The sequence below is a fragment of the Pseudomonas sp. Marseille-QA0892 genome (assembly GCF_054950135.1).
The window spans coordinates 519045-747382 of sequence record NZ_CM143104.1; the positions used below are offsets into that span (position 1 = coordinate 519045).

At 60.8% G+C, this 228338-nt stretch carries 209 protein-coding genes, 3 tRNA genes, 1 other RNA gene and 1 riboswitch (1 of these 214 only partly in view); of the genes, 124 read left to right on the plus strand and 89 right to left on the minus strand.

The window, feature by feature from the left end; translation table 11 throughout:
• Positions 1 to 36: 36 nt before the first annotated feature.
• Positions 37 to 819: a helix-turn-helix transcriptional regulator gene (locus tag ACY8D3_RS02215; RefSeq protein ID WP_462381401.1), complete on the minus strand. Its 783-nt coding sequence runs from the start codon at positions 817 to 819 to the stop codon at positions 37 to 39.
• Between the two features lie 88 nt (positions 820 to 907).
• On the opposite strand from ACY8D3_RS02215, the gene ACY8D3_RS02220 reads away from it, so the two are divergent.
• The gene (locus ACY8D3_RS02220) at positions 908 to 1723 is read left to right on the plus strand and encodes a carbon-nitrogen hydrolase family protein (RefSeq protein WP_462381402.1); all 816 of its coding nucleotides are present in this window, start codon (positions 908 to 910) and stop codon (positions 1721 to 1723) included.
• Between the two features lie 133 nt (positions 1724 to 1856).
• Positions 1857 to 3173, plus strand: coding sequence for an APC family permease (locus ACY8D3_RS02225; RefSeq protein WP_462381403.1), 1317 nt, complete (start codon positions 1857 to 1859; stop codon positions 3171 to 3173).
• 42 nt (positions 3174 to 3215) lie between these two features.
• On the opposite strand, the gene ACY8D3_RS02230 is transcribed toward ACY8D3_RS02225, so the two are convergent.
• From ACY8D3_RS02230 to ACY8D3_RS02240, 3 genes are all read right to left on the minus strand, one after another.
• Complete coding sequence (locus ACY8D3_RS02230; protein WP_462381404.1) at positions 3216 to 3668, minus strand: DUF2147 domain-containing protein; 453 nt, start codon at positions 3666 to 3668, stop codon at positions 3216 to 3218.
• A 135-nt stretch (positions 3669 to 3803) separates the two neighbouring features.
• On the minus strand, positions 3804 to 4151 hold the full coding sequence (locus ACY8D3_RS02235) for a PilZ domain-containing protein (protein ID WP_462381405.1): 348 nt from the start codon (positions 4149 to 4151) through the stop codon (positions 3804 to 3806).
• The gene (locus ACY8D3_RS02240; RefSeq protein WP_462381406.1) at positions 4141 to 6270 is read right to left on the minus strand and encodes a DUF1631 family protein; all 2130 of its coding nucleotides are present in this window, start codon (positions 6268 to 6270) and stop codon (positions 4141 to 4143) included. Before ACY8D3_RS02240 ends, ACY8D3_RS02235 begins: the two co-directional genes overlap by 11 nt.
• Positions 6271 to 6451: 181 nt before the next feature.
• Between ACY8D3_RS02240 and ACY8D3_RS02245 the strand changes: the two genes are divergently transcribed.
• The 3 genes from ACY8D3_RS02245 to ACY8D3_RS02255 all read left to right on the plus strand — a co-directional run bounded on the left by ACY8D3_RS02245 (position 6452) and on the right by ACY8D3_RS02255 (position 6690).
• Positions 6452 to 6527 (plus strand) — tRNA-Asn (locus tag ACY8D3_RS02245).
• A gap of 9 nt (positions 6528 to 6536) precedes the next feature.
• A tRNA-Pro gene (locus ACY8D3_RS02250) sits at positions 6537 to 6613 on the plus strand.
• 1 nt (position 6614) lies between these two features.
• Positions 6615 to 6690 (plus strand) — tRNA-Lys (locus tag ACY8D3_RS02255).
• 214 nt (positions 6691 to 6904) lie between these two features.
• Here ACY8D3_RS02255 and ACY8D3_RS02260 read toward each other — a convergent pair.
• The 10 genes from ACY8D3_RS02260 to ACY8D3_RS02305 all read right to left on the minus strand — a co-directional run bounded on the left by ACY8D3_RS02260 (position 6905) and on the right by ACY8D3_RS02305 (position 17525).
• Positions 6905 to 7273, minus strand: coding sequence for a hypothetical protein (locus ACY8D3_RS02260; protein ID WP_462381407.1), 369 nt, complete (start codon positions 7271 to 7273; stop codon positions 6905 to 6907).
• A 68-nt stretch (positions 7274 to 7341) separates the two neighbouring features.
• On the minus strand, positions 7342 to 9024 hold the full coding sequence (locus tag ACY8D3_RS02265; RefSeq protein ID WP_462381408.1) for an ArnT family glycosyltransferase: 1683 nt from the start codon (positions 9022 to 9024) through the stop codon (positions 7342 to 7344).
• A gap of 104 nt (positions 9025 to 9128) precedes the next feature.
• Positions 9129 to 9536, minus strand: coding sequence for a 4-amino-4-deoxy-L-arabinose-phosphoundecaprenol flippase subunit ArnF (gene arnF, locus ACY8D3_RS02270; RefSeq protein WP_462381409.1), 408 nt, complete (start codon positions 9534 to 9536; stop codon positions 9129 to 9131).
• On the minus strand, positions 9533 to 9877 hold the full coding sequence (gene arnE, locus ACY8D3_RS02275; RefSeq protein WP_462381410.1) for a 4-amino-4-deoxy-L-arabinose-phosphoundecaprenol flippase subunit ArnE: 345 nt from the start codon (positions 9875 to 9877) through the stop codon (positions 9533 to 9535). Before arnE ends, arnF begins: the two co-directional genes overlap by 4 nt.
• Positions 9874 to 10755, minus strand: a complete 882-nt coding sequence (arnD, locus tag ACY8D3_RS02280; protein WP_462384201.1) for a 4-deoxy-4-formamido-L-arabinose-phosphoundecaprenol deformylase — start codon at positions 10753 to 10755, stop codon at positions 9874 to 9876. Before arnD ends, arnE begins: the two co-directional genes overlap by 4 nt.
• Entirely contained in the window at positions 10755 to 12749 is a 1995-nt protein-coding gene (arnA, locus tag ACY8D3_RS02285) for a bifunctional UDP-4-amino-4-deoxy-L-arabinose formyltransferase/UDP-glucuronic acid oxidase ArnA (RefSeq protein WP_462381411.1), read from the minus strand. The genes arnD and arnA overlap by 1 nt, the downstream gene beginning before the upstream one ends.
• Positions 12742 to 13761: an undecaprenyl-phosphate 4-deoxy-4-formamido-L-arabinose transferase gene (arnC, locus tag ACY8D3_RS02290; RefSeq protein ID WP_462381412.1), complete on the minus strand. Its 1020-nt coding sequence runs from the start codon at positions 13759 to 13761 to the stop codon at positions 12742 to 12744. The genes arnA and arnC overlap by 8 nt, the downstream gene beginning before the upstream one ends.
• Complete coding sequence (gene arnB, locus ACY8D3_RS02295) at positions 13758 to 14906, minus strand: UDP-4-amino-4-deoxy-L-arabinose aminotransferase (RefSeq protein ID WP_462384203.1); 1149 nt, start codon at positions 14904 to 14906, stop codon at positions 13758 to 13760. The genes arnC and arnB overlap by 4 nt, the downstream gene beginning before the upstream one ends.
• A 508-nt stretch (positions 14907 to 15414) precedes the next feature.
• Positions 15415 to 16182 carry a glutamine amidotransferase gene (locus tag ACY8D3_RS02300; RefSeq protein ID WP_462381413.1) on the minus strand — a complete coding sequence of 256 codons (768 nt, stop codon included), beginning with the start codon at positions 16180 to 16182 and terminating at the stop codon, positions 15415 to 15417.
• A gap of 47 nt (positions 16183 to 16229) precedes the next feature.
• Entirely contained in the window at positions 16230 to 17525 is a 1296-nt protein-coding gene (locus ACY8D3_RS02305) for an NAD(P)/FAD-dependent oxidoreductase (protein ID WP_462381414.1), read from the minus strand.
• 752 nt (positions 17526 to 18277) lie between these two features.
• Between ACY8D3_RS02305 and ACY8D3_RS02310 the strand changes: the two genes are divergently transcribed.
• The 6 genes from ACY8D3_RS02310 (at position 18278) to ACY8D3_RS02335 (ending at position 25492) form a co-directional block, all read left to right on the plus strand.
• Entirely contained in the window at positions 18278 to 19399 is a 1122-nt protein-coding gene (locus tag ACY8D3_RS02310; RefSeq protein WP_462381415.1) for a branched-chain amino acid ABC transporter substrate-binding protein, read from the plus strand.
• A gap of 174 nt (positions 19400 to 19573) precedes the next feature.
• Positions 19574 to 20488, plus strand: a complete 915-nt coding sequence (locus ACY8D3_RS02315) for an ABC transporter permease subunit (RefSeq protein ID WP_462381416.1) — start codon at positions 19574 to 19576, stop codon at positions 20486 to 20488.
• A gap of 4 nt (positions 20489 to 20492) precedes the next feature.
• The gene (livM, locus tag ACY8D3_RS02320; RefSeq protein ID WP_462381417.1) at positions 20493 to 21770 is read left to right on the plus strand and encodes a high-affinity branched-chain amino acid ABC transporter permease LivM; all 1278 of its coding nucleotides are present in this window, start codon (positions 20493 to 20495) and stop codon (positions 21768 to 21770) included.
• Positions 21767 to 22639: an ABC transporter ATP-binding protein gene (locus ACY8D3_RS02325; RefSeq protein WP_462381418.1), complete on the plus strand. Its 873-nt coding sequence runs from the start codon at positions 21767 to 21769 to the stop codon at positions 22637 to 22639. Before livM ends, ACY8D3_RS02325 begins: the two co-directional genes overlap by 4 nt.
• Complete coding sequence (locus tag ACY8D3_RS02330) at positions 22636 to 23355, plus strand: ABC transporter ATP-binding protein (protein WP_462381419.1); 720 nt, start codon at positions 22636 to 22638, stop codon at positions 23353 to 23355. Before ACY8D3_RS02325 ends, ACY8D3_RS02330 begins: the two co-directional genes overlap by 4 nt.
• Before the next feature lie 883 nt (positions 23356 to 24238).
• Complete coding sequence (locus ACY8D3_RS02335) at positions 24239 to 25492, plus strand: OprD family porin (protein ID WP_462381420.1); 1254 nt, start codon at positions 24239 to 24241, stop codon at positions 25490 to 25492.
• Between the two features lie 186 nt (positions 25493 to 25678).
• Here the strand turns inward: ACY8D3_RS02335 and ACY8D3_RS02340 are convergent, their stop codons facing one another.
• The 7 genes from ACY8D3_RS02340 to ACY8D3_RS02370 all read right to left on the minus strand — a co-directional run bounded on the left by ACY8D3_RS02340 (position 25679) and on the right by ACY8D3_RS02370 (position 34353).
• Positions 25679 to 26161 (minus strand): RDD family protein, encoded by a 483-nt coding sequence (locus ACY8D3_RS02340; RefSeq protein WP_462381421.1) that lies wholly within the window; start codon positions 26159 to 26161, stop codon positions 25679 to 25681.
• A 544-nt stretch (positions 26162 to 26705) separates the two neighbouring features.
• Entirely contained in the window at positions 26706 to 28400 is a 1695-nt protein-coding gene (locus ACY8D3_RS02345; protein WP_462381422.1) for an ABC transporter permease, read from the minus strand.
• Complete coding sequence (locus tag ACY8D3_RS02350) at positions 28397 to 29353, minus strand: ABC transporter substrate-binding protein (protein ID WP_462381423.1); 957 nt, start codon at positions 29351 to 29353, stop codon at positions 28397 to 28399. Before ACY8D3_RS02350 ends, ACY8D3_RS02345 begins: the two co-directional genes overlap by 4 nt.
• 27 nt (positions 29354 to 29380) lie before the next feature.
• On the minus strand, positions 29381 to 30499 hold the full coding sequence (locus ACY8D3_RS02355; protein WP_462381424.1) for an ABC transporter ATP-binding protein: 1119 nt from the start codon (positions 30497 to 30499) through the stop codon (positions 29381 to 29383).
• The gene (locus ACY8D3_RS02360; RefSeq protein WP_462381425.1) at positions 30496 to 31557 is read right to left on the minus strand and encodes an ABC transporter ATP-binding protein; all 1062 of its coding nucleotides are present in this window, start codon (positions 31555 to 31557) and stop codon (positions 30496 to 30498) included. Before ACY8D3_RS02360 ends, ACY8D3_RS02355 begins: the two co-directional genes overlap by 4 nt.
• On the minus strand, positions 31550 to 33319 hold the full coding sequence (locus tag ACY8D3_RS02365; RefSeq protein ID WP_462381426.1) for an ABC transporter permease: 1770 nt from the start codon (positions 33317 to 33319) through the stop codon (positions 31550 to 31552). Before ACY8D3_RS02365 ends, ACY8D3_RS02360 begins: the two co-directional genes overlap by 8 nt.
• Positions 33319 to 34353: an extracellular solute-binding protein gene (locus ACY8D3_RS02370; protein WP_462381427.1), complete on the minus strand. Its 1035-nt coding sequence runs from the start codon at positions 34351 to 34353 to the stop codon at positions 33319 to 33321. The genes ACY8D3_RS02365 and ACY8D3_RS02370 overlap by 1 nt, the downstream gene beginning before the upstream one ends.
• Positions 34354 to 34588: 235 nt before the next feature.
• Here ACY8D3_RS02370 and ACY8D3_RS02375 point away from each other — a divergent pair, with 235 nt between their 5' ends.
• A complete protein-coding gene (locus ACY8D3_RS02375; protein ID WP_462381428.1) occupies positions 34589 to 35554 on the plus strand; it encodes a LysR family transcriptional regulator in 966 nt (321 codons plus the stop codon).
• 329 nt (positions 35555 to 35883) lie between these two features.
• Here ACY8D3_RS02375 and ACY8D3_RS02380 read toward each other — a convergent pair whose 3' ends face one another.
• Positions 35884 to 36408, minus strand: a complete 525-nt coding sequence (locus ACY8D3_RS02380) for a hypothetical protein (RefSeq protein WP_462381429.1) — start codon at positions 36406 to 36408, stop codon at positions 35884 to 35886.
• A gap of 260 nt (positions 36409 to 36668) precedes the next feature.
• Between ACY8D3_RS02380 and ACY8D3_RS02385 the strand changes: the two genes are divergently transcribed.
• Positions 36669 to 38714, plus strand: coding sequence for an AsmA family protein (locus ACY8D3_RS02385; protein WP_462381430.1), 2046 nt, complete (start codon positions 36669 to 36671; stop codon positions 38712 to 38714).
• Positions 38715 to 38796: 82 nt separating this feature from the next.
• On the opposite strand, the gene ACY8D3_RS02390 is transcribed toward ACY8D3_RS02385, so the two are convergent.
• From ACY8D3_RS02390 to ACY8D3_RS02400, 3 genes are read right to left on the minus strand one after another with little or no spacing between them, the layout of a single operon-like run.
• Positions 38797 to 40098 (minus strand): CitMHS family transporter, encoded by a 1302-nt coding sequence (locus tag ACY8D3_RS02390; protein ID WP_462381431.1) that lies wholly within the window; start codon positions 40096 to 40098, stop codon positions 38797 to 38799.
• A 48-nt stretch (positions 40099 to 40146) separates the two neighbouring features.
• Positions 40147 to 40467: an AtuA-related protein gene (locus ACY8D3_RS02395; RefSeq protein WP_462381432.1), complete on the minus strand. Its 321-nt coding sequence runs from the start codon at positions 40465 to 40467 to the stop codon at positions 40147 to 40149.
• Positions 40467 to 41813, minus strand: coding sequence for an acyclic terpene utilization AtuA family protein (locus tag ACY8D3_RS02400; protein WP_462381433.1), 1347 nt, complete (start codon positions 41811 to 41813; stop codon positions 40467 to 40469). The genes ACY8D3_RS02395 and ACY8D3_RS02400 overlap by 1 nt, the downstream gene beginning before the upstream one ends.
• 101 nt (positions 41814 to 41914) lie before the next feature.
• Here ACY8D3_RS02400 and ACY8D3_RS02405 point away from each other — a divergent pair, with 101 nt between their 5' ends.
• The gene (locus ACY8D3_RS02405) at positions 41915 to 42781 is read left to right on the plus strand and encodes a LysR family transcriptional regulator (protein ID WP_462381434.1); all 867 of its coding nucleotides are present in this window, start codon (positions 41915 to 41917) and stop codon (positions 42779 to 42781) included.
• Here the strand turns inward: ACY8D3_RS02405 and ACY8D3_RS02410 are convergent.
• From ACY8D3_RS02410 to ACY8D3_RS02420, 3 genes are all read right to left on the minus strand, one after another.
• Positions 42772 to 43251, minus strand: coding sequence for an Lrp/AsnC family transcriptional regulator (locus ACY8D3_RS02410; RefSeq protein ID WP_462381435.1), 480 nt, complete (start codon positions 43249 to 43251; stop codon positions 42772 to 42774). The genes ACY8D3_RS02405 and ACY8D3_RS02410 overlap by 10 nt on opposite strands.
• Before the next feature lie 508 nt (positions 43252 to 43759).
• Positions 43760 to 44674 carry a cation diffusion facilitator family transporter gene (locus tag ACY8D3_RS02415; RefSeq protein WP_462384205.1) on the minus strand — a complete coding sequence of 305 codons (915 nt, stop codon included), beginning with the start codon at positions 44672 to 44674 and terminating at the stop codon, positions 43760 to 43762.
• A 10-nt stretch (positions 44675 to 44684) separates the two neighbouring features.
• A complete protein-coding gene (locus ACY8D3_RS02420; protein ID WP_462381436.1) occupies positions 44685 to 45104 on the minus strand; it encodes a polyribonucleotide nucleotidyltransferase in 420 nt (139 codons plus the stop codon).
• A 127-nt stretch (positions 45105 to 45231) separates the two neighbouring features.
• On the opposite strand from ACY8D3_RS02420, the gene hrpB reads away from it, so the two are divergent.
• Positions 45232 to 47748, plus strand: coding sequence for an ATP-dependent helicase HrpB (gene hrpB / locus ACY8D3_RS02425; protein WP_462381437.1), 2517 nt, complete (start codon positions 45232 to 45234; stop codon positions 47746 to 47748).
• Positions 47749 to 48020: 272 nt separating this feature from the next.
• Positions 48021 to 49526: a methyl-accepting chemotaxis protein gene (locus ACY8D3_RS02430; protein WP_462381438.1), complete on the plus strand. Its 1506-nt coding sequence runs from the start codon at positions 48021 to 48023 to the stop codon at positions 49524 to 49526.
• A gap of 237 nt (positions 49527 to 49763) precedes the next feature.
• Here the strand turns inward: ACY8D3_RS02430 and ACY8D3_RS02435 are convergent, their stop codons facing one another.
• Together ACY8D3_RS02435 and ACY8D3_RS02440 are read right to left on the minus strand one after the other, a co-directional pair.
• A complete protein-coding gene (locus tag ACY8D3_RS02435) occupies positions 49764 to 50432 on the minus strand; it encodes a YciC family protein (protein ID WP_462381439.1) in 669 nt (222 codons plus the stop codon).
• 60 nt (positions 50433 to 50492) lie between these two features.
• A complete protein-coding gene (locus ACY8D3_RS02440) occupies positions 50493 to 51095 on the minus strand; it encodes a cysteine hydrolase family protein (RefSeq protein ID WP_462381440.1) in 603 nt (200 codons plus the stop codon).
• Positions 51096 to 51300: 205 nt separating this feature from the next.
• On the opposite strand from ACY8D3_RS02440, the gene ACY8D3_RS02445 reads away from it, so the two are divergent.
• Positions 51301 to 52020, plus strand: coding sequence for a DUF2076 domain-containing protein (locus tag ACY8D3_RS02445; RefSeq protein ID WP_462381441.1), 720 nt, complete (start codon positions 51301 to 51303; stop codon positions 52018 to 52020).
• Between the two features lie 104 nt (positions 52021 to 52124).
• Positions 52125 to 52598: a LabA-like NYN domain-containing protein gene (locus ACY8D3_RS02450; RefSeq protein ID WP_462381442.1), complete on the plus strand. Its 474-nt coding sequence runs from the start codon at positions 52125 to 52127 to the stop codon at positions 52596 to 52598.
• On the opposite strand, the gene ACY8D3_RS02455 is transcribed toward ACY8D3_RS02450, so the two are convergent.
• Entirely contained in the window at positions 52591 to 53796 is a 1206-nt protein-coding gene (locus tag ACY8D3_RS02455) for an MFS transporter (protein WP_462381443.1), read from the minus strand. The two genes, ACY8D3_RS02450 and ACY8D3_RS02455, sit on opposite strands and share 8 nt — an antisense overlap.
• 208 nt (positions 53797 to 54004) lie before the next feature.
• On the opposite strand from ACY8D3_RS02455, the gene ACY8D3_RS02460 reads away from it, so the two are divergent.
• Complete coding sequence (locus ACY8D3_RS02460; RefSeq protein WP_462381444.1) at positions 54005 to 54634, plus strand: LysE family transporter; 630 nt, start codon at positions 54005 to 54007, stop codon at positions 54632 to 54634.
• A gap of 27 nt (positions 54635 to 54661) precedes the next feature.
• Here ACY8D3_RS02460 and ACY8D3_RS02465 read toward each other — a convergent pair whose 3' ends face one another.
• A complete protein-coding gene (locus tag ACY8D3_RS02465; RefSeq protein WP_462381445.1) occupies positions 54662 to 55129 on the minus strand; it encodes an Lrp/AsnC family transcriptional regulator in 468 nt (155 codons plus the stop codon).
• Between the two features lie 176 nt (positions 55130 to 55305).
• Here ACY8D3_RS02465 and yedA point away from each other — a divergent pair, with 176 nt between their 5' ends.
• Positions 55306 to 56199 (plus strand): drug/metabolite exporter YedA, encoded by an 894-nt coding sequence (gene yedA / locus ACY8D3_RS02470; protein WP_462381446.1) that lies wholly within the window; start codon positions 55306 to 55308, stop codon positions 56197 to 56199.
• A 49-nt stretch (positions 56200 to 56248) separates the two neighbouring features.
• Entirely contained in the window at positions 56249 to 57583 is a 1335-nt protein-coding gene (locus ACY8D3_RS02475) for a DEAD/DEAH box helicase (protein ID WP_462381447.1), read from the plus strand.
• Between the two features lie 21 nt (positions 57584 to 57604).
• Here the strand turns inward: ACY8D3_RS02475 and ACY8D3_RS02480 are convergent, their stop codons facing one another.
• The 5 genes from ACY8D3_RS02480 to ACY8D3_RS02500 form a co-directional block, all read right to left on the minus strand.
• Positions 57605 to 58849 carry a TIGR03862 family flavoprotein gene (locus tag ACY8D3_RS02480; protein WP_462381448.1) on the minus strand — a complete coding sequence of 415 codons (1245 nt, stop codon included), beginning with the start codon at positions 58847 to 58849 and terminating at the stop codon, positions 57605 to 57607.
• Positions 58850 to 59000: 151 nt separating this feature from the next.
• A complete protein-coding gene (locus ACY8D3_RS02485; protein WP_462381449.1) occupies positions 59001 to 60239 on the minus strand; it encodes a zinc-dependent alcohol dehydrogenase in 1239 nt (412 codons plus the stop codon).
• A gap of 105 nt (positions 60240 to 60344) precedes the next feature.
• Positions 60345 to 61235, minus strand: coding sequence for an EamA family transporter (locus ACY8D3_RS02490; RefSeq protein WP_462381450.1), 891 nt, complete (start codon positions 61233 to 61235; stop codon positions 60345 to 60347).
• Between the two features lie 108 nt (positions 61236 to 61343).
• Positions 61344 to 62837, minus strand: coding sequence for a dGTPase (gene dgt / locus ACY8D3_RS02495; protein WP_462381451.1), 1494 nt, complete (start codon positions 62835 to 62837; stop codon positions 61344 to 61346).
• 64 nt (positions 62838 to 62901) lie between these two features.
• Positions 62902 to 63822, minus strand: a complete 921-nt coding sequence (locus ACY8D3_RS02500; protein WP_462381452.1) for a histone deacetylase family protein — start codon at positions 63820 to 63822, stop codon at positions 62902 to 62904.
• 227 nt (positions 63823 to 64049) lie between these two features.
• On the opposite strand from ACY8D3_RS02500, the gene ACY8D3_RS02505 reads away from it, so the two are divergent.
• The 3 genes from ACY8D3_RS02505 (at position 64050) to ACY8D3_RS02515 (ending at position 66158) form a co-directional block, all read left to right on the plus strand.
• On the plus strand, positions 64050 to 64619 hold the full coding sequence (locus ACY8D3_RS02505; RefSeq protein ID WP_462381453.1) for a GNAT family N-acetyltransferase: 570 nt from the start codon (positions 64050 to 64052) through the stop codon (positions 64617 to 64619).
• Positions 64620 to 64695: 76 nt separating this feature from the next.
• Complete coding sequence (gene tesB / locus ACY8D3_RS02510) at positions 64696 to 65562, plus strand: acyl-CoA thioesterase II (RefSeq protein ID WP_462381454.1); 867 nt, start codon at positions 64696 to 64698, stop codon at positions 65560 to 65562.
• Positions 65562 to 66158: an HAD family hydrolase gene (locus tag ACY8D3_RS02515; RefSeq protein ID WP_462381455.1), complete on the plus strand. Its 597-nt coding sequence runs from the start codon at positions 65562 to 65564 to the stop codon at positions 66156 to 66158. The genes tesB and ACY8D3_RS02515 overlap by 1 nt, the downstream gene beginning before the upstream one ends.
• Positions 66159 to 66575: 417 nt before the next feature.
• Here ACY8D3_RS02515 and ypfJ read toward each other — a convergent pair whose 3' ends face one another.
• A complete protein-coding gene (gene ypfJ / locus ACY8D3_RS02520) occupies positions 66576 to 67436 on the minus strand; it encodes a KPN_02809 family neutral zinc metallopeptidase (RefSeq protein ID WP_462381456.1) in 861 nt (286 codons plus the stop codon).
• A gap of 246 nt (positions 67437 to 67682) precedes the next feature.
• On the opposite strand from ypfJ, the gene ACY8D3_RS02525 reads away from it, so the two are divergent.
• Positions 67683 to 68309 (plus strand): Yip1 family protein, encoded by a 627-nt coding sequence (locus ACY8D3_RS02525; RefSeq protein WP_462381457.1) that lies wholly within the window; start codon positions 67683 to 67685, stop codon positions 68307 to 68309.
• A gap of 79 nt (positions 68310 to 68388) precedes the next feature.
• Here the strand turns inward: ACY8D3_RS02525 and trmA are convergent, their stop codons facing one another.
• Both trmA and ACY8D3_RS02535 read right to left on the minus strand, forming a co-directional pair.
• Positions 68389 to 69474, minus strand: a complete 1086-nt coding sequence (gene trmA / locus ACY8D3_RS02530; protein WP_462381458.1) for a tRNA (uridine(54)-C5)-methyltransferase TrmA — start codon at positions 69472 to 69474, stop codon at positions 68389 to 68391.
• Positions 69475 to 69624: 150 nt separating this feature from the next.
• Complete coding sequence (locus tag ACY8D3_RS02535) at positions 69625 to 70914, minus strand: NCS2 family permease (RefSeq protein ID WP_462381459.1); 1290 nt, start codon at positions 70912 to 70914, stop codon at positions 69625 to 69627.
• A 326-nt stretch (positions 70915 to 71240) separates the two neighbouring features.
• On the opposite strand from ACY8D3_RS02535, the gene ACY8D3_RS02540 reads away from it, so the two are divergent.
• The 3 genes from ACY8D3_RS02540 to ACY8D3_RS02550 are packed head-to-tail and all read left to right on the plus strand — an operon-like array spanning position 71241 to position 74946.
• Complete coding sequence (locus ACY8D3_RS02540; protein ID WP_462381460.1) at positions 71241 to 71762, plus strand: (2Fe-2S)-binding protein; 522 nt, start codon at positions 71241 to 71243, stop codon at positions 71760 to 71762.
• Complete coding sequence (locus ACY8D3_RS02545) at positions 71759 to 72745, plus strand: FAD binding domain-containing protein (RefSeq protein ID WP_462381461.1); 987 nt, start codon at positions 71759 to 71761, stop codon at positions 72743 to 72745. Before ACY8D3_RS02540 ends, ACY8D3_RS02545 begins: the two co-directional genes overlap by 4 nt.
• Positions 72742 to 74946: a xanthine dehydrogenase family protein molybdopterin-binding subunit gene (locus tag ACY8D3_RS02550; RefSeq protein ID WP_462381462.1), complete on the plus strand. Its 2205-nt coding sequence runs from the start codon at positions 72742 to 72744 to the stop codon at positions 74944 to 74946. Before ACY8D3_RS02545 ends, ACY8D3_RS02550 begins: the two co-directional genes overlap by 4 nt.
• A gap of 78 nt (positions 74947 to 75024) precedes the next feature.
• Here the strand turns inward: ACY8D3_RS02550 and ACY8D3_RS02555 are convergent, their stop codons facing one another.
• Positions 75025 to 76269, minus strand: a complete 1245-nt coding sequence (locus ACY8D3_RS02555) for an MFS transporter (RefSeq protein WP_462381463.1) — start codon at positions 76267 to 76269, stop codon at positions 75025 to 75027.
• Positions 76270 to 76677: 408 nt separating this feature from the next.
• Here ACY8D3_RS02555 and ACY8D3_RS02560 point away from each other — a divergent pair, with 408 nt between their 5' ends.
• From ACY8D3_RS02560 to ACY8D3_RS02580, 5 genes are all read left to right on the plus strand, one after another.
• A complete protein-coding gene (locus tag ACY8D3_RS02560) occupies positions 76678 to 77796 on the plus strand; it encodes a branched-chain amino acid ABC transporter substrate-binding protein (RefSeq protein ID WP_462381464.1) in 1119 nt (372 codons plus the stop codon).
• A gap of 304 nt (positions 77797 to 78100) precedes the next feature.
• Positions 78101 to 79024 (plus strand): high-affinity branched-chain amino acid ABC transporter permease LivH, encoded by a 924-nt coding sequence (gene livH / locus ACY8D3_RS02565; protein ID WP_462381465.1) that lies wholly within the window; start codon positions 78101 to 78103, stop codon positions 79022 to 79024.
• Positions 79021 to 80280, plus strand: coding sequence for a high-affinity branched-chain amino acid ABC transporter permease LivM (locus tag ACY8D3_RS02570; protein ID WP_462381466.1), 1260 nt, complete (start codon positions 79021 to 79023; stop codon positions 80278 to 80280). The genes livH and ACY8D3_RS02570 overlap by 4 nt, the downstream gene beginning before the upstream one ends.
• Positions 80277 to 81044 (plus strand): high-affinity branched-chain amino acid ABC transporter ATP-binding protein LivG, encoded by a 768-nt coding sequence (gene livG, locus ACY8D3_RS02575; RefSeq protein ID WP_462381467.1) that lies wholly within the window; start codon positions 80277 to 80279, stop codon positions 81042 to 81044. Before ACY8D3_RS02570 ends, livG begins: the two co-directional genes overlap by 4 nt.
• Positions 81044 to 81745 (plus strand): ABC transporter ATP-binding protein, encoded by a 702-nt coding sequence (locus tag ACY8D3_RS02580; RefSeq protein ID WP_462381468.1) that lies wholly within the window; start codon positions 81044 to 81046, stop codon positions 81743 to 81745. Before livG ends, ACY8D3_RS02580 begins: the two co-directional genes overlap by 1 nt.
• 216 nt (positions 81746 to 81961) lie before the next feature.
• Here ACY8D3_RS02580 and ACY8D3_RS02585 read toward each other — a convergent pair whose 3' ends face one another.
• Positions 81962 to 83545: a peptide chain release factor 3 gene (locus ACY8D3_RS02585; RefSeq protein ID WP_462381469.1), complete on the minus strand. Its 1584-nt coding sequence runs from the start codon at positions 83543 to 83545 to the stop codon at positions 81962 to 81964.
• Positions 83546 to 84431: 886 nt separating this feature from the next.
• On the opposite strand from ACY8D3_RS02585, the gene ACY8D3_RS02590 reads away from it, so the two are divergent.
• Both ACY8D3_RS02590 and ACY8D3_RS02595 read left to right on the plus strand, forming a co-directional pair.
• Positions 84432 to 85862: an MFS transporter gene (locus ACY8D3_RS02590; protein ID WP_462381470.1), complete on the plus strand. Its 1431-nt coding sequence runs from the start codon at positions 84432 to 84434 to the stop codon at positions 85860 to 85862.
• 397 nt (positions 85863 to 86259) lie between these two features.
• Positions 86260 to 87423 (plus strand): type III PLP-dependent enzyme, encoded by a 1164-nt coding sequence (locus tag ACY8D3_RS02595; RefSeq protein ID WP_462381471.1) that lies wholly within the window; start codon positions 86260 to 86262, stop codon positions 87421 to 87423.
• A gap of 60 nt (positions 87424 to 87483) precedes the next feature.
• On the opposite strand, the gene ACY8D3_RS02600 is transcribed toward ACY8D3_RS02595, so the two are convergent.
• The 6 genes from ACY8D3_RS02600 to ACY8D3_RS02625 form a co-directional block, all read right to left on the minus strand.
• Positions 87484 to 88500, minus strand: a complete 1017-nt coding sequence (locus tag ACY8D3_RS02600) for a peptide ABC transporter ATP-binding protein (RefSeq protein ID WP_462381472.1) — start codon at positions 88498 to 88500, stop codon at positions 87484 to 87486.
• Positions 88490 to 89512 carry an ABC transporter ATP-binding protein gene (locus tag ACY8D3_RS02605; RefSeq protein ID WP_462381473.1) on the minus strand — a complete coding sequence of 341 codons (1023 nt, stop codon included), beginning with the start codon at positions 89510 to 89512 and terminating at the stop codon, positions 88490 to 88492. The genes ACY8D3_RS02600 and ACY8D3_RS02605 overlap by 11 nt, the downstream gene beginning before the upstream one ends.
• Before the next feature lie 88 nt (positions 89513 to 89600).
• Positions 89601 to 90497, minus strand: coding sequence for an ABC transporter permease subunit (locus ACY8D3_RS02610; protein WP_462384206.1), 897 nt, complete (start codon positions 90495 to 90497; stop codon positions 89601 to 89603).
• A 28-nt stretch (positions 90498 to 90525) separates the two neighbouring features.
• Positions 90526 to 91536, minus strand: coding sequence for an ABC transporter permease subunit (locus ACY8D3_RS02615; RefSeq protein ID WP_462381474.1), 1011 nt, complete (start codon positions 91534 to 91536; stop codon positions 90526 to 90528).
• 224 nt (positions 91537 to 91760) lie between these two features.
• The gene (locus ACY8D3_RS02620; RefSeq protein WP_462381475.1) at positions 91761 to 93362 is read right to left on the minus strand and encodes an ABC transporter substrate-binding protein; all 1602 of its coding nucleotides are present in this window, start codon (positions 93360 to 93362) and stop codon (positions 91761 to 91763) included.
• A gap of 185 nt (positions 93363 to 93547) precedes the next feature.
• Positions 93548 to 94111, minus strand: a complete 564-nt coding sequence (locus ACY8D3_RS02625) for a helix-turn-helix domain-containing protein (RefSeq protein ID WP_462381476.1) — start codon at positions 94109 to 94111, stop codon at positions 93548 to 93550.
• Between the two features lie 131 nt (positions 94112 to 94242).
• Between ACY8D3_RS02625 and ACY8D3_RS02630 the strand changes: the two genes are divergently transcribed.
• A complete protein-coding gene (locus tag ACY8D3_RS02630; RefSeq protein ID WP_462381477.1) occupies positions 94243 to 95469 on the plus strand; it encodes a M24 family metallopeptidase in 1227 nt (408 codons plus the stop codon).
• A gap of 290 nt (positions 95470 to 95759) precedes the next feature.
• Here the strand turns inward: ACY8D3_RS02630 and ACY8D3_RS02635 are convergent, their stop codons facing one another.
• Together ACY8D3_RS02635 and ACY8D3_RS02640 are read right to left on the minus strand one after the other, a co-directional pair.
• Complete coding sequence (locus ACY8D3_RS02635; protein WP_462381478.1) at positions 95760 to 97358, minus strand: ABC transporter substrate-binding protein; 1599 nt, start codon at positions 97356 to 97358, stop codon at positions 95760 to 95762.
• Positions 97359 to 97518: 160 nt separating this feature from the next.
• Positions 97519 to 98223 carry an SIMPL domain-containing protein gene (locus ACY8D3_RS02640; RefSeq protein ID WP_462381479.1) on the minus strand — a complete coding sequence of 235 codons (705 nt, stop codon included), beginning with the start codon at positions 98221 to 98223 and terminating at the stop codon, positions 97519 to 97521.
• A gap of 182 nt (positions 98224 to 98405) precedes the next feature.
• Here ACY8D3_RS02640 and ACY8D3_RS02645 point away from each other — a divergent pair, with 182 nt between their 5' ends.
• The 4 genes from ACY8D3_RS02645 to ACY8D3_RS02660 all read left to right on the plus strand — a co-directional run bounded on the left by ACY8D3_RS02645 (position 98406) and on the right by ACY8D3_RS02660 (position 101832).
• Positions 98406 to 99671, plus strand: coding sequence for an ATP-binding protein (locus tag ACY8D3_RS02645; RefSeq protein WP_462381480.1), 1266 nt, complete (start codon positions 98406 to 98408; stop codon positions 99669 to 99671).
• Positions 99671 to 100231, plus strand: a complete 561-nt coding sequence (locus ACY8D3_RS02650) for a response regulator transcription factor (protein WP_462381481.1) — start codon at positions 99671 to 99673, stop codon at positions 100229 to 100231. Before ACY8D3_RS02645 ends, ACY8D3_RS02650 begins: the two co-directional genes overlap by 1 nt.
• Positions 100232 to 100331: 100 nt before the next feature.
• Positions 100332 to 101273 (plus strand): AEC family transporter, encoded by a 942-nt coding sequence (locus tag ACY8D3_RS02655; protein ID WP_462381482.1) that lies wholly within the window; start codon positions 100332 to 100334, stop codon positions 101271 to 101273.
• 127 nt (positions 101274 to 101400) lie between these two features.
• Entirely contained in the window at positions 101401 to 101832 is a 432-nt protein-coding gene (locus tag ACY8D3_RS02660) for a DUF4174 domain-containing protein (protein WP_462381483.1), read from the plus strand.
• Positions 101833 to 101912: 80 nt separating this feature from the next.
• Here the strand turns inward: ACY8D3_RS02660 and ACY8D3_RS02665 are convergent, their stop codons facing one another.
• The 5 genes from ACY8D3_RS02665 to gatC form a co-directional block, all read right to left on the minus strand.
• On the minus strand, positions 101913 to 102992 hold the full coding sequence (locus ACY8D3_RS02665) for a sodium:calcium antiporter (protein ID WP_462381484.1): 1080 nt from the start codon (positions 102990 to 102992) through the stop codon (positions 101913 to 101915).
• A 41-nt stretch (positions 102993 to 103033) separates the two neighbouring features.
• Positions 103034 to 103420 (minus strand): septal ring lytic transglycosylase RlpA family protein, encoded by a 387-nt coding sequence (locus ACY8D3_RS02670; RefSeq protein WP_462381485.1) that lies wholly within the window; start codon positions 103418 to 103420, stop codon positions 103034 to 103036.
• 144 nt (positions 103421 to 103564) lie between these two features.
• Positions 103565 to 105013 carry an Asp-tRNA(Asn)/Glu-tRNA(Gln) amidotransferase subunit GatB gene (gatB, locus tag ACY8D3_RS02675; RefSeq protein ID WP_462381486.1) on the minus strand — a complete coding sequence of 483 codons (1449 nt, stop codon included), beginning with the start codon at positions 105011 to 105013 and terminating at the stop codon, positions 103565 to 103567.
• Positions 105014 to 105137: 124 nt separating this feature from the next.
• The gene (gene gatA, locus ACY8D3_RS02680; protein WP_462381487.1) at positions 105138 to 106589 is read right to left on the minus strand and encodes an Asp-tRNA(Asn)/Glu-tRNA(Gln) amidotransferase subunit GatA; all 1452 of its coding nucleotides are present in this window, start codon (positions 106587 to 106589) and stop codon (positions 105138 to 105140) included.
• 15 nt (positions 106590 to 106604) lie between these two features.
• Positions 106605 to 106892: an Asp-tRNA(Asn)/Glu-tRNA(Gln) amidotransferase subunit GatC gene (gatC, locus tag ACY8D3_RS02685; protein ID WP_462381488.1), complete on the minus strand. Its 288-nt coding sequence runs from the start codon at positions 106890 to 106892 to the stop codon at positions 106605 to 106607.
• A 299-nt stretch (positions 106893 to 107191) separates the two neighbouring features.
• Between gatC and mreB the strand changes: the two genes are divergently transcribed.
• The 8 genes from mreB (at position 107192) to tldD (ending at position 118312) form a co-directional block, all read left to right on the plus strand.
• Positions 107192 to 108229 carry a rod shape-determining protein MreB gene (gene mreB / locus ACY8D3_RS02690; RefSeq protein WP_462381489.1) on the plus strand — a complete coding sequence of 346 codons (1038 nt, stop codon included), beginning with the start codon at positions 107192 to 107194 and terminating at the stop codon, positions 108227 to 108229.
• Positions 108230 to 108410: 181 nt separating this feature from the next.
• The gene (gene mreC, locus ACY8D3_RS02695) at positions 108411 to 109349 is read left to right on the plus strand and encodes a rod shape-determining protein MreC (RefSeq protein WP_462384208.1); all 939 of its coding nucleotides are present in this window, start codon (positions 108411 to 108413) and stop codon (positions 109347 to 109349) included.
• On the plus strand, positions 109349 to 109834 hold the full coding sequence (gene mreD / locus ACY8D3_RS02700) for a rod shape-determining protein MreD (protein ID WP_462381490.1): 486 nt from the start codon (positions 109349 to 109351) through the stop codon (positions 109832 to 109834). The genes mreC and mreD overlap by 1 nt, the downstream gene beginning before the upstream one ends.
• 170 nt (positions 109835 to 110004) lie before the next feature.
• The gene (locus tag ACY8D3_RS02705) at positions 110005 to 110607 is read left to right on the plus strand and encodes a Maf family protein (protein WP_462381491.1); all 603 of its coding nucleotides are present in this window, start codon (positions 110005 to 110007) and stop codon (positions 110605 to 110607) included.
• On the plus strand, positions 110604 to 112058 hold the full coding sequence (rng, locus tag ACY8D3_RS02710; RefSeq protein WP_462381492.1) for a ribonuclease G: 1455 nt from the start codon (positions 110604 to 110606) through the stop codon (positions 112056 to 112058). The genes ACY8D3_RS02705 and rng overlap by 4 nt, the downstream gene beginning before the upstream one ends.
• Before the next feature lie 13 nt (positions 112059 to 112071).
• Entirely contained in the window at positions 112072 to 115920 is a 3849-nt protein-coding gene (locus ACY8D3_RS02715) for a YhdP family protein (RefSeq protein ID WP_462381493.1), read from the plus strand.
• A gap of 80 nt (positions 115921 to 116000) precedes the next feature.
• The gene (locus ACY8D3_RS02720) at positions 116001 to 116852 is read left to right on the plus strand and encodes a carbon-nitrogen hydrolase family protein (RefSeq protein WP_462381494.1); all 852 of its coding nucleotides are present in this window, start codon (positions 116001 to 116003) and stop codon (positions 116850 to 116852) included.
• 2 nt (positions 116853 to 116854) lie between these two features.
• Entirely contained in the window at positions 116855 to 118312 is a 1458-nt protein-coding gene (tldD, locus tag ACY8D3_RS02725; protein ID WP_462381495.1) for a metalloprotease TldD, read from the plus strand.
• Between the two features lie 29 nt (positions 118313 to 118341).
• Here the strand turns inward: tldD and yjgA are convergent, their stop codons facing one another.
• Entirely contained in the window at positions 118342 to 118860 is a 519-nt protein-coding gene (gene yjgA / locus ACY8D3_RS02730; protein ID WP_462381496.1) for a ribosome biogenesis factor YjgA, read from the minus strand.
• A gap of 122 nt (positions 118861 to 118982) precedes the next feature.
• On the opposite strand from yjgA, the gene pmbA reads away from it, so the two are divergent.
• The 3 genes from pmbA (at position 118983) to ACY8D3_RS02745 (ending at position 122582) form a co-directional block, all read left to right on the plus strand.
• Positions 118983 to 120338 (plus strand): metalloprotease PmbA, encoded by a 1356-nt coding sequence (gene pmbA / locus ACY8D3_RS02735; RefSeq protein ID WP_462381497.1) that lies wholly within the window; start codon positions 118983 to 118985, stop codon positions 120336 to 120338.
• A gap of 687 nt (positions 120339 to 121025) precedes the next feature.
• Complete coding sequence (locus tag ACY8D3_RS02740; protein ID WP_462381498.1) at positions 121026 to 121640, plus strand: superoxide dismutase; 615 nt, start codon at positions 121026 to 121028, stop codon at positions 121638 to 121640.
• A 54-nt stretch (positions 121641 to 121694) separates the two neighbouring features.
• Positions 121695 to 122582, plus strand: coding sequence for a ZIP family metal transporter (locus tag ACY8D3_RS02745; protein ID WP_462381499.1), 888 nt, complete (start codon positions 121695 to 121697; stop codon positions 122580 to 122582).
• Between the two features lie 6 nt (positions 122583 to 122588).
• Here the strand turns inward: ACY8D3_RS02745 and ACY8D3_RS02750 are convergent, their stop codons facing one another.
• From ACY8D3_RS02750 to ACY8D3_RS02795, 10 genes are all read right to left on the minus strand, one after another.
• Positions 122589 to 122861 carry an HPr family phosphocarrier protein gene (locus tag ACY8D3_RS02750; RefSeq protein ID WP_462381500.1) on the minus strand — a complete coding sequence of 91 codons (273 nt, stop codon included), beginning with the start codon at positions 122859 to 122861 and terminating at the stop codon, positions 122589 to 122591.
• Between the two features lie 9 nt (positions 122862 to 122870).
• Positions 122871 to 123728 (minus strand): RNase adapter RapZ, encoded by an 858-nt coding sequence (gene rapZ / locus ACY8D3_RS02755; protein ID WP_462381501.1) that lies wholly within the window; start codon positions 123726 to 123728, stop codon positions 122871 to 122873.
• 69 nt (positions 123729 to 123797) lie between these two features.
• On the minus strand, positions 123798 to 124262 hold the full coding sequence (gene ptsN, locus ACY8D3_RS02760) for a PTS IIA-like nitrogen regulatory protein PtsN (protein ID WP_462381502.1): 465 nt from the start codon (positions 124260 to 124262) through the stop codon (positions 123798 to 123800).
• A gap of 15 nt (positions 124263 to 124277) precedes the next feature.
• Entirely contained in the window at positions 124278 to 124586 is a 309-nt protein-coding gene (gene hpf, locus ACY8D3_RS02765; protein ID WP_462381503.1) for a ribosome hibernation-promoting factor, HPF/YfiA family, read from the minus strand.
• A 132-nt stretch (positions 124587 to 124718) separates the two neighbouring features.
• Positions 124719 to 126230: an RNA polymerase factor sigma-54 gene (locus ACY8D3_RS02770; RefSeq protein ID WP_462381504.1), complete on the minus strand. Its 1512-nt coding sequence runs from the start codon at positions 126228 to 126230 to the stop codon at positions 124719 to 124721.
• A gap of 187 nt (positions 126231 to 126417) precedes the next feature.
• A complete protein-coding gene (gene lptB / locus ACY8D3_RS02775; protein ID WP_462381505.1) occupies positions 126418 to 127143 on the minus strand; it encodes an LPS export ABC transporter ATP-binding protein in 726 nt (241 codons plus the stop codon).
• The gene (lptA, locus tag ACY8D3_RS02780; protein WP_462381506.1) at positions 127143 to 127697 is read right to left on the minus strand and encodes a lipopolysaccharide transport periplasmic protein LptA; all 555 of its coding nucleotides are present in this window, start codon (positions 127695 to 127697) and stop codon (positions 127143 to 127145) included. Before lptA ends, lptB begins: the two co-directional genes overlap by 1 nt.
• Complete coding sequence (gene lptC, locus ACY8D3_RS02785; protein ID WP_462381507.1) at positions 127684 to 128256, minus strand: LPS export ABC transporter periplasmic protein LptC; 573 nt, start codon at positions 128254 to 128256, stop codon at positions 127684 to 127686. The genes lptA and lptC overlap by 14 nt, the downstream gene beginning before the upstream one ends.
• Before the next feature lie 9 nt (positions 128257 to 128265).
• A complete protein-coding gene (locus ACY8D3_RS02790; RefSeq protein ID WP_462381508.1) occupies positions 128266 to 128793 on the minus strand; it encodes a KdsC family phosphatase in 528 nt (175 codons plus the stop codon).
• A complete protein-coding gene (locus tag ACY8D3_RS02795) occupies positions 128793 to 129767 on the minus strand; it encodes a KpsF/GutQ family sugar-phosphate isomerase (RefSeq protein WP_462381509.1) in 975 nt (324 codons plus the stop codon). Before ACY8D3_RS02795 ends, ACY8D3_RS02790 begins: the two co-directional genes overlap by 1 nt.
• Before the next feature lie 316 nt (positions 129768 to 130083).
• Here ACY8D3_RS02795 and ACY8D3_RS02800 point away from each other — a divergent pair, with 316 nt between their 5' ends.
• The 10 genes from ACY8D3_RS02800 (at position 130084) to hisC (ending at position 138159) form a co-directional block, all read left to right on the plus strand.
• Positions 130084 to 130893 carry an ATP-binding cassette domain-containing protein gene (locus ACY8D3_RS02800; protein ID WP_462381510.1) on the plus strand — a complete coding sequence of 270 codons (810 nt, stop codon included), beginning with the start codon at positions 130084 to 130086 and terminating at the stop codon, positions 130891 to 130893.
• Positions 130893 to 131690, plus strand: coding sequence for a lipid asymmetry maintenance ABC transporter permease subunit MlaE (gene mlaE, locus ACY8D3_RS02805; protein WP_462381511.1), 798 nt, complete (start codon positions 130893 to 130895; stop codon positions 131688 to 131690). Before ACY8D3_RS02800 ends, mlaE begins: the two co-directional genes overlap by 1 nt.
• Positions 131690 to 132151: an outer membrane lipid asymmetry maintenance protein MlaD gene (gene mlaD / locus ACY8D3_RS02810; protein ID WP_462381512.1), complete on the plus strand. Its 462-nt coding sequence runs from the start codon at positions 131690 to 131692 to the stop codon at positions 132149 to 132151. Before mlaE ends, mlaD begins: the two co-directional genes overlap by 1 nt.
• Before the next feature lie 11 nt (positions 132152 to 132162).
• A complete protein-coding gene (locus tag ACY8D3_RS02815; protein WP_462381513.1) occupies positions 132163 to 132807 on the plus strand; it encodes an MlaC/ttg2D family ABC transporter substrate-binding protein in 645 nt (214 codons plus the stop codon).
• Complete coding sequence (locus ACY8D3_RS02820) at positions 132804 to 133115, plus strand: STAS domain-containing protein (protein ID WP_462381514.1); 312 nt, start codon at positions 132804 to 132806, stop codon at positions 133113 to 133115. The genes ACY8D3_RS02815 and ACY8D3_RS02820 overlap by 4 nt, the downstream gene beginning before the upstream one ends.
• An 86-nt stretch (positions 133116 to 133201) precedes the next feature.
• Positions 133202 to 133441, plus strand: a complete 240-nt coding sequence (locus tag ACY8D3_RS02825) for a BolA family protein (protein WP_462381515.1) — start codon at positions 133202 to 133204, stop codon at positions 133439 to 133441.
• Positions 133442 to 133463: 22 nt separating this feature from the next.
• Positions 133464 to 134729, plus strand: a complete 1266-nt coding sequence (murA, locus tag ACY8D3_RS02830; protein ID WP_462381516.1) for a UDP-N-acetylglucosamine 1-carboxyvinyltransferase — start codon at positions 133464 to 133466, stop codon at positions 134727 to 134729.
• Between the two features lie 100 nt (positions 134730 to 134829).
• Complete coding sequence (hisG, locus tag ACY8D3_RS02835; RefSeq protein WP_462381517.1) at positions 134830 to 135456, plus strand: ATP phosphoribosyltransferase; 627 nt, start codon at positions 134830 to 134832, stop codon at positions 135454 to 135456.
• 301 nt (positions 135457 to 135757) lie between these two features.
• A complete protein-coding gene (hisD, locus tag ACY8D3_RS02840; RefSeq protein ID WP_462381518.1) occupies positions 135758 to 137068 on the plus strand; it encodes a histidinol dehydrogenase in 1311 nt (436 codons plus the stop codon).
• A gap of 38 nt (positions 137069 to 137106) precedes the next feature.
• Positions 137107 to 138159 carry a histidinol-phosphate transaminase gene (gene hisC / locus ACY8D3_RS02845; RefSeq protein ID WP_462381519.1) on the plus strand — a complete coding sequence of 351 codons (1053 nt, stop codon included), beginning with the start codon at positions 137107 to 137109 and terminating at the stop codon, positions 138157 to 138159.
• Between the two features lie 2 nt (positions 138160 to 138161).
• On the opposite strand, the gene algW is transcribed toward hisC, so the two are convergent.
• The gene (algW, locus tag ACY8D3_RS02850; RefSeq protein WP_462381520.1) at positions 138162 to 139316 is read right to left on the minus strand and encodes a Do family serine endopeptidase AlgW; all 1155 of its coding nucleotides are present in this window, start codon (positions 139314 to 139316) and stop codon (positions 138162 to 138164) included.
• Between the two features lie 243 nt (positions 139317 to 139559).
• Here algW and ACY8D3_RS02855 point away from each other — a divergent pair, with 243 nt between their 5' ends.
• The 3 genes from ACY8D3_RS02855 to cysN all read left to right on the plus strand — a co-directional run bounded on the left by ACY8D3_RS02855 (position 139560) and on the right by cysN (position 143289).
• Positions 139560 to 140318, plus strand: a complete 759-nt coding sequence (locus ACY8D3_RS02855) for a Nif3-like dinuclear metal center hexameric protein (protein ID WP_462381521.1) — start codon at positions 139560 to 139562, stop codon at positions 140316 to 140318.
• A gap of 142 nt (positions 140319 to 140460) precedes the next feature.
• On the plus strand, positions 140461 to 141378 hold the full coding sequence (gene cysD / locus ACY8D3_RS02860; RefSeq protein ID WP_462381522.1) for a sulfate adenylyltransferase subunit CysD: 918 nt from the start codon (positions 140461 to 140463) through the stop codon (positions 141376 to 141378).
• A gap of 12 nt (positions 141379 to 141390) precedes the next feature.
• On the plus strand, positions 141391 to 143289 hold the full coding sequence (gene cysN / locus ACY8D3_RS02865) for a sulfate adenylyltransferase subunit CysN (protein WP_462381523.1): 1899 nt from the start codon (positions 141391 to 141393) through the stop codon (positions 143287 to 143289).
• Between the two features lie 96 nt (positions 143290 to 143385).
• Here the strand turns inward: cysN and ACY8D3_RS02870 are convergent, their stop codons facing one another.
• Positions 143386 to 143826 (minus strand): Z-ring associated ZapG family protein, encoded by a 441-nt coding sequence (locus ACY8D3_RS02870; RefSeq protein ID WP_462381524.1) that lies wholly within the window; start codon positions 143824 to 143826, stop codon positions 143386 to 143388.
• A 206-nt stretch (positions 143827 to 144032) separates the two neighbouring features.
• Between ACY8D3_RS02870 and ACY8D3_RS02875 the strand changes: the two genes are divergently transcribed.
• From ACY8D3_RS02875 to nfi, 4 genes are all read left to right on the plus strand, one after another.
• On the plus strand, positions 144033 to 144659 hold the full coding sequence (locus tag ACY8D3_RS02875; RefSeq protein ID WP_462381525.1) for an alpha/beta hydrolase: 627 nt from the start codon (positions 144033 to 144035) through the stop codon (positions 144657 to 144659).
• 19 nt (positions 144660 to 144678) lie between these two features.
• The gene (locus tag ACY8D3_RS02880; RefSeq protein ID WP_462381526.1) at positions 144679 to 146013 is read left to right on the plus strand and encodes a tryptophan--tRNA ligase; all 1335 of its coding nucleotides are present in this window, start codon (positions 144679 to 144681) and stop codon (positions 146011 to 146013) included.
• Between the two features lie 114 nt (positions 146014 to 146127).
• The gene (zapE, locus tag ACY8D3_RS02885; protein ID WP_462381527.1) at positions 146128 to 147225 is read left to right on the plus strand and encodes a cell division protein ZapE; all 1098 of its coding nucleotides are present in this window, start codon (positions 146128 to 146130) and stop codon (positions 147223 to 147225) included.
• Positions 147226 to 147273: 48 nt separating this feature from the next.
• The gene (gene nfi / locus ACY8D3_RS02890; protein ID WP_462381528.1) at positions 147274 to 147978 is read left to right on the plus strand and encodes a deoxyribonuclease V; all 705 of its coding nucleotides are present in this window, start codon (positions 147274 to 147276) and stop codon (positions 147976 to 147978) included.
• Between the two features lie 115 nt (positions 147979 to 148093).
• Here nfi and ACY8D3_RS02895 read toward each other — a convergent pair whose 3' ends face one another.
• Positions 148094 to 149131, minus strand: coding sequence for an NADP(H)-dependent aldo-keto reductase (locus tag ACY8D3_RS02895; protein WP_462381529.1), 1038 nt, complete (start codon positions 149129 to 149131; stop codon positions 148094 to 148096).
• A 269-nt stretch (positions 149132 to 149400) separates the two neighbouring features.
• Here ACY8D3_RS02895 and rplM point away from each other — a divergent pair, with 269 nt between their 5' ends.
• From rplM to ACY8D3_RS02915, 4 genes are all read left to right on the plus strand, one after another.
• Entirely contained in the window at positions 149401 to 149829 is a 429-nt protein-coding gene (rplM, locus tag ACY8D3_RS02900; protein ID WP_015278003.1) for a 50S ribosomal protein L13, read from the plus strand.
• Positions 149830 to 149843: 14 nt separating this feature from the next.
• Positions 149844 to 150236 carry a 30S ribosomal protein S9 gene (gene rpsI / locus ACY8D3_RS02905; protein ID WP_462381530.1) on the plus strand — a complete coding sequence of 131 codons (393 nt, stop codon included), beginning with the start codon at positions 149844 to 149846 and terminating at the stop codon, positions 150234 to 150236.
• A gap of 161 nt (positions 150237 to 150397) precedes the next feature.
• Positions 150398 to 151012, plus strand: a complete 615-nt coding sequence (locus ACY8D3_RS02910) for a glutathione S-transferase N-terminal domain-containing protein (RefSeq protein ID WP_462381531.1) — start codon at positions 150398 to 150400, stop codon at positions 151010 to 151012.
• 20 nt (positions 151013 to 151032) lie between these two features.
• Positions 151033 to 151467, plus strand: coding sequence for a ClpXP protease specificity-enhancing factor (locus tag ACY8D3_RS02915; protein WP_462381532.1), 435 nt, complete (start codon positions 151033 to 151035; stop codon positions 151465 to 151467).
• Positions 151468 to 151525: 58 nt separating this feature from the next.
• On the opposite strand, the gene ACY8D3_RS02920 is transcribed toward ACY8D3_RS02915, so the two are convergent.
• From ACY8D3_RS02920 to ACY8D3_RS02935, 4 genes are read right to left on the minus strand one after another with little or no spacing between them, the layout of a single operon-like run.
• On the minus strand, positions 151526 to 152059 hold the full coding sequence (locus ACY8D3_RS02920; RefSeq protein WP_462381533.1) for a BON domain-containing protein: 534 nt from the start codon (positions 152057 to 152059) through the stop codon (positions 151526 to 151528).
• Positions 152056 to 152649 carry a phosphoheptose isomerase gene (locus tag ACY8D3_RS02925; protein ID WP_462381534.1) on the minus strand — a complete coding sequence of 198 codons (594 nt, stop codon included), beginning with the start codon at positions 152647 to 152649 and terminating at the stop codon, positions 152056 to 152058. The genes ACY8D3_RS02920 and ACY8D3_RS02925 overlap by 4 nt, the downstream gene beginning before the upstream one ends.
• Positions 152650 to 152664: 15 nt before the next feature.
• Positions 152665 to 153036 carry a YraN family protein gene (locus ACY8D3_RS02930; protein WP_462381535.1) on the minus strand — a complete coding sequence of 124 codons (372 nt, stop codon included), beginning with the start codon at positions 153034 to 153036 and terminating at the stop codon, positions 152665 to 152667.
• Positions 153033 to 154787, minus strand: a complete 1755-nt coding sequence (locus ACY8D3_RS02935; protein ID WP_462381536.1) for a penicillin-binding protein activator — start codon at positions 154785 to 154787, stop codon at positions 153033 to 153035. Before ACY8D3_RS02935 ends, ACY8D3_RS02930 begins: the two co-directional genes overlap by 4 nt.
• Positions 154788 to 154900: 113 nt before the next feature.
• On the opposite strand from ACY8D3_RS02935, the gene rsmI reads away from it, so the two are divergent.
• From rsmI to lpxC, 18 genes are all read left to right on the plus strand, one after another.
• Positions 154901 to 155758, plus strand: coding sequence for a 16S rRNA (cytidine(1402)-2'-O)-methyltransferase (gene rsmI / locus ACY8D3_RS02940; RefSeq protein ID WP_462381537.1), 858 nt, complete (start codon positions 154901 to 154903; stop codon positions 155756 to 155758).
• A gap of 48 nt (positions 155759 to 155806) precedes the next feature.
• Positions 155807 to 156165: RNase P RNA component class A (gene rnpB / locus ACY8D3_RS02945), an RNA gene on the plus strand.
• A gap of 301 nt (positions 156166 to 156466) precedes the next feature.
• Complete coding sequence (gene mraZ / locus ACY8D3_RS02950) at positions 156467 to 156922, plus strand: division/cell wall cluster transcriptional repressor MraZ (protein WP_462381538.1); 456 nt, start codon at positions 156467 to 156469, stop codon at positions 156920 to 156922.
• A 2-nt stretch (positions 156923 to 156924) separates the two neighbouring features.
• Positions 156925 to 157866, plus strand: a complete 942-nt coding sequence (gene rsmH, locus ACY8D3_RS02955; RefSeq protein WP_462384210.1) for a 16S rRNA (cytosine(1402)-N(4))-methyltransferase RsmH — start codon at positions 156925 to 156927, stop codon at positions 157864 to 157866.
• Complete coding sequence (gene ftsL / locus ACY8D3_RS02960; RefSeq protein ID WP_462381539.1) at positions 157863 to 158156, plus strand: cell division protein FtsL; 294 nt, start codon at positions 157863 to 157865, stop codon at positions 158154 to 158156. Before rsmH ends, ftsL begins: the two co-directional genes overlap by 4 nt.
• A complete protein-coding gene (locus ACY8D3_RS02965; protein ID WP_462381540.1) occupies positions 158153 to 159886 on the plus strand; it encodes a peptidoglycan D,D-transpeptidase FtsI family protein in 1734 nt (577 codons plus the stop codon). The genes ftsL and ACY8D3_RS02965 overlap by 4 nt, the downstream gene beginning before the upstream one ends.
• Entirely contained in the window at positions 159886 to 161343 is a 1458-nt protein-coding gene (locus tag ACY8D3_RS02970) for a UDP-N-acetylmuramoyl-L-alanyl-D-glutamate--2,6-diaminopimelate ligase (protein ID WP_462381541.1), read from the plus strand. Before ACY8D3_RS02965 ends, ACY8D3_RS02970 begins: the two co-directional genes overlap by 1 nt.
• 11 nt (positions 161344 to 161354) lie before the next feature.
• Entirely contained in the window at positions 161355 to 162704 is a 1350-nt protein-coding gene (locus tag ACY8D3_RS02975) for a UDP-N-acetylmuramoyl-tripeptide--D-alanyl-D-alanine ligase (RefSeq protein ID WP_462381542.1), read from the plus strand.
• Positions 162705 to 163787: a phospho-N-acetylmuramoyl-pentapeptide-transferase gene (mraY, locus tag ACY8D3_RS02980; RefSeq protein ID WP_462381543.1), complete on the plus strand. Its 1083-nt coding sequence runs from the start codon at positions 162705 to 162707 to the stop codon at positions 163785 to 163787.
• 7 nt (positions 163788 to 163794) lie between these two features.
• Positions 163795 to 165141, plus strand: coding sequence for a UDP-N-acetylmuramoyl-L-alanine--D-glutamate ligase (murD, locus tag ACY8D3_RS02985; RefSeq protein ID WP_462381544.1), 1347 nt, complete (start codon positions 163795 to 163797; stop codon positions 165139 to 165141).
• A complete protein-coding gene (gene ftsW / locus ACY8D3_RS02990; RefSeq protein WP_462381545.1) occupies positions 165141 to 166364 on the plus strand; it encodes a putative lipid II flippase FtsW in 1224 nt (407 codons plus the stop codon). The genes murD and ftsW overlap by 1 nt, the downstream gene beginning before the upstream one ends.
• Complete coding sequence (gene murG / locus ACY8D3_RS02995) at positions 166354 to 167424, plus strand: undecaprenyldiphospho-muramoylpentapeptide beta-N-acetylglucosaminyltransferase (protein ID WP_462381546.1); 1071 nt, start codon at positions 166354 to 166356, stop codon at positions 167422 to 167424. The genes ftsW and murG overlap by 11 nt, the downstream gene beginning before the upstream one ends.
• Positions 167417 to 168868: a UDP-N-acetylmuramate--L-alanine ligase gene (gene murC, locus ACY8D3_RS03000; protein WP_462381547.1), complete on the plus strand. Its 1452-nt coding sequence runs from the start codon at positions 167417 to 167419 to the stop codon at positions 168866 to 168868. The genes murG and murC overlap by 8 nt, the downstream gene beginning before the upstream one ends.
• The gene (locus tag ACY8D3_RS03005; protein ID WP_462381548.1) at positions 168865 to 169800 is read left to right on the plus strand and encodes a D-alanine--D-alanine ligase; all 936 of its coding nucleotides are present in this window, start codon (positions 168865 to 168867) and stop codon (positions 169798 to 169800) included. Before murC ends, ACY8D3_RS03005 begins: the two co-directional genes overlap by 4 nt.
• Positions 169801 to 169802: 2 nt before the next feature.
• On the plus strand, positions 169803 to 170672 hold the full coding sequence (locus ACY8D3_RS03010) for a cell division protein FtsQ/DivIB (protein ID WP_462381549.1): 870 nt from the start codon (positions 169803 to 169805) through the stop codon (positions 170670 to 170672).
• Positions 170673 to 170690: 18 nt separating this feature from the next.
• Complete coding sequence (gene ftsA, locus ACY8D3_RS03015) at positions 170691 to 171947, plus strand: cell division protein FtsA (protein WP_462381550.1); 1257 nt, start codon at positions 170691 to 170693, stop codon at positions 171945 to 171947.
• A 47-nt stretch (positions 171948 to 171994) separates the two neighbouring features.
• Positions 171995 to 173188, plus strand: coding sequence for a cell division protein FtsZ (gene ftsZ / locus ACY8D3_RS03020; RefSeq protein WP_462381551.1), 1194 nt, complete (start codon positions 171995 to 171997; stop codon positions 173186 to 173188).
• A 109-nt stretch (positions 173189 to 173297) separates the two neighbouring features.
• Positions 173298 to 174209: a UDP-3-O-acyl-N-acetylglucosamine deacetylase gene (gene lpxC, locus ACY8D3_RS03025; protein WP_462381552.1), complete on the plus strand. Its 912-nt coding sequence runs from the start codon at positions 173298 to 173300 to the stop codon at positions 174207 to 174209.
• Between the two features lie 141 nt (positions 174210 to 174350).
• Here lpxC and ACY8D3_RS03030 read toward each other — a convergent pair whose 3' ends face one another.
• Positions 174351 to 174806 carry a DciA family protein gene (locus tag ACY8D3_RS03030; protein WP_462381553.1) on the minus strand — a complete coding sequence of 152 codons (456 nt, stop codon included), beginning with the start codon at positions 174804 to 174806 and terminating at the stop codon, positions 174351 to 174353.
• 229 nt (positions 174807 to 175035) lie between these two features.
• On the opposite strand from ACY8D3_RS03030, the gene secA reads away from it, so the two are divergent.
• From secA to ACY8D3_RS03050, 4 genes are all read left to right on the plus strand, one after another.
• The gene (gene secA / locus ACY8D3_RS03035) at positions 175036 to 177768 is read left to right on the plus strand and encodes a preprotein translocase subunit SecA (RefSeq protein ID WP_462381554.1); all 2733 of its coding nucleotides are present in this window, start codon (positions 175036 to 175038) and stop codon (positions 177766 to 177768) included.
• Between the two features lie 92 nt (positions 177769 to 177860).
• A complete protein-coding gene (gene argJ / locus ACY8D3_RS03040; RefSeq protein WP_462381555.1) occupies positions 177861 to 179078 on the plus strand; it encodes a bifunctional glutamate N-acetyltransferase/amino-acid acetyltransferase ArgJ in 1218 nt (405 codons plus the stop codon).
• Positions 179079 to 179181: 103 nt separating this feature from the next.
• Positions 179182 to 179823 (plus strand): glutathione S-transferase family protein, encoded by a 642-nt coding sequence (locus ACY8D3_RS03045; protein WP_462384212.1) that lies wholly within the window; start codon positions 179182 to 179184, stop codon positions 179821 to 179823.
• Complete coding sequence (locus tag ACY8D3_RS03050) at positions 179820 to 180767, plus strand: Nudix family hydrolase (RefSeq protein ID WP_462381556.1); 948 nt, start codon at positions 179820 to 179822, stop codon at positions 180765 to 180767. The genes ACY8D3_RS03045 and ACY8D3_RS03050 overlap by 4 nt, the downstream gene beginning before the upstream one ends.
• Before the next feature lie 56 nt (positions 180768 to 180823).
• On the opposite strand, the gene ACY8D3_RS03055 is transcribed toward ACY8D3_RS03050, so the two are convergent.
• From ACY8D3_RS03055 to ACY8D3_RS03070, 4 genes are read right to left on the minus strand one after another with little or no spacing between them, the layout of a single operon-like run.
• Positions 180824 to 181846, minus strand: coding sequence for an ion transporter (locus tag ACY8D3_RS03055; protein ID WP_462381557.1), 1023 nt, complete (start codon positions 181844 to 181846; stop codon positions 180824 to 180826).
• Positions 181843 to 182421 carry a cob(I)yrinic acid a,c-diamide adenosyltransferase gene (locus ACY8D3_RS03060; protein ID WP_462381558.1) on the minus strand — a complete coding sequence of 193 codons (579 nt, stop codon included), beginning with the start codon at positions 182419 to 182421 and terminating at the stop codon, positions 181843 to 181845. Before ACY8D3_RS03060 ends, ACY8D3_RS03055 begins: the two co-directional genes overlap by 4 nt.
• Before the next feature lie 2 nt (positions 182422 to 182423).
• A complete protein-coding gene (locus ACY8D3_RS03065) occupies positions 182424 to 184451 on the minus strand; it encodes a sensor histidine kinase (protein WP_462381559.1) in 2028 nt (675 codons plus the stop codon).
• A gap of 43 nt (positions 184452 to 184494) precedes the next feature.
• Entirely contained in the window at positions 184495 to 185463 is a 969-nt protein-coding gene (locus ACY8D3_RS03070; protein ID WP_462381560.1) for a putative 2-dehydropantoate 2-reductase, read from the minus strand.
• Positions 185464 to 185628: 165 nt separating this feature from the next.
• On the opposite strand from ACY8D3_RS03070, the gene ACY8D3_RS03075 reads away from it, so the two are divergent.
• Both ACY8D3_RS03075 and ACY8D3_RS03080 read left to right on the plus strand, forming a co-directional pair.
• Positions 185629 to 186108, plus strand: coding sequence for a YajQ family cyclic di-GMP-binding protein (locus ACY8D3_RS03075; RefSeq protein ID WP_462381561.1), 480 nt, complete (start codon positions 185629 to 185631; stop codon positions 186106 to 186108).
• A 45-nt stretch (positions 186109 to 186153) separates the two neighbouring features.
• Positions 186154 to 186987: a mechanosensitive ion channel family protein gene (locus tag ACY8D3_RS03080; protein ID WP_462381562.1), complete on the plus strand. Its 834-nt coding sequence runs from the start codon at positions 186154 to 186156 to the stop codon at positions 186985 to 186987.
• An 87-nt stretch (positions 186988 to 187074) separates the two neighbouring features.
• Here the strand turns inward: ACY8D3_RS03080 and phrB are convergent, their stop codons facing one another.
• The 4 genes from phrB to ACY8D3_RS03100 form a co-directional block, all read right to left on the minus strand.
• On the minus strand, positions 187075 to 188487 hold the full coding sequence (gene phrB, locus ACY8D3_RS03085; RefSeq protein ID WP_462381563.1) for a deoxyribodipyrimidine photo-lyase: 1413 nt from the start codon (positions 188485 to 188487) through the stop codon (positions 187075 to 187077).
• A gap of 5 nt (positions 188488 to 188492) precedes the next feature.
• Positions 188493 to 189422, minus strand: coding sequence for a MerR family transcriptional regulator (locus tag ACY8D3_RS03090; protein WP_462381564.1), 930 nt, complete (start codon positions 189420 to 189422; stop codon positions 188493 to 188495).
• Positions 189419 to 190378, minus strand: coding sequence for a YbgA family protein (locus tag ACY8D3_RS03095; protein ID WP_462384214.1), 960 nt, complete (start codon positions 190376 to 190378; stop codon positions 189419 to 189421). Before ACY8D3_RS03095 ends, ACY8D3_RS03090 begins: the two co-directional genes overlap by 4 nt.
• Positions 190379 to 190595: 217 nt before the next feature.
• The gene (locus tag ACY8D3_RS03100) at positions 190596 to 191579 is read right to left on the minus strand and encodes an NAD(P)/FAD-dependent oxidoreductase (protein ID WP_462381565.1); all 984 of its coding nucleotides are present in this window, start codon (positions 191577 to 191579) and stop codon (positions 190596 to 190598) included.
• 179 nt (positions 191580 to 191758) lie between these two features.
• Here ACY8D3_RS03100 and ACY8D3_RS03105 point away from each other — a divergent pair, with 179 nt between their 5' ends.
• Together ACY8D3_RS03105 and ACY8D3_RS03110 are read left to right on the plus strand one after the other, a co-directional pair.
• Positions 191759 to 192658 carry a TIGR01777 family oxidoreductase gene (locus tag ACY8D3_RS03105; RefSeq protein ID WP_462381566.1) on the plus strand — a complete coding sequence of 300 codons (900 nt, stop codon included), beginning with the start codon at positions 191759 to 191761 and terminating at the stop codon, positions 192656 to 192658.
• A gap of 16 nt (positions 192659 to 192674) precedes the next feature.
• Entirely contained in the window at positions 192675 to 193703 is a 1029-nt protein-coding gene (locus tag ACY8D3_RS03110; RefSeq protein WP_462381567.1) for a ferrochelatase, read from the plus strand.
• Between the two features lie 48 nt (positions 193704 to 193751).
• Here ACY8D3_RS03110 and ACY8D3_RS03115 read toward each other — a convergent pair whose 3' ends face one another.
• Together ACY8D3_RS03115 and upp are read right to left on the minus strand one after the other, a co-directional pair.
• A complete protein-coding gene (locus ACY8D3_RS03115) occupies positions 193752 to 195014 on the minus strand; it encodes a uracil-xanthine permease family protein (RefSeq protein ID WP_462381568.1) in 1263 nt (420 codons plus the stop codon).
• A 1-nt stretch (position 195015) separates the two neighbouring features.
• Entirely contained in the window at positions 195016 to 195654 is a 639-nt protein-coding gene (gene upp, locus ACY8D3_RS03120) for a uracil phosphoribosyltransferase (protein WP_462381569.1), read from the minus strand.
• A gap of 215 nt (positions 195655 to 195869) precedes the next feature.
• Between upp and ACY8D3_RS03125 the strand changes: the two genes are divergently transcribed.
• The 4 genes from ACY8D3_RS03125 (at position 195870) to ACY8D3_RS03140 (ending at position 199401) form a co-directional block, all read left to right on the plus strand.
• Positions 195870 to 196427: a hypoxanthine-guanine phosphoribosyltransferase gene (locus ACY8D3_RS03125; RefSeq protein ID WP_462381570.1), complete on the plus strand. Its 558-nt coding sequence runs from the start codon at positions 195870 to 195872 to the stop codon at positions 196425 to 196427.
• 157 nt (positions 196428 to 196584) lie between these two features.
• Positions 196585 to 196875, plus strand: coding sequence for a PA4642 family protein (locus ACY8D3_RS03130; RefSeq protein WP_462381571.1), 291 nt, complete (start codon positions 196585 to 196587; stop codon positions 196873 to 196875).
• Between the two features lie 310 nt (positions 196876 to 197185).
• Entirely contained in the window at positions 197186 to 198703 is a 1518-nt protein-coding gene (gene mqo / locus ACY8D3_RS03135) for a malate dehydrogenase (quinone) (RefSeq protein WP_462381572.1), read from the plus strand.
• 107 nt (positions 198704 to 198810) lie between these two features.
• On the plus strand, positions 198811 to 199401 hold the full coding sequence (locus ACY8D3_RS03140; protein ID WP_462381573.1) for a YajG family lipoprotein: 591 nt from the start codon (positions 198811 to 198813) through the stop codon (positions 199399 to 199401).
• Positions 199402 to 199449: 48 nt separating this feature from the next.
• Here ACY8D3_RS03140 and ACY8D3_RS03145 read toward each other — a convergent pair whose 3' ends face one another.
• Entirely contained in the window at positions 199450 to 200613 is a 1164-nt protein-coding gene (locus ACY8D3_RS03145) for a 1-acyl-sn-glycerol-3-phosphate acyltransferase (protein WP_462381574.1), read from the minus strand.
• Positions 200614 to 200717: 104 nt separating this feature from the next.
• Between ACY8D3_RS03145 and ACY8D3_RS03150 the strand changes: the two genes are divergently transcribed.
• From ACY8D3_RS03150 to ACY8D3_RS03165, 4 genes are all read left to right on the plus strand, one after another.
• Entirely contained in the window at positions 200718 to 200900 is a 183-nt protein-coding gene (locus ACY8D3_RS03150; RefSeq protein WP_462381575.1) for a CPXCG motif-containing cysteine-rich protein, read from the plus strand.
• A complete protein-coding gene (locus tag ACY8D3_RS03155; protein ID WP_462381576.1) occupies positions 200900 to 201160 on the plus strand; it encodes a putative signal transducing protein in 261 nt (86 codons plus the stop codon). The genes ACY8D3_RS03150 and ACY8D3_RS03155 overlap by 1 nt, the downstream gene beginning before the upstream one ends.
• Positions 201161 to 201186: 26 nt before the next feature.
• A complete protein-coding gene (locus ACY8D3_RS03160) occupies positions 201187 to 201801 on the plus strand; it encodes an SOS response-associated peptidase (protein ID WP_462381577.1) in 615 nt (204 codons plus the stop codon).
• A gap of 90 nt (positions 201802 to 201891) precedes the next feature.
• Positions 201892 to 202707: a M48 family metallopeptidase gene (locus ACY8D3_RS03165; protein WP_462381578.1), complete on the plus strand. Its 816-nt coding sequence runs from the start codon at positions 201892 to 201894 to the stop codon at positions 202705 to 202707.
• A 126-nt stretch (positions 202708 to 202833) separates the two neighbouring features.
• On the opposite strand, the gene ACY8D3_RS03170 is transcribed toward ACY8D3_RS03165, so the two are convergent.
• Positions 202834 to 203835 (minus strand): methyltransferase, encoded by a 1002-nt coding sequence (locus ACY8D3_RS03170; protein ID WP_462381579.1) that lies wholly within the window; start codon positions 203833 to 203835, stop codon positions 202834 to 202836.
• 31 nt (positions 203836 to 203866) lie between these two features.
• Positions 203867 to 204832 (minus strand): 2-hydroxyacid dehydrogenase, encoded by a 966-nt coding sequence (locus ACY8D3_RS03175; RefSeq protein ID WP_462381580.1) that lies wholly within the window; start codon positions 204830 to 204832, stop codon positions 203867 to 203869.
• Between the two features lie 206 nt (positions 204833 to 205038).
• A riboswitch (cobalamin riboswitch) is annotated at positions 205039 to 205239 on the plus strand.
• Positions 205240 to 205377: 138 nt separating this feature from the next.
• Here ACY8D3_RS03175 and cobO point away from each other — a divergent pair.
• The 11 genes from cobO (at position 205378) to ACY8D3_RS03230 (ending at position 219498) form a co-directional block, all read left to right on the plus strand.
• Positions 205378 to 205986 carry a cob(I)yrinic acid a,c-diamide adenosyltransferase gene (cobO, locus tag ACY8D3_RS03180; protein WP_462381581.1) on the plus strand — a complete coding sequence of 203 codons (609 nt, stop codon included), beginning with the start codon at positions 205378 to 205380 and terminating at the stop codon, positions 205984 to 205986.
• The gene (locus ACY8D3_RS03185) at positions 205983 to 206363 is read left to right on the plus strand and encodes a DUF1636 family protein (protein ID WP_462381582.1); all 381 of its coding nucleotides are present in this window, start codon (positions 205983 to 205985) and stop codon (positions 206361 to 206363) included. The genes cobO and ACY8D3_RS03185 overlap by 4 nt, the downstream gene beginning before the upstream one ends.
• 32 nt (positions 206364 to 206395) lie before the next feature.
• Positions 206396 to 207460 (plus strand): cobalamin biosynthesis protein CobW, encoded by a 1065-nt coding sequence (cobW, locus tag ACY8D3_RS03190; protein ID WP_462381583.1) that lies wholly within the window; start codon positions 206396 to 206398, stop codon positions 207458 to 207460.
• Positions 207461 to 207469: 9 nt separating this feature from the next.
• Positions 207470 to 211297 carry a cobaltochelatase subunit CobN gene (gene cobN / locus ACY8D3_RS03195; protein ID WP_462381584.1) on the plus strand — a complete coding sequence of 1276 codons (3828 nt, stop codon included), beginning with the start codon at positions 207470 to 207472 and terminating at the stop codon, positions 211295 to 211297.
• The gene (locus ACY8D3_RS03200) at positions 211294 to 212307 is read left to right on the plus strand and encodes an ATP-binding protein (RefSeq protein ID WP_462384215.1); all 1014 of its coding nucleotides are present in this window, start codon (positions 211294 to 211296) and stop codon (positions 212305 to 212307) included. Before cobN ends, ACY8D3_RS03200 begins: the two co-directional genes overlap by 4 nt.
• A gap of 209 nt (positions 212308 to 212516) precedes the next feature.
• Entirely contained in the window at positions 212517 to 212960 is a 444-nt protein-coding gene (locus tag ACY8D3_RS03205; RefSeq protein WP_462384217.1) for a vWA domain-containing protein, read from the plus strand.
• A 210-nt stretch (positions 212961 to 213170) separates the two neighbouring features.
• Entirely contained in the window at positions 213171 to 213800 is a 630-nt protein-coding gene (locus ACY8D3_RS03210) for a LysE family translocator (RefSeq protein WP_462381585.1), read from the plus strand.
• Positions 213801 to 213943: 143 nt separating this feature from the next.
• Positions 213944 to 215692 carry a DUF1302 domain-containing protein gene (locus ACY8D3_RS03215; RefSeq protein ID WP_462381586.1) on the plus strand — a complete coding sequence of 583 codons (1749 nt, stop codon included), beginning with the start codon at positions 213944 to 213946 and terminating at the stop codon, positions 215690 to 215692.
• A 69-nt stretch (positions 215693 to 215761) separates the two neighbouring features.
• Positions 215762 to 218059, plus strand: coding sequence for a pyrroloquinoline quinone biosynthesis protein PqqF (pqqF, locus tag ACY8D3_RS03220; protein WP_462381587.1), 2298 nt, complete (start codon positions 215762 to 215764; stop codon positions 218057 to 218059).
• Between the two features lie 49 nt (positions 218060 to 218108).
• Entirely contained in the window at positions 218109 to 218756 is a 648-nt protein-coding gene (locus ACY8D3_RS03225; protein ID WP_462381588.1) for an MBL fold metallo-hydrolase, read from the plus strand.
• 64 nt (positions 218757 to 218820) lie between these two features.
• Positions 218821 to 219498: an OmpA family protein gene (locus ACY8D3_RS03230; protein WP_462381589.1), complete on the plus strand. Its 678-nt coding sequence runs from the start codon at positions 218821 to 218823 to the stop codon at positions 219496 to 219498.
• Positions 219499 to 219543: 45 nt separating this feature from the next.
• On the opposite strand, the gene ACY8D3_RS03235 is transcribed toward ACY8D3_RS03230, so the two are convergent.
• Positions 219544 to 221139 carry an AmpG family muropeptide MFS transporter gene (locus ACY8D3_RS03235; protein ID WP_462381590.1) on the minus strand — a complete coding sequence of 532 codons (1596 nt, stop codon included), beginning with the start codon at positions 221137 to 221139 and terminating at the stop codon, positions 219544 to 219546.
• Positions 221140 to 221172: 33 nt separating this feature from the next.
• Positions 221173 to 221535: an MGMT family protein gene (locus tag ACY8D3_RS03240; RefSeq protein WP_462384219.1), complete on the minus strand. Its 363-nt coding sequence runs from the start codon at positions 221533 to 221535 to the stop codon at positions 221173 to 221175.
• A 159-nt stretch (positions 221536 to 221694) separates the two neighbouring features.
• Here ACY8D3_RS03240 and ACY8D3_RS03245 point away from each other — a divergent pair, with 159 nt between their 5' ends.
• The 7 genes from ACY8D3_RS03245 to ACY8D3_RS03275 form a co-directional block, all read left to right on the plus strand.
• The gene (locus ACY8D3_RS03245; protein WP_462381591.1) at positions 221695 to 222708 is read left to right on the plus strand and encodes a DUF481 domain-containing protein; all 1014 of its coding nucleotides are present in this window, start codon (positions 221695 to 221697) and stop codon (positions 222706 to 222708) included.
• 155 nt (positions 222709 to 222863) lie between these two features.
• Entirely contained in the window at positions 222864 to 223316 is a 453-nt protein-coding gene (locus ACY8D3_RS03250; protein ID WP_462381592.1) for an FxsA family protein, read from the plus strand.
• Between the two features lie 202 nt (positions 223317 to 223518).
• Positions 223519 to 223812: a co-chaperone GroES gene (locus ACY8D3_RS03255; protein WP_462381593.1), complete on the plus strand. Its 294-nt coding sequence runs from the start codon at positions 223519 to 223521 to the stop codon at positions 223810 to 223812.
• A 45-nt stretch (positions 223813 to 223857) separates the two neighbouring features.
• Complete coding sequence (gene groL, locus ACY8D3_RS03260; RefSeq protein WP_462381594.1) at positions 223858 to 225498, plus strand: chaperonin GroEL; 1641 nt, start codon at positions 223858 to 223860, stop codon at positions 225496 to 225498.
• A 178-nt stretch (positions 225499 to 225676) separates the two neighbouring features.
• Positions 225677 to 226360, plus strand: a complete 684-nt coding sequence (locus tag ACY8D3_RS03265) for a response regulator transcription factor (protein ID WP_462381595.1) — start codon at positions 225677 to 225679, stop codon at positions 226358 to 226360.
• Positions 226350 to 227645, plus strand: a complete 1296-nt coding sequence (locus ACY8D3_RS03270) for a sensor histidine kinase (protein WP_462381596.1) — start codon at positions 226350 to 226352, stop codon at positions 227643 to 227645. Before ACY8D3_RS03265 ends, ACY8D3_RS03270 begins: the two co-directional genes overlap by 11 nt.
• Before the next feature lie 80 nt (positions 227646 to 227725).
• Positions 227726 to 228338 carry the 5' portion of a class I SAM-dependent methyltransferase gene (locus tag ACY8D3_RS03275; RefSeq protein WP_462381597.1) on the plus strand. The gene runs 65 nt beyond the window's last position, so the window shows 613 of its 678 coding nt (coding positions 1-613); it begins with the start codon at positions 227726 to 227728; the stop codon falls past the right edge of the window.

Here is a 228338-nt window from a genome sequence, read left to right on the forward strand (position 1 = left end):
CCGCCCCGTGGCGGTGAGCCCAGCCGGTTTCGTACGTCAACTGTCCTGGGCGTTCAGGAATAGCGAGAACAGCTCGGACTGAGACTTCAGTCCGAGCTTCGCGTACAAGTGGCGCCGGTGCACTTTTACCGTCTCGACGGAGATTGAAAGCTTGCGTGCGATCTCCTTGCCGGAGCAGCCGCTGAGCATGAGCCGCGCCACGTCCAGCTCGCGACTGGTGAGCTGAGCTTCCTGAAGTTTTGGATGTGCGACGAGCCGATCTTGCCAATGGGGCTCTGGAGGGGGGGACTCGCGTGGCTGTTCGAAATGGAGTCGTTGCCGCATCAGCGCCGAGACCCACGGGCGAACGATGTCGAGCATGGCAATTTCTTCACGGTCGAAGCGGCGCCGCGCGCCAAGCGAAAGGCACAGGACCCGGTCTCCTTCAATCTGGACGTTGACCTGCACTTCATCCTCGACCACGTTCAGCCGAAAATAGCGCTGGTAGTAGTCGGTCTGTTCAAAACACTCCGGAGCAACGTCCGCCAACTGAAACAGGCCGCTCGCCGGGTGTTCTCGTGCAGCGAGATAGAACGGATCGAGCAGATAGAGCCCTTTCAGGTAGTCGCGAAAGAGCGGGTCCTCGCCACCGCCTTCACCTGGGGATTCAGCAAGCACATGCGGGCGTCCGGAGCCGAACAACAGTACGACCCAATTATCGAAGGAAACGTAGTAGTTCAGCTGGCGGACCAGCCGAGTCCAGAACGCGCTGCCATCCAGCGCGTCGATCAATTGGCCTACGTCCCGGTGCCAGGCAAGGTCCTGCAAGGTAAGCGTCATACTACCCCCGACGGGTTAACCCCTGGGCGTGATTACCCTCGTTGTGAGGCCCGACGCATACTGCCAGCGTCCCTTGGCAGGAGTCACCATGAAAATCGAACTCGTTCAGCTCGCCGGCCGTGACGGCGATGTCGCGTGGAATACAGAGCGCACCCTGGAGGCAATCCGAGATTGTGCCAGGGATACGGACTTGCTCCTGTTTCCCGAAACGCAACTCAGTGGGTTTCCGACCGAGGCCAATGTAGGCCAGGTCGCGCAAGCCATCGATGGCCCTGCCGTGGCTTCTGTGCTGGAGGCCTTGAAGGCCAGGCGGGTATCAGCCGTGCTGGGCATGGCAGAGGCCGATGCGGGGCGCTATTACAACACCACGTTGCTACTGACGCCCGATGGCATCAAGGGCCGCTATCGCAAGACGCATCTTTGGGCATCTGATCGCGGTGTCTTCACCCCTGGCGATCACTTCGTGACGGTTCCGTTCATGGGTGCCCGGATCGGTTTGCTGATCTGCTATGACATCGAGTTCCCCGAGACGGCACGCGCGCTGGCTCACCTCGGTGCGGATGTTTTGCTTGTCACCAACGGCAACATGGATCCGTACGGCCCCGTCCACAGAGCGGCGATCATGTCTCGGGCCATTGAAAACCAGGCATTCGCCGTCATGGTGAATCGGGTAGGCGAGGGGGATGGTGGCTTGACGTTTGCCGGCGGCAGCGCCGCGGTCGACCCGTTCGGCCGGATGCTCTGCGAGGCAGGGCGTGACCCGCAAACGCTGACCGTCGAACTGGATCTCGCATTGCTGCAGGACGTCCGGCGCGATTACCGCTACCTGCAGGAACGACGCATCGTGCTGCCAGGCGAAGTGGAAGAATGCGCCGATGGGAGCCGTACCCTGCGTATCGACTGATCGCCCCAAGGCCTGCATAAGCGACCGGCAACGCCGGCGCCAGACCCCGGCCCACCGGGGCGTACCTCAAAAAACATTTTGCCGCCGACCTCGGCCCTGCCCAAATAACCATAATCCGGGAGCAATCAGTCGCATGGCTACGTTGAAACGAACTCTCACGCTGAGCACGGTCACGCTGTTCGGCATCGCCTACATGACGCCGATCATTGTGCTCGGTACGTTCGGAATCCTGTCAGACCTGAGCCAGGGGCAGGTTCCGACGGCTTATCTGCTGGCATCGCTTGCGATGTTATTCACAGCGGCCAGTTATGCTCACATGGCGGCCGCATTTCCCCAGGCAGGCTCGGCCTATACCTATGTTCGCCGGGCAATCGGCGCGCGGCTTGGCTTCATGGCGGGGTGGGGCGTATTGCTCGACTACCTGTTTCTGCCTATGGCCATCTGGCTTATTGGTGCAGCCTATCTGTCCTCAGCATTTCCAAGCGTCCCACAACCCGTATGGGTTCTGGCCTTCATTGGTATCACGACGCTAATCAACGTCGTTGGCCTACGCTTGGCAAAGGGTGTCAACGGCGTGCTCATGCTGGTGCAGATGCTTGTGCTGATCGCCTTCGTCGGGCTCGCCATTCGCTATGTGCTGGGTAATGCATCGACACCGCTTTGGACACTGGAGCCCTTCCTGGGCGATGGAGGGCTTCCGCTCGCGGTCAGTGCGGCAGCAGTCGCATGCTATTCATTCCTGGGCTTCGATGCGGTGAGTACGCTGGCCGAGGAGACCCACGAGCCGCGCCGTACGATCCCGCGCGCCATTCTCCTAATCACTATTCTTGGCGGCGCAATCTTCATTGCGGTGTCGTATTTCGTTCAGCTGGCGCATCCATCGCTGGCGTTCGCTGATGTCGACTCCGCGGCTTATGAAATCGCGCGTAATATCGGCGGTGACGTCTTCGTTTCGATCTTTCTCATCGGATTGATCGTGGGTCAATTCACGTCCGGCCTGTCGGCACAGGCGAGCGCCTCTCGTCTGTTATTTGCGATGGGCCGTGATCGCGTGCTGCCCCATGCGCTGTTCGGTCGGTTGGGTCGGTTCGGTACGCCGGTGAACGCCATTGCCTTGTGCGGCATCATCGCGCTGCTCGCGCTCAAGCTCGACGTCACCACCTCGACTTCATTCATCAATTTCGGCGCTTTTCTTGCGTTCGCGCTGGTGAATCTGTCTGTCATCGCCCATTACTTCATTGCTCAGGGCGAGCGTGGCGCAAAGGCATCGATACTGTATCTGGTATGCCCATTGATCGGTGCGAGCGCTACGTTGTGGCTGATGGTCAATCTTGATCATCTGGCGATCATGCTCGGCGTCTGCTGGCTGGCCGTGGGGCTGGTGTACCTGGCGTGTATCACTGGCGGCTTTCGCCGCCGGCCGCCGGAGATGGATTTCAGCGAAGGCTGACGTGGATTGGGACGCACGCGGCGGTCGCCGCGTGCGCATTGCTTATTCCCGAATCCAGGTTTGCGTCCGACCCATCGCTTCGATGCCAAGGTAGCCCCGCATCTGGAGCTTCTGGCCGCCGTCGGTAAGCGTAATCTTTGCGCGGTAGGTCTTGCCCTTGGATGGGTCGAGGACCGTGCCGCCGGACCACACGTCTGGACCGTCCGGCTTGAGGTCCCAGAGGATCGTCATGCCCTTGATGGGTTTGCCTTTGCGTTCCCCGTCGCATTTGTCACAAACGGGTTCCGGCCCCTTATCCGATTGAAGGATTTCCGCCACGGTGCCTGCGAGCTGCCCGTTGGCGTCGTCCTTGTGGATTTCAATAATCGATTTGGCCTTGCCCGTTTCGTCATCGATCGTCTTCCAACGGCCAATGGGGGAATCGTCAGCGTGGGCCAGGGCGGTAAGCAGGGCCATGGGAATGGCGAGTAAAGCGGAGGTACAGGTCTTGCGCATGTCTTTCCTCCCAGGGAGAAGGGTGCCTACCGTACCGCATGACGTGTGGCGTTCGCCTGCAATCGTCACTGGGCCTGTTGGGCACCGTTTTCTTTTGACTCTATACGCATGCCACGGCTGAGGAAAGGGGATGGTTCAGCCCGGCGGCTCAAGCAGCGATAAGGTGGTGAGCAGCTCAAGAAGTGCGTTGGTGTCCTCCAGCGCTACCACTTGAAATCCGGCCCAGCCACCTTCACCATGGCTCGCCGGACGTGTCCACAGACAGTCGAGTGTCAACACAACCGATGTAGCCTTCGAATCAGGCCCGGCGGCGATGCGATAGGTTCTGACAACGCCTTCGGAAGGAAGGCATAAGCAGTACAGCATTGCGCCGCCCTCCGAAAGGTCGACGACACGGCCCACTCGCTCGTTCGATTCCACGTCCCATGCTTCGAGCAACGTTTCGGCACTGTAGCGAGGATGTTTGCGTCGTTCATGATCCATCAGAAGTTTCCTTGGCGCGGAGCCGCGTTAGCAGTCGCTGGATCGATTGGATAGCGCGGTCGAGCAGGCTCGTGGGCAGGGCTTCGTCTACCTGCCGGGCGTCGTTTGCCGCGAGCATGGAAGCGAGCGCGTCGCGGCTCAGTACGAAGGCCGGTTGCCCGTTAGGCTCAACGAACATGTAGTTGCCGGTAGCGGCGCTGAACCAGGCCAGCTTCAATCGTCTGCGCGCATCTTCCTCGCCAAATTCGAACCACTGCCCGAATGACAGGGCGGCAAGCGGCGCATGTTGATTCGGCTTTCCAGGAGGTCGTTGTTCGCGTTCAGGATCAGGCGAGGCTGGAGGCGGCTGTGGAGTCAATGACCGCTGGCGCACATCCGCAGGCGTCGCTCGCAGCACCGCTTCGCTCGCACTTGTAAGGTCATGCCGGATACGCTCGATATTCTGTTCGGAGAAGTGGCCCAGCATGTTCAGGCCGCTCGTCACCCCGGTCACGATAGCCTCCCAGTCCATGCCGGCAGGCTTGCCTACAGTGAAGGTGCGGCCAAGTGCTTCGGTGACATCAAGCAGGTGCTGCCAAGTCCTGGACGTCTCGCCGTGGCGTAAATGGGCGAAAATCAATACGTCCTGCCAGGTGCCGCGCATAAATCGCTCTACTGTCGTAGGTAAGCCGACGCCACCACAGACGCGAGAGACCACCGCAGTCGTCCGGCTACGCGCGGCCTCCAGCCTGTCCTGGCCTCGCGCGGCCTCGACTGCTCTCTTTTCCCTGAGCTGGCTGCGTCGTGTCAGTTCCTGGGCCAATTCGTCCAGGGTGCCAATTGCCGCTTCAATCCGCCTGGGCGATGCGCCATTCTCGCCAAGCAGCGTCTCTGTCTCGTTGATGGCCTCTGCGAGGTTAAGCGTATCTGCATCCGCCGTGCTCCACAGCTCCGCCGCCTGACAAAGCCGATCGAATAGCTGGCGAAGGGGGTGCGCGGCATTTGTCAGTATGTCTGGTGCCCGTAGCGCGGCGCGCAGGAAAGGGACGTGCAGCTCGGAGAGCGCTGGCCGAATGGTTTTCGAAATAAGCGGGTCGGTCGCTATATGGCTAAACAATAGGTCGGTAAGGTCGATGATCTGGGCATGGTGCGGCATTGGTTGCTGAGGCTCGCCGGCTTGGATCGTCAGCGAATGGGTCAGCGCCCGGCGAAGGTTGTGACGCTCGTGTTGCGGCGTTTTCCTCTGCAGCCCGGCCAGTAGTCCATCAAGTCGGGCCAGCGTCACGTGCTGCGCGCGCGATGGCGGCTGGCTGGCCCGTCGCATGTCATTCGCTACAGTCGATTGCGCCGAGGCGTGGTACAGCAACGCAAGAAGGTCGTCCAGCTGATCGATTACGTCCGGTGTCGTTGCAGGGAGCGCACCAGGCGAGCTGGGCGCTTGGCCAGCCCCATGCTTTGCGTTCGGCCGGGCCGGACTTGGAAGACGCGGTACGCCTGCCTCATCCAGGCACCCATCAATGCGTGCGTAAAGTTTCCCCGCCGTGCGCAGGGTGTGCTGGTCGAACAGCGTAAAGAGGACAGCTCTCACCTTGAGGTGAAGCGGGCTGTTCTCCAGCGTACCGTAGAAGCTGTCCGATAGCCGCTTGGGCGAGATGGGACTCTCCCCGTGCATGCGCTTTCCACCCTCGAGCTTAGCGAAGCGCTCTTGCAAGGTGGCCAGTATGGCTACGTTGTCGTTGTGAGCGCGGGCGATGGCATGTTCCGCCTGCAAGCGGGCCTCGAAGACATCTTGGTCGATCAGCGCCAGTGGCTCGGTACTGGAGGAGGGGGCCGGCTCGTGTGTCTTTGGCGTGAAATAGAAGTCGTAGTAGCTGGCCAAGCGACCCACGGCTTCGCGCACCAGTGACGCGCGAAGCGTTCGTACATCTCTCAGCGCATCGAGGAACAAGGCTTGTACCTGATTGTTCTCAGCGCACTGCGCCGCGTCGAACAAGGTATCGTCTGCTTGTAAAAAGACTTGCTCGACGCCATCGGCCATATGCTCGATGAGTAAGGTACGGCAGGCGAGAACGACCGGCGAATGGCCTGTGGCAATCCGAGCAGGGCGCGGCCGTGCAGGGGAGTCGTTCGGTTCTTTCATGGGCCACCGCGGGTAAAGCATCTCTCTTCATATCATCGCAGCCATGGGGCCGACCGCAACTACTTAAAAGAAAAGCTGTTTTTAGGGTTGACAGGCAAAAATGCTTAAGTAAAATGGCGCGCCTCTGACACGGGATTCCAGCGAAAGCCGGACCAGTGAAGGAGATTTGGAAGTGCTTAGTTCCGCGATAGCTCAGTCGGTAGAGCAAATGACTGTTAATCATTGGGTCCCTGGTTCGAGTCCAGGTCGCGGAGCCAACTTCCAATCGGGGTATAGCGCAGTCCGGTAGCGCGCCTGCTTTGGGAGCAGGATGTCGGGAGTTCGAATCTCTCTACCCCGACCAAGGGTCGTTAGCTCAGTCGGTAGAGCAGTTGGCTTTTAACCAATTGGTCGTAGGTTCGAATCCTACACGACCCACCATATTCAAGTAAGAACCCTCCTTCATGGAGGGTTTTTGCGTTTTGGGCATGTGTGAAGCCAGTGGCGCCGGCGCGATGGCTCTCAGAGGGGCAGCGGCTGAAAGCGACTATCGGATGGTCCGTGATTTAGGGATACCAGGGATCATATGCCGCTTACCTTCCGCCAGTTGGCATCGTGATTAGCCCAGCGTAGCCGGGTGCAGATCTGTTCCCTGTCAGGAACAGGTCACCCTTACAATCTCATCGAGTTCGCGATCATAGCTGGCACGCTCGCCGGCACTGAGAAAGCCCTGTTCTTGAACGAATGCGGCAGCCTCGCTTCGGATGCGCCCCACCCTCTGAACAAATGCGTCTGCCTCGCTCTGAGAAAGTCGCCCGGATTCGCGGGCCTTGTCGATGTCAGCCCGCAATGCATCCGCTCGCATAGCGATATGCGCCTGGCGCTCATCTTCCAGTGGCCCGCCGGCCGGCGCCTGCAGCGCCTGTTGGGCCTTTAGATCACAGCTGGGTAGATCGTGCCGAGGTGCTGCGATAGCCGCGAAGGGCATGAGCGCAGTCAGCAACAGTGGAATAGCCGTCTTCATGTGTTCTGCACGGATGCTGTAGAGAGGGCCTCAGCATATAGCTCGGCCCCCGGGTAACGCGACGCCAGTCAGTCACTGCGCTGGATGAACGCTCGCAGACGTTCCGTGCGCTCGCCGCTTCGTTGGCCTTCCCATAGAGGTGCCCAGCGAGCCGGGTCCGGATCGCGCGGATGCTTCGCTTGGTCGAGGATCAATTGGACCCTGCAGGTCGCCTGTGCCACATCATCTTCCATCACTGGCTTGATGCCCGCGTAGAAATGCAGCATCGATCGTTCGGACTCGCCAAGGTTGACCGTATTGAGGCAGTCCAGCTCCTGGGGAAGGGTGGCTTTGAACGCGTGGAAGGGGCGTTCGTAGCTTCGACCGAGATCGACCCACGGCAGCCACAGCGTGTTTGCCAATCCCCAGACCAGGGTGATGCCTGCGAACCAGACGTGTAGCCATTCGAGTCGCCGACGCCAGGCAACTGTGGCGATCCAGATGCCCGTCAAGACGAGGGCCGCGACTATCCATAGGCCGCTGGGCGAGAGGGGCTCGTCGACGGGTACCACGCGGCGTAGGGCTCGCGCGATGAGTCCGGTTTCGCCAGCCTGAATGGCCCACCAGCCGAACCAGAGATAGGCCCCGGCCAAACTGAACAGCGTGATTGCGAACCCCCTCAGTATCCGCTCGGCCCGGAGGGGCAGGCGAATACCGGCCATGACCAGGGCCAATGCCGGAAACAGGGGCAATACGTAGACGCTTCGGAACACGGCAGAGGTGAGCAGCACTGCCATGAACACGGCGGTGTACACCCATACCATCGCCAATCCGGGATTGGCATGGAAACGTGCCCAGGCTTCGCTGATGCGACCGTGGCGTAGCGTGCGGCTTAGCGTGACCAGAACGGCGCCCAGCAATGCCCACCCTGCAGGAAAGGTGAGGCCGGCGAGCACCTTGAGGTCGCTGCCAACTCCGTCACTGATGCTGTTGCGCTGCGACAGGCCGAAGAAGCGCCCGAAGTTGTTGACCCAGAACCAGTCCATGAACAAGTCTTGGTCACGTAGCCACAGCAAAAGCGGCCAGACCACCATCCAGGGCAGCGCGGCAAGCACCGACCAGCCGACCCAGGCCATACCTTTCATCGTGAGGTAACGCTTCGGATTGAGCAGCGCGGCGGCGCATGCCGTCACGGCCAGGACGCCAGGTATCAATAGCCCCTTGCTCATGAGCGCAATCCCGAAACCGGTTCCGAAGACCAGACCCTGCCTGACGTATTGATCAGGGCGCAGGGCGATGCCAACCAGTCCAGCCAGACCGAGGGCTGCCCCCGTGAGTTGTGGTACATCGGCGATGAGCAGGTGAGCGTGCTGGACCATGCCAGGTATGCCGAGCATCAGCAGGCAAGCGGCAAGGCCTCGGCCCGGATGGAGCCTTTCCGTCAAACGAAAGAGAATGACGAGCGTCGCTAGCATCCAGCCGAGCACGGCCACGCGAGATGCGTCAGGTGCGGACAGCCAGGGTTGGAAGAGGTAGGCGGTTATCGCGCCGGTCCAGTACATAAGGGGCGGCTTTTCCATGAACGGATCGTTCCCGACCCGAGGGACGACCCAGTCCGATGTCGTCAGGTAATTCCACGTCATGCCGAACGAATAGGGCTCGTCAGCTTTCCAGAGGCCTCGTCCCACCAGGCCTGTGATGAGGTAAAAGGCGAGAAGAGCCAGGCCTCCAATAAGCAGCCAACGGCGGGCCCTTGATGGTGTTTCGTGCATCAATAGCCTCTTCCTGAGCAGTGTAGGCGTATGGAACAACAGGCTGACGGCGTGAAGGTGGCCAGTACGGCAGCCTGGGCTGGCCGTAATACACTCATTTTCACTTAAAGCTCCTCACGTGCCAGGCCGCGTGCGCCTGGAGCGCGGCGCGAATGGATGGTGAGCACGCCAGCGACGATGAGTGCGACACCCAGCGATTTCAGTACGCTGAATGACTCGCCGAACAGCAGTGTCGCGGCGAAAAAAACGAGCGGGTAGCTCAGGCTCAACAGCGCATAGGCCCGCCCAAGGGGGAGGATGCCTAAGGCGCCTACCCAGCAGGCGATCGATACGGCGTAGCCGGATATGCCGGCAAGCACCATCAGCAGCGAATCCAACGATATCGATTGTGGACCATTCAGCCAGTTCGCGGGCGGCGGCAGGCTGGCCATGCCGGCCCGCATGGCCAGCTGCGCTGCACTTACGCAAAGCACGCTCCCCATTCCCAGCGCTATTCCGCGGCCCGTCCTCATATCTCCATCCCCAGCACGACAATGCCGGCAATGATGAGTCCGACACCCAGCCAATGACGTGCATCGATGTGCTCGTGGAACAGCCAATGCGCAGCAAGCGTGACCCAGACGAAGTTAAGGCTCAACATCGGGTAGGCGATGCCGACTTCGAGGCGCTGCAGGACCAAGAGCCAGGCCAGTAACCCAAGGCCAAGAAAGGTCAGCCCGGCCAGGAGCCAGGGCGAACGAAGCTTTTGCCAGGCGGTGCGATGGTGGCCGCGCCAGCGCTCGACTGCGATCTTCTGGGCGATCTGTCCAAGGCAACTTAGAAAACTGGCCAGCGCGACCAGCATGATAGTCATGCTTCTACGCCCAGCCAGCCTTCACGTCCCGCCAGCGTGCCGCGACGAACCCATCCAGTCGGTAGGCTTGAAAGATCCGCCGGCAAGCGTTCACCAAGCGGCTTGAACGCGATCCCGCGTGCCTCGGCCATGCCCAATAGTTCGGTGAATGCGGCGTCCAGCGCGATGCCTTCTACCTCGGCATGGGCGGTGTAGATGTTGAGTGCATCCGTGCGGAAGCGTTCGAGGAGAAACGTGTTGAAATCCGCTGAAGTCAGGGATGGTCCGACGGCTTCATCGTAAGTCGGAAGCGTGACGGGAACCTGGACCGCGCCGAGGCGGCCATCCGCGAGGCAAGGACGAAACAGCCGTTCACCACGGCAATCGCTGTTGTACCGAAAGCCGAAGGCTTCCTTCGCCTCGACCACGCGCTCGTCGGCACGCCAGCCAGCAGCAGCGGAACAGGTTATCGGTTGCCCGAGGATCTCGCCGAGTGTCTCGACGCCACGCTGGATCTGCTGGCGAAGGACTTCGGGTGACCAGTGCCCGACATGCGCCTGCCAGCCATGGTGATCCCAGGCGTGCAGGCCCACTTCGTGCCCGGCAGCCTGGGTCTCCCGCATGATGCTGCCAAGCTCACGGCCGATCTGCCGACCCGGCCACGCCGTGCCAGCCAGCAGGATATCCCAGCCATACAGGCTGGCTGCATTCGAGCGCAGCATCTTCCACAGGAACTGCGGCCGGATGAGGCGCCACAGGTGGCGCCCCATGTTGTCCGGCCCTACAGAGAAGAAGAATGTTGCCTTGATGCCGGCAGTGTCCAGCCGCTCGAGCAGGCGTGGCACGCCATCACGGGTGCCACGAAAGGTATCGACATCGATACGCAGCCCGGCTTCGATCATCGCGCCTCGTCCGCCTGGCCGGCCAGTGCCTCATGCAGGAAAAAGTCCAGCGTCTTGCCGATGGTTTCAGCCATGTCGACCTCCGGTGTCCAATCCAGCATCTTGCGCGCATTGGCAATGCTGGGCTTGCGATGCGAGACGTCCTGATAGCCTTCGCCGTAGAACGAACGGCTTTCGACTTCACGGAAGCCGGCGAAGGGCGGGAAGTAGCTACGCAGTGGATGCGCCTCGAATTGGCTCAGCAGCGTTTCGGCCAGCTCACGGATGCTCGCTTCGTTGGTTGGATTGCCGATGTTGATGATCTGCCCGTCACAGCGGCCGCCCTTGTTCTCGATGATGCGGAAGAGGGCTTCGATCCCGTCGTCCACGTCGGTGAAGCAGCGCTTCTGTGCACCGCCGTCGACCAGTTTGATCGGCGTGCCTTCCACGAGGTTCAGGATCAGCTGGGTGATGGCGCGTGAGCTGCCGATGCGCGCGGAATCCAGTCGATCCAGACGCGGCCCCATCCAGTTGAAGGGGCGGAAGAGGGTGAATTTGAGGCCGTCTTTCTTTCCATACGCCCAGATCACGCGGTCCAGCAGCTGCTTGGAAACGGAGTAGATCCAGCGCTGCTTGTTGATGGGGCCGACGATCAGGCGGGACTGGTCTTCGTCGAACTCGTCATCATCACACATCCCATAGACTTCGGACGTCGACGGGAAGATCACGCGCTTATCGTATTTGACGCAGTAGCGGACGATCTTGAGGTTTTCCTCGAAGTCGAGCTCGAACACCCGCAGCGGGTTGCGGGTGTACTCGATGGGGGTCGCGATGGCAACCAGCGGCAGCACCACATCGCTCTTCTTGATGTGGTATTCGAGCCACTCGGTGTGGATGCTGATGTCGCCTTCGACGAAGTGGAAGTTCGGGTCGCCCTTCAAGCGCTCAATGGCGTCGGAGCCGATGTCCAGACCATAGACTTCGTAGTTGCCGTCACGCAGCAGGCGCTCGGAAAGGTGATTGCCAATGAAGCCATTGACGCCCAGGATCAGCACACGGGTGCGGCGCTTGGGCTTGAACGCGCCACTGTTACGCAGACGCAGACCCTCGACCAGCCCCATCTCCCGCGCCAACTGCGCACCGGCCAGATACAGGCCGTTGTCGCCTTGCTGTCCTGCAACGATTTCCAGTGCGCCTTCGCCGCAGACGACGCGCAGCGGGTCCAGGCTAAGCACGGTACCGGGCACGCTGTTGGGGGCCCCTTCGATGACCCGGGCGTTCCACACGATAAGCTTGCGATCACCCACGAAGGTAAAGGCGCCCGGATAGGGCTGCGTGACAGCCCGGACGAGGTTGTAAAGCTGGCCTGCTGGCAGGGTCCAGTCAAGTTCACCGTCTGCTGGCGTGCGGCGGCCGAAGTAGGTGGCCTTGCTCTCATCCTGGGGGGTTTCCACCACTTGGCCGCTGGCCAGGGCAGGCAAGGCATCGCCCAGCAACTGACTTGCTGCACTGCGCAGCTTGCCGTGCAAATCCTGAGCAGTGTCGTCGGGGCCAATGGCGACAGGTAGCTGGCTGACGATCGGACCGGCATCCGGGCGGCGGACCATGCGGTGCAGCGTGACGCCCGTTTCCGTTTCGCCGTTTACCAGCGCCCAGTTGGCAGGCGCGCGTCCCCGATAACGGGGCAGCAGGGAGCCGTGAAGGTTGTACGCACCAACCCGGGCTGTCTCGAGCAATGCCTCGCACAGCATGTGGCGGTAGTAGAACGAGAAGATGAAGTCGGGCGCGATTTGGCGGATCCGCTCGATCCAAAGGGGGTGGTTGACGTCTTCCGGCGCGTGCACCGGGATGCCGTGGCGCGCGCAGAGCTGGGCGACGGAACCGAAAAAGCGGTTTTCTGAAGGATCGTCCGGATGGGTGAAGACAGCGGCTATCTCATAGCCCGCAGCGCGCAGGGCTTCGATGCCGGCGCAGCCGATATCGTGATAGGCAAATACAACAGTCTTAGTCATGGGAGAACGAACCTTGTGTTGAAACGGAGGAAACGAGCGGGGCGGGCGTGGCAGTCGTTGAAGCGGAGCCGCGGACGATATGTTCGATGAAGTAGCGGGGGCGTGCGCGAACGTCGTGATACATGCGGCCCAGGTACTCACCGAGCAGGCCCATGCCGACAAACTGGGCGCCCGTAAAGATGAACAGAATCGCGAACAGCACGAATACGCCTTCAGCGGCCCAGTCCGGACCCAGCAGTACACGCAGGGCAAGCAGCAGGAGGCCGAAGCAGAAACCCACCAGCGCCAAGGCGCCGCCGATGATGCTCAGCAGGCGAAGCGGCGTCGTCGTCATGCAAGTGACGAGGTCGAACATCAGGTTGATGAGCCGCATCGGCGTATATTTGGAAACGCCGTGCTCGCGCTCCGCGTGGCTCACGTGGATTTCGGTGGTATGCCGGGCGAAGCTGTTGGCGAGGATGGGAATGAAGGTGCTGCGTTCATGGCATGCGAGCATCGCTTCGATGATGCTGCGGCGGTACGCGCGGAGCATGCAGCCGTAGTCGCTCATGGCAACGCCTGTCGAGCGCTGCACGGCCAGATTAATGACACGCGAAGGCAGACGACGGAAAGCGGAATCCTGCCGGTTGTCCCGCACGGTGCCGACGACGTCGTAACCCAGTGCGGCCTGTTCCACGAGACGCGGGATTTCCTCCGGCGGGTTTTGCAGGTCCGCATCAAGGGTGATGACGACATCGCCCTGACACTGTTCGAATCCGGCCATGATCGCGGCGTGCTGGCCGTAGTTGCGGTTCAGGATCACCGCGACGACATGGCTGCCTTCGGCCCGCGCGGCGGCCTGGATCATGTCAGCCGAGCGATCACGGCTGCCGTCGTCGATCAGTACGATTTCATAAGCGCGGCCCAGCTGTTTGCAAGCGGCATCGGTACGGGCGAGCAGCTCGGGCAGGCTGGCTTCTTCGTTGTACACCGGGATGACGACCGAGACGCGCTCGATGGGATAAGGCTTCATGCTGCGCTCTCCAGAACCTGTCGAATGACGCCAACCACGCGATCCACGTCGGCCAGGTCCATATCGGGGAACAGCGGAATCGAACACAGGCGACTCGAGTTCCATTCCGTATTGGGCAGGCTCACATCCGGGAAGCGCTCGCGGTAGTAGCGCTGGACATGCGTGCCGATGAAATGAATGCCGGTACCGATGCCCTGCGCCTGAAGGCCCTGCATGAAAGCATCACGGTCCAGTCCACAGCGCTCAGGGTCAATCCGCAGTACGAACAGATGCCACGCGTGGGTGTGCGGGTAGGTCGGGAGCGCAAGCGGCTGCACGGGTAGGTCCGCCAGGCGCTCGAGGTAGGCGTTCGCCAGCATCGCGCGCTTGGCATTGATGGCCTCGATCCGCTCGAGCTGCACGAGGGCTATGGCGGCATTGATATCGGTGAGGTTGTACTTGAACCCAGGTTCGATGACCTGCGCCTGCGGCTTGCGACCGTGGGTCAGGCGGTCATAGGCGTCGACACCCAGTCCGTGGAACTTGAGCGTCCTTACGCGCTGAGCCAGTGCTTCGTCATCGGTGACGAACATGCCACCTTCTGCGCAGGTGAGATTCTTGATCGCATGGAACGAGAAGATGGCGGTGTCCTGCGCGCCAACAAGGCGGTCGCTATAGCGTGTGCCGACAGCATGCGCGGCATCTTCGATGACGGTAATGCCATGCTGACGTGCCAGCGCGTAAAGCGGGTCCAGGTCGAAGGCTGCACCTGCGTAATGGACCGGAATGATGGCTTTCGTACGGGGAGTGATGGCCGCCTCGATGCGAGCGGCATCCGTCATCAGGGTGTCCCGGTCTACATCGACGAACACAGGTGTCGCGCCCAGCAGGCAGATCAGGTTGGCCGTCGAGACCCAAGTCTGTGACGGTGTGATCACCTCATCGCCCGGCCCGATGTTCAGCGCGAGCAGGGCGACGTGCATGCCTGCCGTGGCCGAGGAAAGGGCTACCGCATGCTGGCAGCCCAGGTATTCGCAGAAACGCTGTTCGAGGGCGCCATTCTGTGGCCCGGTGGTGATCCATCCCGAGCGCAGGACGGCCGTAACGGCCGCGATTTCTTCATCACCGATGCTGGGGCGAGAAAAGGGAAGGAAGGGCAGTGACATGTTGTATCCCGTACCGGTCATCACGAGACTCGTCGCCATAACCGTAGCGAGAGTCGGATAGGCCCAAACGCTGGGCGGTTGCTGGCGTGCGGGCTATGCACACCTACTCGAGCTCGCACCCTCGCAGGGAGGGCCTTCCGCTCCGGTACCCATTAATCGAACGCATGCGAACGCGACGCGGCAGGGATGCGGGTCGGGTCAATGTGCGGTTTGTTCTGAGTTATAGGTGCGCTTGGATCGGTTTGGCGTTGCGATGGCGACGAGTCGAGCGCAGGGGAAAGCGGTAACTCACGCCCCTGCTCGAAAGCCTTGAGGGATCATAGCGACGCGTCGGAAAAGGCGGCTGAACGCCACATGAACAGATGAAAAGTAGGGTTGGCCTTCACGATGGAAAGCCGACGCGTGACACGCCACAGGCGCTGCCGTACCGAACCAGCGGTTGCTCGTTGGTGCGACTGCCATACGGAAGGGAGGACGGGCATCTCGTCGAAAGATGCCCTGGGAGGAGTTAGTAAGGCGTCGCCAATGCCCTGGCTACGCGTGGCGCTTGAAGGGCGTTGCGCGTCACGAATTCGATCAGCAGGCGGGCCGCGAATGGCGTTGATTCAAGCGAATCCAGGAGCGCTGAGACATCCAACCCCTCGGCTTCGAGTACGCCGCGGCGGCGTTCGAGGCAAGTCGACAACAGCTCCGGTGTGAACTCGGGATGGAACTGGGTGGACCAGGTCTCGCCACCATAATGGAGGATCTGGTGGGGGTCGCGTGTCGAGCCCGCCAGGACTCTCGCGGTGGGCGGAAGGCTCACCACGCTCTGCTCATGGCTGAGGATTACGGGAAACACGGAAGGGAAACCGGTGAGTATTGGGTGCGCGCGTCCGGCTTCGGTGAGTTCCACATCGAGCGAGCCCAGCTCACGCCCGCCTGGCAACCAGTCCACATGGCCACCGAGTGCATGCGCAATCAGTTGGTGGCCGTAGCAGACTCCGAAGAGCGGGACGCGCGCGGCATGTACCAAGCGAATCCAGTCCGCCGTGCGCTCGCTCCACTCAGCGCGGTCGGTCACCATCGACCATGAGCCGCTGATGATGACGGCGCCGACGTGACTTGCTTCCGGCAATGCCTCACCCAGATGGGGTCGTACACACACCGGCTCGATGGGCAGTTCCTCGAAAAGCGCGAGGAACCAGTCCATCTGTTCGCCGACGCGCGCCCGGATTTCTTCGGGCGGCACACTCATTTGTACGATCAACAACGGGATGAAAGCATTGTGAGTCATGTCGTGGCCTGCGTTCGTCGGCGCCATCCGGCGGCATACGTTCTGGATCAATGCAGCTTGAGACGGGGCTCCGTACTGCGTCCGATCCGATCGCTCAGCATCAGCAATGCCGTGCGGACCGGACCATAAAGGGCGGCCTGATGAAGCCGGTAGAGCGATACGTAGAACATTCGCGCCAGCCAGCCTTCGAGCTTTACGCTACCCATCAGGTTACCCATGAGGTTGCCGACCGCGCTGAAACGCGAGAGCGAGATCAGCGAGCCATAGTCCGTATAACGGTACGTTGACAGTGGCTTCCCCTGAAGCCTGTGCTGCAAGGATTTTGCCAGCAGCGACGCCTGCTGATGAGCGGCTTGCGCGCGCGGCGGCACGTTGTACTCGCTCCCGTCGCCGCGCGGGCACGCTGCACAATCACCGAAGGCGAAGATGTCGTCATCCCCCGTGGTCTGGAGCGTCTGGCGAACGACAAGCTGGTTGATGCGGTTGGTTTCCAGCCCATCCAGATTGGCGAGGAATGCCGGGGCGCGAATGCCAGCAGCCCATACCTTCAGCGATGCCGGAATGAATTGCCCGTCTTTGGTCGTCAAACCGTCGGCGCTGACCTGTGCAACCGGCGACCCGACCATGACCTTTACACCGATCTTCTCCAGCGTCTGGTGAACGGACGTGCTCATGCGTTCAGGCAGCGCTGGGACGACACGCGGGCCCGCTTCAATCAGGCTGATGCGCAGATCCTCTGGCTGGATTCGATCCAGACCATAGTCAGCCAGCTCACGCGCGGCATGGTGGAGCTCTGCCGCGAGCTCGACGCCGGTCGCACCTGCGCCGACGATAGCGATGTCCACCGACGCAGCGGCCTGGCCGGCATGGGCGCGCATGTAGTGGGAGAGGAACTGGCGGTGGAAGCGTTCGGCCTGCGCGCGCGTGTCGAGGAAAATGCAGTGCTCAGCCGCGCCAGGCGTGCCGAAATCGTTGGTATTGCTGCCGATCGCGAGCACCAGCGTGTCGTAGCTCAGCGTGCGTTCGGGCAGGATCACCTCGCCATTCTCGTCATGTGTGGCTTCGAGCTGGATGACTTTTTCAGCGCGGCTCAGTCCGCACATGCGGCCAAGCTGAAAATGGAAGTGGTTCCACTTGGCCTGAGCGACGTAGTTGAGCTCGTCTTCCGACGAGTTCAGCGACCCGGCAGCAACCTCATGCAGAAGCGGCTTCCAGATATGCGTCATGTTCGCGTCGACCAGGGTGATACTGGCTTTTTTACGCTTGCCCAGCGAGTTGCCAAGGCGGGTAGCCAGTTCCAGGCCGCCGGCGCCGCCGCCAACGATCACGATACGATGGGTCATATGGATATCTCATAAGATTGAAAACGAAAGCGGTCCGCTCCGGGCGAGCGCTGGTCGTCGCGACTGAAAGCCTGTCGCGTACGGCCGTGCAGCTACGAGCACCGGGAGCATGGGAATAGAGTCCGACGTGAATCGTTTGATTTGGTTCATGCGGAGCGGTGGCGAAGGCGCGTGTGTGGCGGCTTCGACTCGAATTCGGTGCAATATTGTAGAACTGGCAGCCGTCCCACTCAATGCAAGCCGCCTGATGGCGCTCCCGGTGGACCTTGTCCTGCACAGCCAAACGGCTGTTATGAAAGCTTCATCGATGGGGTTCCTGCCGCGGCCATACGCCTCTGGCCACCCATCTATAAAGGCAGGCCAGTATGCAGATCGAGCAGCTAAAAGCGGCACCTCGATTGTGCGAATCACCAGGCGCTGCTGTGCCGCTATTCATAACATCAGCTGTTACGTTTGGTGCATGCGGGCGTTCACTGCTGGTGCGGATGTGTAGATTTGCTGCACCGCTAACGTGCGGCAAATGCTCCGAAACTGCGCACTATCGTAGTCAAAATTGCTAAAACCGCATCGGTGTCGCCCTTCTAATCATAAATGGCGCGTTGACGCTGTTTTCGAGCGCGGTTTTTACAGCTTCCGCATTCATTTTCGTGGAATTTTCCGATCCGGCTATCGCGGGCCTGGAGGCAAATGGCTGGCACACGCTTTGCTCTGGCAAGCGGGCCAATCCAGCAAATCTCCTTCAGGAGCAACACATGCCTCACAAGACTTTCCGTAAGGGTGTAATGGCTGTTGCAATTGCCAGCGCGATGGGACTGTCGGCCATTGCACAGGCCGATGTCGTGATCGGTGTGGCGGCGCCAATGACGGGCGGCAACGCGGCCTTCGGCGAACAGCTGTGGCGCGGTGCGGAGCAGGCGGCCGCTGATATCAATGCGGCGGGCGGCATCAATGGCGAGAAAATTACGCTCGTCAAAGGGGACGATGCCTGCGAACCGAAACAGGCGGTCGCTGTGGCGAATCGCTTGGTGGATTCGGACAAGGTCGTTGCTGTGGTTGGCCATTTCTGCTCGTCGTCCACCATGCCTGCTTCGGAGATCTACGACGAGGCCGGGATCATTTCCATTACCCCGGCCTCGACGAATCCGCAGGTCACCGAGCGCGGCCTCACCGGTGAGTTCCGCATGTGCGGCCGGGACGACCAGCAAGGCAACATCGCTGGCGATTACATCGTCGACACACTCAAGGCCTCCAAGGTCGCCATCGTCCACGACAAGGATACTTACGGGCAGGGACTCGCCGACGCGACGCGCGCGCAGCTCAACAAGCGCGGCGTGAAAGAGATCATGTACGAGGGGCTGACCCGCGGCGAAAAGGATTTCAACGCCTTGGTCACCAAGATTCGTGCGTCCGGTGCAGACGTCGTCTACTTCGGTGGTCTGCATGCCGAAGCCGGTCCGTTGGTTCGTCAGATGCGCGAGCAGGGAGTCACCGCAAGGTTCGTGTCCGGCGACGGCATCGTAACCGATGAGTTCGTCGGTACCGCAGGCGGTGCCCAGTATGTCGACGGCGTGCTGATGACCTTTGGCGCCGATCCGAGGCTCATTCCCGCGGGCAAGGAAGTCATCGAGAAATTCCGCGCGAACGGTTATGAGCCCGAAGGCTACACGCTCTACTCCTACGCCTCCATCCAGGCGCTTGCGGCCGCTTTCAACGGTGCTGGCAGCACCGACGGCGCTGAAGCCAGCACATGGTTGAAGAGCCACCCCGTGCAGACCGTCATGGGCACCAAGGAATTCGATGAGAAGGGTGACCTGAAAGTCTCGGACTATGTGATGTACCAATGGGGTGCGGACGGCAAGTACAAGCAACTCTGACGTCTCCTGGCGGCGTCGTGTACTGACATGGCGCCGCAAGGGTGCTTGCGCGCGGATGGCGCCGCTCGTACCGAGCTGCCCCGACACATTCTTCCTCCAAAGGGCGACGCGCCTTCGGGCCCGTCGGCGGACCGCTGCGCACGGCAAATTCCTGTCTGACTCGAGAGTTGATTAATGGACGCGATTTTCTGGCAGCAAATGGTCAACGGTCTCACGCTGGGTGCGGTGTATGGCCTGATCGCAATCGGCTACACGATGGTCTACGGCATCATCGGCATGATCAATTTCGCCCACGGCGAGGTGTACATGGTTTCGGCGTACATCGCCGCCATTGCCATCGCCATTCTGGGCTTCTTCGGTATCCATTCATTCCCGCTGGTGATCCTGGGCACACTGGTCTTCACGATCGTGGTTACGGGTGTGTACGGCTTCGCCATCGAACGGATCGCCTACAAACCCCTGCGCAACTCGACACGCCTGGCGCCCCTGATCTCGGCGATCGGCATGTCACTGATCCTGCAGAACTACGTTCAGCTCAGCCAGGGCGCTCGCCAGCAGGGGATCCCGACCATGCTCGAAGGCAGCCTGCGCCTGCATATCGGTGATGACTTCGTCCAGCTGACCTACACCAAGGTCTTCATCCTTGTCGCGGCCATCCTCGGCATGCTTGCGCTGACCTTCATCATTCAGAAGACCCGCCTCGGACGCATGTGCCGCGCAACCCAGCAGGACCGCAAGATGGCGCAGATCCTCGGGATCAATACCGACCGAGTGATCTCCTACGTGTTCGTGATCGGAGCTGCCATGGCTGCGCTGGCAGGCGTGCTTATCACCCTGAATTACGGCACGTTCGATTTCTATGCCGGCTTCATCATCGGCATCAAGGCATTCACAGCCGCCGTGCTCGGCGGAATCGGCTCGCTGCCTGGCGCGATGCTCGGCGGCATCATACTGGGCATCGCGGAAGCGCAGTTCTCGGGGATGGTGAACACCGACTACAAGGACGTCTTCAGCTTCTCGCTGCTGGTGCTGATCCTGATCTTCCGACCACAAGGGCTCCTGGGTCGTCCCCAGGTGACGAAGGTGTGACGCCGTGAGTACACAAGCTTCCATCGATATAAAAAAGGCGCTCATCGACACCCTGATGGCTGGTCTGATCGCATTGATCGTGTTCGGTCCAGTCGTGGGCGTGGTGCTGCAGGGCTACGACTTCCGCATGGAAACCGAGCGGGTCGTTTGGATGGTCGGCATCGTCATGGTGGGAAGGCTGTTCCTCAGCCTCTTTCTCCAGACGCCCCGCGGCCAGCGCATCCTCGAGGGATTCGAAACGTCGGGTGGCGGCGTGGGGGTGTTACCGCCAGGGCACACGTCACGCATCAAATGGGTAGTCCTGACGCTGATCGTGCTGGCGGTGATCTTTCCCTTTTTCGCCAACAAGTATCTCTTGACCGTTGTGATCCTTGGCCTGATCTATGTGCTTCTCGGGCTGGGGCTGAACATTGTCGTAGGGCTGGCGGGCCTGCTGGACCTGGGCTTCGTCGGCTTCTATGCCATCGGCGCCTACGGTCTTGCCTTGGGCTACGAGTACCTCGGTCTCGGCTTCTGGACCGTCCTTCCGCTCGCGGCCATCCTGGCAGCGCTGGCCGGTGCGATCCTGGGCTTTCCGGTATTGCGCATGCATGGCGACTACCTGGCCATCGTGACGCTGGGCTTCGGCGAGATCATCCGCTTGGTGCTGAACAACTGGCTGTCCTTCACCGGCGGCCCGAACGGGATGTCAGCACCGGCTCCGACCTTTTTCGGCCTCGAGTTCGCTCGTCGTGCGAAGGATGGCGGAACGCCGTACCACGAGTTCTTCGGCGTTGCATATGACGGGAACATGAAGTTCTTCTTCATCTACGCCGTGCTGTTCATCGTCGTCCTACTCGTGCTTTACATCAAGCACCGCCTCAGCCGAATGCCGGTGGGGCGCGCTTGGGAAGCCTTGCGCGAAGATGAGGTCGCCTGCCGCGCCATGGGACTCAACCACGTCCTGGTGAAGCTCTCGGCATTCATGCTCGGCGCCTCGACTGCTGGCCTCGCCGGTGTGTTCTTTGCCACCTACCAAGGTTTCGTCAACCCGGCGTCATTCACCTTTTTCGAATCGGCACTGATTCTTGCGATCGTGGTACTCGGCGGCATGGGGTCCACCGTCGGCGTCGTGATCGCCGCCTTCGTGCTGACGGTGGCGCCCGAGTTGCTCCGCAGCTTTGCGGACTACCGGGTGCTGCTGTTCGGCGTGCTGATGGTGGTGATGATGATCTGGAAACCGCGCGGGCTGATCCGGGTTAACCGGGTCGGGATCGCCCCACGCAAAGGAGTGGCACCATGAGTGACGTCATTCTCACCGTCGACCGCCTGATGATGCACTTTGGTGGCATCAAAGCCTTGAACGACGTCAGTTTCGACATCAAACGGGGTTCGATCTCCGCACTGATTGGCCCGAACGGTGCGGGCAAGACCACCGTATTCAACTGCCTGACCGGGTTCTACTCGGCAACGGGCGGCAAGATCCTGCTGAATGCGCAGGGCAAGACGACGGATGTGATCCAGATTCTCGGCGAGCCCTTTCACATGGATGACTTCATCAGGCCGCGGCAATTCGGATCGCGTGTTTGGTACAAGATGTTCGGCGGCACGCACCTGGTGAACCGTGCCGGCCTTGCGCGGACGTTCCAGAACATTCGCCTCTTCAAGGAAATGACCGTGCTGGAAAACCTTCTAGTGGCCCAGCACATGCTCACCAATCGCAACATGGTTTCGGGGGTGCTCAACCTGCCGAGCTATCGACGCGCCGAAAGCAAGCTGCTTGATACCGCGTTCTACTGGCTTGAGATCGTCGACCTGGTGGAGCATGCCAACCGTCTGGCTGGGGAGTTGTCCTACGGACAGCAGCGGCGGCTCGAGATCGCCCGAGCGATGTGCACGGCGCCGGAAATCATCTGCCTGGACGAGCCTGCCGCGGGCCTCAACCCTGCTGAGACCGAGGCACTTTCGAAGATGATTCGGATCCTGCGTGATCAGCACGGCATCACTGTCCTGCTGATCGAGCACGACATGGGCATGGTCATGAGCATTTCCGACCACATCGTCGTACTCGACCACGGGCTTGTTATCGCCCAGGGTGGACCGGAAACCATCAAACACGATCCAAAAGTCATCGCTGCCTACCTCGGCGCGGAAGAGGAGGAGGTGGCATGAACACCACACCCCTGATCCAGTTCAAGGACGTGGACGTGTTCTACGGCCAGATCCATGCGCTGAAAAAGGTGAGCCTGCACATCAACGAAGGGGAGACGGTGAGCCTCATCGGCGCCAACGGCGCGGGGAAGTCGACCTTGCTGATGTCGATCTTTGGCCAGCCACGTGCGGCGTCCGGGCAAATCATCTACCGGGGCACGGATATTTCGAAGAAGTCTGCCCATTTCGTGGCGTCCAATGGCATCGCCCAGAGCCCGGAAGGCCGCCGTGTTTTCCCTGACATGACTGTCGAGGAAAACCTGCTGATGGGGACGATTCCGATCGGCATGAAATACGCCGACGAGGACAAACAGCGGATGTTCGATCTGTTCCCGCGTCTGAAGGAGCGTCGCAATCAGCGAGCGATGACGATGTCCGGGGGCGAGCAGCAGATGCTCGCCATCGCCCGCGCCCTGATGAGCCGACCGAAGCTGTTGCTGCTTGACGAGCCATCCCTGGGTCTGGCGCCCATCGTCGTGAAGCAGATTTTCGCAACGCTGCGCGAGCTGGCGCAAACAGGGATGACCATCTTCCTCGTCGAGCAGAACGCCAACCATGCCCTGAAGCTCAGCGACCGTGCCTACGTGATGGTCACCGGCGAGATCCGCATGACAGGCACCGGGCAGGAGCTGTTGGGCAACGAGGATGTGCGTAACGCCTACCTTGGCGGGCATTGAGCACGCGAGTAGAGCCAAACCCGGTGGGTGCCGGTTTCGGTGTTGATTGCCCGGTGGGTTACGCTTCGCTAACCCACCCTACCGCCCGCGGCGCTGAGCTCGACCTGCAGCATGGCGCCCGTGCGCGTTTGAACGGTGGAATCCCGAAGGGCTTCCACCGTTTACCTCGAACGCCAAGGCCGTCGACAGATCGGCCGGGTACCGTCGCGTATCTTTCACGTGAGCACTGCCAAACCCAATGGGTGCCGGTTTCGGTGTTTATTGCTCGGTGGGTTACGCTTCGCTAACCCACCCTACAGCCCGCGGCGGTGGACGTAGCGTGCGAAACGGGACTCGTGCGCATTTGTAGGGTGGAATCCCGAAGGGCTTCCACCGTTTACCTCGGACGCCACGGCCAACGACGCATCAGCCCAATAGTGTCGGCGCCTCGTTTACGCCAGCCTTGCCGTACCCAGTGGTGCCGGTTCGGCGCTGATCGCTCGGTGGGTTACGCTTCGCTAACACTCTCTTCAGGGCTTGTTGATCCTGCATACGTGCCAACCTGCGTCGACCGTCTCGCCTAACAATCCAATATGACGGACGCGTTACCGATTCAAGACTTCTGTGTCCGTAATCCTTGGACATTGAGCCCTCTTATTCCAGCCCCCTCGCTTCTTTAGGCTTCCCCCCGTCCTGACGCGCTGCGGCAGGGCATTGCTCCTTGCAGCAATTCGCATCCCATTGGTTTGTCGGTCCGTTCGACGGGCACCACCCCGCCGCACGGTGCCGACCTTTTTTTGCGTAGCCAACGCCGACAAGCCCAGGGAAGAACAAAAGCAACGCGATCACGCTGCCAGCCAAGAGGCGCCGGGCGAACCGGCGACACATAAAGGGAATGGAATACATGCAAACCGTGAAAATCAGCGCCTTGGCCGTAGCGGTCATGATGGCGGCTACCCAGATGGCCGTAGCCAGCCAGCAGTCGGAGTCGAAGGGCTTCGTCGAGGGCTCGAAGCTCAACGTGAAGAACCGCAACATCTACTTCAAGGACGACTTCCGTAGCAGCGGCGCGCCGAAAAGCTACACGGAAGAGTGGGGCCATGGCCTCATCGGTACCTTCCAGTCGGGCTTCACTCAGGGCACGGTGGGCTTCGGTGTCGACGCGCTCGGCATGGTCGGCCTCAAGCTCGATACGGGCCGTGGCCGTGTTGGCAGCGGCCTGTTCCCGGTAGGGGACGACGGCAAGGCGCAGGATGAATTCTCCCAGGCCGGCGCAGTGGTCAAGGCCCGTGTCTCGAACACGACGTTCAAGTACGGCGATCAGATCATCAGCAACCCGGTATTCGCCATGTCTGACAGCCGAATCCTGCCGGAAACGGCACGCGGCGCGCTGATCACCAGCGAAGAAATCGACAACCTCGTCCTGCAGGCCGGTCACTTCACATCGCTCAGCGCCAAGGCAGCCACTGGGCATGACTCGATCGTCCGTGGCGGCCAGACACTGAAGTCGATCGACTTCATTGGCGGTAACTACATCGTCAACGATCAGCTTTCCGGTGCGGTGTTCTACTCCAACACCGAAGACTTCTTCCGCAAGTGGTACGGCAACCTGAACTTCGTTCAGCCGCTGTCGGATAAGCAGGCCCTGTCGTTTGACTTCAACATCTACGACACCAAGAGCATCGGCCAGGAGTACCTGGGTGATCTGAGCAACCGCGCCTGGAGCCTCGCGGCAGCCTACAGCGTCGGCGCGCACAAATTCACCGTGGCCCACCAGCGCATCTCGGGCCGTGGCGGCTACACCTACAAGATCGATGGCGGCAGCTCCATGTTCCTCGCCAACTCGGTCCAGTATTCGGACTTCAACTTCGAAGACGAGCGCTCCTGGCAGGCGCGTTACGACCTGAACATGAAGTCCCTTGGCGTACCAGGCCTGACCTTCATGACCCGCTACATCCGCGGTAGCAACATCAACACCAACCAGACCAATAACGGCAAGCAGTGGGAGCGCGACATCGAAGCCCGCTACGTGGTGCAGGGCGGCCCAGCCAAGGACCTCAGCCTGCGCGCGCGCTACGCGACGCACCGCAGCGCCGACGTCGAACGCGACGTGGATCAGCTGCGCCTGATCGTCGAATACCCGCTTAGCATCCTCTAAGCGGCTCCCGGGGGGGACGAAAAGACCGGCTTAGGCCGGTCTTTTCCGTTTGGTCGGTATGACGTCGAATGGGGCATGCCACTTCAAGTGGGAGGTCCGCCCCATGATGTAGCTCGGGGCCGTGCAGCACAGGGCTACGCCGTTTTCAACCCAGTGCCGCTATGACACACACTGGGCGCTGTGGGTTTAGAAGCCGGGTTTGGCTTCCTGGTACACGTCAGAGATGCTTCGTACCTTGTAGCTGAGTTTTCCGACCTGTATCACGATGGTTTTGGCGTACATGTCGCCCAGCCGCGTTCTGGATTCCAAAAAGATCCAGATCCAATCCAGAATAATCAGCGCGCCTGCGTTGCGGGTGACCGATTGGGTCAGGGTAGCGGGGCGGAATACGTTTCTGTCCACGACCGCGATGCTTAGAAGTCGCTTCCCGATGCTTTGGCCGTTTGGCAATGCGTCCGCCAGCAACAGGTAAGCGAAGGCAGCGATGCAGGCGGCGATGTTCACACCTCTAGCCGTGATCTCAGGCACATGAATCAAAAGCGCTGTCGCGGTAAACCTGACTGCCAGAAATATCAGCAAGGCGGCTGAGCCGTCTATCGCCTTCGATGCTGCGCGACGTGTGACGCTTGCCAGGATTATGGGACTCGATTGGATGCCATTTGCATTCACAGCGTTTCTCCTGCAGAGCGTTTGGTGGCGTAGGGCGCCGCTTATACCTCCAGCTGTTGGCACAAGCCGCTATTGCCAGACGTGACCCGCGAGTTTGCCGACAAGGCGACGGTCGAATCACTGCTTGATAGCGGAACCCGCGAGCTCGCTAAGCTGAAAAAAAAGGCGTGCCTTGGCGGATGCCGCCGAGGTGCGCGTTGGAAGAACCGTAGGTCTCGTCTTACCGGCCAAGAGCAACACGCAATGTTGGGACAGGGCCTATGGCGGCTGAAAACCCGCGCATCGTTTCCACCCGGGTTGAAAGTCTGGGGTAAGGTAGGAGCCCGAGCGCGTCCACCCTCGGCGCTGTAATCCGCTTGAGTGGTGCGTACGGGTAAGGCCAGCAGTTGAGTAAGGTGGAAAACGGCGAAGCTTTTCCACGCGGTTAGCGAAGCCAACAACGATCAAGGACCTGCAGCCCCGGCCATGTTTTCGCATGGCCGGGGGCGCTGCTTGATCGCCCGGGCAGACCCGAAGCCGCCTGCCGGCATGCTTCGGGATGTGCTCAGACGCCCGGGAGGCGTTTACGGCCGAGCACCGTCAGGCTTACCAGCAGCGCGGTGGTGCTGAGGATGGCGACGCAGCTCATGGCCATGCCCATGCCAGGTGAGCCTTGCTCGAACTGGGCGAAGACGAAGGTGGAAAGGGTCATCATGCCGGCTGGGGCGACCATCAACGAGGCGACAAGCTCTCTTGAGGCGATGGCAAATACCAACAGCATCGCCACGATCAGGCTTGGCGCCATGGTTGGCAGCACGATGCGGCGGAACGCAGTGAAGAAGCCCGCGCCGCACAGGCGCGCTGCGGCCTCCAGGTTTTCCCCCATCTGCCGCAGCGCAGCCGACGCGTAGCGCACCGGGTAGGGCAGCAGCAGACAGCTGTACGCCAGCAACAGCATCACGGCGGTGTTGTAGATGCGGATCGGCCAGTAGGACTGGTTCCACGCGAGGATCAGTCCGACGGCCACGACCACGCCTGGCATCGCATTCGGCAACAGTGTCAGGGCGTCGAGCAGGCGGCTGCCGCGCGTTGCGTTGCGTACTACCAGATAACCTGCCAGCGCCCCGAGGATGCCGGTTAACAATGCCGTGCCGACCGCAAGCGACAGACTGGTCACCAGCGCCTTTATCGCCATGGCGTTATTGGCGAGCGCCTGGAAGTGCCGGGTGGAAAGGTTCTCCAGCGTCAGCCCGCCGGACAGCGTGCCAGTGAACGCCGTCGCCAGCATCGCGCCCAGCGGCATCAGCACGGCTACTCCTGCAACAGCGGCGAACAGCCCGGCGACCGGCCAGCGCCACACACCGAGCTCGCTTGGAACCAATGGGGTTGGCTTGCCCGTCTCGGTCACGAACGAACGACGGGTTACCAGCCAGTGCTGGAGATAGAACGCCAGCAGCGCCAGCATCACCAGGATCAGGGACAGTACCGACGCGCCGGGAATGTCGATGGGCCAATCGGAAAAGCGTTCATGGATGGCTGTCACGAGAACGCGGTAGCCGATTTGCGCGCCCAGAGTCGCGGGCGTGCCGAACTCCTCGATGGTCAATGCGAACACCAGCAGCAGGCTGGCGGCGATGCCCGGCGTGGAGAGCGGCAGGCTGATGCGCCAGAGCGTGTGCCAGCGGCCAGCACCACAAACGCGGGCTGCGAAGGCGTATCGCCCACCGACGGCCTGCAGCGTACGCGAGACGGCAAAGTACACAACGGGGAAAACGTTGAGCACCATCACGAAGACGATGCCCGACAGGGAAAACAGGAAGCCGCCGGCGTGGCTGCCGGTCAGCTGCTGGGCATACCCGCGGGGTTGAAGAGTCACAATCCAGGCGAACGCAGCGATGTACGGCGGAATCATGAAGGGTATCAGCATCATGAGGTCCCACAGCCGCGCGCCGGGGACCCGCGTCAATGCGCGGAGAGCACCCAGCGGCACACCGACCAGGGCGCTGGCGACAACCACCAGTAGCCCGAGCGTCAGCGTGTTGCCGACCAGTCCCAGCAGTGCTGGCTGGGTCAGCAACGTACCCAGCAAGCCAAAGGGCGCCGACAGATCACCCTTGGCGAATCCGGGAAACACGGCCTGCAGCAGGACGTAACCCAGCGGCATGCCCACCAGCAGAATGAGCATTGCCCCGGTCACCCAGGTCATCAGCCTGGCGCCGCCGAAGCGGGCCAGGCGTGGCATCGGCGCCGTACTGCTCATCGTTCGGTGATGCTGCGGAAGCGGGCGAGGATTTGCTCGCGCTGCTGGTTCATGGCTTCGCTATCAACGTCGATCAACGTCATGTCGTTCAGCCCCGGGCGGTCCACTTTCACATCCGTGCGCGCTGGCATCAGGTAGGCTTCCGCGACGCGTTGCTGGCCCTTCTCGGACAGGACGTAGTCCACGAAACGCTTGGCGTCCTCGGGCATCTTCGATGACTTGAGAATCATCATCGGGCGCGCCGAGACGACGGTGCCGCTCTTCGGAAACACCACGTCAATGTGTTCGCCCTCGGCCTTTTGGCCAAGCGACACATAGTCCACGGCGCCGAAGACGACCGACTTCGCGCCCTGCAGTACCGGGTTCAGTGCGCGAGCATTCGGGCCTGCGACGAGCATGCCGTTGTCCTTGAGTTGCTGGATCAGCTTCCAGGTTTCTTCCTCGCCGTTGGCCGAAATCAGACCACTGAGCAATTCGAATGCCGCGCCGGATTGAGCCGGGTCAGGCATGGTGACCTGGTCACGATAGGGCGCTTTGGTCAGATCCGACCAGTCTTCAGGGCGTGGCGCCTGGCTATCGCTGTTCCAGACCAGCGCGAGTGCCGTTGCGCCCTGCGCGACATAGTTATCCGTCTTGAGGTTGTCCGGTACGTGCTCGGCATTGGGCGAGCGATAGTCCAACAGCAGTCCCTCGTCTGCGAGCGCCTTGGCGCTGTCCCAGGAGGCCGAGATGACAACGTCGGCCAAGGGGTTGCTGCGCTCGGCTTCCAGGCGCGCCATGAGCTGCCCGGTGGTGCTTTGGAACACATTCACGTCGACGCCGGTTTCGGCCTTGTAGTCAGCGGCCAATTGCTCGATGAGCGAAGCCGGGTTTGCGGTGTAAACGGTGAGCGGGGCAGCGTGGACCAACGGGGTAAGGCCCAGGGCAGCAGCGAACAGAGCAGTGCGAAGCATGGCGATCTCCTTGATGACGCCGGGTGTTTATGCGTGGGTGCAGGTCAGGTGAAGCGGCTCGCCTGCGCGATCCCATGCGCGAAGCGGGCGGTCGACCCGAAGGCCGACAGTCGTGCCGGCGGCGGGTGCGTCGGGGGCGTTGATACGCACCTCGACACCGTTCCACAGCCGGATACGCAAGGAGACGTGGTCTCCCTGGAAAAGCGCGTGAGCAACGGTCCCAGTCAACAGCCCTTGCTCCGGCGCACACAGCGAGAGCGCTGCACGCGGGAGCAGGACTTCCAGCAAGCCATCGACGGGGCGGTCTGGTACCAGTGCCAATGCGCGATTGCCCATCACAAGGCGACCGGCATTGGCTTCAACGCTGACCAGCGCACCGATATCGAGAAAGCGCGCAACATCCGCGGTCGCCGGGCGGTGATAGAGCCCCTGCGGCGTGTCGATCTGCGCAAGTCTTCCATCCAGCAGTACGGCAACGCGGTCGGCCAGCGTGAACGCTTCATGCTGGTCGTGCGTAACGAACACGGCAGTCAGGCCGAGGTCATCGATCAGGCGCCGAATGTCCAGCGCGAGGCTTTCGCGCAGGTTGCGGTCGAGGTTGGAAAGGGGCTCGTCCATCAGCAAAAGGCGTGGCGTTGCCACAATGGCGCGGGCCAGGGCAACACGTTGCTGCTGGCCGCCGGACAGCGTAGCGGGTGCACGGTCGGCAAAGGCGTCCAGGCTAGCCAGGCTCAACGCTTCCATGACGCGACGATCGCGATCAGCGCGAGGTACACGCTGCATTTCGAGTGGAAACGCAACGTTCTCCCGGACGCTCATGTGAGGCCACAGGGCGTAATCCTGGAACACCATGCCAAGCTTCCGCTGCTCCGGCGCCAGCTGCCGGTCCCTGGCGGCGACGCACTCGCCAGCCAGACGGATCTCGCCGTCGTCGATCGGGTGTAGCCCGGCGATGCTCCGTAGCAGGGTGGATTTTCCGCCGCCTGACGGTCCGAGCAACGCAAGGACCTCGCCGCTCTCCAGACGAAGATCGATGCCATCCAGTGCGGCGCGGCCACCGAAGCGTTTGACCAAGCCGGTGATTTCCAGCGCGGGCGTTGCCGTCGTCTGGATGAATTCGTTGGGAAGCGAGGCGGGTTGATTCATGGGAAGGCGAGTGTTTCCGAGACGGGAAATTCGAAGGCAGCGATCTGATCCCGGGGCAGGGCGGTCGGTGCGTTGAGGGTCAAGCGGGCGTCACCTACGGCAACGCGGATGCGCCAGGTGCGTCCCTCGTTGATCGAGTGCAGCACCTGGCCCTGCAGTTCGTTCATGGGTTCATCGCAGGCAGCGCCGTTGGCCAGCCGAACGCTGCTGGCCGGGATCATCACGGTTACCGGGCCGGTGCCCGGCGCCGTTTCCGAGGCCTGCCAGCGGGCTTGGATCGCCTGGCCGTGGATATCTGCCCTGCAGTGGCCATTGCCGGCCGGGCGGGCCATCGCCGGGAGCCTGTTGTCGTAGCCGGCCAGCGCTGCGACCCAGGGCGAGGCGGGCGAAGTGAACAGCGCACTCGCGTCACCGAATTGCTCGACCCGGCCATCCTTGAGCACCATCAGATGGTCGCCGAAGGCGAAGGCTTCGAGTGGGTCATGGGTTACGTAGATGGCGGTCTTGCCGAGCCGGGACAGCAATTCGGCAAGCTCGTGACGCATCTGCTGGCGAAGTTGCACGTCGAGGTTCGAGAGGGGTTCGTCGAACAGCAGCAGTTGCGGATCAGTGGCGAGCGCACGAGCGATGGCGACTCGCTGCTGCTGGCCGCCGGACAGCTGGCCGGGCAGACGGTCGGCATAGGCGGTGATCTGCAGACGCGCCAGCAGCTCGTCGACCCGTTCATCGCGTGCGGCACGGCTCAGGCGGTTGAGCCCGTAGCCAACAATCTTGCGGACATTCATGTGCGGCCAGAGCGCGTAGTCCTGGAACACCATATTGACCCCGCGATGCTCGGGCGCCATGCCGCGGCCGGCACTGGCAATCACCCGGCCGCCCAGTCGTATATGACCTTCGCTGGGGACTTCGAGACCGGAGATGAGTTTGAGCAGGGTGGATTTGCCACAACCCGAGGGACCGAGTACGCACAGCACCTTGCCTGTTTCCAGGCGCAGTGAGAGGCGATCCAGGGCGGTTGAACCGCTGTAGCGATAGCTGAGGTTTTCTATTTCAAGCATGACGGGGCGTTCCCTGGGGCTCGGGAGCGGGCGCTGCCAAGGGCATCGCGAGGCGGCGAACCAGCGTGTGGATCAGCAGGATCAGCGCCACGACGGTCGTGCCGGCAACCAGCGTGAAGGCGGTGGACAGACCGTAGTCGCCCTGCTGGAAGAGGCGGTCGATGGTGACCGGCAGCACCTCATAACCCGGCGGATGCAGCAGCGAGGTGATGGCCAGATCGAATACGCTGGTCCCGAAAGCGGCCAGCCCGGCGGACAACAACGCAGCGCCGCAAAGTGGCACGAGGATGGTCAGCAGGCGACGGCCCAACGAGGCGCCCTGCAGGGCTGCAGCCTGAAGGAAGGATGCCGGGACATGCCCCATGGCGCCGAGGACGACGCGAATGGCGATGGGAATGGCGCCCGCCATGGACGCCAGAACCAGAATGGCGGGATGGCCGTAAAGCCTGACGCCCAGTGCATCGGCCAGCGGATGGTTCCAGACGAAGATGAAGCCGACACCGATGATGACGCCGGGCACAGCCAGGGTGGCCGTGCAGGTGATGTCGATGAGGCGATTCAGCGAGAAGCGGCTGAACGTCAGCAGGTATGCGGCGCATAACGAGACCATGAGGCTGCCGGCAGCCGCCAGCGCAGCAATGGAAAGCGAGTGGCCGAGAGCTTGGCGCAGGCGGGAGCCATCAGCCAGGGCTGCCTGGTAGTGCGCCAATGTCAAGTTCTCCGCAGACAGCCCGGCGCCGACACGTTCAGTGAGTGATACACCCAGGCTAGTCCCCATTGGAATCCCCAACGCAAGCGTGAGAAACACGAGGGTCACGGCCGTTGCGAGTGGGCTGTAGGCATGAAGGGCGAGCGTCTGCGCGCGCGCCCTCGCAGTAAGGAAGTCATGCCGCGACCGGCGCAGTAGCCAGAAATAGAGGCTCACGGCGATAGCCAGGATGAGTACGAGATAAAAGGACAGGACGCCGGCCAGGTCGAACCGGATCGGCGACTGATTGATAGCCGCGTAGATCGTGTAGGGCAGCGTCGGGAAGCGGTAGCTCGTCGCCAGCGCGGCCGGCAATCCGAAGTCACCGATGGTATCGATGAAAACCAACACTGCGCCCGACAGAATCGCAGGCAGTAGCATGGGCAGGCGCACTGTGGTCAGAACGCGGCCAGGTCTGGCGCCACAGAGCTCGGCGGCGTGACCGTACTCGCGAACATGCCACTGCATCGCCGCCGATACGGCGAGGTACGCGAAGGGGTAGTTCTTCAGGCTCATGATGCAGATGAGCCCGAGCGGCGAAAAGATCAATGTCGGCAGGCCGTCCAGGCCGAGCCATTGCGCGGCAACGCCATCACGGATCGCGAACAGGATCCAGCCCTGTGCAATCACGAAGGACGGCATGACCAGAAGCGCCCAGGTGCAGGCGTCAAGGGCCATTGCGCCACGAAATTGCAGGCTGTGCCGCAGCATGGCCAACCCCGTTCCGATCAACCCGCCCAGAAGGGCAGTGCCGACGGCCAGCTCAAGCGAATTCACCAGCGAGACCTGCCACAGGCGCCGCTGAAAGATCTGCAGGAGGTTGTCGACCCCGGCGAAGGCCCATTGGCCGTTCAGGGCGCCGGGGAACAGCGCCTGGACGAGCACCATGGCCATGGGGGCCACGATAAGCACTACAAGTAGCGCAGTCATGGCGATGCCCAGGACGGTGTCCGGACTCAAGCGACGGCGGGACAGCCGCGGCGATGGCCGCAGCGTAGGGACCGCATCCGACATCAGTTCACAGCCTGATCGGCGAACCAGTTCTTGATCTCCGCTTCGTGCTCGGCCGACCAGTCCGCGGGCGCGATGTCATAGCGTGCTGTTGCAGGCGGGCCGAAGGGAAGTGGCTCTACGCCTTCTACGGGCGACAGGAAGAGGCCATCCTTGCCACCGTTGTCGGTGAGAAATTGTTGGGTGGCAGGCTCCACCATCCAGTTCACGAACGCCTCAGCCGCTTCGAGGTTCTGGCTTTTGGCCTGGATGGCGACGCCCCGGGACGAGGCGGGCGCTCCGTCTTGTGGCCAGACGACGTCGATCGGCGCGCCGTCGTGCTTGAGGTTGTACGCGAACGGAGACGACAGCATTGCTGCCTGGATTTCGCCGGCGGCCAATGCACGTGCCACCGGGCCATTGGTACGGAAGACCCGTAGGTCATTGTCCAGAAGCCCGCTGTAGAGGGCGCGAGCTGCTTCCATTCCCATGCTGTGATGCTGCGCCGCGACACAGGGATAAGCCGGAGCGGCAACGGCGGGGTCTGCCTGCCCTATCTCGCCGCGGTAAGCCGGCGCGGTGAGGTCGGAGAACGACGTAGGCGGCGTCTCCACGCGATCGGTCCGATACGCGATCACGCAGGACGCGGTTGCGCCGGAAGGCATCCACGCGGCGTCCTCCGGTACCAGTGCGCGGCCCTGCTCGGTCAGGTGCTTGGCGTTTTCTGGCGTCCAACCGCGGCGCAATTGTCCTTCGGCGTCGAGGTTGTAGAGGCTGCCCAGCCCATCGAACAGCACGACATCCCAGTGGGGGTTATTGCGCTCGGCTGCGATGCGGGCGAGCAGGTTGCCGCCACTCATCTGGACCACCTCGATGTCATGCCCTGTATCTGTCTTGAAGCGCTCGCCGATGATGTCTTCGAAGTCGTTGGTGTACAGCACCAGCGTCCCTGCCCAGGCCTCGGTTGCCACTAGCACGCCTGGCAGGACGCTCAGTGCCAGCGCCCTAGCGAGGCGACGCAGGTTGGTTCTGGGCGAAGTGGAGCGAGAGCGGGACATGAAGATTCCTTTCGATTGAATGCGGCGAGGTTATTGCTGTTTTGTTTCAGTCATGTGTCCGAAGGGTGGCGAAGGCATCGCGGACAGAAACGAGCCTAATCGTTTGGTTAAGGGAAAGAAGTGGCGCGGGCGTCCGATGATTGCGGACTGCAGAAACCAGAATCTGTCATCCGGTTGTCATCATTCGCTGTTATCCAGTGCGGCTCTATCCAGAGCGGCTGTATCAAGAGGAACGATGCTCAAACAGACCCAGTCCATCAGCTCGAACGGACGCCGCAGCATTGGCAGCGACTCCCTACCGCAGATCATTGCTTTCGTCAGCGCCGTCCGGCACGGCGGCTTTTCCGGCGCGGGTCGACGGCTCGGCCTGTCCGCGTCCGCTGTTGGCAAGAGCGTCAGCCGACTGGAGCGCTCGCTCGGTGTGCGTCTCCTGCAGCGCACGACGCGCAGCATCACGCTGACAGAGATCGGCGAAGGCATTTTCGAGCGGTATACCGACGCGTTGGAGCTGTTGGGGCAGGCAGAACTGCTCGCGAGTGACGAAGCATCGATGCTCACGGGAACGCTGAGACTGGACCTGCCACGCGTGTACGGAGCGCGTGTCATCGGTCCGATGCTGGCGCGATTCGCAACGATCCATCCTTCGCTCGGGCTCGACATTCGTCTGAATGACGAGATCTGCAATATTGTCGAGGACGGTGTCGACCTGGCCATTCGCATCGGTGGGGTAAGTGAAAGCCGGCTGGTAGCGCGGCCCTTCGACACCCAGGAGCAGGTCGTGGTGGCTTCGCCCGGGTACCTCGCCGAACGAGGCCGCCCCCTGACGCTCGAAGATCTGCCTTATCACCAGTGCCTGGGCTTCCGGCACGCATCGCATGGCAGGGTTCGGGCCTGGCGTTTCCATCGTGGTGGTGAAGAAGTGCAGCTCAACATCGAGCATCGCTATATGTTCGATGAAGGCATCGCCTTGAAGCGTGCAGCAGAGGCGGGGTTCGGCATCGTTCAGATCCCGCGCTACATGGTCGATCGGGCGGTAAGTGAGGGCACGTTGGAATACCTGCTCACGGATTACCCGCCGGCCCGCGATGCCATTTCGCTGGTCTATGCGAGCCAGGCGCGCCACTCGCCGAAGTTACGTGCGTTGGTAGACTTCCTTTTAGCGGAATCGAGCCAGGGGCGTATCGGGCCGATCTCCGGCTGAAAGACCATCGGCGCGGGCTGCAACGCAGATCGCCGGTCCTGTTCTGGCGCGTCTAAGTGATCGAATTCTTGGGCGCAGCATCCTTTGGAAGTGCTCGGTCTTGGCGCGACTCGAAGCAGCACCGACGCGGCTTGATGTCGGCCAGGAAGGTGGCACAGGTCACGCTGAGCGGGGGCGAGGTGTGATTCGGCACCGGATGCCCACCTGGTGTGGATCCGAGGCGAGAGCATCGTAAGCCAGGTGCTTGCCGTGATTCGGTTTGGCGCCCCGCATGTGCAGGGCGCAAGGGAGGGATTGACTAACCCCTCAGCGTCGCGCCGAGTGTTGGGTTAGCCGATGGTGCGTCCCAGTGGGGTACGCTCAAAGCCGTTCTCGGCAATGGTCTGGCCCAGCGGGGTGCGATTAAAGCCGTCTTCAGCGATGGTCTGGCCGAGAGGCGTACGCTCGAAGCCATCTTCAGCGACGGTCTGGCCGAGGGGCGTACGCTCGAAGCCATCTTCAGCGACGGTCTGGCCGAGAGGCGTGCGTTCGAAGCCATCTTCAGCGACAGTCTGGCCGAGGGGTGTACGCTCGAAGCCATCTTCTGCAACGGTCTGGCCGAGAGGAGTACGCTCGAAGCCGTCTTCTGCAACGGTTTGGCCAAGAGGGGTGCGCTCGAAGCCATCTTCAGCGATCGCTTGACCAAGCGGTGTGCGCTCGAAGCCATTTTCAGCAACTGGCGCCTGCCAGGTAGCAGCCGCTTTGTGGTCAAGGGCTTCGCCGACCGGCGCTTGATCAGCGGCAGGCAGGGCAAATGCAAAGCTGGACAGTGTACTCAGGGTCAATGCAACGATCAGGGGGGTACGTGCGTTCATGATGTTCATCCTCTAAGGGGGGAAGGAGGTGGCGTGGACATATGGTCCCGCAGGCCCTGATTCCGAAGAAGACGAACGCAACGATACCAACCATCGACCGCAGTGATGGCGGATCGGACAGGCATCGACGCCTGCATATGCACAACCGTTTCCGGTCACGCGCGAGGGCAGTTAGCCCAGGATGTGCAGTCATCCGCTCCGTTTGCCAGTCCAAGCCCTCATGCCGTGGCGCTCAGCGTCGATTCAAAGCGAGTAGCAAGATGCGGATTCGAAAAGCCCTGTCTGTCGTGGGCGTCGTTCTGGCGCTGTTGATCCTGGTCCTCGTTCTGGTTGTGGCCTTCTTTGACTGGAACCTCCTCAAACCCACGATCAACAGACAGGTGTCCGAAACGCTCGGTCGCGAGTTCGTGATCGAGGACGATCTGGACGTGCGCTGGGGGCGCGACCGCTATTCGGAGGGCTGGCGCGCGTGGGTGCCGCACCCGCAGGTCAGCGCCGAATCTGTCCAGTTGGGTAATGCCGACTGGGGCAAGGCACCTTATTTCGTTCGGCTGGCGCGCGTCGAAGCCGAGCTTGCGCCCTTAGCCCTGTTGGGCGGGGTGATCAGCATTCCGCGGATCACATTGACCCAGCCCTCGGCGCACATCGAGCGGCTCGGGGATGGCCGCGCGAACTGGAATTTCGAAGCACTGGAAAATGACGACGCGGACAAGAGCGAATCCGCTTGGACCGTGGATATCGGCACAATCGGCTTTGACCAGGGCGATGTGACATACAAGGACGAAACGCTACGTGCTGATATTGCATTGAACGTAACGCCGCTCGGCGAGCCGATCCCCTTCAGCGACATCACCGGCGACAAGGACAGGAAGGCGCAAGAGGACGGGCCCTCGACACAGGATTATGTGTTTGCCTGGAACGCGAAGGGGACCTATCGAGCCCAGCCTGTAAATGGCAAAGGCAGGATCGGCGGGCTGCTCGCGCTGCATGATGCCAATACACCGTTCCCGTTGCAGGTCGATCTGCGAGCTGGAGCGACTCACGTTGTGATTGAAGGCACCCTTGTCGACCCACGCAATCTCGGTGCGCTCGATCTCCGCTTGCGCATGTCCGGCGACAGCCTGGGCAATCTTCATCCCCTGATCGGCGTCACGCTGCCCTCGTCGGGGCCTTACTCCACGGACGGCCGATTGCGCGCGAACCTGCAACGTGCCGAGGGCGCGACCTTCGCTTATGAGGGCTTTAACGGGCGTATTGGACAGAGCGATATACACGGTGACGTCTCATTCGTGGCGGGGGAGCCGCGGCCCAAGCTCACGGGTGACCTCGTCTCCAACCAGCTATTGTTCAAGGACCTGGCGCCCTTGATCGGCGCTGACTCGGATGAAGAAAAGGCCGCTCGTGGCGAAAAGAGCAAGCAACCCGATGACCGTGCCCTGCCGGCTGAGCCGTTCCAGACGGACCGTTGGCGCGACATGGATGCGGACGTGCGCTTCCAGGGCAAGCGTATTGTGCACAGCGAACAATTACCCATCAGTGATCTGAAGGCGCATGTCGTGCTGGACGACGGCGTCGTCAGCCTTCAGCCGCTCGATCTTGGCGTAGCGGGCGGTCGTATCGAGTCCCGTATCCGGCTGGACGGGAAGACCACGCCCATGGGCGGCCATGCGGCGATTAATGCACAGCATGTGAAATTGCGCGAGCTGTTCCCAGGTGTGGAGGCGATGCAGGATAGTCTGGGTGAGCTCAACGGCCAGGCCGACCTGCGGGGGCGCGGGAATTCGGTCGCTGCGCTGCTCGGTACATCGAACGGCGAACTGCACCTGCTGATGAACGACGGCAAGGTCAGTCGGAGCCTGATGGAGCTGGCTGGCTTGAATGTTGGTAACTACGTGGTGAGCCGCCTGTTCGGGGATGACGAGGTCCAGATCAACTGCGCCGTCGCCGACGTCGGGTTCAAGGACGGATTGGCCACGCCGCGCGTTCTTGTGATTGATACCGAGAACGCCGTGATCAACATCACCGGCGATGTGAATCTCAAGAGCGAAGCGCTCAACATGGACATCGTGCCACGCTCAAAGGGCCTGCGGATCATTTCCCTGCGCTCGCCGCTTTATGTGCACGGCACCTTCAAGGACCCGAGCCCTGGCGTACACGCCGGGCCACTCGCGTTGCGCGGGGCAGGTATGGTGCTGTTGGGCGCGGCTGTCGGCCCGGCGGCCGGCCTGCTTGCGTTGATCGCGCCGAGCGGAGAGCAGGCTGACCAATGCGCGCCGCTGCTGAAAAAGGTCAAGGCCGCTCAATAAGGGATGGCAGTCTGAACGACGATGGCGGAGCGCAGGAATGCGGTCCGCCATCGTCGTTATGCCATCCTGCAGGGGAAGTTCGTCAGAAGGCGATGACGCCGGTCACAACCGCGAACACAAGCATTACGAGGCTCACGCCCCATGCCCACAGAAAGGTGTTGCGGATGTGGGAGCGTAGCTCAACCCCCGCGAGCGTGATCAGCAGGTAAACGCTGGGCACGACCGGACTGATCGCAAAGCCGGTGTTTTCGCCGATCAGCATGGCCCGTGCGACGGCTTCCACCGGCACACCGGCTGTCACGGCGATGTCCCGGATCACGGGCAGCAGCGCGAAGTAGTAGGCATCAGGCGAGAACAGCATGCCCAGCGGAACGCCAAAGGCCCCCACGATCAGGTGCAGGTATTGCGCTGCCCCGGCGGGCAGGAAGTCGATCAGGGCCAATGCCATGCCTTCGGACATCTTCGCGCCGGACAGGACGCCTAGCAGGATACCGGCGGCGAACATCACCAACGTCATTTGCATCGCATCATTGGCGTGTGCCTTGAGGCGTTCGGCCTGCTGGTCCAAGGAGCGGAAGTTGAGCGGTAGCGCGATGGCCAGGCCGATCATGAAGCTCACATGGAGCGGCAACGCCCCGGTGAAAAGGCACGCAAGGATCGCGACGGTCAGCGCGACGTTCGCCCAGTACCGCCAGTCATTCGTGCCCAAGGCGAAAGGCTTGGGATCGGGTGCGGCAAGATCGCCCACGGCGGCTGCGCCAAGCGAGGCGGGACGCTGCCGCTGTGCGCGAATACCCATCCAGGCAGCGATACCGAGCATGCAGGCGAAGCCGACCAGTTGCACAGGAATGAGGTGCAGCCAGAGTTGCGTCGGATCGATGCCGGTCGCTGCGGCTGCGCGCGCAGTGGTTCCGCCCCACGGCACCATGTTGCAGACACCGGCGGTTGTGCCTACGAGGGTGGCCAGCACCAGCGGGCTGATCTGCAAGCGTTGATACAGCGGCAGCAGTGCCGGAATGACCAGCAGGAAGGTGGCGGCACCTACACCATCCAGATGGACGACGAAGGTCACCGCGACGGTCGCCAGGGTCACGGCCAGCGGGCGACCCCGGGTCCATCGGATAAGGCTGTTGACCAGCGGATCGAACAGGCCTCGGTCACGCATCAGCCCGAAATAGAGAATGGCAAAGATGAACAGGACGGCCGTGGGCGCAACGGTCGTAAGGCCGGTCTTGATGAAGCCGCTGATCTGCTCGAGGCCGAAGCCGGCGAGTAGACACGCGATGATGGGGAACGTGATGAAGGCCACCAGTGGGCTGATCCGGCGAACCAGAATCAGCGCGATGATGGCGAGCATCATGATGAAGCCTAGGGCGGTAATCATGTGTAAGCCTCGATGTTGTTGTTATAGGCAAAGGTCGAACAGCGACAGTCAGGGACGCGGCAGCCTCATCGACAGCAGCAGGTAGCTCAGGCTCTTGCCGTGCCTGTCCAGGCCAGGGCTGCGGTTCACACCGCCCTCCAGCGCGTCATGGAGTACGAAGTTGAGCGCCTTGAGGCCGGGTGCCTCGTAGCGACGAACGCAGGTCGGCCGCCGGTGTGCAAAATGCTCCGCCACTCGCGCCTCGGTCAGTTCGCGGGCCAGCCAGTCGTAGTGGGCGTCATCCAGCGGGAATACCGCGACGCTCAGGATGTTGCCCTTGTCGCCAGCTCGCGCATGGGCGTAGTCAGCCAACAGGATGTGCTCGTTCATCAGAACCACTCCACTGTCGTTGTGATGGCCTCGCGGGGAAGCAGGAAATTCTGCGTGCCGAGCGCTTCGCTCACATGGCGCCGGACACCGCCTCCGCCTGCCGGGCCGTTGGTGTAGAGGGACTCGACGTCCTGCAGCAGCGCGTCGATGAGCGTCCTGTCTACGTGCACCAGGCCCACACGCAGGCGGACATCGTCCATTTCGGGTGCCGATTGGAGTGCGCGATCCAGATAGCGACCGTGCTGGTCGTTGAAAAGGCTGGCGACGCCGGAAAGGTCGATCCAGGGCGCCACCCCTGGGGCCAGGCGGCCGAAGCGCTCGAGCAGAATGTCCCGGGCCAGACGCGCGCGGGCAAGTGCGCCTGGGCCCGCGTAGGAGATTTCGCCTTCGCCGAACCACAGGCCGCGAAGGCCCATCAAGCCCTTGAGCGTTTCGGGCTGCGCGCTGCCTCGGATGCCTCGAATGGCGACACGGTCTGGGCCGACCGGTTCGGCGGTGGCTTCGCTCAGGTCCATGACCACATCGGGCGTCAAGTAGGCTGCCGGGTCATGGACCTCGTAAAGCAGCTGCTCGCGGACTGTCCGCACGTTTACACAGCCACCAGTGTTGGCCGTCTTGCCGATTACCAGCGTACCGTCATCGCTGATTTCCGCGATCGGGCAGCCCAGGTTCGCGAGGTCTGGAACGTCCTTGATCGATGGGTGGGCAAAGTAGCCGCCCGTGACCTGGGTGCAGCATTCCAGCAGGTGCCCGGCGGCCGTGGCGATGGCCATACGGTCCCAGTCATGCGCCGACCAGCCCAGGCCGTGGCGGATGGCGCCTACCGCGAGCGAGGGGTCAGCGACACGCCCGCAAAGGACGATATCAGCGCCATCGGAGAGTGCGTCGACGATGCCATCCGCCCCAATGTAGACATTGACGGAGACAACATCGCGGTCGTCTTCGGGGTGCGGTATCCAGTGTTCGTTCTTGCGGGAAAGCAAATCATCGCCCAACACGCAGGCGATCCGGGCGCCGGCATGTGGCCCTTCGGCCAAATGCTTGCGAAGTCTGACCGCTGCGGCACGTGGATTGGCGGCACCGCCATTGGTGATGATCGGGATGCCCGCACTCAAGCAGATGGGCAGAACGGGCTCGAGGAAGTCGAACAGGCGGCTGGCGTAGCCTTGATCCGGGTCCGTCAGCCTACGCATCTGCGCTTCGGCCAATGTGCGCTCGGCAAGTAGTTCGAACATCAGGTAGCGCTGGCCCTGCCGGCTGGCGAGATCCTCTGCAAGTGCGCGCGCGGCATCGGGTCTGTCATTGGCAAATCCGGCACCGCAGCCGACATGAATTGTTGTTGTCATGGCTAGGGTTCGTATCAGGAATGTGCTGCCAGCTTGCGATACCGCCATTGATTTGAGAATTTTAAATAAACGAACAACCTATTCAGATTTTCTATAACAGTATGGATATCAGTTTCCGCCAGCTGCGTGCGTTCGTACTGGCCGCAGAAACCCGCAGCTTCACCCGTACCGCTGAGCAGCTACACCTGTCGCAGCCCTCCTTGAGCTATGTGATTCGTAAGCTTGAGGAAGCGGTCGGCGTTGCGTTGTTGGCGCGCAACACCCGAAGTGTGGAGCTGACCGCGGCTGGGGAAGAGTTTCTCCCGCAGGCCCGGCAGCTATTGCGCGGCCTGGACGATGCGCTCCGTGAGGCGGATGCGCAGCGCAACCTGAGCCGGGGACGAGTGCGCCTGGCCGCTCTGCCGTCTGCCGCTGCCGCCTTTTTGCCGCGGCGGATTTCGGCGTTCACCCGAGCGCATCCCGGCATTCAGATTGACCTTCGTGACGGCCGGGCAGGGGAGGTCAGGGCCTGGGTGGTCAGCGGTGAAGTGGACGTGGGCTTGAGTTCATGTCCGGATGACCTGTCAGGGCTGAGCTTTACCCCGTTGTTCGACGACGGGTTGGTCATGGTCCGGCCTGCGGCTTCGATCAAGACGCTTCCCTACATTGCACTGGCGGCCGATACATCGATTCGGCCGCTGGCGGATGCCGCGCTCGCGGCGCTGGGTCACGCTGAGCCGCCCGCCTGGGAGGTGGCCTACATGAGCACGGCTGCCTCGCTGGCGCGCGCGGGGCTGGGGTTCACACTCCTGCCGGCCAGCTGCGCCGACACATTCAACGTCGCCAATGGCCTGGTGATAGAGCCCCTGCCTATCGCGTCTTCACGGGCGATTGGCCTTCTGCGCCGCAAGCCGGAGCGCAGTTCTCCGGCCATCGAACAGTTTCTCGAATACCTCGCGAGTGAACTAACCAAGCCTGATCAGCCTTGAAGGTGCTCCAGCGGAAGTTCCGTGCTTGCGAGCACCTGATTGAGCACGAAACTGGAACGGATGCTGGCGACACCTTCGATGCGTGTCAGGTGGCCCAACAGCAGCTTCTGGTAGTGGTCCATGTCGGGCACGACGACCTTGAGTTGGTAGTCGGCGTCCATACCTGTTACCAGGCAACATTCCACCACTTCGGGCCGTTTGAGGATGATGCTTTGGAAATGCTCGAAGCGTTCCGGCGTGTGGCGATCCATGCCGATAAGTACATATGCCGTCAGGCTCAGGCCGAGCTTCTTGCGGTCCAGCAGGGCTACCTGTCGACTGATATAGCCTTCGTCTTCTAGCTGGCGAACCCGACGCGAACAGGGAGACGGGGACAGGCCGATACGTTCGGCGAGCTCCTGATTGGAGATGCGAGCATCTTTTTGCAGTTCGGCAAGGATTCTGAGGTCGTAGCGATCGAGCTTTTCCATTCCATTGATCCTGGGTTGCGTATTTCGGCACCGGATTGGTGAATCGTTGCGCAAGAATGCGTGTCCTGGGCGACATTAGCAAGCAATCGTCGCGACACCCGGCGTAGCCTGTACTCATTCGATGGCCCGGACGAGATGTCCGACCCGATCGGCCCAACCAGGCGATCGGGGCCTTCCAGCCCTACAGGGTTGCAAGGCCCGGGCGCGCACCGCTCAATCAGGCGGGCGGCAATGACGCGACGACACGATCGACGCTGACAGGACAACCACGCAAAAGGGGGACGGTCTGTAATGACCGTCCCCCTTTTGCGTTATGGCGCCTACTTTGATTCCCGCGTCCGTGATAGGGCCTCGTCCAAGGACAACGGCTCACGTATCCCGTCGGGCAGCGTTACGGTTGTCCATCCTCGCTGGCACAGATCTCGCCGACCACCTGGCCCTGCTTGCCTGAAACGGCAGCGCAGTCATGGTTATCTCTTCATCGTATTCAATGATTTGGAGCAGACACTCAGCGTAGCGGTTCAGCAGTCCGGCGTGATGGTTCCCGGACACCGTCCGGGTCGGCGTGAACAAGCACCTCGGCTTGCGGGAATGCTTCGATGATCGCGTTCTCGACCGCGACGCAACATGTGTGCGCTTCGGTCAGCGACAACTCGCCGGGCAATTCGATGTGGAGCTGTACGAACCAGTGGGCTCCTGACATGCGCGTACGCAGGTCATGGGCATCGAGCACGCCGTCCACTTCGCAGGCCAGGGCGTGCATGCGGTCGCTGACATCCGAAGGCAGCTCACGGTCCATGAGTACCGAGCCCGCCTCGCGCACAATGCCGAATGCGCTGTAGAGGATGTAGAAGGCAATCGCCAGGCCGATTACGGCATCGCTCCGCCACCACCCCATGGCCGTCAGAACCAACGCGACGAGTATGCCCGTGTTGAGCAGCAGGTCGGAGCGATAGTGCAGAGAGTCCGCCCGGATCGCGGTCGAACCCGTCACCTTGACGACGTGATGCTGAAAGCGCAGCAGGGCGATGGTGAGCAGAAGCGAAACGATCATCACGCCAATGCCGAGGCCCGTCGTGCCGACAGGCTGTGGATCGGCCAGTCGTTCGATCGCCTGCAGTCCGACCAGCACGGCACTGGCGCCGATGAACAGGGCCTGACCCAGCCCGGCCAGTGCTTCCGCCTTGCCGTGACCATAGCGGTGATCATCGTCCGCTGGGCGCAGTGCGTAGTGCACTGCGATGAGGTTGAGCAGCGAGGCTGCGCTGTCCAGTAGCGAATCGGTCAGTCCGGCCAGCAGGCTCACCGAGCCGCTGGTCCACCAGGCAATCGCCTTGATGATGACGAGAAACAGCGCAGTGGCCAGCGCCGCCCGCGTCGCCAGGCGCAGGAGCCTGGCGTGATGCTGCTCGGCGGGTTTCATCAGGAAGGGATCACGCGGCTGGGCGCAGACCGTAGGCAGCCAACTGCTGAACACTGCCGTTGTGCTGAATCAGGCGCGGATCGGTCAGCGGCAGGCTGTGGCCCGTCTCGCGCTCAATCAGTGCCTTGAGCTTGGCGCGGTCCACCTCGCCGTTTTCGCCGATGGTTTCCTTGAGCGTCTCGGGCGCTACGGAGTAACTCTGGCCGCCCGGTAGGTAAATCGCGCCAGTTGCGAAGTCGACGCCAAGCGCGATCAGTCCGGGGATGACGTAGAAGAGGATACCGATGGCATCCAGGGCGACGATGACCGGGTCGACCTTACCCTCGATCTGGCCGCGGCGGTCGGGATAGAAGATCGTGCCACACGCACTGAGTTGGGTAACCAGCACAACGGCCAGACTGCCGCCGATAACGCGAGATCGCATGCCCATCCAGGCACCTCCTGTGTGATGTATGCGCCACTATAGCAAGTGGCAAATGGCAATTCATGCATCGCTAAGACCGCATCAATCGGCCTACTGTTCGCCGCTATAATCGCGGCCGTTTTCAGGAGATGCCATGAACGCGCTGCCCATCGATGCCGCCTTGCCGCCGCTGCGTGAGGCTCTGTCACGAGCCGATAACGTCGTCCTCGAAGCGCCACCAGGGGCGGGCAAGACGACGCGTGTGCCGCTTGCGCTGCTGGATGCCCCATGGCTCGCCGGGCAGACGATTCTCATGCTCGAACCTCGGCGGCTGGCGGCGCGTGCAGCAGCCGAGCGGCTGGCGTCCGAACGCGGGGAGCAGGTAGGGGAAACGGTGGGCTACCGCATTCGCCTCGACAGCCGGGTCGGGCCGACGACACGCATCGAAGTTGTGACGGAAGGCATCCTCACCCGCCGGCTGCAGGACGATCCGGCCCTCGAGGGCGTCGGGTTGGTCATTTTCGATGAGTTCCACGAACGAAACCTGGACGCGGACCTTGCGCTCGCCCTTACGCTCAATGGCCGGGCGCTGTTACGCGACGGCCTGCCGCTCAAGGTTCTTGTGATGTCGGCCACGCTTGAGGGCGAGCGGCTTTCGATGTTGCTCGATGACGCGCCGGTGGTTCGCAGCGAAGGACGGGCCTACCCCGTTGAGGTGCGCTGGGGGCGGCGTTTACTGCCGGGTGATCGGGTGGAGCCGCGGGTCGTCGACACTATTCTTCAGGCACTGGATGAGGAAACCGGTAGCGTACTGGTGTTCCTGCCCGGCCAGGCGGAGATCCGCCGTGTGCAGCAGGCGCTTGAGGGCGCTCTGGGCAATGTATCCAATACGCGGGTGTGCCCGCTGCATGGCGATCTCGACCTCCAAACCCAGCGTGCGGCAATCGAACCGGCGCCGGATGGGATACGCAAGGTCGTGCTGGCGACGAACATTGCCGAAACCAGCCTTACCATCGAAGGTATTCGCGTCGTGGTGGATGCAGGGTTGGCACGTGTACCCCGCTTCGATCCGGGTAGCGGCATGACCCGGCTCGACACCCAGCGTATCTCCCGTGCATCAGCGACGCAGCGCGCGGGGCGGGCAGGCCGGTTGGAGCCGGGCGTATGCTACCGACTCTGGTCCGAGGAGCAACATGAAGGTCTGCCTGCGCACGGTGCACCCGAAATCCTCCAGGCCGATCTTTGTGGGCTCGCGCTGCAACTGGCACGCTGGGGTGTCGAAGCGGACGAGCTGTCCTGGCTCGATCAGCCGCCTGGGGCGGCAATGGCGCAAGCCCGCGACCTGCTGACCCGCTTAGGCGCTTTGGATGGCGGGCGTATCACCTCCCACGGACAGGCAATGGCTGGGCTGGCCGCCCATCCCCGGCTCGCGCATATGCTGCTCAAGGCGCGGGCGTTCGGCCTGGATGCGTTGGGCTGCGACATCGCTGCGCTCCTGAGCGAGCGCGACATCCTGCGCGGGGGTTGCGCTGATCTCCATCGAAGGCTGGATTACGTGGGCGGAGAGCGAGACGGGGCCGCCGCGAACCGTGGCGCGGTTCAGCGTATCCGGCAGATGGCCCGGCAGTTCCGAGGATCGCTACGCGGCGCGGCGGGGAAGCCGATCGGTGAGATGCATGACACTCGCTGGCCCGGTCTTCTGCTGGCGCTGGCCTACCCCGATCGCATCGCACAGCAACGACGGCCAGGCGGCGCGGAATATCGCCTGTCGAATGGCCGGGCGGCGCTGTTTGCGGAGTCCGACGGGCTGATGAAACATGAATGGCTTGTCATCGCGGGCCTCGGCAGCCGCCACGGCCACCGCGAAGAGCTGATTCACCTCGCAGCGCCACTGGACGTGGCGTTGTTCGAAACGCTGCTGGCCGAGCAGGTCACACGCATGGACGAGCTGGACTGGGATGAACGGGAAGGTGTTATGCGCGCCGAGCGCCAGCGCCGTATCGGTGCGCTCATCCTGGCGCGTGAACCCCTTGACACCATCGATGAGCAGGCCCGTACCGGCGCACTGTTGCGCTTCGTACGACGCAAAGGCCTGAACCTGTTGCCCTGGACACCCGCTATTCGCCAATGGCAGGCGCGGATTGCATTTCTGCGCTCGCTCGATCTGGACGCGGGTAAACCGAGTGAATGGCCAGACCTCAGCGACGAGGCGCTGCTGAACGACCTGGAAGATTGGCTGGCGCCCTATCTGAACGGCGTGCGGCGCATGTCCCACTTCGCCGGGCTCGACCTGGGGGCCATTCTCCAGGGCACCTTGCCATGGCCATTGCCCACTCGGCTGGACGCGTTGGCACCGGTCTCCATCGACGTGCCTTCAGGCTCGCGCATACGTATCGACTACAGCGAAAGCCCGCCGGTACTGGCGGTGCGTCTGCAGGAGCTGTTCGGACTTCCGGACACGCCGCGTATCGCAGAAGGGCGTGTACCACTCAAATTACACCTATTGTCACCGGCGCAGCGCCCGGTTCAGGTCACTCAAGACCTTGCGAGCTTTTGGGCGTCCACCTATGCCGAGGTGAAGAAGGATCTGAAGGGGCGTTACCCGAAGCATTACTGGCCCGACGACCCGTTGATTGCTGAGCCGACGTCGAGGGCGAAGCCTCGTAGATAGCAGGCAGGCATGCGGCGGACGATCAAGCTGTCCAAGCACGTCTGCCGCTACCCCCACCCATACCGTTTCCAAGGGAATAGCGGGCTGTCCGTTTGTCTGCGCGGGCGGTGTACATCACGCACCTTGGCCTCAAGCCCCGCAACGATATGTCGATATAGCGGCTGGTCCCTACAGAACGACCGAGCACTGCCCCGGCACCCTTCGGTGCACGGGAGATGACAGATCATTGGATGCATTACGTTCGGGACGAACGCGTTAGTGAGGAAACGGCAATGGTAAAAAGTCCCGACAGGCTGAGGCAGCACTATCTGCTGGCCGATCGAATCATGCTCTATGTCATCTGGTTGATGGCGTTTGCGGCACTCGCACTTGGGGTCGTCTATGCAACGTTGACCCAGGCTGTAGTCGTAGGTTTGGGTATTGCGATCCTGATGACCGTATTGCGTTCGTTTTTGGCGGGTACGCGCCTTTTTCGCTGCGTGGTTGCGGCCGCCTTCATGACGCTCTCCGCATTGCATATCAACCAGAGTGAGGGGCTTGCGGAGATGCACTTCGGCATCTTCGTCCTGCTCGCCTTTCTGCTTTACTACCGGGACTGGCTTCCTATCGTTGTTGCAGCTGCGGTTATTGCCGTCCATCACATCGCATTTTTTGCACTTGAGCACGCGACTTCGCTCCCCGTCCACGTTGTGCACGAAGGGAGTTGGGCGACGATCTTCCTGCATGCCCTGTACGTTGTGGTGGAGACGGCCATCCTGGTCTACATGGCACAGCAGGCCCGTTCCGAGGGGCAGGAGGGCGCAGCGCTTCTGGACGCGGCGCAGCATCTGACCCGACCCGGGGGTACGATCGACCTGACGTATCGTGGCGAGCCGGTGGGGCCGCTGGCGGCTCAGTTCAATGATGTGCTTTCGGTGCTCGAGCGACTTGTCAGCGAGGTCGTCAAGGAGAGCGGGACGCTGGTTACGATCGGCCAGGCTGTAGGAGGCACAACCCAGACGCTAGGCGCCGGTGCGAGCGAGCAATTGGATAAAGGCCGTAGCATGAGCGAGGCTATCCAGCACATGGTGAGTGCCATCGATCACGTAGCCGAGCACGCCGATCAGGCGGCGCTCACGGCCAAGGGCGTGAATGCTCGCTCCAACGAGGGTAGCGCAGCGGTTGGGCACATACGCAGCGAAATCGAACAGCTGGCCAGGAATATAGACGGCACCGATCGCGATGTTCGTGCGCTGGCCGAGGAGTCCGAGCAGATTGGCACCGTGCTGGACGTCATTCGCTCGATTGCTGACCAGACCAATCTGTTGGCGCTCAACGCCGCTATTGAGGCTGCTCGCGCCGGCGAACAGGGCCGAGGCTTTGCCGTCGTTGCCGATGAGGTCCGAAACCTGGCTCAGAAGACCGCCACTTCGACGTCGGAAATCCAGGCCATCATTGCCCGCCTGCAGCAGACCAGCCGTCAGGCAGCTGCAGCGATGAATGAGAGCCGCATCGGGGTGAGTCGTTGCGCGGCGGACAGCATACGTACAGCGGATTTGCTTACATCGGTCGCGAGTGAGATCAATACGATCTCGCAAATGAACGAGCGCATCGCGACCGCTACGCATCAGCAGGCGACCGCAAGCGCGGAAATCAACCATTACCTCGAGGACATGCGATCGATTGCCGAACGAAACGTGGCTGAGTCCGAGTGTTTAGGTGAGGGTAGCCGCGAGCTGCGCGAAGCCATTCAGCGCTTGGCTGCATTGAGTGGGCAATTCGAGGTCAGCCAACGCTAAGGACGCGCCAGGGTTTCGTCCGTGATGCGGGTAATGGCAGTGCTCCCGGTCTGGGCAGGTGAGTCTGGCTTGCGGCCAGCAGTTCGAGCACGGGTTTCCTCAGGCGCCCGAGCATCGAGCGATAGGACCCATTTTAGGGGGCTTGCGAGAGGCATCGCGCAAGCCCCCAGGCGGAACGGCGTCCAGATGACGATCAACTCCCGATCGGCTAGAGCGCCGCGTCGCCTACCCGTGCCGCTACCTTTTGGTGCCGAGCTTTTCCTGCCGGAGCATGTAAAGCCGATACATCACGATGCTGCTGAAAAGCTGGATGAACCCGGCGACCGTGCCCGTGAGGATTTCGCCAACGGCATCCATCCGGGGTTGGTCGCCGGTACCAGCCAGCCACAGGTCGATCGCCCACATCGGCACCATCACCGTCATGAGGCATACGAAGATCACCCAGAAGTAGCCCCGGCTGAGTTCATAGCTGTCGCGCATCGCTTGAAGCGGCGTCTGGCCATCGATGACCACGACGTATTCGGCGAACGCGAGCCGTGTCATGACCCAGAGCGCGGGCAGAATGAATAGCGTCAACCCAAGCATGATCAGCAGGGTAGAAATACCGACCAGCAGCCCGAGCCGCGGCCACATGCTCGCACTGACGCGCCAGAGCGCGCCGGCAGATGGCAGCTCGCCTCGTGTCCGGGCTTCCATGAACAGGATAAGCGCACCGCTGTATAGAGGGTAGATGACCAAAGAGAGCAGAACGGAATACACCGGCGGCGTTTCGTGGTCGAACCACTCGGCGAGGGCACGTTGTAGGGCGCATTCCAGCGCAATGAACGGTAGGCAAAGCAGGGCGATGGCCAATAGATTTTGGCTGGCGAAATACCAGGCATCACGGTAAAGACGAAGTGGGTTCATTTTTTATCGGCAGAAATATAATGTCACATTGCCACTTTACCGCGAGCGCCCGGTCAGCGCCTACAGGCAATGCGTGGAGGGAAAGCAGACCTGTAATAGTCCCCGACAGTCGGTCACTTGTGCAAACTCGCCATTCAGGTTCGCCAAGGCCATGTCATGGACCTCTTGAGCCGAACGGGCGCGCCCTCGGTAGTCCGATTTCGCGAACGTGAAGCAGGCATCATCGACAACCCAGGTCTTGAACCCAAGGCAACCTGCGGCGCGGGCGGTGGATTCGACCGAGTTCTCCGTTGCAACACCGGTCAGAGCGATGCGAGTGAGACCTCGCACACGAAGCCACCGTTCGAGCCCGGTGTGAGCAAAAGCATCTGTCACATTCTTTTCGAACACCGCTTCGTGGGGCAGGGGCTCCAGGCCAGGGTGGAACAATGCACCGTCCTGCCCGGGCGCAAATGTGGAATGGGGGTCGCGCGAGACGTGCCGAACATGCACGACAGGCCCGTCCGCGAGTCGCCAGGTCTGAAGCAGCTCCAGGATGCGTTGCGCGGCGTCAGGGTTATTGCGCGGGCGGCCGTCCCACTGCTGTATGCCACGCTGCATATCGATGACGATCAGGGCGGTGTCGATCTTCACGGGTGATCCTTGCGTTCCGTTGCTGTCCATTGTCGAGCGATGCGCGACAACGCGTCGTGTATCGGATAGCGCTCCTTCGTTTCGAGGTCTTCTGCCGAGCCTTCGTCCATCGCGCCATGTGCCGCGCAGTGGAGCGACATATGGCGAGACACTACCGATTGTGCGCCCTTATTGAAATCGGCGGTTTGGGCCGCCACTAATAGATCACGTGTTTCTGTCCGTGCGAGGCATTGTCATGCAATCTCAAGAGCAGCAGTTGATCGATGGTCTGTTTTCCCGTCTCAAGGAAGCCGAGCGGCGATCCACACCGCGCGACGCCCAAGCGGAACGGGCCATTGCCGATCACATCGGGCAGCAGCCGGCTGCGCCGTACTACATGGCCCAGGTCATTCTCATTCAGGAAGCAGCACTCAAGCAGCTCGAGCAGCGTGTGCGTGAACTCGAGTCGCAGGCGAAACAGGCCCAGCAACAGCCGGCGCAGAGCAGTGGCGGCTTCCTGGCCGGGTTGTTCGGCACAGGGCAGCGTGAGCCCTCGCGTCAGGCTCCGATTTCGCGAGGCTGGAACGAGCCGGGTACGAGGTCCGATGCGGCGAGGGGCTTCGGTGCGCCAACCGGCGGCGCAGGGGCACCGATGGGCATGGGCATGAATGCAGGCGGTTCCCGGGCAGGCGGCTTTCTCGGCGGCGCGCTACAGACGGCCGCTGGCGTGGCGGGGGGCGTGGTACTGGGCAACATGCTGATGAACATGTTCGAACATTCCCAGCCCGAAGAGATCGTTAATGTGATCAACGAGACGCCGGCTGACACGGGCGCCCAGGACGCGGACTTTGCCAACGCCGACGTCGGGCAGGATTTCGCCGACCAGGGCGGCGGCGGTTTCCAGGAAGCAAGCTATGACGACGCCGATTTCGGTGACGGTGGCGACGTCTTTGGTGATGACGACAGCTTCATCTGACGGCTGACCCAATCTCCGGGCGGCCGGAGGCTGCCCGGTATCGGGTCCGACCCCGACGAACCCAATCGCCTATACTGCGTTGCTTTGGGTCGAGACGAGGTTTTGTGAAACGTATCGCGTTGTTTGCTGACGTTCAGAACGTCTACTACAGCACACGCCAGGTCCATGGCCGGCATTTCGATTACTCGGCGCTCTGGCGCGAAGTGTCCTCGAGAGGAAACATCGTTCAGGCGGTGGCCTATGCCACCGAGCGCGGCGATCCCAAGCAGCGACAGTTTCAGCAGATCCTGCGTAACCTGGGATTCGAGGTGAAGCTCAAGCCTTACATCCAGCGCAGCGATGGCTCGGCCAAGGGCGACTGGGACGTGGGCATTACGCTGGACATGTTCGAGGCAGCGAGCGATGTCGACGAAGTCGTTCTCCTATCGGGCGACGGCGACTTTGACATGCTGCTGGACCGTATCCGGACCCGCTACGGCACCGAGTCGACCGTCTATGGCGCCCCTGGCCTTACCGCCCATTCCCTTATCCGCGCGGCCGACGCCTACGTGCCGATCGAAGGCGGCCTGCTCAAATAGCCGGGCGCGCCTTACGGGTGTCTGGCAGCAGTACCGTCAGGATGCCGAGCAGGGGCAGGAACGAGCACAGCCAATACACGTGAACGATCCCGTAAAGATCGGCCAGGTGCCCGAGATAGGCCGCCGCAATCCCGCCGAACCCGAACATCAATCCAAAGAAGATGCCTGCGATCATGCCTACGTTGCCGGGTACCAGCTCCTGCGCGTACACGACGATGGCCGAGAACGCGGATGACAGGATGAAGCCTATGCACACCGTCAGCACTGCCGTCCAGAAGAGGTCCACGTAGGGCAGCGCAAGGGTGAACGGCGCTGCGCCCAGGATCGAGAACCAGATGACGGCCTTGCGCCCGATGCGATCGCCGATCGGGCCGCCGAGAAACGTACCCGCGGCGACCGACCCCAGGAACAGGAAGAGGTAGAGCTGAGACGTGGCGACCGACAGGTCGAAGCGTTCGATCAGGTAGAAGGTGTAGTAGCTGGTCAGGCTCGCCATGTAGAAGTACTTCGAGAACACGAGCACCGCGAGCACCACCAGGGCCCCCTGGACGGTGCGGCGGCTGAGGCCGGTCTCGCGCTCGTGCTTGCCGCCACGGCGAAAGCGATCGATGTTCGCCTCGTACCAGCGGCTGACGCGATACAGGATGGCGATGGCGACCACGGTGAACAGCCCGAACCAGGCGACATGGCTCTGCCCGAACGGCACGACTATGGCAGCTGCCAACAGGGGGCCAAGCGCCGATCCCGTGTTGCCGCCCACCTGGAACGTCGACTGTGCGAGCCCGAACTTGCCACCGGACGCCATCCTCGCGACGCGCGATGCTTCGGGGTGAAAGGCCGACGAGCCGATGCCGATCAGGCCTGCGGCCACCAGTAACGCGCCGAAGCTGCCGACCATTGCCAGCATCACGATGCCGATAAGGGTGCAGGTCATTCCCATGGGCAGGAGATAGGGCTTGGGGTGACGATCCGTATAGAAGCCTACGGCGGGCTGCAGCAGCGAAGCGGTGATCTGGAACGTCAGGGTTATGAGCCCAACCTGGGTGAAAGTCAGATCGTAGTTCGTTTTGAGCAACGGATAGACCGCAGGCAATACGGCTTGGACCAGGTCGTTGATCAGATGGACCAGCGCAACGGCGCCAACCATCTTGAAGACCATTGGGGGAGTCGTTACGGCAGGGGGCACGGGGGCAGTCATGTGATTCTCGCTCGGCGGCCGTCCGGAGGCTGCTGCAGGCAACATCGAAGCGCCGGGGGCCTGGCTTTTGTTGTGGCGCAGGATTGGACCACAGCAGCCTACAGGTGCCTATAGCGCGCGACGCACCACAGCGTTGCATGCGACATCCGGCTGTACAGGCTAGGCGGCTTCGCTAGAATCCGGACCGTACACACTGGAAGTCATGCCAATGCTCGCCGTGTTCCTTTCCGCACTGTTGTTCGGTTTCGCCTTTTGCCTGTCCCCCGGCGCGGTGTTGGCCGAGACCCTTAGGCAAGGGCTCTTGCATGGATTTCGCCCCGCCTTGCTGGTTCAGGTTGGCTCGCTGCTTGGCGATGCGCTGTGGGCAATTATCGGGCTGACGGGGCTCGCCCTGTTGCTGACTCACGGCGAAGTGCGCGTGCCGCTCACGCTGGCGTGTGCGGCCTATCTGACCTGGCTGGGCATACGCAGCCTGCGTGACGCCTGGGCGTTGCCCGCTGAGGATGGAGCCTCCCAGGCGCCTCATGCGCGCAACGCGCTGATCGCCGGGGCCGCCATTTCGATCACCAATCCCAAGAACATCGTCTACTGGGGCGCGCTGGGCAGTGCGCTGGCCGGCATCGTGGGCGACGCCCCGACGATGTCCCAGACCATGGTCTTCTTTGCCGGCTTCATGACGGCGTCCGTCGCCAGTTGCTTCGTCAGTGCCGGACTCGTGGAATGGCTGCGCCGCGCCAGTTCACCAGCCTGGCATCGCGTCAGCCATGGCGTGTGCGGCCTGCTGCTGCTGGTGTTGGCGGCGCTCGCCCTCAAGGGCGTGTTGCCGTTGGCAGGCTGAACCGTGCGGGGCAACGTCGAGCCTTAATCAGCTGCGCGCATCGCCGTTCCCGGCATGCCGGCTCAAGACGGACGGAATGCGTTTTTCGAAGGAGGTCGAGAGGATCATCGACGTCTTGCTGGCGCCGTAGCTGTTGAGCGTATCCAGGAGGTGCTCGAGCTCTTCCATCGATCCTACCGCGGCTCGCATCAGCACGCAGGCATCGCCCGTGATTCGCTGACACTGCGTGATCTGCGGGATCTTCTCCAGCGCCTCGATCGTGCGCGCCGAGGAGTGATCGGCGATGCGCAGTTCAATGGCACATTCGATCGGAAGGCCAAGCTTGGCGAGGTCGACCGAGGCGTGATAGCCCTTGATGACACCCGTAGCCTCAAGCTTGGCGACCCGATCGGCTACAGCAGGCGGGGACAAATTGACCCGGCGTGCCAGTTCGACAAACGAAGCCCGTCCATTCTCCAGCAGTGCCGCGATCAGTTGTCGGTCGTAGCGATCCATGAAACAGTCCCGTTGTGCAATCGAAAGTTCTACAGCGACATTACCGTGTTTTCGAAGGCTGTACCGTTTTGAAAGCCGGTTTCTGTACTTAATCGCGGCACTCGGCCTTGCTTAGACTATGAGCCCAAGCACGTGGCCGATCTATCGCGTGCCCAGTCTGCTGTCGAGAGCCCGAAATGCCCGCTGCCAATCCTGTCCTTCTGCTCGGTTCCTTTTTCGCGTTGTACTTCATCTGGGGCTCCACCTATTTCGCCATCAAGGTTGGTGTCGAATCCTGGCCGCCGATGCTGATGGCGGGTATCCGCTTCGTCATTGCCGGAGCCTTGCTGTACGCATGGTGCCGCTTCAGGGGTGCGCCAAATCCGACCCTGCGGCAATGGGGAGCGGGGGCCATCGTAGGGATTTTGCTGCTGACGTTCGGCAATGGCGGCGTGACGGTGGCGGAACACATGGGCGTTGCGTCCGGCGTTGCGGCATTGGCAATCGCGACTGTTCCGCTGTTCGCACTGCTCTTCGGCATGATCTGGGGGCAGCGAACGCGGGGCATGGAATGGGCAGGCATCGTGCTCGGCCTGATCGGCATCGGCCTGCTCAATCTGGGATCGAACCTTCAATCCAGCCCGCTCGGCGCGGTGATCGTTCTGATGGCGGCTGCCAGCTGGGCATTCGGCTCGATGTGGAGCAAGCATCTTCCACTGCCGCAGGGCGCTATGGCCAGCGGTGTCGAGATGCTCGCAGGCGGTGCCGTGCTGCTGTTGGGTAGCTTGCTGTCTGGCGAGCGGCTGGCCGCGGCGCCTTCCGCCGAGGGTTGGTTCGCGCTCCTCTATCTGATTGTGCTGGGTTCGATCGTTGCCTTCAGCGCTTACATGTATTTGCTCAAGCATGTGCGCCCGGCTGCGGCAACGAGCTATGCGTACGTAAACCCGGTGGTTGCGGTGATGCTCGGCGTTGGCTTTGGTGGTGAGCATGTGGGCTATGAAGAAATGCTTGCCATGGTGGTGATCGTCAGCGCGGTCGTACTCATCGGATTGCCGCGGCGGCGGGCCCCGAAACTCGCAGAGTCCTGCTGACAGGGCTGCGGTACACTGCGCATTTGCTTCTACCGACCGGATTGCGCACATGACTTTCGCCTCGCTGGGCCTGCTCGAGCCGCTGCTTCGGGCCATTGACGCCCTGGCGTTCCAGACGCCCACCCCCATCCAGGCCAAGGCAATCCCGCCCATTCTTCAGGGGCGGGACGTGCTGGCTGCCGCGCAAACAGGCACCGGCAAGACGGCCGCATTCGGTATTGGGCTGCTGCAGCGTCTCATGACGGAAGGCAGCGAGGCGGGCGCCAACCAGGCACGTGCGCTGATACTGGTTCCGACTCGCGAGTTGGCTGAGCAGGTGCACAGTGATATCCAGGCACTTGCGAGCAATCTTCCGTTCCGAAGCCTCGTCGCGTATGGCGGCGTGAGCATCAATCCGCAGATGATGAAGCTGCGCAAGGGGGTCGACCTGATGGTGGCGACGCCAGGCCGCCTTCTCGATCTGCAGCGCCAGAACGCCGTGCGCTTCGGCCGCCTGCAGATACTGGTCCTGGACGAAGCCGATCGCATGCTCGATCTGGGCTTCGCCAACGACCTGGACGCCATCTTCCGTGTGCTTCCCAGGCGGCGGCAGACGCTGTTGTTCTCTGCGACGTTCTCTGACGTGATTCGCCAGATGGCGGGCGCCGTGCTGAACGATGCGGTATCCATCGAAGTCAGCCCGCGCAATACCGCTGCGCAAACGGTGAAACAGTGGCTCGTTACGGTCGACAAGAAGCGGAAGCCAGAACTCCTCCTACACCTGTGGCAGACCCGTCGATGGCGGCAGGCGCTTGTTTTCGTGAAGACCAGAAAGGGGGCCGAACAGGTCGTGGAGTCTCTGGCCGCCGCCGGTATAGCCGCCGACGCGATCCATGGCGACAAGCCCCAGCCCGCGCGTCTTCGCGCCTTGCAGCGTTTTGAGAGCGGCGAGGTGGCCGCCCTCGTGGCAACCGATGTCGCGGCGCGCGGTCTGGATATTCCGTCACTGCCGTTGGTGGTGAATCTGGACTTGCCCGTCGTACCGGAAGATTACGTGCACCGTATCGGCCGGACAGGGCGAGCAGGAAGCCAGGGTGAGGCCGTATCGCTCGTGTGTGCCGATGAGGTCGACCAGCTTGCCGCCATCGAAACGCTGATCCGTCAGGTTCTGCCCCGGCGCGATGAACCTGATTTCATCCCTGATCACCGCGTTCCCCAAACAGCGGTGGGTGGGCAGATTCTGAAGAAACCCAAGAAGCCCAAGCAGAAGACCATACCCGGGGCCAGTAGCCGGATACACCTGGGAGCGCTGGAAGATACGGCCAAGCCTGCCGTCAAGGCCGTACGCGCGATGCCGGGTTTCGGCAAAAAGCCAACGCAGAAGCCTTCGAAGAAACCGCGATGATCGGGATGCCGCGGTAACGCTTCACACGGTTGGGGATACTTCCGCGCCGAGCCACTTCAAGATGCCCTCGGCCGCGTGCCGTCCGCTGGCAAAGCAGGATGTGAGCAGGTAGCCGCCCGTAGGGGCTTCCCAGTCAAGCATTTCCCCCGCGCAGAAATGGCCGGGCAGGGCGCTTAGCATCAGGCCGTCATCCACCGCAGCAAAGGGCACGCCGCCCGCACTGCTGATGGCTTCCTCGAGCGGGCGTGTCTTGATGAAGTCGATGGGCAGCCCCTTAATCCACGACGCGAGCACGGAAGGCTGTTCATACGCGGAACGGGGCGCCAATTCTCGCAGTAAGGCGGCCTTGGCGCCTTCGAGTCTGAGTTGGGTGTGCAGGTGTTTGCTCATCGAGCGGCTGCCGCGCGGTTTGGTCAGCGCGTCGACGATCCAGGCGTGCTCGCGGTTGGGTAGCAGGTCCAGGTGAACGATGGCTTTTCCATTAGCGTGAAGTTGCTGGCGGATAGGCGCCGAGAGCGCGTAGACCAGGCTACCTTCGAGGCCGTGCTCGGTCAGGATGCACTCACCAATGCGCACGGGCTCGCCCGGGACGGCAAGTGACACGTTCTTCAGCGGAGCACCGGCGAATTTGCCCTTCAACAGGTCGCTCCATGCCGCGACTTCGAATCCACAATTGCTTGGAACGAGGGGCTCGACGGTGATGCCTTTCGACTCGAACGGTCCGACCCAGCGGCCATCCGAACCCAGGCGCGGCCAGCTGCCGCCTCCCAACGCGAAGAGGGTCGCGGCCGGGGTAATCGTAATAAGCTGGCTGGGTGCCTGGATACGCAGCGTACCGTCTTCCTGCCAGCCCACCCAGCGGTGACGTGTATGGATGCGCACGCCCAGTTCGCGTAGGCGGCGCAGCCAGGCGCGGAGGAGGGGTGCCGCTTTCATGTCGCTCGGAAAAACCCTGCCGGACGTGCCGACGAAGGTTTCGATACCCAGTCCATGAATCCAGGCTCGAAGGGCGTCCGCGTCGAAACGACGTAGCATGGGCTCGATACGATCAGCTGCTTCGCGGTAGCGGGAAACGAAGGCGTCGTAGGGCTCGGAATGCGTGATGTTCATGCCGCCCACGCCGGCCAGCAGGAACTTGCGCCCAACGGATGGCATGGCGTCGTACAGGTCCACGCCCATGCCAGCCGACGCCAGGACCTCGGCCGCCATCAGGCCCGCTGGGCCGCCTCCGATGATGGCAACGGTCTGGGAAGGTGAAGAGGACATGGCGGAACCGGAAGAGATGGAAGGCCGTGCATTGTACCGTCCGCGACACGGGCGAGCGACTGCAGCGCCTGGTGCGCTTCGGCGAGCGCGCCGGCATGCACATCCGTGTGCGGCGTGAACGCTATCCCTTCCGAGTGTCGTACCGGGTGGCTTAGCCCAGTGGTGAGACGCCTGGCGTACCCTCGGTCGACAGTGTCGTTTGCGGCTTGAAGTTAGGCGCGCTGTCTGGCGTCAGTACGACCTTGCGGCAGTCGTCGTGTTTCTCATTGAAGATCTTGTAGCCTTCGGCGGCCTGGGAAAGCGGCATGCGGTGGCTGATGATCACATCGGGCTTGAGCGTGCCGTTCTGGATGTTCTCCAGCAGGTCCGGCAGGTAGCTCTGGACGTGCGTCTGGCCCATCTTGAACGTCAGGCCCTTGTCAAAAGCGTCGCCGAACAGGAATCCGTGAATCGGCCCGGCATAGACGCCCGGTACACTTACGGCCCCGCCACGTCTGACCGCAGCGATGCACTGGCGCAGGGCCTTGCCGGACGAACCTTCCAGCTTGAGGTTGGCCAGCACGGTCTCGGTCGTGCTGCCCTTGGCCTCGAGCCCGACAGCGTCAATTGCCGCGTCTACGCCGCGATGGCCGCGTGTGGCACGGATGATCGTATCAGCAGGGTCGTCGTCTTCATCGAAATTGATCGGAATAACGCCGTAGGTCTGTTGGGCAAACGCCAGGCGATAGGGGTGGTGGTCGACCATGAAGATCTGTTCGGCACCCACCATGCGCGCGCATGCCGCTGCCATCAAACCGACAGGGCCGGCACCGTAGATAGCTACGCTCGAGCCTTTGGTAAGGCCTGCGTTGAGGACGGCTTGATAGCCTGTCGGCAGGATATCGGTGAGGAACAGCACCTGTTCGTCTTCGAGCGTATCCGGGATCTTGAACGGGCCCGTGTTGGCGTGTGGAACCCGTACGTATTCTGCCTGGCCGCCGGGCATGCCGCCGTACAGGTGGCTGAAGCCGAACAGCGCAGCGCCGGACGGAATGGATTTCTTATTGAGGATGGCGCCGCGGTCGGGGTTGCTGGTCTCGCAGGCCGCATGCAGGTTCATCGCGCAGAAGAAGCAGTCTCCGCAAGCAATGACGAAGGGCACGATCACGCGGTCGCCTTTTTTAACCTTGGTTACGGCGGGGCCGGCCTCTTCGACGATACCCATGAATTCGTGGCCGAGGATGTCGCCGCTCTTCATCGCAGGCATCTTGCCGCGGAACATGTGCAGGTCCGAACCGCAGATGGCGGTCGCGGTTACGCGTAGGATCACATCGTCCGGCGCCTGAAGAACGGGATCAGGTACGCGCTCGACGCGTACGTCCTTGCTACCGTGATAGGTCAGAGCTTGCATGTAGGTTGCCTCCGAAAACTGAACTGGACCGTTTGGTCTACCGTTCAGTAGGCGGTGCATACCCGGCGATGGTTTCGGTTGACCGATGGTCGGTTCGCTTGGCGCTCAGGAATTGGCCTGGCTGGGCCGCAAGTGTTCGACCAGACGGCCGCCGAAAACGTTGATTAACAGCCCTACCATGACAAAGCCGCCACCCACCCACTGTTGCTCGCTCAACTCTTCGCCCAGCAGCAGCGCAGCCGAGGCCAGGCCTACCACGGGTACCAGCAGCGAGAGTGGCGCGACCTTGCCCGCCGGATAGCGCGAAAGCAGCCCACTCCATAGGCTATAACCGAGTATCGTCGCCATGAAGGCCAGGTAGACCAGCGCAAAGATCGAGTTCCAGCCGATGTTCACAATTGCCGTCGCGATCCGTTCCGGCCCTTCGAGCCAGTAGGAAAGGGCAAGGAAGGGGATGGGCGGAATGAGGCCGCCCCAGATCACGAGACCCAACAGGTTCACTTTGCCGAAACGGCGCGTGATGATGTTGCCCAGCGCCCACATCGACGCGCCGCAAAGTGTAAGGATGACGGCGTGCAAGGGCGTGACATGATTGCCCTCCAGCCCGATCAGTGTCAGGCCGCCCGCGGCGACGATCAGTCCCAACAGGCTCATTGCGCGCATGCGTTCTCCGAGGAAAAGCGCGGCGAAGATCATCGTGAAGAACGCCTGGGCCTGCAGCACCAGCGATGCCAGCCCCGGTGGCATGCCCTGTGCCATGGCTTCGAACAAAAACGCGAACTGGCCGAGTGAGATGGTCGCGCCGTAGGCAATCAGCCAACGCCATGGCAGTTGAGGTCGGCGGATGAACAGGACGGCAGGGAATGCGACCAGGGCGAACCGGAGCGCGCCCAATAGCATGGGTGGCAAGCCGTCGAGTCCCACCTTGATGACCACGAAATTGACCCCCCAGATGACGACGATCGTAAGCGCGAGTAACAGATCCTTGGGCGACATCGGAGGGGCTCGTGGTCGGGAAGACAGGCCGATATTGTCACTCGTTACCAGATATGACGAACGGCACAGTCCGGGCCGAATCGACCCGTACAGTCCACCCGGATGGCGCTATAGCGCGGCCAGCGTCCGGTACTCGTCCTGGGCATGCTGATCGGTCATGCCGCTGATGAGATCCTGTAGCAGACGGCACCGATGGTAGAACTCCCAAAGCGCCGCGTCGGCCGTTCCGGCATGCTGGGCGCACGCTTCGTGATAGGCCTTCACCAGCTGGCTCGGAAGGCGGCGGGCCAATATCTGCAAGTGCGGATTCCGGCGGTAGTCACCCGTGGTGAGGGCGGCGAAGGTGGCTGGGTCGACTTCCAGCAGCGGCGCGTGGAAATCCAGCAGGCCCTGCAGGATGCGATAGCCTTGCAGATGCAGCGTCTCCACTTCCCGATGGCAGAACACGCGCTCTCGGGCCACGTCCTTGAAGGTCTGGACGATCGCATGTGCGGCGCTATCGTCCTCCATCAACGCTCGGTCGAACGTGCCCGCGTGGATCGCCTCGATGTGGGTGATGAACTGTTCGGCGGCATGCTGCACCAGGGGGTGGATCATGTTCACCCGGAGCCAGATGAAGAACTCGCTGACCTTGTTGATCGGCTCGTTATGCGAACGCGCCTGGGCATACGTGACCATCGCCTCGAACCGGCGCCCCTTCTCGTCTACGGACGGATCATCGGGCCGGTGTGCAGCGAAGCGCTTGATCAGTTGGGCTGAGAGTGTATCGATGTCGAAGATTCCCTTCTCGACCGAATCCTCGATGTCCGCCAGGCAATAGGAAATGTCATCGGCCGCTTCCATGATGTAGGCGAGTGGGTGCCGGGTGCCGAGCGCCATGCCCTGTGAGGCGCACATCGTGTCGATGAAGCTTGCCTCGGAAAGGTAGAAGCCGGGCTTCTTCGCCAGATACGCGTTGGCGGCATCTGCCGCAGGCCTCGATTCGTGTGCGGCGCGGACGTATTTGAGCAGGCAGGCGGTTTGCGTGTAGGTGAGGTTCAGGCGGAGCAGGCTCACGACCAGCCGAATCGTCTGGGCGTTGCCTTCGAACTGCTTCAGGTCGCTCAGCATGCAGCGTCGCAGGTCGGGGTCGTGCTCGATGCCTGCCAGCGCCTTGTCGAAATGGCGTTCAAGGTGGCGCTCGAACCACTCGCTTATGGCGAATTCGCCGAAATGCCCGAACGGCGGGTTGCCCACATCGTGCATCAGGCAGGCCATCTCGACCAGACTCTCCACGGTGCGCTCCTGGCCGTCCAGGCCGAAGCGCGCCGCGTCGCTGCCCAGCTTCTGGAACAGGGTCCGGACGATGAAGCGGCCGACTTGCTGGACTTCCATTGAGTGCGTCAGGCGGCTGCGAACGGCGGCGTTGCGTTCAAGAGGAAAGACCTGCGTCTTCTGCTGCAGGCGCCTGACCGCCGCGGAGTTGATGATGCGTCCGCGGTCGCTCTCGAACGCCTGCATCAGTTCGTATGGGCTGCAATCGGCTGCGGTAAGGCCGTGATCAGTGCGACTGTAGGGTCGCTGGCGGGAAATCTTGTGTTTGAAGTCGACAGGCATGGGCAAGGGCGTCGAAGCAGAACAGTGACCGCAGGGTAACACCGCCGCCGCATCCCTGTGACGAGTCCGTTCAGGTCAGGCCGAATTCCGCCCATATGCGGGCCGCCGCGTGATGCAGGATGCCATGCCGTCGGGCAAGCGCATGGCGATCCTTGTCGTAGCCACCACCGATAACGCCTACGATCGGGATATCGCGCCCCAGGCAATGCCGCATCACGCAGGTATCTCTGGCGGCTAGGCCTTCATCCGTCAGGTCCAGATGGCCGAGTACATCGTCGCGATGCACATCGACGCCGGCGTCGTAGATGACGAGATCCGGCTGATGAATCGTCAACAGATAAGGCAGCACGTCGTCCACGGTACGCAGGTACTCGGCATCGCCTGTTCCGCGAGGTATAGGTATGTCCCAGTCACTGTGTGCCTTGAGCGGGGGAAAGTTCTGCTCGCAGTGCAGGGAAACCGTCACTGCCTCTGGCACCGTCTCCAGCAGACGCGCCGTTCCATCGCCCTGGTGGACGTCACAGTCGAAGATGAGCACGCGGTGGACCCTTCCGGCTTCCAGCAGGTAGCGCGCGATGATCGCGAGATCATTGAAGATGCAGAAGCCCGACGGGTAGTCGTAATGCGCATGGTGGGTACCGCCGGCCAGGTGGCAGGCCAGACCATGTTCGAGCGCCTGCTCGGCCGCCAGGACGGAACCGCCGACAGCGCGGACCGTTCGGCGGGCCAGTTCGGGTGTCCATGGCAGGCCGAGCTGTCGCAGGGTCTCGCGACTCAGGTCCCCCGTGCAGTAACGCGTTACGTAGCTCGGGTCGTGCGCCAGGGACAGGATATCCACAGGGCAGAGTTCCGGCCGAAGCAAGTCGCCGTCAGCGGTCACGCCGCTGTCGACGAGATGATCGCGCAGCAGGCGAAACTTCTCCATGGGGAAGCGGTGACCCGGCGGGAAAGCCGGACTGTAGTCATCGTGGTAGATCAGGGGTAATGGCATGAGGAGCAGGACGGCCAGCGTTGTATTCAGCCTACGCCAGATGCAGCTCGAACGGTATTTGCTCTCTCGCGTAGTGAAGCCGCATGCCATATGTGTCGCATGACGGCAGGGCTGGCCTGGATGTTTCGGCTGGGTTCCATGGTCGACCTTTGGATCGTCCACGATTCCGGTTTTCGGCAACCCCGGCCGGCCTGGGATGGTCGGAAGGATGTCGACGAGGAGGTCGTATGCCCCAATACCCCAGCCTGAACACCGAACGCTTGCTGCTACGCCCCTGGAAGCCGAGTGACCGCGTCCCGTTCGCCGAGCAGAGCGGTGACCCCGCCGTGATGGCGTATTTTCCAGGGCCGATGACGCCGGCCGAAAGCGAGGCGCTGGCCGACTCGATCGAGGCGCATTTTGCCGAGCATGGCTATGGCTGGTGGGCCGTCGAAGAAAAGGAGGGTGATCCTTTCATTGGCTACGTGGGTATCCAGCGTTGTGAATTCGAAGCACCATTCACGCCCGCAGTAGCCATTGGCTGGCGCCTTGGGGCCGAGCACTGGCATGGCGGCTACGCCTGCGAAGCCGCCGTTGCGGTCCTCGCCTTTGCCTTCGAGACATTGAAGCTCGATGAAGTGGTGGCGTTCACCGTGCCGGCGAACCTCGCCTCCCTTGCCCTCATGGAGCGGCTGGGCATGACCTACGATGCCAAGGATGATTTCCTGCATCCGCACCTGCCACCGGATCACCGGCTACGGCATCATCTGCTCTATCGGCTGCGGCGTGACCAGTGGCCACCGGCGGGACTTAAGTGAAACCTTGCGCATCGCTCGACGGTACATGCGCCAGCCCCTAACATCCGCCCATCGTGATTTGCCATCGAGAGAGAACATGAGCCAAGTACTGGACGATCTGGTTGCCCTGTTGAGCCTGGAACCCATCGAGGAGAACCTGTTTCGTGGCGCGAGCCAGGACCTTGGTTTCCGCCAGCTATTCGGTGGGCAGGTCGTCGGGCAGGCGCTGTCGGCTGCGACACAGACGGTCGAAGCCAACCGGCCTGCGCATTCGCTCCATGGGTATTTTCTTCGCCCGGGCGACGCCGCCATGCCCGTGCTGTACCAAGTGGACCGGGTACGTGACGGCGGCAGCTTCACGACGCGCCGCGTGACAGCCATTCAGAAGGGTAAGCCCATCTTCTTTCTGAGCGCTTCGTTCCAGATCGTCGAGCCCGGCTTCGAACACCAGATCCAGATGCCGGAGGTTCCACAGCCCGAGAGCCTCGAATCCGAAACGGAATTGGCCAAGCGTCTGGCGGAGCAGCTACCTCAACGCATTCGCGAGCGGGTCCTGGGTGAACGGCCGATCGAGATCCGCCCGGTGAGTTTCCAGAATCCATTCGCTCCGGAGCCAGCCGACGCGTGCCGCCATGTGTGGTTCCGCGCAAACGGTGCGTTGCCGTCCATTCCCACGATTCATAGATACCTGATGGCCTATTCGTCCGACTTCAATCTGCTGCCCACGTCGATGCTTCCGCACGGCGTGTCCTACTGGCAGAAATCGATGCAGGTGGCCAGCCTCGACCATGCCATCTGGTTCCACCGCGAGCCTGATCTCAACGACTGGTTGCTCTACGCCATGGACAGCCCGTGGTCTGGCGGTGCGCGCGGCTTCTGCCGCGGCAGCATCTTCGACCGTCAGGGCCAGTTGGTGGCCTCGGTTGCACAGGAAGGCCTTATCCGCCAGCGCGAGGATTGGTAATGAACTGCGCGGACGTGCGTCATTGGGTGTTCGACATGGACGGTACGCTGACCGTGGCTGTCCATGATTTCCCCGCCATCAAGCGGCATCTCGATATTCCGGCGGACGCCGATATTCTGCACCACCTCGCCGGGTTGCCCGATGAGGAACGTGTCGCCAAGCATTCATGGTTGCTGGAGCACGAACGGGAGCTGGCACGTGGATCGAGTGCCGCAACTGGGGCCGTCGATCTGGTGCGTTACCTATGCGGGCGCGGTGACCGGATAGGTATCCTGACGCGCAATGCGCATGAGCTGGCGTTGATCACGCTGGAGGCGATCGGCCTGGGCGACTGTTTCACCACCGAAGACATCGTCGGACGTGACGAAGCGCCGCCAAAGCCGCATCCAGGTGGGCTGCTGTATTTCGCCGAGCGCTGGCAGGTCGAGCCATCGGCCCTGGTTATGGTGGGCGACCATCTCAATGACCTGGAATGCGCTCATGCCGCCGGCGCACGCAGCGTCCTGGTCAACCTTCCCGAAAATCCCTGGCCCCGGTTCGGTGACGCCGTCGCGCGTGACTGCGTTGAGCTCAGAGAGTGGGTTCAGCGGGGCTAAATTGTGTGGGCAACCACGGCCTGCACGGATGGCCTCCGATCGGCCCCTGACAGCCCGCGTTGTTCGTACGAACATCGCGCGTCAAAGGAAATAGCGGCGCCATGTATGATCGCGGTGGGTTACGCGCTGCTAACCCACCCTACCGGACTGTAGTGACGTAGGGTGGAATCCCGGAGGGCTTCCACCGTTTACCTCGCGCAAGGCACCGCTCGACGATCGACCCATGAATGCCCGTGTTGCCCATACGAACATCGCACGCGTCAAAGGAAATAGCGGCGCCATGGCGGGTCGCGATGCGTTACGCGTTGCTAACGCACCCTACCGGACTACGGCCTGGCGATCGCTTGGCATGATCGAATCCGGTGACCCTTCCGGACCCGGGGTTGGCAGCTGCTTACGCCAGATATCGATACAGCCTTACAGCTGCTTCGCCTTGAACGTATCGCACTGCGCCGGAGAACCGGATTCATAACCCCGCTTGAACCAGCGCACACGCTGCTCGGATGTGCCGTGTGTGAACGAATCAGGCACTGCCCGCCCTTGTTCCTTCTGTAGACGGTCATCGCCGATGACACTGGCGGCGTTAAGTGCGCTTTCCAGATCTCCGGTTTCCATCCAGTCGTTACGCTGCTGTGCGTGATAGCCCCACACACCCGCATAGCAATCCGCCTGTAGCTCCATTCGCACGGATAGGCCCTGTGCACCTTCCATGGGCGTTCCGCGGCGGCGTGCAGCTTCTACCTGCTGGAAGACACCACGTTCATTTTGCACATGGTGGCCAACCTCATGGGCGATTACATAGGCCTGCGCGAACTCGCCTTCGGCGCCGTAGCGCTTCGCCAAGTCATTAAAGAAGGTCAGGTCCAGGTAAACCTTTTGATCTGCCGGGCAATAGAAGGGCCCACTCGCGGACGAGGCGAAACCACACGCGGACTGCGTCGAGCCGCTGAACAGCTCCAGCTGAGGGTGATGATAAGTGGCGCCGTCTGTAGCAAATAGGGCGTCCCATGTGTCTTCGGTATCGCCTAGGATGGCCTGGACGAACTGTAAGCCAGGGTCGGCTTCGCCCGTCGAGCTGGCTGGCGGCGCGGAGGTTTGCGGTGCGCCGCCCGATAGCTGGCTCAGCATGCGCAAGGGGTCTTCGCCCATCAACAGGCTGAGCACCACGACCACTGCGATGCCGCCCAGGCCGAGCCCGCCGCCCACGCGCATGCCGTTCCCACCGCGCCCGCGCGCATCCACAACGTTATCGCTGCGACGTCCTCGTTCCCAACGCATGGCCATCTCCAAACAGGATGTTTCAGGTAATCAGACGGAGCTGGCGCCGCCGCGTTCCGCATGGCTCCCAAGTCTTCGAATACACGTTGGTTACACCCCGTAATAGACCTTCCGAACCGCTTCAGCCGAGCGGCATATTTCCACATCGAACCTATGGGCTAGTCCTTGACTCATATCTTGTGCAAGGCAATTGAACTCGTCGGTGCCGGTGTTCGGCAGACCGCGACCGAGCCGTAGGAGGAAGGTATGATCAATCATGTCTGGGGACTCCTGTCCCGCCCAACCCGAGAGTGGAGAAACATCCGCAACGAGGGCGAGACGATTACTCACATGTACGCCCACCACGTATTGTTGATGGCGCTGATTCCGGCTATCAGTGCGTTCCTGGGCACCACGCAGATTGGTTGGCGTGTCGACACGGAAGCGTCGAGAGTCGCGGTGTCAAACGGCTTGGCCATGGCGCTGGCGTTCTATGTACTTATTCTGGTTGCAGTGGGTGTGATGGGTAACGTCATCCACTGGATGTCGGAGCGTTTCGATCATCGTCCAAGTCGCCGTCGCTGCGTGCTGTTTGCCGGTTACACGGCAACGCCGCTGTTCATTGGCGGTCTGGCTCTGCTTTATCCTTCCTTGCTGCTCTGGATCATCGTCGGGATGATCGCGGTCGCCTACACGGGCTACCTGCTTTACACGGGCTATCCCGCGCTGCTGGGTATCAGCCTCAAGGACGGCTTCAAGGAAGGCTTCACCATCACCGGCGGTACGCTGGCGATCGGTGTGCTGGTCCTCGAGCTGCTACTCGCCGCAACCGTTGCGCTGTGGGGGCTGGGTTTCGACTTCGGCGTAAGCTGGTCGCTTTTCCCTAACCGCTAACGCTCGCAGCTGAAAAAAAGCCCAGGTGCTCGAGAAAGTGCCTGGGCTTTTTGCCTTCTGATTTTCACGCTCGAGCAGGTTAGCGGTCCCGTCGGACCAGCATTACACCCGCCTCCATGTGATGCGTATAGGGGAACTGATCGAAGAGGGCGCAGCGCTCGATACGGTGTGTGTCGTCGAGCTGCCTGATGTTCTCGGCCAGCGTTTCAGGGTTGCAGGAGATATAAAGGATACGCTCGAAACGACGCGTTAGTTCGCAGGTGTCGCCGTCCATTCCCGCGCGGGGGGGATCAACGAATACAGTGCCGAAGTCATAGCTTTTCAGCTCGGTGCCTGCCAAGCGGCGGAACGGACGGACTTCATTCAGCGCCTGCGTAAGCTCTTCGGCAGACAGTCTCACCAGCGTCACGTTGTCGACGCCGTTGTCGTCGAGGTTATGAAGCGCCGCATTTACGGATGTCTTGCTGATTTCGGTCGCGAGTGCCTTCCGCGCTCGTGTCGCAAGGGGAAGGGTGAAGTTGCCGTTGCCGCAGTACAACTCGAGTAGATCGTCGTCGCGATCGCCCATGGCGTCGTAGGCCCATGCCAGCATCTGACGGCACACGTCGCCATTGGGTTGTGTAAAGGCACCTTCGGGCTGGCGATAACGGAAGGTTCGTCCCGCGACGGTCATCTGCTCGGTGACGTAGTCCTGCCCGATGACGATCCGCTTGCCTCGCGAGCGGCCCACGATGCTCACATCAAGCGCCTTCGCCAAACCTTCCGCTTCAACTTGCCAAGCTTCATCCAGGGGGCGGTGGTAGGCGAGGGTGATGAGCGCCTCGCCCGACAGCGTCGTCAGAAACTCGACCTGGAACAGCTTGAACGACAGCGCCTGGCTGCGCTGCCAACCGGCCTTGAGCAGGGGCATCAGCTCATTGATGCGACGGCTGGCGATCGGAAACTGCTCGATGAGGATTGGCGTGTGTTTATCACCTGGCTCGAACATGGCGTAGAAGCGATCCTCGTTTTCGCGCCAAAGCCGAAACTCGGCGCGCAGGCGGAAATGCTCACGCGGCGATTCGAATACGACGGGTTCCGGAGCGGAATACGGCGCTAGCAGCGCCTTCAAGCGGCTCACCTTTTCGGCCAGTTGCACGTCGTAGGTAGCGGGATCGAAGCTCATGAAACACTCAGGACAAATACGAAGACGCCGCGCATTGTACGGGCTTGTTCGCGCTGATGCGCGGGGAGGCGGCAGATGGTGCCCGGTGGTGCGAGGCGGCACTGGTGGAAGAAAGCCTGGGGCGCATTGCGCTCCCCAGGCAAAGAAGGATTAGAACAGGCTGAGTTTGATCACGCAGAAGATCGCCAGGGCGACAAGCATGCCGTTCAGTTCCCGGTAGCGGCCCGCAATGATCTTGATTGCAACCCAGGCAATGAAGCCGAACGCAATGCCGGTAGCAATCGAGTAGGTCAGTGGCATCGCCAGCGCGGTGATGACGACGGGGGCCGAAATCGTAAGGTCTCGCCAGTCGATCTCTGCCATTCCCGAGGCCATCAGGACGGCGACGAACAGAAGGGCAGGTGCGGTGGCAAAGGCCGGTACGCTGCCGGCAAGCGGTGCGAAGAACAGCGCGAACAGGAACAGTACAGCCACGACCACCGCCGTCAGCCCCGTGCGGCCACCGGCGCTGACACCCGAGGCCGATTCGATGTAGCTGGTGGTGGTCGAGGTGCCCAGCAGCGAGCCGCCCAGTGCTGCCGTGCTGTCCGCCAGGAGCGCACGCCCCATTTTGGGCATATGGCCGTCCTTGCGCATCAGTCCCGCCTTCTTCGCGACGGCGATGAGGGTGCCGGAATTATCGAAGAGGTCCACGAACAGGAAGGCGAAAATCACGCTGATCAGGCCGACGTCCAACGCGCCGGCGATGTCTAGCTGCAGGAACGTGGGCGCCAGCGAAGGCGGCATGGAGACGACGCCACCGAACGGAGTGATGCCCATGAGGATGCTGATAACAGTGACCACCATGATGCCGATCAGTACTGACCCGGTGATACCGCGGGCTTCGAGCCCGACGATCAGAAAAAAGCCCACGATGGCCAGCAGCGCCTCTGGTGAGGCCAGGTTGCCCAGCCCGACGGTCGTGGCTTCGTTGCTTACTACGATGCCGGCGCTTTTCAGCGCGATCAGGGCCAGGAACAGGCCAATACCGGCAGCGATGGCCGAGCGGAGCTCGAGCGGAATGCTGTTGATGATCCATTCGCGGATCTTGAAGATCGACAAGAGAAAGAACAGGCACGCCGAAATAAACACGGCACCTAGCGCCACCTGCCACGTGTGGCCCATGCCGATCACGACCGTGTAGGTAAAGAAGGCATTGAGACCCATGCCGGGGGCGAGTGCGATCGGATAGTTTGCGATCAGACCCATGACGGCGGAGCCGAAGGCCGCGGCTAGGCAGGTCGCCACGAACACGGCTCCCTTGTCCATGCCGGTGTCCCCCAAAACGCTCGGGTTCACGAACAGGATGTAGGCCATGGTCAGGAAGGTGGTGACGCCCGCGAGGATCTCGGTGCGTACATTCGTCCCGTGGGCCTGAAGTTGAAACAGTCTTTCCAGCATGGTGGTCCCCGTTAGGCATCATTGCCGTGTGGTGTCGTCCATCCTTCGCGATGGGTTGGCAATCCGCTTGGCCGTGCGAAGGATCAGGTCTGCGGCAGGGCGCGGCAGGCCAAAAGCGTCGAACGGGCGCCAGCAAGAACCGGACCGCTCGAGGGGGCGCGATCATACCAGCACCGCTCGTGCGCAAGGAATCCGCGAGCAGCGCCTTCCGACCATCAGGGCCGCGCGGCCGATTCGCTTGAATCCGGGTGAACGATCACCGTAAGCGTCGCGTCGTAAAACGGTAGACGCAGGCCACTGCGCATTAGCCAAACCGTGAGGCCACCATGAATGCGATCACTCCTTCCGAGGGCGGAAAGCCGTCCGCCGTGCACCTGATTTCGATCACTATCAACGGTCAGAGGCGCGAGCTCGAAGTGCGCCCCTGGACCACACTGCTCGATCTGCTGCGCGAAAACCTGCAGATGACGGGTACGAAGAAAGGCTGTGACCACGGCCAATGCGGTGCCTGCACGGTGCTGCTCAATGGTCGCCGTATTAATAGCTGCCTAACCCTGGCCGTCATGCATGACGGCGCCGAACTCACCACTATCGAGGGGCTGGCCAGCGAAGATGCCCTGCACCCGATGCAGGCAGCGTTCATCAAGCATGACGCATTCCAGTGCGGCTATTGCACCCCTGGCCAGATTTGCTCCGCTATTGGGCTTGCCAACGAAGGGCGCGCTGAAACCTCCGACGATATCCGCGAAATGATGAGCGGAAATGTGTGCCGGTGCGGCGCCTACAACAACATTCACGATGCGGTGAAGGAAGCCCTGCCCGTGTGCCGAGGGGAGGGCGCCGTATGACCCCGTTCGCCTATAGCCGTCCCTCTGCAGTCGAAGAAGCCGTCAATCTGGCTGGGCCTGGCGCTCGCTTCATTGCCGGCGGCACCAATCTGCTTGACCTGATGAAAGAAAACGTCACACGCCCCGAGCGTTTGATCGACATCAACGGGCTGCCCCTCAAGGACGTCGAAAAGACCGCCACCGGTGGCCTGCGCATCGGCGCACTGGTCCCGAACTCGGACCTGGCTTGGCACCCGGAGGTCGAAGCGCGCTATCCCTTGCTCTCGCAGGCGATCCTGGCCGGCGCTTCGCCTCAGCTGCGCAACATGGCGACTACAGGTGGCAATCTGCTTCAGCGCACCCGCTGCTACTATTTCTACGACAGCGCCGTCCCGTGTAACAAGCGTGAGCCAGGCAGTGGATGTCCGGCCAAGGATGGGCTCAACCGTATTCATGCCATCCTCGGCGCCAGTGAGCATTGCGTGGCGACGCATCCGTCCGACATGTGTGTTGCACTGGCGGCGCTGGAGGCGGAGGTGATCGTTACCGGGCCTGCCGGCGAGCGCCGCATTCCCTTTGCCGATTTCCATCGGTTGCCCGGCGATACGCCCGAGCGTGACAACAACCTGGCGGAGGACGAATTGATCCTCGCAATCGAACTGCCGGCCGAAACGTTCTCCCACTATGCCTACCTGAAGCTTCGGGACCGCGCCTCCTACGCGTTTGCGCTTGTGTCGGTTGCGGCGGCGCTGGATATGGACGGCGACACGATCCGTAGCGCGCGCGTCGCGTTGGGCGGCGTCGCCCACAAGCCGTGGCGTATCCCGGATGCCGAAGCGCTTTTGGTGGGCCAGCCGGCCAACGAGGCCAGCTTCGGCCTGGTGGCCGATGCGCTTTTGAAGGGGGCTCAGCCACTGGAACACAACGCGTTCAAGGTGGAGCTGGCGCGTCGCGCCATCGTTCGCGCATTGACCGAAGCCGCCGCCAGAGGAGTGCAATCATGACCGCCATGCAAAACCCTGTCGGCCAACCGGTTGACCGTGTCGATGGTCCTGCCAAGGTAACGGGCCAAGCCCGCTACGCGGGTGAGTTCGACCTTCCTGGCCTGCTATACGGCAGCGTTGTGTCCAGCAACATTGCGCGTGGCCGTGTTCGGGCCATTCATGCTGCCGAGGCTGAAGCGCTACCGGGCGTACGCCTGGTATTGACGCACGAGAATCGTCCGTGGATGTCCGGTGATGACGAATCCTATGAGGACATGGATGCGGCGGATGGATCGCCCTTCCGGCCGTTGTTCAATGATCGTGTTCTTTATAGCGGCCAACCCGTTGCGCTGGTCGTCGCAGAAGATCTCGAGATTGCCCGTCACGCGGCTTCGCTGATCAAGGTCGACTACGAGGTTGAGGCGCACGAGACCGATCTCAGCAAGCATCTTGAAGACGCACATGAGGCGCCGGCCGAACTGCCGGAGCCGCGCGGAAACATGGAGGCTGCGTTCGCACAGGCGCCGCACAAGGTAGACGTGGACTACTGGGTGCCGGTTGAGCATCACAATCCCATGGAGCCACACGCCTCAACGGTCATGTATTTCCCGGACGGCAGTCTGCTGATCTACGACAAGACCCAAGGCACGCAAAACAGCCAGGCGTACGTTGAGGAGATCTTCGGGCTTCAGGGGCAGGTCCGTGTACGTGCGCCGTTTGTGGGCGGCGCCTTCGGGTCTGGCCTGCGTCCGCAATACCAGCTCGCGCTTGCCGTGATGGCCTCGCTGACACTGAAGGCTCCGGTTCGCGTCACGCTGACGCGGCAGCAGATGTTCACTTTTGGCTATCGCCCGCGGATGAAGCAGCGGATGCGTTTCGCCGCATCGTCTGACGGCAAGCTGCAGGCGATCGGCCATGAAGTCATCGGCCAGACGTCCCGTTTCGAGGATTTCACCGAGCAGGTAGCTGAATGGTCGGCCATGCTGTATCACTGCGACAACGTTTCGCTGGGCTACAAGCTCGTTCCGCTGGATGTGTACACGCCACTCGACATGCGCGCACCGGGCGCTGCCGAAGGTGTTTATGCGCTGGAATCCGCCATGGACGAGTTGGCCTATGAAGTGGGTATCGATCCGCTGCAGTTGCGCTTGGTCAATTACACCGACGTCAATCAGGCCGAAGGCAAACCCTATTCAAGCAAGGAGCTCAAGGCGTGCTATGCCCAGGGTGCCGAGCGCTTCGGCTGGAGCAAGCGCTCCCACGCGCCGCGCAGCATGCGTGAAGGCACCGAACTGATTGGCTGGGGCATGGCGACCGGTATCTGGGAAGCCATGCAGATGCCCGCCAGTGCGCGCGCGGCCCTGTGCAGCGATGGTTCGCTTCGCGTGAGCAGTGCCACGACCGACATCGGTACCGGCACCTATACCGTCATGACCCAGATCGCCGCCGGTTCTCTGGGCTTGCCGGTAGAGCGCGTGGAGTTTCGCCTGGGCGACTCGACCTTTCCCAAGGCCCCGCTGCAGGGCGGTTCGTTTACCGTCTCGTCGGTCGGCAGCGCGGTCCACAAGGCCTGCGAGGCGCTGAAAGCGAAGATATGGGAGGCTGCACGCCAGTTGCAGGATGCGCCGTTCGCAGGCGGTTCGCTGGATGATATCCGCTTCGTTGAAGGCAGGTTGCAGATTGGCGATTCGCGCGAGCGCTCCATGCCACTCGAAGCGATCGTCGCCGCGTGCGGTCCGATCGAGGCCGAAGTCGACGGCCAGCCGGGTAGCGAACGCGACAAGTATTCGACCGGGACACATTCCGCAGTATTCGTCGAAGTGCGGGTGGATGAGTCGTTGGGAACGATTCGTGTAGCCCGAGTTGTCAGCGCGATTGCCGCTGGGCGCGTCATCAATCCGAAAACGGCAGGGAGCCAGATCCAGGGTGGTGTGATCTGGGGATTGGGCCAGGCGATGCAGGAGGAGACCTTCATCGACCACAGTCTGGGGCGCTACATGAACCACAACTTGTCCGAGTACCACGTTCCGATTCAGGCCGATGCGCCCGATATGGACGTGATCTTCGTCGAAGAGCACGACCCGATCGTCAATGCCCTGGGGTCCAAGGGCGTCGGTGAGATCGGGATCGTAGGTGTCGCCGCCGCGATCGGTAATGCGGTGTTCCACGCGACCGGCAAGCGCGTCCGGGAGCTGCCGATCACGCTCGACAAGGTGTTGTAAGGTGCCGGCCGGAGCGTCCTGCTCCGGCCATCTCCCTGCTGGGCTGATCGGGTTCCGCTGGCGGCGATGGGCGCCCGTTCAGCCCTTCGCCGGCACCGGCTGAGCTTCCTCTTCGCCTTCGTGCATGCGATCTCGGTGGGCCAGGGTAGGGAACAGCTTTATCCACAGGCCCGTCACCACGATCGCGCCCACGCCACCGATCAGCACAGCCGGGACGGTGCCAAACCAGGCAGCCGTCACACCCGCACGGAATTCTCCCAGCTGGTTGGATGCGCCGATGAACAGCCCGTTGACCGCACCCACACGGCCGCGCATTTCGTCCGGCGTCTGTAGCTGCACGAACGCCCCACGGATCACCATGCTGACCATGTCGGCTGCGCCCAGCACGACCAGTGTGAACAGGCTGAACCAGAGCGATGTGGACAGTCCGAAGCCGATAGTGGCAACGCCGAAGATGGCGACGGCGGTAAACATCACCGGCCCTACCTTTCGCTCGATGGGGAAGCGCGCGAGCCAGAAGGACATCAACAGCGCACCGACCGCCGGCGCGGAGCGAAGCAGGCCCAGCCCCCAGGGGCCGGTAAGCAGAATGTCCTTGGCAAATACTGGCAGCAGAGCCGTTGCACCGCCCAGCAAGACGGCGAACATGTCCATCGAGATGGCGCCGAAGATATCGGCGCGGCTGCGAATGAAACGAAAGCCCGCCAACAGCGAATCCAGCGACACCTTCTGTTTGAGCGGCAACTGTCGGGACGGCAGGCTCAGCATCAGGCTAAGCGCGATCAGGTAGAGCACCACGCTGGGCCCGTAGACCCAGCCGGCGCCGAAGGCGAACAGCAATCCACCCACGGCAGGCGCAATGATAGTCGCGGACTGCATGGCCGATGCGGCCGCCGCGACCGCTTTCGGAAACAGGCCAGGCGGAACGATGTTCGGCAAAAGTGCCTGAGTCGTCGGCATTTCGAAGGCACGGGCGGTACCGAGCAGAAACGCGACGACGAAGATCATTTCCCGCGTAATGGCCCCCGTTGTACTGCCTATCAACAGCGCCAGTGCAACGAGGCCCTGGGCACATTGGCAGAGCGCGGCAACCCGCCGCCGATCGAAGCGGTCGGCTACATGACCGGTAAAGAGGATGAACAGTATCTTCGGCATGAACTCGACGAGGCCCACCAGGCCCAGGTCGAGCACGCTTCCGGTCAGGGAATACATGTGCCAGCCGATGGCAACGGTGAGCATCTGGAAACCGCTTGCGGTGAAAACGCGTGCGAACCAGAACGCCATGAATGGCCGGTGGCGGATCAGGGATTGCGGATCAGACATGAGGCGATGAGCAGGGCCGGGCGACAAGGCCGACCATGTTAGCCCTTTGTGTCCGGTTGTGTACGCCAGATGCCATGCAAGACGGCTGAGCCCAGCGATTCGATTGAGGGCTGAAGGCGTGACAGAACAAGGGCGACTGTCTGGCTGGCGCCGTACAGTGAAGCTGCAACCGCCGTGCTTGAGGCGCCGCCGATCGTCTGAACCCCTGCCTTCGATCGCCACAACGCAGCTAGGTCGTGTCGATTGGCGACAACTTCATTACAATTCCGGCCGCCGGACCACTTTGCCATCAGTCCAGCAACGTTTCCTGAACTATAGTCATGTCCCATGCAGCAGGCCGCTGGGTTCGATCCCGCGTCGGCCGTGGTGCGAAATGACAATAAATAGAAAGACCACGGAGCAAGAAGAATGAAGGTAATCAATCGTTTTTCCCAGTTGTTCGCTGCTATGGCTCTGGCTGGCGCGGCTTCCTACAGCCTCGCAGCCGACACCATTCGCATCGGTGTGGCAGGCCCCGTGACCGGTCCGGTGACACAGTACGGCGACATGGTGCGCGCCGGTGTGGATCTCGCTATCGAGCGCATCAACGCGGCGGGCGGCGTTGAAGGCGCCAAGCTCGAAGCGGTCGTGTACGACGATGCGTGCGATCCCAAGCAGGCCGTTGCCGTCGCGAACAAGGTGGTCAATGACGGCGTCAAGTTCGTCGTCGGCCACGTGTGCTCCAGCTCGACTCAGCCCGCTTCGGACATCTATGAAGACGAAGGCATCCTGATGGTGACGCCGTCGGCCACCGCGCCGGAAATTACCGCGCGAGACGCGCAGCTGATCTTCCGTACCATCGGGCTCGACAACCTGCAGGGCCCGGTTGCCGGCAAGTTCATCCTCGCGAACTACATGGATTCGACCATCGCCGTTCTGCACGACAAGCAGCAGTATGGCGAAGGCATCGCAACCGAAGTGAAGAACTCGGTCGAGGCTGGCGGCGGCAAGGTTGCCGTTTTCGAAGGCCTGAATGCCGGTGACAAGGACTTCAACTCGCTCATCTCCAAGCTCAAGCGCGCGAACGTCGACTTCGTGTACTTCGGTGGCTACCACCCGGAAATGGGCTTGCTGCTGCGCCAGGCTCGTCAGGCCGGGCTCGAAGCACGCTTCATGGGCCCTGAAGGCGTAGGCAACAGCGAAATTACAGCGATTGCAGGCGAAGCCTCCGAAGGCATGCTGGCCACGCTGCCACGCGCATTCGAAGACCTTCCCCAGAACAAGGAACTGGTCGACGCCCTGAAAGCCAAGAAGCAGGATCCGAGCGGCATCTTCGTACTGCCAGCCTATTCCGCGGTAGAAGTGATCGCGCAGGGCATCAAGCAGGCGGGCGAAGCCGATCCTGAAGCTGTTGCCGAGGCACTGCGCAAGGGCAGCTTCGAGACGCCGACCGGCACGCTGAGCTACGACGAGAAGGGCGACCTGAAGAGTTTCGACTTCGTCGTCTATGAGTGGCACAAGGACGGTACCAAGACCGAAGCCAAATAAGGCTGCTGTTTTCTCTTCTGGGCAGATGTCCGGCGTAGCCGATGCCACCGAAAGGCGGTATCGGCTACGTCGGTACATCGCCCAGGGAGCGAGCCCGGCGCCTTAGCCTTCGCGACTGAAGCGATGCCGTGGCCAGAAGACGCGACTCGTTCGTTGCTTCTGGCACCAGTGTCCGCGCGAGGCCTGAATACAAGCCAACGTGACTGAAGCCTGAGGCGACCCCACAGGCTTCTTCGCCTTGCGTAGCCCAGACGTCGAGCGCCAATCGGTGCCGACGCGGGCGCTACGCCATCGGGAAACGCCCATGCCTGACTTCTATCACTACCTGCAACAGTTGGTTAACGGACTGACTGTGGGCAGCACCTACGCCTTGATCGCCATCGGCTACACGATGGTGTACGGCATCATCGGCATGATCAACTTCGCCCATGGCGAGGTGTACATGATCGGCTCTTATATTGCGTTCATCGCCATTACGCTGCTCGCGATGATGGGGCTGGACAGCCTTCCGCTCATCATGATCTGCGCCTTCGCCGCGAGCATGATCGTGACCAGCGCCTTCGGCTATAGCATCGAACGGGTGGCCTATCGGCCATTGCGCGGCGGTAATCGCCTGATCCCGCTGATCTCGGCGATCGGGATGTCGATCTTCCTGCAGAACGCCGTGATGCTGGCCCAGGATTCCAAGGAGAAAGCCATCGCCAACCCGTTGCCGGGCAGCTTCGTCTTCGGCGAAAGCTCCATGAACGGCGTGGTCATTTCCTACATGCAGATCCTTATCTTCGTGGTCACGTTCCTGGCCATGCTGGGTCTGACGCTGTTCATCTCCCGCTCGCGTCTCGGCCGTGCCTGCCGCGCCTGCGCGGAAGACCTGAAGATGGCCAACCTGCTTGGCATCAATACCAATTCGATCATTGCGCTGACGTTCGTCATCGGTGCAGCGCTTGCAGCCGTGGCTGCGGTACTGCTGGGCATGCAGTACGGCGTAATCAATCCGTACCTGGGCTTCCTGGCTGGCATCAAGGCCTTTACCGCGGCAGTACTGGGCGGCATTGGCAGCATCCCGGGCGCCGTGCTCGGCGGCCTGGTTCTGGGCGTCGCCGAAGCGTTCGGGGCGGACCTCGTCGGTGACCAGTACAAGGACGTCGTGGCGTTCAGCCTGTTGATCCTCGTACTGCTGTTCCGCCCCACGGGCATCCTCGGCCGGCCGGAGGTGGAAAAGGTATGACGCGCAATCTCAAGACCGGCCTGTTCAGCGCCGTCCTGCTGATCCTCATTTCCTATCCGATACTGGGCCTCAAGCTGACGGTTGTTGGCATTTCCCTGCAGGTCCACGGCGCGACCGCCGAGACGCTCTGGCTGATTGCCGGTGCTGCGCTGGCGATCTTCCTGTGGCATGTGTTGCTGCGTGATCGTCTGATGCGCTCCAGCGCAGGTGCCGCGTTGCCGACCATGCCCGCGGACCTCAAGCGCAGGCTGACCCTGCCCAGCGTGCAACGCTGGATCATGTTCGGCCTGTTGATCGTCGCACTGGCGTGGCCGTTCTTCGGCACGCGCGCCGCGGTGGATATCGCCACGCTGATGCTCATCTACATCATGCTCGGCATCGGTCTAAACATCGTGGTCGGCCTGGCTGGCCTGCTTGACCTGGGCTATGTCGGTTTCTACGCGGTAGGCGCCTATACCTACGCGCTATTGGCTGAATACGCAGGCTTCGGCTTCTGGACAGCGTTGCCCATCGCAGGGTTGATGGCCGCCACGTTCGGGTTTCTACTGGGTTTCCCGGTATTGCGATTGCGAGGCGACTACCTGGCCATCGTGACGTTGGGCTTCGGCGAAATCATCCGCATCATGCTGCGCAACCTGACCGGCCTGACCGGTGGCCCGAACGGCATCACCGTCGCCAACGAGCACAAGCCGACACTGTTCGGGCTGTCCTTCGAGCGACGGGTGCCGGAAGGCGTGCAGACCGTGCATGACTTCCTCGGAATGTCCTACAACTCGACCTACAAGGTGATCTTTCTTTACCTGATTGCCTTGTTGCTGGTCGTAGCTGCCCTGTTCGTCATCAATCGCCTCATGCGCATGCCGATCGGCCGCGCCTGGGAAGCGCTTCGTGAAGACGAGATCGCCTGCCGTGCGCTGGGCCTCAACCCGACGACGGTCAAACTGTCCGCCTTCACCATCGGTGCGTCGTTTGCCGGTTTCGCAGGCTGCTTCTTTGCGGCGCGCCAGGGGCTGGTGACGCCTGAATCCTTCACCTTCATCGAGTCGGCCATGATCCTGGCGATCGTGGTGCTGGGAGGCATGGGTTCGCAGCTGGGCATCATCTTCGCCGCCGCCGTGATGGTGCTCCTGCAGGAGATCCGTGATTTCAACGAATACCGCATGCTGATCTTCGGTTTGACGATGATCCTCATGATGATCTGGCGTCCGCAGGGCCTGATCCCGATGCAGCGTCCGCACCTGGAGTTGAAGCAATGAGCCGTCCGATTCTGCAGGTCAGTGACCTGTCGATGCGTTTCGGCGGCCTGCTGGCCGTCAACGGGGTGAACCTGACCGTGCAGGAGAAGCAGGTTGTTTCGATGATTGGCCCCAACGGTGCCGGCAAAACGACCGTCTTCAATTGCCTGACCGGCTTCTACAAGCCCACGTCCGGTCGCATTCTGCTCGGTGATGAGGCAATCGAGGGGCTGCCGGGCCACAAGATTGCGCGCAAGGGTGTCGTGAGAACGTTCCAGAACGTTCGCCTGTTCAAGGACATGACCGCGGTCGAGAACCTACTGATTGCACAGCACCGGCACCTGAACACGAATTTTCTCGCTGGCCTGTTCAAAACCCCTGCGTTCCGGCGCAGCGAGCGCGAGGCCATGGAATATGCAGCGTTCTGGCTGGATCGTGTGAACCTTACCGACGTGGCCAATCGCACGGCGGGTACGCTGGCGTACGGTCAGCAGCGCCGACTGGAAATCGCCCGGTGCATGATGACCCGCCCGCGCATCCTCATGCTCGACGAGCCGGCCGCTGGCCTCAACCCCCGCGAGACGGAGGATCTCAAGGCACTCATCGGGACGCTTCGCGACGAGCACAACGTGACTGTCCTGCTTATCGAGCATGACATGAAGTTGGTGATGAGCATTTCCGACCACATCTTCGTGATCAACCAGGGCACACCGCTCGCGGACGGTAGGCCGCAGCAGGTACGGGACAACCCGGACGTGATCAAAGCCTACCTGGGGGAGGCGTGATGCTTTATTTCGAGAACGTTTCCACCTTCTACGGCAAGATCCAGGCGCTGCATGGCGTCAGCGTCGAGGTGCGCCAAGGCGAAATCGTCACGTTGATCGGGGCCAATGGTGCGGGAAAGTCCACGTTGCTGATGACGCTGTGCGGTAACCCGCGGGCAACCGAAGGCAGCATTCGTTACCAGGGCGAAGAACTGGTTGGCATGGATACCCCGGAGATCATGCGCAAGAGCATCGCCGTGGTCCCGGAGGGGCGCCGCGTGTTCGCACGCCTGACCGTGGAGGAGAACCTTGCCATGGGCGGGTTCTTCGGCAACAAGCGTGACAACCAGGAGCAGCTCGACAAGGTGCTGCACCTGTTCCCACGGCTGAAGGAGCGTTTCAATCAACGCGCCGGCACCATGTCCGGCGGCGAACAGCAGATGCTCGCCATCGGCCGGGCGCTGATGAGCAAGCCAAAGCTCCTGTTGCTGGACGAGCCTTCACTGGGCCTTGCACCTATCATCATCCAGCAGATCTTCGAGATCATCGAGCAGCTGCGCCGCGACGGTGTGACCGTCTTCCTCGTCGAGCAGAACGCCAACCAGGCACTCAAGCTTGCCGATCGGGGCTATGTTCTGGAAAACGGCCATATCGTAATGCAGGGTAGCGGCGAGCAACTGCTGAACGATCCGAAGGTTAGGGATGCGTATCTAGGGGCGTGATCGGGTCCTGCAGCGCCGCCTGATGGCGGCGCTGACGGGCGTGCTGGGGTTACCCGCTATAGCAATGTGACAGGGATATGCCCTTTAGTCCCGATGCATGTTTCGTGGCAACGGCAGCAAAGGACTTCGCTGCCTGAGGGCACTAGAGGGAATGTGCGCGTTCAAGTCTCCGTAGAACCCATTCGGTCAAGGGGCTACGGAGACAAAGACGACCACTCAGTGGTGCTCGCGGGTCGCGCGGAATTTCACGTCGGGCCAGCGCTCTTCCATAAGGCTGAGATTGACGCGGGTCGGCGCCAGGTAGGTAAGGTGGCCACCACCATCAATGGCGATGTTCTCGAACGCCTTGACCTTGAAGTCCTCGAGCTTCTTCTTGTCGTCGCACTCGATCCAGCGTGCGGACCAGACGTTGATGGCCTCGTAGGCACATTCAACCTTGTACTCTTCCTTCAGGCGGCTTGCGACCACGTCGAACTGCAGCACACCCACCGCACCGAGGATGATGTCGTTGCTGCGTTCGGGGAAGAACACCTGGGTGGCGCCTTCCTCGGCAAGCTCCTGCAGACCCTGGCGTAGCTGCTTTGATTTCAGCGGGTCCTTGAGGCGGACGCGGCGGAACAACTCGGGCGCGAAGTGCGGGATGCCGGTGAAACCGAGCACTTCGCCTTCCGAGAACGTGTCGCCAATCTGGATCGTACCGTGGTTGTGCAGGCCGATGATGTCGCCAGCATAGGCCTCTTCCAGCTGTTCACGCTCGCTGGAGAAGAAGGTGAGGGCATCCGCGATCTTCAGATCCTTCTTCAGACGCACGTGGCGCATCTTCATGCCTTTCTCGTACTTGCCCGAGCAAATCCGCATGAACGCGATGCGGTCCCGGTGCTTCGGGTCCATGTTCGCCTGAATCTTGAAGACGAAGCCGGTAAATTTCTCTTCCACCGGCTCCACGACCCGCTCATGGGCGGCGCGGTTCAGGGGGCGCGGTGCCCAATCCACGATGGCGTCGAGCACCTGGTCGACGCCGAAGTTGCCGAGCGCAGTACCGAAGAACACCGGTGTCATGCGGCCTTCGAGGAATTCCTGCTCGTCGAATTCATGGCAGGCGCCCTGAACCAGTTCCAGCTGCTCGACGAAATCATCATAGAGGTCGCCAAGGTGGGCGCGGGCTTCGTCCGAGTCCAGCTTGTCGATGATCCTGGCTTCGATGCGCTCATGCCCGTGGCCGGGGATGTAACAGATGATCTTGTCTTCGCGCAGGTGATAGACACCTTTGAAGTCGCGGTAGGAGCCGATTGGCCAGGTGATCGGTGCCGCCTTGATCTTGAGGACGGCTTCGATCTCGTCCAGCAGCTCAATAGGGTCGCGGATATCGCGGTCCAGCTTGTTGATGAAGCTGACGATGGGTGTGTCGCGCAGCCGGCAGACATCCATCAGGGCGATGGTGCGAGGCTCGACGCCTTTACCGCCGTCCAGCACCATCAGCGCCGAGTCGACGGCCGTGAGGGTGCGATAGGTATCTTCGGAGAAGTCCTCGTGGCCGGGGGTGTCCAGCAGGTTGACCATATGTTCCCGGTAGGGGAACTGCATGACCGAGGTCGTGATGGAGATGCCGCGCTGCTTCTCCATTTCCATCCAGTCGGACGTCGCGTGACGATCGGACTTTCGCGATTTCACGGTACCCGCCACGGCAATCGCCTTGCCCATCAGCAAGAGCTTTTCGGTAATGGTGGTCTTACCGGCATCGGGGTGGGAAATGATGGCGAACGTACGGCGTTTGGCGACTTCGGCGGCCTGGGTGGTCATGCGGCGAACCTGATAGGAAAAGCGAAAAATTGGGCGCGGATTATACAGGAATGATGGCGGATCGGTGGGTATGGCCGTCGGGCTGGGGCTCGTGGCGCAGCACGGGGCTTTTGTGAAATCGACGGCCGTGTAGCGCAGGGCAAGTTTCGTTGCTGCGTATGGCGGCAAGGGCGTGCCCGCTACGTGCTGCGCGGAAGGATGTGGAGAGCGGGCGTCGCCCTCCAATGAAATTGCCGCGCCGAAGCGGCCATGAGAGCTTCGAAGATCGGCAGCCTGAGGTAGGGTGGGTTAGCGACGCGACACCCACCGAAGGGATGGGACCGAAAACGCCGCCCTTGATCACAGCCGTTGTTTCCAAGGCGCGCACAACCGGTATCGAGCCGATACAACGCGGATCGTGCCGTTCGAGGTAAACGGTGGAAGCCCTTCGGGATTCCACCCTACGGCCCCGCACCACAGAGGAATGCGGGCGTTACCAGGTCGCGGACATAGCCGTACCCACCCGGCCAGAAAGCCCTGGAAATGGGTGAACCTGACGCCGTTCGTTGCTTCGTGGTGGTGAGCTTGAGCCCAGCCAGGAAACGGAGTAGGCGCAGGACTTAAGCCTTTCAACCCTATGCATGACCCGCAATCCTCGGTGCTGAAGCGAAATGGTCCCAATGGGCGAAGAAGTCTCCCCGCCAGATTGAGCACCAGCGATCAACGTGGATGGCGGGTGGGGATGCGTAGATATGTCGTCATGCGATGAAGCGGCGCAATAAAATGCTGATAAAGAGATTCTGATCGGGCTTAAATTGCGCAAGTAGCCCCTTTTTCGTCTATATAGGCAATCTTGGGAATAGCCCCGTCCGGTAGGATGTAACCAAATAAAACCGGATGTTTGCCAATGTCATACGTTGCCCCAATCGGTGCCGACGCTACGTCTTCCCTGCCCGTCGATACGAACCGTGCGGCCGAAATCTCCGCCCGTATCGATCGCCTCCCTCCGTCGCGGAGTCTCTGGCTGCTTGTTACCTTGCTCTCGATTGGCGGGTTTTTCGAACTCTACGATCTGTTTCAGACGGCCTATATCAGTCCCGGGCTTATCGCCGACGGGATCTTTGCCAATGGTGCAGAAGGCGTGTTCGGGATCTCGGACCAGGCATCCTTCGCGGCGGCAACGTTTTTGGGGCTGTTCATCGGCGCAAGCCTTCTCACGCCTTATGCGGATCGATTCGGCCGTCGAAACGTGTTCGTTTTTGCATTGATCGCCTATACGGTCTGCACGGTATTGATGGGCCTGCAGACAACGGCGATCGGCGTCATTGTGATGCGCTTTCTTGTCGGTATCGGGCTGGGCGTCGAACTGGTGACGATCGATACCTACCTGTCCGAGATCATTCCCAAGGACATGCGCAGCAAGGCTTTCGCGTTCGGCTTCTTCATCATGTTCTCCTCGGTCCCGACCGTCGCGTTGCTTTCCTGGTGGCTGGTGCCGCAGGCACCTTTTGGTGTGTCCGGTTGGCGCTGGGTCGTTTTCTTCAGCGCGATCTTCGCGCTGTTCATCTGGTGGCTGCGCCGTCGCCTTCCCGAGTCGCCTCGTTGGTTGGCCCAGCATGGCCGGTTCGACGAAGCGGACGCCGTGCTGCGGCCCATCGAAGAGCGGGTGGCTGCGGAAACGGGTAAAGCGCTGCCTTCGCCGAAGGCAGAGATATTCGGCGTAAGCACCAAGGGGCGTTTTGCCGATATCTGGAGCCCTTTATACCGAAAGCGCACGTTGATGTTGATCGTGTTCAATATCTTTCAGGCGATTGGTTTCTTCGGCTTCGGCAACTGGTTGCCCAAGCTCATTTCGGGGCAGGGTGTCAGCGTTACCCACAGCCTGGGTTATGCCTTCGTCATCACCCTGGCATACCCGTTGGGCTCGCTGTTCTGCATGAAGGTCACCAGCCGGTTCGAGAACAAATGGCAGATCGTCTGCTCTGCGTTGTGCACCGTCATTTTCGGCACCCTGTTCGCGTTCCAGAGCCACCCGCTTTGGCTGACGCTCTGCGGGGTCATGATCACCTTCAGCAACGCATGGCTGACGTACAGCTATCACGGCTATCAGACCGAGCTGTTCCCGACGCACATTCGGGCGCGAGCGGTGGGCTTCTGCTACTCGTTCAGTCGCTTGTCCACGGTGTTCAGCAGCGTCGTCATCGGCCTGTTCCTGGAGAGCTTCGGCACCCCTGGCGTCGTCGTTTTCATCGTGGTCAGTATGCTCATCGTCATGTTCACGATCGGCGTGTTCGGCCCTCGCACGCAGGGCCTTGCGCTGGAGCGGATCAACGCCTGACGGGTCGTCCGGGGAACATCAAAAGGTCATGCCGGTCGGTTAAAGGTATGGGTTGGCAATGCGGGGGTGACGCGGTCGAATTTTTCGTTGATCTCGTGCCCCTCACGCCCTAAAGTTCGCGCCCGAACGTCCATGCTGGCAACGATCCATCCGGCTCAAGTACTGACGACGAGAGATCGCTGGTTTCCAACCGCGATCGGCGATGCTCGGCGACAAGCCTTGGGAAGTAGGCGAACCAAAATGGGGAAACTGATCGGGCGTTCGGAAGGGATGGAGCAGCCGCTGGAGAGCATGTGAAGCATGCGTGTCCGGTTACGCGGGTGCCCTCTCTGCAGGCTTTTCCCATTGCCATCGGCTATCGGCCGACCCTTTTCCGTTCCGCCAACTGGAGCCCAGCATGTCGATCAAGATCGAAGACTACTACCCCCGCGAAACCTTCAACAAACTGAAGGCGTTTGCCGATGAAAAGGAGACCCCGTTTGTCGTCATCGACACGGCTACCATCGCGCAAGCGTACGACGATCTGGTTGGCAGCTTCCCGTTCGCCAAGATCTATTACGCCGTGAAAGCCAACCCGGCAATCGAGATCACCGAGCTGTTGCGCGACAAGGGATCGAACTTCGATATCGCCTCGATCTACGAGTTGGACAAGGTCATGAGCGCCGGCGTCGGCCCGGAGCGCATCAGCTACGGCAACACCATCAAGAAAGCCCGCGACATCCGCTACTTCTACGAGAAGGGCGTCCGCATGTTCGCAACCGACTCCGAGGCCGACCTGCGCAACATCGCCAAGGCCGCGCCGGGCTCCAAGGTCTACGTGCGCATCCTGACCGAGGGCTCGACCTCGGCTGACTGGCCGCTGTCACGCAAGTTCGGTTGCAACCCGGACATGGCGCTGGACCTGCTGATTCTCGCCAAACAACTGGGTCTTGTACCTTACGGCCTGTCGTTCCACGTCGGCTCGCAGCAACGCGACATCGACGTCTGGGACGCAGCCATCGCCAAGGTGAAGGTGATCTTCGAGCGCCTCCAGCAGGAAGACGGCATCACGCTGCAGATGATCAATATGGGCGGAGGCTTCCCAGCCAACTACATCCAGCGCACCAATGACCTCAAGACCTATGCCGAGGAAATCACGCGCTTCTTGAAGGAAGACTTCGGCGATGACCTGCCCGAGATCATCCTCGAGCCTGGGCGCTCGCTGATCGCGAACGCCGGCGTGTTGGTCAGCGAGGTCGTGCTGGTGTCGCGCAAGTCGCGCACAGCGGTCGAGCGTTGGGTCTTCACTGATGTGGGCAAGTTCTCCGGCCTGATCGAAACGATGGATGAGGCCATCAAGTTTCCGATATGGACCGAAAAGAGGGGCGAGATGGAGGAGGTCGTCATCGCTGGCCCTACCTGCGACAGTGCGGACATCATGTACGAGCACTACAAATACGGTCTGCCCCTCAACCTTTCCAGCGGTGACCGTCTGTACTGGTTCTCCACCGGCGCCTACACAACGAGCTATAGCGCTGTAGAGTTCAATGGCTTCCCGCCGTTGAAGTCGTTCTATATCTGATCGCCTGGGTCCAAGGAGAAGCCCTGCACACGCAGGGCTTTTTTCTGCCTGGTACGCTTTTCAGGACGCTGTCGCGATCCGCTGGGGCTCGATGAATGTCTCGGCGTAGTGGCAGGCGACCTTGCGGCCATCCACTTCGCGGAAGGCCGGTTCCTCGGTACGGCAACGATCGGTCGCATGTGGGCAGCGTGTATTGAACACACAGCCGGAGGGCGGCGACAGGGGATTGGGCAGCTCGCCCCGAATCTTGATGCGTGGCTTGTTCGGGTCTGGCTTGATCGATGGCGTCGCTGACAGCAGGGCTTGTGTGTAGGGGTGCAGCGGGCGCTCATAGAGTCGATCACGAGGGCCCATCTCGGCAGGCTTGCCCAGGTACATCACTAACACCTGATCGGCTACATGCCGGACCACAGCGAGGTTGTGCGAAATGAACACGTACGCGGTGCCGAGTTCCTCCTGAAGATCTTTGAACAGGTTCAGGACCTGCGCCTGGATCGAGACGTCCAGCGCGGAGGTGGGTTCGTCGGCGACGAGCACCTTGGGCGTGAGCATCATCGCACGGGCGAGGGCGATCCGTTGACGTTGGCCTCCCGAGAACATATGGGGATAGCGCTGGTAGTGCTCGGGCCGCAAGCCCACCTGGCGCATCATGGCCTGCACGCGCTCACGGCGTTCATCGCGGCTGAGGTCGGTGTTGATCAGAAGCGGTTCGGCGAGTTGGTCGCCGATCTTCTGCCGCGGATTGAGCGATGCATAGGGGTTCTGAAAGACCATCTGCACGTCACGGCGCAGGTGCTGGCGATCTTCCCTGCTGGCGCCGGTGACCTCGCGGCCACCGATCTGAAGGGAGCCCGACGTCGGCTCCTCGATCAGCGTCAGTGCGCGGGCCAGGGTGGACTTTCCGCAGCCGGATTCACCCACGACCGCGAGCGTTTCCCCCGCTGCCAGCTCGAAGGAGACGCCATTCAATGCGCGTACGGTGGCGTCCTCTTTGAACAGGCCGCGTGATACGCGGTAGTGGCGCGTCAGATCACGCGCCAGAAGAACGGGGGCGTTGGTTGTCTGCTCAACGGACATGACGTTCTCCTCGCGAAGCGTAATGCGATTCCGGATGGACATCGGGCGCTTCGCCCGGCGCCATGTTGCGCGGGAAGAAGCAACGCACCGCGCCGCGATCGTAAGGTTCCAGCGCAGGGCGTTTCTCACAGCGGGTTTGCACGTACGGGCAGCGCGGCGCCAGCAGGCAGCCGTTCGGTCGGTCATAACGGCCTGGAACGATACCCGGAAGGGTGGCGAGGCGTGTGCGGTCCCCGTGTTCGGGGATCGCGGCCAGTAGTGCTTCGGTATACGGATGTGCCGGGGCGTCGAACAGGGCCGGAATGTGGCCCTTCTCGACCGCCTGGCCGGCGTACATTACACAGACATCGCGCGCCGTCTCGGCCACCACAGCAAGGTCGTGCGTGATGAGAATCAAGGCCATGTTCTGGTCGCGCTGCAATGCCAGGAGCAGGTCCATGATCTGCGCCTGGATGGTGACGTCCAGCGCCGTAGTGGGCTCGTCGGCGATCAGCAGTTGCGGCTCGCCGGCAATGGCCATGGCAATCGCAACCCGTTGGCTCATGCCCCCGGACAGCTGATGCGGATAGGCATCGAGCCGGCTTTCAGCAGCCGGAATCTCGACCCGTTGCAGCAGCTCCAGCGCACGTTGGCGGGCAGCGCGGCCCTTCAGGCCAAGGTGCTGACGGATGACTTCCTCGATTTGGTAGCCGACGGTATAGGCCGGGTTGAGGGCGGTCATCGGGTCCTGGAAGACCATGGCCATGTCCTTGCCGATGAGGCGACGGCGTTGGCGGCCCTTGATGGTCAGCAGGTCATGTCCCAGAAACAGCATCTGGTCTGCCGTGACGACACCAGGCGGGTCGATCAGGCCCATCAGCGCCATCATGGTGACCGATTTGCCTGAGCCGGACTCACCGACAATGGCGAGCACCTCGCCGGCATTGACCGAAAGATCCAGCCCTTCGACTACAGGTGGTGCATCAGGTCCGCCGAAACGGACATTCAGGTTACGAATATCAAGCAGGCTCATCGTATCAGCGCCTCCGAAACGGCTGGACTGCGCAGCAGGGCGTGTGGCAACACGGGAGGCAGGGAGGTCGGTTTCATCGGTTCGTACCTCATGCTGCATTCTTCAGGCGGGGGTCGAGCGCATCGCGTAGCCCGTCGCCCATCAGGTTGATGGCCAGAACGCTGAGGAGAATGGCGAGGCCGGGCAGCGAGACCACCCACCACGCGCGCTGCATGTTGTCCCGCGCGGAGGCGAGCATGGTGCCCCATTCCGGTGTCGGCGGCTGAACGCCCAGTCCAAGGAAGCCCAATGCGGCGGCGTCGAGAATTGCTGTCGAGAAGCTCAGTGTCGCCTGAACGATCAGCGGCGCCATGCAGTTCGGCAGGACGGTCACGAACATCAGGCGCAGCGTTCCCGCGCCGGCAATCCGCGATGCGGTTACGTAGTCACGGTTGAGTTCGGTCATGACCGCCGCACGGGTGAGTCGGACGTAGGCCGGCAGGGAGACGATGGCGATCGCGAAGATCGTGTTCATCAAGCCTGGGCCAAGGATGGCGACGATCGCGACGGCCAACAACAGCGAGGGCAGGGCCAGCATGACGTCCATGAGGCGCATGATGGGTGGTGCCAGGCGGGTGGGCGAAAAACCCGCGACCAGGCCCAGCAGAATGCCCGGTATCAACGAAACCACGACGGAAGCCAGGCCGATCAGCATCGACAGGCGCGCACCGTGGATCAACCGCGAGAGCATGTCCCGGGCCGCTTCGTCGGTGCCCAACAGGAAGCGGGTGTCGCCGCCCTCCATCCAGGCGGGGGGCAATAGCGTGAAGTCGCGAAATTGATCCGTGGGGTCGTAAGGTGAGATCCAGGGCGCGAAGAGGGCGCAGAACACCATCAGCGCCATGTAGATCAGGCCGGCCAGCGCGCCCTTGTTACGGCTGAAGGCGGTCCAGAATTCGCGAAACGGGGATGGATAGTGCAGGGCCGCATCGGTCGACGGCGTCATGGGTAAAGGCGCTTTCGAGGTCATGGGGTCACCGTTGATGCCGGATGCGTGGGTTGATCAGCCCGTAGAGGATGTCCACAGTGAAGTTCACGAGGATCACCAGGCACGCCACCAAGAGGATGCCGTTTTGTACGACCGGGTAATCACGGGCACCAATCGACTCGATCAACCAATGGCCGATTCCCGGCCAGGAAAAGATCGTTTCGGTCAGCACGGCACCGCCCAGCAGCGTGCCGACCTGCAGGCCGAAGACGGTGACCACGGGTACGAGCGCATTGCGCAGGGCGTGGACGAAGACGACCCGGCGTGGCGACAGCCCCTTGGCGCGGGCGGTACGGACATAATCCTCACGCAAGACTTCGAGCATCGCCGAGCGGGTCATGCGCGCGATGACGGCAAGCGGGATGGTGCCGAGCACGATTGCGGGCAGGATCAGATGGCGGACAGCATCCATGAACGCGCCTTCCTCATCGGACAGCAGGGTGTCGATGAGCATGAAGCCGGTCACGGGGGGAATGTCGTAGAGCAGGCTCAGGCGGCCGGAGACCGGCGTCCAGCCCAGGTCGACCGAGAACACCATGATGAGGATCAGACCCCACCAGAAGATCGGCATCGAATAGCCGGTGAGCGACAGGCCCATCACGCCATGATCGAAGATGGAGCCTCGCTTGAGCGCGGCTATCATGCCCGCCAGTAGTCCGAAGATGCCCGCAAAGATCAGTGCGGCAATAGCCAGCTCAAGCGTGGCCGGGAACAGCGTGGTGAATTCATCCCAGACGCTGGTGCGTGTCCGGAGGGATTCGCCCAGGTCGCCCGAGGCGAGCTGGCCGATGTAGTCGAAATACTGCTGGTAGAGCGGCTTGTTGAGCCCCAGGCGCTCCATGGCCTGGGCATGCAGCTCGGGATCCACCCGGCGTTCACCCATCATGACTTCCACCGGGTCGCCCGGAATAAGGCGTATCAGTGCGAAGGTCAGAAGCGTGATGCCGAAGAAAGTCGGGATCAGCAGCGCCAGGCGGCGTGCGATGAAGCTAAGCATCGTGGTCGTCAACTCCTGAGTGCCCCGGACGGGGCAAGGCGGTGATATCCGTTTCGACGGCGCGGCGTGCGCGATGGTCTTCGGTTCACGGCAAGCACATGCTGCGCTTGGCCGTTCTGGTTCGGACCATGACGTCGTTCAGACATTCCTCAAGCAGCATGCGTGCCGCGGTTCTAGGACGTACGCGTTGGGCAGCCCGGCAGGCAGGCTACCCAACGCCGTGGTCAGTCCTTGCTTACGCCGCTGAAGCTGTTGCGACCGAAGGGGCTGATGACAAAGCCTTTAACGTCCTTGCGCATGGGCTGGTAGACCGTGGAGTGCGCGATGGGCGTAATCGGAACTTCACGTTTCAGGACGGCCTGCGCCTTCTCGTACAACGCGGTGCGTTCGGCCTGGTCCGTGATGCGCTTCGCAGCGACGACGAGGTCGTCGTACTCCTTGTCGCACCACTTCGAGAAATTGTTGCCGTCTACCGAAGCGCAGCCGTACAGCGTACCGAGCCAGTTGTCCGGGTCACCGTTGTCACCGGTCCAGCCGATGAGCATGGCGTCGTGTTCGCCAGCGTGGGCACGCTTGATGTACTCGCCCCACTCATAGCTGACGATGCGCGCCTTGATGCCGACCTTGGCCCAGTCATTCTGGAGCATTTCAGCCATCAGCCTTGCGTTGGGGTTATAGGGACGCTGGACCGGCATGGCCCATAGCGTGATCTCCGTACCTTCCTTCACGCCCGCAGCCTTGAGCAATTCCCTGGCTTTGTCAGGATCGTAGGGTGCATCCTTGATGGATTCATCGTAGGACCACTGGGTCGGCGGCATGCCGTTCACGGCCAGTTGACCGGCACCCTGGTAGACCGCGTCGATGATGGCCTTCTTGTTGACCGCCATGTCCAACGCTTCGCGGACTTCACGCTTGTCGAATGGCGCGCGGGTGACGTTGTAGGCGATATAGCCCAGGTTGTAACCCGGCTCGGTCGGAACGTTGAGGTTCTTGTCCGCTTTCAGGCTTTCAATATCGGCCGGGCGAGGATTCAGCGTGATGTCGCATTCGCCCACGCGGATCTTCTGCATCCGAACCGGCGCGTCGGTATTGATCGAGAACAGAAGGTTTTCGACTTTCACCTTGTCCGGGTCCCAGTAGTCCGGGTTGCCCTTGAAGCGAATGACGGCGTCCTTCTGATAGCGGTTGAAGACAAAGGGGCCAGTACCAACCGGCTTCTGGTTGATATCCGCGGCCTTGCCGGCCTTCAGCAGTTGATCGGCATACTCCGCGGAGTGGACGGCTGCGAAGTTCATCGCCAGGTTCTGAATGAAGGCTGCGTCGACGTCGTTCAGGACGAAGCGGACGGTCATGTCGTCGACCTTCTCTACCTTGGCGATGTTGGCGTCCAGACCCATGTCGGTGAAATACGGGAACTCCGTGGCGTAGGCCTTACGGAAGGGATGGTTCTTGTCCAGCATGCGCTGGAACGTGAATACCACGTCGTCCGCATTGAACTCACGGGACGGTTTGAAATAGTCCGTGGTGTGGAATTTCACGCCTTCACGCAGGTGGAAGGTGTAGGTCTTGCCGTCCTCGCTGATATCCCAGGACGTCGCCAATGAGGGTTGCGCCTTGGTGCCGCCGCGCTCAAATTCCGCCAAGCGGTTGAACATGGTCTCCGAGTTCGCATCGAAGTCAGTCCCGGTCGTGTACTGGCCCGGGTCGAATCCGGCCGGGCTGCCTTCGGAACAGTAAACCAGCGTGCCCTTGGCAGCGGATGCCATCGGGCTGGCGGCCAATAGGCCGGTTGCCAGCAACGCGGAAAAGAGAGCGGTCTTGCGCATGCGGAGCCTCGTCGAGTTGTTATATGGCCACGCCTTGTGGGCGAGGACGCGGGCGGTCTTGGATGATTCCAAGCCAGCGTGCATCCCGAAATTAAGTGAAGCTGAAATCTCCGTCAATTCAAAATTTAAGCCGCACTAATATTGAGCGGCGTGCCCGAAAACGGGGCGATCGTGTCGCTTACGGATCAATACGCCCGGCGATCGTCGAAAAGTGGCATTGTGGTCACGTTGATGAGTTCAGCTGCTGCCGCCCCTGAGTTGACCAGCCTGTGAGGCCTGGACGCATCGAAATGCACCGAGTCGCCGATGCCCAGCGGATAGGCGCGGCCCTCGATAAAGTACGTCACGTGACCGGTCAATACGTAGGCCAGCTCGACGCCTTCATGCGCGATCAGCTCGGACTCATAGCCGACCGGGATATTCATTTTCACAGCATTTAGCGGATTGCCCGGGAAAGAGCTCGAGAGACGCTCGTATACAAGCGGCTGGCTGCCAACGGTGTAGCGGACCCGCTCGTTGGTATGCGAGTCCGGGCTTTGTTGCTCCGGCTGTTCCAGGAGCGTATTCAATGGCACCTGAATGGCACGCGCGATATTGGCCAGCGACGAGATGGAGACTCCGCAGAGATTGCGTTCAGCCTGGGAAAGGAAGCTGGCTGTCAGTCCGGCCTCGGCGGCGACCTGGTTGAGTGTCTTGCCTGCAGCGCGTCTGTAGCGCCGTAGCCGTTCGCCGATGTGCTCTACGGTCATGGAGTATCGCCTTGCTGGTATGAGGTCGAAGTATACCGGTGCGCTTCGTGTATTTCGTTCCGAACATTAACGCTTCACGGCCGGTGATTTTCGTTCTAATTTAAGTGAAGCTTAATTAATTGGAGTGTGCCATGACGCTTGGTGTGGGTGGTGTGTCGGCTGCGGCGGCCCTGGATCGACTGCAGGACATGACGGCAGGGGCGCAAGCAATCGCGCCTGCGGAATACCAACAGCGGCTGGCGCGGGCACAGGTTGCGATGCGAGAGGCCGGCATTGACGCGTTGGTGATCAATGCCGGGAGCAACCTGCACTACTTCAGTGGCATCGTTTGGAAGGCCAGCGAACGCTTGGTGGCGGCCGTACTGCCGGCCGATGGGCCGCTCCACTACATCGCGCCAGCGTTCGAGCGTGGCACCGTACAGAGCTTCATGGTGGTGGACGGCCCCATCAGCACCTGGCAGGAACACGAGAACCCTTATGCGCTATTGGGCGATGTCCTGCACGGTCTCGGTGTGCTGCCCGGCGGCGATGCCGTCATCGCACTGTGCCCCAGCCTGCCGTTCTTCATGTTCGATGGCATTCGTGAGTGCCATTCGGGCTATCGATTCATCAATGGCGGGCCGCTCATTGATGATCTACGCATGTACAAGTCCTCTGCCGAAATCGCGCTGCTGCGCCAGGCCAAGGCGATGACCCTGGCGGTCCATCAGGCCACAGCCAGCATGCTTGAGGAAGGCATGTCGGCCGCCGACGTTACCGAGTTCATCCGGCAGGCGCATCGCCGGGTAGGTGCGCCGGGCTCCACTTTCTGCATCGTGCTGTTCGGGCCGGATACCGCTTTTCCACATGGCGTATTGGCCCCCAAGGGGCTGGAAAAAGGCGATATGGTGCTGATCGATACGGGTTGTCAATTGCACGGCTACCAGTCGGACATTACGCGTAGCTACGTGTTTGGCGAACCCACGCCTGAGCAGCGACGTGTCTGGGATGTCGAAAAGGCCGCACAGCAGGCAGCCTTCGAGGCTGCGGTGCTCGGCGCGACATGCGAGTCCCTGGATCTGGCGGCGCGCCGAGTCATCGAAGCCAATGGGTTCGGGCCGGGCTACGCATTGCCGGGACTACCACACCGTACGGGTCATGGCGTTGGGCTGGAGCTGCACGAGGCGCCCTACATCGTCAAAGGCAACACGTTGCCGCTGGACGCCGGCATGTGTGCCAGCAACGAGCCGATGATCTGCGTACCCGGCGCCTTTGGCGTTCGCCTGGAGGACCACTTCTACATGGCTGACGATGGAGCGCACTGGTTCACCGAGCCGAGCTTTTCGGTCGATGATCCATTCGGGTTGGAAAAGGCGTGATCTGACACGTCTTCCTTGCAGGTTGCGCTGTGACGCTTGAGGTCCGGCAAAGCGCATCAGCGGCGCACCTCTGATCCTGCTGTGCCCACGCGTAGCCATTCGCGGGAAGCGTCACGGTCCGCTGTAGAGCAAGCGCGCTGGCGTTCAGTTGATTCTGTCGATGCGGCAGCGAGGGCAGGGGCCGGTTTGCGCATATCGACGGGCGCTCCCGCCATGAACCGCCTGTTCGGGGGTAAGCGATGGCACCTGCGTCTTGTAGCCGGCCCTGCCTTGGCAGGGCCGGCGGTCGGTCACTCGACGCTGACGCCGTAAAACGAGTTGATGCCGAACGGGCTGATCTTGAAGTCCTTCACGCGATTGCTCATCGGTTGGTAGACCGTGGAATGCGCGACAGGCGTGATGGCCGCTTCCTCCTTGAGAATGCCCTGCGCCTGCTTGTACAGGGCCGTGCGCTTCTCCTGGTCGGTAAGCGTGCGGGCTTCCTTGATCAGGCTATCGTAACGCTGGTCACACCAGCGGCTGTAGTTGTTGCCATTGATGGCATCACAACCGTATAGCGTGCCGAGCCAGTTGTCCGGGTCGCCGTTGTCGCCGGTCCAGCCGATCAGCATGATGTCGTGCTCTCCGGCCTTGGCTCGCTTGAGATATTCGCCCCATTCATAGCTGACGATACGGACCTTCAGGCCGATCTTTGCCCAGTCGGACTGAAGCATTTCGGCCATGAGCCGGGCATTCGGGTTGTAGGGGCGCTGCACCGGCATGGCCCAGAGCGTGACCTCGGTGCCTTCCGCTACGCCGTTGTCACTAAGCAGTTGCTTGGCCTCTTCGGGATCAAAGCTGGCGTCCTTGATGCCATCATCGTATGACCACTGGGTAGGGGGCATCGCGTTGACCGCGACCTGGCCCGCACCCTGGTACACCGCGTCGATGATTGCCTTCTTGTTGACCGCCATGTCGAGTGCCTTCCGCACTTCCGGCTTGTCGAACGGCTCGTGCTCCACGTTATAGGCGATGTAGCCCAGATTGAAACCAGGCTGCTCGGGCATCTGAAGATTCTTGTCCGCCTTGAGGCCTTCGAGTTCGGCCGGGCGGGGGTTGAGTGTGACCTGGCATTCGCCTGCCCGCAGCTTCTGCATCCGCACGGATGGGTCCGTTGTGATGGCGAAGATGAGGTTATCGAGCTTCACATCCTCTGGATTCCAGTATTCCTTGTTACCGCGGTAACGGATTACCGCATCTTTTTGGTAACGGCTGAACACGAACGGGCCGGTCCCGATCGGTTTTTGGTTGATTTCCTGTGGCTTGCCTTCGGTCAGCAGCTTGTTGGCGTATTCAGCGGACTGGATCGAGGCGAAGCTCATGGCGACGTTCTGGATGAAGGCGGCGTCCACGGCCTTGAGCGTAAACTTCACAGTGCGATCGTCGACCTTCTCCACCTTGGCGATGTTCTTGTCCATGCTCATGCCGGTGAAGTAGGGAAATTCGGTCGGATACGCCTTACGGAAGGGATGATCGCGATCCAGCATGCGCTGGAACGTGAACAGGACATCGTCCGCGTTGAGTTCGCGGGTCGGTGTGAAATAGTCCGTGGTATGGAACTTGACGCCTCCACGCAGATGGAAGGTGTAGACGAGGCCGTCTTCACTGGTTTCCCAGCGGTCCGCCAGGCCAGGCACGATTTCGGTGCTGCCGCGCTTGAACTGTGTAAGCCGGTTGAAGACGGTTTCAGCTGCCGCATCGAATTCGGTGCCGGAGGTATAGAGCGCGGGGTCGAAGCCGGCAGGGCTCGCTTCCGAGCAGAAGACCAGTGTGTCAGCGGCATGTGCGGCCGGGATGCCCAAGGCAAACCCGGCGGCGAACACGGCATGTACCAGAGCGGTTTTGCGCATTTTCACCTCTTGTCATTGGTCGTGGTGTTGAGAGGCCGCAAGCCGCGGCTGGTTTCGATATGCACGCGATATGCCCGCCCGGGGGGTGAGAGGCGACATCGACACCAGATGTCGCATCCTTACAACTTCGAGCGACGCGCCTGAGTGGCAAAGGCCCCGCTCAGGGCATCTGCACCTCGATCACACCATCGGCGTTGGCGCCGATATCGCTGTTCCCCGCTTCGATATCCGGCGTGGCGTCTTCCATGCGGGCGGACTTGGCCATTGCCTGCATGCGAAGCGGCGGTTGGAAGCCGGAGGTGTTCAGGTTCAGGCTGACGATCTTGTAGGACGACCCGCCCAGGGCGTCGGTCGCCAGCTGCGCGCGTGCCTTGAAGGCATCTACGGCTTCGCGGATGAGCGCATCTTCCGTGCGCTTGCGGGCCTCGTCCGAAACGCTGAAGCTCATGCTTCCCATGCTGAGCTGGCCGAGCAACTTGCCAGTCAGGTCGGACAGCGCCGCGAAGTCGCCGCTTTCCAGCTGGATGCTGGCGCGCTCGCGCCAGCCAGTGATCTTCTGGCCCTTGTCGTCGTAGATTGGGTAACTGCTGCGGCTACCCTGGCTGACTTCGACGCCCTTTACCTGGCGTGCGTCAGCCAACGTGGTGTTCAGCGTCTTGGTGATCTGGGCAGCGAGTTTGGCGGGATCTGCATCCTGCGCCTCGGTATAGAGCGATACCTGCATACGATCCCGAGCGACTTGGTGCGACACGTCGGCACGAAGGGTGATCTGATTGTAACGGGCCTCGTCGGCCACGGCGGGTAGGGTCTGTGCAGCGATAAGGCCAGCGGCCAGAGCAGGGACGAAGCGTGTAAAGCCGGACATGACATCTCCTTGTGGACGATTCCCGTCAGGGCTGATGGACCCCGGACAAAGCGTGGTTCAAAGACCGCGGGCAATGCGTTCCGTTCAGCGTAACCGGGTTACGATGGCCGTGCGACGCGTTGCCGCAAGCGGCCGGGGCGGGACACGTCTTGGTTATACTTCATCCCCCTTCCGGAGACGATATGCTCGCACCCGTCCAGTTGCTTTCCGCCAGCCATCAGAACCTATGGCGGCTCACCCTCATTCGCTTGTTGGTTCTTGCCGCACAGGCCGGATCCGTCGGGCTTGCCTACCTGACAGGGCTGCTCAATCTGCCCTGGCTGCCACTCTCCATCACGCTGTGTGTCTCGCTGTGCCTGTGTTTCGCCACTGTGATCCGCCTGCGCGGGCCATGGCCTGTCACCGAGCTCGAATACGCTGCTCAGCTGGCCTGCGATCTGATCATCCACAGCGTGCTGCTTTACTACACGGGCGGCGCGATCAACCCGTTCGTATCGTATTACCTTGTGCCACTGACCATCGCGGCGGCGACGCTGCCCTGGCTCTTCACGGTCGTGCTCTCGGGCCTTGCGCTGGCGTCCTACACGTTGCTGCTGATCTGGTCCCATCCGTTCGAAACCGTGATCGTGCGCCGCGAGTCGCTGCTGATCTACGGCATGTGGTTGAGCTTCGCCCTGTCAGCGGCGCTGATCACGTTCTTTGCCGCACGCATGGCCGAAGAGCTACGCCGCCAGGAGCTCCGCCGTGCCGCGCGAAGCGAGGCGGATCTGCGAGATCAGCAATTGCTGGCGGTCGCGACCCAGGCGGCCGGCGCTGCCCACGAGTTGGGTACGCCGTTGGCGACCATGAGTGTGCTGCTCAATGAACTTCGCCAGGAGCATGACGACCCGCAACTACAGGAGGACCTTTCCGTCCTTCAGGAGCAGGTCAAGCAGTGCAAGGAAAGCCTGCAGCAGCTGGTCCGCGCGGCGGAGGCCGAACGCCGCCAGGCGGTCGAGTTTCAAAGCGTGAAGGTGTGGACTCATGCGGTGCTGCAGCGGTGGCACCTCATGCGCCCGGAAGTGACCTATCGTTTTCAATGCGAAGGCGAGGGCGAAGCCCCTCGGCTTGCACCGCCACCGGACCTGAGCCAGGCATTGCTCAACCTGTTGAACAACGCGGCTGACGCCTGCCCAGACGATCTGGAGATTTATCTCGGCTGGGATGAAGAGGGAACGTACATCCGCATCCGCGACCATGGCAGCGGCGTGCCCTTGCACATCGCCGATCAGATCGGTAAACCCTTCATCACAACCAAAGGTAGCAATGGCAAGGGATTCGGGCTGGGCCTTTTCCTCAGCCAGGCCAGCGTCACCCGCGCCGGCGGATCCGTCAAACTCTATAACCAGCAGGGCGGTGGCACGCTGACCGAGCTGCGCCTGCCACACGCTGTTCCGGGAGACGTGTAATGAGTGAAGAGCATTCGATCGAGGGCGAGGATCTGCCTCACCTGCTGTTGGTCGACGACGACCCGACCTTTACCCGTGTGATGGCGCGCGCGATGAGCCGACGCGGCTTTCGTGTAAGCACGGCCGGTTCTGCTGAAGAAGGTCTGTTGCTGGCTCGCCAGGATATGCCCGACTGTGCGGTCCTGGATCTGAAGATGGAAGGCGACTCCGGGCTCGTTCTATTGCCTCGCCTCCTCGAGCTGGATCCGGAAATGCGCGTCGTCATCCTGACCGGGTACTCAAGCATTGCGACGGCGGTTGAGGCCATCAAGCGCGGTGCGTGTAATTACCTGTGCAAACCCGCCGATGCGGACGACGTGGTGACAGCGCTTCTTTCCGAGCATGCGGACCTGGATACGCTGGTGCCGGACAATCCGATGTCAGTCGACCGGCTACAGTGGGAGCACATCCAGCGGGTTCTGAACGAGCATGATGGCAATATCTCGGCGACCGCGCGTGCCCTGGGTATGCATCGCCGGACGTTGCAGCGCAAGCTGCAGAAGCGACCCGTCCGCCGCTAAGGATTTTCTGCGCTGCCGGTCGTTTCGACGAATGGCAGCGCAAATCCGTATCGCCGCTGCCCCTCGGCTCGTCTGAGCCCTTTTCCCGAAAGCCAGGCCCATGTTCGCCATCTTCAGCCAGACCCTCGCCATTACTGCCCCGGTATTCTCGATGCTGTTCATCGGGGTGTTCCTGAAGCGGGTCGGGGCGATCGATACTGCCTTTATCAACATGGCGTCGCGGCTGGTGTTCAATGGAACGATGCCGACCCTTCTGTTCCTGGGCATCGTCGAAGTCGACATGGACGCGGGGCTGCAATGGGGCGTGATGATCTACTTCAGCATTGCCTCCGTGCTCGGCTTCCTGCTGGCGTGGGGTTGGGCGATCTGGCGATGTCCCGAGGCAGACCGCGGCGTGTTCACGCAGGGGGCATTCCGGGGTAACAACGGCATTATTGGTCTGGCCCTTGCCACCAGCATGTATGGTGCGTACGGCCTTTCCCTCGGCAGTATTCTCGCCGGCGTCGTGATCATCTTCTTCAACAGCCTGTCCGCCATCGTGCTGGCTGTCTATAGCCCTACGGCGAAGGCAGACCCGTGGAGCCTGTTCAAGAGCATCATTGGTAACCCGCTCATCATCGGCGTCCTGGCAGCCATTCCTTTCGCCGTCTTTCGTATCCCGATCCCGGAGTGGATCCTCACGTCCGGCCATTACTTTGCACAGCTGACCCTGCCGTTGGCCTTGATCTGTATTGGTGGCACGTTGTCGTTGGCATCGCTGCGCAAAAGCAGCAAGGTGGCAATGGACGCGAGCCTGGTGAAGATGGTGTGGATGCCCATCGTGCTCACCACGATTGCCTGGATCCTCGGCTTTCGTGGTGCTGATCTCGGCGTACTCTTCCTGTATTTCGCAGCGCCGACCGCGGCCGCCAGTTTCGTCATGGCCCGCGCCTTCAACAGTAACGATGAGCTCGCCGCTGCCATTATCGTCATCACAACGCTGATGGCCGTCGTCACAACCAACATCGGCATCATCGTGTTGCAATTCGGCGGCTGGATCTGACGCAACATGCGCTGGGCCGTGCAAAGCGGCGCGCGGCGTCTTCGCATCCGATCCGCTCCTCCCAAGCGAACCATTACGAGGGCACCCGGGTCATCCGTTGAGCTGATGTCACGAGGAGTACTTCGAGATGAGATCCTTTCTGTGCGCCGTGGCGGGGTTCGCCGCCGTCTCTCTGGGGGCTCATGCCATGGCGGACGAAGTTAATCCGTTACAAGGCGATCGCTGGAGCTACAGGCCGCTGGTGGTCGTAGTGCCGACGCCGGAAGACCCCGTCCTGCAGAGCCTGAACGATGAGCTCAACGAACCTGCCAATCGCGAGGCGTTCGTCGAGCGTGAAATGGTGCTGTACCGGGTGGTGGAGGGGCGCGCCACGCGCAATGACAAGCCGTTGAAGCCGGATCAGGCCGCTGCGCTGCTCGATGCGCTCGATGCCAAGCCGGACGGCCCGGCTACGGTTTACCTGATTGGCAAGGACGGCGGAATCAAGGTCAAGGAAGAGGGCGGTGTGAACGCACAGGACATTTTTGTCACGATTGATCGTATGCCCATGCGGCAATAACGTTGGCTATTGACTGCAGGCGCTGTGTGAAGGGGTACCGTGTGGTTTTCGCAGAAGGGGCCTGGCGTTGGGCCCGCGAACTAGCCGCGTCGGCTGCGGACGTAATGCCAAGCCAGTCGCGCCAGAAGGAGCATCCCCGCCGCCGGCATTGCGTAGGTCAGTAGCATGTGGCGGTAGGCGGTCAGTTGCGGCATGCCTGTAGAAAACAAAGCCAGGTAGAGAAGATAGGCGCCGTAAGCGGCGACGAGAGCAAGGCCAGTCAGGCGGCCTACGGTGCCCGTAAGTATCAGGAATGGCGCAACTGCCAACACGGTCAGCATCAACGGTAGGTCGAGTGCCAGGGCATTTGGGGATATGGATAAGCCAATCGAGTTCACGAAGGTGGCCAGTCCGGTCGCCAGCAGAAGGCTGGTCAGTGCGCTACCGAACAGGATCGATACGACCGCGGCATGTTGGCCACGGTAGGCGGCCACCAGGCAAAGCACGAATTCTGGAAGCGCTGTTCCGGCTGCAATCACGGTCAGGCCTACTACAAGTTCGGACAGTCCGAGGGCTACCCCAAGCTCGGTAGCGCCACGCACCAGCGCGTCGGCACCAAGCACGATGAAAACCGCACCCGCTGCGACCATGAAGAGGTTCCAGAGCAGTGGCAAACGGCGCGCCGGGCGTGAGGTCGCCTGCGAGGTAACCGCCCTCTCCGAGACCAGCCCGTTACGTTCACGGTGCCTCAGGACGACCAGCGTGTAGGCACTCCATCCGACAGTCATCAGTGCACCTTCGCCATGGGTCAGTTGCCCGTCCAGGGCTAGCCAGGCGAATCCGACCCCTGCGATCCCCAGTGCAACGGGATGCCACCAAACGTCCTTGAAGGTGGTGTGGATTGGCAGGAGGAAAGCCACCGCACCCAGCACCAGTGAAAGATTGATCAGGGGCGTGCCGATTGCGTTGCCAATGGCGAGATCGCCTTTGCCTTCCAGCGCAGCCCTTATTGCCACTGAGAGTTCGGGCGCTGCAATGGCGAGCGCGAGGAGGATGCCTGTGAGTGCCACAGGGAGTCGCGTACCGGCCAAGACGCGCCGCGTCCCCTGGAACAAGCCATAGGCACCTAGCGAAAGCAGTGTCAGTCCGACAGCGATGAGTACATAGATGGAGGGCGACATGGTCCCGTGCCTTCAAGCCTGAAGCGCGCAGGGTACGCCATTCATGGGGCTAGCGACTCCAGCCTTACGCGTGCTGTTCCGGTACTCACCATGCCGAGCGCTTCGGCAGCCTTTCGCGAGACATCGATAATGCGCCCCCGGCCATAAGGGCCGCGGTCATTTATGCGTACGATCACGCTCCGGTCATTGCTCAGGTTCGTCACGCGGAGTTCGGTGCCGAAGGGAAGTGTCCGGTGTGCGGCGGTGAGGCTGTTCTGGTTGAATCGCTCACCGCTGGCCGTTCGCTTGCCGTGATGATTGCGACCGTACCACGATGCTTGGCCAACGGCGGTGTAGCCGTGTGGATCGACGGTGCCGGACGGCTGGCCCACGCAGCCCGAAAGCAGCGCAAGGACGAATAAGGATGACGTTAGGAAAGTACGAGGCATCATGACCCGAGCGTTTGCTGAAACTCGCCTATCGACCGTGAGCGAAGCGGTGCGTTCGGCCTGACCCGGAGGCGATCTGTAACCGTTTGCAGGGATAGGCAGGTGATGCATGACCGGATACAGGCCCGGTCATGCGTTCTTGCTTCAGCCTTCGAGTTTTTGCTTGAGCAGCGCGTTGACCTGGCCAGGGTTGGCCTTGCCCTTGGACGCCTTCATGGCCTGTCCCACGAAGAAACCGAACATCTTGCCCCGCTTGGCCTCGTCACTGGCACGGTACTGCTCAACCTGCGCGGCGTTTGCCGCAAGGACTTCGTCGAGCATCGCTTCGATGGCGCCGCTGTCGGTGACCTGCTTGAGGCCTTTCTTCTCGATGATCTCGTCTGCCGTCGCACCCTCGCCATTGGCGAGCGCCTCGAACACCATCTTGGCGATCTTTCCGGAAATCGTGTCGTCTTTTATGCGCAGGATCATTCCGCCGAGCTGCTCGGCCGAGACCGGCGACTGCTCGATATCCAGATCTTCCTTGTTCAGCAGGCTGGAGAGTTCACCCATGACCCAGTTGGCCGCCAGCTTGGCGTCCCCACAGGTCTTTTCCACCGCTTCAAAGTAATCCGCCATTTCACGGCTTGCCGACAGCACGCTGGCATCGTAGGCCGAAAGGCCGAACTGGGCTTCGAAGCGCTCGCGCTTTTGGACGGGCAGTTCCGGCAGCTGACCGCGAAGCGTCTCGAGGAAGCTGCGCTCGATTACGACAGGAAGCAGGTCAGGGCAGGGGAAGTAACGGTAGTCGTTCGCTTCTTCCTTGCCTCGCATCGAACGGGTTTCGTCCTTGTTCGGATCGTAAAGGCGAGTTTCCTGAACGACCTTGCCGCCGTCCTCGATCAATTCGATCTGACGCTGTATCTCGTGATTGATCGCTTTCTCGATGAAGCGGAACGAGTTGACGTTCTTGATCTCGGCACGGGTGCCGAACGCTTCCTGACCCTTCGGGCGAACCGAGACGTTGCAGTCGCAGCGCAACGAACCTTCAGCCATGTTACCGTCGCAGATCCCGAGGTAGCGCACCAGGGCGTGAATCGCCTTCACATACGCCACCGCTTCCTTGGCGCTGCGGATATCCGGCTCGGACACAATCTCAAGCAGCGGCGTACCGGCGCGGTTCAGGTCGATGCCGCTCATGCCCTGGAAGTCTTCGTGCAGGCTCTTGCCTGCGTCCTCCTCCAGGTGCGCCCGCGTGATGCCGATGCGCTTGACGGTCCCGTCTTCGAGTGTGATGTCGAGATGACCCTTGCCCACGATGGGATGATCCATCTGGCTGGTCTGGTAGCCCTTTGGAAGGTCGGGGTAGAAGTAGTTCTTGCGGGCGAAGACATTACGCTCGCCGATCTCGGCGTCGATGGCCAACCCGAACTGGCACGCCATGCGAACGGCTTCCCCGTTGAGTACAGGCAGCACGCCTGGCATGCCGAGGTCCACCAGGCTTGCCTGGGTATTCGGCTCGGCGCCAAAGGTCGTGGCGCTTCCCGAGAAAATCTTCGATTGGGTGGCGAGCTGAGCGTGAATCTCAAGCCCGATAACGGTTTCCCATTGCATCTGTCGTCCTCAGAGCCTGTTTGCTCCGCCACGGGGGCGGCAAAACAGCCTCACTAAACTCGTTTACCGCGCATGCGGTCCCGTGCTCATCTCACGCGCCGGCCTGCCGGCGCTTCACCGTGATTCAAAAGCCTTCGGGCATCCGGGTGTGCCAATCTGTTACCTGTTGGTACTGATGGGCTACATTCAACAGGCGACCTTCCTGGAAATAGGGCGCAAGCAGTTGGACGCCGACAGGCAGGCCGTCAATGAAGCCCGCCGGCATCGACAGGCCGGGGATGCCCGCCAGGTTCGCCGTGATGGTGTAGATGTCCTCAAGATAGGCGGACACGGGGTCATCACCTTTTTCACCAATCTTCCACGCAAGGTTCGGCGTGGTTGGCCCAAGAATGACATCAACATCTTCGAAGGCAGCAACGAAATCGTTTTTCACAAGGCGGCGGATTTTCTGGGCCTTGAGGTAATACGCGTCGTAGTAACCCGCCGAGAGGGCATAGGCGCCGACCATGATGCGACGCTTGACCTCGTCACCGAAGCCTTCAGCGCGGGAGCGCAGGTAAAGGTCGGTGAGGTCTTTCGGATCTTCACACCGGTAGCCGAAGCGTACGCCATCGAACCGCGAAAGGTTGGAGCTCGCCTCGGCTGGCGCAATCACGTAGTACGCCGGAATCGCATGCTGCAGATTAGGCAGACTGATTTCCTTGACCGACGCGCCAAGGGCCTTGAGTTGGTCGACCACCGCCATGACGGCGTCCGCGATTCGCGGGTCGAGACCGGCCCCGAAATATTCCTTGGGCAAACCGATCTTCAGCCCCGTGAGTGGCTGAGCCAGCGATGCAAGGTAGTTGTCGACCGGCTGATCGACGCTTGTCGAGTCCTTGGGGTCGAAGCCTGCCATTGCGCCCAGCATCAGAGCGCAGTCTTCGGCCGTTCGCGCCATGGGGCCGCCCTGATCGAGACTCGACGCGTAGGCCACCATGCCCCAACGGGAAACACGGCCATAGGTCGGCTTCAGACCGGTGAGATTGGTCAAGGCTGCCGGCTGGCGTATCGATCCGCCCGTGTCGGTACCGGTCGCTGCCGGTAGCAGTCGCGCTGCGACGGCCGCAGCGGAGCCACCGGAGGAACCCCCTGGAACGCGATCGGTGTCCCACGGGTTACGTGCCGGGCCGAAGTGGCTCGATTCGTTGGCCGAGCCCATGGCGAACTCGTCCATGTTCAGCTTGCCGAGTGTGACGGTACCGGTGGCAGCCAGTTTTTCCACAACGGTGGCGTCGTAGGGGGCCTTGAAATCGTGCAGCATCTTCGAGCCGCAGGTCGTGAGGACCCCATTGGTGCAGAACAGGTCCTTGTGGGCGATTGGGGCGCCGAGCAGGGCGCCATCCTCGCCAGCCGCACGCCGGCCGTCGGCCGCCCGGGCCTGGGAGAGGGCAAGCTCTTCACTGACGGTAATGAAACTGTTGAGGCGCGGATCGAGCGTGGCAATACGTGCCAGCAGGGCTCGGGTGAGTTCTTCGGACGAGAACTGCTTGTCCTTCAGGCCGCGGGAAATCTCGGCCAGAGTCATGTGATGCATGGCGAACCCTTTTCCTTATTCGATCACTTTCGGGACGAGGTATAGGCCGTTTTCCACGGCCGGCGCGACAGCCTGGTAGCGGTCGCGGCGGTTTTCCTCAGTAACGACATCGGGCCGCAGGCGTTGGGTCGTTTCCAGTGGATGGGCCAGCGGAGCGACGCCGTCGGTATCGACGGCCTGCATGGCGTCGATCAATCCGAGGATATTGTTGAGGGTCTGGGTGGTGCGGGGCAGATCAGCCTCTGCCAGGCCCAGACGGGCCAAGTGGGCGATCTTTTCAACGTCGGAGCGTTCAAGCGTCATCGGATTCTCCAGCGAGATGCGCGTTTGCAAGGGGCCGCCACTGCGTCAAGGCGATTACCGGACCAGGCGGTACATGAATCGCGTACCGATCATGCCGAACGAACCGGGGCTCGGTGAGGGCGCGGGGCGAATCATCGCGCCGAACGCGTGCCATTACGCCGCGTTCATGGAGCGGACGGCCCGGAAAAGCTCGCAATTTAGCATAGTGGCCGCCTTGCCCAAAAGGTTCGTCGTTGTTAGAGTTTGCCGCACTTTTTACCCAGCGTTTTTCCCGCGCTTCGTCTAGGGTCTTCATCTCCATGTTCAAAAAACTCCGTGGCATGTTCTCAAGCGATCTGTCGATCGACCTGGGTACGGCCAACACCCTTATTTATGTGCGCGATCGCGGCATCGTCCTCAACGAACCTTCGGTAGTAGCCATTCGTAATCACGGCAACCAGAAGAGCGTCGTTGCAGTCGGTACTGATGCCAAGCGCATGCTCGGCCGTACGCCGGGCAATATCTCCGCCATCCGCCCCATGAAAGATGGTGTGATTGCCGATTTCAGCGTCTGTGAAAAGATGCTGCAGTACTTCATCAACAAGGTTCATGAAAACAGCTTCCTGCAGCCTTCGCCGCGGGTTCTGATCTGCGTGCCCTGCAAGTCGACACAGGTCGAGCGCCGCGCCATTCGTGAATCGGCCCTCGGTGCCGGTGCTCGCGAGGTCTTCCTTATCGAGGAACCAATGGCTGCTGCGATCGGCGCTGGACTGCCCGTCGAAGAGGCTCGTGGCTCCATGGTCGTCGATATCGGCGGCGGTACCACGGAAATTGCGCTGATTTCTCTCAATGGCGTTGTGTATGCCGAATCCGTACGCGTCGGTGGTGATCGTTTCGACGAGTCCATCGTGACCTACGTTCGCCGCAACTACGGCAGCCTTATCGGTGAGTCCACAGCCGAGCGGATCAAGCAGGAAATCGGTGCTGCCTTCCCGGGCGCCGAGCTGCGGGAGATCGACGTTCGCGGTCGTAACCTGGCCGAAGGTGTGCCACGCAGCTTCACGCTCAATTCCGGGGAAGTGCTCGAGGCACTTCAGGAATCCCTGGCGACAATCGTTCAGGCGGTGAAGAGTGCCCTCGAGCAGTCTCCGCCGGAGCTGGCATCCGACATCGCCGAGCGTGGTCTGGTACTGACCGGCGGCGGCGCCTTGCTGCGTGACCTCGACAAGCTGCTGGCGCAGGAAACCGGTCTGCCTGTAATCGTTGCCGAAGATCCGTTGACGTGCGTGGCGCGTGGTGGTGGTCGTGCGCTCGAGATGATGGATCGTCACGCGATGGACCTGCTGTCCACCGAATGAGTCGGTCGCTTCGGCGACACTGACGGTACAGGTTCCACGCCCGTTTGCTGCAGGCCAGCGGGCGCACGTCACGAGAACGCATGATTGGGCCCGGTATTCCGGGCCCGGTCGTCGATGCGAGGTTACCGCCATCAAACCGATGCTCTTCGCCAAGGGTCCTTCGTTCGGGATCCATTTATTGGTGCTTGCCGTGCTATCGGTCGGGCTGATGGTGTTCGACTCCCGGTTCGAAACCCTGCGGCCACTCCGCAGCCAGATGGGCCTCGTGCTCAGCGAGCTCTATACCATCACCAACCTGCCTTCGCGGGTATGGACCGGGGTCAACGAACAGTTCAGCAGTCGCAGCGAGCTTTTGGCCGAGAATGAGAAACTCAAGGCTGAGGCATTGCTTACTCAGCGCCGACTGCAAAAGCTGGCAGCCCTCACCGAGCAGAACGTACGCCTTCGCGAACTTCTCAACTCGTCGGCTCTGGTCGATGACAAGGTACTGGTTGGCGAGCTCATTGGTGTCGACCCCAACCCCTTCACTCATCGAATACTTATCGACAAGGGCGAGCGCGACGGTGTTGCCATCGGCCAGCCTGTACTCGACGCGACCGGTCTGATGGGGCAGGTTGTCGAGGTCATGCCATACACCGCTCGGGTGCTGTTGCTTACGGACACGACGCATAGTATTCCCGTCCAGGTCAATCGCAATGGGCTACGCTCGATCGCGGTCGGTACAGGTAATCCAGAGAGCCTCGAGCTGCGCCATGTAGCCGATACCGCTGACATTCGCGAGGGCGATCTGCTGGTGAGTTCGGGGCTGGGTCAGCGTTTCCCGGCAGGCTACCCGGTGGCGACGGTTAAAGAGGTGATTCACGACTCCGGCCAGCCGTTCGCGATCGTCCGTGCCGTTCCCACTGCGGCGCTCAATCGCAGCCGTTATGTACTCGTGGTTTTCACCGACACGCGCTCTCCCGAGCAACGTGCCAACGACGCTGCTTTGGCCCAGGAAAAAGCTGATCGGGAAGCTGCTGCGCAAGGCCGAGATCCGGCTGAGCATCCACCCGAGTCGCGTCCCGCTGATGCTCCCGCTCCTGGGGGCGCGCAGCCGATACCGGCAGGAGATGATCGCTGATGGCCGCGTCCTCCAATCGCCTGTGGTTGATCTGGTTGACGTTCGCTATTGCGCTGTTGCTCAGCGTTGCGCCACTCCCTAAGTTCATGCAGATCGGCCGACCTCTCTGGCTGGCACTATTTCTCACCTATTGGACGCTTGCCCTGCCGCAACGGGTTGGCATGACAACAGCCTGGGTGCTTGGCTTGGCAGAGGACGTCCTCTATGGAACGCCGCTGGGACAGAACGCGCTGATTCTGACGCTGGTGACTTTCCTGGTACTTTCCCTCCAGCAGCGTTTGCGAATGTTTCCAATGTGGCAGCAGTGCCTCGTTCTGCTGGTAGTCTATGGACTCGCCCAGCTCGTCCAGCTCTGGCTTCATGCCTTGACGGGGAGCCGCGCGCCGACACTGGCGTTCATATTGCCGGCCGTGGTCAGTGCGCTGCTGTGGCCCTGGGTGCTGGTCGCGTTGCGAGGCCTGCATCAGCGCTTCCGTATCAGTTAGAAGCGCGGCGCCAGCTCGCGCCTGCTGCCGCCTCGGAAGGCACAGGTGAGCGCTGACGATAAACAAGGAGGGCTTTCGTATGGCCAATAAGCACCGGCAAATTCCGCGCGGCCATCGCTTGGCCTCGGCGTCCGCATCCTTGGCCGATGATCGGCCCTGGAGCACGACGCATGACTAATCCCACTACGCTCTATCTTGCTTCTGCCTCACCTCGCCGCCGCGAACTTCTCCAGCAGATCGGTGTTCGCTTCGAGATTCGAGTCGCCGACATCGATGAGACACCGCTTCGCAATGAACCTGCTGATACCTATGTCGCTCGTCTTGCGCGCGAAAAGACGAGCGCCGTACAGGCGAAATTGCAGGCCGGGTCAGTCGTTATAGGGGCTGACACTGCGGTGGTGGCCGATGGTCAGATACTGGGCAAGCCGTCGAACCGGGCGGACGGCTTGCAGATGCTCGAGCGTTTGTCAGGACGTGAGCATGAAGTCCTGACCGCGGTCGCGGTCCATACGGGCGCGGGCTGTAATGTGCGCGTCGTGCGAACGCGGGTGCATTTTCGCCACATAGCCCCGGCAGAGCGGGAAGCATATTGGGCGACAGGCGAGCCGGTCGACAAGGCAGGCGGGTACGGCATTCAGGGTCTCGCCGCCATCTTCGTACGCTACATCGAGGGCAGCTATTCCTCGGTCGTCGGCTTACCGCTATGCGAGACCGCAGAGCTGCTGGCCCAGGCAGGCATTTCCTGTTGGCAAACATTGGACGACGTGCCATGAGTGAAGAAATTCTGATGAACATCACCCCGATGGAGTCTCGGGTCGCGGTGGTGGAGAACGGTGTACTTCAAGAAGTTCACGTCGAGCGTACGCAGCGCCGAGGTATCGTGGGCAACATCTACAAGGGCAAGGTGGTCCGGGTACTTCCCGGGATGCAGGCTGCCTTTGTCGACATCGGTCTCGAACGGGCGGCCTTCATTCATGCGTCCGAGATTTCGGCCCGTGAGGGCAATGCCGAAACGATCAGCGCGCTGGTCCAGGAAGGCCAGGCATTGGTGGTGCAGGTGACCAAGGACCCGATTGGCACCAAGGGGGCGCGGCTGACCACCCATTTGTCCGTCCCTTCGCGTTACCTCGTTTATATGCCGAAGACGAGTCATGTTGGCATCTCTCTCAAGATTGAGGACGAAGCCGAGCGCGAGCGTTTGAAGAAGATCGTCGCCGACTGTGTAGCCGCCGAGCGCATCGAAGAGTCGGGCGGCTTCATCCTTCGCACGGCTGCTGATGGTGCGCGGGCCGAAGACATCCTGGCGGACATCCGCTACCTGCGTCGGCTGTGGGACCAGATCAATGCCCAGATGCACACCGTGAACGCGCCAGCGGTCATCTACGATGACCTCACGCTTGCGCTGCGCACCCTTCGCGATCTGGTAAATCCAAGGATGGAGAAGATCCGCATCGATTCGCGGGAAACCTTCCAGAAGGCCTGCCAGTTCGTAGGCGAGCTCATGCCTGAGGTCTCGGACCGGCTGGAGCATTATCCCGGCGAACGCCCTATCTTCGATCTGTATGGCGTCGAAGACGAGATTCAAAAGGCGCTCGATCGCAAGGTTCTGCTCAAGTCGGGTGGTTATCTGATCATCGATCCAACCGAGGCGATGACGACGATCGATGTCAATACCGGAGCCTTCGTGGGCCACCGGACCCTTGAAGAGACCATCTTCAAGACCAACCTGGAAGCCGCGACGGCGATTGCGCGGCAGCTGCGGCTGCGCAATCTTGGCGGCATCATCATCATCGATTTCATCGACATGGAAGACGAGGACCATCAACGCCAGGTCCTGCGCATGCTCGAGAAGCAGCTTGAGCGCGATCATGCCAAGACGAACATCATTGGCATCACCGAGCTTGGGCTGGTCCAGATGACGCGCAAGCGAACCCGTGAAAGCCTGGAGCAGGTGCTGTGCGAGCCGTGCAGTCATTGCCAGGGTAGGGGCAGCCTGAAGACCCCTGAAACGGTGTGCTACGAGATCTTTCGCGAAATCCTGCGCGAAGCGCGGGCCTACCAGGCTGAGGGCTACCTGGTTCTTGCCAATCAAAAGGTCGTCGACCGCCTGCTCGATGAGGAGTCGGGCAATGTGGCCGATCTGGAGATGTTCATCGGTCGAACGCTGAAATTCCAGGTCGAAAGCATGTATTCACAGGAACAGTACGACGTGGTGCTGCTATGACGGTAAGCATGGGATGACCCGAATGCCCGGATGGGGACGGCGCGCCATCCGGTGGGTGATCGGTACGGCTGCGGTATCGATCATGGTGCTCGCGCTGATCGTCAGCATTGGTCGCCAGATGATCCCGCTGGTAGCCGAGTACCGTGCCGACGTCGAAGCGAAGATCGTCGAGGCAACGGGTATGCCGGCGCACATCGGTGCATTGGAAGGCGACTGGCATGGCCTTGTCCCGCGGATCGTCGCGACTGACGTACAGCTCGGCGGTGGTGACAATCCCATCCGGCTCGACGCAGTCGGTATGCGGCTCGATGCGCTCGGAAGCGTGTTCTCCGGTGCGCTGAAACTGTCCAGCATCGAGCTTGAAGGTGCTCATCTCGCCCTTCATGAGAGCGAAGATGGGCAATGGCGGATCGATGGTCTGCCTGTACGGAACGATGAACCCTTCGATGCTTCGCGAGTAGTCGATGCATTGTCACATGTCGGGCTCATCGCTGTGCGCAATGGTCAATTGACGCTTCAGCCACAGGGTACGGAGCCGCTCGTGCTGAGCTACATCGATCTCGCGCTGCACGGCGGATCAGGCGAGCAACGACTTGACGGCCGTGTGAACCTGCCCAACGGCGCGCCGTTGTCGTTGAGCGTCCGTGGGCAGCTAGCCCGGGACGATCTACGGCAGAGCCGCGCCAGGATCTACGCCAGCCTGCCCCAGGCGGACTGGGCTGACTGGATACCACCACGTCTGACGCAGGACTATCACGTCGAGACGCTCAAGGCGGGCGCCGAGGTATGGCTCGACTGGGACAAGGGCAACGCTGACCATGCTGTAGTTCGGCTCAATGCCGGCGATATCAATGTCACTCGAAACGATGCATCGCCGGCGAGCATCAAGGATCTTTCGGTCACTGCGTTTCTTGATCGAGCGGAGGCGGGCTACCAGATCCAGATCAACGACCTGGCGGCGACTCTTGGCGGTGATCGTTGGGGCGGTGTCGATCTGATGATCCGCCAACACACTGCACACGGAGATGAGCCTTCGGCTTGGACAGTCGCGGCCGACCGCGTAGACCTCGCCCCCCTCACTCCCTTGGCACTCGCCCTTGCGCCACTGCCGACCACAGCGTACGACGCGGTGAAGGCCCTTGCGCCTCACGGGGTATTACGCAATATCAACGCACGCTTCACCCCGTCGGCAGCGCCTGAGTCGCGGCTTCAGGTCTCTGCAAATCTCGATCGCGTCGGCTTCGGTGCATTCCATGGCGCACCTGCGGCCGAGAACGTCAGTGGCAGCGTACAAGGGGGCCTGGACCGCGGCACGCTGGATGTGAACAGCGACGACTTCATGTTGCACCTGGCTGACCTGTTTCCACGCCCCTGGCGTTACGATCACGCCGGAGGGCGCCTGACGTGGACCTTCGATGAGGAGGCCTTCACCTTGGCCGGCCATTACCTTCGTGTGGAAGGGCCAGTAGGCCGCGCGGCCGGCGATTTCCTGATTCGCCTCAAGCGTGATCGTGATCACGAAAGCTACATGGACCTGCGGGTAGGCCTGCGAGACGGGGACGCAAGCCATACACCCGATTACATACCGACGCGCTCGCCAGCGATAGAGCCTCAGCTCTCCGAGTGGTTGACGACCGCTATCCGCAGCGGCCGGGTCGATGAGGGATTCTTTCAGTATCAGGGCTCTTTGAAGAAGGCCAGTCCGGCCGCCGCCAGGCGGATGAGCCTATACGCGAAGGTCCGCGATGCCGAACTCGAATACCAGAAGGGCTGGCCACTGCTGCGCGAAACATCGGGCGAGGTGTTCGTCGAGGACACCCACGTCCGGGTGGTTGCGCCTCATGGCCGGATTCTCGACAGCCGGGTCAATGACGTGGATGTCGACATTGCGAAGGCTGCCGATGGAATTGTCCGTCTCAAGCTGAAAGGACGGGTCGATGGCTCTCTTTCAGATGGGCTCAAGACGCTGCGGGACGCGCCGATCCCGCCCGCGAAACTCTTCACGGATTGGCGAGGAAATGGGCCGTTGAAGGGTAATCTTGATCTCGATATCCCATTTCGAAAAGGCATCCCACCTCGCGTCGTGGCCAATTTTGAAACACGAGGTGCGACCTTCTCGATCAAGGAACCGGACCTGGAACTGGGACAGCTGACTGGGCGCTTCACGTTCGATAGCGAGCGCGGACTCAGCTCGCCGGAGGTCACGGGCACTGCGTTAGGGCAGCCCTTCACTGGGCGCCTGCAGGCACAAGGCAGTGACGGCCAGATCCGAACGCGGATTGAAGCTAATGGCGTCATGCCTGTTGAGCGGATCACACAGTGGCTCAAGTTCAATCAGCCTATTCCGGCTTCCGGAAGGATTCCGTACCTGCTCGTATTGAACCTGGGTGAGAGTGGAAGCGAGCTCAAAGTGGATTCCACGCTGGAGGGCACAACCATCGATCTTCCGGCGCCCTTTGGCAAACAGGCGAGCGAGGCGCGACCGGGCACGTTTCGTATGACGCTCGGGGCACCCGAGCAGCGCTTCTGGGCGGGTTATGACGATCAGGCCAGTCTGTCACTGGCGTTGCCTGACAACGATTGGCGCAAGGCTCGAGGTGAGCTTCGTCTGGGCGGCGGGCAGGCCGGACTGCCAAACGCGACAGGCATGCTGGTGACCGGAAGTATCGATGATGCTGAACTGTCCGACTGGCAAGCAGCAAACGATAGGTATCTGTCCAGCACATCGGCCAGTTCGGGTAGTAATGCGCCTCGTGGCCAGCCGGACACGGGCCTTTTGCGACGCGTAGATCTACGCTTCCAACACCTTCGTGCATTCGGTCAGGATGCGCAAAATGCCCGCCTGACGGTTGCGCGTGAGCCGACACGTTGGTTGATTGGCCTCGATAGCAGTCTGGCGATCGGAACGGTCGCTGTTGCAGACGATGGCGAGATGCCCATCGAAGTGGCACTGAGCCGCCTGCAATTGCCTCCGACCGAGGCCGCGGCCGATACGAGCGTGCCTGCACCTGATCGTCCGGATCCGCTCAAGGATTTCGACCCTACGGAGCTACCGGCCTTGAACGTCCGGATCGATCGACTCGCGCAGGGCGGGGACGTCCTGGGCGCCTGGTCATTCAATGCCCGCCCCATTTCAGGGGGTACTCGGTTCGATAATGTCGATCTCGAACTCAAGAAAGGTCTCAAGCTCACCGGCGCTTTGAATTGGACCGGCCAAGCCGGCAACACGACCACGGCTTACGAAGGGCGCCTCGATGGGCGCAATCTGAGCGAGGTACTCCTTGCCTGGGGTTTCGCGCCGACGGCGACCAGCGAAGATTTTCGTCTCGGGGTAAATGGCAATTGGCCGGGTTCTCCGGCGGCAGTCAGCCTCAGGGGATTCAGCGGCCAAATGGATGCACGGCTGCGTCGGGGCGCATTCGTCGAGGTGGAAGGCTCGGCGTCTGCGCTTCGGGTATTTGGCTTGCTGAACTTCAACGCGATTGGGCGCCGTCTGCGGCTGGACTTTTCAGACCTTCTGGGTAGGGGCCTGGCCTACGACGAAGTGAAGGGTACGCTGAATGCAACCCGTGGCATCTACGTCACAGCAAAGCCCATCACGCTGGATGGCCCATCGAGCAATATCCAGATCGACGGGAAGCTGGACATGGTCACGGAGCGCATCGACGCGGACATGACAGTGGCACTGCCGTTAACCAACAACCTGCCGCTGGCCGCACTGATTGTGGGCGCGCCCGCAATTGGCGGGGCGCTGTTTGTGGTCGACCGGCTATTGGGGGATCGCGTCTCGCGGATGGCGAGCGTGCACTACAAGGTCGAGGGTCCGCTGCGTGATCCCAGGATGACATTCGAGCGGCCTTGACGCCTCACCGTGTCCCGACGGCCGTTTACAAAGCGCCAGTCGCATCGCAAGCTGGGGGTACTAGGGATGAAGGGATCACCATGTCATTAGCCGTCATCCAGATGGTCAGCCAGGATGATATCCAGGCGAATCTACGCGCCGCACGTGGCCTGTTGGAGCGTGCTGCGGAGGACGGTGCATGCCTTGCGGTGCTGCCAGAGAACTTCGTCGCCATGGGCCGACGCGATTTTCAGCGCATCGGAGAAGCTGAAGCGCAAGGGGCGGGGCCAATCCTGCCCTGGCTATCGCAAACGGTACGCGCACTGGGGCTTTGGCTTGTTGGCGGGACGCTTCCTTTGCCGCCCGATGATGATTCCACCGGTAAGGTCCGAGCCACGTCGCTGGTCTACGACGACAGTGGCGATCGTGTCGCGCGGTACGACAAGCTTCATCTCTTTGATGCGGATGTCGCTGACCACCGGGGGCGCTATCGTGAGTCTGCGGACTTCGGTTTCGGTGACAGCCTCACGGTCCTTGATACGCCAGTGGGGCGCCTGGGACTTTCCATTTGTTACGACCTCCGGTTTCCGGCGCTTTATACGGCCTTGCGCGATGCCGGGGCCGAGCTGATCAGCGTGCCGTCCGCGTTTACGGCCATCACAGGCGCGGCGCATTGGGAAATGCTGGTTCGGGCGCGAGCGATCGAAACGCAGTGCTACCTGCTCGCCGCCGCCCAGGGCGGACGTCATCCGGGGCCGCGCGACACCTACGGCCATTCGATGATCGTAGACCCGTGGGGCGAACCGCATAGGGCGCCGCCTTTTGGCGAAGCCGTGCAGGTTGCGCCCGTGTCCCTGAGTACCTTGAACACCCTTCGAGCGCGCATGCCTATTGCGCGCCATCAACGTTTCAGCGTGGCGTTATCGCCGCGCTCCCATCCCGATTCGGAGTGACTATGAGCAACACGTTGCAAACTGTCAGCCAGCATCTGCTGGCTCCAGGTGGGCTTGACCTCGAAGGCTTGCCCGCTTTTCTAAGTGAATTGGCCGGACCAGGCATCGACGCGGGTGACCTCTACTTCCAGAGCCAGATCTCCGAGTCATGGATGCTCGAAGATGGCATCGTGAAGGACGGCAGCTTCAATCTTGACCAGGGCGTTGGCGTACGTGCGCTGTCGGGAGAGAAGACCGGCTTCGCCTACAGCAATGCCATTTCGGCGGAAGCGCTACACCAGGCTGCGCGTGCGGCGCGATCGATCGCACGCTCTGGGAGCGAAGGCCGCATTCAGGCGTTTGCACCCGCGGCCGCACCGTCGCTATATCAGTCGGATAGCCCGCTCGATGTGCTCAGTCGTGCTGAGAAGGTCGAACTTCTACAGCATATCGACAAGGCAACCCGTGCACTGGATCCGCGGATCAAGCAGGTCTCGGTGAGCATGGCCGGTGTCTGGGAGCACGTTCTGGTTGCAGCCAACGATGGTGGGCTTGCGGCCGACATCCGTCCACTGGTGCGCTTCAACGTCAGCGTAATCGTGGAGCAGAACGGTCGCCGTGAGCGTGGAGGACAAGGTGGTGGCGGTCGAACGGACTACCGCTATTTCCTGGAGAAGCTCGACGGTGGCGAATCGCGTGCGATGGGCTACGCCCGGGAGGCCTTGCGGCAGGCGCTCGTCAATCTTGAGGCCAAGGCAGCTCCGGCGGGAACCTTGCCAGTCGTGCTAGGGCCGGGCTGGTCGGGTGTGCTGCTGCACGAAGCCGTTGGACATGGCCTGGAAGGGGATTTCAATCGCAAAGGGAGTTCGGCGTACAGCGGCCGCATTGGTGAGAAAGTCGCTTCGTCATTATGCACCATCGTCGACGACGGCACCCTGCAGGGACGCCGCGGCTCACTGAGCGTCGACGATGAGGGTACGCCGTCGCAGTGCACGACACTCATCGAAAACGGCATTCTCAAAGGGTATATGCAGGACAAGTTGAATGCTCGGCTGATGGGCGTTCCTGCGACCGGCAACGGCCGTCGCGAGTCCTATGCGCACCTGACGATGCCGAGGATGACCAACACCTACATGCTGGCCGGCGAGAGCGATCCTGAAGAAATCATCCGTTCGGTGAAGAAGGGTATCTATTGCGCCAACCTGGGCGGCGGTCAAGTGGACATTACCAGCGGGAAATTCGTGTTCTCGACCAGTGAGGCGTATCTGATCGAGGAGGGGCGCATTACCGCTCCGGTAAAGGGAGCAACGCTGATTGGTAACGGACCGGAGGCGATGAGCCGCGTCTCGATGGTCGGCAATGACTTGGCGCTGGATGGCGGAGTAGGCACGTGCGGCAAGGATGGGCAGTCGGTGCCTGTTGGAGTAGGGCAGCCTACGCTGAAGATAGATGCAATTACGGTCGGTGGCACCGGCGCGTGAGGAACTCCGCGCCGGCGTCGTGTCGGGTGTCAGAGCAGTCCGCGCTGACGCTCGTCCAGCTCGCGTATGTATTTGAATACCTTGCGCGCGGCGGCAGGGGGCTTGTTGTGCGCGGCTTCGTGCTGCGCATGCCGGACCAGTCCGCGCAAATGCTGCCGATCGGTCTCGGGGTATTGGCTGACGAACTGTTCGAGTGTGTCGTCGTCACCGGCGATCAAGCGGTCCCGCCAGCGCTCCAGCGCATGGAACCGCTCGTTGTATTCACGCGTGGAGCTGTCGAGCTGATCGACGATGGCGAGGATGCCTTCCACGTCCTGGTCACGCATCAGCTTGCCCAGGTACTGGATATGGCGTTTACGGGCGATGTGGGTCTTGTGCTTGGGCGCGACCTCGAGGGCACGGCGCATGTCGTCGCTGAGCGGCAAACGTTCTTGCACTTCGGGCTTGAGAGTCGTCAGACGCTCGCCCAACGCCTGCAGCGCCAGAAGCTCGCGCTTGATTTGGGTTTTGCTCTTCTCTTCGGAGAAGTCGTCGAAAGAATCAGCCATGGGGCGTTCCAGATGGAAAAACGCCGCCATGATAACCAGTCGAATCCCGCTTGTCCGGTCCGCCGGGCAGCGTGAGTGGTCGTGCCCATGGGCGCGGCCGGAAGAAAGAAACAGGAGAGCATATGAGTGCTGCATCAGACGTCGTTGGCCCACAGGCCCTGCCGGAATTGCAAGGGCGCGTCGAGCGCATACTCGCCGAGGCCAAACGCCAGGGCGCAACGGCCTGCGAAGTCTCGGTATCGCTGGAACAGGGTCTTTCCACAAGCGTCCGACAGCGCGAGGTCGAGACTGTCGAGTTCAACCGTGACCAGGGCTTTGGCATTACCCTTTATGTAGGGCAAAGCAAAGGCTCGGCCAGTACCTCGGCGAGCGGCGACGACGCCATCCGAGAAACGGTGGCGGCGGCTCTGGCAATCGCAAAGCATGCCTCCGAAGACGCAAGCGCTGGTTTGGCTGGCCCGGAGCTTATGGCGCGTGCCGAGTCCCTGCCGGATCTGGATCTCTACCACCCGTGGGATATCTCGCCCGACGCGGCGATCGAGCAGGCGCTGGCGTGCGAAGCCGCTGCCTTCGACGTTGATCCACAGCGTCTTCGCGCGGATGGCACCAGTGTCAGTACGCATCAGGGATGCCGCGTCTACGGCAACAGTCACGGCTTTATCGGCGGTTGGGCCTCGACTCGGCACAGCCTGAGTTGCGTCATGATCGGCGAACGTGATGGCCAGATGCAGCGGGATTATTGGTATGACGTCAGCCGGTTGGGCGCTGAACTCGCGAGCCCTGAATCGATTGGTCGCAAGGCGGGTGAGCGCACCTTGCAACGGCTCGGTGCGCGGCCAGTGCCTACCTGCGAGGTACCGGTTCTCTTTGCGGCGGAGTTAGCGTCAGGTTTGTTCGGCCACCTGCTCGCGGCTATTTCCGGTGGCGCACTGTACCGTCAATCGTCGTTCCTTCAAGGCGCTTTAGGCGAGACCCTCTTCCCTGAATGGCTGACGCTTGACGAGCGCCCCCACATCCCGCGTGCACTGGGTAGCGCCGCGTTCGATGGTGACGGGCTGGCAACCTTCGCCAAGCCGTTCGTGCAGGGCGGAGAACTCGTGTCGTATGTGCTTAGTACCTACTCCGGGCGAAAGCTCGGAATGCCGAGTACAGCCAACGCCGGCGGCGTTCATAACCTATACGTCACCCACGGCGTGGACGATCAGCAAGCGTTGATTCGCCGAATGGGCCGAGGCCTGCTCGTCACCGAGTTGATGGGGCAGGGCCTCAATCTGGTGACGGGTGATTATTCCCGTGGTGCAGGTGGTTATTGGGTCGAAAACGGGGAGATCCAATTCCCGGTTCAGGAAGTAACCATCGCCGGCAACCTTCGCGACATGTTCAAAGGCATCGCGGCTATCGGCAGCGACGTGGATACCCGGGCCAACATACGCACAGGTTCGGTACTGATTGAACGTATGACTGTTGCTGGATCGTGATGAATGCCTGCCTTGGCGTCGAGAATGCCAAGGCAGGTTTCGGCCAAGTCTTGCGCTTTTTTGATGGCTCTGAGAATAATAGTGATTATCACTTATTTTCTCGGAGTCGCCTCATGGACCGCCCTCGTAAGCGACCCAGTCTTGACCATTGGTATGCGTTGAGGCTGCGTGTACGGTGCGAGCTGGTCAGGCACGAGGCCCTCGACCCGTTAATCGCTCGGCTACGATCTGAAACCGCAGCCATGATCCATTGCGGCAACTTCTGCGTTTGGCATGGCTATCAATCGTTGTTTCAGCTCTTCATGGATTCGGCGATGGATCTCGCGCTGAGCCGCCACTGGCGGCGTCGGTGCCTTGGTTTCGCTCAGCAGACGCTCGACCATCTCTATCAGATATGTCTAAAAGCGGGTCGAGCCCCGCGTGTCGCCCGACTCAAGGAGCAACTGACACATGCCAGGCACAGCTCTGCTTACCCCTTCGCATCGGGGGTTCTCCGTGGGCTCCGTCCATGATGATTTCTGCCGACATCACCAGCCATTGCCTGAGTAAAACCAGGCGATAGGCACGACTCATCGGGCGGCACGGCACCTATTCGGGGCTGTGGCGTCTCTTGAATAGGACACATTGGAACGGCGCGTCTCTCGAGCCTTTCGTGTCTCGCTTATCTATCCATCAACGGAGGACAAAATGGCTTACCAACTGCCTGCAATGCCTTACGCATACGACGCACTCGAACCTCACATCGATGCGCAGACGATGGAAATCCACTACACCAAGCACCACCAGACTTACGTGAACAATCTCAACGCGGCGCTGGAAGGGGAGGCGTTTGCCGACCTGCCTATCGATGATCTGATGCGTCGCATTCAGGAAGTCCCCGAGGCCAAGCGGGGCGCAGTCACCAACAACGGCGGTGGCCACGCAAACCACTCACTGTTCTGGACCGTCATGACACCGAACGGTGGTGGACAGCCGCAAGGCCAGGTTGCGTCGGCTATCGATGACCAGCTCGGTGGCTACGAAGCATTCAAGGAGGCCTTCACCAAGGCTGCGCTTACGCGATTCGGCAGCGGTTGGGCGTGGCTGAGCGTCACGCCAGAGAAAAAGCTGGTAGTCGAAAGCACCGGTAACCAGGATAGCCCGCTGATGAAGGGCAACACGCCAATTCTCGGACTCGATGTCTGGGAGCACGCCTATTACCTGCGTTACCAGAACCGCCGTCCTGATTACATCGGCGCTTTCTACAACGTCATCAACTGGCCAGAAGTCGAGCGGCGCTACCAGGCCGCCATGGGTCAGTGAACGGCGCTGGCTGAGGCAGAGTCTCAATTGCACTGACTATTCCATAGGGTGTCCATGCTGGCTTCTTCAAGTTCACAACTCCGCGTCATTAGCCTCCTGACACTCTTTGGAGTATTGATTGGCTCGGTGCTCATTTTCGAATGGGCGCCGACGTTGATCGCTTCGGACTGGTCACCAGAGATGAGGCACGCACTACGGGACGGATTGCTATGTGCCTTGGGTACGGCTCTGGGTGCGTTGCCCGTACTGTTTATTCGCCGCATCTCGCAGCGAACTGAAGACCTTATGCTGGGCTTTGGCGGTGGCGTCATGCTCGCGGCCACTATGTTTTCACTGCTTGTGCCGGCGATATCCGTTGCGCAAGAGCAGGGTTATGACACCTATGGATCGAGTTTGCTCGCGGCAGTTGGTGTGCTCATGGGCATGGTAGGCCTTCTCTTCTATGACAAGCTCTTGCCTAGCGAGACCCCGGGGCAGGGGTCGGCACGTGAGCGCGGGGTACTGGATAGAGGTGTCTTGCTCTTTGTTACGGCAATCGTTCTGCACAACGTCCCGGAGGGTATGGCTGTGGGGGTGGCTACCGGTGGCGGGCTCGAAGGTTCAGACAGCCTTGCGCTCGGTATCGCGCTACAGGATGCACCCGAAGGAATGATTGTGGCGCTGGTGCTGTATGGCGCAGGCGTAGGGCGCGTGAAAGCGGTTCTGATAGGCGCAGCGTCGGGGCTCGTGGAACCCTTGTTCGCGGTGATCTGTGCGTGGCTGGTTGGTGTCTCGACTGTGCTATTGCCGTGGGGATTGGCATTGGCTGCAGGTGCAATGCTTTTCGCCGTCGTCCACGAGATCATTCCGCGGTCCCAAAGTAACGGTTATGGCACCGTGGCGAGCCTTGGGCTTGTTGCAGGGTTCTGCTTGATGATGGTGATGGATACCGCGCTTGGTTGAGCCCGGTCATTCGCCTTCGTCAAAGCGATTTTCGACCAGCTCTACCAAAGACACCATTGCCTCTTCTTCGCTCTCCCCTTCGGTGTGAAGGTGGAGCGGGGTGCCTTGGCCTGCAGCCAGCATCATGACGGCCATGATGCTCTTGCCATCAACGAGCTGCTCAGGCGTCCGTCCCACGCGGACAGCACATGGATATTGACCGGCCACACCGACAAACTTGGCAGCAGCGCGGGCATGCAGGCCCAGTTTGTTGATGATGGTGATTTCACGCGCAGGCATGCAGGTTCCTTAACCCAGGTCCCGGTGGCGGATCTGGACATTCTTCAATGTGTCTTTGAGCACCCGCCCCAGGCGTTCTACCAGGAAGACGGACCTATGATGGCCACCCGTGCAGCCAATCGCAACGGTAGCATAGGCACGATTACTGGCTGCGAAACGAGGTAGCCACTTGGAGAGGTAAGCCAGGATATCCTGGTACATCTCTTCGACGTCAGGCTGTGCCTGAAGATACTCGATGACAGGCTGGTCCAGGCCTGAGTAATCACGCAGTTCGGGTTTCCAATAGGGGTTAGGCAGGCAGCGCACATCGAAGACGAGGTCGGCGTCCACCGGCATTCCACGTTTGAAGCCGAACGACTCGATAAGGAAGGCGGTACCCGGCTCGGGCTGGTTCAGCAAGCGAATCTTGATCAGGTCGCGGAGTTGATACAGGTTTAACCGCGTCGTATCGATCTTCAGGTCAGACAGCTCAGCAATTGGGGCGAGCAGCTGCTTTTCGGCCTCGATGGCTTCAGCCAGCGAGCGGGAGGAGTTTGTTAGCGGATGGCGCCGACGCGTTTCCGAGAACCGCTTGAATAACGTTTCCTCGTCAGCATCGAGATAGAGCAGATCACACTGGATGTATCGGCTACGCACTTCTGATAGCAGCTCTGGAAAGCGCTGAAGCTGGCTTGGCAAATTTCGGGCGTCGATTGATACGGCGACCTGAGGATGGATCAATTCGGTATGGAGCAACGCGCGCTCGGCCAGTTCGGGCAAGAGCGCGGCCGGCAGGTTGTCGATGCAATAGAATCCGTTGTCCTCAAGGACGTCGAGCGCTGTGCTCTTGCCGGATCCCGAGCGCCCACTGACGATGATCAGGCGCATAACGTATCCGCTTGGCTGGGCAAAGGGTAGAGCGTATGTCGCTGCGTCATAGGTCGTCGCCGTGATTGCTTACTGTCCGCTTTGCAGTTCGACCACCGTGTTGTACAAGGCGTTGCTGTCGGGCGCTTTACGAAGCCGATCACGCACTTCGGCGCGGTCCAGTAGACCCGCTATCTGACGAAGCAGTTGCAGATGCTCTTCGGTTGCAGACTCGGGGACGAGCAGCACGAGAAGGAGGTCGACCGGTGCACCATCGAGCGCATCGAAATCCACAGCCGTCTCGAGTCGGAGAACGGCTGCCATCGGGGACCGGCATCCCGAAAATCGACAGTGAGGAATGGCGATACCGTTACCGAAGCCGGTCGATCCCAGCTTTTCACGGGCTACGAGGCTCTCGAAGATCTGCTGGGCGTCCATTTCGGGGACATCCCGGGCAATGACGGCGCCGATCTGTTCGAGTACGCGTTTCTTGCTGCCGCCCGGCGCGTTCACGACGGAACGGCCGGGGGTCAGAATATTTTCAAGTCGGATCATGATAGGGAGTGACCCTCAGCGGGCGTAGAGCCCTTGCTGCCGGTCGAGCTGCTTCTCTTTGCGTTTGATGAGTTGGCGGTCGAGCTTGTCGGTCAACAAGTCGATAGCGGCATACATGTCGGTGTGCTCGGCGTTCGCGACGACTTCGCCCCCGGATATGTGAAGGGTGGCTTCGATCTTCTGTTTGAGCTTTTCGACTTGCATGATGATCTGCACGTTGGTGATCTTGTCGAAATGGCGCTCCAGCCGTTCCAGCTTTTCCCCGATGTATTCACGGAGAGGTTGGGTGACGTCCAGTTGATGTCCACTGATATTCACTTGCATACCGCGTTCTCCTTGTTGCCTCTGCGGAGTGACGTGCCGGGGCACATCACTGAAACACGTCGGCGGCCGGTTCTTGCGGCTGCTCGGGTTCGTAATGGCGAACGCCTTACAGTCCAAGAGCCTACGGTAGCGTCACATCAGTCGCTTGCGCTCGCTTGAGGGTGCGATACCCAGAGATTCGCGGTACTTGGCGACGGTGCGGCGCGCTACCTGGATGCCCTGTTCCTCCAGTAAACCAGCGATCTTGCTGTCGCTCAACGGCTTTTTCGCATTTTCCGCCGCCACCAGTTTCTTGATGATCGCGCGGATCGCGGTGGACGAGCATTCGCCGCCTTCGGCCGTGCTGACATGGCTAGAGAAAAAGTATTTCAGCTCGTAGATGCCGCGGGGGGTATGCATGAACTTCTGTGTCGTGACCCGCGAAATCGTCGATTCGTGCATGCCCACGGCCTCAGCAATGTCGTGCAACACCAACGGCTTCATCGCCTCTTCCCCATACTCGAGGAAGCCGCGTTGATGCTCGACGATTTGGGTCGCGACCTTCATCAGCGTTTCATTCCGGCTTTGCAGGCTTTTGATGAACCACCGTGCTTCCTGAAGCTGGTTTCGCATGAACGTATTGTCGGCGCTTGAGTCGGCACGGCGGACGAACCCGGCGTACTGCGGGTTTACGCGTAGACGAGGCATCGCTTCCTGGTTCAGCTCTACCAGCCAGCGGTCGTTGTGCTTGCGCACGATAACGTCAGGCACGACGTACTCGGGTTCTCCGGCTTCAATCTGGGAGCCTGGCCGCGGGTTGAGCGACTGGATGAGCTCGATAACCTGGCGAAGGTCATCTTCCTTGATCTTCATCCGACGCATGAGCTGGCTGTAGTCCCGGCCAGCCAACAGATCCAGGTAGTCGCCGACAAGACGCTGGGCTTCGCTCAACCATTCAGTCGACGCAGGTAGCTGATGCAATTGAAGTAGAAGACATTCGCGCAGATCTCGTGCACCAATGCCCGCGGGTTCGAACTGCTGGATGCGGCGGAGAACGACTTCGACCTCATCGATTTCGATATCCAGCTCGGGATCGAACCCTGCTGTGATTTCCGCAAGGTCTTCTTCCAGGTAGCCCTGGTCGTTGATGCAATCGATCAGCGTGACCGCAATGAGGCGATCCGTATCCGACATCGGCGCGAGATTGAGCTGCCAGAGCAGGTGGCTTTGGAGGCTTTCGCCTGCCGACGTCCGCGCAGAAAAATCCCATTCATCATCTTCGCTGCTGGGGAGGTTGCTCGCGCTGGTCTGGTAGATGTCTTCCCATGCCGTATCGACGGGAAGCTCGTTCGGTATCCGGTCGCTCCAGTCCGTCTCTTCGAACGAATCGCCGTCGGATTCATTGCTGATCGGGACAGTTGCCTCTTGGAAGCTGTCTTGGCTATTAGCTTGCGATGTACCTTGCTCGGCACCATCAGCCATGGGGTCAGTGGTGTCGAAATCTTCCCCGTCTTCCTGACGTTCGAGCATCGGGTTCGAGTCGAGCGCTTCCTGAATTTCCTGCTGGAGGTCCAGCGTCGAAAGCTGGAGTAAGCGAATGGCCTGCTGCAACTGCGGCGTCATCGTCAGTTGCTGGCCCATCTTCAGAACTAGCGATGGTTTCATAGCAGAGGATCGCACCTACATTACCGACGCCTCGGCGTCTGTCCATTTCGAAGCGCTCTGAAGCGCCTTAAGCAAATTATATGCCTGATTTAGAGGCGTTTGCCTAGCCCTTCTTTGGGCGGAATGTGACGGTGCAGGTGCCGCAGCCGTTCGAAGGGCTCAGGCCATCGGGGTATTCCAAGGTTCGCTACAGGCGGAACTCGTGGCCTAAGTAGACTTCCTTGACGAGCGCGTTGTCGAGAACGTCCTGGGCCGTGCCCTCGGCAATAAGCTGGCCGTCGCTGACGATATAAGCAAGCTCGCAGATATCCAGCGTCTCCCGAACGTTGTGGTCCGTGATCAGGACGCCGATTCCTTTATTCTTGAGATGATAGATGATCTGCTTGATGTCCCCAACCGAGATAGGGTCTACGCCCGCGAAGGGCTCGTCCAGCAGGATGAACTTGGGTTCCGTTGCCAGCGCACGAGCGATCTCGACCCGGCGCCGCTCACCACCGGAAAGGCTCATACCGAGGCTGTCGCGTATATGGGTGATGTGGAATTCCTGTAGCAGGCTTTCCAGTGCCTTCTCCCGGCCTGCGCGATCCAGATCCTTTCGGGTTTCCAAGATAGCCATGATGTTGTCCGTTACGCTGAGCTTGCGGAAGATCGACGCTTCCTGCGGCAGGTAACCGATGCCAGCGCGCGCTCGGCCGTGCATGGGCTGGAAGCTGACATCCTGATCGTCGATCAATACGCGGCCCTGATCGGCCCGAACCAGCCCCACGATCATGTAGAAGCAGGTTGTCTTGCCGGCGCCGTTCGGGCCGAGCAACCCTACAATCTGTCCGCTTTCAATGGAAAGGCTAACGTCGCGAACAACCTGTCTGCTTTTATAGCTCTTCGCCAGGTGCTGGGCTTTGAGAATTGCCATTAGCGCGATGAATCCTGCTGTTGCTGTTCGGGCTTCTTCTGCGGCTGAATGACCATGTCGATGCGCGGGCGCGGTGTGGTGATCGACTTGTCGTTCGCGCGTCCGGCATTCACGATCTGCCGGCGGGTGTCATATACGATTTTCTCGCCTTCGAAGGTATTGCCCTGCTGCACAACCTTGGCCTGGTCGGTCAGGGTGATGCGCTCATTGGCTGAGAAATACTGGATCGTAAGTCCGTACGCCTTGACGATGGGGTCACCCTCGCGCGGCTGTTGCTCGTAGTAGGCCGGACGGCCTACCGAGGTAAATACGTCCACGTCTCCCTGGGCGTTCTGGGTGATGGTCACCGTATCACCCGTGATTTTCATCGTGCCCTGGGTAATCACGACGTCACCCCGGTAGACGGCAACCTTCTTTTGGTCATCGATCTCGGCGCTGTCGGCTTGGACGCGGATGGGTTGTTCGCGGTCGCTCGGCAGGGCCCAGGCAGTGGCGCTGGCCATCAAGGAGGCGCTCAAACCGAGGAACAAGGGAAACTTTTTAACGAGCCTCATGCTGGCCTCTTACGTTGGACTGCAGGATCATCCTGCCTTCGTTCAGGTACGCTTTCATGCCTTGGCCCGTGGTGACCCCATTGGCGGCGTCGATTCTAACGGGTTGCTGGGTTTCAGCATATTGTCGGTCCGGAAAGACCGTGAGCCGGGATGTTGTGAGTATCGATGGTCGGCCGCTTGCGTCGGTCTTGTCGACCTTTACATTTTCGATCAATTCGACCTGCGCGCCCTCGGGGCCGACTTCTCCGCGGTCAGAACGGATGTTCCACGGAATTTCGTTGCCCCGGTAGAGCTGCATTCGTGGTTGTTCCATGTAGGTGACATCGCTACTTTCCACGTGTTCTAGCGCATCGGACTGCATTTCGTAATCACGCTGACCGTCTTCCTGGAATTGAATCGTCCGTACGTTCTTCGCGTAGAAGTCGATTGTCTTGTCGTCCTTCGCAGGCGCAGGCGGCTGCTCGAGAAATGTCTCGGGGCGGATATTCCAATAACCCAGCAATCCCAGCGCTATCGCGAGAAGGATGATGGGGAAGTACGTGCGCAAGCGGTTGATCATCGACAGCCCCTAAAGGTACTCGGCCTGGGCGGCATCCAATGTCCCCTGGCCGCGCATGATCAGTTCGCAGAATTCACGCGCGGCGCCTTGTCCACCACTTGCATGGGTGACGCCGTGGGCGTGCTGGCGAACGAACGGATTGGCGGACGCCACGGCCATGCCTAGGCCAACGCGGCGGATAACGGGAAGGTCCGGCAGGTCGTCGCCAAGGTAGGCGATTTCATTGTAGTCGACGCCGATCGACTCGCGGATCTGGTCGAGCACCACGAGCTTGTCCTCGCGTCCCTGGTAGAGAAATTCAATGCCAAGGTCCTTTGCCCGCTTTTCAACCACTGGGCTTTTGCGGCCGCTGATGATGGCGGTTCGCACCCCGGAGCGAATCAGCATCTTTATGCCCTGGCCGTCGAGCGTGTGAAAAGTCTTCACCTCACTGCCATCCATGAACAGGAAGAGGCGGCCGTCCGTAAGGACGCCATCGACATCGAATACGGCGAGTCTGATCGGCTTGGCGCGAGTCAGGAGCGCTTCAGGGTGCATCAGAATACTCCAGCACGGGTGAGGTCATGAATGTGCAGGGCGCCGATCGGACGGTCATATTCGTCGATCACTACCAACGCGTTTATCTTGTGATCGTCCATGATCTTCAGCGCTTCGGCCGCTAGCATGTCTGGGCCGATCGTCTTGCCGTGTGCTGTCATGACGTCGTCGATGTACGCCTGTCGGACGTCGATACTCCGATCGAGGGCGCGACGGAGGTCGCCGTCGGTAAAGATTCCTGCCAGCGATTGGTCCTGATCCAGAACCACGGTCATCCCCAGGCCCTTTCGGGACATTTCGGCCAGCGCATCGCGAAGGGACGTTCCACGGGAGACCGTCGGGAGGCTCTCGCCGCCGTGCATGATGTCAGCGACCTTCAGCAGCAATCGACGGCCCAGCGCGCCTCCAGGATGCGAGAAGGCAAAGTCTTCGGCGGTGAATCCGCGTTTCTCGAGCAGTGCGATGGCAAGTGCGTCACCTAGAACCAGCGATACCGTAGTAGAAGATGTAGGCGCGAGGTTTAGCGGGCAGGCTTCCTGCGGGACGCTGGCATCGAGATTGACCAGCGCTGCACGGGCGAGTGCCGATTCCGGATTGCCTGTAATGCTGATCATGGGGATGCCCAGTCGCTTGATCAGCGGCAGGAGCGTGACGATCTCAGCAGTATTGCCGGAGTTGGAGAGCGCGAGGACGACGTCGTTCTGCGTGATCATGCCCATGTCGCCATGGCTGGCTTCAGCCGGGTGCACGAAGAAGGCCGGAGTGCCAGTACTGGCTAACGTGGCCGCGATCTTGTTGCCGATGTGCCCGGACTTGCCCATGCCCAATACGACGACACGGCCCTTGATGGCCATGATGAGCTCGCACGCCTGCGCGAAGCTCTCGTCGACACGATGTAGCAGGGCATCGACTGCTTCAAGTTCTAGACGGATGGTGCGCTTGGCAGAGGTAATGGGGTCGACGGTTGGTGTCATGGCGAGGTCGAAAAGGCCAAAGGGCGGGATTATACCGGTTAAAGAATGGCAGTGCTCACCTCTTGAATCGTGTTGAAGTGAGGGATTGGTCGCAACGCGTTTCTGCGGTCTTGGGGCGATGGCAGGCCATTTGCTATAGTGCACGCCCTTTGAATTCACCTCGTCAGCCGTGTGCCGTATCGAGTCACGCTGACGTCTATCCTCGTATCGGTTCAGGACGTGCGGGCGTGCAGGGAGCGTACAAGCGCTCATCATGCTCGACATCGTCACCGCTGGATGGCGTTTCCGCCATTGGCATTATCTGTCAGGAGAACGGATGAACGCTGCAAGCGAGTATGCGCTCGAGCTGAAAGGGCTCACCTTCAAGCGCGGTGCACGTACCATCTTCGAGAATATCGACATTCGCATTCCGCGCGGCAAGGTCACGGGTATCATGGGGCCGTCGGGTAGTGGCAAGACTACGCTACTGCGGCTTATCGGTGCTCAGTTGCGTCCTCTGCGTGGGCAGGTGCTTGTCGAGGGGCAGAATCTGCCTTCGCTGTCGCGCCATGAGCTGTTCGACGTTCGCAAGCAGATGGGCGTGCTGTTTCAGAGTGGGGCGTTGTTCACGGATCTCGACGTTTTCGAGAACGTGGCGTTCCCACTTCGGGTCCACACGGACCTGCCGGACGAAATGATCCGCGACATCGTATTGATGAAGCTTCAGGCCGTTGGCCTAAGGGGCGCGGTGGATCTCATGCCAGACGAGTTGTCTGGCGGTATGAAGCGCCGCGTGGCACTGGCGCGGGCAATCGCGCTCGATCCGCAAATCCTTATCTATGACGAGCCCTTCGTCGGACAGGATCCCATCGCAATGGGTGTGCTTGTCCGATTGATACGTTTGCTCAATGACGCGCTAGGTATCACCAGTGTCGTCGTCTCACACGATCTGGCCGAAACCGCGAGCATTGCGGACTACATCTACGTAGTGGGCGATGCACAGGTATTAGGCCATGGAACGCCGCAGGAACTGATGGAATCCGATAACCCCCGTATCCGACAATTCATGAAAGGCATACCGGACGGTCCGGTCCCATTCCACTTCCCAGCGATGGACTATCGCGAAGCATTGTTGGGGAGGGGTTGATGCGTAAACGAACTCCGCTGGAGCGCATCCGGCTGATGGGGCGTGCCGGCATCGATGTGGCTGCTACCCTCGGTCGTTCAAGTATCTTTCTGGTTCGTGCGCTTTTCGGCCGGGGCGGTACGGGGAGTCCCTGGCAGTTGCTCGTCAAGCAGCTGTACTCAGTGGGTGTGCTGTCGCTAGCAATTATCGTCGTTTCCGGCGCCTTCATTGGCATGGTCCTGTCGCTTCAGGGTTACAGCATCCTCAGTAAATACGGTTCGGAAGAGGCGGTTGGGCAGATGGTGGCCCTAACGCTTCTGCGAGAGCTTGGGCCGGTGGTCACCGCACTCCTGTTTGCAGGGCGTGCGGGGTCGGCGTTGACGGCGGAGATCGGCAATATGAAGTCGACCGAGCAGCTGTCCAGTCTTGAGATGATCGGTGTTGACCCATTGAAGTATGTCGTGGCGCCACGGTTGTGGGCGGGGTTCATCTCGATGCCGGTGCTCGCAATGATCTTCAGTGTCGTCGGCATCTGGGGAGGCGCGATGGTCGCCGTTGAGTGGCTGGGTGTCTACGAAGGCTCCTTCTGGTCCGGTATGCAGCGCAGTGTCGATTTTACGGGCGATGTGCTCAATGGCGTGATCAAAAGCGTCGTATTTGCTTTCGTCGTAACCTGGATCGCTGTCTTCCAGGGTTATGACTGCGATGCCACCTCCGAGGGTATCAGTCGTGCCACGACCCGGACGGTCGTATATGCCTCGCTCGCTGTGCTGGGGCTGGATTTCATTCTTACCGCTTTGATGTTTGGAGATTTCTGATGCAAACCCGCAGTTTGGAAATCGGCGTGGGCCTGTTTCTTCTGGCCGGCATACTCGCCGCGCTACTTTTGGCGCTTCGTGTGAGTGGCCTCGCGCCTGGCTCTGCCGGAGACACTTATAAGGTCTATGCGCACTTCGACAATATCGCCGGCCTTTCCGTAAGGGCTCGGGTCACGATGGCGGGGGTAACGATCGGCCGCGTCTCGGCCATCGATCTAGACCGCGATACATTTACAGGGCGTGTCACGATGGAGCTCGACTCTGACGTAGACAACCTGCCGCTGGACTCGACTGCGTCGATCCTGACCGCAGGTTTGCTCGGCGAAAAATACGTCGGCATCAGTGTCGGCGGTGATGATGAGGTGCTGGCTGACAACGGAACCATCCGTGATACACAGTCCTCTCTGGTACTCGAGGATCTGATCGGCAAATTCCTGCTGAATACGGTCAACAACAAGTGAGGACGTTCGCCATGTTGAAAATGATTCGCCGTTGCTGCCTGATGCTGGCGGTATTGCTTCCGGTATCCGCCTTTGCGGCATCGTCGCCGCAGCAGGTTGTCCAGGGTACTGTGGACGCGCTGCTCAGCGACCTTCAGGCCAACAAGCAGAACTACCGGCAGAACCCCGAGGCGTTCTATCAATCGCTCAATGACATTCTGGGCCCGGTTGTGGATGCCGACGGCATCTCACGCAGCATCATGACCGTGAAGTATTCGCGTAATGCCTCGCCTGAGCAGATGGCGCGCTTTCAGGAGAACTTCAAGCGTAGCCTGATGCAGTTCTACGGGAATGCATTACTGGAATACGACAACCAGGATATCCGCATGCTGCCGGCCCGGGCCGGGCAGAATGGGCGTGCAAGCGTTGGCATGGAAGTGACCGGTACCAATGGTGCGGTCTATCCGGTTTCCTACACGATGGTCCAGAACGACGATCGTTGGCTGGTGCGCAACGTAATCATCAACGGCATCAACATCGGCAAGCTGTTCCGCGACCAGTTCGCTGACGCCATGGTCCGTAATGGCAATGACCTTGACAAAACCATCGACGAGTGGGGCGCCGTTGTGGCCAAGGCCAAGGACTCGCCCGCGGGTCAGCAGGCTTCAGGCGAATGAGCGAGGCCAGTATCAAGCCCGGCGACGCCCCCGGGTTGCTATTGCTTGAGGGTGTGTTGGACCATCGCTCCGGTCCTCCGCTGCGGGAAAACGGACAACGTCTGATCCTCGGGGCTGCGACTTCCGAGATCGTGATCAATTGTGCCGCCGTCCGTCGTAGCACGAGCGTCGGGCTCGCCTTGCTGCTGGCATTCATGCGCGATGCCAAGGCAGCCGGCAAGACACTGCGCCTGCATGACCTGCCCAGGGACATGCGGCAGATCGCACAGGTCTGTAGTGTCGCCGAATTCCTGCCCACCGAAGCGTGATCCCTATCGAGGCCGCGGCGATTACGTCGCGGCCTCTTGCTTTTTTTTATATGATGTCGGCCCCCTCATGGCCGGTAGAGGTAAATATGCAGGCTGCCGAAGTCAAAACGTTCCTCGAATCGAACATGCCCGGTACCCAATTCGAGGTCGAAGGCGAGGGATGCAATTTCCAGCTCAATGTCGTCAGTGACGAGTTGGCTGCACTCAGTGCGGTCAAGCGTCAGCAGCAGATATATGCGCATCTCAATCCGTGGATCGCTGATGGCAGCATCCACGCCGTAACGATGAAATTCTTTAGCCGCGCCGCCTGGGCCGAGCGTTCCTGAGCCCTCCGGGCCGAGTACATCCATGGACAAACTGATTATTACTGGCGGCCGTCCCCTTGATGGCGAGATCCGAATCTCCGGAGCCAAGAACTCCGCACTGCCCATCCTGGCCTCGACGCTGCTGGCCGACCGGCCAGTGACCGTCGGCAACCTGCCGCACCTGCACGATATTACGACGATGATCGAGCTGTTTGGACGCATGGGCGTTCAGCCGGTAATCGACGAGCGGCTGAATGTCGAGGTCGATGCCACGGCCATCCGTACCCTCGTTGCGCCGTACGAACTCGTCAAGACCATGCGCGCCTCGATCCTGGTGCTGGGTCCCATGGTTGCGCGTTTTGGCGAAGCTGAAGTAGCTCTGCCAGGCGGGTGCGCGATCGGTTCGCGTCCAGTCGATCTTCATATTCGCGGCCTCGAAGCGATGGGCGCGCAGATTGACGTGGAAGGCGGATACATCAAGGCGAAGGCGCCGGCGGGTGGGCTGCGCGGCGCGCACTTCTTCTTCGATACCGTCAGCGTGACGGGTACGGAGAACATCATGATGGCTGCCTGCCTTGCCAATGGCCGTACTGTCCTTGAAAACGCCGCACGTGAACCGGAAGTCGTGGATCTGGCGAACTGCCTTATCGCGATGGGCGCTCAGATTAGCGGTGCAGGTACCGACACGATCACCATCGACGGTGTGAAGAGTCTTGGCGGCGCACACTACGATGTACTTCCCGATCGCATTGAAACCGGTACCTATCTGGTTGCGGCAGCGGCGACACGTGGCCGCGTCAAGCTCAAGGATACCGATCCGGCCACGCTCGAAGCGGTGCTGCTGAAGCTCGAGGAGGCCGGCGCACATATCAGCACGGGGAATAACTGGATCGAGCTGGACATGAAGGGTAATCGTCCTCGGGCGGTCAATCTTCGCACAGCGCCATATCCGGCGTTCCCAACTGACATGCAGGCACAGTTCATTTCCATGAATGCCGTCGCGGAAGGGACTGGCACCGTCATCGAGACCATCTTCGAAAACCGTTTCATGCACGTTTATGAGATGAACCGCATGGGCGCGCAGATTCAGGTGGAAGGCAATGCTGCCATCATTACCGGCGTCGACTGCCTCAAAGGTGCGCCTGTGATGGCGACGGATCTACGCGCATCGGCCAGTCTGGTATTGGCTGGCTTGGTCGCCGAAGGCGATACGCTTATCGACCGCATCTACCATATCGACCGTGGCTACGAGTGCATCGAAGAGAAGCTGCAGCTGTTGGGTGCGAAAATTCGCCGCGTGCCAGGCTAGCGCACGTGGCTGACGGCGCCCATTCGGTGGTGCGCCAGCCGCTATTGGCACGGCCCGGACGTGACCGGACCGTGCCTGTTCGATCGAAGGACTTTCCGTCATGCTTACCATTGCTCTGTCCAAGGGACGTATCCTGGACGACACGCTGCCGCTGTTGGCTGCGGCCGGCATTCAGCCTACCGAGGATCCAGACAAGAGCCGCAAGCTGATCATCCCGACCAGTCAGGATGATGTCAGGCTGCTCATTGTTCGGGCCACCGACGTGCCGACCTATGTCGAGCAGGGTGCTGCCGACCTCGGGGTCGCCGGAAAGGATGTGCTGATGGAGCATGGCGGGCAGGGGCTCTACGAGCCACTGGACCTGCGAATCGCATGCTGCAAGCTGATGACGGCAGGCAGGATCGGGGCGGTGGAGCCGAAGGGTCGCCTGCGCGTAGCAACCAAGTTCGTGAACGTCGCGAAGCGCTATTACGCCGAGCAGGGCCGTCAGGTTGAACTCATCAAGCTCTATGGTTCAATGGAGCTGGCGCCGCTCGTTGGGCTGGCCGACAAGATCATAGATGTCGTGGATACCGGTAACACGCTGCGCGCAAACGGCCTGGAGCCGCAGGAGCTTATCGCAACTGTGAGCTCGCGGCTGATCGTAAACAAGGCATCTATGAAAATGCAGCATGAGCGCATTCAGTCGCTGATCGAGACGCTGCGTGAGGCGGTCGAGGCTCGCTGAGTCGGTATGCCCGAGCGCTGTACTATCGAAACGATAGGCTCGCATATGTGAAGTTTGCCAAGGTCTGTTGATATCCTCTGAAATCAGTGGCTTCTTCAAGGGGCATGACGTTGTGGGCCCAGGCGCATCGGCGCCGGCTGCCAGGGCTGTCCCTGCGCTAGGCCTTGGCAGTGCAAGCGACAGCTCATCGCCTGCTTCCGTGATTTCGTGGGCGATCGTGTATCGAAGCGAACGCCCGACATTCAAGACCGCGCGCCGCCTTAAGGTCGAGCACGACGGCAGTATGATGTGAGGCTTTGATATGACCGATTCCGTTGTCCTGCGCCGGCTCGATGCAACCGATCCGGATTTCGCTGACCGCCTCGATGCGCTCCTGAGTTGGGAAAGCGTATCCGACGACAGCGTTAATTCGCGCGTTTTGGAAATCATCCAGGCGGTTAGGTCACGTGGTGATGCCGCCGTTATCGAATATACGCAGCGCTTTGACGGCGTTGACGCGAGCCGCATGGAAGACCTGATCCTGCCGCGCTCGCGCCTGGAGGCAGCGCTCGAGCGCATTTCTCCCGAGCAGCGCGAAGCGCTCAAGGTGGCGGCCGATCGTGTAAGAGGCTATCACGAGCGCCAAAAGCAGGATTCCTGGCAATATACGGAGGCGGATGGCACAGTCCTCGGGCAGCAAGTAATGCCTCTGGACCGGGCCGGCCTGTACGTCCCAGGCGGAAAAGCGACCTATCCGTCTTCCGTGCTGATGAATGCGATCCCTGCCAAGGTTGCAGGTGTCCGCGAAGTCGTGATGGTCGTTCCGACACCGCGCGGGGAAGTCAACGAGATGGTCCTTGCGGCTGCAGCCGTGGCAGGGGTCGATCGCGTCTTCACTATCGGCGGAGCCCAGGCGGTGGCAGCTCTGGCATATGGTACAGAGAGCGTGCCGGCAGTGGACAAGATCGTCGGGCCGGGCAATATCTACGTTGCCACTGCAAAGCGCCATGTGTTCGGCAAGGTCGGCATTGATATGATTGCTGGGCCGTCAGAAATATTGGTGGTATGCGACGGGCAGACGGATCCGGACTGGATCGCGATGGATCTTTTTTCGCAAGCCGAGCACGACGAAGATGCCCAGTCCATTTTGGTAAGCCCTGACTTGGCGTTTCTTGACCGCGTCGCCGAGAGCATCGAGCGACTCCTGCCTTCCCTGGAACGCGCTTCCATAGCGCGCACCTCCATCGAGGGAAGAGGGGCGCTCATTCACGTGCGCGACATGGCCCAGGCAATTGAAGTTGCCAATCGCATCGCCCCCGAGCACTTGGAACTCTCGGTCGCCGATCCCGAGCGGTATCTTCCTGAAATTCGCCATGCCGGCGCCATCTTCATGGGGCGCTATACCGCTGAAGCACTGGGTGATTACTGCGCGGGTCCGAACCATGTGCTGCCGACATCGGGTACAGCGCGCTTTTCATCCCCGCTGGGGGTGTACGATTTCCAAAAGCGATCCTCGATCATCAATTGCTCGCCACAGGGTGCATCCGAGCTGGGCAAAGTCGCATCGGTACTGGCTCGCGGTGAGTCGCTGACGGCACATGCTCGCAGCGCCGAGTACCGCATCAGGTCTTGAATACGCGTGTAACCGTTCTGAACGCCACAGGTAGGCAGATGAGTAAATTCTGGAGCGACTTCGTCAAGGACCTGGTGCCCTACGTACCAGGGGAGCAACCCAAGGCCGCGCGGCTGGTAAAGCTCAATACCAACGAGAATCCCTATGCGCCTTCGCCAAAGGCGCTGGCTGCGATGCAGGCCGAGCTGACCGAAGGGCTGCGGCTTTATCCTGATCCGAACGGTGAACGCCTGAAGCAGGCCGTCGCAGACTACTATGGCATTGAGCCTAGCAACGTGTTCGTCGGCAACGGCTCGGATGAAGTATTAGCGCATGCCTTCATGGCGTTGTTCCGGCACGACGCACCGATACTCTTCCCTGATATCTCGTATAGCTTTTATCCTGTTTACTGCGGACTGTATGGAATCGAGTACAGGACGATACCGCTCGATGATCGTTTCACAATCCAGCCGGCCGATTACGCCCAACCCAATGGTGGGATCATTTTCCCGAACCCCAACGCGCCTACGGGTTGCCTGCTGCCACTTGAGGCGGTTGAGCAGATCGTGTCCGCGAGCCCCGACAGTGTCGTGTTGGTAGACGAAGCCTACGTCGATTTCGGCGGCCAGAGCGCCATCTCGCTCATAAAGCGCTTTCCGAACTTGCTTGTCACGCAGACGCTTTCAAAGTCGAGGTCGTTGGCCGGGCTGCGTGTTGGCTTCGCAGTAGGCGATGCCGAGCTGATCGAGGCGCTCGAGCGCGTAAAGAACAGCTTCAACTCCTATCCTCTGGATAAGGTCGCGCTGGCGGGAGCGGCAGCTGCAATGGAGGATGTGGACCACTTCGAGGACACCTGCTCGCGAGTGATCGAAAGTCGCGAAATCCTAACGCGCGATCTGGAGTCTTTGGGCTTCGAGGTGCTGCCGTCGGCGGCCAACTTCGTTTTTGCTACTCATCCCGGCCGCGACGCCGCTGCGATTGCGGGCGCGTTACGGGAGCAGGGCATTATCGTGCGCCACTTCAAGCAACCACGGATCTCTGCGCACCTGCGCATTACCGTCGGCACGCCGGTGCAGAACGCCGCATTGATCGACGCACTGCGCGCGCTCTGACGTTACTTCTCTGGTGTGGTCTCCATGGGAGGCCGCACGCCTATCTCAGCCTTTAGCGAGAGCTGCTTGCCATCGCGGAGTACGTCGATGGTGATCTTGTCTCCCGGGCGGGTCCTCGCCACCTGATTCATGGATCGACGACCATCATTCGCTTCCTGGCCGTCAATGCTCAGGATCAGGTCCCCCGCGCGCAGTCCAGCCTTATCCGCGGGGCCGTCACGGTAGACCCCCGCCACGACGATGCCTGACCGACCCTGAATGCCGAATGACTCTGCCAGTGCCGCAGATAGGGGCTGAACCTCGAGGCCGAGCCAGCCGCGTACCACGTGCCCGTGCTCGATGATCGATTTCATCACCTCCAGCGCGAGCTTTACCGGAATCGCAAAACCGATGCCTTGAGAACCGCCGGATTGGGAGAAGATGGCGGTATTGATTCCCATGAGATTGCCATTTGCATCGATCAGCGCGCCGCCCGAGTTGCCTGGATTGATCGCTGCATCGGTCTGGATGAAATCCTCGTAGGTGTTGAGCCCCAGCTGGTTGCGCCCGGTCGCGCTGACGATGCCCATCGTGACGGTCTGGCCAACGCCGAAGGGGTTGCCGATAGCGAGCGCCACATCCCCAATCCGGATGCGGTCCGACTGGCCAAGTGTGATCGCAGGCAGGTGAGGCAGATCGATCTTTAGCACCGCAAGGTCGGTCTCCGGGTCCGCGCCGATGACGCGTGCAATGGTTTCGCGGCCATCCTTGAGGGCGACGACGATCTGGTCAGCATCCTTGGTGACGTGGTTGTTCGTCAGCAGGTATCCCTCAGGGCTCATGATCACCGCAGAGCCGAGGCTGGACTCCATCCGCTTCTGGCTCGGCAAGTTGTCGCCGAAGAAGCGTCGGAAGTTCGGGTCGTCGAGCAGCGGGCTATTGGGTTTGTTTGCCGATTTAGTGGTGTAGAGGTTGGCGACCGAAGGAGCAGCGTTCCCCACGGCGAGCGCATAGGAGTAGGGTGCCACCGGCGTGGCGGTGGAGGTAGGCTGCGCTTCGCGCAAGCCCAGCGCGCGATCGGTCAGGCCGAACCAGGCGGGATAGCGCTGCAGCACGACGAGCGCTAGAAGTACACCAACCACTACGGGCCAGCCGAAGAAACGCAGCGCCTTGAACATCAGGAAATCTCGTTCGTTATCCTTGAAGGGAGCTATCCGCCGGGCTGTTCCTTCAGCCCGCGACCAGCCGCAAAGCCACGCATTATACGAGCTATGGCGATTGCAAAAAGGGGCGCGCAACGCAGCGATGCAGTCGAGTCGCACATTGTTGATAAACCCCTCGCGCATCGTCAGATGCTGCCGGTTATGGGGCAGGTAGTGTACGGCGGTATCATGCGTTCATTTGGATGAGGATCCCCAACCATGGCTGTCGCCCTGAATGCTCTCGTAGACGAAGCGAATCGGTATCTCAACGTTTCGCACATCAACGACTATTGCCCCAATGGCCTCCAAGTTGAAGGTAAGCCCAACGTTCAGCGCATCGTGTCCGGTGTGACAGCAAGTCAGGCGTTGCTCGATGCGGCAGTTGAAGCCGAGGCTGATGTGGTGCTCGTACACCATGGTTATTTCTGGAAGAACGAAAATCCTGTTGTCACGGGGATGAAGCACCGACGGCTGAAAACGCTGCTCACGCATGACATAAGTCTCATGGCCTATCACCTGCCGCTGGACCTGCATCCGGAGGTGGGCAATAACGTTCGTCTGGCTCATGAGCTCGGCTTGACCTGTGAAGGCCGGTTGAACCCTGATGACCCGAAGGGCCTCGTGCTGGTTGGGTCGCTTGAGGAGCCGGAGTCCCCTGCTGACTTCGCACGCCGTGTTCAGGTAGCGCTAGGTCGGGAGCCGCTCCTGGTCGAGGGAAACTCAGTCATCCGGCGTGTCGCCTGGTGCACCGGTGGCGCTCAAGGCTATATCGATCAAGCCATAGCGGCGGGTGTGGATCTCTATATAACGGGTGAGGCGTCGGAGCAGACGTTTCACAGTGCGAAGGAAAACGGCATCAGTTTCATCGCGGCGGGTCATCATGCGACCGAGCGCTATGGCGTACAGGCGCTGGGGGCATATCTGGCCAGGCGCTTCGCTGTCGATCATCTGTTCATCGACTGTCCAAACCCGATTTGAGTCAGTCATTGCTGAGAGTCCGACGGCTATATCCATATAGCTCCTGGGTCTAACAAGCTTCCTGATTAGATCGTATCTGCGTGCTACAGTGGCGCATTTCGTCACGCCCCTGGGCCCTCTAAATACCGATCCGTGAGTAGCCATGCTCGATAAATTGACGCACCTGAAAGAACTGGAGGCGGAAAGCATCCACATCATCCGTGAGGTGGCCGCCGAATTCGACAACCCAGTCATGCTGTATTCGATTGGCAAGGACTCGGCCGTGATGCTGCACCTTGCTCGTAAGGCGTTCTTCCCGGGTAAGCTTCCGTTCCCTGTCATGCACGTCGATACACGCTGGAAGTTCCAGGAAATGTACCGGTTCCGCGAGAAGATGGTCGCGGACATGGGGCTCGAACTGATCACCCATATCAACCCGGAAGGCGTCGCGCAGGACATCAATCCCTTTACCCACGGTAGCGCCAAGCACACCGACATCATGAAGACCGAGGGCCTGAAGCAGGCGCTGGACAAATATGGTTTCGACGCTGCATTCGGCGGCGCGCGTCGAGATGAAGAAAAGTCCCGAGCCAAGGAGCGCGTGTACTCGTTCCGCGACAGCAAGCATCGTTGGGATCCCAAGAACCAGCGGCCTGAGCTCTGGAATGTCTATAACGGCAATGTAAAGAAGGGTGAGTCGATCCGCGTCTTCCCGCTCTCGAACTGGACTGAGCTGGATATCTGGCAATACATCTACCTGGAGAGTATCCCGATCGTCCCGCTGTATTACGCGGCCGAGCGGCGCGTCATCGAGATGAACGGTGCGTTGATCATGATCGATGACGACCGGATCCTCGAGCATCTTACTGACGAACAAAAGGCCAGCATCCAGACCCGCAAAGTGCGGTTCCGCACGCTGGGTTGCTACCCACTCACCGGCGCCGTCGAGTCGGACGCGGCGACCTTGCCCGATATCATTCAGGAAATGCTGCTGACCCGTACCTCCGAGCGCCAGGGGCGCGTCATCGATCACGATGCCGCAGGCTCCATGGAAGAAAAGAAACGTCAGGGGTATTTCTAAGGGGTTTGCACCATGTCACATCAGTCCGATCTGATCAGCCAGGACATCCTCGCGTACCTGGCCCAGCACGAACGAAAGGAGCTACTGCGTTTCCTCACCTGTGGAAACGTGGACGACGGCAAGAGCACGCTCATTGGTCGTTTGCTTCATGACTCGAAGATGATCTACGAAGATCACCTCGAGGCGATCACGCGAGATTCTCGTAAGAGTGGTACCACCGGAGAGGAGGTTGACCTGGCCTTGCTGGTGGATGGCCTCCAGGCGGAGCGCGAGCAGGGCATCACGATCGATGTCGCCTACCGTTACTTCTCGACGGCCAAGCGCAAATTCATCATCGCTGACACGCCGGGACATGAGCAGTACACCCGGAATATGGCGACGGGCGCTTCGACCTGTGACCTCGCGATCATTCTGATCGACGCCCGGTATGGTGTGCAGACGCAGACGCGCCGCCACAGCTACATTGCGTCGCTGCTCGGTATTCGCCACATTGTCGTCGCCATCAACAAGATGGACCTCAAGGGGTTCGACGAAGGCGTATTCGAAAGCATCAAGGCTGACTACCTGGCCTTCGCCGAGCGTATCGGCATGGCGCCTACCTCATTGCATTTCGTACCCATGTCCGCCCTCAAGGGCGATAACGTGGTGAATCGCAGTGAGCAAACGCCTTGGTATGATGGGCAGCCGCTCATGGCGATCCTTGAGTCCGTTGAAGTGGCGGCAGACCGCAACTTCAATGATCTGCGCTTCCCGGTTCAGTATGTTAATCGGCCGAACCTGAATTTCCGTGGATTTGCCGGCACGCTCGCCAGCGGCATTGTCCGCAAGGGAGACGAGATCACGGCGCTGCCGTCGGGCAAGAGCAGTCGTGTGAAGTCAATCGTGACCTTCGAAGGCGAGCTGGAACAGGCTGGGCCCGGGCAAGCCGTTACGCTGACCCTGGAAGACGAGATCGATGTGTCCCGGGGCGATATGCTGGTTCACGCGGATAGCCAGCCGCACGTCACCGATAGTTTTGACGCCATGCTCGTTTGGATGGCCGAAGAACCCATGCTTCCCGGAAAGAAATACGACATCAAGCGAGCGACGAGCTACGTGCCTGGCACTATCCCGGCTATCGTCCATCAGATTGACGTCAACACCCTTGAAAAGGGGCCCGCCAGCAGCCTCAAGCTGAACGAGATCGGCTTGGTGAAAGTGGCGCTCGATGCGCCTATTGCGTTGGATGGTTATGCGCAAAACCGTACGACGGGTGCGTTCATCGTCATTGACCGGCTTACCAATGGGACGGTCGGCGCAGGCATGATCGTGGCGGACCCCGTTCGCACGGGTGGTGATGTTGCCCACGCACAGCGCACTCATGTCACCAATGCGGAGCGGGCGTCGCGTTTTGGCCAGCAACCGGCAACGGTACTTTTCACCGGTCTCTCCGGTGCGGGTAAAAGCACGCTGGCGTACGCGGTCGAGCGCAAACTGTTCGATGCAGGACGCGCCGTCTTCGTACTCGATGGCCAGAACCTTCGCCATGACCTGAACAAGGGCCTGCCTCAGGATCTTGCGGGGCGTACGGAAAACTGGCGTCGGGCGGCCCATGTGGCGCGTCAGTTCAACGAGGCAGGCATCATTGCCCTGGCTGCATTCGTGGCACCCAGCAGCGAAGGGCGCGAGCAGGCCAAAGCACTTATCGGGGCGGAGCGTACCGTGACCGTGTATGTGCAGGCGTCACCCCAGGTTTGTGCCGAGCGTGACCCTCAGGGACTGTATGCCGCGGGCAGCGACAACATCCCAGGTGAGTCCTTCCCGTACGATGTCCCGCTCGATGCCGATTTGGTCATCGATACGCAATCTGTGTCTGTTGACGAAGGTGCGAAGCAGGTCATTGCATTGCTACGGTCGCGTGGGCTCATCTGACGATGCCACGGAAGGCCCTGCGCGGGCCTTCCTTAGTTGACGGACACAAAAAAGCCGCATCGGGGTAAACCGTGCGGCTTTTTTGATCTTGTAACGTTAGTGCTTGATGGTGCCGAAGTCGTCACTGAGAGTGCCGGGGACGTCGTCTCCCTTCGGTGCGTAATCCTTGGGTGCTTCGGTCGAGGTGGGCGCTCTCAAACGATCGCGCGACTTGCTATGACGCTCTTCTTCATGCAGCGCAGCCAATAACCGCTGACGGGTCATCTCGTCGGTCGCAAGCCGATCGGCGCCTTCCGACAGGTGCTCCTGGACTTCTTGGTAGCTCTTGGTGAGCTTGCGGACCAGGCTGGCAGTCGTGTTGAAGTGGGTCACCACTTCGCTTTGATAAGCATCGAACCGCTCCTGCATTTCATCGAGTTGACGCTGTGTGCGGGTAGGCGCGGCCCCAGGCACCATGCGTGCAATAAGGAATCCGATGCCGATGCCGGCAAGCAATGTGAGTACTGGCAGCAGCCAGGCCATGATCGACTGTTCCACGAGTCCTTCCTCTATAGGCAGCTTTGCATTACGTTAACGGGTCAAGCCTGCGCTGTATACCGAGAACGTTCGACTCCAGAGAGCCGCTTGATAGCGCCCGTTGGAGCGCCGAACGTAATCATTATCCAACAGGCGGCCGACAATGTCCGCCTGCGCTGTTCAGAACAGGAATCGACCGACAACTGGCGACGGAGTTCGACCTATTCATGCGTGAAATGCCTACCAAAATAGACGGGCCAGTCGGCGCGCTCGAGGCGCTGTTGCTCGAGGTGCCCGATGCCCGCGGCATCGCGTTGATCTGCCATCCCAATCCCGTGCAAGGCGGGACGATGCTCAATAAAGTGGTCTCGACGCTCCAACGCACCGCACGGGATGCCGGCTACGCGACCCTGAGATTCAATTATCGCGGCACGGGTGGGAGCGAGGGGAGCCATGACATGGGTATGGGGGAGGTAGACGACGCCGAAGCGGCCCTGGCGTGGCTTCGTGCCCGAATACCGGATCTGCCACTTGCGCTGCTCGGATTTTCGTTCGGCGGCTTCGTTGCGGCTGCCCTGGCGGGGCGGGTCGAGCAACAAGGCGGTTCCGTGGATAAGTTATTCATGGTCGCACCCGCGGTCATGCGCCTACCTGAAGAGGTACCCCTGTCGCGCGAGGCGGCAATGACCGTGATACAGCCTGAGAATGACGAGGTCATTGCAGCACAGGATGTGTATGCCTGGAGCGAACAGCACAGCGATCGTCCCCATGAGCTGATCAAGGTGGCAGAATGCGGCCACTTTTTTCACGGCAAGCTGACGGACCTGCGCGATCTGGTCCAGCCCCGCCTTTGACGAGTAAGACATCGAAACCATGACGACACGCGTTCTTACCGGTATCACCACGACCGGCACTCCCCACCTGGGCAACTATGCGGGCGCCATTCGCCCGGCCATCGTGGCCAGCCGCAACCCAGATACTGACTCGTTCTACTTCCTGGCTGATTACCATGCACTGATCAAGTGTGATGACCCGGCTCGTATCCAGCGCTCGCGCCTGGAAATCGCTGCGACGTGGCTTGCGTGTGGGCTTGATCCGGATAAGGCAACGTTCTACCGGCAATCCGATATTCCAGAGATCACCGAGCTTACCTGGCTGCTGACCTGCGTTAGCGCCAAGGGCCTGCTCAACCGTGCACATGCTTACAAGGCGTCCGTGGATCGTAATGTCGAGCTGGGCGAAGATCCCGATGCAGGCGTTACGATGGGACTCTACAGCTATCCAGTGCTGATGGCAGCGGACATCCTGATGTTCAATGCGCAAAAGATACCGGTCGGGCGTGACCAGATTCAGCATGTGGAAATGGCGCGTGATATCGCGCAGCGGTTCAATCACCTGTTTGGTCAAGGCGAAGAGCTGTTTGCCCTGCCCGAAGCCGTGATTGAAGAGGATGTCGGCACGCTTCCCGGCCTCGACGGGCGCAAGATGTCGAAAAGCTACGACAACACTATCCCGCTCTTCGGCAGCGCCAAGCAGCTCAAGGATGCCATTGCGCGCATCGTGACTGACTCCCGTTTGCCGGGTGAGCCAAAGGATCCCGACGACTCGCACCTGTTCACGCTTTATCAGGCTTTTGCTACGCCAAACCAGCAGGCTGAGTTTCGACAGCAACTGCTCGACGGGCTCGCCTGGGGGGAAGCCAAGCAACGACTGTTCGAGTTGCTGGATAATGAATTGGGTGAAGCGCGCGAACGCTACCATGCACTGATCGAAAAGCCGACGGATCTTGAAGATATCCTGTTGGCCGGTGCCGCAAAGGCGCGGCGTATCGCAACTCCGTTCCTCGGTCGCCTGCGTGAAGCGGTTGGCCTGCGCTCATTCCACACGCAGCCGGTTGTCCAGAGCGCCCAGAAGAAAAAAGCCGAGAAAACGGCTCGTTTCGTCAGCTTCCGTGATGAGGAGGGCAAGTTCCGCTTCAGGCTTCTCGATGCCAGTGGCGAGCAATTGCTGCTATCCGAGGCATTCGAGGATGGGAAGTCCGCTGGCCTTGTAAGCAAAACGCTTCAGGACAGCCAAGCGCTCGACCTTCGCGCTGAGGACGGGGCAGTATCGGTCTACAGCGCCGGTAACCGGGTAGCGCGCAGTCCTGAGGTTTCGGGCGATAGTGATGCGTTCATGGAGCGGCTTCGCCAGGCGCTGGCTGGCTAAGCCCATATAGCCCTGTCGAGGTCGTAGCGCCCGGCAGGGCACCCGGTTCGCTCGCTTGCGAGACCCAGGGCTCGCGGCTACAGTGTTGACCCCGTTTAGCCAGCCGAACCCGACATGACACCCCTAGAACGCTATCAGGCCGATCTCAAGCGTCCCGACTTCTTTCATGATGCGGCGCAGGAAAATGCCGTCCGCCATCTACAGCGACTCTACGATGATTTGGTCGCGGCGGGCGAACCCGCCAAACCAGGCCTGTTTGGGCGCTTGTTGGGCAAGAAGCCACAAGGGCCGGTCAAGGGGTTGTATTTCTGGGGCGGGGTAGGTCGCGGCAAGACCTACTTGGTGGATACGTTCTTCGATGCGCTGCCATTCGAGCAAAAAACGCGCACGCACTTCCATCGGTTCATGAAGCGTGTCCATGAGGAAATGAGAACGCTCAAGGGCGAAAAGAACCCGTTGACGATTATCGCACGGCGCTTTTCGGACGAATCGCGGGTCATCTGCTTCGACGAGTTCTTCGTGTCGGATATCACCGACGCCATGATCCTCGCGACGCTTCTGGAAGAACTCTTCAAGAATGGCGTCAGCCTCGTTGCTACATCGAATATCGTCCCCGATGGCCTCTACAAGGACGGCCTGCAGCGGGCGCGTTTCCTTCCGGCTATTGCGCTGCTCAAAGAGCACACCGAAATCGTGAACGTCGATAGCGGCGTCGACTATCGTCTTCGCGCGCTGGAGCAGGCCGAGCTTTTCCACTTTCCGCTGACGCCAGAAGTCGAGGCCCATCTTGAGAAGAGCTTCCGTAGCCTTCTGCCCGACGGCGCCAAGATCGAAGAAAATGTGTCGCTGACGGTGGAGAATCGCACCCTCAACGCGCGCAAGGTGAGCGGGGACGTCGCCTGGTTCGAATTTCGCGAGCTTTGCGATGGGCCGCGGAGCCAGAACGACTACATCGAGCTCGGCAAGATCTTCCATGCAGTGATTCTCTCGGATGTCGAGCGAATGACCGTGACGACGGACGACATTGCGCGCCGCTTCATCAATCTTGTCGACGAGTTCTACGATCGGAACGTGAAGCTGATCATTTCAGCCGAAGTCGAACTCAAGGATCTCTACAGTGGCGGTCGGTTGAGCTTCGAGTTCCAGCGCACGCTTAGCCGCCTGCTGGAAATGCAGTCACATGAGTTCCTGTCGCGGCCACATCGTCCTTGACGCGAACCCGCGCCCGCTGGGGCCGTCCAAGTAATTTTGGAGGACCTTATGAGCGGTGCGCTGCCTTTCGAAGGCTGGGATGGGTCGGTCGCTGGTGCTCGAGCACTGCAGCTCGAACTGGCACAACGTGTAAGCCTTGAAGATGACTTTCCCGAGCTGCGAATCATTGCTGGCGTCGATGTTGGCTTCGAGGAAGGCGGAACCATCACTCGTGCATCGGCCGTTCTGATGGATTTCGCGACACTTCAGCCGCTTGCCGAACGTGTCGCCCGAGTGCCGACTTCCATGCCTTACATCCCGGGGCTACTGTCTTTCAGGGAGCTTCCTGCATTACTTGATGCACTGAACGGCTTGCCCGAGGTTCCGGATCTGGTATTCGTCGACGGCCAAGGCATCGCGCATCCAAGAAGGCTTGGAATCGGGGCTCATCTCGGTGTGGTCACTGGCCTGCCAACGGTGGGTGTGGCCAAGACGATTCTCACCGGCAAGCATGAGCCTGTACCGGAAGCCCGCGGCAGTCATGTGCCTCTCATGGATAAAGGGGAAATTATCGGGGGCGTTCTCCGCAGCCGCGAACGGGTCAGGCCGCTCATCGTATCGCCAGGGCACCGCGTGAGTATCGATACGGCCGTGCAGCTCGTTATGCGTTGTGTGACACGCTATCGGTTGCCAGAGCCGACTCGCCTGGCAGACAGGCTCGCTTCTCGGCGGGATCGGCACCGCACGGTGCCCGATCAGCCAACTCTACTTTGAGACAGGGCACAGATCGGCTTACTCAGGAAGCTTGTGCCGAAACCCCAAATCAGAAAAGTGGCTGCCTCGTTATTCGGTGAGGCGGCGCGGATGCTCGCGCCGCTTTTTCGCAGCCTCAGGGGGCTGGGTTAGGCTGTTGCTTATGAATCGACTCGATGCCTGTGATCACCTCTTCGCTGAGGGTCAGGTCGGCACTGGCAAGATTGCTTTCAAGCTGCGACAGGCTGGTTGCGCCGATGATATTGCTGGTAACGAAAGGGCGTGATGTAACGAAGGCGAGGGCCATCTGGGCTGGGTCCAGTCCGTGCTCTCGTGCAAGGTTCACATAGCGTGTCGTGGCGGCGATGCTTTCGGGATTGTTGTAACGCTGGAAGCGTTCGAACAATGTAAGGCGGGCCCCATCGGGCTTCGCTCCTTTATCGTATTTCCCCGACAGCATTCCGAACGCAAGGGGGGAATACGCCAGTAGCCCGGCCTGCTCTCGGATGGCGACTTCCGCCAGGCCTACCTCGAAGGTTCGGTTAAGCAGGCTGTAAGGATTCTGAATCGACGCAACGCGTGGCAGTTCTCGGGTTTCAGACAGATGAAGGCAATGCATCAGCCCCCATGGGGTTTCGTTGGACAGGCCTACGTGGCGAATTTTTCCTGCCTTGACCTGCTCCTGCAGGACCTCAAGCGTTTCGGCCAGTGAGGTAGTCGACTCTTCCTGGTGGCTGTAGCCGAGTTTACCGAAGAAGTTCGTCGATCGTTCCGGCCAGTGCAGCTGGTAGAGGTCGATCCAGTCCGTCTGCAGGCGCGCGAGACTGGCGTCCAGCGCCGCTACGATGTGCTGACGGTTGAATTTCAGCTTTCCGTCTCGGATATGCGTGATGCCATTGCCCGGGCCTGCAACCTTGCTTGCAAGGATCCAGTTGTCGCGGTTTCCTCGGGCCTTGAAGTAATTTCCGAGGATGCTCTCGGTTCGCGAATAGGTTTCGGCACGTGGCGGGACCGGGTACATCTCGGCCGTATCGATGAAGTTGATGCCCGCTCCCTGGGCTCGATCGATCTGCTCGAACGCCTCCTGTTCGGTGTTCTGCTCGCCCCAGGTCATGGTGCCCAGGCAAAGTGCGCTGACCTTCAGTTCAGTGCGCCCCAGTCGGCGATAATCCATCGTTCGTCCTCTCGTTGGTAAAGCATCATAAAAGCAGGTTGCTATTTCTGGCGCAATCTGCATAATTCGGCACCTTTCTCGGCGGGGATGCCTAGCCTGTCGGGAAGCAAATGGCAGGGGATGCCTAGCCTGCCGACCATGCCGTACAGGACGCGATGACCCGAGCCCCCGATAGCGTCTGGATCCGGCTGCCCTGAACTTGCCAGGGCAAGCACTATTCAGTAAGATTCGCCGTCTTATTTTCAGGGCGGCCCCTGAGGCTATAACGAATGAAGACTTTTACTGCTAAACCGGAAACCGTAAAGCGCGACTGGTTCGTCGTCGACGCTGCGGGTCAGACTCTGGGTCGTCTGGCCACTGAAATCGCGAGCCGCCTGCGTGGCAAGCACAAGCCTGAGTACACGCCTCACGTTGACACTGGCGACTACATCGTCGTGATCAATGCTGAACAGGTGCGTGTAACCGGTGCCAAGACCACCGACAAAATGTACTACTCGCACTCCGGTTTCCCGGGTGGCATCAAGTCGATCAACTTCGAGAAGCTGATCGCCAAGGCGCCTGAGCGTGTAATCGAGACCGCGGTCAAGGGTATGCTGCCCAAGAATCCGCTGGGTCGCGACATGTACCGCAAGCTGAAAGTGTACAAGGGTGCCAACCACCCACACACTGCTCAGCAGCCCCAAGAACTGAAGATTTGACGGAATAGTTCATTATGTCGGCGACTCAAAATTACGGCACTGGCCGTCGCAAGACTGCAACCGCACGCGTTTTCCTGCGTCCGGGTACTGGCAAAATCTCCATCAACAACCGTAGCCTGGACCAATTCTTTGGTCGCGAAACGGCACGCATGGTTGTTCGTCAGCCGCTTGAGCTGACCGAGAATGTCGAGAAGTTCGACATTTTCGTCACTGTCCTCGGTGGCGGTGTGAGCGGTCAGGCGGGTGCGATTCGTCACGGTATCACCCGTGCACTGATCGAGTACGACGAAACCCTTCGCAGCCCGCTGCGTAAAGCTGGTTACGTTACTCGTGACGCTCGTGAAGTTGAGCGTAAGAAAGTGGGTCTGCGTAAAGCACGTAAGCGCCCTCAGTACTCCAAGCGTTAATCGCCTGGACTACAAGAAAAACGCCCAGATCCGCGTGGAGCTGGGCGTTTTTTTATGCCTTCGATTTCAATGAGTGCTGTGCCGGAGCTAATCCAGCGTAGGGCAATCAATAGGCCGTTCTTTTCGTATTCAAAGCGGCTTCAAGCAAGGAGGAACGCCTAGTGGCAGTGAACAAGCTGGCGTGCTTTTCGGATCCTGCCGATCACTATTCGCATCGGGTACGTCTGGTGCTGGCCGAGAAAGGCGTGGAGCTCGATATCATTGACGTCATGCCCGGGCAGACGCCCGCCAAACTGGCTGACGTGAATCCCTACGGATCGGTGCCGACACTGGTGGATCGTGACCTTTGTCTGTACGAGCCCACGGTTATTCTGGAGTATCTGGAGGAACGCTACCCGCATCCGCCGTTACTGCCGGCGTATCCGGTCGCCAGGGCCAATTGCAGGCTGTTGATGTATCGCATTCAGCGTGACTGGTGCGTGCTGGTCGATCGCGCATTGGATGCACGCCAAAATGCTACTGTGCGTGCGCAGGCTCGCAAAGAGCTTAGAGAAAGCCTGACTGGCGTGTCGCCGATTTTTTCGGAAAAGGCGTTTTTCCTAAGCGATGACCTTACACTTGTGGACTGTTGTCTGCTTCCGGTGCTGTGGCGGTTGCCACAACTGGAGATCGAATTGCCGCGTCCGGCAAAGCCGCTGATGGACTACATGGAGCGCGCCTTTGCGCGCGACGGCTTCCAGGCGAGTTTGTCGGCTAAAGAGCGCAGCATGCGCTAAACGGATAGAGGAGTGTGTACATGACCTCGAGTCGCCCCTACCTGGTTCGTGCGTTATATGAGTGGATCGTGGATAACGAATGCACACCGCACTTGCTGGTTAACGCTGAGTATCCGAATGTCCAAGTACCCTCAGGCTATGCCAGTGAGGGGCAGATTGTGCTTAACGTATCGCCAACGGCAGTCCGTCATTTGAGCCTTGATAACAATGCGGTCAGCTTCGAAGGCCGTTTTGGCGGTGTCGCGCATAATCTGTTCATACCCGCCGGGGCCATCATGGCGATCTACGCGCGCGAGAACGGCCAGGGAATGGTGTTCGAGGCCGAGCCGAGCGGGCCTGAAAGCGCTACTGATGTTGATCGAAAGTCGCCGCCGGCGCCTTCTGATCCTGGGCCCGGTGGCGGTGACGAGCCTCCTCGCCCTGGCAAGCGACCCAGTCTGAAGGTTGTGAAGTAACCAGGCTGGAAGTAAAAAGCCTCGACGATGTCGAGGCTTTTTTTGTGCCGCTTAACTATTAATCCGTGTATTCGAAAAGCCGAACGATTCGCTGCACGCCTGATACGCTTTGAACGAGGCTGGTGGCGCTGTTGGCTTCAGCGCGGCTCACGAGACCGAGAAGGTAGACGATGCCGTTCTCCGTGATCACCTTGATGCGCGTGCCTGGCACGCTGGAGTCCGCGAACATCTGTGTCTTGATGCGCGTCGTGAGAATGGCGTCGTTGCTGCGGGCAAAGCCAGACGACGGTGCGCCGACGTGTAGTTCGTTATGTACGTTCCGAACACCCTGTACGCTTCGCGCGGCACGTTCGGCTGCTTCCTTGAGGTCATTGCGGGGTGTTTGGCCGGCAATGAGGACAACCCCGTTATAGCTGGTGACCACAATATGGGAGGTGGGCGAGGTCAGATCCTTGTTTGCCTGCTCGATTGCTCGCTCGACGTCCGGGCTTAAAAACTGATCGTCGATCTTGTTGCCAATGCTACGGTTGCCGCAGCCAGCGAGAATCAGGCTAAGCAGAAGGGTTACGATAAACAGCGGAGAACGGGTCATTCTTCACTCCCGAACAGTTGGCGATCGATCAAATCGCATAGACAGTGAATGGCAAGAAGGTGCACTTCCTGTATACGCGCAGTGACCTTGGATGGAACGCGGATCTCGACGTCTTCGGGCAGGAGCAGTGACGCCATGCCGCCGCCGTCGCGGCCGGTCAGGGCTACCACGATCATCTCGCGGTCATGTGCTGCCTGAATCGCCTGGATGACATTTGCAGAATTGCCACTGGTCGAAATGGCCAGTAGCACGTCACCGGGCTGGCCCAATGCGCGGATCTGCTTGGAAAAAACTTCGTTGTAGCTGTAATCGTTGGCAATGGAGGTAATAGTGGAGCTGTCTGTCGTCAGTGCCAAAGCAGGTAGGCTTGGGCGTTCGCGTTCGAACCGGTTGAGCATCTCCGATGAGAAGTGCTGTGCATCGCCGGCCGAGCCGCCATTCCCGCAGGATAGAATCTTGCCCTCATTGAGCAGGGCGTGAACCATCAGCGTGCTGGCTTGCTCGATGAAGGGGGCCAGTACGTCCATCGATTGCTGCTTGGCCTCGATGCTGGCTTGGAACAATTGGCGTATACGAGATTGCATTTCCATTCCTACGCGAGGAGATCAGGCGTCGAAGGCGCTTTTGATCCATTCGAGCCCACTTGATAGGTGGCCGGTCGTACCCAGGGCGATGACGTCGAAACGGCAAGGGCGGTTGGCGAATCGCTTCTCGCTTTGCAGGAACGTCTGGGCTGCCATGACGATTTTCTGCTGCTTGCGAGCGTCGATGCTTTCCATGGCTCCACCCCAGGCGGAATGCTTGCGATAGCGAACCTCGACGAATACTACTGTATCGCCATCGAGCATGACCAGATCGAGCTCGCCGCGCCGGCATGACCAGTTCTGAGTAACGAGCTGTAGCCCCTGCGCCCGAAGATGCTCGAGCGCTCTGCGCTCGGCGTCTTGTCCGTCGATCCGTGTGCGAGGTGCCGTCACGGCGTATAAGTCAGGCTGTCTACTGGCTGGGCCAGGCCATCGCGGAACTGGGCCCAAGGCAGGGCGCGTTCGATGCGATGGTTCTGCCCGAGGCCTAGATTCCCGGAGAGACCGTCGACGCGTGCATCCGGTAGCGCCTCGAGCTGTGCAAGGCGTGGCGCAAGTCGATAAGCGTCCACGCCCATCGCGTAGAGTCGACCAAGGCTGCCGGCTGCCTGTGGCCACTGTTGGGCGATCTGCTGGCGAAGCGGGTCGTTAGGTGTCAGCAGCCACGGTGTATCGCAGAAGAGAATGCCATCGAGGTCGCGGTCCTGGCCTTGCGCTGCTACGCCAGTGTACAGGTTGGACGTCGCATAGACGGGAAGGTCCGCAGCGTATTGATAGGAGAGGGTTGGTTTGATTTGCCGTGCCTGCTGTGGCGTAGCGGCCAGGAACATAAAGTCCACGTCCTGGCGGCGGCTGGTTCCACCAACCTGCAGCAGGCTGGCAATCTGACGGGATAGTTCCACCGGTTGCCCGATACGCTGGCTGCCTAGGAGCGTGCCGCCTTGCGCCTGCCACTCTTGCTGGAACGCCGCGATAACACGATCGCCCCACTCACCGCTCGGCACCATGGCAACGGCGCTACGCTTACCATCTGCCCAGGCGCGGCGGGCGACTTCCTTTGCCTCGTCCTCCGGCGCGAGGCCAAACTGGAAGAGTTGAGGCGGCGTAATGCTGTTGGCGTCCGTATAGTTCAGAGCCAGGGTCGTGACCGGGAGCTGCTTGCGCTCACCGATCTGGCGTACCAGATTCTTCTCCAGCGGGCCGACCACCAGTTGGATGCCTTCCGTTTGTGCCACTCGGTAGAACTCATCCATGGAGCCGATGCGGCTGCTGTCGTAAAGGACGACTTCCGGTGCATTCTGTCCGTCGTTGAAGCGAGCAGCCATGAATCCATCGCGGAGGGCGCGCGCCACATTCGCGAGCTGTCCTTGTTGAGGTAGCAGCAGCGCGATCTTTTTAAGTGGCTCGTTGGCGAGGGCCTGCAGTTTCTGCAGTGACTCAGGAAGCTGGCGCGCTGCCGGGTGCTGCGGATGCTTGAGCTGCCACTGTTCTATCGCGCCTTGCTGTTGGGCGACGGTCCCGGCTCCTTGCACGGCATTGGCAAGTGAAAGCCAGCCGTCCAGGTCGGCGTCGCCGGTCTGCTTCGCTGTTTCTTCCTGTGGAAGGGCGGCTACGAGGGACCAGATGTGTTCCTGGTTGGCGTGAGCCGCTTCACCTGACAGCAGCGGGCCAATAAAAGAGCGTTCACGTGCGGCTGCGAGCAGTTGGCCGTCACCCTCAAGCGCGCGGGCCCGCGCATTGTGGGTGCGAATCTGCTGGTCGATGGGAAGCTCGCCCAGCCGGCTCATGGCTGGGACCTCTAGGGCGGTGAGCGCGGCTTTGTAGTCGTTGTCTATCAGGGCCAGCTCGGCGCGTATGGTCTGCGCAAACACGACCTGCGCGGGCTGTAGGCCCTCATTCGGAACCTGCTCCAGGATGCTGTTGGCGCGACGGTAGTCCTGCTGGGACATCGCCTTGTCAGCGGCTGCCAGGCGTAGTGCAGCAGCCTGCTCTGGATTGCTCTGGCTGGCCTGTTGCAACATCTGTTCGATGCTGGCTGCAGGCGCGCGCGGCAATTCGCCGAGCGTGTTGGTGGGCTGGCTGGCGCAGCCGGCTAGAATGCCGACGAGGCACAGGGCGTGGATCAGGCGCAATCTGACGGGCATGAGCAATCCCAAGGTCTCGTTTTTGAAGTGGTTCGGATTGTACCCAAGCCTTGCGAGGGTGTGCGATCTCGTAAACGGCTACAATCGGCACTTTTGATGACCGGAGGTAGGGCATGCCTACTGAAAAAGCAGTCGGGCGGCTTTTCGTAGTCGCAACACCTATCGGGAATCTCGAGGACATTTCCGCCCGCGCACTTCGTGTGCTTGCCGAAGTCAGCCTGATTGCGGCTGAGGACACGCGCCACTCGTCGCGGTTACTGCAGCATTTCGGGATACAGACGCCCTTGATGGCTTGTCATGAGCACAATGAACGCGACCAGGGTGGTCGCTTCACGAGTCGGCTGCTCGAAGGGCAGGATGTTGCGCTTATCTCCGACGCCGGTACTCCGCTCGTGTCGGATCCCGGTTTCCATCTGGTGCGGCTGGCTCGGTCCCTGGGTATTCAGGTGGTACCTATCCCGGGCGCTTGCGCTCTTGTAGCGGCACTATCAGCAGCGGGGCTGCCATCGGATCGATTCGCGTTCGAAGGGTTTCTGCCTGCAAAGGAGGGTGCGAGGCGAGCGCGTCTGGAGTCAATAAAGGAAGAGATGCGCACGCTCATATTTTATGAAGCGCCCCATCGTCTCCTGGCAACGGTCGGTGACATGGCAAGTGTATTCGGTGGCGAGCGGCAGGCCGTGATGGCGCGTGAGCTAACGAAGTCATTCGAGACGATACGGGCACTACCGCTCGACGAGATGCGGGAATGGATCGCGGAGGATTCGAACCAGCAGCGAGGCGAGTGTGTACTGCTGGTCGAGGGCTGGCGCGCGCCCGTTGGCGAGGACGCCATCGATGCCTCGGCTGAGCGGATTCTAGATGTGCTGCTGGGGCAGCTTCCGGTCAAGCAGGCCGCCGCGCTCGCTGCTGAAATCACCGGGCTGCGTAAAAACCTGCTCTACCAGCGCGCTCTTGCAAAACAGGCTACTTGATCAGTCTTGGTTGCGCTTGATAGGGCGCGCCGCTACCCTAGTCGGCGGAGAGTCGATCGGACAGTCGCTGCCGACATTTGTTCCGCAAATGGCGGGGGAGGAAAGTCCGGGCTCCATAGGGCGAGGTGCCAGGTAACGCCTGGGAGGCGTGAGCCTACGGAAAGTGCCACAGAAAATAACCGCCTAAGCACGTAAGTGCCGGTAAGGGTGAAAAGGTGCGGTAAGAGCGCACCGCATGGCTGGCAACAGTTCATGGCTAGGTAAACCCCACCTGGAGCAAGACCAAATAGGGTTCCGCTGGCGTGGCCCGCGCTGGAACCGGGTAGGTTGCTAGAGGCATGTAGCGATGCATGTCGTAGAGGAATGACTGTCCTCGACAGAACCCGGCTTACAGATCGACTCTCCACCTCCTTCCCTCATGGATATCCCCACTTCTAATGCCGAAATAGTCTTTCACTTAAAGCTTTACGTTAAGTGTTGGCTATAGCGCATTGATCTATCTCTCCTTAGTTACGCCTCCGTCCGTCAGTTTATGAGTCCATTCCCTGCTGATGCGCCCTAAAGCGCCGTCACATAAGGACTTTTTTCCGTTTCGCCTACCTTGACTGTGGGGCGCTGCGGTTCCTATAGTGTGCCGAAGTGGTAGGAAGTGGCACAAAGTGGGTTTAGAGGCACGGAAAAGTGCCCGCACACCAGGGGAAGCACCACGTGTTTCGCGGAGCGAATGCCATCAGTCTCGACGCCAAAGGGCGACTCGCGATGCCGAGCAGGTTTCGTGACGAACTCGTTTCGCGTTGTGAAGGGCAGCTCATCGTGACAATCGATGCGGTCGATCCCTGTCTCTGCGTGTACCCGCTGCCTGAATGGGAGCTGATCGAAGCCAAGCTGAGAGAGCTACCGTCGCTTCGTGAGGAGACCCGTCGCCTTCAACGCTTGCTGATCGGCAACGCGGTGGATCTCGAACTGGATGGCAGTGGTCGCTTCCTCGTTCCGCCTCGTCTTCGCGAATACGCCAAGTTGGAGAAGCGCGCGATGCTGGTGGGGCAACTGAACAAGTTTCAACTGTGGGACGAAGACGCGTGGAATGCTGTTTCAGCAGCAGACCTTGCGGCCATCAAAGAACCTGGCGGTCTGCCGGACGAACTGCGCGATCTAATTCTGTGAATATCGATACCTCCTACCAACATGTCACTGTGCTCCTCGACGAGGCCGTCGAGGCGCTAGCGGTGCGTCCGGAGGGTCGCTATATCGATGGAACGTTCGGGAGGGGTGGGCATAGCCGTGCCATCTTGCAGGCACTCGGAGAGTCAGGCCGATTGCTCGGGTTCGACAAGGATCCCCGAGCAATCGAAGCAGGACAGACACTAGCGGCCGAGGACGGCCGCTTCGTCGTTGTACAGCGCAGCTTTGCTGAACTTGACGACGAGCTTTCCGGGCAGGCTCTGGCGGGAAGCATTGACGGCATTCTGCTCGATTTGGGCGTTTCTTCTCCTCAGTTGGACGACCCGGAGCGGGGTTTCAGCTTTATGCATGACGGTCCGCTGGATATGCGGATGAATCCCGACTCCGGAGTGAGTGCAGCACAGTGGATTGCCGAAGCGTCGGAAGAAGAGATTGCCCGAGTCCTGCGCGATTATGGAGAAGAGCGTTTCGCCCGCCGTATGGCGAAGGCCGTTGTCGCACGTCGCCAGGAGAGGGCCTTCGAGCGCACGGGAGATCTTGCGGCAGTACTGACCGAGGCCAATCCAGCCTGGGAGAAGGGCAAGAATCCCGCTACGCGTGCCTTCCAAGGTATCCGTATTCATGTGAACAACGAACTGGGTGACTTGGAGCGAGGGCTGAGCGCAGCGCTTGAAGCACTTGCTGTCGGTGGTCGTCTGGTCGTGATCAGCTTTCACTCGCTGGAAGATCGCATCGTCAAGCAGTTCATGCGCCGGCAGGCCAAGGGCGAGGCGGACACATTGCCGCGCCATCTGCCGATTCGTCCGGCGGCGTTTGAGCCACGGCTGAAGCTGATCGGTAAGCCGGTCTATGCGTCTGACGCTGAAACGCGTGCCAACCCACGTTCACGTAGCGCCGTCATGCGCATAGCGGAGAAGCTGCGATGACCGGCTCGACGCGTAAACCGTTTCCGCGTGGCGGGCTCCTGATCATCGTGCTATTCGTCGCTGTGCTAGGGTCCGCCGTAGCCGTATCCTATTCTGCGCATTGGAATCGCCAGCTTCTCAATAGCCTCTACACAGAGCTCAGCGTCCGCGACAAGACGCAAGCAGAGTGGGGCCGCCTGGTGCTTGAGCAAAGTACCTGGACGGCCCATAACCGTATCGAGATGCTGGCGACCGACAAGCTGAAAATGCATGTGCCGGCAGCTACCGACATCAAGTTGGTGGCGCCATGAAGAAGATCGACCTGAGTGCCATCCCATGGCGTTTCCAGCTGGTGCTGGGTCTTCTGGCTATCATGGTAGGTGCGATCTGCTGGCGTATCGTCAATCTCCAGGTCTTCGACCATGACTTTCTGCAGGCCCACGGGGACGCGCGTAGCGTTCGTCATATTCCGATCCCAGCACACCGTGGCCTTATTAGTGATCGCAATGGTGAACCGCTGGCTGTTAGTACGCCTGTGGTCACCTTGTGGGCAAACGGCAAGGAGCTTGCGACCGCGCGGGAGCGGTGGCCGGATTTGGCCAAGGCGCTCGGGCAGGACACGAAGACGCTAAGCGAGCGGCTCGAGCAGAACGCGAATCGGGAATACATGTACCTCGTGCGCGGTTTGACGCCAGAACGGGGCGAGCAGGTCCTGGACCTCAAAGTGCCCGGTGTCTATTCGCAGGAAGAATTTCGTCGTTTCTACCCAGCGGCCGATGTCACAGCGCACGTGATCGGCTTCACCGATATCGATGACCATGGGCGTGAAGGCCTGGAGCTTGCGTTCAATGATTGGCTTTCAGGTGTGCCCGGCAAGCGTCAGGTACTGAAAGATCGCCGTGGCCGCCTGATCAAGGACGTTCAGGTCACGCAGAATGCCAAGCCCGGAAAGGCACTAGCCCTTTCAATCGATCTGCGGTTGCAGTACCTGGCTCATCGAGAGCTGCGCAACGCACTGGCCGAGTTCGGGGCGAAGGCCGGGAGCCTCGTCATGATGGACGTCAAGACTGGCGAAGTGCTCGCGATGGTCAACCAGCCCAGCTACAACCCGAACAACCGCCGTAACCTTCAGCCAGCGGCAATGCGTAATCGCGCGATGATCGACGTATTCGAGCCCGGTTCAACGATGAAACCGTTCTCCATGACAGCTGCCCTGGAAACCGGTCGCTGGAAGCCGCAGGACAAGGTCGATGTATGGCCGGGGTCGCTGCAAATTGGCCGCTACACCATCAAGGATGTTTCACGCACCGAAGGCCGTGATCTCGATTTGACCGGCATCCTTATCAAGTCCAGTAACGTGGGCATGAGCAAGGTCGCATTCGATATTGGTGGTCAGGCCATCTTCAACGTGATGCACCAGGTTGGGCTCGGCCGCGATACCGGCCTGGGCTTCCCTGGCGAGCGCGTGGGTAACCTTCCGAATTATCGCGAATGGCGCAAGGCCGAGACGGCGACGCTTTCCTATGGCTATGGACTCTCTGTAACGGCCGTACAGCTCGTCCATGCTTACTCGGTGTTCGCCAACCACGGCAAGATCGTGCCGTTGTCCCTGACTCGGGTCGACAATCAGCCCGAAGGTGCCCAGGTCATTCCCGAGGACGTCGCTAAAACCATGCAAGGCATGCTGCAGCAGGTCGTCGAGGCGCCCGGTGGTGTCTACCGCGCGCAGGTGCCTGGCTACCATGTTGCAGGCAAGAGCGGCACCGCACGCAAGACGTCAACGGACAGCCGTGGTTATGCGGCCAACTCCTATCGCTCCTTGTTTGCGGGCTTTGCGCCGATGAACGATCCGCGCATCGCCGTCGCGGTTGTCATCGATGAGCCGAGCAAAAGCGGCTATTACGGCGGCCTTGTCTCTGCTCCTGTGTTCAGTCGCGTAATGGCGGGCGCACTTCGCTTGCTGAACATTGCACCAGACAACCTGCCCGAACCACAGCAGCAAACGGCCGAAAGCAAGCCGGCAAACGGGGGGCGCATCTAATGCCTATGCCGCTGAATCAGTTGCTGACTCAGGCGCAGAGCGCAGAGCTTATCCGCGAACTGACACTCGACAGCCGCCACGTGCGGCCGGGCGATCTGTTCCTGGCCGTCCCCGGTGGAGCGCAGGACGGCCGCGATCATATTAGCGATGCGATCGCTCGTGGTGCTGCAGCGATCGCATACGAGGCCAATGATGCTTTACCAATGGCGCCCGCTGCGGTCCCATTGATTCCAATCTCCAATCTGGCTGCGCAGTTATCTGCCATCGCCGGCCGCTTTTACGGCGAGCCAAGCCGAAGCGTGCGGCTGATCGGCGTCACTGGCACCAATGGGAAAACCAGCGTTACTCACCTGTTGGCCCAAGCTCTCGATGCGCTGGGCGAGCGGTGCGCTCTGGTCGGAACGCTGGGTACAGGGTTCCACGGTGCGCTGGAAAGCGGCCGCCATACAACGCCTGATCCCATATCTCTCCAGGCATCGTTGGGCTCGCTGAAAAAGCAGGGCGCTCAGGCTGTCGCCATGGAGGTCTCCTCCCATGGTTTGCATCAGGGACGGGTAAGCGGCCTGGATTTCAAGGTCGCCGTCTTTACCAACCTGTCCCGTGACCATCTGGATTATCACGGGACGATGGAAGCTTATGGCGAAGCCAAGGCCAAGCTTTTCGATTGGCCGGGGCTGCGTTGCCGAGTCATCAACAAAGATGACCCGTTTGGCGCTGATCTGGCTGAGCGTTCAAGCGATGCGAGGCTGATCACCTATAGCCTGGGCGACAGCTCCGCGACCATTCATTGCCCCCGTGCTGACTTCGACGACACAGGCGTTCGGGCTTATCTCGTCACGCCGCAGGGCGAAGGACTGCTGCGCAGTGCACTCCTCGGTGAGTTCAACCTGAGCAACCTGCTTGCCGTCGTCGGCACGTTGGTCGGTCTCGGTTATCCGCTTGGGGAGATCCTCAAGGTGATGCCCACCCTACAGGGGCCAGCCGGCCGTATGCAGCGCGTCGGCGGCGGTCTACGTCCACTTGTGGTGGTCGACTACGCCCACACGCCGGATGCGCTGGAGAAGGTGCTCGAGGCACTACGGCCTCATGTCAAAGGGCAGCTCTACTGCATATTCGGCTGTGGCGGTGATCGTGATCGCGGTAAGCGGCCGCTGATGGCTGCGGTAGCAGAGCGCTTGGCAGATCGCGTGATCGTGACGGACGACAATCCACGTACTGAAGACCCAGCACGTATTTTCGACGATATCCGCGGCGGGTTCATGAGCGCCGATGTTGCAAATTTTGTTGTGGGTAGGGCGCTGGCCATTGAGTCAACCGTTCGTGCCCTCGGGGTTGACGACGTACTTCTACTCGCCGGCAAAGGCCATGAGGACTATCAGGAGATCAACGGTGTCCGTCATCCGTTCTCCGATTTGGCTATCTCCGCAGCGGCGCTTGATGCCTGGGAGGGCCAATAGTGATTGGGTCCATGAGCCTGGCGGAGCTCGCAGCCGCGCTGGATGGCCGCGCCACTGACGATGCCCGCTTTTCGAGTGTCTCTACCGACAGCAGGGCAATCCGAGCGGGGGACCTTTTCGTTGCGTTGACAGGACCTCGATTCGACGGCCACGACTATCTCGCACAGGTGGCAGCCAAAGGCGCGGTTGCTGCGCTCGTCGAGCGCGAGGTTGATGGCGCAGGCATTCCGCAGTTGGTCGTCAACGACACTCGCAAGGCGCTCGGACAGTTGGGGGCACTCAACCGACACGCCTACGCTGGCCGCTTGGCTGCCATCACGGGTTCAAGCGGGAAGACCACCGTCAAGGAGATGCTTGCCTGCATCCTTCGGTGCTTCGGGCCGGTATTGGCAACGCGCGGCAACTTGAATAATGAGCTGGGTGTTCCGCTCACCTTGCTTGAGCTGTCGCCAGCCCATCGCAGCGCCGTGGTGGAGTTGGGTGCCAGCGGGCTCGGAGAGATTGCCTACACGGTCAGCCTGGCCCAGCCTGACGTTGCGATACTCAATAACGCCGGGACGGCGCATGTAGGTGAGTTCGGAGGCCCTGAGAACATCGTTCGTGCGAAGGGTGAGATCATTGACGGGCTGGCCGACAGCGGCGTAGCCGTACTGAATCGAGACGACAAGGCCTTCTCAACCTGGGTAGCACGGGCTGCTGGACGTCGGGTATTGAGCTTTGGCCTGGATGCTGCCTCGGATTTTCGCGCCAACGACTTGGTCCGGGATGCAAGAGGATGCCACGGATTCATGTTGAATGCGCCCACCGGTAGCGCGTTCGTTCAGCTGAACCTGCTAGGTGCGCATAACGTTTGCAACGCACTCGCGGCGGCGGCGGCTGCGTATGCGCTTGACGTATCCATCGAGGATATTGTTGCGGGTCTTCAAGCGCTTCAGCCAGTGAAGGGACGCGCGGTCGCGCGGATAACAGCCGACGGCCTTCGCGTCATCGATGATTCGTACAACGCCAACCCCGCCTCTGTATGCGCTGCAGCCGATATTGTCGCCGGCTTCGAAGGTCGGCGCGTGCTAGCGCTCGGTGACATGGGTGAGCTGGGCGAGTGGGCCAAGCAGGCGCATGCCGACGTCGGCGCCTATGCGAAAGGCCGCGTGGACGCGCTCTATGCCGTTGGCCCCCTGATGGCACATGCCGTGGGGGCATTTGGCGCCAATGGCCATCATTTCACGGATCAGGCCGAGTTGATTGCCGCTATCGCGCAGGAGCGCGGCCCGAATACCACCATTCTTATAAAGGGTTCACGCAGTGCCGCGATGGAAAACGTCGTGACAGCGCTGTGCGGTTCCGCCGAGGAGAAAGACTAGATGCTGCTGCTGTTGGCGGAATTCCTGCAACGTTTCCATACCGGGTTTGGCGTATTCCAATACCTGACGTTGCGCGGAATTCTGGGCGTATTGACCGCGCTATCGCTGTCGCTTTGGCTCGGTCCATGGATGATCCGTACGCTGCAGATGCGGCAAATAGGCCAGTCCGTGCGCACGGACGGACCTCAGTCCCACCTATCGAAGAAAGGCACCCCGACGATGGGGGGGGCACTCATCCTGACGTCTATCGCCATCAGTACGCTGCTCTGGGCGGACCTCTCCAATCGTTATGTCTGGGTGGTGCTCCTTGTAACGCTGCTGTTCGGCGCCATTGGCTGGGTCGACGACTACCGGAAGGTAATCGAGAAGAACTCTAGGGGATTGCCGAGCCGCTGGAAATACTTCTGGCAGTCTGTGTTTGGCCTCAGCGCTGCCATCTTCCTCTACATGACAGCTAAAACGCCGATCGAGACGACGTTGATCCTGCCGCTGATCAAGACCATCGAGATTCCTCTGGGCATCGCGTTTATCGTTCTGACGTACTTCGTCATCGTCGGTTCGAGCAATGCGGTCAACCTCACCGATGGACTCGATGGGCTTGCAATCATGCCAACTGTCATGGTGGGCGGCGGGCTTGGCATCTTCTGCTACCTATCCGGCAACGCCAACTTCTCGGAATACCTCCTCATCCCCTATGTGCCGGGCGCTGGCGAGCTGATCATTTTCTGCGGTGCGCTGACCGGCGCCGGTCTCGGATTTCTATGGTTCAACACCTATCCGGCCCAGGTTTTCATGGGGGATGTTGGCGCGTTGGCGCTGGGTGCGGCCCTTGGCACGATTGCCGTCATCGTCCGCCAGGAAGTCGTGTTGTTCATCATGGGCGGCGTCTTCGTGATGGAGACGCTCTCAGTGATCATCCAAGTGGCGTCATTCAAGTTGACCGGCAAGCGGGTGTTTCGTATGGCACCCATTCACCACCACTTTGAACTGAAGGGCTGGCCCGAGCCCCGCGTGATCGTGCGCTTCTGGATCATAACGGTGATCCTGGTGCTGGTCGGCCTGGCCACGCTCAAACTGCGTTGAGGACGAGATGAGTCTGATCGCTTCCGACCAATTCCGCATCGTTGTCGGCCTCGGCAAGAGCGGCATGTCCCTGGTGCGCTACCTGGCGCGCCAAGGCGTGCCGTTCGCCGTGGTCGACAGCCGTGACGACCCGCCGGAATTGGCAACGCTGCGTAGCGAGTATCCCGAGGTCGAGGTTCGTTGCGGTGAGCTGGATGCCGACTTTCTAGCACGTGCCGGCGAATTGCTGGTCAGCCCAGGTCTTGCACTTTCGACGCCCGCACTGCAGGAAGCTGCGCAACGTGGTGTTCGTCTGTCGGGTGATATCGAGCTGTTTGCGCGTCTTGCCAAGGCGCCGATCATCGCAATCAGTGGCTCCAATGCAAAGAGCACGGTAACGACGCTCGTTGGCGAGATGGCCCGTGCCGCAGGCCGTCGTGTTGCAGTTGGGGGCAATCTCGGTACCCCTGCGCTCGATCTGCTGGGCGACGATGTCGATCTCTATGTCATCGAGCTTTCGAGCTTTCAGCTTGAGACCACGAACCGTCTGAATGCCGAGGTCGCAACGGTCCTGAACGTCAGCGAAGATCACATGGATCGCTATGCAGATCTCCAGGCCTATCATCTTGCGAAGCACCGAATCTTTCAGGGCGCAAGGCAAGTTGTAGTGAATCGCCAGGATGCCTTGTCCCGTCCCTTGATTGCCGACCAGGTCCCGTGCTGGACCTTCGGACTCGACAAGCCGGATTTCAAGGGTTTCGGCTTGATTGATATGGACGGTGCGAAGCACTTGGCATTCCAGTTTGATGCATTGATGCCGGCCAGCGAACTCAAGATACGCGGCGCGCACAATCAGGCCAACGCGCTCGCCGCGCTCGCGCTAGGCCATGCAGCAGGTCTTCCGTTCGACGCAATGCTGGCAGCGCTGCGTGAATTCACAGGGCTACCTCATCGCTGTGAATGGGTGCGTGAGCGCGACGGGGTCACCTACTACAACGATTCCAAGGCCACGAATGTCGGCGCTGCGCTAGCCGCCATCGAAGGGCTTGGTGCTGACATTGCCGGAAAGGTAGTACTCGTCGCGGGCGGTGATGGCAAGGGCGCAGATTTCTCAGCCCTGCGCGATCCAATCGCTCGGCAATGCCGTGCAGTGATTCTCATGGGCCGTGATGCAGATCGCATCGCTGCCGTGCTGGAGCCCTCGACGGCTATCATTCGCGTCGACAGCCTCGACCAGGCGGTGCGCGCTGCGGCGGATACCGCAAAGGCGGGCGACGCGGTGCTGCTCTCGCCTGCGTGCGCCAGTTTCGACATGTTCCGTAATTTCGAAGACCGCGGACATCAGTTCGCCGCTACCGTAGGAGGGCTGCAGTGATGTGGCAGTTGCTGCGCTCCGCACCATCGCCGCTTCATAGCCGTCGCGGCATCGACATGGACTTTCCATTCCTGGCCGGCTGCCTCGCGCTGCTGGGTCTCGGACTGGTGATGATCACTTCGGCGTCGTCAGAAGTTGCCGCGGTGAACGCTGGCAATCCGCTTTACCACATGATACGTCACCTCATCTATATCGCCATTGGGTTGGTAGGGTTCGTCTGCGCGCTATTGGTACCCATGGCGACCTGGCAGCGGTTGGGCGGCTGGCTGATAATCGCGGCGTTCGGGCTGCTGGTGGTCGTGCTGATTCCGGGCATTGGCCGCGAGGTCAACGGGTCGATGCGCTGGGTCGGCTTCGGGATGTTCAACGTCCAGCCGTCCGAGATCGCCAAAGTCTTCGTTGTGCTTTACCTCGCAGGCTACCTGGTTCGGCGGCAAGCTGAAGTCCGGGAAAGCTGGGCGGGCTTTTTCAAACCGTTCATCGTGCTGATGCCGATGGCGTTCCTGCTGCTACTCGAACCCGATTTCGGTGCCACAGTAGTGATGATGGGAGCTGCCGCTGCCATGCTCTTCCTGGGCGGCGTCGGAATCTTCAGGTTCGGGTTAATGGTGATTCTTGCGGTCGGAGCCGTGTTCGTTCTGGTCCAGACTCAGCAATATCGCTTGCAGCGTCTGATCACCTTCACCGACCCGTGGGCCGACCAGTACGGCTCTGGATATCAGTTGACCCAGGCCCTGATCGCATTCGGTCGAGGTGAATGGTTTGGCGTCGGGCTCGGTAACAGCATCCAGAAGCAGTTCTACCTCCCTGAAGCTCATACCGACTTCGTATTCTCGGTGCTAGCTGAAGAGCTTGGCGTCGTCGGGTCGCTGGCCACCGTTGCGCTCTTCACGTTCGTTTGCGTTCGCGGGCTGTTCATCGGACTGTGGGCAGAGCGCGCCAAGCAGTACTACGCCGCCTATACCGCATACGGCCTTTCGTTCCTGTGGATCGGTCAGTTCCTGATCAACATTGGCGTAAATGCCGGTCTTCTCCCTACCAAAGGCCTGACGCTGCCATTTCTCAGCTACGGCGGTAGTTCGCTGGTGATCTGCTGCGTCAGTATGGGGCTGTTGCTGCGGCTTGAATGGGAGACCCGCTACCAGCTGGGAAGTGAAGACGTCGATTTCGTAGAAGACGACTTCCCGGAAGAGTCGCAGGAGGGCACCCGCTATGCCCGGTAACGTACTGATCATGGCCGGCGGTACGGGTGGGCACGTATTCCCTGCACTCGCGTGCGCACGTGAGTTCGCGGCTCGGGGTTACACCGTTCATTGGCTCGGTACGCCTCGGGGCATCGAGAACGACTTGGTACCCAAAGCAGGCCTACCGTTGCACCTCATCCAGGTCAGCGGCCTGCGTGGTAAAGGCAAGCTGTCGCTTCTCAAGGCTCCGGCTCAGCTGATGGGCGCCTTGATGCAGGCCCGGTCCATCGTGAAATCACTCCAGCCGGTCTGCGTGCTTGGAATGGGCGGCTATGTCACCGGTCCAGGCGGGCTGGCGGCGAAGCTCTGCGGGGTACCGCTGATCATCCACGAGCAGAACGCCGTCGCCGGTACCGCAAATCGCAGCCTTGTCCCATTCGCAGCGCGAGTTTGCGAAGCGTTCCCAGATACCTTTACTGCGTCCGCCAAGCGTCGCACCACAGGCAACCCGGTACGTGAAGAGTTGTTCCTCGAGCCGCGCCGTGAGCCGCTTGCAGGGCGTCGGCCGCGCCTGCTTGTGCTGGGCGGAAGCCTGGGCGCTGAGCCACTCAACAAGCTGTTGCCTGCGGCACTTGGACTGGTTGACGAGTCGCTGCGTCCCGAAGTGTTTCATCAGGCAGGCCGTGAGCACGCAGGCTTAACTGCGGGGCGCTACGAAGCGGCGGCAGTCGCAGCGCGGGTAGAACCCTTTATCAGCGATATGGCGTGGGCCTATGGCTGGGCTGATCTCGTCGTATGCCGCGCGGGCGCACTCACCGTAAGTGAATTGGCTGCCGCAGGGCTGCCGGCATTTCTGGTGCCGCTCCCCCATGCTATCGACGATCACCAGCGACTGAACGCCGAATACCTGGCCAAGGCAGGCGCAGCCTTCCTTTTGCCACAAGCTAGTACCGACGCGGCACTGCTCGCGGCTCGGTTGAATGAGGTTTTGATGGACCCGGAGAAACTCGCGGCCATGGGCGCTCAGGCCAGAAGTCAGGCCAAGCCAGCTGCAACTCGACACGTTGTGGATATTTGCCTGGAGGTGGCCAATGGTTAAGTCTCCGGCGGCGGTCCAGGCGGAAGTACGGCGCATGCGCCAGATCCGTCGAATTCATTTCGTTGGCATCGGCGGCGCAGGCATGTGCGGTATTGCCGAAGTGCTGTTGAACCTGGGTTACGAAGTGACCGGGTCAGATCTCAAGACATCGCCCGTTACCGAGCGCCTGGTGAGCTTTGGCGCGAAGGTTGCGATCGGACATCGGGCGGAAAACGCCCATGGCACCGATGTGCTGGTGGTGTCGAGTGCAGTGAACACCTCCAATCCGGAAGTCGCGTTCGCGTTGGAGAATCGCGTTCCTGTGGTCCGCCGCGCTGAAATGCTGGCTGAATTGATGCGTTATCGCCATGGCATTGCGGTCGCGGGTACGCACGGCAAGACGACCACGACCAGTCTGTTGGCATCGGTCTTTGCCGCCGCTGGTCTGGACCCAACATTCGTGATCGGCGGACGTTTGAACGCGGCCGGGACGAACGCTCAGCTCGGTGGGAGCCGGTTCCTCATCGCCGAAGCCGATGAAAGCGATGCAAGCTTCCTGCACCTGCAGCCAATGGTGGCCGTCGTTACGAATATCGACGCCGACCATATGACCACCTATGGCGGCGACTTTGGAAAGCTCAAAAAAACCTTCGTCGAATTTCTTCACAACCTGCCGTTCTATGGGCTGGCAGTCATGTGTATCGACGATCCGGTTGTCAGTGAAATCCTGCCGCAGGTAAGCCGCCCCGTATTGACCTATGGCCTGAGCGAGCAGGCGGACGTGCGCGCCACCGACATTCGTCAGGAAGGCATGCGGACTCACTTTACTGTGATCCGCAAGGGCATGGCGCCGCTGCGCGTATCAGTCAATATGCCGGGCAACCATAACGTCCTGAATGCACTTGCAACGATTGCCATCGCTACGGATGAAGGCATCGAGGACGAGGCGATCGTGCAGGGGCTTTCCGGCTTCCAGGGCGTAGGGCGTCGCTTTCAGGTGTACGGCGAGCTGCCGGTCGAAGATGGATCCGTCATGGTCGTCGATGACTACGGCCACCATCCGCGCGAGGTGGCTGCGGTCATCAACGCGGTACGTGGCGGCTGGCCTGAGCGTCGGCTTGTCATGGTGTATCAACCGCACCGTTTTAGTCGGACGCGCGACCTGTACGAAGACTTCGTGCAGGTGCTTGGGGACGCCAATGTGCTGTTGCTGATGGAAGTCTATCCGGCGGGCGAGGAGCCGATCCCAGGGGCAGACAGCCGCAACCTGTGCCACAGCATCCGCCAGCGTGGCCGCTTGAACCCTATCTACGTCGAGCGCGGCGCGGAGCTTGCACCGCTGCTCAAACCGCTGTTGCGCGCCGGCGACATCCTGCTCTGCCAAGGCGCTGGAGATGTTGGTGGCATCGCTCCTCAATTGATGCAAAGCCCGCTGTTCACCGATGGCCGGAGGGCCGGATCATGAAGCCGAACATGGACCCCAAGGCGTTTGGCCGCGTAGCCGTACTCTACGGCGGCACCAGTGCAGAGCGTGAAGTTTCGTTGAACTCGGGCATCATGGTGCTCGAGTCCTTGCGTTCGGCTGGTGTTGATGCGTTCGGCATCGATGTCGGGCCGGATATTCTCTCGCGTCTGCAGAGTGAGCGGATCGATCGCGCCTTTATCGTGCTGCACGGCCGTGGTGGCGAGGACGGCTCCATGCAGGGCCTGCTGGAAATCGCCGGCATTCCCTACACAGGTAGCGGGATACTCGCTTCAGCACTGGCAATGGACAAGCTCAAGACCAAACAGGTCTGGACGAGCCTTGGCATTCCGACGCCTCGCCATGCTGTTCTTGGGTCAGAATCCGACTGCCGGTCGGCAGCTGAGGAACTGGGCTTCCCTCTTATCGTCAAACCCGCCCATGAAGGCTCCAGTATCGGCATGGCCAAGGTCAGCGACGTCGACGGATTGATCGGCGCTTGGCGAGATGCGCGTGGCTATGATGCGCAAGTGCTGGTCGAACAATGGATTCAGGGCCCCGAATACACCGTTTCAATGCTGCGCGGCGAAATGCTGCCACCGATCGCTTTAGGCACGCCCCACATCTTTTACGATTACGACGCCAAGTACCTCGCCTCCGATACCCAGTATCGCATTCCGTGCGGGCTGGACGCGGACAAGGAAGCTGAACTCAAAGCGCTATGCGCCCGTGCCTGTGAGGCCGTGGGTGTCCGCGGCTGGGGGCGTGTGGATGTCATGCAGGACGCGAACGGCGACTTCTGGTTGCTCGAAGTGAATACCGCACCCGGCATGACCGATCACAGCCTTGTACCGATGGCAGCGCGTGCCGCGGGTATCGAGTTTCCCGAGCTGGTTGTCGCCATCCTGACCGATAGCGTCGAGGCGGAGGGCTGATCATGTTCCAGAGCATCCGTCATTCCCAGCCCATCGGCCGTCCGGCAGCCCGCAAGGCGCCGCAGCGTGGCGCAAGCCGCCCGGTCGTCAAACCGCCCTTGTCCCAACGTCTACCCAAGCCGAGCCTGTCGCTGTTCAAGCGGTTCAGCTGGCCATTTCTACTGGCAGCGCTGGGGTTTGGAAGCTACGAGCTTGCTCAGCGCGTGATGCCCTATGCGGACCGGCCGATCGCGCAGGTCGCGGTCGAGGGTGACATGAGCTATATCAGCCGCCAGGCGATTGAGCAGCGTATCGGGCCATACGTCACCGCTAACTTCTTCTCGGTCGATCTGGCGGGTATGCGTCAAGAGCTCGAAGGCATGCCTTGGATCGCGCATGCGGAAGTACGCCGCGTCTGGCCCGACCAGGTGGTGATTCGCCTCGAGGAGCAGATGCCGATTGCACGGTGGGGCGACCAGGCATTGCTGAACAATCAAGGGCAAGCGTTCGAGCCCCGTGACCTGTCTCACTACGAGCAGCTGCCGTTGCTTAATGGTCCGCAACGCGCCCAGCAGCGTGTGATGCAGCAGTATCAGGTACTGAGCCAGCTGCTGCGCCCCTTGGGCTTCACGATTGCCGGCCTGGAGCTCCGGGAGCGGGGCAGCTGGTTCCTGACTACGGCGGCAAACGATCGGGGACCAGGGTTCGAACTGTTCCTGGGCCGCGATCGCATCGTTGAGAAAGTACGCCGCTTCATCGCGATTTATGACCACGCGCTGAAAGAGCAGATCGCTAACGTCAAGAGCGTCGACCTTCGCTATGCCAACGGCCTCGCCGTGGCCTGGCGTGAGCCGGTGCCGGAAGCGACGGACAAATCCGTCGCCATGAAATAACAGGAGAATCCGCGGATTATGGCAACCACACAAAGCGGCAAAATGATCGTCGGACTGGATATCGGCACCTCCAAGGTCGTCGCACTGGTAGGCGAAATTGCCGCGGACGGCCAACTCGAAATCGTCGGGATCGGCACGCACCCGTCGCGTGGTCTGAAGAAGGGTGTGGTAGTCAATATCGAGTCCACCGTTCAATCCATCCAGCGTGCGGTCGAGGAAGCGCAGCTAATGGCTGGCTGCCGCATCCACTCGGCCTTCGTGGGGGTGGCTGGAAACCACATCCGCAGCCTTAATAGCCACGGCATCGTCGCGATCCGAGATCGCGAGGTGAGCACGGCGGATCTGGAGCGTGTGCTCGACGCGGCGCAGGCGGTTGCAATCCCTGCCGACCAAAGGGTCTTGCACACGCTGCCCCAGGACTATGTCATCGACAATCAGGAAGGCGTCCGCGAGCCGCTGGGTATGTCAGGGGTTCGGCTCGAGGCAAAGGTGCACGTCGTCACGTGCGCCGTGAACGCCGCGCAAAACATCGAGAAATGTGTCCGTCGTTGCGATCTGGAGGTGGACGACATCATTCTCGAGCAGTTGGCCTCGGCCTACGCAGTGCTGACGGACGACGAGAAGGAGCTGGGTGTATGCCTCGTCGACATCGGTGGCGGTACGACCGATATCTGCGTCTTCACTGAAGGCGCGATTCGACACACAGCCGTGATTCCGATTGCGGGCGATCAGGTCACTAACGACATTGCGATGGCGTTGCGTACGCCCACTCAGTACGCCGAGGAAATCAAGATTCGATATGCCTGCGCGCTTGCCAAGCTGGCTGGCGCTGGCGAAACCATCAAGGTGCCCAGCGTGGGCGACCGCCCCCCGCGTGAACTTTCCCGCCAGGCCCTGGCCGAGGTGGTAGAGCCGCGTTATGACGAACTGTTCACGTTGGTTCAGGCCGAGCTGCGTCGCAGCGGCTACGAAGACATGGTACCGGCCGGCATCGTGCTGACCGGAGGAACCTCCAAAATGGAAGGCGCTGTCGAGCTGGCGGAAGAGATCTTCCACATGCCGGTTCGACTGGGTATGCCACAGACGGTCAAGGGCCTGACCGATGTCGTGCGCAACCCCATCTATTCCACAGGCGTAGGCCTGTTGCTCTATGGAATGCAGAAGCCGGCCGATGGTAGTGGCCTGAGTGGCTATAGCGCCTATAGCAGCTCAAGCGAGGAGAGCAAGGTCCCTGTACTCGAGCGCATCAAGCGTTGGGTTCAGGGCAATTTTTAGTAGTGCAGTAGGCGAAACCAACTAGAAGACTTACGAGGAGAGGGAAAATGTTTGAATTGGTAGACAACGTACCAACCAGCGCAGTGATCAAAGTGATCGGTGTGGGTGGCGGCGGCGGCAACGCCGTGAACCACATGGCCAAGAGTGGCATTGAAGGCGTCGAATTCATCTGTGCAAATACCGACGCCCAAGCACTGAAGAACATCACTGCGCGCACTGTTCTCCAATTGGGTACCGGTGTAACCAAGGGTCTGGGTGCTGGCGCGAACCCGGAAGTGGGCCGTCAGGCCGCCATGGAAGACCGCGATCGCATCGCTGAAGTGCTGCAGGGCACTGACATGGTGTTCATCACCACGGGCATGGGTGGTGGTACCGGTACCGGTGCTGCACCGATCATCGCTGAAGTCGCCAAGGACATGGGTATCCTGACCGTTGCGGTCGTAACCCGTCCGTTCCCCTTCGAAGGCCGCAAGCGCATGGTCATCGCCGACGAGGGCATCCGTGCCCTGGCCGAGAGCGTCGACTCCCTCATCACCATTCCGAACGAAAAATTGCTGACCATCCTCGGCAAGGATGCAAGCCTGCTGGCAGCCTTCTCGAAAGCTGACGATGTATTGTCCGGCGCCGTTCGTGGTATTTCCGACATCATCAAGCGTCCTGGCATGATCAACGTCGACTTCGCGGACGTTAAGACCGTGATGAGCGAGATGGGTATGGCCATGATGGGTACCGGTTGCGCGAGCGGTCCGAATCGCGCCCGCGAAGCGACTGAAGAGGCGATCCGCAACCCGCTGCTCGAAGACGTCAATCTTCAGGGCGCCCGCGGTATCCTCGTCAACATCACCGCAGGTCCGGACCTGTCGCTGGGTGAGTACTCCGACGTTGGTAGCATCATCGAGCAGTTCGCTTCCGAGCACGCGACGGTCAAGGTCGGCACTGTGATCGACCCTGATATGCGCGACGAGCTGCACGTTACCGTGGTTGCGACGGGCCTTGGCACTCGAATCGAGAAGCCGGTCAAGGTCGTCGACAACACCGTTCAGGCTCAGCCCATGCAGCCTGCCGCAACTCAGCAGCAGCCCGCTCGCCCTGAGCAGCCTGCTGTGAACTACAAGGAGTATGAGCGTCCCACAGTGCAGCGCCAGAGCCACTCCGGCGCAGCGACGGCGGCGAAGATGAACCCGCACGATGACCTGGACTATCTCGATATCCCGGCCTTCCTGCGTCGTCAGGCTGATTGACAAGGACTATCGACCGCATGGTAGCGATCGGTATAAAGCAAATGGGGCATCTGCTATGATCGCCCCATTGCTGATAACAGCTCGCAACTAGCGGAAAGCGATTTCGTACATGATCAAACAACGCACACTGAAGAACACCATCCGTGCCACCGGCATCGGCCTGCATTCGGGTCAGAAGGTCTACCTGACCCTGAAACCGGCGCCAGTGGACAGCGGAATCAAGTTCTGCCGCGTCGATCTCGACCCGCCCGTCGAGATTCAGGCGTACGCCGAAAACGTAGGTGCAACCACCATGTCGACCACCCTCATCAAGGGTGATGTGAAGGTCGATACGGTCGAGCATCTGCTGTCGGCAATGGCCGGATTGGGCATCGATAACGCCTACATCGAATTGTCCGCTTCCGAAGTGCCGATCATGGATGGAAGCGCGGGTCCTTTCGTCTTCCTGATTCAGTCAGCTGGGTTGGAGGAGCAGGATGCGCCGAAGAAATTCATTCGCATCAAGCGGGAAGTCAAAGTGACGGATGGGGACAAGAGCGCGACGTTCCTACCGTTCGAAGGCTTCAAGGTCGGATTCGAAATTGAGTTCGATCATCCCGTGTTCCACAACCGTACCAAAACGGCGAGCGTCGACTTCTCCAGCACGTCGTTCGTGAAAGAAGTGAGTCGTGCGCGTACCTTCGGGTTCATGCGCGATCTGGATTACATGCGTTCCAACAACCTGGCACTCGGCGGCAGCGTCGATAACGCCATCGTTGTTGCAGAAGACGGTGTGATGAACGAAGACGGCCTTCGCTACGAGGACGAATTCGTACGGCACAAGATACTGGACGCCATCGGCGACCTGTACTTGCTGGGCAACAGCCTGATTGGCGAATACCAGGGCTACAAGTCTGGCCACGGTCTCAACAATCGCCTGCTCAGAGCGCTGATCGCTCAGCCGGATGCATATGAGGTCGTTACGTTCGAAGATGATTCGGCCGCACCTATCTCCTACATGCAGCCTGCTGCGCACGCATGATGTAATACCTCTCCAAGAATTGGGCCGCCTTCGGGCGGCCTTTTTTGTGCGCGTACGAAACGTGCGCAAACGCTTGATTCTGTGCTGATGGCGACGGGTAATACTGAGCCTCGGCGAGCGCGGCTATCAGCCTGTCTGACGTCAGGGTTTGGGTTCGGCGTGGCGCGCCAAGCGTTCCAGCGCGGAGCGTAGTCGAGGGTCGCTGATACCCTCCGCGGTCGCGCGTACCGCTTCAGCGGCGCCTGTGGACAACAGGGGGGGAGGGGGCAAGCCAGATGCACGTGATCCGGTAGGCTGGACCTTGATGAGAATTCGTTCGAGCGACGCAAACGTTTCGTCGGACTGAAGTTGGCGAAGCAGGCGCCGTTGCTGGTAGCGCATCCGCGTAGCCCAATTACTGTCAGTGATAATCAGGAGCAGGTTGCCCTCGCGGAACGCAGCGACCCGGCAACAGGCGCGCGCGGCAGGCTGTAGCTGCGCTTCCACCAGCCGCTGAAGTTTTTCCAGCCGACCGGCCTGGTCCACCAGGGCTCGGAGCGGACGAGCCTCTTTCAGCAAGGCCGCAGGGGTGCGGGCGGGAGTAGGGCGCGAAGTCATTTCCGTAATCCAGGCAGATCGAGCCGTATCTTATCAGAGTGCCTATGTGCCACGTGTTGCCGGCCAGTATGGCGTTTGCCATACCCTTCTGTGACATGGGCTGCTGGCTCCTGGCTTTTATCCTTGGCGTTTCCGAGTAGAATGTCCCCCTTTCGCATGCGGCGGTCGTGCCGCTAGGACGCGGGAACTCGTTGTCCTCAATCCATTTCGAGTGGAAGTAACTGCCCTTATGTTTGCGCCTTTGTTGAAAAAACTCTTTGGAAGCAAGAACGAGCGCGAGGTCAAGCGGATGGCCCGGGCGGTGCAGGCCGTCAACGTCCTCGAGGAGCAGATGGTCGCACTGAGCGATGAGCAGCTGCGCGCCAAGACCGAAGAGTTCAAGGCTCGGTTCGCCAAGGGCGAATCGCTGGACAAGTTGCTTCCGGAAGCTTTCGCGGTCGTCCGGGAGGCTGGCAAGCGCGTAATGGGCATGCGCCACTTCGACGTTCAGCTCATCGGTGGTATGGCGTTGCATGAAGGCAAGATTGCCGAAATGCGAACCGGCGAAGGTAAAACACTCGTCGGCACCCTGGCCGTCTACTTGAATGCATTGTCCGGCAAGGGCGTGCACGTGGTCACGGTCAACGATTACCTCGCCCGCCGGGACGCCAACTGGATGCGCCCGCTTTACGAGTTTCTTGGCCTCTCGGTTGGCATCGTGCTGCCTTTTCAGCCGCCGGAAGAAAAGCGTGCCGCCTACGCCTCGGACATCACCTACGGCACGAACAACGAATTCGGTTTCGACTACCTGCGCGACAACATGGCGTTCAGCCTCGCCGACAAATTTCAGCGCGAGCTGAATTTCGCCGTAGTCGATGAAGTCGACTCCATCCTCATTGATGAAGCGCGTACTCCGCTCATCATTTCTGGACAGGCCGAAGACAGCTCCCGCCTGTATACCCAGATCAATCAGATGATTCCTCGCCTGCAGCCGCATGTGGAACCCGAAGAGGGCGCGGAAGGCCAAGAGGGTCATTACACCATCGACGAAAAGACTCGTCAGGTCGAGATGACCGAAGCTGGGCATCAGTTCACTGAGGAAATCCTGACCCAGTCGGGACTGCTCGCCGAAGGTGAAAGCCTCTATTCGGCTCACAACCTCGGATTGCTAACGCACGTTTATGCTGGCCTGCGCGCCCACAAGCTCTTCCATCGCAACGTGGAATACATCGTTCAGAACGACCAGGTCGTTCTGATCGATGAGCACACCGGCCGTACGATGCAGGGCCGTCGTCTCTCGGAAGGCCTGCATCAGGCGATTGAGGCGAAGGAAGGGGTGACCATTCAGGCCGAAAGTCAGACGCTTGCGTCAACGACGTTCCAGAACTACTTCCGCCTCTACAACAAGCTGGCTGGGATGACCGGTACAGCTGATACCGAGGCGTTTGAATTCCACCAGATCTACGGTCTGGATGTGGTCGTGATTCCGACCCATCGGCCGATTCTGCGTAAGGATTTCAACGATCTGGTCTATCTCACTCAGGAAGAGAAGTATCAGGCGATTATCGCTGACGTTAAGGAATGCCAGGCGCAGGGCCGGCCGATCCTGGTTGGTACCGCTTCGATCGAAACCTCGGAATATGTCTCCCAGCTGCTGACCAAAGCGGGCATCGACCACAAGGTCCTGAACGCCAAATACCACGAAAAGGAAGCCGAGATCATCGCGCAGGCAGGCCGTCCAGGCGCTGTAACGCTGGCGACCAACATGGCCGGTCGTGGTACCGACATTCTGCTGGGTGGTAACTGGGAAGTTGAAGTCGCCTCGCTGGAGAACCCGACCGACGAACAAGTTGCCGAAATCAAGGCACAGTGGCAGAAGCGCCACCAGCAGGTCATTGAGGCAGGTGGCTTGCACGTCATCGCCTCTGAGCGCCATGAGTCCCGCCGCATCGATAACCAGCTGCGTGGGCGTGCGGGCCGCCAGGGCGATCCGGGCTCGAGCCGTTTCTACCTGTCACTCGAAGATAGCCTGATGCGCATCTTCGCCTCCGACCGCGTGAAGAACTTCATGAAAGCCCTTGGCATGCAGTCGGGCGAGGCGATCGAGCACCGCATGGTGACGAATGCGATCGAAAAGGCACAGCGCAAGGTCGAAGGTCGTAACTTCGATATCCGCAAACAGCTTCTCGAGTTCGATGACGTGGCCAATGAGCAGCGCAAGGTGATCTATCACATGCGTAACAGCTTGCTGGCGGCCGATAACATCGGTGACACCATCAAGGAGTTCCGTGAAGAAGTCCTGAAGGCGATGATTGACCAGCACATCCCGCCGCAGTCGATGCCCGAACAGTGGGACGTGGCCGGCCTTGAAGCTGCGCTCTATAGCGATTTCGGCATCAAGCTTCCAATTCAGCAGTGGCTGGACGAAGACGATCGCCTCTTCGAAGAAACCCTGCGCGAGAAGATCAGCGAGCAGTTGATCGCCGCGTACGAGGAAAAGGAAACGTTGGCAGGGGAGGAAGCACTGCGCACCTTCGAGAAGCAGATGGTTTTGCGCGTGCTGGACGATCTGTGGAAGGACCACCTGTCCACCATGGATCACCTGCGTCATGGTATTCACCTTCGCGGCTATGCCCAGAAGAACCCGAAACAGGAGTACAAGCGCGAGTCCTTCACGCTGTTCCAGGAACTGCTTGAGTCCATCAAGCGCGACTCCATTCGCGTGCTTTCCCACGTTCAGGTGCGTCGCGAAGACCCGGCCGAGGAAGAGGCGCGCATGCAGCGCGAGGCCGAGGCCATGGCTCAACGCATGCAGTTCCAGCACGAAAGCGCACCGGCGATCGATACGCCGGAAACGGGCGAAGAGGGTGAGGTGGCCGTAGCGCCAGCACCCGCTCGCACGGAACAGAAGATAGGCCGCAACGAACCATGTCCTTGTGGTTCCGGCAAGAAATACAAGCACTGCCACGGGCAGGTGCAGTAACAACCGGGCCGAGATCGATTCCGGTCCATATCACGCCGCGACGGTTCATTCTGCCGCGGCGTTTTTCTTTGATTCGCACGAGGAGTTTGCTGATGGCTGTCGGTCTTGGTCCCCTGCCAACGTTGCACCCGGTTCCCGGTTTTGAACTGGGCATCGCTTCTGCCGGCATCAAGCGTCCCGGACGCAAGGACATCGTCGTCATGCGATGTGCTGAAGGCTCCAATGTAGCGGGTGTATTCACCTTGAACGCGTTTTGTGCAGCACCTGTCACGATCGCCAAACAGCGCGTGCATGGCCCCGTGCGTTATTTGCTGACCAATACGGGTAATGCGAACGCTGGAACGGGGGCTGCTGGCATGAGCGCAGCGACGCGTACCTGCGCTGCACTGGCTGCATTAGCGAACGTCAGTGAGGCGGCTGTGCTGCCGTTCTCGACCGGGGTGATTGGCGAGCCATTGCCGGTCGAGAAAGTCGAGGCAGCACTGCCGGCAGCGCTGGCTGACCTTCGTGCGGACAATTGGGAAGCGGCGGCCAGCGGCATCATGACCACCGATACCTTGCCCAAGGGGGCGAGTCGCCAGTTCACGCACGACGGCGTTACCGTGACCGTGACCGGCATCAGCAAGGGCGCAGGTATGATTCGACCGAACATGGCGACCATGTTGGGTTACATTGCGACCGACGCGAAGGTGGACGCCAAGGTCCTCCAGGACCTGCTGCGCGACGCTGCGAACAAGTCGTTCAACCGCATCACGATCGATGGTGATACCTCTACGAACGACTGCTGCATGCTTCTAGCCACCGGGCAGGCGGACCTGCCGGAGATCGATCAGGCCGGTGGGGAATTGTTCGCCAAATTCCGGGAGGCGGTACTGGACGTATCGATGGAGTTGGCGCAGGCCATCGTTCGAGACGGCGAAGGCGCTACCAAATTCGTGACGGTCGAAGTCAACGGCGGCGCGACCTATCAGGAATGCCTGGACGTCGCCTACGCGGTGGCCCACTCGCCACTGATCAAGACGGCCCTATTCGCTTCGGACCCGAACTGGGGCCGTATCCTCGCGGCGGTGGGGCGCGCGGGTGTGCAGAATCTCGACGTGTCGAAGATCGATGTGTACCTGGGCGACGTCTGTATTGCCAGCCAGGGCGGGCGCTCTTCAACCTATACCGAAGAGCAGGGTGCAGCCGTCATGGCGCAGGCCGAAATCGGGATTCGCATCGAGCTGGGTCGTGGCCATTGCAATGAGACGATCTGGACGACTGACCTGTCCCATGAGTACGTGAAGATCAACGCTGAATACCGCACCTGATCGTTTATCCATTCCGGTCCGTCATGCACGCATGAAGGACCGGAATTGGCATACCACTGGTCATGTTGGAAGATGACTGCCACAGCATCGAAGGGCAGTTGCCATCGCCATGAAATTGATTATCGGAAACCGCAATTACTCATCATGGTCGCTACGGGCGTGGTTGGCCATGCGTATGGCCGGCGCTGATTGCGAAGTAGTGCGTGTTCCGCTTTACCATTCCGACTCTGCCTCCCTCCTGGCGCGCCTGTCGCCGTCTGGGAAAGTGCCTGTGATGGAAACGGAGCACGGCAGTATCTGGGACTCCCTTGCGATCAGCGAGTACTTGGCCGAGCGCTTTCCTAGCGCGGCGCTTTGGCCTGAGGACACCCGGAGTCGTGCAATTGCTCGATCCGTTTGCGCTGAAATGCACAGTGGCTTCGTTGGCCTTCGAGCTGCGCTTCCAATGGATATGAGAGCAGACATGCACCGCGCGGTCCTCGATGAGGCTGTGCAAGCGGACATCGATCGGATCGAGGAACTCTGGACGTATTGTCGAGAGGCGTTTGGCAGAGATGGGCATTATTTGTTTGGCCGGCCCTCGCTGGCAGATGCGTTTTTTGCCCCAGTCGCGAGTCGATTCAAAACTTACCGTGTTGAATTGACAGACGTCGCGAAGCACTACGTCGAGACCATTCATGAATGGCCAGCCTTCGTTGAGTGGCGAGAGGCGGCATTGGTTGAGAAGGAGATTATCGAATCATGAAGCGAATCCATGTGGCGGCTGCCGTCGTCCGCTCCGATGATGGACGTATCCTGATCGCTCGACGCTCAGCCGACCGCCATCAGGGCGGTCTTTGGGAATTTCCAGGGGGCAAGGTTGAAGTCGGCGAACCCGTCAGAGAGGCGCTTGCCCGCGAGCTTCACGAAGAGCTTGGCATTACCGTCGTAGAAGCTGACCCGCTTATTCAGATCGAACACGACTACCCTGACAAGCATGTCCTGCTTGACGTCTGGGAGGTCACTCGTTTCGAGGGCGAGCCCAGGGGTGTCGAAGGGCAACCACTGGCTTGGGTCACGGCCAGGGCACTGGCTGAATATGATTTCCCGGCGGCCAATGGCCCCATCGTTTCTGCCGCGCGACTTCCGGATCGCTATCTCATCACGCCCGACGGGCTAGAGCCCCGAGAATTGCTGAACGGAATTCGCAGGGCCCTCGACGCTGGCGTGAAGCTGATCCAGCTCCGAGCGCCCGACATGTTCGATCCTCAATACCGTGACCTTGCTGTCGATGTGCAGGGCATCTGCGCCAACAAGGCTCAGCTCATGCTGAAGGGGCCACTGGAGTGGCTGGGTGACTTCCCGGCTGCGGGTTGGCACCTGACGTCCGCGCAGCTTCGAAAGTATGTAGAGAAAGGGCGTCCCTTCCCGCCGGATCGATGGCTTGCGGCGTCCTGCCATAGCGCCGAGGAGCTGGATATGGCCAGTCGGATCGGCGCCGATTTCGTCACACTATCCCCGGTATTGGCGACTCGTACGCACCCCGACGCAGTGCCTTTGGGATGGAATGAGGTGGAGCGTTTGGTTCGACGGATCAACGTGCCGGTTTTCGCCCTGGGCGGAATGACGAATGACGACGTGACGCATGCCCGGAGGGTTGGCGGCCAAGGCATTGCTGCTATTCGGGGGCTTTGGCCGGACGCGATATAGGACCCGGCAGCCTTTCGGAGGCATCCGCCTTCGCCTTCGAGGACTGGGGTGGCCGATCAGTCCAGATGCACAGGGGCGGGCGGACCCACGAAGGTGGACCAGCGGCGATCCATGATCTGCTGCTTGAGTACCTCGATGATGTCGACTAGCAGCTCTTCGAGCGCGTAATCATTGGCATCGCCTTCATGCAGCCATGCTTCGAAAAACTCATCAGTCAGCTGGATGGCCAACCGCCTGAAAGGTTGGTCACCCACGCCATTGACTGCGCTTTGAAGCAACTTCGCAACGATGTCCGAAAGCGCCGCGTCCAGGGCATCGGCAACACGGCCACCCATGGGTAGGCGGCGCAGGTTGCGCAGCTCGTTGTTGTCAGCCAGTGCAGTGCTGATCAGTCCGCTGACATAGTGTTCGATGGCGGTGCGGTTGCCGAGGTAACCCTGCTGTACCATGGCGCTCAGTCGCCGGTCCAGATCGCTCAGGACGCGCGCCTTTCGTGGTCTGACGACGTCGTCGATAAGGCGTCGCGCCAAATCATCGCTGCTGCCGATCTCCTGCTGCAGGCGGGAGAACATCTTCACCATCACTCGATCTGACAGTTCTTCCAGCAACATCTGCCAGTACCGATCGACGAACCGATACACCGCCCATTGCCGGACATCGATCAAGCCCAGGCGCTGCAAGCGAATCATCAGGCTCACCACGCGGAGCACGCGAAGGATGCGGAAGCCGCCGAGCGGGATACAGCCCAGCACGTCGTACCAATGTGCAAATGGGTAGTAGTACCATCGGCTGTAGGTGCGTTCAGCAACGGCTACGGCCCAGCCGAGAAGAACATCCAGCACGAAAACGGCTACGAACGCCAGGTCGATCAGTGCGAAGTGCGGATGTACCTGGTTGGCATAGAAGGCGTGGAAAGAAGGCGCAATGAAGGCAAGCAGGTCAGAAAGCGGTCCGATGGCGAACAGCGTGTCGAAGAGGATGAGCGTCAGGTTGACGACTACCAGAAGGACGATGAAGCCTTCCCATACGACATGAATACCATCGCGGCGGCGTGCAGGACTCGCGTGTTGGTTGCTCATGCCGGACGGGGTGCCGCTTGCCACAGGACCTCATCGACCTCTTGATGGTGGGCGATGAGCCGGGACGCAACGAAGAGCAGATCTGAAAGGCGATTAAGGTAGCTCAGCAATTCGCTGCGAAGCGGTTCGATGTCGTGCAGTGTACGGCAACGGCGCTCGGCCGTACGCGCGGCACTGCGGCAAAGATGCGCTTGTGCGATGGCAGACGAGCCACCTGGCAGGATGAAGTTGGTGAGTGGGCCGACGACCAGATTCCACTCATCAATAAGCGCCTCGAGACGCGTAATCTCGTGTGCATCGAGCGCCTGGTATTCCGGCATGGCGAGCTCTCCTCCAACATCGAACAAGCGATGCTGGCAGGGCGCGACGGCTTCGATGATGCCCGACAGGGCAGGATGGGAGACGGACTCGCTCGCAAGCATGGCCAAAAGCACGCCCATGTGGCTGTTGAGCGTGTCTACCTCCCCAATCGCTTCAATCCGCGGATGATCCTTCGCTACGCGACGGCCGTCGGCCAGACCCGTCTCACCCGAGTCGCCAGTACGGGTATAGATCTTCGATAACCGGTTTCCCATCGTTACGATTCCGTCGTTTTATCGGGCGTGGCCAGTGGCAGGCGCAGCGTGAAGCAGGTGCCCTGTCCGGGGCTGGAGTGCACTTCCATCTGGCCCTTGTGATTGTTGGTAATGATGAAGTACGACACCGACAAGCCCAGACCAGTGCCCTGGCCGACTTCCTTGGTGGTGAAGAAGGGTTCGAAGATCCGCTTGCGAATGTCTTCGGGCATGCCGACGCCGTTATCTTCGACCTTGATTTCCGCCCACGGCGCCTTCAGTCGGGTTGAGATGCGGATGTGTCCGGTCTCGCCTTCTTCCTCATCGCCGCGCTGGTGGATCGCCTGCGCTGCGTTTTTCAGAAGGTTCAGCAACACCTGCTCCAGCTCGTTGGGGATGGCATAGACGGGACCGAGCCGATCGTCGAAAGACCGCTCGATATGCATGCCCTTGAAATCAAATCCGTCCGCCAGGTCGAAGTCGTTGCTGGCAATCTCCAGTGCCTGGTCGATCAGATTGGGCAGGTGGCACTCGCTGAGTGTGCGGTTGCTGCGCCGGCTGAAGGCAAGCATGTGGCTGACGATCTTGGCGGCCCGTTGGCCCGCCTGCTGGATGCCCTCAAGCAGGCGAGGCACTTCTCGGACTTCCAGGTAAGCATTCACCTGCTCAAGTGGAACGCCGACTTCGGCGGCCTGTTCCGTGTTCTTTGCAAGATCCGCCGAAAGCCTACGTCGTATGTTTTGCACATTGTGGAGGATGGCACCGAGCGGGTTGTTGATTTCATGTGCCATGCCCGCGGCGAGGCTACCGACCGACAGCATCTTTTCAGATTGGACCATGACCTCCTCGAGTGCCAGGCGCTGGGTGATGTCGTCGATCCGTATCACCACGCCGCGGCCAATGCTTCCCATCAAGGGGTAGAAGGTAAGTGCGTAGTGGTGAACTTCACTGTTATTAAGCCAGGATACCCGCTCGATCTTCTGGACCTTTTGTTGCTCGGCCGCCCTGCGCAGCTGGTTCAGGTAGGGCTTGAGATGCGGGAAGGCTAAAAAGATCGGTTGGCTAAGGGCATCGTCCATCGAGGTGCCCGAGAGCGCGCTGGCTTCCTGGTTCCATTGGGTGACATAGAGTTCGTCATCCAACGCAATCAGGGCAGATGGCATCGAGTCGATGATGCTGTTGAGGTAGTTCTGGAAGCCCGTGAGCTTCTTCTCGATCTTGCTGCGAACCTGCACCTCGAGTTCCAGCTTGCGGTTACTGCGGTTCGTTTCTTCGGCCAGATTGTGAGCCTGGTCCAGCGCGAGTTGCGCGTCATCCCGAGCACGCTTGAGTTGCTGTTCGCGAGCTTCGATGCGAGTGAGCATGGTGTTGAATGCATCGGCGAGCGTACCGATCTCATCGCGGTTGCCGCGGCGCGCGCGCAGCGAATAGTTTTCCTCGCGAGTGACCTGCCGGGACAGCTCCTCGAGCCGTCGGATCGGCCGGGTGACCATTCGACGAATTTGCCGTGCTATCAGCAGCCAGAACAGCACGCTGAACGCCAGGATAATCAGGCTTGCCGTAAGCGTGCCGGTGTAAAACGCGCCGGGCAATTCGCTCGATGCCACCAGGAGAAGGTGGCCGGCTGCCAGGCCATCCGGCCCGGGCAGTTCGATCAGCTGGCTGGTCCGAAACTCGCGGACGCGCCAGCTTTCGAGCAAATCGAGTTCGGCGGGCAACTCGAGTTTCTCCCCTTTTTCCAGCTGCGCCAGCATCATGCCCTGGTCGTCGTAGATGGCGGCTGCACGTAGCGGCGCATAGCCATTCAGGCGCTCCAATAGCGCGCCAGCCTCATCCTTCGAGCCAAGCGCCTGGCGGCTCAACGTTGGCGTTGCGATCAAGCGGCCAAGCGTCTGCAGCGCTTGTGGCGCAACGCTTTCCTGGGAGATCCAGTACGCAGCACTGATGAAGGCGAAGTTGGCGACGGTCAGCACCGCGGCCAACAAGACGAGCATGGCGGCGAGGAGTTTCTGCCCGACGGGCAGGTCTTCGAGACGCTGACGCAGTGACATGAGAAGCAACCGGCGTGGTGGGTAGGGCAGGGTACCGCCAGGCTCAGTGTGGGGGCAATCCGCGGGCGACAAGGGCCAGACACAGTTGATTGTAGGTTTCGTCGAGGTGCGGTGTCGGTACACCGAGGCGTTGCGCTGTATCGCATGCCTGCCCGAGGAGATAGCTGATCTCGGTTCGGCGCCCGGCACGCACATCCTGAAGCATCGAGCTGATGTTCGAAGCGGTCGCATCGATTACCCGCTCGGTCTCTGCCAGCAGCCCATGCGCGGCAGTTGGGTAGGGCGTTTCGAGCAGCAGTGCGACGAGCTCTTCGCACAGTGTACGTACGCGTGAAGCATGCTGCCGGAGCCCGCCATTGGTACAGTCGTGAAGCACCGTCAGTGGGTTGATGGCGCAGTTCAGCGCAAGCTTCCGCCACAGTCGGTGATTGATGTCCTCTGTCCATTGTGCGGGTATATCTGCAGTTGCCAGATCCGCGAGCAGGGCATTGGGGCGCCCGGTGCCAGCGCTGATATCGCCAACCCAGTTCATGCCCTTCCCGGCAGCGTGAACCCGGAAGGGCTGATCACGGAATGCGCCTTCTGTGCTGGATACCGCCATGCAACGCGCCTGGGGTAACGCGCGGGCGACCGCGTCCTGGCTTCCAATGCCGTTTTGCAATAACAGGATCTCTGCGCCAGGCTCGATCCAAGAAGCGAGGGAGCGCGCAGCAGGCTCCGCGTCGTAGGCCTTGCAGGCGACCAGCAGCCGCCTGATGGGTGTAGGGTCGTCTATCGTTTCGGCAGGTAGGGAGTGGGTATGTGTGACGCCTGCGGAGGTCAACCCTATCCCACCGACATTCATGTAGGCGGCACGCTGTGAGGTATCACGCAGTATGAGCCGTACTGCGATCCCGGCGCGGAACAGACGAGCGGCCCACAGCCCACCGAGGCTGCCGGCGCCGAGGATGTGCCATGGGTACCCATCGAGGGGTGCGGAAAGGGAAGTCGATACAGGCGGGGCGTTATTCATGCGCTTCGTTATAATGACCGGCTATCTTGAGCGTCAAGCCAGCTGAGTGTCCCATTCGGACCCGCGGCTTGCAGCGTAGCGGAGCGATCGGCACGGTGAACCCAAATCGCGTCGCTCCACTCGGATTCAAGTGCCAGAGACATTGCCACCATCAGGAGAATTTCAATGCCCTCGTTCGACGTAGTGTCCGAACTGGACAAACACGAAGTCACCAACGCCGTGGACAACGCCATCAAGGAGCTGGATCGGCGTTTCGACCTCAAAGGCAAATGCAGCATCGAGCACAAGGACAAGACGCTGACCCTGACAGCCGAAGCCGACTTCATGCTCGAGCAGATGCTGGACATCATTCGCAGCAACCTCATCAAGCGCAAGATCGATATCCAATGCCTGGAACTCAAGGATCCCTATCCGTCCGGCAAGGTCGTGAAGCAGGAAGTCAACCTGCGCGAGGGCATCGACAAGGAGCTGGCCAAGAAGATCGTTGCTCAGATCAAGGAAGCCAAGCTCAAGGTGCAGGCCGCCATCCAGGGCGAACAGGTACGTGTCACTGGTAAGAAGCGGGACGACCTGCAGGAGGCCATTGCGCTACTGCGTGGCAAGGATATGGGCATGCCGCTGCAATTCAACAACTTCCGAGATTAAGCCCCCTATCGCACCGGGACGCTGATCGCTATTTGGAGATGATGGATGGATTTTGATTACAACGAGATCGTGCGCACGTCAGAAGCGTGGCTGCCGGTCGTTCTGCATTACGCTGCCCAGCTAACACTGGCAGTCATCACGCTGTTCATCGGCTGGTGGCTCATCAACAAGCTCATCGACAAGATCACCGGGTTGCTGCGTGGCCGTACGATCGATCCCACACTGATCGGGTTCATCGGCTCCATCGCCAGCGTCGCCCTGAAGATCATGCTGGCCATCAGCGTGGCGTCGATGGTTGGTGTCGAGACGACATCCTTCATCGCTGCACTGGGCGCTGCGGGCCTGGCCATCGGCCTTGCGTTGCAGGGCAGCCTTTCAAACTTCGCCGGTGGCGTGCTGATTCTGCTGTTCAAGCCGTTTCGCCAGGGAGATTGGATCGAAGCACAAGGCATCATGGGCACCGTGGTTTCCATCCAGATATTTCACACCACCATCAAGAGCGGCGATGCCAAGCTGATCATGGTGCCTAACGGAAGCCTCTCCAACGGTACGGTGATCAACTACAACCGCGAGCCGGTACGCCGCGGCGAGTTGGCAATTGGTATCGGTTACGACAGCGATATCAAGAAAGCGCGTGAGGTGCTGCTGGATATCGCCAAGGATCCGCGCATCCTCAGCGAGCCTGCTGAACCCATGGTCGTGGTGACCAGTTTGGGCGACAGTTCGGTGAACCTGGCTTTCCGCTTCTGGACAAAGACGCCAGATCTCTGGCCGGTAACGTTCGACTTTCTCGAGGCCGCCAAGGAGCGGCTGACCGAAGCGGGCGTGGAAATTCCCTATCCACAGCGTACGGTCCACCTCATCCAGAAATCGGATTGAGCCTACCCGGCCTGCGTCTCATGCAGGCCGCAACGGGTTGCCAGCGGAACCTCTCCGGTGGCAACCGCTCAGGGGGGCGCTCGCCGTTCAAAGATTCTTGAACGCTGCCAAGGCCCGCGCGCGGCTTTCCCGCAGATCGACGATGGGCGCAGGATATCCAGCGCCAGCGAACAGATCCGCCGCGACGGCATGATGGATTCTCTTGGCGTCCAGCTCGCGCAGCTCCGGCAGCCATTCCTTGATGAAGTCGCCTCTCGGATCGAAGCGCTGGGATTGGGTTACCGGATTGAAGATCCGGAAGTAGGGCACCGAGTCCGTTCCGGTCGACGCGCTCCATTGCCACCCGCCGTTGTTGGCGGATAGGTCGCCATCGACGAGATGCTGCATGAACCAGCGCTCACCCTCGCGCCAGTCGATCAACAGGTTCTTGCTGAGGAACATCGCGGTCAGCATGCGTAGCCGATTATGCATCCAACCCAGCGTCTGCATCTGCCGCATGGCGGCGTCGATGATGGGGAAGCCGGTGCGGCCTTCCTTCCACGCCTGGAGGGCATCGTTATCGCGTTGCCAAGGCACTCGCTCTGTTTCCGGGCGAAAGGCACGGCCCATCGAGACATGTGGATAACCCACGAGAATATGCTTGTAGAAATCACGCCACAGCAGCTCGCTGATCCAGGTAACCGCGCCCTTGTTGCCGCTGTCCAGCTCGCCATTATTGGCGCGCAGGGCAGCATTCAGGCATTGACGCGGCGAGACGACACCGGCAGCAAGATAGGCTGACATCCGACTGGTGCCGTCTTCGGACGGGATGTCCCGGGCGCGCTCGTAATCGCCTAGGTCTTCGTTGACGAATGCCTCCAGGCGCTTGCTGACGGCATCCTCACCGGCTGGCCAGAACGTTCGGATACGCTCCGAGGGCGGTTCGAAGCCACCAATGCTGGCTGGCACAGGATCGCTTGCTATTGCAAGCGGCGCCTGCACGTTTGGGATCGGCAGCACCGGCGGTGGCGCGTTATGCAGTCGCGAATTGCAAACCTTTCTGAACTGGCTGAAGACCTTGAAGTAGCCGCCGCTGCCGGTCAGTACACTTCCGGGCTTGAATAGCACCTGGTCCACATGGCGGCGCACCGTCACGCTTCGCGTCTGGAGCAGCTGCTCGACCGCATCGTCGCGGCGTGCTTCGTTGACACCGTATTCGTCATTGAAGTGAAGCGTACCTACCAGATGCTTATGGCACAGATGGTCAAGGGCTTTCGGTACGTCGCTCCAGGAAGCCGCGTCGAGGATCAATAGGGGCACGTTCAGGGCGTCGAGCGACTGGCGAAGGCAGCCAAGATTGCGTAGCCAAAAATCGACTTTTGCCGGCGCATCGTCATGCTGCCGCCATTGCCCCGGGCTGATGATGTAGACGGCCAGGGTCGGACCATCCGACATGGCGGCGGAAAGGGCATGGTTGTCCCGGACCCGCAGATCGCTGCGGAACCACACGAGCTGGTTCATGATGACTAGGGCTTGGGTATATGGCGGTGAAGCAGCGTCATGGCCTCACCCGGGTCCGATGCAAGCAACAGCCCCGGAATCTCCAATAATTCGCTGCGATAAATATGGACGACAGGCCCAGCCAATACGAGAGGCACAGGGCAAATGGCAGCAAGGCGCGGAAGGGCGCGCTCGAGTTGCATGCTATCGAGCGCCTGGCTTGAATAGAGAAGCAGCCCTTGTGGGCCCAGCCGCTCGGTCGCCAGCATTAGGTCAGTGACCGGCACCGGCCACTCGAGGATTTCTATCGCCAACCCGCTGGAGGAGGCGAGCCAGGCGCTCAACCAGATGCCGGGCTCCATCGGCAGGCTGCCGAAGTTGCAAATCAGGATCGGTGGTTTATCCCATTCGCGGCTCTGGTGGCTAAGGCGTAGCCCCATCTTGCTCCGCAGCCACCCAAGGAAAAAGACGCGCTCCAGGGTCGCCCCTGGCTGTGCTTGCCAGCGCTCGTCAAGACGCGAGAGCAAAGGCAGTAACAGGCGTTGGCAAAGCGTAATGGGAGGATAGATGCTTGAGGCTCGGTTGAAGACTTCCTCAAGGCGTCGCTCCGCGAGTGCTTCGACGGCGCTTGTCATGTCGGCAAGCAGTGCATCCCAGTCATTCTGAATGGTTCGGCTAAGGGTTGGACCATCGTCCAGCAGGCGTTTGACTTGTCCAACCGATACGCCCCGGTTTAGCCAGGCCAGGATCGCCTGAATCCTAGCAATCTGTTCCGAGGAATAAAGGCGGTGACCTTTCGGGGTCCGCTTGGGAACGATGAGCCCATAGCGCCTCTCCCAGGCGCGCAACGTTACCGGATTCACTCCGGTTCGCTTTGCGACTTCTCGAATGGGCAGCCAGCCTTCGGCAAGGGCCTCCTTGAAATCGTCGGTTGCATCCTTGTCCGGCGTCGTCATATGGCGTTGCGCAAACTCAGTGGCTCGGGGTGGGGTTGCAGGTATGCCTGTTTCGCCATATACGGATCAGGGTGTCGCCGTAGATGATGCTTGAGCAACGTCAGGGGCACGACCAGCGGGACGATGCCTTGACGATACTGCATGATCAATTGATGCATTTCTTCGCGTTCGTCAGCATCGAGAACGTGCTTCAAATAGCCACTCAGGTGCTGAAGCACGTAGGTGTGAGTACCTCGGGTGGCACAACGTTTCAATGCTTGCATCAAAAGGCTGAAATATTTGTCGGCCAGTTGCTGCACGGGCATTTGCGAAAGGTGGTTGCCCAGCAGCCTTCCAAGCTCCCGATATTGATGGGGATTGTTCGCCATGAGCTGGAATTTGTACTGCGAGTGAAATTCGATGATGGCATGCCGGGTAATACCCTTGGCGAGGAGCGCTTGCCATTTCGCGTAGGCATACACACGAGTGATGAAGTTTTCCCTCAGCACAGGGTCGTTCAGGCGGCCTTCTTCTTCCATGGGCAGGTTGGGGCGTCGGGCCTGGAGAACCGCTGTATAAATGCCAGGGCTGCTTCCTTCCGCAGGAAGCCCGTTATCACGATAGACCTTGACGCGTTCGAGGCCGCAAGACGGTGACTTCTGCATCAGGATGTACCCGCTGATGTCATGAAGCTCAATCGCCATGCGCTCAGCGTAGTCGCTCAGGGCGTCGGTGAAGTCATGGCTTCCGTCCTTGGAATTGACAGCTCGGGGCGCATTCGGCTCGCCTACCAGCCGGATGGCTTCGCGCGGTGTACCCAAGCCTATGGCCATTTCTGGGCAGAGCGGTACGAAGTCGAAGAACTCCGTAAGGTTCTGGCACCGCCGTGATTGCTTGTGTCCACCGTTGAAACGCACCTCCTCGCCCAGCAGACAGGCGCTGATTCCCAATTTAGGCTTCAGGTCACGGGTAGGCATGAGGGGCACGGGCGAACTCCTTCTTGTACAAAATCTTTCGCGTGTACAACTTTGACTGCATCATACGCCTGGCGTTGTACAGCGCGGTAGATTTTTCACAACGGACTGGCCAGCGTTCGTGATCGTTCCGCCATTCAGCTCAAAAGGGGTCCACGTGCCCCGCTCATAACCTTCTGAAACAGGGTCTTTTGCGATGAAATACAGGCGGGCGGCCCAGCTAGAGCTGATCAAGCAAGCGACGTGCTGCGTCCTGACCGCTCAGCCAGGCACCTTCTACACGGCCGGAAAGGCACCAATCGCCGCAGGCATACAAACCCAAATCTGCATCGGCCAGCGCGGCCCACTGATGTCCACCGGCCGGCCGCGCGTAGAGCCAACGGTGGGCGTGGGTGAAGCTGGGGGCCGGTACAACACAGCCGACCAGCTCGGCAAACGCCCCATGAAGGTGCTCGATGATCTGCTCCTTGGGCAGGTCCAGATGCTGCCTGGACCAGCTACTCGCCGCGTGCAGCACCCATGTGTCCATGTTGCAGGCGCGGCCGGGTTTGCTGCGATCGCGCGCCAGCCAGTCGAGCGGCTCTTCACGGACGAAACAGCCCTCGATGCGCGTGTCGAGCGGCTCCTCAAAGCCCAGTGCGACGGACCAAGTCGGCTCCATGACGACACCAGCAGCAGTACCTGCGAGTGTGGGGGCCGCAGAGAGGAGGGCTGTAGCCTGCGGCGCTGGCACGGCCACGATAATGTGGCTGAACGGCCCGTAACTGTTGCCATCCGCATCGAGAAGTGTCCAGTGCTCGCCACCTTTGAAGACTTCAGTGATGCGGCAGGCGAACGTGACGGGCATGTCTTCGAGCAGAGCGCGTGTGATTGCGCTCATGTGAGGCGTGCCCACCCAGCGGACCTGTTCGTCCGGCGAAGGGCTCAATGTGCCCTGGCTGTACTGATAAAGCATGGGCGCCCACTCGGCCACCCAGCCATTGCTGCGCCATTGCTGGACGATCTCGGCAAACCGCCGATCCCGAGCGGTAAAGTACTGCGCCCCCATGTCGAGGGTCAGCCTGTCGTTGCGCTTGCTGGCCATACGGCCGCCGCTACCACGACTCTTGTCGAACAGATGCACCGATTGGCCGGCGGCCTGGAGTGCCTTAGCCGCGGAAAGTCCAGCAAGACCGGCGCCGATGATGGCGATCGTTGCGTTCATATGGGCCTCTTCACCTATGGCGACAGGGTCCTTGCCGCGGTTTACGCGCGCACTCGAACGTCCTTGGTCTCGGGACCCTCATGGGTTCTGGATGGTTTTTCGGTTCCTGCGAAGCACGTTTTGCAGCGTGCAAAGACTAATCTCTTTAATTGCTGACGACACTAGGCGAGGAAAGTGCCATGCAAATCCTGCTGACCGGCGGTACGGGGCTCATAGGGCGAGGGTTGTGCAGGAAGTGGCTTGCAGAAGGTCACCGAATCTGGGTCTGGAGCCGAAGTCCGCAAACGGTTTCAGAGCGCTGCGGCCCAGGCGTGACGGGGATTGCCGACCTGGAAGCGCTGGGTGAAGAACCCCTTGATGCAGTCGTCAACCTGGCGGGCGCACCCATTGCTGACCGTCCCTGGACGGAATCTCGGAAGCAGACCCTTTGGGAGAGCCGCATCGATCTCACCGACCGCCTCGTCAACTGGCTGGAAATGCGGACCCAGCGCCCCGCGGTGCTCATCTCTGGTTCCGCCGTTGGCTGGTACGGCGACGCAGGCGCGGCAGTACTCAACGAGTCCAGCGCGCAGAAAAGTCAGGATTTCGCGACACGCCTGTGCGCCGCCTGGGAAGCCAGCGCGCGTCGAGCAGAGGCCCTGGGGATGCGTGTCATCCAGGTACGTACCGGGCTCGTCCTGGCGCATGATGCCGGGCTGCTGGCGCGCCTGGTACCGTTGTTCAAGCTTGGTCTCGGAGGGCGGTTGGGCAATGGCACCCAGTACATGCCATGGATACATCTGGAAGACCAAATCGCGCTGATCGATTTTCTCTTACAGCAGCCACACGCAAGCGGTCCCTATAATGGCTGTGCGCCACATCCGGTGCGCAATCGTGATTTCACCCGATCGCTTGCCGACGCGCTCCACCGGCCTGCGGTCATGAACGCCCCAGCCTTTGCTCTCAGGGCTCTTGGCGAAATGTCCGTTCTGCTCCTGGGTGGTCAAAATGCGCGGCCCCAACGTCTGGAAGAGGCGGGCTTCACATTCCGTTTTACCGATCTCGATATCGCACTGACCGATCTTCTGGCCAAGCGGTAGCCATCAAGGAATTCGAATGTCTCAACATGCTTTGCTCTTGATCAACCTGGGTTCACCGGCCTCCACCGAGGTGGATGATGTACGGACGTACCTCAACCAGTTTCTCATGGACCCCTATGTTGTCGATCTGCCATGGCCGCTCCGCCGTCTATTGGTATCGTTGATTCTCGTGCGCCGACCGGCTGCATCCGCAGAGGCCTATGGGTCCATCTGGTGGGAGGGGGGTTCGCCCTTGGTCGTCCTGAGCCGTCGGTTGCAGGAGTTGATGAAGGCGCGTTGGACAGAGGGCCCGGTAGAGTTGGGTATGCGCTACGGCGAGCCATCCATTGAGGCGGCCTTGCTGCGGTTGGCGAAGCAGGGGATCAAGCGCGTCACGCTGGCACCCCTGTACCCGCAGTTCGCAGACAGCACGGTAACGACTGCTGTCGTTGAAGCGCGACGCGTGATGACCGAGCACAAGCTGGACTTCGACATGAGCGTACTGCCGCCGTTCTTCGCCGATCCAATGTACCTCGACGCGCTGGTTGCCAACACACGATCGGCATTGGCGGGCGGATACGACCATTTGCTCCTGAGCTTCCACGGCCTGCCAGAGCGTCATATCCGCAAATTGGTGAAATCCATCGACCCCAAGCACGACTTGCGTTCGCCTGACAGTCGGAAGGTAAGCGATGACGTACTCGCGTTGTGCTACCGCAGTCAGTGCCAGCGCACGGCTGAAGCGTTCGCAGAGCGTGCCGGCCTGAAGCCCGGCACTTGGTCAGTGTCCTTCCAGTCCCGATTGGGCAAGGACAAGTGGATCGAGCCTTATACGGACAGCCGTCTGGACGAACTGGCCGCGCAGGGCGTGAAGCGGCTGCTCGTCATGTGCCCGGCATTCGTCGCGGATTGCATCGAGACGCTGGAAGAGATCGGTATTCGTGGCAAGGAGCAGTTCGTCGAGGCCGGCGGGGACGATCTCGTCCTGGTGCCTTGCCTGAACGATGACCCGCACTGGGCAGATGCGCTGGCGGAGATGTGTCGTCGCCTTCCGCTGCACGCCTGATGGGCTGGCTGCAACGATCAGGGCGCCCTGTGGCGCCCTGATGGTCGATCACTCTTCCTGATGGAGCTGGCGGTTCTTCCAGTGACTACCGCCAGGCAGCAGCAGATTGAGCAGAATCGCAACGATCCCGCACAGGGCAATCCCTTCGAGCCCGATCTCACCGTTGCCGACGGTCATGCCGCCAATGCCGAATACCAGTGTGACCGATACGATCACCAGGTTACGCGACTCCGACATATCGACCTGATGCCGGATCAGTGTGTTGAGTCCCACCACGGCGATCGAGCCGAACAGCAGGCACAGGATGCCTCCCATCACGGGGACGGGAATGCTCTGCAATGCCGCGCCGAACTTGCCGATGAAAGCCAGGACGATGGCGAATACCGCAGCCCACGTCATGATCTTGGGGTTGTAGTTCTTGGTAAGCATTACGGCACCGGTCACTTCCGCGTAGGTCGTGTTGGGCGGCCCGCCGAACAGACCGGCTGACGTCGTGGCGAGTCCATCCCCCAACAGCGTCCGATGCAAGCCGGGATTCTTCAGATAGTTCTGGCCTGTCACGCCGCCCACGGCGATCACGCCACCGATGTGCTCTATCGCGGGAGCCAGTGCGACAGGCACCATGAACAGAATTGCACCCCAATGAAACTCCGGCATGACGAAGGCCGGCACGGCGAGCCATGGCGCGGCGGCCATGCCAGCTGTGTTGACGACGCCGAAGGCGAACGACAGCCCGTAGCCAACCGTGACGCCCGCCAGGATCGGTACGAGGCGGAAGATGCCCTTGCCGTAAACCGCGACCAGGACCGTGGTGAGCAGCGCTGGCATTGAGATCATCATCGCCGTGGCGTACGGAATGAGCTGGGCGCTGCCGTCACCGGCCTTGCCCATCGCCATGTTCGCCGCGACGGGGGAGAGGCCAAGGCCGATGGAAATGATCACCGGTGCTATCACGACTGGCGGTAGTAGGCGATCAATGAATCCGGTGCCCTTGAGCTTCACGGCAAAGCCGAGAAAGGTATACACGAAACCCGCAGCCACTACGCCGCCCAACACCGCCGGTAGGCCGAACTGCCCCTTGGCGACGATAATCGGTGAAATGAAGGCGAAGCTGGACGCGAGGAAGACAGGAACCTGGCGGCGTGTCACGATCTGGAATAGCAGCGTGCCCAAACCCGCAGTGAAGAGCGCGACGTTAGGGTCCATGCCTGTAATGAGCGGCATGAGCACCAGGGCGCCGAATGCAACGAACAGCATCTGGGCGCCAGCGATAATTTGGCGCGGGAGCGGGTCGGAATGGGCCTGCTGCATCTCAGGCGTCCTTCTGCTTGGTGCCGAAGATCTTGTCCCCAGCGTCGCCCAGGCCTGGGATGATGTAGCCGTGTTCGTCCAGATGGCTGTCGATTGAGGCGGTGTAAATCGTCACGTCAGGGTGCGCCTTCTCGAGCGCGGCAATGCCTTCCGGCGCGGCGACCAGCACCAGTGCGCGGATTTCTTTGCTGCCGGCCTTCTTGAGCATATCGATCGTGGCGATCATCGAGCCGCCGGTGGCCAGCATCGGATCGACGATGAGGGCCAGCCGGCGATCCATCCCCGAGACGAGTTTCTCAAGGTAGGTGTCTGCTTGAAGGGTCTCTTCGTTGCGCGCCAGGCCGACGACGCTCACCTTGGCCCCGGGGATCAGGCTGAGCACGCCATCCAGCATGCCGATGCCGGCGCGCAAGATCGGAACCACGGTGATCTTCTTTCCGGCAATCTTCTCGACCTGGACGTCGCCGCACCAGCCTTCGATGGCGTAGCTTTCCAGTGGAAGATCCTTGGTCGCTTCGTAGGTCAGCAACGAACCGACTTCTTGCGCCAACTCACGGAAGTTCTTGGTGCTGATGTCTGCGCGGCGCATGAGGCCGAGCTTGTGGCGGATCAGCGGGTGGCGGATCTCGTGGGTGGGCATGGGTTTCTCCGAGAGCAAAAGCGGGTGGTAAGATGCCTGCCATTGGGTGCGGCGGCAGAAATCCGGCGTAGGTTAATGCATCGCCCCCTTCAGCACTATCGCCACGCCGCGTCTTGTGCGGTCTGGGCGCGTTTTCCGACATGCGAATCCCGATATCGGCAGCGTTCTGCGATCGATTCGTGGCACCCCCTTTCCATTTTCGTAACGGAGACATCATGTCCGTCGATCTCACACACATCCGCCAGGTCATGTCCGAAGCCGACTGCCTGCACGATAACGCCGAAGTCGAAGCCGCCATCGCGCGCGTCGCGCAGGCCATCAATACCGATTTGGCTGACCGAAACCCCGTCGTTTTCTGCGTGATGAACGGTGGCCTGATATTCTCCGGCAAGCTGTTACCGCTGCTGGATTTTCCGCTCGAGCTGTCTTACCTGCATGCCACGCGCTACCGCAACGAAACGAGTGGTGGCGACCTCTTCTGGAAAGCCAAACCGGAGGTCTCATTCATCGACCGCGACGTCCTGATCCTTGACGATATTCTCGACGAAGGCCACACGCTGGCCGCGATCATGGACTTCTGCCGTCATGCTGGCGCAAGCCAGGTCCGAACGGCCGTGCTGCTGGACAAGGACCACGACCGCAAAGCACGGCCGGATCTCAAGGCCGACTATGTGGGGCTGACCTGTAAGGACCGTTACGTATTCGGCTACGGGATGGACTACAAGGGCTACTGGCGTAACGCTGCGGGGATCTTTGCGGTGAAAGGCCTCTGATCGATCCCGTTATCCGTAGGTCGAATGGTGATGCCTTCGGCCCACGGTTAGGCTGAAGCATGAAGATAGCGTTTGCGACGCACTGTTTCGTTGAGGGCGCCTCGGCAGAGGGGTAAACTGCTGGCCCTCGCAGGCATTGATAACAAGGCAATACGCAATGCGCAAAGACAAGAAGCAGGTGATTGGTGAAGAGATCGGGGACGAACAGATCAAGCTGTTCCTTTCGGTCGAGCCGGGCGATGACACACCGCCCTCCCTGCACAAGCTCATCAAGGCCTACCGTGGCCTGCGCATCGATGATTTCGAGCGTTTCATTCCCTTCTTCGTCGAAGCTGGCCATGACCTTGGCGCTAAAGACAGCCAAGGCCGGGACTTCATTGCCCTGATCCGGGATCAGCGCCAGGCCGAGCCTTATATCCAGGCGGTCCGGCAGGCAATGAACGCCTGATGGCTTCGAAAGCGCATGCCTCCGTCTCGATCGCAAACGTTCGCAGGGGTACTGCTGGCGAAGCGGCGGTCGAAACAGGGCGGACATGCGCTAAAACACTCATCGCCGAGAACCGTTTCGCCTTCCGGGTGGTCTGGACAGGATGAATCCGTTCGCCGGCGAACGCGTATACCCTGAACCATGTCCCGGATCGCCCGGGTGTGGCGATGAGAATCCAGGCATTGCCTGGCTGTCAGTGATTCGACGTCGAGGGGCGGCCCAAAAGGCCGTAAGCCTCGAACTGGTACTGCAGATCTTGGAGAAGCGTTAGATGGCGCAAGACAATCACGAAGCGGTCGATGTCCTGCTGGTAGGAGCCGGCATCATGAGCGCGACGCTGGCCGCACTGCTCAAGGAATTGGACCCCACGGTCCAGATGGAGATCGTCGAACTGCGCGACTCGAACGCAGCGGAAAGCTCCAATCCCTGGAACAACGCCGGTACCGGGCACGCAGGCCTTTGCGAGCTCAACTACACGCCCCAGTTGGCGGATGGCACGGTCGATATCAAAAAAGCCGTGCACATCAATAGCCAGTTCGAAGTATCCAAGCAGTTCTGGGCCTACATGGTCGGCCGGAACGGTTTCGGCGACGCTACCAATTTCATTACCAGCGTACCGCACATGAGCTTCGTGCATGGCAAGGACGTGCCCTTCCTCAAGAAGCGCCAGGCTACGCTGAGCCAGCATCATGCCTTCGCGCAGATGGAGTACACCGAAGATCGCGCCGTCATGAAGGAGTGGATGCCCCTCATGATGAAAGGGCGTGACGAGACGACGCCTCTGGCGGCTACCCGCTGCATGAACGGCACGGACGTCAATTTCGGTGCGCTGACCAACCAGCTTCTCACCTACCTGGATAGCCTTTCAGGTGCCAACGTGCGCTACAACCAGCGCGTCGTCGGTCTCGATCGCGACGGGTCAGGCTGGCGCGTGAGCATCAAGGACGAGCGCTCCGGCGCTGAGCGTGTCGTCCGTGCCAAGTTCGTGTTCCTGGGCGCTGGCGGTGGGGCCCTGCCGCTGTTGCAAATGTCAGATATTCCGGAAGGGAAGGGCTTTGGCGGTTTCCCTGTGAGCGGCCAATGGCTGCGCTGTGATAACCCTGAAGTGGTTTCTCAGCATCAGGCAAAGGTATACGCCCAGGCGCCAGTCGGCGCACCGCCGATGTCCGTCCCCCACCTCGACACGCGTGTCGTCGATGGCAAGAAATCGCTACTGTTTGGCCCATTTGCAGGTTTCACCACCAAATTCTTGAAGCATGGTTCCGTTCTGGACCTGCCAAAGTCGGTTCGCGCCGGTAATCTCAAGCCCATGCTGGCGGTAGCACGCGACAACATGGACCTGACGCGATACCTGATCAAGGAGGTCATGCAGTCCATGGATCAGCGCCTCGATGCCCTGCGCACGTTCTATCCGACCCTGCGCAAGGAAGACTGGCGTTTGGAGGTGGCGGGTCAGCGCGTGCAGATCATCAAGAAGGACGCGAAGAAAGGCGGCGTGCTGCAGTTCGGCACGGAGCTGGTCGCCGCATCCGACGGTTCCATCGCGGCCCTGCTTGGCGCGTCGCCAGGCGCTTCGGTCACCGTCTCGATCATGCTCGAGCTGATCGAGCGCTGTTTTGCCGACAAGGCCCGTTCCGAGCCGTGGGCCCGCAAGCTGAACGAGATCTTCCCGGCACGTGAAAAAGCCCTGCAAGCCGATGCGAGCCTCTACCTCGAGGTCAGCGCCAGTTCCCATCGCGCACTTGGCCTGACCCCGCTGGTCCCGCAAGCTTCGGCGACGTTTGCCTGATGCCCCTGGGCAGGCGATCACCGTCTGCCCAGCCCTGACGAGCCGTGTCACGGCTCGCCGGCATGGTTATACTGCGTCCACTATCACCCTCTCTGGAGAATGACGGCATGCTGCAACGTCTGTTGCTCGGTGTAACTGCGGTATTCGTTCTGGCGCTGACGGGCTGTGCCCTCAGCCCCCAGCAGCTCAACCCGGACCCTCGTCTCAACGGTAACCTGACGGCTGTCGGCCAGGGGCAGCCGGTCGTGGTCAAGGTCGTCGATGGCCGTTCTTCCCCGGTGCTTGGCACGCGTGGCGGCTTGTATGCCGACACGAGCAACATTGTGGTGCCGGCTGAGAATGTACTGCCCAAGCTTCAGGCGCAGACGGAGGCAGCCGTGCGTTTGCTGGGTTTTACGCCGAGTCCTAATGGCTACAACGCGCCGCAGCTGACAGTCGTCCTGGCCGACATGAAATACCAGTCGCCAAAGGATCAAAGCTACGTCACCAAGGCGGATATCAGCGCAACGCTGCGTGCCGAGATGCGCAGCCCATCCGGCCGGCAGTACACGGGCCGTTATGCCGCTTCGATGAGCCAGAGCTTCGGTATGGCGCCCAATGTCGAGACTAATACCAAGCTGGTATCCGATGTGCTTAGCGATGCGTTGACGCGTTTGTTCCGGGATCCCACGATTGGCGAAATGCTGCAGTCGCGCTGATACGTGACATAAAAAACCCCGCTTCGGCGGGGTTTTCTATGTCTGGTTTTAGAGCGGCAGGCCAGCTTGGACCCGGTAGTGATTTCTTACCGGATTGGCGTATTGCAGGATCAGGTAGGGTCGGTGCGCTTCCGGGCAGGCAGAAAGCCGGCGCTCCCACTCTGCACGCGCCCTGGCGACTTCCTCTGCCGAAAACAATGTCTCCGGCGCCGGTACCTGTACCTCTGGATCCTGGCCTTCCCAGGATGCGTAGGCAAAGAAGTTAACCGGGAACAGCCTGTAGTGCGCCAGTATTCGGCGATCCACTTCCTGGGCGAGCAGCTTGGCGTCCGCGAATTCGCCTTCAATACGGTCACAAAACGCGATATGAACGCGCCCTTTGTAGCCGGTGATGCCCAGCGCAATGCTGGTATCGTCCTCGCCAGGCGCCTTCGTATAAGTGCCAGTCGTTGCGCGGATGTACAGCTCGCGCGCCTTGGCCTGATCGCAGGGGTCGTATTCGTAGCTGATGCAGACAGGGACGATCCGCAATGACTGCGCCACTTGCGCGAAAGGCTCGTCCTTGCGGCACATGTGGAACATCTTCAGGATCGCCGAATCGGTGCGGTCGTCGCCATCCTTGGCCCGGCCTTCCGCCTGGGCAATCCAGATCGATGCGCCATCCACCCGAAGCGAATGGTCGATATAGGCGGACAAAAGCTGGTACGCCGCGAGCTTTTCCTTCCGGCTCGGTAGCGAGCGACGAACGATGAAGCTCTTGTTCACGCGCATCAGGTCGCTGACGAAGGGCTTCTGCAGAAGATTGTCACCGATGGCGATCCGGGGCGTTTGCAGGCCGCCGTGGTAGACCGCGAAGTTTACGAACGCAGGGTCCATCACGATATCGCGGTGATTCGCCAGGAACAGATAGGGGCTCTGCGGATTCAAACGATCGACGCCGCTGAAGGTTACGCCGTCAGTCGCGTTGTCGATGGTCCGATCGATATACGGTTCGAGTTTGATCTGCATTGCGTCGACTGTCCGGATCGAGCCGAACTTCTGCCGAAGACGCATCTTCACCAACGGCTTCAGTACACAGCCAAAACGGTCCACATGCCGGGGGAAGCGGAAGCGCGTGATGACGCTGATAAAAGCCGGATCGTCGAGCAGCCGGTTGATGACGCCGGCAACTTCATTGTCGCCGTAGGGTCGGATGGCTTCGAATTCGCCCATCGTATTCTCTGTAATGAATTGGGTTGCTGTCGCCTAGCGTCCGCGTGCACCGCGGTCAGCGCGTAACCGGCGATTATATTCGAACTGATCACTGAGGTCCGCCCATGCTGGAAACGCAGGAATATGAGTGTCCCTACTGTGGCGAGCCCGTCGAGGCGGTGCTCGATTTGTCGGCAGGCGATCAGCAATACATCGAGGACTGTTCTGTCTGCTGTCGACCCATCGTGCTCGACATGCATACGGATGGGCAGGAGTGGACGCTCAATGTACGGCGCGAGGACGACTGATGCGACGTGTTTATGAGCCTCGTGATCTGCTCGAAGCGGAAATGCTGATCGGCATGCTCGACGGGGAGGGTATAGAGGTTCACTTATCGGGTCGACATCTGATTGGCGCGGTCGGTGAGCTTCCGATCGCCGGGTTGCTGGGTCTGCATGTGGCCGACGAGGATGCTGAGCGGGCGCGCCAGCTCATCGACACGTACAATGCGGCCGAACCTCAGCAGGGTGAAGAGCCGGACAGCTACCCTGGCGAATTGATCTGCTGAGCCATTCGATAGACCGGATTTTTCATATGTGTGGTCGCTACGCCCTGTTTCGTTGGGATGCCGCTTTCGCGGCGTTGCCAGGATTTCCCACCGGGCTCGACCCGCACTGGAATCTGGCGCCGGGTGCCCAGGTCGTTCTGCTTCGGGCGAACGGCGAAGGTCGCGAGCTTCTCATGGCGCGGTGGGGGCTGACTCCGCCCTGGATCACCGACTTCTCCCGGACGCCTGCGCACGCCAGGGCGGAAACGGTCGAAGACCAGCCGATGTTTCGAGAGGCCTTTCGTCTGCGCCGCGGCCTGATGCCAGCCAATGGGTTCTACGAGTGGCGCGGCGTGCGCAAGCGCCCGTTCTGGATCTCATCAGACCAGCGAATGCTCTACATGGCTGCGCTCTGGGAGTGCTACCCCGCGCACGGTCAGGACTATCACAGTGTTGCCGTGATCACCCGACCCGCAGCGTCGCTGCGCCGTCCTATCCTGCTTGACCCCACCGGTGCGCGGGACTGGATGGATCCAGCAACTACGGTCGAGCGGCTGCGTGAGCTATTGGCAGCGCCAGGGTTGCCATTGCGTGAGCGTGCCCTGGCGACGTTCGTCAACGATCCGCGTTTGGATGCGCCTGAGTGCCTGACCCCGGCATGAAGTGCGTAGCGCTACCCACACTCATCCACTGCTACTTGTAAACGGTATCGGCGTTGTTAGCATACGGCGCATCGACCACGGAGAGGCGTCATGATCAAAACACGTTCCCTTTCAGCACTCGCTGCAGCACTGGTACTGGCCGGCTGTCAGGCCGTCAATACCACCAGCGGCGGGGCTGTGGGGGTGGACCGTAAGCAGTACATGTTCAGCATGCTGTCCACCGAACAAGTCAACCAGATGTATGCGCAGTCCTACCAGCAAACGCTGTCCGAGGCGTCGAAGCAGAACGCGCTCGACAAGAGCAGCGCAACGGCCAAGCGTATCCAGGCCGTCGGCAAACGTTTGATTCCGCAGGCTACCGCCTTTCGACCTGATGCGGCGCAGTGGGACTGGGAAGTCTCGGTCATCAAGAGCGACGATCTCAATGCCAACTGCGGCCCAGGCGGCAAGATCATCTTCTTCACGGGTCTGGTTGATAAGCTGAAACTGACCGACGATGAAATTGCAGCCGTAATGGGGCACGAGATCGCGCATGCCCTCCGTGAGCACGGCCGCGAGGCCATGTCCAAGGCCTATGGGGTACAAATGGCGACGCAACTGGGGGCGGCGTTTGGCTTGGGCGACGGCAGCCTCCAGCTGGCCAATACCGGCGTCGAATACCTGATGACCCTGCCCAACAGCCGCGCGAACGAGAACGAGGCTGACCTGATCGGTCTGGAGCTGTCGGCCCGTGCGGGTTACAACCCGAACGCTGCGTTGACGCTGTGGGACAAGATGTCGAAAGCCAACGAGGGCTCGGCGCCCCCTGAGTTCATGAGTACGCACCCTTCGTCTGGGGCGCGTATCCAGTCCCTGCAGGCAGCGATACCGAAAGTCATGCCGCTGTACGAGCAGGCTCGCAAGTAAGGCTGACCCGCACGCCGCGGCAAGCGGGCCCTTCAAAAGGCCATGGATCCAGCCATGGCCTTTTTGCATTCAGGTTCGGCTGCTCGGCGAGCAACGAAGATCCGTGGGCGACGGATGAAGACGGACTTAGCCGCTTACCGCCTTGTAGATGCGAAATCCGTCCCGCTCCGCCAGCGTACTGCAGGGCCCAAGGTGCTGTTCGATCAGCGGGGGATAGGCCAGGAAGCTATTGGCCACGATGCGAAGCTCGCCATGTGCATTCAAGTGAGCGCGTGCCTGGCGTAGCAAGTCTTCACTTGCACGGTAACTGGTGTGCACTCCCTGATGAAAAGGCGGGTTGCTCACGATTGCGGCAAGGTCGCGCGGTGCCGCCGCGATGCCGTCCCCCGCAATCACCTCGGCTTCCAGGCCATTGGCCGCCAGCGTCAGCCGGCTGGCCTGCAGGGCGAAGGCGTCTACGTCGAGCAGGCTGACCTGGCTATCCTCATAGCGTCGCTTAAGCCAGCTACCGACGATACCGGCACCGCACCCGAAGTCGAGAAAATGGCCCTGTGGCAGGGCATCCAGATGTTCGAGCAACAGCTGGGTGCCGCGATCCAGCCGGCCGTGCGCGAATACGCCAGGCAGGCTGATAACGGTCAGGGCACCATCCTGCGTCGGCACCTCGAACCGTTGCGCCAGCGCATCCAGCGCTGGCGGCTGGGGCGGGGTATCGACCCGGACCTGCCAGAGCTGACAGTGCCGGGCATTATCGACCTTCGACGGCGTTCCGAATGCCGCGAGCTGTTTCGACACGCGTTCGATGCCGCCCCGCTTTTCGCCAACCACGTATAGGCGCTTGCCTTCGAGCCGGCTGGCGAGGGCCGCCATCAGGTATTCACCGAGTTCGCGTGATTTGGGCAAAAACAGCACCGCACCGTCGCTGTCCCCAAGAGGCAGTTCGGTCCCGAAAACGCAGCGGCCATCGAAGCGTTCTGTTAGATACCGGTGATCACCAGCGTGCCAGGACCAGCCCTGTGCCAGCGGGAGTCGAGCGAGCAGGTCGTCGGCGGGAAGGCCGGCAAGCAGAAGGGGGCCGTTGGCGAACAGTTCGACCTGTCGCAGCAGCACTTCGCTTCGAGCGTCCATCGATACTCCTGAAAGATAAAAGCGGCGAAGCTTAACCGACCGTTCGTAGCGGGGCACCTGCCTTGAAGGCATTCGTGTTTTCCGCAAGTTGAGCCACGATACGCTGGCGTGCCTCGCGACTTCCCCAGGCGCTATGTGGCGTGATGATCAGGTTTGGTATGTCGGGCGCCAGGAGCGGATTTCCGTTGCGCGGCGGTTCTTCGGTAAGCACATCGACGCCCGCGCCACCGAGGTGCCCATTGCGAAGTGCGTCGACGAGCGCATCTTCGTTCACAAGCCCGCCGCGGCCGGCATTGATGAGGAAGGCGCCTGGCTTCATCGCGGCGAGCTGCTGCGCTCCGATGAGATTCCGGGTCTGTTCGGTCAGCGGGCAGTGGAGCGACAGGGCATCTACTTGAGGCAGCAGCTCTTCCAGCGCAATACGGCCCTCAGTCGCCGGGCGTCCGGGCAACTGTCCGATCAGGATGCGCATGCCGAAGGCTTCTGCCAGGCGAGCCACGGCGCTGCCGAGTTCGCCATGCCCCAAGATTCCCAGGGTCTTGCCAGACAGTTCGAGGATGGGAAAGTCCAGGAAGCAGAACTGCTCGGCCTTCTGCCAGCGGCCGCCGCGCACGGCATCGTGGTAGTCCGTCAGGCGCGTCGCCAGAGCAAGCAGTAGCATCAGCGTGTGCTGAGCAACGGACGGTGTGCCGTAGCCCTGGCAGTTGCAGACGGTAATGCCCAACGACATGGCCTTTTGGACGTCCACGTTGTTGGTGCCCGTGGCGGCGACCAGGACCAGTTTCAATGAGGGTGCCGAAGCCAGCGCGTCAGCATCGAGCCTTACCTTGTTGGTGATGACGATTTCCGCATCTCGAATACGCTCGGCAACCTGCTCGGGCGTGGTTTTTTCGTGAAGCGTGAGCGAATCGCACACCTCTCTCAGTGGAGACATATCGAGATCACCCAGATCAAGGGAAGGGTGGTCGAGAAAGACGGCGCGGTACTGTTCGCTCATGAGGCGGGTCCTGTGTTGTTATCGGGTCTTGGGCGTATCGCGAGCGGAGGTAGCAGACGCCCCTACGCTGCGGTGATTTCCCATCCTATACGAGAAGGGCCGCCAACTGAGCCCTCCGAGCCGCGCGGCGGGTGCAATTGCCCGCCCAACCTGAGTCCGGTAACCTGCCGGCTCGACCAGGTGCCTCCATGGCTCGACGCTCGTTTTCCATGCTTCATGGGCCGGGCTGCCAGACGAGGTGAAACGGGAAGTCCGGTACGGCCAAGGCCTATCCCGGCGCAGCCCCCGCTGCTGTAATGCCCCGCGCCCTGCCAGGTGCCGCAGGCTCGCTGACGCCACTGGAAACGGGAAGGCGCGAGCAATGCGAGTGGGTGAGCCAGAAGACCGGCCTGATCGATCAGTATGGTGTACCTCGGGGTGTGGGTACCGGGCTTGATCTGGCTGATTTCAGCCAAGACGTCCTGTCGTGTTGGCGCGTTGCGCCGACACTCCCCGAGCGTGCCCGAACGTTTTGCCCTCAAGGGGCCTTGCAACCGGAGCCGCAGATGATCGACGAAGAAAAGAAGCAGAACCACGCCGAGCGTATGAAGCGCAAGAAGGCGGTCGTCGACGCGGGCATGGAAAAGGCCCAGATCGAGCGTGGCATCTTCGTGCTCATCACCGGTAACGGCAAAGGCAAGAGCACTTCGGCCTTCGGGACGCTCTATCGGGCGCTCGGGCACGGCCACAAGGCAGGCGTCGTTCAGTTCATCAAGGGCGTACAACGCTCAGGTGAGGTGGTCTACCTGCACCAGCAGGCACCGCATGTACATTTCCATCAGATGGCAACCGGCTTTACCTGGGATACCCAGGACTGGGACAAGGACAAGGCCGCAGCGGATGAAGCCTGGACCCACGCAGCGCGGATGCTGAGCGACGAGACGCTCGATCTCGTCGTGCTCGATGAGCTGACCTACATGCTCAAGTACAACTACCTCGACCTCGCCATGGTCCTGGAGGCGCTGCGCAATCGGCCTTACCGGCAGACGGTGATCGTCACGGGCCGCGCCGCCAAGCCCGAGCTGGTCGAGCTGGCCGATACCGTCAGTGAGATACGCGACGTCAAGCACGCCTATCGAGCGGGTGTAAAAGGGCAGGCCGGAGTCGACTTTTGAACGCTGAACACGACACCGTCGCGCACCGCGCGACCCTGATTGTCTGTGAAACGTGCGGTCAGGATGGCGCTGATGAGCCCCGCAAGGGCGAGCGGTTCGCAAGCACGCTCGAAGCGCTCGGCGCTGACGCGAACCTCACGATCCAGCGTACCCGTTGCCTGATGGCGTGCCAGCGGCACTGTACTGCTGCATTGCGCGCGCCCGGGAAGATTACCTACGTGCTGGGAGGATTCTCCCCAGATCAGGCAGCCGCCGAAGCGCTGCTCGACTACGCCGGTAAATACGCCGGTTCCGAGACGGGGCAGGTCCCGTTTCGCACATGGCCTGCCGGCATCAAAGGCAAATTCATCGCGCGCATCCCCGCGCTAGATGCCTGATTTCTCCAGTCTCTTATTCTCAGGATCCATCAATGAACAGCACGAGCAAGATACCGGTCACCATTGTCACCGGCTTCCTTGGGAGCGGCAAAACCACGTTGTTGCGCCACATCCTCGATAACGCCAACGGGCGTCGTATCGCCGTTATCGTCAATGAATTCGGCGAGCTCGGAATCGATGGTGACATCCTGCGCGGCTGCGGTATTGGGTGTGATGAGGAGGGCACCGAGCAGGCTGGTCAGCTCTATGAACTGTCCAATGGCTGCATGTGCTGCACCGTGCAGGAAGAGTTCTACCCGGTTATGCAGGAGCTCATCCAGCGGCGTGCCGACATCGATCACATCCTGATCGAGACCAGCGGCCTCGCACTGCCGAAGCCGCTCGTGCAGGCATTCCACTGGCCCGAAATCAAGAACGCCTGCACGGTTGACGCGGTGGTGACGCTCGTGGATACACCCGCGGCGGCTGCCGGCCAGTTCGCGGCTAACCCGCAAGCCGTGGATGCGCAGCGTCGGGCCGACCCGAACCTGGATCACGAGTCGCCTCTGCATGAGCTGTTCGAAGACCAGCTAGTCGCTGCCGACCTGGTGGTGCTAAGCAAGACCGACCTCGTCGAGCCCGCGGCGGTAGAGCAAGTGACGGCCCTTGTGCGGGCAGAGGTACCGCCTCAGGTCAAGATCATTGCCAGCGATGCGGGGCGTTTGGACCTGGACCTGATCCTCGGTTTGTCGCGTGCCTCGGAAGACACCATCCACTTGCGTAAGGGCCATCACGACCACGGCGACGATGAGCCACACGATCATGATCATGACCTGTTCGATTCGGTCGTCGTCAATCTGGGGACCGTCGACCGCGACCGCTTGATGGGCATCCTCGAAACGCTCGTGCGCGAACACACCATCTATCGAATCAAAGGCTTCGTCGCGTTGCCGGGCAAACCGATGCGGCTCGTTGTTCACGGTGTCGGGCAGCGCTTCGACAGCTACTTCGACCGCCGCTGGAATGCAGACGAAACGCCAAATACCTACCTCGTCCTGATCGGCCGGGACCTCGACGGCGCCACCTTGCAAGAGGCGCTTGCCGCCGCAACCGCCTGAGGACTCGCCATGCACATGCTGTCAGCCATGCCGGGCGGGTACGTCGACGAGAGCGGCGCGACCATCACGCGCCTCGACCAGACGCCGGGTGACATCGTTATCCTGAGCGCGGCTGACACGACGCTGGCCCTGCTGGCATCGGCGCACCCTCGAGCGACCGATTCTGAAGCCGCGTATCCCGAGGTTCGACTCGCCAATCTCGTTTACCTGCGTCAGAACGCTTCGGTCGATCTTTATATCGATGAAGTGCTCCAGCATGCCAAGGTGATCGTGATCGACCATCTTGGCGGCGAAAGCTACTGGCCATACGGTACCGAACAGGTGGTTGCGCTTTGCCGGCGCAAGGGTATCGTCCTGGCCATGTTCTCTGGCGATATGGCCGAAGATCCGAACCTCACCTCGCTGAGCACGGCTGACGCCGAGGTCTGCCATACGTTGTGGCGCTATCTCCGAGAGGGCGGTGCGAGTAACGCGGCATCGCTCTACGCCTACCTGGGCGCCCTGTATTTCGACATGCCGTGCGTGGCCGCGCCGCCTGCGGCCCTGCCGCCGATCTCGATTCATCATCCATTGCATCAGCCAGCCTCGGTATCGGACTGGCACGATCGCTGGCATCCCGGCGCGCCCTGTGTGGCTGTGTTGTTCTATCGCTCCCATCTGCAGGCTGGCAATACGCGCGTTTTTGACGAGCTGTGCGAGCAGCTTCTGTCACAAGGCTTGAACCCTCTCCCGATCGCGCTGCTTTCGCTCAAGGACAAGGTGTGCCTGACGACGCTCAGGCACCTGTGTGCAGAGCACTGCGTCGCGGTCATTCTCAACAGTACCGCTTTCGCGCATTCGGCGATCGACGATCCAGGCGACCATGCCCTGGTGGGCGATATCCCGGTACTTCAGGTGATGCTGTCCAGCGGTAACCAGGAAGGCTGGATGGCCGACCCACATGGCTTGCAACCGCGCGACATGGCCATGCAGGTCGCGCTACCGGAAGTTGACGGGCGCATCATCAGCCGGGCGTTCAGCTTCAAGGGGCTGGGCCGCCGTAGCGGGCTGACGCAGTGCGATGTGGTCGAGTATCACGGCCACACGGAGCGGATGGCGTTCGTCGCCGAGCTGACCCGCCGCTGGGCCCGGTTACGGGAGCTGCCCAATGCCGAGAAGCGCCTTGCCCTGATCCTGGCCAACTATCCGACCCGTGAAGGCAGGCTCGGGAATGGTGTGGGCCTTGATACGCCGGCTTCGGTCATCAACATCCTTCGTCGCCTGCAGACTGAAGGCTATCGAGTGGATGATGTCCCGGAAGACGGCGAGCAGCTCATGGCCGCACTCCGCCAGGGAATCACCAATGACCCGGATCAATGGGCCATTCGCCCCGCCCGACAGAGCCTGTCGATGGGAGACTATCGCGCGTTCTTTGCGACGTTGCCGGCTGAGAGTCAGCAGGCCGTAATCGATCGCTGGGGGATGCCGGAGCAGGATCCCATGCTGCGGCAGGGCCGCTTCATGCTCGCGGGGCTGCGGATGGGCTCAGTGTTCGTTGGCATCCAGCCCGCGCGCGGCTACAACCTCGATGAAATGGCCAATTATCATGATCCGGATCTGGTGCCGCCGCATCATTACCTGGCCTTTTACGCCTGGTTGCGCACGGTCTGGGCGTGCGATGCCATCGTTCATGTGGGAAAGCACGGCAACCTCGAGTGGCTGCCAGGCAAGAGTGTCGCCCTGAGCCAGACCTGCTGGCCGGACCTGATCTTCGGCCCCATGCCGCACCTATACCCCTTCATCGTCAACGATCCGGGGGAGGGAACCCAGGCCAAACGCCGCACGCAGGCGGTTATCATCGATCACCTCATGCCGCCGCTGACGCGCGCCGAAAGTTACGGGCCGACTCGCGATCTCGAGCGATTGATCGACGAATTCTACGATGCGCTGACACTCGACCCGCGCCGAGCAGGGCTACTGCGCAAGCAAATCCTGGCGCTGATCGTGACGAACAACCTTCACGAAGACCTCGGCATGCCGCCGCCGGCGACCGAAGAGGATGAACAGCACCTGCTCAATCGCACGGATACGTATCTTTGCGAATTGAAGGAAAGCCAGATTCGGGATGGCCTGCATGTGTTTGGCGAGTCGCCAGCCGGGCGGCTCGAACGCGATACGCTACTGGCGTTGGCCCGTTACGGCGTGGGAGATGGGAAGAGCGGAAATGCAGGACTGGTACGTGCGCTCGCGCAGGACCTGCTGCCAGCGGACGCTTTCGATCCATCCGAAGGGGAATGGGGTGAGCCGTGGCTCGGCGCACGGCCAGCGGTGCTTACACGTGTGAGTAGCGCGCCGTGGCGCAGTCGCGGCGATACCCGGGAGCGGCTGGAATTGCTCGCGCTTGAGCTGCTTGCGCATCGATTGGATGAGGTCAGGACAGACGATGGCCCGTTCGCGTCGTCCGACGTGGACGCGCTTATCTGCGAGCTGCCGACGGTAGCTGCGGTACTTCGGCGGGTGGATGCTTCGCTTCGGCCTCGGCTGAGTGCCTGTGGCCCGCAAGAGCTTCTGCAGCTTTGTCGTGGGTTGGAAGGGCGGTTCGTTCCGCCTGGGCCCAGTGGCGCCCCGACGCGGGGCCGCCCTGATGTGTTGCCGACGGGACGGAATTTTTTCTCGGTCGATACTCGGACCATTCCTACACCCACCGCCTGGACGCTTGGCGAAAAGTCAGCCGCCTTGCTCGTCGAGCGTTACATGCAGGACAACGGCGACTACCCCTCCAGCCTCGGGCTTTCGGTATGGGGTACTGCGACGATGCGGACCGGCGGTGATGACATTGCGCAAGCGTTCGCGCTGCTGGGTGTGCGTCCCAAGTGGGCGGAAGGCAGTCATCGCGTCACTGATTTCGAGGTCATTCCCGTCCCGAACCTTGGGCGTCCGCGTGTCGACGTAACCCTGCGAGTATCCGGCTTCTTCCGCGATGCGTTCTCCGGTGTCATGCAAATGTTCGATGCGGCGGTGCAAGCGATCGCCGGCCTGGACGAGCCCGAGGAAGCGAACCCCATACGCGTTCGAATAGAGCGCGACCGCGCGGTGCTCCAGGCCGAGGGCATCGATGAAGACCAGGCCCTGCGACGAGCGAGCTTCCGCATCTTCGGCGCCAAACCCGGTGCCTATGGTGCGGGCCTGCAAGGGGTGATGGACAGTCAGAATTGGGCAGACGGGGCTGATCTCGCACGGGCTTACCTGAACTGGGGAGGCTATGCCTACGGGCAAAAGGTCTACGGCGAGGCGCGCCACGACACCTTCGCCCAGCGATTGTCGACCGTGCAGGCAGTTGTCCAGAATCAGGATAACCGCGAGCACGACCTGCTGGATTCCGATGACTACTACCAGTTCCAAGGCGGCATGAGTGCGGCGGTGGAGCATGCGTCTGGCGTTCGTCCTGCGCTGTTCTTCGGAGACCACAGCAACCCTGAGTCGCCGCGCATTCGTGGCCTGGATGAAGAGTTGAGTCGAGTCGTGCGTGCCCGCGTGACCAATCCGAAATGGATCGAAGGCATGCAGCGCCACGGCTATAAAGGTGCGTTCGAGATGGCAGCCAGCGTGGACTTTCTGTTCGCCTTCGACGCCACGACAGGCGTCGTGCGAGACGACCAGTACGCGAGCGTAACGGATGCCCTCATCGAGAACACCGATAACCGTGCCTTCCTCGAGCGGCACAATCCCGAGGCGCTGCGCGACATGAGCGAGCGCCTGCTCGAAGCAATCGGGCGGGGACTGTGGGCGGAGCCCGGTGACTACCGTGAGCGACTCGAATCCCATTTACTGAACGCTGAACGGCACCTGGAAGACTGATGGATACCCTGCGAACGCATTACCCGTTCTCGGCACTGCACGGGCAACCCGAGCTACGCCTGGCGCTGCTGCTGGTTGCGATCGACCCCCAGATCGGCGGCGTGTTGATTGAAGGGCCGCGCGGGACGGCCAAGTCCACCAGTGCGCGTGCGCTGGCGGATCTTCTGCCCACCGGGGCCTTCGTGAATTTGCCGCTGGGCGCAAGCGAAGAGCAACTGGCCGGTTCGCTCGATATCCAGTCCGCATTGCAAACCGGCGATGTCGTCTTCCGCCCAGGGCTTTTGGCCAAGGCCGACGGCGGCGTACTGTACGTGGACGAAGTGAATCTGCTGCCGGATGTGCTGGTCGACCTGCTGCTCGATGTCTGTGCAAGCGGCGTGAACCGCATCGAGCGGGACGGCATCTCCCATCAGCATCCCGCACGTGTCGCCCTTGTCGGCACGATGAACCCTGAGGAAGGAGAGCTTCGGCCTCAGTTGCTGGACCGTTTCGGCTTGTTCGTTCGTCTGGTGGACCGAGTGGATCGTGCCACGCGCGAACGGATCGTCCGTAGTCGTTTGCGTTTCGACCGCGATCCGCAAGGTTTCCTGGCCGATTATGAGGCGGAGCAGCGTTCACTCTCGTCACGGCTCGTTGTCGCCCGTCAACGGGCCAGTACCTTCGCCTTCAGTGACGCACTCCATGCGGATGTCAGCGAGCGCTGCTATACCGCCGGTGTGGAAGGCGTCCGGGCGGACCTGGTCATGCTGCGGGCTGCGGCGGCGCATGCCGCGCTGCACGGGCGGGATGCGATCACGTTGCAGGATGTGGACGCTATCGCAGCCCTGGTACTGGCGCATCGACGGCAAGACGCGCCGGAGGCGCAACGATCCCCGGCGCCTCAGGAGTCGCCGGGAAGCCAACCGCCTCCAGCGCAGAACCCACAGCCCGACTGGGGCGCGATGCCGCCCGAGGCGGCGCCTATCCAGCCGCTGACCCAGGCGAGCCTCCCTGCCGCAAAAAAGTCCTGAGCCGGCAGCCGTCGCCTGGCGAAGTGCCCGCACTGGGCGGGCCAGCGGGGCGGACACGTGCCGGCAAGCAACAGACCGCACGCATCCATTGGCCGCGGACGCTGCTGAGAAAGGGGGCAGGCGCACTGGCGCCCGAACATTTGCGGTTTCATACGCGGCAGCCATCGGCAGGCGTCATGCACTGCCTGGTGCTGGATTGCTCCGGATCGATGCTGAAAGGGCGCAACCTTTCTCTCGCAAAAGGCTTGTTGGTGCACTGGAGTGCCAGGATCTATCGGGAGCGAGGGCAGATGGTTGTCATCGGGTTCTCGGGAAACGGGGCGCAGGTCCTTCAATCGCCGACCAGGGCTGGGCCTCGTAATGAGCAATGGATTCGCCCAATCGCCGGCGGCGGCGGTACGCCCGTGACAGCAGGTCTTCAGCTGGCCGAAGAGCTTGTGGCTCGGGCCCGGAAGGGCAGGCGGCCTTTCGCGGTAGCACTGTGGCTGCTCAGTGATGGTCGCTTCGAGCCGCTGCCCCCGCGCCCCACATTCGCCGACACTGTAGGCCTCGTCGACTTCGAGTCAACTCGTGTGAGGTTGGGCAGGATGCCCAGACTGGCGGATGCGTGGGACGCGCCGTGCTGGTCGATCGCCCAGCTCATAGGTCGCTAGGTTCTGTACGAAAAGTCGTCGAGCGAAGGTCAGGCTAGGCGAAATCGCTCGAAGAAGCGCAGTTTACGTGGTGTAAACGAGCATTCTGAGCGCATTTCAACGCAGCATCACCGAGCGCAGGCACTTTTCGTACAGAGCCTAGGCAACGCTGCTGTATCCGAGTATTGCATGGGGTAGAGTGTGCGGCTCGATAGCAGGAGCGAGCATCCAATGTACTGGGCGGAATTCTTCACCGTAGCGCTGATTCATCTCCTGGCGGTTGCGAGTCCAGGTCCGGATTTCGCTGTAGTCGTCAGGGAAAGCGTTGCCCAGGGCCGGCGCACCGGGCTGATCACTGCCGCTGGCGTGGGGTGCGGCATTCTGGTCCATGTGACCTACTGTCTGCTGGGCATTGGGTTGATCGTGTCGCAGTCCATCGTCCTGTTCAACGTGCTGAAATGGGTTGCGGCGGCCTATCTGGTCTATATCGGGATAAAGGCGCTTCAGGCTCGCCCCGCCAAGGTGGTCGAAGGCGAGGACCCGCCGACAGTCGTTGCGCGAGGCGCGCGCGCCGCGTTCACCGTTGGCTTTGTCACCAACGGCTTGAATCCGAAGGCAACGCTCTTCTTCCTGTCGCTCTTTACCGTGGTCATAAACCCCCATACGCCGGTGCTCGTGCAGGCGGGCTACGGCGCCTACCTCGCGGTTGCAACCGGGCTTTGGTTCTGTCTCGTGGCCATACTGTTCAGCCAGGCACGCGTCCGTGCAGGGTTCGCGCGGATGGGCCATTGGTTCGATCGGCTGATGGGTGGAGTACTCGTGGCACTCGGCATCAAGCTTGCGTTTACGCAGCTTCGCTGAAGGACTTTTCTTCGTTGCCGATATCGATCCTCTCGGCCGCCGAAGTTGGCGTACCCCCACTTTCGCCCTATGCTCTGTGCCCTTCGAACGGGTCAACGTACTGGCGGTAGCGCGTGGGTGAAAGGCAAGTGGAACGCTCTAGTGTGAGGACTGATGAAGGCGGCCTTGTCAGGGCTGTACGCCCGCTGGCGGTGGGTATTGCCTTCGCCATCTCAGCACCGGCACACGCGGTCGTCTTCAATATCGGTACGGTTGATGCGCAGCTGGATACATCGCTGACGGTCGAGTCGGCCTGGGGAACGGCCTCCCGTGATCGAAACCTGATCGGCGTTGAGAACGGCGGACGAGGACTGGCAAGCACCGGCGACGCCGGGCGCCTCAACTTCAAGCAGGGTGAACCGTTCAGCAAACGCTTCACCGGCTGGCACGGGCTTGAACTGAAGTACGGCGACTCCGGCGTTTACCTGAGCGGCCGTTATTGGTACGACTTTGAGCAGAAGGACGAAAGCCGACGCCACCTCAATATCAGTGACAGTGGCCGTGACCGTCTCGCACAGGCCTCTGGCGCAGCGCTGCTTGACGCCTATTTCTACCATCACTATCGCCTTCAGGATCAGCCAGGCCAGATTCGCTTGGGCAAGCAAGTGGTCAATTGGGGGGAAGGGGTTTTCTTCCAGAACGGCCTGGATATCGTCAATCCGGTGGAGCGTTCTGCGTATCGCCGGCCAGGCACGCTTCGACAGGCCGGCGCGCTCCCGGTGAACATGGCCTATGCTTCCCAGAACCTGACCGACAACCTCTCGATTGACGGCTTTTACGCGCTCGAATGGGATCGGTCCGTTGATGAGAACTGCGGTACGTTCTTCGCTGAATCAGACATTGCTCCCCAGGGCTGTAGCGCCGGGCTTTCCTATGACGCTGGCGGCGTACCGGTAACGGTTGCTCGTGGCAAGACTCGCAATGCGCGCAATGGCGGGCAGTGGGGATTGGCCTCGCACTATTATTTGGCGCCCCTCGATGCCGAGTTGGGCATATATGTGGCCAATTACCACAGCCGGGATGCCATGCTGAGCGGCACTACTGCGCCCGCTGGCGCCTATGCCGGTGGTATCGCCACAGTGGCGGCAGGTAGTCGTTACTACAGCGAGTATCCGGAGGACATCCGCCTCTATGGCCTGACCTTTTCGAAACAGACCGCCACCGGGACGACCTGGCGAAGCGAGCTGAGCTATCGACCGAACGCGCCGGTTGCGCTGAATGGCGTCGATCTGGCAAACGCTGCCTTCGCCCTCGACGATCCATCCATATCGCCGCTTCGGGCCTCTGCTGGGGGCGATCTGAAGGGTTATCGGCGCCTCGAGGTCACCCAATTGCAGGGCGGGATCGAGCAGACACTGGACAACATCATGGGCGCCGAGCGGCTGACCCTGCTCGGGGAAGCCGCCTGGGTCCACACCGCAGGCGTGTCCAACCGTGGCGGGCGGTTCGGTCGTGACCCCGTATATGGTCCCGGACCGTTGGCGGATGCAGGCTGTGTGGGGCTTAATACTGTGACCCTCGGCGGGGCGGGCCGCAATGTGGCGCGTTACTGTGAAAATGACGGGTTCGTGACCTCGAACGCATGGGGCTACCGAATGAAAGCGGTTTGGGAGTATCCCAACCTCGTGCAGCGGACCGTGTTCAAACCCAACGTGGCCTGGTCGCACGACGTCAACGGCTATGGGCCCAACGGGTCTTTCAATGAGGGCGCCAAGGCCGTTTCGCTGGGGCTCGATGCGGTGTATCAGAACACGTACCGCGCAGCGGTGGCGTACTCGACGTTCTTCGGCGGGCGATACAACACCCTGGTCGACCGGGATTTCGTTTCTCTGAGCATCGGTCTGGATTTCTGAGTTCGACGCGACCCGCGCGCCCCTCGAACTACGCTGCGCACTCCTGGCTTCGTCGGAGGCAGATAACGAATGACGTTCCACACCATCGAGCCGTACGAAGGCGCGCATGCACATGTACTGGTGCTGCCCGAGGAGGCACTGGCCAGTGCATGGGTGCGTGTACGACGGGGATCGCATGACGAGCCAGACGGCTATCCGGGGTTGGCCCACTTCCTCGAGCACCTGCTTTTCCTCGACGCCGGCCGGTTTACCGGCGACGACGGTTTCATGCGGTTCGTGCAAGGCTGCGGTGGTGAGGTAAATGCGTCGACCCAGTCCTTCCACACTGACTTCTTCTTTCAGGTGCCCGTAACGTTTTTGTCCGACGCACTGCTGCGCTTGCAGGATCTCTTGCTCAAACCTTTACCTGACATTGAAGGCCAACAGCGTGAGCGCGAAGTGCTGCATGCCGAATTTCTTGCACGCAGCGCTGATGCGGTGACACAACGTGATGCGGCGCTCGGTGCCATGTCCGCCGCCGGCTCGCCACTGGCGCGCTTTTTTGCCGGCAATCGAGACACGTTGCCGGTCGAAGAGCTCGCATTTCAGCATGCCCTGAGCGATTATCGTCGCGGCGCGCATATCCGGCGGAATGTTGAGCTTTACCTGGCGGGGCCACTGGAACTGTCGGCCCAGGCCAAATTGGCCCGCAATTTTTTCAAGTCACTGCCCGATGAGATACCGAAGGCGCGTTGCCCGGCGATAGCGGTAGGGCCGCCGCGGCACCGGGCGCTCAAGATGCGTCAGCCAACGCCCTGTCTGACGCTGGTGTTCGAAGTCGCAAGCCGCTTCAACCCCTCCTTCGAGCGATTGGTTCGGTCTCCCCTGGAGCAGGGCCTGACCCGGCTGTTACGGGCGAAAGGTTTGGCGAGGCAGGCTGACGCGCGCCGTGTATGGGTACAGCCCGATCGTTGGCTTTGGCTGGTCGAAGTCCCACTCGATAGGGATAGCGATTCGCTGGCTGGGGACGTTGCAGCCTGTGCATCCGAATGGTTGGCATGCCTGGATGAGCACCAGGAGGATTGGGCTAGGCGCGCACGCCTGGCAGGGAACAGGCGACTGCCAGGGCATACACCGATCGAGCGTATTCGGGCGCATATTGCTACGCAGCAATCGGCGCCTGTGGCCCTCACGGGTACCGGCGCTGGCGATGTCTGGATGATCCGGGGCACACTTGAAGCAATGGCGCCTTGGCCATCTGACGGGTTCCCGTTCGAGGCCGAGCGATGGACGTGCCCTGGTCCTTCAGCTCATAGGTCATCGCTTGCTTTATCAACCCCATGCAAGCCCGCCATTGAGCGGATGCCGGCAGCCGGCAACGGGCCGCTGAAGGTGTCGCAGTTGACCCTCCGCATGCCGACGGGGTGGGCGGTTCTGTACTTACAGGCCGATGTCGGCTGGCGTTCGCCAGCGATGGAGCATGCGTTCGACCGTTTGGCGTGGCATGCCTCTGAGCATGGACTGGAATTGAGCCGGCTGTCCGGCTCCGGGCTGGGGTTCAAGTTGGAAGGGCGAGCCCGTCTCATGGACTCGGTTGTGAGGGGGCTTCTGCCAATGTTGCAACCCGCGCGGGCCGATAGGGCTGTCGCCCCTCGGGCGGAAGCGATGCCCATAAAGCGTCTGTTTGGTGCGCTGTCGGAGCATGTTGGGCGTCGACCTGACGCACCGGGTTGGAGCGTACTCGTTTGTACCGCTGACCCACTGGCGCCCGGCCTTTCCCAGACGCTATCGGTATTGCCAGCCAGGACAGTGCCGAGCGCCACGCCCCTCACGTCCCAGTGGATCACGCTGCCTGCCAATGACGACGACACTGCAGTGCTGATGTTTTGTGCTCATCCGGCTACGGGGGCCGAGGAAGCAGGCTGGCAGTTGCTCGCCCGACTCATCGAAGGGCCGTTCTATCAGCGGATGCGTGTCGAACTGCAGCTGGGCTATGCGGTGTTCAGCGGTTATCGCCGCATCAACGGGCAGGGCGGCCTGCTGTTCGCCATCCAATCGCCACACGCAGATGCCCACATGCTGTTGGGCCATATCGAGACCTTTCTGAGCCGGTTCGACGTGCCGAGCGCGGTGCTTGTTGACCAGATCCGCACCCGTATGACGGCGGACCCTGGCTGGCAGCGCCAGGCTGACCAGGCGTGGCAGTACGTGCAGGCGGGTCAAGCGCCCTCCCAAGGCGTCTCCGTTCAGGCGGAACTGGCAGCGCTCGAGCAGCAGGCGCTCATCGACGCGCTAGGCGCAATCTCCCTTGGTCAATATGGCCGGATCATCCTCAGTAATGGCGACTCGGTCTCGCCTGACAGCGGAACGGTGCTTGATCCGGTCTGAAATCTTGGCCCATCATGCGCCCATGATTGATTCCCTCGAAGATTCTGGTATGGCTGAGCGGCCCACCGCGTTGATTCGCGAGACCTTTCCCGTCGGCCCGCTGCAATGCAACTGCACACTCATCGGTGATCCTGTCAGCAGGAAAGCCATTGTGGTCGATCCAGGCGGCGAGCCGGAGATGATCGTCGCCCGCCTCGAGGCGCTTGGCCTCAAACTGGTCAGCATCATTCACACCCACGCGCATCTGGACCATTTCCTGGCATCGGGCCGGCTCAAGGAGCTGACCGGCGCCACGCTGCATCTTCATCCCGAGGACCGCTTTCTATGGGATGGCCTGGAAACGCAGTGCCGGATGTTCGGGGTACCGTACACCCCGGTTCCTGCTCCGGACCTACCATTAGCCGATGACGAGGCACTGGCCTGCGGTTGCGGCGTGGCATTGCACACGCCTGGTCATACGCCCGGATCGATGAGCTTCTGGTTTCCCGAAGCTAAGCTATTGATTGCGGGCGATACCTTGTTCCGCCGTGGAGTGGGTCGCACGGATTTGTGGGGTGGTGATTACGCGACGATCGAGCGGTCTATCAAGCAGCGGTTGTACACGCTGGATGAAGACGCTGTCGTGGTGACTGGCCATGGTCCGGAAACCCGGCTCGGCGATGAAATGCGCGAAAACCCGTTTGTCCGGGCTGGTTGATCGGTTCTGCCGAGTCATTCAGCGCTTATGACCTTGTCCGATAAGGCCTAGATAGGAGTTGTAGATGAAAACGTTATCCCGCCTGATCCTTTCCGGCACCGCCGTCGCTCTTCTGGCGGGTTGCGCCGGCGGTGGAAATCCTTATGACCAGCCTCAGGCGCAGGGCGGAAACCGTACGGCGACCTATGGTGGTATCGGTGCGCTGGCAGGTGCTGTTGCCGGCGCGGCCATTGACCACAACAACCGCGGTAAGGGCGCCTTGATCGGTGCTGCCGTCGCGGGTGCAGCGGGCGCAGGCTACGGTTATTACGCCGATCGCCAGGAAGCCGAGCTGCGTCGCCAGATGCAAGGCACCGGCGTTGAAGTACAGCGCCAGGGTGACGACATCAAATTGATCATGCCAGGCAACATCACGTTTGCGACCGACTCGTCCAACATTGCGAGCAACTTCTACGCCCCGCTGAACAACCTTGCATCCTCATTCAAGCAGTTCAATCAGAACAGCATTGAAGTCATCGGCTACACCGATAGCACGGGTTCTCGCCAGCACAACATGGACCTCTCTCAGCGCCGTGCGCAGAGCGTCGCCAATTACCTGGGCGCACAAGGTGTGGATATGAGCCGCGTCAGTACGCGTGGGGCTGGTCCGGACCAGCCTATTGCCAGCAACGCAACGGCTGAGGGTCGCGCGCAAAATCGCCGTGTTGAAGTCAACCTGAAGCCGCTGCCAGGCGTTCAGTAAGCGATAACCGCCGGGTGTGCAATGCGCCCGGCGCTCTCGGCAGTTTCAACCTTCCCGCCCGTTGCGGGGCGCGTGACCAAGCTCAGCTACCGCAGGTGGCTGCTGGTTTTCCAGATTTGTGCCTACGGGTGCTTCTCCGGCAGCGCGACGGTCGAGACGCCATTGCCAAAGGATGAGAATCAGCGTCGGAATACCGAGGATTGCGGTGATCAGGAAGAAGTGCCCGTAGCCGAAGCGTTCCACCATCACGCCAGAGTATCCACCCAGCAGACGCGGCAGCAACAGCATGATGGAGCTGAGGAGGGCGTATTGCGTTGCCGAAAACTGCAGGTTTGCAAGGCTCGACAGGTAAGCCACGAAGGCAGCTGTCGCGAGTCCTGAGCTGAAGTTATCGCAGGAGATCGCGATGATCAGCATGTTCAGGTTAGGCCCCATCCCCGCCAGCATGACGAAGAGCAGGTTGGTGGCTGCCGAAGCCAGTCCGCCCACGAACAGGATAGGCATGATGCCGAAGCGAATGATGAAGACGCCGCCTGCACCTGCGCCGAGCAATGTCATGACGAGGCCGAAGAGCTTGCTGACGCTGGCGATCTGGTCCTTGGTGAAGCCCTGATCGATGTAGAACACGTTCGCCATAACCCCCATGACGGTGTCCGACATGCGATAGGTCGCCACGAGCCCGAGCAGCAGGAGCGCTTGCCAGCGATAGCGTTGGATGAAGTCGCTTATCGGGGTAAGTACCGGCGCCAGGCTGTGCCGGCCCATGTTCGACAGGCAGACGCTGGTCAGCACCGCATAAAGAATGGCGCGGAGAAAGGCGCGGTCTTCCAGTACAAGATCGACCAGCGTCGCTTCGCCGGCGATCACGCTATCGAAGTCGGTGTTGTAGAGCTGGGTGAAGAGTGCCGGTACCGAAATCAGCAAGACGATCAACGTCAGCACAGACAGCATTTGATGCAAGAAACCGTAGCGCACGCCCGTCAGTTGAGTCGGTGCCAGCTTGGGTTCTTTCATCCAAAGGCTCGTCATGAGCCCCGGCAGCATCAGTAGGGCGAACAATATGTAGGTATTCGCCCATGCTTCGTGACGATAGGCAAAGCTCTCGGAGCCAAACCATTCGGCGAAGTAGAGTGCCCCGGCAGTGGCGAGTAGCGCGGCCACGCGATAGCCCGTCATGTAGGCCGCGGCGAGCGCGGCCTGTCTACTGTCGTCGGCGATTTCGAGACGGTATGCGTCGACGGCTATGTCCTGGGTTGCGGAGGCGAACGCAACGATGACCGCAAGGGCAATGAGTAGCTTGAGGTTGGTCTGTGGATCACTGGCGGCCATGCCGGCAAGGCCAATTGCGACCAGGATCTGGGACAGCACGAGCCACGACCGACGACGTCCCAGCTTGCCCAGCCAGGGCAGTCGCCATTGGTCGAGCATGGGGGCCCAGACCCATTTGAAAGCATAGGCCAGGCCGATCAGGCTGGCGAAGCCTATGGTGTCGCGTGCGACGCCAGCTTCTCGCAGCCAGACGGAAAGTGTGGAGAACACCAGCATGTACGGCAGGCCTGCAGCGAAGCCCAGCAGAAGCAGCGCCAGTGTCACGGGGCTGGCATAAGCGTCGAGCGCTTCGCGCCAGATTTTACGAGACATGAGGGTTACGCGATCGCATGCAAAGCGCGCACTCTAACCGCTGTGCTCATGGGGACGCCAGCCATGACGACGCATGTCGATGCGGTCGTTGTGAAGGATGACGCCTTCGGCGCGTAGGCGTGCTCGTTGCTCGGCGCCAGAGGGTGTTCCTTCTGCCAGACTTGGCCGGCCGCTCGCGCCGACGACACGGTGCCAGGGCAGGGCGCTGCCATCCGGGAGCCTGGACAACTCGCGACCCACCCATCGAGCGGCACGTCCCAGCCCGGCCATGGCCGCCAACGCGCCATAACTGGTGACCTTGCCGGCCGGGATCGCACCTAGTACCTGGAAGAGCGCCTGGCGGCGCGGATCGAGCCCCGCCGACGAACGGCTGTCCGAAGTGAAGCGCGGGTCGATCACGCAGTAATGGCGCTGGCTTGCATGGGGTGCGCTCTCGTTCAGCTTAGGTTCAGAAATACGGAACTGATCTTACCGGCTTGGGTCAAGGATTGTCAGTTCAATCGCGGCCCGGATAATGAGTCGCTTTCTCTTCTGCATCGAGGTCCTGATTCTCAAATGCTACCCAGACGCCTGCTTTGCGTGGCCATCTGTGCCGTGTCGTCCTATTCCTATGCCGACACGGTTTGGCTCAAGAATGGTGACCGTATTACTGGAACCGTAACGCTACTGGATAGCGGAAAGCTGATGGTCGAAACCGAGTATGGCGGTTCGATTCCTCTGGACTGGAGCAAGGTTGCAACGCTTGAGACCGATCGGGAGTTGTTAGTCAAGGATGGTGATCGCCCAAACAGTGGCGAGGTCTCCAAGACACTTGGTCGTGCCGAGTCGGGCAAGGTCACGCTGCATAACGGCGCCGAGCCAGAAACGGTCGAGCTGGCCAGCATCTCGCAGATCATGCGGCCGCGGCCGATCGTGCAGGACTTCGTCTGGAAGGGCAACATCGACGCATCGCTCGACTACAAGCGTGCCGATAGCGACACCGATGACTACAACGTAAAGGCGCGCACCGAAGCCCGTCATGGTCTCTGGCGGCACAACGGCCGACTCGACTACAACCGCGAAGCGACCGATCAGGAAACCACCACTGACAACTACACCCTGGCCTACGCCCTCGATCGGTTCATCGACGAGCAGTGGTTCTGGCAGGGCCGTTTGGATTACAAGCGTGACAAGGTGGAGGATGTCTCCCGCCAGCGCACTCTGGGTACCGGCCCGGGCTATCAGTTCTGGGACAACGAGCTGGGCGCATTCTCCCTCACCGGTCTCGTTAACCAGAACGAGTATGAGTTCTCCAATGGCGAAACCACGCACTTATACTCCGTCGCCGGTAAGTGGAAGTACAACCGCTACCTTGTGGGCAAGACGTTCGAGTTTTTCACCAACGGCGAGCTGAGCCGTCCGCTCGACAATGTGGCCGACTATGCGCTCGATGCAGAAGTAGGCCTTCGTTACAAGGTCACTGACTGGGCGTCGCTCAACATGCGGGCCGAGCGTGATCTGGTCAAAGGCGGTTCGGACGGCGAGCTGGACGAGACGCGCTATCTGATCGGTTTTGGCGTAGGCTGGTAATCCCTCGATCAAAAAGCCCCGCAATGCGGGGCTTTTTATTGGTGGGCCGTCACCGCAATGAAGCATCCGTTAACACCCCGTTCAGGTTCGGGGCTTGAATTGTGGTCCTTGCGGCGTCACCTATTGCCTTTCAAGCGCTCACTTAGGAATTACCGATGCGTTTTTTCTTCCTGTTGTTCCTGCTCTTTCCGGTGATCGAGCTTGCCGTCCTCATCAAGGTCGGCAGCATGATCGGGGTGCTGGCGACACTGCTGCTTATTGTCGTATCGGCGATTGTCGGTGCGGGGTTGTTGCGTTTTGCCGGAGTCGCCACAGCGCTCCGCGCTCGTGAGCGCCTGGCGCGCGGCGAGCTTCCCGATCGGGAGATGCTCGAAGGACTGATGGTCGCGATTGGCGGCCTGCTGCTGATGCTGCCGGGCTTCATCAGTGACGTCGCAGGGCTGTTCTGCCTGCTGCCATTCACGCGCGGACTGGTCATCGATCGCCTCAAACAGCGCGCGGACGCGCAAACGGTCCGGCAGCGCGCGTTTCAGGACGACCCGCAGCCGCACCGCGGCAATGCTCGTCCGAACGTTATTGAAGGCGAGTACGAGAAACGCGACCAATGAATGCTCGTCGCCGCGAAAAAAAATGTGCGGCGCCCTTGAAAAGGTTTGTAGCGCCCACATGTAGCGGACACCGAAAGGTTACTGTCGACTGACAGGCTGCATTTCTGCGGTGCGCTTTGCGGACCGCGCCCCGGCCCTGCCGGACTCAAGGATAACCGGTGCCGTCACCGGTCGTTAAAACTCAAGTTGGGAGAGATCGATAATGAAGCTTCGTCCTCTGCATGACCGCGTCGTCATTCGTCGCAGCGAAGAAGAGACCAAGACCGCTGGCGGCATCGTGCTGCCGGGTTCCGCTGCCGAGAAGCCTAACCGTGGCGAGATCGTCGCTGTCGGTACCGGTCGCGTTCTGGACAACGGCGAAGTTCGCCCGCTGGCCGTCAAGGTCGGTGACCAGGTGGTGTTCGGCCCTTACTCGGGCAGCAACACCGTGAAGGTCGATGGTGAAGATCTGCTGGTGATGGGCGAGAACGAAATCCTCGCGGTCATCGAAGCCTGATCACGCGAATCTCCGTTTAATCTCAAGTATTGAGGATCTATCAACATGGCATCTAAAGAAGTCAAATTCGGCGATTCCGCTCGTAAGAAAATGCTGGTTGGCGTCAACGTTCTTGCTGACGCAGTCAAAGCCACACTGGGCCCAAAAGGCCGTAATGTCGTTCTGGAAAAGAGCTTCGGCGCTCCGACCATTACCAAGGACGGCGTATCCGTTGCGAAAGAAATCGAGCTGAAAGATCGCTTCGAGAACATGGGCGCTCAGCTGGTCAAGGACGTTGCCTCCAAGGCCAACGATGCAGCCGGTGACGGCACCACGACTGCTACCGTTCTGGCTCAGGCCATCGTTAACGAAGGTCTGAAGGCCGTCGCTGCCGGCATGAACCCGATGGACCTCAAGCGCGGCATCGACAAGGCCACCATCGCCGTCGTCGCCGAGTTGAAGAACCTGTCCAAGCCATGCGCTGACAGCCGTGCCATCGCTCAGGTGGGCACCATCTCCGCGAACTCCGACGAGTCCATCGGCCAGATCATCGCTGAAGCGATGGAAAAGGTCGGCAAGGAAGGCGTCATCACCGTTGAAGAAGGCTCGGGCCTGGAAAACGAACTGTCCGTCGTAGAAGGCATGCAGTTCGACCGTGGCTACCTGTCCCCTTACTTCATCAACAAGCCGGACACCATGGTTGCCGAGCTGGACAGCCCCATGCTGCTCCTTGTTGACAAGAAGATCTCCAACATCCGCGAACTGCTGCCGGTTCTCGAAGCCGTTGCCAAGGCTGGTCGTCCGCTGCTGATCGTGGCTGAAGACGTCGAAGGTGAAGCGCTGGCGACTCTGGTCGTCAACAATATGCGTGGCATCGTGAAGGTTGCCGCGGTCAAGGCGCCTGGCTTCGGCGACCGCCGCAAGGCCATGCTGCAGGACATCGCGATCCTCACTGGCGGTACCGTCATCTCCGAAGAAGTCGGCCTGTCCCTGGAAAGCACCACCCTGGAGCACCTGGGTAACGCCAAGCGCGTCGTGCTGAACAAGGAAAACACCACCATCATCGACGGCGCTGGTCAGCAGCCCGACATCGAGGCGCGTGTTGCTCAGATCCGCAAGCAGATCGAAGAGACATCCTCCGACTACGATCGTGAGAAGCTGCAAGAGCGTCTGGCCAAGCTGGCCGGCGGTGTTGCGGTAATCAAGGTCGGTGCAGGTACCGAGGTCGAGATGAAAGAGAAGAAGGCACGCGTCGAAGACGCCCTGCACGCCACCCGCGCTGCGGTCGAAGAAGGCGTGGTTCCTGGCGGTGGTGTCGCGCTGGTTCGCGCGCTGCAGGCCATCTCCGAGCTCAAGGGTGCCAACGAAGACCAGAACGTCGGTATCGCACTGCTGCGTCGCGCGGTCGAAGCGCCACTGCGTCAGATCGTTTCCAACGCTGGTGGCGAGCCAAGCGTCGTGATCGACAAGGTCAAGCAGGGTTCGGGCAACTACGGCTTCAACGCTGCTACCGACGAGTACGGCGACATGATCGAAATGGGTATCCTGGATCCGGCCAAGGTCACTCGTTCCGCGCTGCAGGCTGCATCCTCGATCGGTGGTCTGATGATCACCACCGAGGCGATGATCGCCGAGGTCGTCGAAGACAAGCCGGCCCCTGCCATGCCTGACATGGGCGGCATGGGCGGCATGGGCGGCATGATGTAATCGACGCCCCGTCAGGAAAAACCCCGCTTCGGCGGGGTTTTTTCGTTTTGGTACAGGCTTCGTTTGCACTGGCGGGGATCGATGCCGATGATTCAGACAAAGGGCATGAAAAAACCGTCAAAAGCAGCCAGGCATCACAGCGGCATGCCATCATTCCGCGGCGGTAGGGGAGACTGATATGCGCATCCTTCTGGTAGAAGACAACAAGGACATCCTGGCCAACATGCTCGATTACCTGAGCATCAAGGGCTACAGCGTCGACTGCGCCCAGGACGGCCTGTCCGGGCTACACCTGGCAGCGACGCAGCACTACGATCTTTTGGTTCTGGACATCATGCTTCCCGGGCTGGATGGCTACACGCTGTGCCAGCGTCTGCGCGAAGATGCGCGGCGGGACACACCCGTGATCATGCTGACAGCGCGTGATCAGCTCGACGACCGCCTTCAGGGTTTTCGTAGTGGTGCGGATGATTACCTCATCAAACCGTTTGCCCTGTCCGAACTGGCCGCGCGCATCGAGGCGGTGCTGCGCCGCTCGCAGGGGGGTGGCAAGCGCGTCCTTGCCATTGGCGACCTGTCCTACGACCTGGACACGCTCGAAGTCACGCGCGCGGGTAAAGCCCTGAAGCTCAACCCTGTTGGCCTGAAGCTTCTGGCCGTGCTCATGCAGAAGAGCCCGCATGTCGTGCGCCGCGAGGTGCTTGAGGAGGCGCTTTGGGGGGATGATTGTCCTGACAGCGACAGCTTGAGAAGTCATGTCCATCAGCTTCGCCAAGTCATCGACAAGCCGTTCCCCACGGCTCTGCTGCAGACCGTGCATGGACTGGGCTACCGACTGGTGGAGAGCCCCGTTGGAGTTTAAGCAAAGCCTCGCTCGGCGGATCGTCATTGCCTTCGTCCTGTTGACGGCCCTTGTGGCCGGATCTTTCGCGGTCGGCATCGTCAACATCGTCCATCTTATTGAAGAACGCCTCATCACCACCGAGCTGGGCGGGGATCTGAACCGGATCCTTCGCATGGACAGCATGGATGAATGGCGGACGCGTCCGCAGATGGACCAGATCTTCTATTTTGATGGCGGCCAGGGCGACTTCCAGTTGCCGGACGATGTGAAGAACCTGTCGCCAGGCTTCCATGAAGTGTTTCGAGAAGACCGAGCATTCCATGCGATGGTTGAGCGAGTGGATGGCCGGCAATATGTACTGATGCAGGATCAAAGCGGCTTCGAGGAGCGCGAACAGGTACTGTTCGCAGTGGTCCTCTGCGGCTTTATCGCTAGTCTGTTGCTGTCTGCCGTATTAGGCTGGCTCGTTGCACGTCATGTGATGGCACCGGTTGTTCGCCTGGCCAGCCAGGTGCGCCATCGGGATCAGATGCTGACGCTGGCGCCGCCGTTGGCAACCGATTACACCCAGGACGAAGTTGGCCAGCTGGCGGCAGCGTTCGATGACACCCTAGGGCGGCTGCGTAACGTGCTGACACGGGAGCGGCTGTTTACCAGCGACGTCAGTCATGAGCTGCGGACACCATTGATGGTGATGGCAAGCTCGTGCGAACTGCTACTGGAAAATCCCGCACTGGATGCGCGTGCACGGGCTCAAATCAGCCGGATGGCGCGGGCCTGTGAAGAAATGCGGGTGCTGGTGCAGACCTTCCTGCTGCTCGCGCGGACCCAGCATGACGATGCTCGGCTGTCCCCGCAGACCACGCTGTCGGCGCTGGCGGATGACCTCGCATCCCAGTGGCGCGAGCCGATCGAGTCCAAGGGGCTAACATTTATTTACCAGGACCATCCAGCGCGCGCAGAGATGTATAACGCGCCGTTCTTGCGTTCAGTCATGGGCAACTTGCTACGTAATGCCTGGCACTACACCGAGCAGGGCCATATCAAACTCGTCATTTCAGCAACAAGCTTTTCAGTCGAAGACAGCGGAAAGGGCATCCCCGAATCCCAGCGCGAGGCGATTTTCCAGCCCTTTGTGCGAGCCAGCGACGAGCGCCGAGGGGAGGGGCTGGGCCTTGGACTGTCGCTTGTCCAGCGAATCTGCGAAAACCAGGGGTGGACGGTTTCGCTCGAGCCGAGCGAGGCGGGTGGCTGCTGCTTCCGCGTGTCACTGAATGACGTCGATATCGTGGCAAGCAGTTGACGTTTTTTTAACATCTCCATGACCGGTCGTTGACAGCCCTATCGGTAGCCTTCCCCACAGTATCTGGGAGCTCTACCAATATGAACGACCCTGTGGAACTCGAATTCTCGCGTAAGTACAACGAAGAACACGCGCGTCAATACGAGGAAAAACATCATGCCGGCTTCTGGCGTCAGATGTCTCATCGCCGCGACGAGTACTTGGCACGCCGTGCACTGGCGATCGCCGGAGAGCCGGGCCTGGTTCTGGATCTTCCTTGTGGTGCGGGCCGTTTCTGGCCTGTGCTGGCGGAAAAACGCAGCCGTGTGATCATTGGTGCGGACAATTCGCCGGCGATGATTGATGTCGCCCTTCAGACCCAGCCTCCAGAGATCGTCAAACGTATCCGGCCGCTCCACACCTCGGCATTCGACATTTCACTGCCCGATTGTGCAGTGGACAGCATCTTCTGCATGCGACTGCTTCATCACGTGGGAAATGCTGACCATCGCCTCACCATGCTTCGGGAGTTCCACCGCGTCACGCGTGATAGCGTGATCGTGTCGTTGTGGGTCGACGGAAATTTCAAGGCGTGGCGTCGCAAGCGCCTGGAGGCCCGGCGGTCGAAGGATGACGCGGCCTACCAGAACCGCTACGTGGTGCCAGCCAGCACCGTGGAAAGCGAGTTCCGCATGGCGGGCTTTCGGATTCATC

Bases quoted from the DNA above. Each gene is read 5' to 3' on its own strand.
- ACY8D3_RS02215 (WP_462381401.1), bottom strand. From the start codon at position 819: ATGACGCTTACCTTGCAGGACCTTGCCTGGCACCGGGACGTAGGCCAA.
- ACY8D3_RS02220 (WP_462381402.1), top strand. From the start codon at position 908: ATGAAAATCGAACTCGTTCAGCTCGCCGGCCGTGACGGCGATGTCGCG.
- ACY8D3_RS02225 (WP_462381403.1), top strand. From the start codon at position 1,857: ATGGCTACGTTGAAACGAACTCTCACGCTGAGCACGGTCACGCTGTTC.
- ACY8D3_RS02230 (WP_462381404.1), bottom strand. From the start codon at position 3,668: ATGCGCAAGACCTGTACCTCCGCTTTACTCGCCATTCCCATGGCCCTG.
- ACY8D3_RS02235 (WP_462381405.1), bottom strand. From the start codon at position 4,151: ATGGATCATGAACGACGCAAACATCCTCGCTACAGTGCCGAAACGTTG.
- ACY8D3_RS02240 (WP_462381406.1), bottom strand. From the start codon at position 6,270: ATGAAAGAACCGAACGACTCCCCTGCACGGCCGCGCCCTGCTCGGATT.
- ACY8D3_RS02260 (WP_462381407.1), bottom strand. From the start codon at position 7,273: ATGAAGACGGCTATTCCACTGTTGCTGACTGCGCTCATGCCCTTCGCG.
- ACY8D3_RS02265 (WP_462381408.1), bottom strand. From the start codon at position 9,024: ATGCACGAAACACCATCAAGGGCCCGCCGTTGGCTGCTTATTGGAGGC.
- arnF (WP_462381409.1), bottom strand. From the start codon at position 9,536: ATGAGGACGGGCCGCGGAATAGCGCTGGGAATGGGGAGCGTGCTTTGC.
- arnE (WP_462381410.1), bottom strand. From the start codon at position 9,877: ATGACTATCATGCTGGTCGCGCTGGCCAGTTTTCTAAGTTGCCTTGGA.
- arnA (WP_462381411.1), bottom strand. From the start codon at position 12,749: ATGACTAAGACTGTTGTATTTGCCTATCACGATATCGGCTGCGCCGGC.
- arnC (WP_462381412.1), bottom strand. From the start codon at position 13,761: ATGAAGCCTTATCCCATCGAGCGCGTCTCGGTCGTCATCCCGGTGTAC.
- arnB (WP_462384203.1), bottom strand. From the start codon at position 14,906: ATGTCACTGCCCTTCCTTCCCTTTTCTCGCCCCAGCATCGGTGATGAA.
- ACY8D3_RS02300 (WP_462381413.1), bottom strand. From the start codon at position 16,182: ATGACTCACAATGCTTTCATCCCGTTGTTGATCGTACAAATGAGTGTG.
- ACY8D3_RS02305 (WP_462381414.1), bottom strand. From the start codon at position 17,525: ATGACCCATCGTATCGTGATCGTTGGCGGCGGCGCCGGCGGCCTGGAA.
- ACY8D3_RS02310 (WP_462381415.1), top strand. From the start codon at position 18,278: ATGCCTCACAAGACTTTCCGTAAGGGTGTAATGGCTGTTGCAATTGCC.
- ACY8D3_RS02315 (WP_462381416.1), top strand. From the start codon at position 19,574: ATGGACGCGATTTTCTGGCAGCAAATGGTCAACGGTCTCACGCTGGGT.
- ACY8D3_RS02325 (WP_462381418.1), top strand. From the start codon at position 21,767: ATGAGTGACGTCATTCTCACCGTCGACCGCCTGATGATGCACTTTGGT.
- ACY8D3_RS02330 (WP_462381419.1), top strand. From the start codon at position 22,636: ATGAACACCACACCCCTGATCCAGTTCAAGGACGTGGACGTGTTCTAC.
- ACY8D3_RS02335 (WP_462381420.1), top strand. From the start codon at position 24,239: ATGCAAACCGTGAAAATCAGCGCCTTGGCCGTAGCGGTCATGATGGCG.
- ACY8D3_RS02345 (WP_462381422.1), bottom strand. From the start codon at position 28,400: ATGAGCAGTACGGCGCCGATGCCACGCCTGGCCCGCTTCGGCGGCGCC.
- ACY8D3_RS02350 (WP_462381423.1), bottom strand. From the start codon at position 29,353: ATGCTTCGCACTGCTCTGTTCGCTGCTGCCCTGGGCCTTACCCCGTTG.
- ACY8D3_RS02355 (WP_462381424.1), bottom strand. From the start codon at position 30,499: ATGAATCAACCCGCCTCGCTTCCCAACGAATTCATCCAGACGACGGCA.
- ACY8D3_RS02360 (WP_462381425.1), bottom strand. From the start codon at position 31,557: ATGCTTGAAATAGAAAACCTCAGCTATCGCTACAGCGGTTCAACCGCC.
- ACY8D3_RS02365 (WP_462381426.1), bottom strand. From the start codon at position 33,319: ATGTCGGATGCGGTCCCTACGCTGCGGCCATCGCCGCGGCTGTCCCGC.
- ACY8D3_RS02370 (WP_462381427.1), bottom strand. From the start codon at position 34,353: ATGTCCCGCTCTCGCTCCACTTCGCCCAGAACCAACCTGCGTCGCCTC.
- ACY8D3_RS02375 (WP_462381428.1), top strand. From the start codon at position 34,589: ATGCTCAAACAGACCCAGTCCATCAGCTCGAACGGACGCCGCAGCATT.
- ACY8D3_RS02380 (WP_462381429.1), bottom strand. From the start codon at position 36,408: ATGAACGCACGTACCCCCCTGATCGTTGCATTGACCCTGAGTACACTG.
- ACY8D3_RS02385 (WP_462381430.1), top strand. From the start codon at position 36,669: ATGCGGATTCGAAAAGCCCTGTCTGTCGTGGGCGTCGTTCTGGCGCTG.
- ACY8D3_RS02390 (WP_462381431.1), bottom strand. From the start codon at position 40,098: ATGATTACCGCCCTAGGCTTCATCATGATGCTCGCCATCATCGCGCTG.
- ACY8D3_RS02395 (WP_462381432.1), bottom strand. From the start codon at position 40,467: ATGAACGAGCACATCCTGTTGGCTGACTACGCCCATGCGCGAGCTGGC.
- ACY8D3_RS02400 (WP_462381433.1), bottom strand. From the start codon at position 41,813: ATGACAACAACAATTCATGTCGGCTGCGGTGCCGGATTTGCCAATGAC.
- ACY8D3_RS02405 (WP_462381434.1), top strand. From the start codon at position 41,915: ATGGATATCAGTTTCCGCCAGCTGCGTGCGTTCGTACTGGCCGCAGAA.
- ACY8D3_RS02410 (WP_462381435.1), bottom strand. From the start codon at position 43,251: ATGGAAAAGCTCGATCGCTACGACCTCAGAATCCTTGCCGAACTGCAA.
- ACY8D3_RS02415 (WP_462384205.1), bottom strand. From the start codon at position 44,674: ATGAAACCCGCCGAGCAGCATCACGCCAGGCTCCTGCGCCTGGCGACG.
- ACY8D3_RS02420 (WP_462381436.1), bottom strand. From the start codon at position 45,104: ATGGGCATGCGATCTCGCGTTATCGGCGGCAGTCTGGCCGTTGTGCTG.
- hrpB (WP_462381437.1), top strand. From the start codon at position 45,232: ATGAACGCGCTGCCCATCGATGCCGCCTTGCCGCCGCTGCGTGAGGCT.
- ACY8D3_RS02430 (WP_462381438.1), top strand. From the start codon at position 48,021: ATGGTAAAAAGTCCCGACAGGCTGAGGCAGCACTATCTGCTGGCCGAT.
- ACY8D3_RS02435 (WP_462381439.1), bottom strand. From the start codon at position 50,432: ATGAACCCACTTCGTCTTTACCGTGATGCCTGGTATTTCGCCAGCCAA.
- ACY8D3_RS02440 (WP_462381440.1), bottom strand. From the start codon at position 51,095: ATGGACAGCAACGGAACGCAAGGATCACCCGTGAAGATCGACACCGCC.
- ACY8D3_RS02445 (WP_462381441.1), top strand. From the start codon at position 51,301: ATGCAATCTCAAGAGCAGCAGTTGATCGATGGTCTGTTTTCCCGTCTC.
- ACY8D3_RS02455 (WP_462381443.1), bottom strand. From the start codon at position 53,796: ATGACTGCCCCCGTGCCCCCTGCCGTAACGACTCCCCCAATGGTCTTC.
- ACY8D3_RS02460 (WP_462381444.1), top strand. From the start codon at position 54,005: ATGCTCGCCGTGTTCCTTTCCGCACTGTTGTTCGGTTTCGCCTTTTGC.
- ACY8D3_RS02465 (WP_462381445.1), bottom strand. From the start codon at position 55,129: ATGGATCGCTACGACCGACAACTGATCGCGGCACTGCTGGAGAATGGA.
- yedA (WP_462381446.1), top strand. From the start codon at position 55,306: ATGCCCGCTGCCAATCCTGTCCTTCTGCTCGGTTCCTTTTTCGCGTTG.
- ACY8D3_RS02475 (WP_462381447.1), top strand. From the start codon at position 56,249: ATGACTTTCGCCTCGCTGGGCCTGCTCGAGCCGCTGCTTCGGGCCATT.
- ACY8D3_RS02480 (WP_462381448.1), bottom strand. From the start codon at position 58,849: ATGTCCTCTTCACCTTCCCAGACCGTTGCCATCATCGGAGGCGGCCCA.
- ACY8D3_RS02485 (WP_462381449.1), bottom strand. From the start codon at position 60,239: ATGCAAGCTCTGACCTATCACGGTAGCAAGGACGTACGCGTCGAGCGC.
- ACY8D3_RS02490 (WP_462381450.1), bottom strand. From the start codon at position 61,235: ATGTCGCCCAAGGATCTGTTACTCGCGCTTACGATCGTCGTCATCTGG.
- ACY8D3_RS02500 (WP_462381452.1), bottom strand. From the start codon at position 63,822: ATGCCATTACCCCTGATCTACCACGATGACTACAGTCCGGCTTTCCCG.
- ACY8D3_RS02505 (WP_462381453.1), top strand. From the start codon at position 64,050: ATGCCCCAATACCCCAGCCTGAACACCGAACGCTTGCTGCTACGCCCC.
- tesB (WP_462381454.1), top strand. From the start codon at position 64,696: ATGAGCCAAGTACTGGACGATCTGGTTGCCCTGTTGAGCCTGGAACCC.
- ACY8D3_RS02515 (WP_462381455.1), top strand. From the start codon at position 65,562: ATGAACTGCGCGGACGTGCGTCATTGGGTGTTCGACATGGACGGTACG.
- ypfJ (WP_462381456.1), bottom strand. From the start codon at position 67,436: ATGCGTTGGGAACGAGGACGTCGCAGCGATAACGTTGTGGATGCGCGC.
- ACY8D3_RS02525 (WP_462381457.1), top strand. From the start codon at position 67,683: ATGATCAATCATGTCTGGGGACTCCTGTCCCGCCCAACCCGAGAGTGG.
- trmA (WP_462381458.1), bottom strand. From the start codon at position 69,474: ATGAGCTTCGATCCCGCTACCTACGACGTGCAACTGGCCGAAAAGGTG.
- ACY8D3_RS02535 (WP_462381459.1), bottom strand. From the start codon at position 70,914: ATGCTGGAAAGACTGTTTCAACTTCAGGCCCACGGGACGAATGTACGC.
- ACY8D3_RS02540 (WP_462381460.1), top strand. From the start codon at position 71,241: ATGAATGCGATCACTCCTTCCGAGGGCGGAAAGCCGTCCGCCGTGCAC.
- ACY8D3_RS02545 (WP_462381461.1), top strand. From the start codon at position 71,759: ATGACCCCGTTCGCCTATAGCCGTCCCTCTGCAGTCGAAGAAGCCGTC.
- ACY8D3_RS02550 (WP_462381462.1), top strand. From the start codon at position 72,742: ATGACCGCCATGCAAAACCCTGTCGGCCAACCGGTTGACCGTGTCGAT.
- ACY8D3_RS02555 (WP_462381463.1), bottom strand. From the start codon at position 76,269: ATGTCTGATCCGCAATCCCTGATCCGCCACCGGCCATTCATGGCGTTC.
- ACY8D3_RS02560 (WP_462381464.1), top strand. From the start codon at position 76,678: ATGAAGGTAATCAATCGTTTTTCCCAGTTGTTCGCTGCTATGGCTCTG.
- livH (WP_462381465.1), top strand. From the start codon at position 78,101: ATGCCTGACTTCTATCACTACCTGCAACAGTTGGTTAACGGACTGACT.
- ACY8D3_RS02570 (WP_462381466.1), top strand. From the start codon at position 79,021: ATGACGCGCAATCTCAAGACCGGCCTGTTCAGCGCCGTCCTGCTGATC.
- livG (WP_462381467.1), top strand. From the start codon at position 80,277: ATGAGCCGTCCGATTCTGCAGGTCAGTGACCTGTCGATGCGTTTCGGC.
- ACY8D3_RS02580 (WP_462381468.1), top strand. From the start codon at position 81,044: ATGCTTTATTTCGAGAACGTTTCCACCTTCTACGGCAAGATCCAGGCG.
- ACY8D3_RS02585 (WP_462381469.1), bottom strand. From the start codon at position 83,545: ATGACCACCCAGGCCGCCGAAGTCGCCAAACGCCGTACGTTCGCCATC.
- ACY8D3_RS02590 (WP_462381470.1), top strand. From the start codon at position 84,432: ATGTCATACGTTGCCCCAATCGGTGCCGACGCTACGTCTTCCCTGCCC.
- ACY8D3_RS02595 (WP_462381471.1), top strand. From the start codon at position 86,260: ATGTCGATCAAGATCGAAGACTACTACCCCCGCGAAACCTTCAACAAA.
- ACY8D3_RS02600 (WP_462381472.1), bottom strand. From the start codon at position 88,500: ATGTCCGTTGAGCAGACAACCAACGCCCCCGTTCTTCTGGCGCGTGAT.
- ACY8D3_RS02605 (WP_462381473.1), bottom strand. From the start codon at position 89,512: ATGAGCCTGCTTGATATTCGTAACCTGAATGTCCGTTTCGGCGGACCT.
- ACY8D3_RS02610 (WP_462384206.1), bottom strand. From the start codon at position 90,497: ATGACGCCGTCGACCGATGCGGCCCTGCACTATCCATCCCCGTTTCGC.
- ACY8D3_RS02615 (WP_462381474.1), bottom strand. From the start codon at position 91,536: ATGCTTAGCTTCATCGCACGCCGCCTGGCGCTGCTGATCCCGACTTTC.
- ACY8D3_RS02620 (WP_462381475.1), bottom strand. From the start codon at position 93,362: ATGCGCAAGACCGCTCTCTTTTCCGCGTTGCTGGCAACCGGCCTATTG.
- ACY8D3_RS02625 (WP_462381476.1), bottom strand. From the start codon at position 94,111: ATGACCGTAGAGCACATCGGCGAACGGCTACGGCGCTACAGACGCGCT.
- ACY8D3_RS02630 (WP_462381477.1), top strand. From the start codon at position 94,243: ATGACGCTTGGTGTGGGTGGTGTGTCGGCTGCGGCGGCCCTGGATCGA.
- ACY8D3_RS02635 (WP_462381478.1), bottom strand. From the start codon at position 97,358: ATGCGCAAAACCGCTCTGGTACATGCCGTGTTCGCCGCCGGGTTTGCC.
- ACY8D3_RS02640 (WP_462381479.1), bottom strand. From the start codon at position 98,223: ATGTCCGGCTTTACACGCTTCGTCCCTGCTCTGGCCGCTGGCCTTATC.
- ACY8D3_RS02645 (WP_462381480.1), top strand. From the start codon at position 98,406: ATGCTCGCACCCGTCCAGTTGCTTTCCGCCAGCCATCAGAACCTATGG.
- ACY8D3_RS02650 (WP_462381481.1), top strand. From the start codon at position 99,671: ATGAGTGAAGAGCATTCGATCGAGGGCGAGGATCTGCCTCACCTGCTG.
- ACY8D3_RS02655 (WP_462381482.1), top strand. From the start codon at position 100,332: ATGTTCGCCATCTTCAGCCAGACCCTCGCCATTACTGCCCCGGTATTC.
- ACY8D3_RS02660 (WP_462381483.1), top strand. From the start codon at position 101,401: ATGAGATCCTTTCTGTGCGCCGTGGCGGGGTTCGCCGCCGTCTCTCTG.
- ACY8D3_RS02665 (WP_462381484.1), bottom strand. From the start codon at position 102,992: ATGTCGCCCTCCATCTATGTACTCATCGCTGTCGGACTGACACTGCTT.
- ACY8D3_RS02670 (WP_462381485.1), bottom strand. From the start codon at position 103,420: ATGCCTCGTACTTTCCTAACGTCATCCTTATTCGTCCTTGCGCTGCTT.
- gatB (WP_462381486.1), bottom strand. From the start codon at position 105,013: ATGCAATGGGAAACCGTTATCGGGCTTGAGATTCACGCTCAGCTCGCC.
- gatA (WP_462381487.1), bottom strand. From the start codon at position 106,589: ATGCATCACATGACTCTGGCCGAGATTTCCCGCGGCCTGAAGGACAAG.
- gatC (WP_462381488.1), bottom strand. From the start codon at position 106,892: ATGACGCTTGAACGCTCCGACGTTGAAAAGATCGCCCACTTGGCCCGT.
- mreB (WP_462381489.1), top strand. From the start codon at position 107,192: ATGTTCAAAAAACTCCGTGGCATGTTCTCAAGCGATCTGTCGATCGAC.
- mreD (WP_462381490.1), top strand. From the start codon at position 109,349: ATGGCCGCGTCCTCCAATCGCCTGTGGTTGATCTGGTTGACGTTCGCT.
- ACY8D3_RS02705 (WP_462381491.1), top strand. From the start codon at position 110,005: ATGACTAATCCCACTACGCTCTATCTTGCTTCTGCCTCACCTCGCCGC.
- rng (WP_462381492.1), top strand. From the start codon at position 110,604: ATGAGTGAAGAAATTCTGATGAACATCACCCCGATGGAGTCTCGGGTC.
- ACY8D3_RS02715 (WP_462381493.1), top strand. From the start codon at position 112,072: ATGACCCGAATGCCCGGATGGGGACGGCGCGCCATCCGGTGGGTGATC.
- ACY8D3_RS02720 (WP_462381494.1), top strand. From the start codon at position 116,001: ATGTCATTAGCCGTCATCCAGATGGTCAGCCAGGATGATATCCAGGCG.
- tldD (WP_462381495.1), top strand. From the start codon at position 116,855: ATGAGCAACACGTTGCAAACTGTCAGCCAGCATCTGCTGGCTCCAGGT.
- yjgA (WP_462381496.1), bottom strand. From the start codon at position 118,860: ATGGCTGATTCTTTCGACGACTTCTCCGAAGAGAAGAGCAAAACCCAA.
- pmbA (WP_462381497.1), top strand. From the start codon at position 118,983: ATGAGTGCTGCATCAGACGTCGTTGGCCCACAGGCCCTGCCGGAATTG.
- ACY8D3_RS02740 (WP_462381498.1), top strand. From the start codon at position 121,026: ATGGCTTACCAACTGCCTGCAATGCCTTACGCATACGACGCACTCGAA.
- ACY8D3_RS02745 (WP_462381499.1), top strand. From the start codon at position 121,695: ATGCTGGCTTCTTCAAGTTCACAACTCCGCGTCATTAGCCTCCTGACA.
- ACY8D3_RS02750 (WP_462381500.1), bottom strand. From the start codon at position 122,861: ATGCCTGCGCGTGAAATCACCATCATCAACAAACTGGGCCTGCATGCC.
- rapZ (WP_462381501.1), bottom strand. From the start codon at position 123,728: ATGCGCCTGATCATCGTCAGTGGGCGCTCGGGATCCGGCAAGAGCACA.
- ptsN (WP_462381502.1), bottom strand. From the start codon at position 124,262: ATGATCCGACTTGAAAATATTCTGACCCCCGGCCGTTCCGTCGTGAAC.
- hpf (WP_462381503.1), bottom strand. From the start codon at position 124,586: ATGCAAGTGAATATCAGTGGACATCAACTGGACGTCACCCAACCTCTC.
- ACY8D3_RS02770 (WP_462381504.1), bottom strand. From the start codon at position 126,230: ATGAAACCATCGCTAGTTCTGAAGATGGGCCAGCAACTGACGATGACG.
- lptB (WP_462381505.1), bottom strand. From the start codon at position 127,143: ATGGCAATTCTCAAAGCCCAGCACCTGGCGAAGAGCTATAAAAGCAGA.
- lptA (WP_462381506.1), bottom strand. From the start codon at position 127,697: ATGAGGCTCGTTAAAAAGTTTCCCTTGTTCCTCGGTTTGAGCGCCTCC.
- lptC (WP_462381507.1), bottom strand. From the start codon at position 128,256: ATGATCAACCGCTTGCGCACGTACTTCCCCATCATCCTTCTCGCGATA.
- ACY8D3_RS02790 (WP_462381508.1), bottom strand. From the start codon at position 128,793: ATGCACCCTGAAGCGCTCCTGACTCGCGCCAAGCCGATCAGACTCGCC.
- ACY8D3_RS02795 (WP_462381509.1), bottom strand. From the start codon at position 129,767: ATGACACCAACCGTCGACCCCATTACCTCTGCCAAGCGCACCATCCGT.
- ACY8D3_RS02800 (WP_462381510.1), top strand. From the start codon at position 130,084: ATGAACGCTGCAAGCGAGTATGCGCTCGAGCTGAAAGGGCTCACCTTC.
- mlaE (WP_462381511.1), top strand. From the start codon at position 130,893: ATGCGTAAACGAACTCCGCTGGAGCGCATCCGGCTGATGGGGCGTGCC.
- mlaD (WP_462381512.1), top strand. From the start codon at position 131,690: ATGCAAACCCGCAGTTTGGAAATCGGCGTGGGCCTGTTTCTTCTGGCC.
- ACY8D3_RS02815 (WP_462381513.1), top strand. From the start codon at position 132,163: ATGTTGAAAATGATTCGCCGTTGCTGCCTGATGCTGGCGGTATTGCTT.
- ACY8D3_RS02820 (WP_462381514.1), top strand. From the start codon at position 132,804: ATGAGCGAGGCCAGTATCAAGCCCGGCGACGCCCCCGGGTTGCTATTG.
- ACY8D3_RS02825 (WP_462381515.1), top strand. From the start codon at position 133,202: ATGCAGGCTGCCGAAGTCAAAACGTTCCTCGAATCGAACATGCCCGGT.
- murA (WP_462381516.1), top strand. From the start codon at position 133,464: ATGGACAAACTGATTATTACTGGCGGCCGTCCCCTTGATGGCGAGATC.
- hisG (WP_462381517.1), top strand. From the start codon at position 134,830: ATGCTTACCATTGCTCTGTCCAAGGGACGTATCCTGGACGACACGCTG.
- hisD (WP_462381518.1), top strand. From the start codon at position 135,758: ATGACCGATTCCGTTGTCCTGCGCCGGCTCGATGCAACCGATCCGGAT.
- hisC (WP_462381519.1), top strand. From the start codon at position 137,107: ATGAGTAAATTCTGGAGCGACTTCGTCAAGGACCTGGTGCCCTACGTA.
- algW (WP_462381520.1), bottom strand. From the start codon at position 139,316: ATGTTCAAGGCGCTGCGTTTCTTCGGCTGGCCCGTAGTGGTTGGTGTA.
- ACY8D3_RS02855 (WP_462381521.1), top strand. From the start codon at position 139,560: ATGGCTGTCGCCCTGAATGCTCTCGTAGACGAAGCGAATCGGTATCTC.
- cysD (WP_462381522.1), top strand. From the start codon at position 140,461: ATGCTCGATAAATTGACGCACCTGAAAGAACTGGAGGCGGAAAGCATC.
- cysN (WP_462381523.1), top strand. From the start codon at position 141,391: ATGTCACATCAGTCCGATCTGATCAGCCAGGACATCCTCGCGTACCTG.
- ACY8D3_RS02875 (WP_462381525.1), top strand. From the start codon at position 144,033: ATGCGTGAAATGCCTACCAAAATAGACGGGCCAGTCGGCGCGCTCGAG.
- ACY8D3_RS02880 (WP_462381526.1), top strand. From the start codon at position 144,679: ATGACGACACGCGTTCTTACCGGTATCACCACGACCGGCACTCCCCAC.
- zapE (WP_462381527.1), top strand. From the start codon at position 146,128: ATGACACCCCTAGAACGCTATCAGGCCGATCTCAAGCGTCCCGACTTC.
- nfi (WP_462381528.1), top strand. From the start codon at position 147,274: ATGAGCGGTGCGCTGCCTTTCGAAGGCTGGGATGGGTCGGTCGCTGGT.
- ACY8D3_RS02895 (WP_462381529.1), bottom strand. From the start codon at position 149,131: ATGGATTATCGCCGACTGGGGCGCACTGAACTGAAGGTCAGCGCACTT.
- rplM (WP_015278003.1), top strand. From the start codon at position 149,401: ATGAAGACTTTTACTGCTAAACCGGAAACCGTAAAGCGCGACTGGTTC.
- rpsI (WP_462381530.1), top strand. From the start codon at position 149,844: ATGTCGGCGACTCAAAATTACGGCACTGGCCGTCGCAAGACTGCAACC.
- ACY8D3_RS02915 (WP_462381532.1), top strand. From the start codon at position 151,033: ATGACCTCGAGTCGCCCCTACCTGGTTCGTGCGTTATATGAGTGGATC.
- ACY8D3_RS02920 (WP_462381533.1), bottom strand. From the start codon at position 152,059: ATGACCCGTTCTCCGCTGTTTATCGTAACCCTTCTGCTTAGCCTGATT.
- ACY8D3_RS02925 (WP_462381534.1), bottom strand. From the start codon at position 152,649: ATGGAAATGCAATCTCGTATACGCCAATTGTTCCAAGCCAGCATCGAG.
- ACY8D3_RS02935 (WP_462381536.1), bottom strand. From the start codon at position 154,787: ATGCCCGTCAGATTGCGCCTGATCCACGCCCTGTGCCTCGTCGGCATT.
- rsmI (WP_462381537.1), top strand. From the start codon at position 154,901: ATGCCTACTGAAAAAGCAGTCGGGCGGCTTTTCGTAGTCGCAACACCT.
- ftsL (WP_462381539.1), top strand. From the start codon at position 157,863: ATGACCGGCTCGACGCGTAAACCGTTTCCGCGTGGCGGGCTCCTGATC.
- ACY8D3_RS02965 (WP_462381540.1), top strand. From the start codon at position 158,153: ATGAAGAAGATCGACCTGAGTGCCATCCCATGGCGTTTCCAGCTGGTG.
- ACY8D3_RS02970 (WP_462381541.1), top strand. From the start codon at position 159,886: ATGCCTATGCCGCTGAATCAGTTGCTGACTCAGGCGCAGAGCGCAGAG.
- ACY8D3_RS02975 (WP_462381542.1), top strand. From the start codon at position 161,355: ATGAGCCTGGCGGAGCTCGCAGCCGCGCTGGATGGCCGCGCCACTGAC.
- mraY (WP_462381543.1), top strand. From the start codon at position 162,705: ATGCTGCTGCTGTTGGCGGAATTCCTGCAACGTTTCCATACCGGGTTT.
- murD (WP_462381544.1), top strand. From the start codon at position 163,795: ATGAGTCTGATCGCTTCCGACCAATTCCGCATCGTTGTCGGCCTCGGC.
- ftsW (WP_462381545.1), top strand. From the start codon at position 165,141: ATGTGGCAGTTGCTGCGCTCCGCACCATCGCCGCTTCATAGCCGTCGC.
- murG (WP_462381546.1), top strand. From the start codon at position 166,354: ATGCCCGGTAACGTACTGATCATGGCCGGCGGTACGGGTGGGCACGTA.
- murC (WP_462381547.1), top strand. From the start codon at position 167,417: ATGGTTAAGTCTCCGGCGGCGGTCCAGGCGGAAGTACGGCGCATGCGC.
- ACY8D3_RS03005 (WP_462381548.1), top strand. From the start codon at position 168,865: ATGAAGCCGAACATGGACCCCAAGGCGTTTGGCCGCGTAGCCGTACTC.
- ACY8D3_RS03010 (WP_462381549.1), top strand. From the start codon at position 169,803: ATGTTCCAGAGCATCCGTCATTCCCAGCCCATCGGCCGTCCGGCAGCC.
- ftsA (WP_462381550.1), top strand. From the start codon at position 170,691: ATGGCAACCACACAAAGCGGCAAAATGATCGTCGGACTGGATATCGGC.
- ftsZ (WP_462381551.1), top strand. From the start codon at position 171,995: ATGTTTGAATTGGTAGACAACGTACCAACCAGCGCAGTGATCAAAGTG.
- lpxC (WP_462381552.1), top strand. From the start codon at position 173,298: ATGATCAAACAACGCACACTGAAGAACACCATCCGTGCCACCGGCATC.
- ACY8D3_RS03030 (WP_462381553.1), bottom strand. From the start codon at position 174,806: ATGACTTCGCGCCCTACTCCCGCCCGCACCCCTGCGGCCTTGCTGAAA.
- secA (WP_462381554.1), top strand. From the start codon at position 175,036: ATGTTTGCGCCTTTGTTGAAAAAACTCTTTGGAAGCAAGAACGAGCGC.
- argJ (WP_462381555.1), top strand. From the start codon at position 177,861: ATGGCTGTCGGTCTTGGTCCCCTGCCAACGTTGCACCCGGTTCCCGGT.
- ACY8D3_RS03050 (WP_462381556.1), top strand. From the start codon at position 179,820: ATGAAGCGAATCCATGTGGCGGCTGCCGTCGTCCGCTCCGATGATGGA.
- ACY8D3_RS03055 (WP_462381557.1), bottom strand. From the start codon at position 181,846: ATGAGCAACCAACACGCGAGTCCTGCACGCCGCCGCGATGGTATTCAT.
- ACY8D3_RS03060 (WP_462381558.1), bottom strand. From the start codon at position 182,421: ATGGGAAACCGGTTATCGAAGATCTATACCCGTACTGGCGACTCGGGT.
- ACY8D3_RS03065 (WP_462381559.1), bottom strand. From the start codon at position 184,451: ATGTCACTGCGTCAGCGTCTCGAAGACCTGCCCGTCGGGCAGAAACTC.
- ACY8D3_RS03070 (WP_462381560.1), bottom strand. From the start codon at position 185,463: ATGAATAACGCCCCGCCTGTATCGACTTCCCTTTCCGCACCCCTCGAT.
- ACY8D3_RS03075 (WP_462381561.1), top strand. From the start codon at position 185,629: ATGCCCTCGTTCGACGTAGTGTCCGAACTGGACAAACACGAAGTCACC.
- ACY8D3_RS03080 (WP_462381562.1), top strand. From the start codon at position 186,154: ATGGATTTTGATTACAACGAGATCGTGCGCACGTCAGAAGCGTGGCTG.
- phrB (WP_462381563.1), bottom strand. From the start codon at position 188,487: ATGAACCAGCTCGTGTGGTTCCGCAGCGATCTGCGGGTCCGGGACAAC.
- ACY8D3_RS03090 (WP_462381564.1), bottom strand. From the start codon at position 189,422: ATGACGACGCCGGACAAGGATGCAACCGACGATTTCAAGGAGGCCCTT.
- ACY8D3_RS03095 (WP_462384214.1), bottom strand. From the start codon at position 190,378: ATGCCTACCCGTGACCTGAAGCCTAAATTGGGAATCAGCGCCTGTCTG.
- ACY8D3_RS03100 (WP_462381565.1), bottom strand. From the start codon at position 191,579: ATGAACGCAACGATCGCCATCATCGGCGCCGGTCTTGCTGGACTTTCC.
- ACY8D3_RS03105 (WP_462381566.1), top strand. From the start codon at position 191,759: ATGCAAATCCTGCTGACCGGCGGTACGGGGCTCATAGGGCGAGGGTTG.
- ACY8D3_RS03110 (WP_462381567.1), top strand. From the start codon at position 192,675: ATGTCTCAACATGCTTTGCTCTTGATCAACCTGGGTTCACCGGCCTCC.
- ACY8D3_RS03115 (WP_462381568.1), bottom strand. From the start codon at position 195,014: ATGCAGCAGGCCCATTCCGACCCGCTCCCGCGCCAAATTATCGCTGGC.
- upp (WP_462381569.1), bottom strand. From the start codon at position 195,654: ATGCCCACCCACGAGATCCGCCACCCGCTGATCCGCCACAAGCTCGGC.
- ACY8D3_RS03125 (WP_462381570.1), top strand. From the start codon at position 195,870: ATGTCCGTCGATCTCACACACATCCGCCAGGTCATGTCCGAAGCCGAC.
- ACY8D3_RS03130 (WP_462381571.1), top strand. From the start codon at position 196,585: ATGCGCAAAGACAAGAAGCAGGTGATTGGTGAAGAGATCGGGGACGAA.
- mqo (WP_462381572.1), top strand. From the start codon at position 197,186: ATGGCGCAAGACAATCACGAAGCGGTCGATGTCCTGCTGGTAGGAGCC.
- ACY8D3_RS03140 (WP_462381573.1), top strand. From the start codon at position 198,811: ATGCTGCAACGTCTGTTGCTCGGTGTAACTGCGGTATTCGTTCTGGCG.
- ACY8D3_RS03145 (WP_462381574.1), bottom strand. From the start codon at position 200,613: ATGGGCGAATTCGAAGCCATCCGACCCTACGGCGACAATGAAGTTGCC.
- ACY8D3_RS03150 (WP_462381575.1), top strand. From the start codon at position 200,718: ATGCTGGAAACGCAGGAATATGAGTGTCCCTACTGTGGCGAGCCCGTC.
- ACY8D3_RS03155 (WP_462381576.1), top strand. From the start codon at position 200,900: ATGCGACGTGTTTATGAGCCTCGTGATCTGCTCGAAGCGGAAATGCTG.
- ACY8D3_RS03160 (WP_462381577.1), top strand. From the start codon at position 201,187: ATGTGTGGTCGCTACGCCCTGTTTCGTTGGGATGCCGCTTTCGCGGCG.
- ACY8D3_RS03165 (WP_462381578.1), top strand. From the start codon at position 201,892: ATGATCAAAACACGTTCCCTTTCAGCACTCGCTGCAGCACTGGTACTG.
- ACY8D3_RS03170 (WP_462381579.1), bottom strand. From the start codon at position 203,835: ATGGACGCTCGAAGCGAAGTGCTGCTGCGACAGGTCGAACTGTTCGCC.
- ACY8D3_RS03175 (WP_462381580.1), bottom strand. From the start codon at position 204,832: ATGAGCGAACAGTACCGCGCCGTCTTTCTCGACCACCCTTCCCTTGAT.
- cobO (WP_462381581.1), top strand. From the start codon at position 205,378: ATGATCGACGAAGAAAAGAAGCAGAACCACGCCGAGCGTATGAAGCGC.
- cobW (WP_462381583.1), top strand. From the start codon at position 206,396: ATGAACAGCACGAGCAAGATACCGGTCACCATTGTCACCGGCTTCCTT.
- cobN (WP_462381584.1), top strand. From the start codon at position 207,470: ATGCACATGCTGTCAGCCATGCCGGGCGGGTACGTCGACGAGAGCGGC.
- ACY8D3_RS03205 (WP_462384217.1), top strand. From the start codon at position 212,517: ATGCTGAAAGGGCGCAACCTTTCTCTCGCAAAAGGCTTGTTGGTGCAC.
- ACY8D3_RS03210 (WP_462381585.1), top strand. From the start codon at position 213,171: ATGTACTGGGCGGAATTCTTCACCGTAGCGCTGATTCATCTCCTGGCG.
- pqqF (WP_462381587.1), top strand. From the start codon at position 215,762: ATGACGTTCCACACCATCGAGCCGTACGAAGGCGCGCATGCACATGTA.
- ACY8D3_RS03225 (WP_462381588.1), top strand. From the start codon at position 218,109: ATGGCTGAGCGGCCCACCGCGTTGATTCGCGAGACCTTTCCCGTCGGC.
- ACY8D3_RS03230 (WP_462381589.1), top strand. From the start codon at position 218,821: ATGAAAACGTTATCCCGCCTGATCCTTTCCGGCACCGCCGTCGCTCTT.
- ACY8D3_RS03235 (WP_462381590.1), bottom strand. From the start codon at position 221,139: ATGTCTCGTAAAATCTGGCGCGAAGCGCTCGACGCTTATGCCAGCCCC.
- ACY8D3_RS03245 (WP_462381591.1), top strand. From the start codon at position 221,695: ATGCTACCCAGACGCCTGCTTTGCGTGGCCATCTGTGCCGTGTCGTCC.
- ACY8D3_RS03250 (WP_462381592.1), top strand. From the start codon at position 222,864: ATGCGTTTTTTCTTCCTGTTGTTCCTGCTCTTTCCGGTGATCGAGCTT.
- ACY8D3_RS03255 (WP_462381593.1), top strand. From the start codon at position 223,519: ATGAAGCTTCGTCCTCTGCATGACCGCGTCGTCATTCGTCGCAGCGAA.
- groL (WP_462381594.1), top strand. From the start codon at position 223,858: ATGGCATCTAAAGAAGTCAAATTCGGCGATTCCGCTCGTAAGAAAATG.
- ACY8D3_RS03265 (WP_462381595.1), top strand. From the start codon at position 225,677: ATGCGCATCCTTCTGGTAGAAGACAACAAGGACATCCTGGCCAACATG.